Genomic DNA, 225,580 nt, shown 5'->3' on the forward strand with positions numbered 1-225,580 from the left:
GCTGTGGTGGGGGCACGGCTTACGTCCTTTCGTCATGGCGGGGCGCTACCAGGAGAGCGGGATCCGGGTGGAGTGCGGGGCGCGGTTCCTGGATGACCGGAGCCGGGAGCATGGACCCCGCGGGGCGCCGTGGCGCGTTCCCGGTCACCGGGAGCAGGCGCCGTCCGGCCTGCTCCGGTCGGATGTGCGGGGTGCCCGGCGCGGCGGTGTGCGGTGCGTGGCGGGCGGTGATCGTTTCCGCGTCGACGCGCAGACCGAGTCCCGGAGTGTCGCCGAGGACGAACGCGCCGTCCTCCACGTGCAGGTCGAGGGACAGGCCGGCCGGGGGCTGAAGGTCTTGCAGCTCGCTGACCAGGTGATGGGGCATGGCCGTCGCGGCGTGCAGCAGCCCGACGGGGGTGTTGCCGATCGGGCTGACGGGGAGGTCGTGGGCGTGGGCCAGGGCGGCGACCCGCAGAAAATGCGTCACCCCGTGGACCGCGGCGGTCTGGACGATGTCGAGCGCGCCCGCGGTGAGCAGCGGCCGGTACTGTTCCAGACCCGTCAGGTTCTCCCCGCTCGCCACTGAGGCGCGGACACCGCGCTGGACGGCGGCCAGGCCCTCGGCGTCCCAGCGCCTGACGGGCTCCTCGATCCAGATGAGGTCCAGGGTGCGTTCGATCTCGGCGACGTGACGGACGGCCTGTTTACGGGTCCACGACTCGTTCGCGTCGAGCATCAGGCCGGGCCGTACGCCGCGTGCGGCCTCGGTCAGCACCTCCTGGACCAGGGTCAGGCGCCGCCGGTCCCGGTCGGGGTCGAGGCCGCCCTTGATCTTGGCCGCCCGGATGCCGTGCTCGGCGTACTCCTGGTAGACCGCGATCAGTTCGTCCTCGCCCAGCCCGATGTCGAGGCCGGAGGCATAGGCGGGTACGGTCCGGTCGAGTCCGCCGAGGAGCCGCCACAGGGGTTCTCCGGCCGCTTGCGCCTTGATGTCCCACAAGGCGGTGTCGAGGGCGCCGATGGTTCCGAACCGGGCCCCGGCGTGCCCGGCCTTGAAGGTCTGCCGCAGCATGCGGTCATAGAGCACGGTCACGCCGCGCGGGTCCTCACCTTCGATGGCCGTGAAGAGGACGTCCGCTTCCGCGTGTGATCCCAGACCGGCGCCGGTGATGCCCTCGTCCGTGTCCACGAGGATGATCGGGACGGGGACGACACCGTCGGCGAAGACGCCGTTGGCGTCCCCGACGGGACGGCCCCACCTCTGCACCGTCGTCAGGGTGCGATACCCGGTGATCCGCATGTCATCCCTTCGTGGAACCGGCGGTGACGCCGTCGGCGATCTGGCGCTGGAAGAAGACGTAGAGCACGAGCAGCGGAAGCGCGGCGATCAGCACCCCGGAGGCGAAGACGGGGATGTTGTCGGAGTACTGGCCGCGCAGTGAGGTGACGCCGACCATCAGGGTGCGGTGTTCGGGGGACGGCATCATCAGCAGGGCGATGAGCACGTCGTTCCAGCAGAACAGGGCGTTGAGGATGCCGACCGACAGCAGGGCCGGACGCCCCATCGGCAGCATGACGCGCCGGTAGACGCCGTAGGGCGTGTTCCCGTCGATCCTGGCCGCGTCCACGATCTCGCGCGGAATGGTGGTGTAGTAGCTCGTCATCAAGAAGATCGTGAACGGGAGGAACTGGGCGACGTAGGCGAGGATCAGCCCGGTGTAGGTGTCCATGAGCTGGGCGTCCGCCATGATCCGCGCCAGGGGGACCATGATGACCTGGAAGGGTACGAACAGGGCCGCGAGGCAGCCCAGGAAGAGCACCCGTGAGCCCCGGAACCGCAGGTGGCTCAGGGCGAAGCCGGCCATCGAGCCGATGAGCAGGAGCACCACCACGGCGCAGGTCACGACGGCGAGGGAGTTGACGACGTACCGGCCCATGCCGGCGTTCGTCCACGCCGCGGCGACGTTGTCCAGGTTCGGGGACGGTGCCGGGGTGAACCGGTCGAGGACGTAGTCGTGCCGGGTCTTCATGGCGACGTTGCCCGTGAACAGCAGGGGGTAGATCGTCGCCAGGGCCAGGGCGGCCATGGGGAGGGCCACCAGCCATCTGCCGAGACGGGGGCCGCGCATCAGCTCTCCCTCCCCGAGCGGCGCAGCAGCGCGATCTGTGCGAGGCCGACGACGAGCATGATGACGAACAGAACGGTGGAGGCGGCCGAGGCGAGCGCGGGCCGGTTCAGCTGGCCCTGCTGGATCCAGACGTAGTACTCCGGCAGGTACGTGGAGCCCTCGGGGCCGCCGCTCGTCATCACGTACAGCAGGCCGAACATCGAGGTCAGCATGCCGATCATCGTGGTGACGACGACGAACTGGATCGTGCGGGACAGGCCCGGGACGATCACGTGCCGGATGAGCTGCGGCAGCGACGCCCCGTCGACGCGGGCGGCGTCCTGGAGCGAGGGGTCCAGGGTGGAGAAGCCGGCCAGGAAGACCACCAGCGCCATCCCGAAGGTCGCCCAGATGTGGACGCCGACGACGGTGAACATGGCGATGTCCGGGTCACCGAGCCAGTCGATCGGGCCGATGCCCAGCTGCCCGAGCCCGGAGTTCAGGGGGCCGTCGAAGGCGAGCAGGAGGTTGAAGATCGCGCCGACGATCACCGGTGAGAGCACGGCCGGGAAGAAGTAGACGCCGCGGTAGAACCGGTGCCCCGGCACGCGCAGGTGGATGAAGGTGGCCAGCAGGCCGGGGATCGCGACCGCCACCGGCAACAGCACTACCAGCAGCCCGACGTTCTCCAGCGCGGTGCGGAAGAGCGGATCCCGCAACAGCTCCGTGTAGTTGTCCAGGCCGACCGGTTGCCCGTCCCGCTCGCCGTCGCCGGTGAGGGAGAAGTTGACGCCCAGGAGCAGCGGGAACAGCCGGAGCGCGAGGATGATCAGGATGGCCGGGGCGAGCAGGACGTAGGGCGCCAGCCGTTCCGCGCGGCGACCGGACCCGTACCGTGGCCCACTCTGGCCCGGGGCCGCGCGGCGGGTACCGGCGGCGCCCGGACGCCCGGTCGGACCGGCCGTGGCCGGGTGAGCAGGGGGCGGCGAACTGTGGACGGGCACAGGGTCAGCCAGCCCGGTCGGAGTCGGCCAGCTGCCGCAGCGCGTCATCGACGCCGACCGACCCGCTGAGGAGCTGTTGGGACAGTCGCCCCATCAGGTCCAGCGTCCGGGCCGACAGCGCGACATGCAGGGCGGGCCTGCCGGTCTCGATCTCCCGCACGATGGTGGCCAGGGCGGGGCCGCCACCGGAGACGTCCACCGTGGTGTCCGCGACGATCGCCCCGGCGTCGGCGTGGAAGGCGGCCAGCGCCCCGGTGGACGTCAGGGAACGGACCAGGTCGGCGGCGAGGTCCGGGTTCTGGGTCCCCTTCGCGACCGCGTACCCGATGCCGCCGTCGTAGGGCAGGCTGGGAACCGCCTCCTCCGTGAGGACCGGGGCGCGCAGCACGCCGACGTTGTCCTCGCCGAGGAACTCGCCGAACTCCTCCCAATGACCCACGTCCGACATGAGTCCGGCGATGTGGGCGGCGCTGCCGGAGGCGAAGAGGGCGAGGGAATCGTTGAACAGCGCGGTGGAGTTGACGCCGTCGTTGTTCAGGCCCGCGCCGTCGACCTCCTGCCAGAGTTCGAAGATCCGGCGTACCTGGGGCGAGGTCCAGTCCCGGTTCCCGGCGATCCAGTCGGCGTACTGCTGTGGCGGCAGGACGGCCGATCCCAGAGCCGAGAGGAAGAACTGGATGCCGTAGCCCTCCTTGTTCCCCAGGGCGAAGCAGGTGGCCGGGGTCTCCTGCGCGATGGTCCGGCAGTCCCCGAGGAACTCCTCCCACGTGGTGGCCGGGTTCTCGGGGTCGAGCCCGGCCTCCTCGTAGAGGGCCTTGTTGTAGTAGATGGGGTGTCCCTGGAGCGTCACCGGCGCCGCGTAGACGGTGCCGTCCCTGGAGAACGCCTCCCAGCCCGCCAGCCTCCGCAGGTCCTGGGCCACATAGTCGTCGAGGGGCAGCAGGTCATCGGCCCGCTCCCGGAGTTGGCCGCCACCGTTGAAGAGCATCACGTCGGGGCCCTGACCGGTCCGCATGGCCGTGCCGAGCAGGGTGTAGTACTGGTCGAAGGGCTGTGCCACGAATTCCACGGTCACATCCGGGTGTCGCTCGGCGAAGTCGGCCTTCGCCTCCTCGATGTACGCGGCCGCGGCCTCGTCACCGGACTTCCAGTCCCAGACGACCAGCGTGTCCTCCCGGGAGCCGGAGGCGGAACCCGATCCCGCGCTGCCGCAGCCGGTCAGGGCCAGAGCCACCGCCAGCGCCGTCGACCACAGTGCCCGCCGCTTCATCGCCGCTCACTCTCCGGAGGGTGCCGGGGCAGCCCGCCCGTCGGTCCAGATGGTCAGGAAACGTAAGTCGTATGATGTTTGGCGTCAAGGGGTGGTGCGTATACTGGCGGCGGGAATCGTGGCGCCGCCTGATCGCGGGCCACCGGAGGGACTATGACGGCATCACAGCAAGCCACTTCGGGCGCTGCGCCGCCACCGGCCTGGGTGCGACGACCGGCCAGCCTCGCGAGGGCGCTCACCGCGGAGTTGGTGGTGCGCATCGTCCGAGGGGATTACCCGCCCGGCACCTCTCTGCCGGCCGAGCCGGGGCTGTGCGAGGCGTTCGGGGTCAGCCGGACCGTGGTGCGCGAGGCGGTGAAGCTCCTTCAGGAGAAGGGCCTGGTCCACGTCCGTCAGGGGGCCGGCACCGTGGTGACGCCGTCGACCCGGTGGAACATGCTCGATGAGCTGGTGCTCGGGGCCAGCGTCGAGGGGGACGAGAGCCTGACGATCCTCGACGATCTCGTCGTCACACGGCGCCTGTTGGAGTCCGACATGGCCAACCTCGCCGCCCAGCTCGCCACGGACGAGGTTGTCGACCGGTTGCGCACGCTCGTCGACGGGATGGACGAACTCGTGGACGACCACGTCACGTACGAGGAACACGACCGCGCCTTCCACGACACGATCATGCGGGTCTCGCAGAACCGCATCGCCCGTGCCGTGGTGCGCTCACTGGAGAGCCAGGCCATCAACACCGCCCGGTACGTGGGGAAGACCGAGCGAGCCCTGTGTGTCGCGTCCAACCAGGGCCACCGCCGCATCTACGAACGCATCGCCGCCCAAGACCCGCCCGGCGCCGCCCAGGCGATGTTCGCCCACATCACCGAGGCGTGGCTGGTCCGGCGCAGCGGCCCCGGCGAGCCGGTGCGGCTGCGGCGCTGAGGTCTGCCGGACGTCGCGGGCCGGTGCCCGGAGCCGGCCGCCGTCGCTGGAGGAAGAGAGCGGCCGGCCCCGGGAGGCGCCCACACGATGTCGTGACGGCTCGACCGCCGCGGGACCCGGGACGGACCCGTACGGCCGTCCGCCGGCACGGCGATGGCGGGCGCCGGTCACCCGGACTACCCCAGTACCGCCTCCCACCTGGTGCCATCGGCCGTTGCGCCGGCCGGAAGGCGGTCACGGGCACCGGTGTCGCCGTACAAGCTCCAGCGGAACCAGTCGAGGAAGGTGTTCTCGGTCTGCGGGTAGGTCGGGAAGTCCGGGATCAGGTAGGAGCCGTGGTCCGCCCCCACATGGGTGAGGAAGGCCTTGGGAGCGGCCAGCTTGTCGTAGGCGGCGCGGGCCGATTGGTAGTCACAGGTCGGGTCCCGGTCGCCGTGGATGAACAGCACGTTGGCCCCGACCGCGCCGGTCGGGTCGCCCATGTCCACGCAGGCGATCGGCACCGCTGCGGCGATGCGATCGTCCGGCCAGGAGGTGACCAGTCCCTGGGTGGTCATGCCACCCATGGAGTGGCCGGAGACACCGACTCCGGCCCCGGTGTCGATGTGTCCGGCCATCGGGTCGTCCCAGGAGTCGCCGAGCGCCAGTGTCCGGGTGATGACCTCGGACACGTCCCTCGACCATTCGCCGCCGTAGACGCTCCCGAGGTTCGTGTTGTCGGAGAAGGAAGGAGCGGGGCAGATGAAGCCCGCCGCGGCCAGATCGTTGGTCTGCGAGGAGTAGCAGTCGGAGTTGCACCCCATGCCGTGGCTGAACTCGGCGACGGGGAACACCCCGTCGGCGACCGGCGCGTTGGGGACGGGCTGGCCGCCGGGGGTGCCGGCGGCCGGGTAGAAGACCTTGGTGAACAGCGAACGGCCGCCGCGCGCCCAGTGGTATTCCCGGACTCCGACGGCGAAGGCCTGCGTGGGGGCCTGCCTGGTTCCGTGGGCGGGGAGCGCCTGGACCGGTGCGGCGCCGAGCAGCGCGGCGCTCGTCCCGATCGCTCCGGCGGCGCCGAGACCCAGGAGCGTGCGTCGTCGCATCGTCATGGGTGACTCCTTGTGTGGGGGATGGTGGAGGATGGTGGGGGATGGGGGGAGAGTGGGGGAGGTGCGGCTGAGGGCCGGGCGGGCCCGGCCCCGTGCGCGGATCAGCAGCTGTTCGTGGTGCTGGTGGCCAGGCCCAGACGCCAGGGGAGCTGAGAGTATTCGCCGCTCGCGGAGGGGTCGATGCCCTGGTAGAGGAGTCGGAGGTCGCAGGGGTCGATGGTCATGGTCTGGTCGTTGGTGGCGCGGACCAGCTCGCCGTGACTGATGTCCTGCGTCCAGGCACCGGATGCGAAGGTGACGTTGTTGCGGCTGGCGAAGGGGTTCTGCTGGGTGTCGGCCAGCGGTGTCCACTGGCCGGTCAGGCCCTGGGCGGTGAAGGCGCGGTACCAGCGCCGCCCGTCCGGGCCGATGGCCTCCCAGATCAGCAGATAGGTGTCGGTGTCGCCGACGCGGTAGACGGCGCCGCCCTCGAAGAGGTCGTACGCGCCGTCCTCCAGGACGATCTGCGTGTTGTCGAAGCCGTTCGGGAAGTCCGCCATGGTGGTTTCGGACCGGTAGACGTGGCCGTTGTCGTCCGCGGAGAACAGGTAGCACATGGTGTCGTCGCAGATGACGAAGAAGTCGAGCCAGTTGCCGTTGCCGATGTTCTGCCGGACCACCTCGGGCACGCTGTCCATGAAGTTCCGCGGCGCGGACCAACTGGTGGGGTCATTGGGGTCGGTCGTGGTGGAGAACGACGGCAGGCCGGTCTGGTAGACGAGGTACCACTCGTCGTGCGGCGCGAAGTAGAACGCGTGAGGTGCCGCGCGATAGCCGGGCCCGATGGCGGAAGCGGCTTCCAGGTCGGTCTGCGGAGCACTCGCGGCCTGTGACCAGTCGGTGAAGCTCGTGTGGGCCAGTCCCCAGTCGCCGCTGGTGTCGACCCTGGTGAAGAAGACGTGCCAGGTTCCGTCATCGTCCTGGACCACCGACGGGTCCTTGGCCGCGACCGAGTTGAGGTTCGGCGCGGGGGAGATCAGGGGACCGCCGGAGGACCACTGGAAGGTGTCGGGTAACTGCTGCTGGGCGGGGTCGGCCTGGGGGGCGATGTCGGCCGCCTGCTCACCGGAGGCGGGCGCGGCGACCAGCGCCAACGCCACACCGAGCAGGAGGACGACGGCCGCGTGGAGGGGCCGGGAGCGGGAACGGCGTACTGAGGCAGGCATCAAAGACTCCGTGTCGGCTCGGCCGGTGGGCTCAACCACACGAACATCGCCTGGCCATGGTGTCCGGCACAGCGGGGTGTGGGGGGACCTCACCGGAACAAAACGGATGGTGCGCGTACGTCCTGTCATGGTCCGTGTGTGGGGACACGGACCGGCGGCCAGTTCGAATGTCCGACCCGTCGAACGTCGACTGACCCTTCAAACGTCTCGGATGATAGCGAGGGCCAGACATGAGTCAACATACGTCGTACGAATTTCCGCCTCCGCCTCCGCCTCCGCCTCCGGACCGTCCCCGTCCGCCGTGGTCGGCGCCGGCGTGGTTGCGCCCGCCGACGGGGTGCATCTGTGGACGTAGGGGCCACGTTCTCCCTCGGGCACCACGGCGGAGCTGTCCACGGAATGGACCGGGTCAGGTGCGCGGAACCCTGCTTCAAGGGACCCCGGGGCAGGGGTGACGCTCGGTTCCGCACGGCAGGTGGGCCGTGAGAGGGTGGCGAACAGGGCCGGTCCGGGCGTCGGTTGGAGTGGCCGCGCGGGATGGGGGGCTCGGCTGGAGGCATGGTGGGAAACGCTGACAGGTCACGCGGTGTGCGGCTGGCCGCCCATGGTGCCGTCGCCACGTCGCTGGCGCTGCGCAGTGACCGCAGCCTGCAGGAGCTGGTCGAGGCCGCCCCGTCGGTCGGTTCCGGTATCGGTGGCAGGACCGTACTGCTGGAGATCGACGGAGCCCCCGTATTCGTCAAGCAGGTGCCCCTGACCGATCTGGAGCGACGGCCGGAGAACGTGCACTCCACGGCCAATCTGTACGGCCTGCCGTCGTTCTGCCAGTACGGGGTCGGCAGCATCGGCGGCCCGGGCGTCGGGGCCTGGCGGGAGCTGGCCGTCCACACCATGACGACGAACTGGGTGATCGCCGGCGATCACGAGGGCTTCCCCCTGATGCACCACTGGCGGGTGCTCCCGACGGCCGGCCGGCCACTGCCCGAAGAACTCGCCGATGTGGAAGGGGCCGTCGCCTACTGGGGAGGCCGGCCGGAGGTACGCCGGCGGATCGGAGGGATCCAGCAGTCCACGGCCAGTCTCACGCTGTTCCTGGAGTACATCCCGCAGAACCTGCACGAGTGGCTCGGTGAGCGCATCCGGGCGGGCGGCGAGGCCGCCGAGCGAGCCTGTGTCGCGGTGGACGACGAACTGCGGGCCGGCGTCTCGTTCATGAACGCCCGCGGGCTGGTGCACTTCGACGCCCATTTCCAGAACATCCTGACCGACGGCCGCCGCCTGTACTTCGCCGACTACGGCCTCGCGCTCTCCTCCCGCTTCGAGCTGTCCCCGGACGAGGCCGCCCTCCCCGTTCGGCACGCGAGCTACGACCGGGCCTACACCGCCACCTACCTGGTGTACTGGCTGATCACCGCCCTGTACGGGGCCGGCTACGGGTGGGACGAACGCTACGCGCTGGTGCGCGCGTGCGCCGAGGGCGAGCGGCTCACGGGCACCCCGGAGGCAGCCGCCTCGATCATCACCCGCCATGCGCCGCTCGCCCCGGTGATGTGGGACTTCATCCGCACCTTCCAGCAGGAGAGCCGCGAAACCCCCTACCCGGATGAGGCGATCCGCCTGATCCTTGAGCAGGACGCCCCGCCCGGTGCGCCGACCGGGCCGTAAGAGCCCTGCGGAGAAGCACCCAGCACCGTCCGGAGAGCTGCGGTGTGGTGTGAACGTCCTTCCGAGCCCCGCCCGCGCATCACCAGCCGTGAGTTGAGAAGCTCTCCCCGGTGAGGTAGTGAGCGATACCGTGGGCGTTGTACGGGACGGTGTGCGCCGGGAGTTCGCCCGGGCGGTGCCAGCCGATGCCGGCGCATTTCCCGGGTTCCGCGTTGAACGGTTCGCCCTCCCAGTCGGCCGTGGCGAAGAACCAGCCGATCCGTGCCCGGCCTTCGGGGCTGCGGTGGTGCATGACGTGCACGGTGCGCAGAGCCGACGGATTGATGGCGATGCCGACTTCCTCCCGCGCTTCGCGCACCGCCGCCTCGATGACGCTCTCGCCGGGGTCGACCTTTCCGGAGGGCAGATTGAGCATGCCGTCGGCGTAGCCGGTGCCCGAGCGCTCGGCCAGGAGGATCCGGTCGCCTCGTTCGAGGATCACCATGACGTCGATGACGGTGTGGGGTTGCACGTAGGGGTCCCTCCGGCGGAGTGTCGGGCGGTAGGACCTTAGCGGTGGCGTACCGGCCGCACGCGGCGGGAAGCCCGCTACGGAACTCCGGGTGCTCCGGGGCGAGTGCCCCGGTGCCCGGGGGCAGGGCCGCGCCCCCTTCGCTGCGCGGCTACTCTTCGCACGGAGGCGTTCACCACCGATGGGGGCCGGATGGGTGCGGACGGGGCGGGCAGTGCGGGAGAGAACCGGGCGGCGGGGCGGACGGGCCTCGTGTCTCCGCGCGCGGGGGGCGAGCCGGTTCCGGCGACCGCGGACGCCGAACGGCAGGAGTTTCTGGAGCTGTACAAGCTCGCGGTCGAGATGGCCGACCGCGTGTCCTCACGCCGCGGCGCGGCCAACACGTACTACCTCTCCCTGCAGACCGCGCTGGTCACCCTGATCGGCTTCGGGATGCCGCGCCTGTCCGAGTCGCCGTGGTGGGTGTCCCTGGTCGTGGCGTTGGGCGGCGTGACCCTCTCGCTGGCCTGGTGGATGCAGCTGCGCAGCTACCGGACCCTCAAGGCGGCGAAGCTCCAGGTCATCAACAATCTGGAGCAGCACCTGCCGGTGCGCATCTTCACCGATGAGTGGGACGCGCTCAACAGCCCCCCGTCACCCGGCCCGTTCAGGCGCTACGCCGAGTTGGGCACCCCCGAACGCGTGGTCCCCTGGGTGTTCGCCCTGGCGCATCTCACCCTGTTCGCAGGCACACTGTCCCTGTGATCCGGCTCGACCCGCTCGCGGATCTCATCCGCTTCCGGCGTCCCCGGGCCACCAGCCCCCGGCGCGGCGGTGCGCCGCGCCGGGGGAGGGGGCGGCGGGTCAGTTCAGTTCGTCCTCGATCAGGGCGACGAACTGCTCGTAGGAGGCGGGGGGCGAGATGGGGCGGTCGTCGAAGAAGAACGTCGGGGTGCCCTGGACCCCCAGGGCCAGACCGTCGCGGATGTCGGCCTGGACCCGTTCGGCGGTGGCGGGGTCCGCGACGGCGGCGTCATAGGAGGCCATGTCCAGACCGAGGTCCTCCGCGAAGCCGCGGAAGGTCGCCGCGTGCGAGTCGCGGGACTCGCCCCAGGCGGCCTGGGTGGTGAACAGCCGGTTGTACATGTCCTCGAACCGGCCCTGCTGGGCGGCGGCTTCGGCGGCGAGAGCGGCGGTCTCCCCGTTGTGGTGTCCCGGCATCGGGAAGTACCGGGCGACGAAGGTGACGCGGTCGCCGTACTCCTCGCGCAGCCGCTCCACGACCGGATAGTAGGCGCCGCACGCCTCGCATTCGAAGTCGAGGAACTCCACGAGCGTCAACTCGCTGTTCGCGGGGTCGGACAGGCGGTGGCTGTCCTCGCGCACCACGGCGGAGGAGGAGCCGGACCAATCGGCGGTCTTCGGCCGGTCGTCGGGGGAGAGGGCCAGCAGAACGGCGAAGGCGGCGGCGAGGGCCGCCACGGTCCCGAGCACGGCGTACAGCTGTCGTTTCACGGAGAACTCCGGAGGAGGATGGGTCGTTCGGTCGGGGATGACGGCGCGCGGGGGCGAGCCGTCGCCCGCCGGGTCAGGCCCAGCGGGTTCCGGCACCCGGCAGCGGCCGGGGCGCGGGGGAGATCACCGGCGCCCACGGCGGGGCGCGAACCGAACGGCCCGAGACGACGCAGCAGGTACCCCACACGCCGGGCTCCGTGGGGGTCTCGGCACGGCGCGGCCGGGACAGCGGCCCGGGCACGGTGGCCGGGCGTGCGGCCAGCGCGGCGATGGCCGCGACCAGCACCGCGCGCAGCGGCCCCGCCAGCCCGTCCGCGACACCCAGCAGCCGGGCGGTAAGGACGATCGCCACCAGGTACCCGGCCAGCAGTTCACCGGTGCCGTGGCCCTGCGGTGCGATCTGTGCCAGCAGTCCGGCGGGACCGCGCCCGCCGGCCGCCGCGCACGCTCCCGGCAGGACGTAGCAGACCTGGAGTGCGGCCTGGGCGCCGGCGACCGCTGCCAGTGCCTGCCCGTGGGGGAGTGGCCGGCGCGCGGCGGACATGATCCCGCCGCACGCCACCACGACAGAGAGCCACAGCGCGCACCCGGAGGGCACGAAGCCGGCCGTACCCGCCTGGCTCAGCAGGGGAAGCAGCACGCCCAGCGCGCCGAGCGCGCCGGCTCGTGTCCTGCCCCGGCCGGACGGCACGTGCGTCACCTCATTCCCGGTGGTGGTGCGGTGCCGGTCAGCGTAGCCAAGCCGTACGGGGCGGCTTCGGGCGGCCGTACGGATCGGGTACACGGCGTCAGGGCGCGGTGGGGAACGGGCGGTACGGGACCCTCGGATGGAATCGTCCGGAGGCGGCGCGGGTGCCGTACGCGAGGTGCGGGCGTGATGGTGCGGGATGGCCGTCGTGCCGAGGGGGTCGTCGTGCGCGGGCGCCCCCGCCCTGACGCGGCGGTCGGGACCGCCGCCCGGATCACCGCGCGGCGCCCGGCCGGGAGGTCAGGTGGCCGCGCGGGGGAGACCGTCGGCAGGGGGATACGGAGCGGGATTCACCGGGTGGACCGGCCGGCCGCCCCGGTCAGGGCTGCGGGCTGCCCGGTGACAGCTACGGAACCCTCCGGGCTCGGCCCTCCCACCACCCGTGTCAGTGCCGGGTGGCGAGCCGCTCCAGCAGGGTGGCGCTCCGTGCCAGCAACGCCTGCTCCTCGTCGGTGAGTTCGGCCTCGATGGCCTGGGCGAGCCAGCCCGCCCGCCGGCCGCGCTCCGCTTCGAGCGCCGCCCGCCCCGCGTCCGACAGTTCGACCAGCGACTTCCGGCCGTCCGTGGGGTGGGCCCGGCGCGTGATCAGGTTCTGTTCCATGAGCAGCCCCACCACCCGGGCCATCGACTGGGGACGTACGCGCTGATCGGCGGCGAGGTCGCTGGTGGTCATGGCGCCGTCCCGGTCGAGAGCGCCGAGGACGGCCACTTGGCCCAGCGGGATGCGGTCCTCGTGTTTGACGCGTCGGGTGAGCTTGCCCATCGCGGTACGCAGTTCGGCGGCGAGGGCGGCGGCTTCCGAGGTGGGCATAGGGCACTTTACCCCGTTGGTCAGCATTGCTGAGCACCTTGTCTGTGCACCTGACCTGCACAGATTACCTGTGCAGCCAAGCTGTACAGGCAAACTGAACAGCAAAACTGGACAGCATTGCTGTAGTGTTTGCTCTTGCCGGGCCAGCGCCAGGGTCGTCGCAGCCGGGGCCACGGCACCCGACCACGGGAAGGACCTCCCATGTCCGCGAAAACCGCCGCGACCGTCGACGCCACCATCGAGACCGTCACCGCCCGCCGGATCATCGACAGCAGGGGAAACCCCACGGTCGAGGTCGACGTGGTCCTGACGGACGGGTCCCTGGGGCGCGCGGCCGTCCCCTCCGGCGCCTCCACGGGCGCCCGGGAGGCCGTGGAACTGCGCGACGGAGACTCCGCCCGCTGGCACGGCAAGGGCGTCGACCGGGCGGTGGCCCACGTCAACGGGGAGATCGCAGCGGCCGTGCGCGCCCGGGACGCGGCGGACCAGGCGGGCCTGGACGCCGCGCTGGTCGCCCTCGACGGCACCGCCACGAAGTCCCGGCTCGGCGCCAACGCGATCCTCGGCGTCTCCCTCGCCACCGCCAAGGCCGCCGCGGCGGCCCACCACCAGCCCCTCTACCGCTACCTCGGCGGCGCCGACGCGCACCTGCTGCCGCTGCCGATGATGAACATCGTCAACGGCGGCGCCCACGCCGACAATCCGCTGGATTTCCAGGAGTTCATGATCGTGCCGGTGGGCGCGGACAGCTTCGCCGAAGCTGTCCGCATGGGGAGCGAGGTCTTCCACACCCTGCGCCGCGATCTGCTGGCCGCCGGGCACTCCACGGGGGTCGGTGACGAGGGCGGCTTCGCGCCCGCGCTGCGCACCGCCGAAGAGGCGCTCGACTTCGTGATGGCCGCCATCGAGCGCACCGGCTACCGCCCCGGAGCGGACATCGGCCTGGTCATGGACCCGGCCTCGTCCGAGTTCTTCCGTGACGGTGTGTACGAATACGCGGGCGAGGGCGTGCGCCGCACCCCCTCCGAGCACACCGACTACCTGGTCTCGCTCATCGACGCCTATCCGGTCCTGTCCATCGAGGACCCGATGGCGGAGAACGACCTGGACGGCTGGCGCGAGCTGACCGCCCGTGTCGGCGACCGCTGTCAGCTCACCGGCGACGATGTGTTCTGCACCAACGAGACGCTGCTGCGCGAGGGCATCCGTACCGGCGTCGGCAACTCGGTTCTGGTCAAGGTCAATCAGATCGGCTCCCTGACGGAGGCCCTGGCCGCGGTGACCACGGCCCAGCGGGCGGGCTGGACGGCCGTCATGTCGCACCGCTCGGGAGAGACCGAGGACACCACCATCGCCGATCTGGCGGTGGCGACCGGCTGCGGTCAGATCAAGACGGGCTCGCTCTCCCGCTCCGACCGCACGGCGAAGTACAACCAGCTCATCCGGATCGAGGAGGAACTCGGCGGCGAGGCGCGCTTCGCGGGCCACGCCGCACTGCGCCGGGGCTGAAGGGAGGGGAGGGGCCGGCGGCGGCCCCGGCTGCCGGGCGTCGCCCGTACGGCCCGCCCGGGGCCAACCCTCGTCCCGTCCTGAACCCGTGCCCACCAGCGCTTCCGGCGCGGCGTCCGGGAGATCCGGCGGCACAAGGACGGAGACCCGCACGACATCGGTTCGCTTGCGGCCCGTTGGCCTCGAGCCGTCGGGCCGCCGCCGTGACGTCGGGTCCGGAGAGCCAATGGTTCCCCGCCCGGGGTCATCGGCCAACTCGGGACGGATGTCTTCCCCGCGCGGGCGAACGCGATTACTGTCCCTCGCTGGTGGAGCGGGACCGGCACATTGTCACGGCGCAGGAAAGCGGTGTCCTGGAATGACCGAAGTCTCCGAAACGGTGTCGCCCCCCGCCCGCAAGCCGCGGGTCCGCGGGCGCTTCGACTGGCACGGTCTGCGAGCCGACCTGCGGGGTGCGATCCCCGACGCCTCGCTGGCGCTGATCGCCACCGGCCTCATCTACTGGCTGCTGTACGCGCGGGTGGCCAACGGCACCTCGCCCTCCACCGTGATCATGCCGCATCTCAACGACCCCAACGAGCTGTGGATGTACTGGATGTGCCAGGCCTTCGGCTGGTCGGCACTGCTGTGGGCGTACATCACCGTGATCTTCGGGCTGCTGCGGTCCGGGCCGCGACCGCGCTGGACGTGGCTGCCGCCGGCCCGGGCCGAGAAATGGCACCGCACCACCAGCCTGACGACGATCGGGCTGATGTTCCTGCACGCGGCGTTCTTCTTCGGCGACCAGATGCGCGACAACCTGACCCGGTGGGGCACGGGCCGGAGCCTGTGGACGGCGTTCGTGGACGTGTTCGTCCCCGGCGGGTACGCGACCGGCACCGGCCGCGTCGCCATCCTGCTGGGGCTGCTCGCCCTCTACCTCGCCATTCCGCTGAGCCTGGCCTTCTACCTCCGCCACCGGACCGGCAGCAGGATGTGGGTGGCGCTCCACCGGTTCATCATCGTGGTGTACGTGCTCAGCGTGTGGCACACCCTGCTGTACGGCACCAACGTCTGGTTCGACGGCACGTTCCGCACCCTGGTGTGGGCCCTCCAGATGCCGATCGCGGGGCTGGTCCTGGTGAGACTGCTGGCCCCGGCCCGCCCCCGTGAACGCCTCCGGCTGCGCGGCCACCCCCTGCCGGTGACCGTACGGCTGGCCGGCCGCCTCGCGGTCGTCGCCACCGTGCTCGGTCTGCTGGCCGTCATTGTCACGGGAGTCGACGGCGGGCGCGACCCCGAGGACCTCGGCGGCTCCTCACCCGCGGTCTGGCCCGAACGCTGGATCATCTGGGCGGGCCTGCTCGCCCTCACCCTGGCCCTGGTGGCGGTCGTGCTGCGGCTGCGCCCCGGAAACGGAACCGGAACCGGCACCGGAACGCCGGGGTCCCCGTCCCCCTCCCGCCGCCGGGCGCCCACGGACGTCTCCGAACGGCAGTGACGCCGGCGACGGCAGCGGACGGGCGGCGCCGGCGGGCCGTGGGGCAGAGCCGGCGCTGTTGTTAGGGTGGCGTGGGTACCGCAGGCCGACCGGAGAGGAGCCGTCCCGTGCGTGACGCCCTCGCCCTATCTGCCACGTGGCTGCCGGCGGCCCATTCCCGGGTCCTGGAGCCGGTGGAGCGGCGTCCGATCGGTACGAACGGCTATGTCAGCACCTGGGGCGCGCTCATGGGCCTGTGCCCGCCGAAGGGCCGCTGAGCCGACCGCCCCGCGCGGAGGCACGGCGCCGGCCCGCGGCCGGTCGCGTCATCACGCCCCTTCGTCGTGCTGGAGACCCCTCCCCCCATGTCTGTACTTTCGCGGATCACCGCTGCCGTGCGCCAGGACGCGGTCAGCGGTTCGCTTCTCATCGGTGCCGCCCTGATCGCGCTGCTCTGGGCGAACTCGCCGCTGTCCGACTCCTACGAGTCGCTGCGCTCGTTCACCTTCGGCCCCGCCGCGCTGCGCCTGGACCTGTCGGTCGGGGACTGGGCCGCCGACGGCCTGCTGGCGGTGTTCTTCTTCATCGTCGGCAACGAACTCAAGCAGGAGCTGGTGCACGGCGAGCTGCGCGACCCGCGCCGTGCCGCACTGCCGATCGCCGCCGCCCTCGGCGGAGTGGCCGTCCCCGCGCTGATCTTCCTGGCCGTCAACGCCGGCGCGTCCGGGGAGGAAGCGGGAGGATGGGGCATCCCGATGGCCACGGACATCGCCTTCGCCCTCGCCGTCCTGGCCGTCGTCGGGCGGCATCTGCCCGCCGCGCTGCGGACCTTTCTGCTCACCCTGGCCACCGTCGACGACATGGGCGCGGTGCTGGTGATCGCCATCGCGTACACCACCGGCCTCGATCTTGTCGCCCTCGTGCTCGCCGCGGTGGGACTGGCGATTTTCGGCCACCTGCAGAACGGCGCGGGCCGGGCCGTGACCCGGGTCCGGGCGGCGGTGCCGGGGTGGCTGCTGTTCGGGTCCCTGGCGGTGGTGATCTGGACGCTGACCCACGCCTCCGGTGTGCACGCCACGGTCGCGGGCGTCGTGATGGGCCTGCTGATGCGTACCGGTCCCCGTGACGGCGAGGCGGTGTCGCCCTCGCACCGAGCGGAGCGGGTACTGCGGCCGTTCTCCGCGGGGATCGCGCTGCCGGTCTTCGCCCTGCTGGCGGCCGGGGTGTCGCTGTCCGGCGCGGGCGGCTTCCTCACCTCCACCATCACCTGGGGCGTGCTCGCCGGACTCCTGGCGGGCAAGTTCCTGGGCATTCTCGGGGTGGCCTGGCTGACCGTCCGCTTCACCGGTGCCCAGCTCAACCCGCGGTTGGGCTGGGCGGACATCGCCGGCATCGGTGTCCTGGGGGCGATCGGTTTCACCGTCTCGCTGCTGATCGCGGAGCTGTCCTACACCGACGCCGCCCATCTCACCGATGCCAAGGGCGCCGTGCTGCTGGCGTCCGCGATCGCGGCCCTGGTGGCCGCCGTCGTGCTGGGACGCCGCAGCCGCCACCACCGCCTCGCCCGGGAGACGGAGGCCGCGCGCCACGGGTGACCGGCCCGGCGGCAGCCCCCCGTCGCGCCTCCGGGCGACCCCGCGACGGCCCGCACCGTTCCCGTACCGGCCGTGTGGCGGCTGCCGCCGCGCGCCCCCGCCGGCCCGCCCTGCCGCGACCGGACGCCGCCGCCCGTCAGCCGGCCCCGGCGCCCCGCAACGGCCCACCGCCGCCGGTCACCGGGCGCCCTCCCCGGCGCTGTGGCCGACCGGGGCGGGACCGGGGGGTACGGCGTCGAGGCCGAGTCCGCCGATCACGGTGGAGACCGGGGAGTGGAGGACGGCGTCGAACGCGTCGAGGACCGGAGTGTGCAGATGGGCGCCCTGGATCCGGATACGGTCGGGGCCGGGCACGGGGATGTCCCCGCCGGCGTCCGGGCGGCGCGCCCGCCGGAGATCGGCCAGGCTGAGCCCGAGCCCGGCATCCGTGAACGCCGCCTCGATGCTTCCCAGTTCGGGCGCGCCCAGCGGGGTGGGCTCGACGGTGAAGCCGAACCGGCTGTTCTCGTCGCGGCGCATCTCTCCCGTCTGTCCGGTGCTGCTGGTCAGGCCCACGGCGATGTAGTCCTCGCCGAGGGCCGAGTGCAGGTGCTGTCCCATCGGGAATCCGGTGAGGTGGCCGTCGAAGGAGACTGGTGTCTTCTGGATGTGGGCGTTGTGGGCCGCCAGCACGACCCGGGTGCCCGGCGCGCCGCGCTCCAGGTGCCACAGGAGCGATTCGGCCATGTAGAGGTCCCGGGCCGAGGTGTCGGCGGTCAGCCCCGTACCGGAGAAGAGGCCGGCCATGGCGCGGAAGGTGTGGTCGCCGTGGCAGGCGCCTTCGAGACGTCGCCGGGCGATGTCGTAGCCGCGCCGGTCGCCGCACGAGACGTAGAGCGGCTCGACGGAACGGAACCGGATGAGCAGCCGGTTCAGGATCGCGCTGAGCGCGTCCTGTTCGGCGGCCTCCAGGCGGGCCCACGCGGGCGCGGCATCGGCCGCCGAGCCGCCCGCGAACGACGCGGCGATCCGCATCGCCTCCTCGATCTGCGGCACCGTTTCGGGATCGACGGCGCGCAGATAGTCGGCGACCGGGGCCAGGGCGGGCAGCAGGGAGCCACCGGCCGCCGGGATGTCGATGCCGGCGAAACGCACCGGTGGTGCGGCGGTGCGGTTGTGCCGGCGCAGTCGGCGCAGCGGTGCGTCGACCCCCACGGGGATCGCCGGGCCGAGGAGGCCGGACAGCGCGTCCTCCGTTCCCTCGCCCCGGGCCCACGCGTCGAGGGGGAACCCTTCGCTGAAGCCGTACTCGAAGGCCAGGACGGTGAATCCGCAGCGTTCGGTGAGGAAGCGCAGGACGCGCTCGCGCAGGAGCGTGAACTCGTGGATGAAGTGGGAGTTCTCGCCGATGGCGACCACGCGGGCGTCGCCGATCAGGGCGCGCAGCGGCTCCAGGTCCTCCAGCGGCGCGTCCGGGTCGAGGTGGGTGAGCGGGGCGGCGTCGGCGCGGAGCCAGCGGGTGAACGGGTCGTCGTGCCGGTGGGGGGACGGTTCGGGCATACGGGCACTCATTTCTCGGGGCGGGCGGGCGGGCGGGCGGCGGGTGAGGGGAGGCTCGGTGCGATGCGGGCGGGGGCTTCCGGCGGGTTCAGGGACGACGGGGGGCGGGAGCCGCCTCCTCCAGGTCGTCGACCGTCCCGGACATGATGGTGCGCAGGTGCGCGGTGAGATGCGGCAGCGGCCAGTCCCACCAGGCGAGGGCCAGCAGGCGGTCGATGTCGGCGTCCGGGTACCGGCGGCGGATGAGCCGCGCGGGGTTGCCGCCGACGATGCCGTAGTCGGGGACGTCGTCGACGACGACCGAGCCGGAGGCGATGATCGCCCCGTGGCCGATCCGGACACCGGGCATCACCAGTGAGCGGTGGCCGAGCCAGACGTCGTTGCCCACCACGGTGTCGCCGCGTCCCGGCAGTCCGGAGATGAGGTCGACGTGCTCAGCCCAGGAGCCGCCCATGATGGGGAACGGGAACGTGGAGGGCCCGTCCATACGGTGATTGGCGCCGTTCATGAGGAACCGCACCTCCGCTCCCAGCGCGCAGAATCTGCCGATGACCAGCTTCTCCGGGCCGTAGTGGTACAGCACGTTGCGGGTCTCGAAGGCGGTGGGGTCATCGGGATCGTCGTAGTAGGAGAATTCGCCCGCCTCGATCAGCGGAGAGGTGATCAGCGGCTTCAGCAGGACCACCCGGGGCTGTTCTGGCATCGGGTGGGTGACGGTCGGGTCGGGCAGGACGGGCGGAACGGGTGGCATGGCTGTTTCCTTTGCGAAGTCCGGGCGGGAGGAGACGGGTTCCGGCGGGGGAGGAGGGCCGGGGCGGTGACTCACGCCCCCGCCCGCGCGGTCGCCCGCAGGGCCAGGTGGCGGCCCCGGTGGCGGTCGCGCAGCCGCCGGTCGTGGCTGACGATGACGACGGCCCCCTCGAAACCGCGCAGTGCGGTCTCCAACTCCTCGACAAGTCCGGGGGAGAGGTGGTTGGTGGGCTCGTCGAGCAGCAGAACGTCCCACGGCTCGCTGAGCAGCCGGGCCAGGGCGAGGCGCTGCCGCTGTCCGGTGGACAGCCGGCCGACCGGCACCGTCAACCGGTCGCGTTCGAACAGGCCCAGTGCCAGCAGCCGTTCGGTGTGCGCGTCGGCATCTCCCGCCCGGCCGCGGGCGAAGGCGGCCAGGACGGTCTCCCGCGGTGCGCCGGGCCGCGGGTCCTGGGGCAGGTATCCGACCCTGCCGCGGCGGGTGACGCTCCCGCCGTCGGGCGCGATGTCCCCGGCCAGGACCCGTAGCAGGGTGCTTTTGCCCGCCCCGTTCGGCCCGGTGACCAGCAGGTGTTCACCCGCTGTGAGGGTGAGGTGGGTGCGGTCGAGCCGTCCGGTGACGGCGATGTCGGTGGCGTCGAGGACGACACCCTCCCGGCGCCCCGTCCGCAGGACGGGGGCGAAGCGCAGCGGTTCCGGCGGCGGTGGGACGGGGTCGGCGAGCAGCCGGCGCAGCCGTTCCTCGGCGTTGCGCACCCGGCCGGCCAGCGACTGCTGCACCCGGCCGCCCGCCCGGTCGTACGCCATCTTGTTGCCGTCCTTCATCGGACGGCCGTGGGCGACCTGCCGTGCCGTGGTCGCGGCCGTCTCGCGGAGCCGGTCGATGTCGGCCCGCCACCGGTCGTACGCCTGGACCCAGCGGTGCCGGGCGGCCGTCCGCTCGGCGAGGTACCCGGGGTAGCCGTTGCCGTATCGGACGACGCGACGCCGGTCGGCGTCCACCTCCAGCAGGCTGGTGGCCACCCGTTCGAGGAAGACCCGGTCGTGGGAGACGGCGACGGTGCTGCCGCGGCGGGTGCGCAGGTGGTCCTCCAGCCAGCGCAGGGCGGCCTCGTCGAGATGGTTGGTCGGCTCGTCCAGCAACAGGACCTCCGGCGCGGCGGCCAGCAGGGCCGCCAGCCGCAGCCTGACCTGCTCGCCGCCGGACAGGGTGCCCACGGTGCGCTCGCGCCCGACCAGTCCGAGACCGAGGCCGTGCAGGGCACGTTCCACGCGGGCGTCGGCCTCGTAGCCGCCGCGCAGTTCGAAGACCGTCAGCAGGTCGCCGTACTCGGCCAGGCCCGCTGTGTCGCCCTCGGCCATCGAGGCTTCCAGCTGCCGCATGCGCCGCTGCACGGCGCGCAGTTCACTCAGGGCGCGGTCGATGACCTGCTGGACGGTGGAGCGAGGGGCCAGCCGCTCGTCCTGGGCGAGGTACCCGACGCCGCCTGCGGCCCGGACGACGATCTCGCCCTCGTCGGGCTGTTCGCGCCCGGCGAGCAGACGCAGCAGGGTGCTCTTGCCGGATCCGTTCTCACCGATGATCCCGGTGCGCTCGCCCGGGGTGAGCGAGCAGGTCACCGAGTCGAGGACGGTCCTGCCGTCGAAGGACTTGCCGACGGAGCGTGCGGTGATCTGTGTGGGCATACGAGGACTCCGGAGCGTGGGTGGGTGAGGCGGCGGTGAGGGGCCGCGCGGCCGGGTGAACGCTTCGGAAGAACATGGACCGCTCCGTTAGTGCGACAATTGATGCGTTAAGATCGTGTCACGTCGCTGTCTCCCGAGCAAACGGATTGCCCCGTGACGACACCCACAGACCCGGAACCCGAGGCGGGTCCGGCGCCGGGAACGCCGCCGGAGCCGGCGGAGACCCGGCCGTCGCCGCCACGCCGCAGGCCCGGCGGCCGCACCGCCCGGGTCCGCGCCCAGGTGCTCGACGCGGTCCGCGCGGAGCTCGGCGAACACGGCTACGACGGCCTCACCACCGACGGCGTCGCCGCCCGCGCCGGCGTGCACCGCACTACGGTCTACCGACGCTGGGGGGACGTGGGCGCCCTGCTCGCCGACGTGCTCGACGCCGCGGGCGACGACGACTGGCAGCCACCGGACACCGGCTCGCTGGAGGACGACCTGACGGAGCTGAACCAGGAGATCCAGACGGCCATGACGGCACAGCCGCCGGTCATGGAGGCCCTGATCGCCGCCTCGTTCCGCTCCGAGAAGGCGGCCCAGGCCCAGCGGCGGCTCTGGGAGGACCGGTACACGCGATGCGAGATCGTCGTCGGCCGGGCCGTCCGGCGCGGCGAACTCCCCCCGGACACCGACGCCCGGCGCCTGCTCATCGCCGCCACCGCACCGCTGTACCACCAGCTGGTGCTGCTGCGTACGCCGCTGGACCCGCGGCTGCCCCGCCACGCCGCCCGCACCGCCACCCTCGCCGCGGCGGCCGGCGCCTTCGCCGGGCCCCCGTCGGCGCCCGGCAGGTGAGCGGCACGGTCAGGCCGTTCCGGACCCGGTACGGTCAGCCGTTCCGGGCTTCCTCGCGCCGCTCCACGCGGGCCGCGGCCCCGGGTGCGGCGGCCCCGCGGTGCGGGACGACGGCCGGCCGGGTGAGCGCGCCGGGTGTCCGGCCGGTGAGCCGCCTGGTCTCCCGGGTGAAGTGCGCCTGGTCGGCATAGCCGGCCGTCGCCGCCGCGTCGCGCAGCGGCGTACCGGCCCGCGCCAGGTGGAGACCGCGCTGAAAGCGGTGAATCCCCTGGAGTGTCTTCGGCCCGTAACCGAACAGCCGGTTGCTCAGCCGGTGCAGCGAGCGCACCGACAGACCGTGCAGCTCCGCCGTCTCGCGCACGCTCAGCCCCTCGCGAGCGGCGCTGTCCAGCGAGGCCGCCATCCGCAGGCCACGGCGCTCCGGCTCCGCCCGCGCCCACAGGGCGACGAAGACCCGTTCCAGCGCACCGGCCGCGTCGTCACCGAACGACGGGCCCCCGTACGCCGGAAGCCTCACCAGGTCGGACAACGCGACGCGCCGGTCCGTCAGCTCGTTCGCCGGCACCCCGAACAGCGCGTGTCCCACGCCGGGAGCCAGCCGCAGGCCCCAGGTGACCTCACCGGCACGGGTCCGCGCGAGCATGCTCCGGGTATCGGGGCCCGCCACGATCAGGCACTCCCGGAACCACATCAGATCCAGCACGCCATCGGGATCGACGCGATGCTCCGGGCCGTCCGGGACCACACGCCACACGAGCGCGCCGGTCCGCGCCCCGCGTCGTGCGGTGTAGTTCCCCACCGGTGATCCACCTCCGTCGTACCCGGCCATCGTAGGACGGCGGCGGGCGCCCCCTCCGTACCGCCGTCGCCGCCCGCACCACCCGCACGGGCCCGCGGGCCGGCGACCGCGGAGCCCACGGCGCGGGAAGGCAACGCGGCACCCCCGCCCGCGACAACCGCGCCCGAAGGCCCTCGCCGCACCGGCGGTGCCCGATCGGGTGGCACGGCATCGGATCGAGGCGCTGCTCGGCCACGCCGCCGACCCGACGCGCCCCGGAGCCACCGGCCGGCCACGGACCACGCCCGCCTCCCCGCGCCTGCGCACGCGCAGGGCGGCGCCCCCACGCCACCCGACCGGCCCGCTCCCCGCGCTCCCAACAGCCCAACTGCGGGTGCGCGGACGGCCGGACCGTGGCGTGATGAGGTCATGTCTCACCACTCTGAAAAGCAGCGCTCAGCCCCGGTCAAAGGGCCCATCGGTGCGGCCCGGCGGGCCGGGCGACGGTTGTCGGCCCTGACCGGCCACGCGGTGGACGGTGTCTCCGCCGTCAGCCCGCTCGAGGACGGGTGGCGGGTGCGTGTCGACGTGATCGAGGTGCCCCGCATCCCGGACACCACCAGTCTCATGGCGACCTACGAGGTCGATCTCGACCACGACGGCCGGCTCGTGCAGTACGAGCGGGTGCGCCGCTACCGGCGCTGCGCCACCGACGACTGACCCCCCCATGGACGAACGACCGAGGGAGAGCCCATGAGTACGACCACGACCACCTATCGCGAGGATGCCGCGTGCGTGCCCCGCACCGGCACGCTCTACGACGTCATCGACATCATTCTCGACCGCGGCATGGTCATCGATGTCTTTCTGCGGGTCTCGCTGGTCGGGATCGAGATCGTCAAGATCGACATAAGGATCGTCATCGCCAGCGTCGACACCTATCTGCGGTTCGCCGAGGCCTGCAACCGCATAGATCTGGAGACGGACAGCCACAGCCGTACCGTTCCCGAACTGTTCGGCGGCGGTGGCGGCATGGTCCGCAAGGCGGGCGAGCAGGGCGCCAAGAAGGCGGTCAAGGGGGTTGCCGGCCGGGCCAAGAAGGCGGCGGGCGGCGCCAAGGAGAAGGTCAAGAAGGCCATTCCGGGTGCGGACTGAGTGAGTGAGGCTGACTGAGATGGACCAGGTCTACGCGTACGGCATCGTCCGCACCGGACACCGGCTGCCGGCCGGGCTGAACGGAGTGGGCAGTCCGCCCGAGCCGTTGCGGCCCCTGACGGTGGGACCGCTGACCGCCATCGTCAGTGCCGCACCGGCGGGACTGCTGGCCCGGCGCCGCGATCTGCTCGCCCACCAGGAGACCTTGCTGGGTCTCACGGCCGAAGGCCCCGTCATCCCGATGCGGTTCGGCTCCGTCGCCCCGGACGAGGAGACCGTACGCACCCGACTGGCCGAATCCCCGCAGGAACAACTGACCGTCCTGGAACGGCTGGACGGCCGCGTGGAGATGAACCTGAAGGCCCTCGTCGTCGAGGACGGACTGTCCGCACTCCTGGGGGAGGACGCCCAGGTGCGCCGGCTGCACCGGGAGTCCAGATCCCGGCCGGGGTACGAGAGCAGCATCCGGCTCGGACAGGCCATCGCCGAGGGACTGGGCCGGCGCGCGGCCCGGGCAGCGGCCCGCGCTCTGGAACGGGTCGGGGCGCTCGCCGAGGCGACCGCCGCCGGGCCGGAGATCGAGGGCTGCGTCCTCAACATGTCGTTCCTGCTCAGTGCGGGTACGGAGGAGGCGTTCCGGGCGGCGATCGACAGCTGCGCCGCCGAGTATCGCGGGCACGTCGAACTGCGGGTCTCCGGACCGTTGCCCTGCTTCAGTTTCACCGAGACCCCGGCCGTGCGGGAACGGGCACGCTCCCGTGGCGGGCCCGGCAGGGGCATCGGCACCCGTACCGGCCCCGCCCCGGACCCGGCCGCCACCTCTGCCCCGTCCGCCGCCTCCACCGTCCGACGGGCCTGAGCGCCATGGGCCTGCTCACCGAGATCCTGCTGCTGCCGCTCGCCCCCGTCCGGGCGACCGCCTGGTTCGCCGGCCGTATCGCCGACGCCGCCGAGGAGGAGCTGTACGACCCCGGCCCGCTGATGGCGCGGCTGCGTGAGCTCCATCGGGCCCTGGAGGACGGCGATATCGGCCAGGAGGAGTTCGAAGCCGGGGAAGAGCGGCTGCTGCTCGCCATCCAGCAGCGGCAGGACCCCGAACATCCTTCCCCGCCCCGTATCACCGACTGAGCCACATACGAGGAAAGGCGGCAGTACCGATGGACAACACCAAGGCCGCGCTGGCGGCCGGTATCGCCGGGGGCTATCTGCTGGGCCGCACCCGCAAGGCCAAAGTGGCCTTCGCCATTGCCACCTATGTCATCGGCCGCCGCTTCCCGCTCACGCCGCGGCATCTCGCGGAGGAGGGCGGCCGCCGGCTGCGGGAGCATCCGCGGTTCGGAGAGCTGAGCGAACACGTACGGGGCGACATCCTGGAGGCCGGCCGCAACGCGATCACGGCGGCGGCGACCAGCCGCATCGACGCGCTCTCCGATGCCCTTCGGCAAGGCGCCCAGGCCCTGGAAGAGGTCCAGGACGAGCAGGAGCCACAGAAGGGCGAGGAGGAGGACGAGGAGGAGCAGGAGGACGAGGAGGAGGACGAGGAGGAGCAGGAGGAGGAGCCGGAGGAGCCGGAGGAGAAGCCCAAGCCCAAGCCCAAGCCCAAGCCGAAGGCCGGGAGCGCGAAGAAGGCGCCCACCAAGAAGCGGTCACAGAGCAAGAGCAGTCGATCCACGGCATCGGAGGACTCCTGATGGCGAAGTCCCAGCAAGAGACGGACAAGGGCGACGGTGGAATGAGCGGCAGCCTCGAACGGCTGCGCGAGGAATTCACTGGATACCTGGGCGCCAAGGCCCACCACCTGACCCGGGCAGCCGGCGACCGGGTGCAGCACATGGCCGGCCGGGTCGTGGGATCCCCCGCGGCGGGCGCCCGGCATCTGGTGAAGGAAGCGGCGGTGGGTTCGGTGAAGAAGGCGGCGGTGGATCCGGTGAAGAAGGTCATCCCGGGGATGGGCGGCGGCGACGACGAGAAGGGGGACGGCGAGGGCGGCAAGGGCGAGGCCGATGGGATGAAGTCCACCTTCATCATCGAAACCGTCGACGTCGGCGTGCCGCTGAGCGTGTGCTACAACCACTGGACCTCGTTCGAGGGGTTCGGCAAGTTCATGAAGGGCGTGCAGAACGTCGAGCGCTCGGACGACACCGAGAGCGACTGGCGGGCCAAGATCGGCCCGTCCACCCGTACCTGGAAGGCGACCGTTCAGGAACAGGTGCCCGACGAGCGCGTGGAATGGACCTCGGAGGGCTCCAAGGGCACCACCCGGGGTGTGGTGTCCTTCCACGAACTGACGCCCCGGCTCACCAGAATCGTGGTGGTCGTCGAGTACACCCCGGCCGGCTTCTTCGAGAAGACCGCCAACATCTGGCGCGCGCAGGGCCGTCGGCTGCGGCTCGATCTGAAACGGTTCCAGAGCCATGTGACGCTCGCCGCCGCCGAGGACGAACCCGAGGGCTGGCGCGGGGAGATCAGGGAGGGCGAAGTGGTCCGCGGGCCCGAGGACGAGGAGCCGGAGGACCAGGAGGAGAACGAGGACGAGGACGAGGACGCGGAAGGGGAGTGGGAGGACGAGGAGGAAGAAGAAGAGGAAGGCGAAGAGGGCGAGGACGACGAGGAAGAAGAGGACGAGGGCAAGGGCAAGCGCGAGGGCCGGAAGCGAGGCCGCCGATGACCTCGACCCGCCGGACGCTTCAGCCCCTGGAGGCGTACGAGCCGCTGGAGCCGTACCCGCCCCGCACCGCCAACCTCGCCGACATCCTGGAGCGGATCCTCGACAAGGGTGTGGTCATCGCGGGCGACATCAAAATCGATCTGCTGGACATCGAACTGCTCACCATCCGCGTCCGGTTGTTCATCTCCTCGGTCGACACCGCACGCAAGGCCGGCATCGACTGGTGGGAGACCGAGCCCGCGCTCTCCTCCCGGGCCGCCCGTGACGCCCTGTACGACGAGAACAAACGGCTGCGGGAGCGGCTGTGCGAACTGGAGACCACCGGCGATCACCGAGGCGAACGGCGCAAGGAGTCCGAGACCGCATGATCGAGCCCACGGTGCACCACTCCGACGACGAATCCGGCTCCACCGTCTGCGTCTTCGCGGTCTGCCCCGCCTCCGCCGCTCCCGGGCTGAGCGGCGTCGCGGGGCACACCGGCGGCGGGCCCACGCGGCTGCTGACGGCCGGGCCGCTGGCGGTGGTCGCCCAGAACGTACCGGCCGCCGACTTCGCCCCCGAGACACTGCCCGAGCGGTTGGGCGACCCGGCCGAACTGGAGCGCTGCGCACGGGCCCATCACGCCGTCATCACCGCCGTGGCCCGCACCGCGCCCGTCGTGCCCTTCCCCCTCGCGACGCTCTACCTCAGCGATGAGCGGGCCGTGGCGGCCGTCGCCGAGCGGGCGCGGGACTTCGTGCGGGTCCTGGAGCGGCTGCGGCACCGCGCGGAGTGGGGGGTCAAGGTCAGCGCGGCCCCCGGCGCCCCGGCCCCGGCCGCGCCGGAGCCGGCCGCCGCCCCCGCCGACGGCCGTGCCTACCTCGCCCGGGTACGCGGGCGGCAGCAGGAGCGCGAGGAACGGCAGGAAGTGGCCTGGCGCACCGCCGAGCGGGTCTACGCCGCGGTGCGCCGCACCGCGGTGGCCGCCCGCCGGCTGCGCCCACAGGATCCGGTGCTCGCCGGCGGCGGACCGCGCCAACTCCTCAACGCCGCCCTGCTGCTCGACCACCACCGGGCGGCGGAACTGCGCGAACTGGCCGGCACCCTGGCAGCCGACCCGGCGATCGCCCGGCACGCCCGGATCGAGGTGACCGGCCCGTGGGTCCCGTACTCCTTCGCCCAGCTGGACCAACGCGACGAGGAGGACCGCGTCGATGCCGTCCTCTGAGACCGTCCCGTGGCAGGGCGAGCAAGGCCCGTACGGGCCGATCGGGGTGCCGCTGGTGGACCTGCTGGACCGGGTGATGGCCACCGGCGTGGTGATCAGCGGCGATGTGGTGATCGCGATCGCCGAGGTGCCGCTCGTGCGGCTGTCCCTGCACGCGCTGCTGTCCTCGGTCAGCGACCGGATGCCGGCGCCCTGGGCGGACGGTGGGCCGTGGTGACCCCGGAGCGTCGCATGGATCTGGACGAGGGCTCGGTGGGCCGCGACCTGGTGGCGCTGGTGCTGACCGTGGTGGAGCTGCTGCGGCAGCTGATGGAACGGCAGGCGCTGCGCCGGGTGGACTCGGGCGAACTCTCCGAGGAGCAGATCGACCGCATCGGCACCACCTTGATGCTGCTGGAGCAGCGGATGGGCGAGCTCCGTACCACCTTCGGCCTGCGGCCCGAGGACCTGAACCTCGACCTGGGGCCGTTGGGCTCTCTGCTGCCCCGCGACTGAGCGGTCACGGCCCGGCCCGTGGTGCGTCCAGCCCGCCGCCCGTCCTCGTCCTGGTTCCGGTCACCGGCGGGGAGGCGGGACGGGCAGGTGTGATCTCCGCCGTGCGAGGTACCCGGGGGGATGGGGAACGAGCACACCGAGAGGAGGGGCGGCCCCGGCGGCCGTCGGCCGCGCCCCTCCGGCACCGACGACGACAGGAGCTGGCCCATGAAGGCCGCCGTATGGCACGGCAAGCGCGACGTCCGGGTCGACGAGGTCCCCGACCCGGTGCTGCAGCAGCCCACCGACGCCCTGATACGTGTCACCTCCACCGGGCTGTGCGGCTCGGACCTCCACCTGTACGAGGTCCTGGGCCCGTTCATGACCCCGGGCGACATCCTGGGCCACGAGCCGCTGGGGGTGGTGGAGGAAATCGGCTCCGAGGTGACCGGCATCGCGCCCGGTGACCGGGTGGTGGTGCCGTTCCAGATCGCCTGCGGCACCTGCTTCATGTGCCGGCGCGGACTGCAGACCCAGTGCGAGACCACCCAGGTACGCGGGCGGGACAGCGGCGCCGCGCTGTTCGGCTACACCAAGCTGTACGGGTCGGTGCCCGGCGCCCAGGCCGAGTATCTGCGTGTCCCGCAGGCGCAGTACGGCCCGGTCAAGGTTCCCGACGGGGTGCCGGACGACCGCTACCTGTATCTCTCCGATGTGCTGCCGACCGCCTGGCAAGCGGTGGAGCAGGCGGCGGTCCCGGCCGGCGGCAGCGTCGCCGTGCTGGGTCTCGGGCCGATCGGCGACATGGCCTGCCGTGTCGCCCGCTTCCGGGGCGCCGGCCAGGTCATCGGCATCGATCTGGTGCCTGACCGGCTGGAGCGGGCTGCCGCCCGCGGGGTGCAGACCCTCGATCTGGAGGGGCACGAGGACATCGCGGCGGCGGTCCGCGACCTCACCGCGGGGCGCGGCCCTGACGCGGTGATCGACGCGGTCGGGATGGAGGCCCACGGCGGGACCGCGGGCGCCACCCTCCAGGGACTGGCCGGGCTGCTGCCGTCCGCGCTGGCCGAGCGGATGGCGGGCAAGGCGGGCGTGGACCGGATGGCCGCGCTCTATCTGGCCATCGACATGGTGCGGCGGGGCGGCACCATCGCGCTGAGCGGGGTCTACGGCGGGATGGCCGACCCGCTGCCGATGCTCACCGTGTTCGACAAGCAGATCACGCTGCGGATGGGACAGGCCAATGTGAAGCACTGGGTGCCGGAGATCCTGCCGCTGCTCGGCGAGGACGATCCGCTGGGCGTGGACGACTTCGCCACCCACCATCTGCCCCTGGAGCAGGCCCCGGAGGCGTACGACCGTTTCCAGCTCAAGGAGACCGGCAAGGTCGTGCTCCGGCCCTGAACGGCAGCGGCAGCGGCAACGGCAACCGCAGCGGCGGCGTCGCGGGGGGAGCGTCAGGCGGATGCCGGGAAACGTTCCCAGACCCGGTGCACGGCCAGCAGCCGGGTGATCTCGTCCCACACCGCCAGCGGTGACGCGGCGTGCACCACTCCGGGTGCTGTGGCGGGCACGCCGGCCGCGTCGAGGGCCGGGTCCGCCCCGGCCCAGGCGCCGATCGGCTTGCCGTGCCGGTAGGTCTCGGCGATCAGCAGCAGCACCCGTGGGTCCACGTCCTCGCTGTCGGGCCCGGAGCCGGCCGGGGCGCCGGCCAGCAGGACGGCGTCGAACTCCACGGAGCGCGCGGTGGCGAACGTCCGCTGCACCGTCACCGGGTCGTTCTCCGCGTCCAGTACCCCGCCGGTCGCGGCGATGACGAGCGGTACCAGTCCGGCCGCGAGCGCGGCCTGGCGTACCGTCCGCACCCCTTCGAGGACCCGGCCGTCCGTTCCATCCGTGACGATCCCGATCACCCGGCCGTCCAGCGGCCATTCCTTCCCCAGCTGGGAGAGGGCGGGGGAGGCCTGGACCGCCGGCAGCTCGGCCGGGGGCGTGGGAGCGGGCAGTCCGAGTCCGGCGGCGACGCGTTCGCACAGCACCGGGTCGATGCGGGCCAGCACTCCCAGCATCCGCTCCTTGACGGCCTGCTCATAGCACTTTCCCAGCTCGAAGGTGTAGGCGGCGATGATGTGTTCGCGCTCCACCGGGGTCATGCTCAGCCAGAACCGGCGCGGTTGGCTGAAGTGGTCGTCGAAGCTCGCCGCCGCCTGCCGCACGGTGCGGCCGGCCGGCACCTCGCGCGGCACCTCGATGTACGCCCCTTCACGGGCCCCGGCCAGGAACGGGCAGCCGCCGTCCAGTGAGTTGGGCCGGTACGGGGCCACTCCCCGGTGCACGGCCGTCTGGTGCATCCCGTCGCGCAGCATGTCGTTGACCGGCGCGTGGGTGCGATTGATGGGCAGCTGGGCGAAGTTGGGGCCGCCGAGCCGGGAGATCTGGGTGTCCAGGTACGAGAACAGCCGCCCGGCCAGCAGCGGGTCGTCGGTGATGTCGATGCCCGGCACCAAGTGCCCGGGGTGGAAGGCCACCTGTTCGGTCTCGGCGAAGTAGTTGACCGGGTTGGCGTTGAGGGTGAGCAGCCCGATGGGGTGCACCGGGGCGAGTTCCTCGGGAACGATGTTGGTGGGGTCCAGCAGGTCGATGCCTTCGAAGAGCTGTTCCTCGGTGTCGGCGAAGATCTGCACGCCCAGCTCCCACTGGGGGTACGCGCCCGCCTCGATGGCGTCGGCCAGATCGCGCCGGTGGAAGTCGGGGTCGATCCCGCCCGTCAGCTGGGCTTCCTCCCAGACCATGGAGTGCACGCCCAGGCGCGGCTTCCAGTGGAACTTCACCAGGGTCGTCTCGTCCCGGTCGTTGACCAGCCGGAAGGTGTGGATGCCGAAGCCCTCCATCATCCGGTACGAGCGGGGGATGCCGCGGTCGGACATGTTCCACAGGGTGTGGTGGGTGGCCTCGGTGTGCAGGCCCACGAAGTCCCAGAAGGTGTCGTGGGCGCTCTGGGCCTGCGGGATCTCCCGGTCGGGGTGCGGCTTGCCGGCGTGGATGACGTCGGGGAACTTGATGGCGTCCTGGATGAAGAAGACCGGGATGTTGTTGCCGACCAGGTCGAAGGTGCCCTCGGAGGTGTAGAACTTCGTCGCGAAGCCACGGGTGTCGCGCACGGTGTCGGCGGAGCCGCGCGAGCCGAGCACGGTGGAGAAGCGGACGAAGACCGGGGTGCTGACGTCCTTGCCGAGGAACGCGGCCTTGGTGATGTGGCCGGCCGTGCCGTAGCCCTTGAAGACCCCGTGGGCCGCGGCGCCCCGCGCGTGCACCACCCGCTCGGGGATCCGCTCGTGGTCGAAGTGGGTGATCTTCTCCCGCAGATGGTGGTCCTGGAGCAGGATGGGGCCGCGCGGCCCGGCCTTCAGCGAGTGGTCCGAGTCGGGCAACCGGGCGCCCTGCGCCGTCGTCAGGTATCCGCCGCCCTGGGAGACCAGCTTTGGATCGGTGTCCGTGGCCCGGCCGGTGGGGGAGACGGTCTCGGGGCCCTGCTGATCCGGCTTGGGTGACAGGGGCTCCCGTACCTCCGTGGGCTCGGCGGGCGAGGGCGGCTGGGAGGCGGGTCGTCCCGGGATCTCGGACGGGTCGCCCACGTCGGCGGCGGCGCGGGAGGGCTCGGGCATGGGGGCTCCTGGGGTCGCCGGGGACGGACGCGGTCCTATGTCCGGACAAAATGAACAAAAGCGTCTTCACTGGAGCAGCCGGGCGACCCCAGGTCAAGGACACTCCGGCGGGCGTGTTCCGGGCGCGTGCCGTCGCCGCCGGCCACGCGCGGTCGCCGCCGTCACCCGGATGGAGCAGTGCGCGGGCGGTACGGATGCGCCGGTCGGGTGAGCGGCCGACGGTGGGAGGTGGCCCACGAGACCGAGCGCGCAGCGCGCACCTGGAAGGGACTGTCATGCCCATCTGCACCACTCGCGACGGCGTCGACATCTTCTACAAGGACTGGGGAAGCGGCCGGCCCGTCGTCTTCATCCACGGCTGGCCGCTCCACGGCGATGCCTGGCAGGACCAGTTGAAGGCGGTGGCCGACGCCGGCTTCCGGGGCCTCGCGCACGACCGGCGCGGCCACGGACGCTCCACCCCCGTCTTCGACGGCTATGACTTCGACACCTTCGCGGATGACCTGAACGATCTGCTCACCGGCCTGGACCTGCGGGACGTCACGCTGGTGGCGCACTCGATGGGCGGCGGTGAACTCGCCCGCTACATCGGCCGGCACGGCACCGGCCGGATCCGCTCGGCCGTCCTGCTGTCCGCGATCACCCCGCTGATGAGCCGGTCGCGCGGCAACGCCGAGGGGGTGCCGGATGAGGTGTTCGACCAGATCAAGCAGGGCATCCTCGACGAACGCTCGCAGTTCTGGAAGGACACGGCCGAGGGGTTCTTCGGCGCGAACCGGCCCGGCAACAAGGTCACGCAGGGCAACAAGGACGCGTTCTGGCTCATGGCGATGCACGAGACGATCCAGGGCGGGGTGGCCTGCGTGGACGCCTTCGCCTACACGGACTTCACGGATGATCTGAAGAAGTTCGACATCCCCACCCTCGTGGTGCACGGCGACGACGACCAGGTGGTGCCCTTCGCCGCCACCGGCGTGAAATCCGCCGACCTGATCGACGACGCCACCCTCACGGTGTACGAGGGCGGCTCGCACGGCATCGCCATGGTCCGCGGGGACAAGGACCGGTTCAACGCCGACCTGATCGATTTCCTCGCCCGCTGAGCACCCCGGGAGCCGCTGGGGAAACCGCGCGGGTGCCCGGCCCGGTCGATCAGGATCGGAGAAGCACCCGGGCCCGGGCACGTCCTAGCGTGGTGGCCGTTGGACGGAGCCGCACCGGGCCCGCCCCGCCGCACCGGAGACCACGGCCGGGCGGCCGGGGCGGGCCCCCGGCCGCCCGGCCACGTTCCACGGACAAGCTCCCCCCGGTGTGCTCAGGAGGCACGGCATGACGCTCTCGCTCGACATGATGGGTCTCGGTGTTCCCGTGGTGAAGGACGCGCAGACGTTCTACACCGCCGCGTTCGCGGCGACCGCCGAGGACCGCGGTCGGCACGTGAGCCTCGACCTGCACGGAACCGGCCACCTGGCTCTGTACGGATCCGGGACGCTCGCCGCGGAGGCGCACACCGACCCTGCCACCGCCGGCGGATTCCGGGGCTATCTGATGACCTTCATCGTCAGGTGGCCCACGGAGGTCAGGAATGTGCTGCTCGCGGCGGTCGACGCCGGCGCGGAGGTCCTCAAGCCCGCGAAGAAGTCGCTGTTCGGCGCCTTCTCGGCGGTGTACCGGGCCCCGGACGGCGCGATCTGGAAGGTCGCCGCGCCCAGCGGAAAGGACAAGGGTCCGGTGTCCCGTCCGGCGATGCCGACGGAGACCGCGGCGCTGTTGGGGGTCTCGGACATGGCGGCGGCCAGGTCCTTCTACCAGACCCTGGGGATGACCACCGACAAGAACTACAAGCACTACGCCGACTTCCACCCGGCGCCGGGCACCTGCCGGCTGGGCCTCATGCCCCGGTCGGCCCTCGCCAAGGACGTGGGAGCGCGGGACGGCGGCGATGACGGCTTCCGGGCCGCAGTGCTGCACCGCAGGGCCGGATCCCGGGCCGAGGTCCAGTCGACCCTGGAGGCAGCGGCCGGCGCCGGCGGCCGGATCGCCGTGGCGGCGCGCGAGACCGGGGAGGGGTACACCGGACACTTCGCCGACCCCGACGGCTTCCTGTGGAAGATCACCGCTGCTTAGGGCCTGTCCGATGGGTAGTAGCCGGCGTGACTGAGTAACGATGGCGCCCATGGCCACTGAACCCGTGCAGAGCCCTATCGATCAGCTTCGTCGTGCTTTTGGACGTGGCGCTTCGGCACATTGAAGCGTCAACCGGACCCACCGTGACACTCAGGGAAGACCTCTCCTGGTCCGTCTCAGCCGACGAGCTGTACAGCGTTGACGCCGAACCCCTGGCCCTCACGATTGGGCAGCTTTCGGAGTCATGGGAGCACGTTTCGGATCTGCTTGCTCGCCAGGATCGGGCCGTGCCTCACCACTTGGTGTGGCTTGCGGACGTGATGCGGGCGATCGGCCAGGACATTCCTTAACGGCCCTGTCCTCCCGAAGCTGCCGCGAAGTGACAAGTAGCTCTCTGTAGCAAAGCTGGGGTGTTCTTGTCCGGGCTGCCCGGCCCACGCAGCGGCGCGCCGGCCACGGTCTGACGAAGACGACGACGAAGACGAGGCGTGTTCAGTCGGGTGATGACCGGCTGCCCGCTGGAGGGCTGCGTCAGTTCAGTTGCGTTCAGCAGTCAGGGTGCTCCAGTCCTGACGCGCTGCCCACTGTGCGAAGGTCGTCGTGGTCAGGCCGTAGGCGGCGGCGTGGTGGGGGCGTGCGGGGTAGCCGACGCGGTCGTTCCAGCGGTCGCCGAACGCTGCGGATGCACCGTTACGCTGTGTCATCTCTTCCAGGGAGATGAAGTCGGTGGTGATCTCGCGGCTGGTGGTCTGGGAGAGGACGTCGGCCATCTGCGGGTAGGTCAGCGCATCGCCGGCGAGCTCGACCTCGGCTTCGTGGAACCTGTCGGGCTCGGCGACGGCGGCGGCGACAGCGGCACCCAGGTCGTCGGCGCAGATGAGCGCCAGCTCGGTCTGCGGGCTCATGGCGGTGACCAGCTTGCCGTGAGGCAGCTCGGGGGCCATGTACTCCCGGCGGGGCGGGAGGAAGTTCTCCATGTACCAGGCGGGCTTGAAGATGGTCCAGCGTTGCAGCCCTGAGCGCCGGATCGCTTCCTCGGTCGCTTCCTTCTGGTTCCAGTACTCCTTCATCACCGGATCGTTGATCTCGAGGTCCGGGTGCTGGGTACGCCACCCGGTCGCCGATACCGACGTGTGCAGGAGCTGGGTGATGCCGGCGCGCTGGGCCGCGGTAACGATGTTGCTGGCCTGGCGGATCTCGGCGGGATCGGCCGGGTCGATACTGGCCAGCTGCACCGAGAAGACCGCGTCGTGTCCGGCGCCGGCCGCGTGCAGGGAGGCGACGTCCTCCAGATCCCCGGTGACCAGGACGGCACCCAGTGCGGCCAGGGCCTGGGCGGGGGCTGAGGAGGGGCTGCGCACCAACGCGGTGACGGGGTGTCCCGTGCGCAGGAGCGCGCGGGCGACAGCGCCGCCCTGCATTCCGGTCGCCCCGGTGACCAGCACCTTGGCCTTGTCGTTGGATGTCATGGCGAGCCTGCTTTCGGTTGATCCTGTTTTTTGATGTCTGGGCACGGGGCTGTCGGACTTGGCACGGCATCGCCGAGCCGGTCAGGAGTGACGTGGCCGGGTACCGGGTTCTCGATTCAGAACACGAGCACGGGCCGGCCGCGCACTCCGCCTTCTTCGATGAGCCGGTGCGCTTCGGTGACCTGCTCGAGCGGGTAGGTCCCCGCGACGCGGAGCGTGAGGACACCGGATTCAGCCTGGTCGCGCAGCCGCGTCAGAGTGGCTGTGTCCCGGATGCGGTCGTAGACGAAGACGGGGAACCAGCTCACCCTCCGGGCGGTGGCACCGGTGAACCCCTTGAAGGTCGCGATCGCGCCGCCGTCGCGCACTGCCGCGGCCACCGCCTCGCCCACCGAACCGCCGTCGATGACTCCGTCCGCGCCGGCGGGGCGCAGCCGGCGGACCGCGTCGGGGAACCCGTCCCCGCGGGGGAGCACGTGATCGGCACCCAGGCTCGTGACGAGGCCGCGATCCTTGTCCGCCGCGTCGGCGATGACCGTCAGCCCGGCCGCCTTGGCCAGCTGCACGACGTAACCGCCGATCCCGCCGGCGGCGCCGGTCACCGCCACCGTCGCTCCCGGCGCCAGGACCAGCGCGTCCAGGCCCATCTGCGCGGTCAGTGCGGCCATCAGCAAGGTCGAGGCCGCCGTCAGGTCAACGCCCTTCGGCGCGCGAACCACCGATTCCGCCGGTACGACCACGTACTGTGCCTGTCCCCCCAGGTCCAGCTTCGGCTCCGTGACCGCTACCACCTCGGTGCCGAGGGCCAACTCCGGACGTGCTCCCTCCCCGACCTCGTCGATCGTCCCGGCGATCTCCCACCCCACGACGTACACGTCCGAGGGCGGGTTCATCTCCGGGCTGTACTTGGCGGAGAGGCCGGTGCGGATGTTGACGTCGGCCGGGTGGACGGCGGCGGCGGCCACCTTGATCCGTACCTGCCCCGGTCCGGCGTGCGGTTCGGGCAGCTCCAGCACCCGCATGACCTCACTGCCGCCGAACTCGGTGAAACCTACGGCCTTCATTGCGCCACCTCACTGTCGGAATCGAGCACCCCCAACCCGAGACGTAGATGTTCCGGGTATTCAGTGACGTTAACAGCCTGGCTATACTCGAAACAAATCAGTCCCAGTTCGCGAGGAGAGCCCCATGTCACAACCCGGTGCACAGCTGCGGCGGCCTTCCGGCCTCTCCGGACCGCCCCGCGATCCCGCCCGGGATGCCCTGATCCTGCGCGCGGCGACGGAACTGCTCGCCGAAGGCGGCTACCCGGCCATGACCATGGACAAGGCCGCGGCACGAGCCGGGGTGGGCAAGGCGACCGTGTACCGACGCTGGCCCTCGCGCACTGAACTCGCCGCGGAAGCCCTCAGCCACGCCGGACTCACCGACGACGTCACGCCGGTCATCCTCGGCAGCGGGCACCTGCGCGACGAACTCCTCGGCACCCTGGCCAGCGCCATCGGCAACCAGGACACCTCCCGGGTCGACCTGGTCTCGGCCCTGCTGGACACCGCTCGCCAGGAGCCGGAGCTGTGCGGCCTCATCCGAGTGCGCTACGTCGAGTCCCTGCACCAGGCACTCGCCGGCGTGCTGGACCACGCGGTGCAGCGTGGCGACCTGCCCTCCCGACCCAACCACTCCCAGGGCGGACACGCGATCGCGGTCTCCGCCGCCATCGCCCTCCTCGTCCACTGGGGAGCCATCCACGACCGCCCGATCAGTGACGAGGACATCGCACAGATAGTCGACGGCGTTCTCATGCCCCTGCTCCGATAACCCTTGGACCACGCCGCGCACGTGCACGCCAGTGAGCGGTGACGTCGACTGCGACGCGGCATCGGCTCCACACCGTGCTGCGGCGCCGCGCGGGCGGCGAGTCCGTCGAGCAGATTCAGCCCGACCTGTTCATCCCCACCGGCAAGCGCAAGGGCCACAACCCCTCGGTGGCCAGCGTCTACCGGGCCCTCGCCGAGCACGCCAAGCGCGAGGCGTACCCCGAAGCCGTCGCCCAGGCCCACGCCGACTTCGACGCCCTCCGGGCCGACGACATCCCCGGGCCCCGCCCCGTACCGTCTGACCGAGCGTCACTCTGATGGCAGAGAGCTACTTGTCACTTCGCGGCAGCTTCGGGAGGACAGGGCCTTAACAGGGCTGCGGACGCGTCACGAGCGGAGCCACAGGCGGAGCGAGGCAACGGTCACCGTTCCGTGGAAGACGTAGGCACGCTTGTCGAAACGGGTGGCTACGGCCCGGAAGCACTTGAGTGCATTGAACGTCCGCTCTACTTCGTTGCGGCGTTTGTAGATCGACTTGTCAAAGCCGGTAGGCCGAGCGCCCGCGCTGCCACGTCGCTGGCGATTGGCCCGCTGGTCCATGCGCTCGGGAATGGTGTGCTTGATCTGACGCCGCCGCAGATACCGGCGGTTCTGACGGGATGAGTACGCTTTGTCGCCGCCCACGTGATCAGGGCGCGTGCGCGGCGTCCACCACTGGTGCGTGGGACACGGATGCGTTCAAGGGTTGGGATCATCTGCGGAGCATCACCCCACTGGCCTGGCGTTAGCAGAAATGCGAGCGGCCTGCGGCCGCCCTCGCTAGCCAGGTGGATCTTGCAGGTCAGCCCGCCCCGAGAACGGCCCAGAGCTTCATCGGAACGATGCTCAACAGGATGGCCAGGGCGACCTGGGATACGCGGCGCTGCAGCACGGGCACCGGCGGCTTGTTGGTGGGCACGACAGGAGGTCGAGTCCACGCTGACCATGCTCCAGTCGATCCGTCCGTCCACATCAGTGTCTGCCTGAACGGCCCGCAGGATCTTCTCCCATGTGCCGTCCCCTGACCACCGCCGATGCCTGTCATGCACCGTCTTCCATTTCCCGAAGCGCGCTGGAAGATCACGCCAAGGAATCCCGGTCCGTTGCCGGAAGAGATGCCGTTGATCACCCTGCGGTGACTCTTCCAGCGACCGCCCCGCCCTGCGTTCATCGGCAGATGCGGCTCCAACCGCGCCCACTCCTGATCCGACAGATCACCTCGCCCCACGCATGTCGATTCTCGGGTGGACGGGTCACCCGACCCATCGGACAGTACCTAGGTCGATCGGCGAGGGTCAGGCTGTGTCTCCCCAGGGAAGCAGGACGATCTTGCCCTCGATGTGGCCGGTGGCCAGGTGTTCGTAGGCCGCCCTGACCTCCGTCAGGGGGTAGGTCGCGGCGATGGGCACCTCCAGGGCGCCGTCTGCCACCAGCGCGGCCAGTTTGGCGAGGACCGCGGCGCCCGTGGCGGCGGCCGCGCCGTCCATCCGCACCCCGTACCGCGGCCCCTCGGTGAAGTCGGCGACGGTGTTGACGCGTTCGGGTGCCACGCCCAGATCGATGGCGAGCCGCACGTAGCCGGTGCCGTGCGTGTCGATCAGCGCGTCGATCCCGGCGGCGCGCAGCCGCTCCTCCAGCCCCTCGCCGTAGCCCATCGGCTGGATCCCGCGCCCGCTCAGCCAGGAATGGTGCGAGGGGCCGGCGATGCCGATCACCTCCGCCCCGGCGTGCCGCGCCAGTTGCGCGGCGATCGAGCCCACGCCCCCGGCGGCTCCGGCCACCGCGACCCGGTCGCCGGGGCCGGCGGCGACGGCGCGCACGCACGCGTACGCCGTGCTGCCGGCGATGGCCAGTGAACCCGCCACCTCCCAGGGCACGGTCGGCGGCTTGGCGGTCAGCTGCCGGGCCGGCACGCTGACGTACTCGGCGTGGCTGGCCCGCTCGTCGGTGTAGCCCAGGACCTCGTCGCCGGTCGCCACCCCCTCCGCGCCGGGGCCCGTCCGCTCCACCACGCCGGCCAGGTCACTGCCCTGGCCCGAGGGGAAGGTCGCCGGCCACCGGTCGTGCAGGAACCCCTCCCGGATCATCGCCTCGCCCGGGTTGACGGCCGCGGCCCGGACCCGCACCAGCACCCGGTCCCCTTCCGGTTCGGGGACGGGTACGTCCGCCACCCGCAGCACCCCGGGACCGCCGTACGCGTCGAACAGCACCGCCTTGGGCATACCACCACCACTTCTCGCGTTGTCGCCAGCACCCTCGCACCGCCCGGCGCGCCCAACGCCGCGCCACGCCGGGCCGGCGGGGGGCGGGCCGGAGACGCGGCGTACCCGGCCGGCGCACGGCCGACGTGCCCGGCGCCCCTGACCAGGGGCCGGGCCGCTGCCGCCGGGACCCTTCTGCGTATAATTCGCAAGTGCATGATTACCGCATCAGAACGGCCACGGACGCGGACCTCGACGAGGTCAGGGCCGTGATGCTCGACACCGTGTACCGCGACTTCGGTGCCGGATACGTGCCGCGCTGGCACGCCGACATCATCGACCCGGGGTCGTTCTACCTGCGCCCGCCCCGGCACACCCTGCTCGTCGCCGTGGACGCGAACGACGGGACGGTCGCCGCCACCGGCGCGCTCGACGCCCGGGGACCGGCGCATCCCCCCAACCCGCGCTGGCTGGCCGACCGCTACCCCTCGGGCGAGACGGCCCAGCTGCGGCGCGTGTACGTACGCCCCGAGCACCGGCGGCGCGGCCTCGCCGGGCGCTTGGTGACCGAACTGCTCGACTTCGCCGTCCGGGACGGCGGTTACCGTTCCGTGTACCTGCACACGAACGCCCACCTGTCCGGCGCGATGGCCCTGTGGCAGACACTGGGCAAGATCGTGTGCGACGAGCGCGTGGAGCTGCCCGGCGCCGGCAGCGACGTCGTGCACTTCGAGATACCCCTTCTCTGACCCGCCTCAGCACGACAGAACGAGGACCATGAGATCTCCCCGCCCGCGGCTGATAGCCGGGCTGCTGCTCGTCCCCCTGCTCGCCGGCTGCTTCGCTTCCTCCGACGGCGGCAAGGCCGCGGACCCCGACGGCCGGGGCGACGGCGGCCGGCTGCGCGTCGCGCTCGCCTTCCCGCCGGCCGAGAACTACTCCCCGTACGGGATGGACGCCTACGACCTGTCCCGGCTCGGCGTCGTCGAGGGACTGACCCGGCTGGACGCCAACGGCACCGCCGTGCCCGCGCTCGCCGCCTCCTGGAGCGCCGAACCGGACGGCACCGGCTGGCTGTTCACTCTGCGCGAGGCCACCTTCCAGGACGGCACCGAGGTCACCGCCCAGGCCGTCGCCACCGCCCTCACCCGCGCCGCCGCCGCCGACCCCGCCCCCTCGGCGATCTCCGGGGTGGAGCTGAGCGCCGAGGCCGTCGGCGACCGAAAGGTCAGGGTCGGCACCGCCGAGCCCGATCCGGTGCTGCCGCTGCGGCTGACCAACCCGAGCCTGGCCGTGTTCGCCCCGGCCGCCTACGGCGAGGACGGCACGGTGAATCCGGTCGGCACCGCCACCGGACCCTTCGAACTCACCACCATCACCGGCGACACCGCCGCCACCCTGGACCGCTTCGAGGACCACTGGGGAGGCCGCGCCCAGGCGTCCGGCATCGACGCCACCTACATCTCGGACGGCACCGCCCGCGCCAACGCCCTGCGCACCGGCGAGGCCGACATCGCCGAGGCCGTCCCGGTCGCCCAGGTCGCCGCCCTGGCGGAGGGCACCGCGCACGAGGTCGACACCGCCCGCAACACCAGCCTGTTCCTCAACACCGCCGCGGGCGCCTTCGAGGACGCCGGACTGCGCGCCGCCGCCCGCGAGGCGATCGACACCAGCGCCGTCGCCGAGGGCGTCTACGAGGGATACGCCCAGCCCGCCCAGGGCATCTTCGGGCCCGCGCTGAGCTGGGCCGAGGGCAAGCGGACCGCGCCACGAGGCCGTGCGGAGGCCACCGACCCCGCCGGGACGAGCATCACCATCGCCACCTACAGCGACCGCCCCGAACTGCCGGAGGCGGCCCAGGTGGTCCAGCAGCAGCTGGAGCGTGCCGGATTCACCGTGCGGCTGGAGGTACGCACCTACGCCCGGCTGGAGAGCGACCTGCTGGCCGGGACGTTCGACGCCGCCGTCCTCGCCCGCAACGTCATGCTCGACACCGGCGACCCGGTCACCGTCCTCGCCAGCGGCTACGCCTGCGAGGGCAGCTTCAACCTCTCCGCGCTGTGCGACGCCCACGTCGACGGCCTCATCGACGAGGCCCGCGCCCAGCCGGAACCCGGCGCCCGGCAGGACGCCGCGCTGCGCGCCGAGGCCGCCATCCTCGCCACCGACGCCGAGATCCCCCTCGTCCATCTGAAGGTCGTCACCGGCATCGCCGCCGGGGTCACCGGCGTCGCCCTGGACCCCTACGAACGGGAGATCGTCGGCCTCGGAACCCGGCGCTGACACCCGTGAAGACCACCGCGCGCCACCGGCCCGCGCGGCGCGCAGCCGCCACCGCACTGTGGCGGCTCGCGCTGCTCGCCGCCCTGATCGGGGTGATCGGCCTGCTCCCGTGGCTGTCCCGCACCGACCCGGCGCTCACCGTCCTCAAGGCCCGCTCCACCGAACGCGAGCCCACCCCGGAGACGCTGAACGCCATCCGGAACGAACTCGGCCTGGACGACGGGCCCTTCTCCCTGCTCGGCAGCTGGCTCGGCGGGCTGGCGCACGGCGACGCCGGCCGGTCCTGGGTGTCCGGCACCGAGGTCCTGCCCGCCGTCGGACAGGCCCTCGGCGTCTCCCTGCTGCTGATGGCCGGCGCCCTCGCCGTCGCCCTGGCCACCGTCGCGGCCATCTGCGCCCGCCCGCTGTGGCACGGCGCCCGGCGGCGGCTCGCCGCCCGGCGCCCCGGCGGTACGGGTTCGGCCGTGCTCGCCGCACTCCCCGAGTTCCTGCTCGCCTCCGTCCTGGCCTCCGTCATCGGCGTGCGGCTGGGCTGGCTGCCGGCGCTCGGCTGGTACGGGCCGCAGTGGATGATCCTGCCCTCGCTCGCCCTGGGGCTGCCCGCCGGCGCGGTGCTCGGGCGGCTGCTCGCCGATCTGCTGCCCACCGCGTACGCCGAACCCTGGCTGCCGGCCGCCGTGGCACGCGGCATCCCGCCGGCCGCCGTGGCCCGGCACGCGCTGCGCCGCTGCGTGCCCGGACTGCTGCCCAACCTCGGCCTGTTCGTCGTCGGCCTGACCGGCGGGGCCGTCGCCGTCGAGCAGATCTTCGACATCCCGGGGCTCGGACGGCTCACCCTGCGCGCCGCCCTCGCCCAGGACCTCCCCGTGCTCCAGACCGGCATGCTCGCCCTCGTCGCCCTCGCGGCGGTGGCCGCCGCGCTCGCCCGGCTCGGCGCACAGCGACTGATCGGGCCCGCGCTGCGCGACGGCGCCCTGCACTCCGTGTACCGGCCCACTCGCCGCGCACCACGCTTCGCGCCCCTCGGGTACGGGCTGGCCCTCGCCGCCGTGATCGGCCTCGGCCTGCCCCGCGACCCGCTGGCGCTCGACACCGCTGCCCGACTCCAACCACCCTCCTGGGCCCACCCGTTCGGCACCGACGCCCTCGGCCGCGACCTGCTGGCGCGGGTCGCGCACGGCGCGCTGAGCACCCTGGGCACCGCGCTGGCGGTGAGTGCCGCAGCCCTGCTGGCCGGTGTGCTGCTCGGGCTGCTGCCCCGGCTGTCCGGGCCGCTGGTGGACACGGTCAACGCCGTCCCGCCGGTACCGGCCGCCCTGCTGGTCACCGGGCTGCTGGGCGGCGGGCCGTGGGTCCCGGCGCTGGCGGTGGCCGCGGTCGCCTGGACGGCGCTGGCCGCGCACACCTCCGCCCTGCTGCGGCAGGAACGCGCCGCCCTGCACGTGACCGCCTCGCGCGCGCTGGGCGCGGGCCCCGGCCATCTGCTGCGCCGGGTGCTGCTCCCCGCTGTGCTGCCGCCGGTGGTCCGGCACGCCCTGATCCGGCTGCCCGGCATCGCGCTCAGCCTCGCCGCCCTCGGCTTCCTGGGGCTCGGTGCCCAGCCGCCCTCGCCCGAGTGGGGCCTGCTGCTCTCCGAGAACCTGCCCTACGTCGAACGCGCGCCGTGGGCGGTCCTGGCGCCCGCCGCCGCGCTCGCCCTGCTCGGCGCCCTCGCGGTGACGGCGGCCGGCGGGGTACGGCTGCCCCGGGTACGCCGCCGGCGGGCGACCCCGGCCGTGCCGCGTCCCCCGGTTGCCGCTCCCGCCGCGGTGGCCGCCGCCCGGGGCCCGGCCGAACGGGTGGCGCGATGAGCCGGCTCCTCACCCGGCTGCTGCCCCCTCGCTCCGGACCCCGCCCACCGCGCGAGCGCGTGTGGCGGCGGCTGCCGCCCCTGCCGCGGCTGCTGATCGCCACCCAACTCGCCTTCAACCTCGGCTTCTTCGCCGTGCTGCCCTTCCTCGCCGCGCACCTGGGGACGGCGATCGGCATGGCCGGCTGGCTGGTCGGCCTCGTGCTGGGCCTGCGCACCTTCAGCCAGCAGGGCCTGTTCCTGGCCGGCGGCTGGCTGGTGGACCGCTACGGGGTGCGCCCCGCCGTCCTGACCGGGTGCGCGCTGCGGATCGCCGGCTTCGTGTGGCTCGGTTACGCGACGGCCACCTGGGCGGTGATCGGCGCGGTGCTGCTGATCGGCTTCGCCGCCGCGCTGTTCTCCCCGGCCGTCGAATCCGAGGTGGCCCGGCAGGCCGTGGAGTGGGAGGCGGCCGGGCACGGCCCGCGCTCCCGGGTGCTGGCCCTGTTCTCGGCGGCCGGCCAGGCCGGGGCGTTCGTCGGACCGCTGCTGGGCGGGCTGCTGCTCGCCGTCGACTTCCGCACCGCGTGCCTGTGCGGCGCAGCCGTCTTCGTCCTCGTCCTGGCCGGGCACGCACGGCTGATGCCCCAGCACATCCCGGGCCGGGAACGGCCCCCGGCCGGCGGCGGGTTCGCGCCCCTGCTGCGCGACCGCCGTTTCCTCGCCCTGTGCTGCGCGTACGGCGGCTACCTGCTCGCCTACAACCAGCTGTATCTCGCCCTGCCGCAGGAGGTGGAGCGGGCGGCGGGCTCGCAGGCACCGCTGTCCTGGCTGTTCGCGCTCTCCTCGCTGCTGGTGGTCTGCGCCCAGCTGCCGGTCAGCCGCCTGGTGGGTGACCGGCTCGACCTGCGCCGCTCGATGGCGGCCGGACTGCTGCTGGTGGCGGCCGGGTTCGCGCTGGTGGCGGTGGCCCGCCCGGCGGGCTGGACGGGCGCGGCCGGGCTGCTGCCCGCTGCCGGATTCGTGGTCCTGCTGACGGTGGGCCAGATGCTGATCGTGCCGGCCGCCCGGGCGTGGGTGCCCGATTTCGCGGCCCGGGGACGGCTCGGCCTGTACATGGGCGCGCTGTCCTCGGTCTCCGGACTGCTGGTGCTGGTGGGCAGTTCGGCGACAGGCGGGCTGCTCCAGCTGGGGCTGCCGCCCGCCGTACCCTGGCTGGTCCTGGCCGCCGTCACCGCGCTGGCGGTGCTGGTGATCCCGCGCGGACCGCAGCCCGGCACAGACCCGGAAACGCGCCCCGGCCCGGACCCCGACCCCGGTCCGCACGCCGCCCGGCAGCCCGCCCCGCCGGCCGGCGGGTGACGGGCGCCCGGCTCACCCGGTGACCGCTGGCACCGCCCGCTGTTCCGGCCCCGTGTACGAGGCCAGCGGCCGGATCAGCGCGTTGTGCGCCAGCTGTTCGGTGATGTGGGCCGTCCAGCCGGTGATGCGGCTCATCACGAACAGCGGTGTGAACACCGGGGTGTCGAACCCCATCAGGTGGTAGGCGAGCCCGGCCGGGTAGTCCAGGTTCGGGTGGATGCCCTTGTGGTCGAGCATCGCCTCCCGCAGCGCGGCGTGCAGCGCGGCCAGCCGGGCGGTCTCCGGGTCCGCCGCACGGGCGACGAGAGCGTCCAGCGCGTTCTGCATGATCGGCACCCGGGAGTCGCCGTCCTTGTAGACACGGTGCCCGAACCCCATGACCTTGCGCTTCTCCGCCAGCGCGGCGGCCAGCCACTCCGGGGCCCGCGCGGGGTCGCCGATCTCCGTCAGCATGTGCATCACCGCCTCGTTGGCGCCGCCGTGCAGCGGCCCCTTGAGCGCGCCGATGGCGGCCGTGACCGCGCTGTACAGGTCCGAGAGCGTGGAGGTCACCACCCGGGCGGTGAACGTGGAGGCGTTGAAGCCGTGTTCGGCGTACAGCACCAGGGAGATCTCGAAGCAGCGCACCACTTCGGGGTCCGGCACGGCGCCGAAGCACATGTGGAAGAAGTTCTCCGCGTACCCGAGAGCGGGGTCCGGCGGCACCGGGGGCAGCCCGCGGCGGCGGCGCTGGTCGGCCGCCACCACCGTGGGCAGCTTCGCCAGCAGGTTCAGCGACTTGGCGCGGTGGGCGGCCGGGCTGCCGTCCTCCTCCGTCGGGTCCTCGGCGCCGAAGAAGCTCACGGCGGTGCGCAGCACGTCCATGGGGTGACAGGTTTCCGGCAGCCGGGCCAGCACCTCGGCGGTGGTGCGGTCCAGCGGGCGCAGGGCGCGTTCGCGGGAGCGGAAGTCCGCCAGCTGGGCCGGGTCGGGCAGTTCCCCGTGCCACAGCAGGTACGCGACCTCCTCGAAGGAACGGCGCGCGGCCAGGTCCTGGACCGGGTAGCCGCGGTAGGTGAGGGAGTTGGACTCCTGGATGACCGTGGAGATGTCGGTGGCGTCGACGACGACGCCGGCGAGGCCGCGGTGGATGCCGGGCGCGAGGGTGGTCATGGGCGGGTGCCTCCGGAGCGTCAGGTGCCGGGCGGGAGAGTGAAGTCGTGGACGGCGGAGTCGAAGGCCGTGTACTCCCGGTAGCCCAGGAGTTCGTACAGGCGCGAGCGGGTCTGCATGCGCGGCAGCAGGGATTCCACGGTCCCCTCGGCGGCCAGGGTGCGCAGCCCTTCCTCCGCCGCGCCCATGGCCAGGCGCAGCAGGGTGACGGGGTACAGGGCGATGTCGTAGCCGAGATCCTGGAGGGTGGCGGCGTTCAGCGGGCGGCCCTTGCCGAACTCGGTCATGTTGGCGAGCAGCGGCACCGGGACGGCCCTGCGGAACGCCTCGAACTCGCCCTCGTCGGCGAGCGCCTCGGGGAAGACGGCGTCCGCCCCGGCGTCCACGTACGCCTTCGCCCGGTCGATCGCGGCGGCCAGGCCCTCCACGGCGCGGGCGTCGGTGCGCGCCATCAGCAGGAAGTCCGGGTCGCGGCGGGCGTCGACCGCGGCCCGCACCCGGCGGGTCATCTCCTCGCGCGGCACCACCGACTTGCCGTCGAGGTGGCCGCAGCGCTTGGGGTTGACCTGGTCCTCCAGATGGAGCCCGGCCAGGCCGGCGTCCTCCATCAGCTGGACGGTACGGGCGGCGTTCATCGGTTCGCCGAAGCCGGTGTCGGCGTCGATGAGGACCGGCAGATCGGTGACCCGGGTGGTCTGCTGGGCGCGGGCGGCGACCTCGGCCGAGGTGGTCAGGCCGATGTCGGGCAGCCCCAGATCGGCGGCGAGGACGGCGCCGGACAGGTAGGCGGCCTCGAAGCCGGTGTCCTGGATGAGGCGGGCGGAGAGCGGGTTGAGGGCGCCGGGCATCACCAGCAGCTCAGGTGCGGTCAGCCGTTCGCGCAGCGCGCGGCGGCGTCCGGCGGGGGTGGTGCGGGTGTGCAGCATCAGAACAGGCCCTTCGGGAGCGTCGCGTCGTACGCGGCCACGGATTCTTCGTCGACGGCGGGGAACAGCCCGGCCAGCTCCCCGGGGGCCAGCTCGGCCAGCCGCCCGGCCGTGGACAGGAAACCGTCCTGGGCGGACGCGGTCACGATCCCCTCGGCCAGGGTGCGGAACTTGCCGGCGTACGCGGCGCGGTCGAAGGGGCGGGCCCCGGCCGGATGGGCGTCGGCGACGGCGAGTTCGTCCTCGATCACCGAACCGTCGTCCAGGGTGATCACCGCGCGCCCGCCGAAGGCACGGCGCTCCGGGTCCGGGTCGTGGTAACGACGGGTCCACTCCGGGTCCTCCACCGTGGAGATCCTGCGCCACAGGGCGACGGTCCCGGGACGGCGGGCGCGTTCGGGGGTGTAGGAGCGCTCGTGGTGCCAGCCGCCGTCCTCCAGCGCGACGGCGAGGATGTAGGGCACCGAGTGGTCCAGGGTCTCGCGGCTGGCCTCCGGGTCGTATTTCTGCGGATCGTTCGCACCGGAGCCGATCACGTGGTGGGTGTGGTGGCTGGTGTGCAGCACCACCGAGCGCACCCGCTCCAGCGGCCCGGTCCGCTCGCGCAGCCGCCGCGCCAGATCGATGACGGCCTGCGCCTGGTACTCGGCGGAGTGCTCCTTGGTGTACGTCTCCAGGATCGCGCGGCGCGGCTCGCCGGGCGCGGGGAGCCGGACGGTGTAGTCGGCGCCGGGGCCGTCCAGCATCCAGGCGAGGAAACCGTCCTCGCCCTCGTACACGGGGGAGGGGGAATTCTCGCCGCGCATCGCCCGGTCCACCGCCTCGATCGCCGCCTTGCCGGCGAAGGCCGGCGCGTACGCCTTCCAGCTGGAGATCTCGCCCTTGCGGGACTGCCGGGTGGCGGTCGTGGTGTGCACCGCCTGCTGCACCGCCTGGTACACGGTCGCGGTCGGCAGGCGCAGCAGCGCGCCCAGGCCGCAGGCGGTGGCGGCGCTCAGGTGCGCCACGTGGTCGATGCGGTGCTCGTGCAGGCAGATGCCCTTGACCAGGGCGACGTGGATCTCGTACGCGGCGATGACGCCGCGCAGCAGATCGGCGCCGGTGCGCCCGGTGTGCTGGGCGACGGCGAGCAGCGGCGGGATGTTGTCGCCGGGGTGCGAGTAGTCGGCGGCGAGGTAGGTGTCGTGGAAGTCGAGTTCGCGCACGGCGGTGCCGTTCGCCCAGGCGGCCCATTCGGGGGAGACCCGGGCGCCGGTGCCGAACACCGAGGCGCCGGTCGCGGCGGGGCCGTGCGCGGTGGCCTGGGCGCGGGCGACGGCGACCGGGCGGCGCAGCAGCGAGGCGACGGCGACCGACGCGTTGTCGATCACCCGGTTGACGGCCATGGCGGCGCTGTCGGCGTCCGGTTCCTCGGTGGCGGTGGCCACGGCGGCGAGCTTCCAGGCGAGCTGGTCCTCGCGCGCCAGCCGGTCGGCGCTGGGGTGGACACGGACGCGGTGCTCGATCACGGCACTCCTCGAACGGGGGCGGGCGGGCCGGCCGTGACAAGGGGCCGGTACGCAGCAGACTGCCCGCCCCGGCCGGGCGGTGCCACCGCTCCCCGGTGCGGAATCCGTCCCGCGCGAAGGGGTGAATCTGCGAATTCTGCGAATCGTGCGGATGCTATGTTCGCCACCGCTGCCGCGCGCCGAGGAGGCACCGCCATGCCCCGCCGACCCGACCCCCACAAGATCTACGCCCACGCCAAGCTGCGCCGGCTGCGGCGCGAACACGGCATGAACCAGGTCGACATGGCCCGCGCGCTGGGCATCTCCACCAGCTACGCCAACCAGCTCGAACAGAGCCAGCGACCACTCACCGCCCCCGTCCTCCTGCGGATCGCCGAGGTCTTCGGCGTGGACGCCGCGTTCTTCTCGGCGGCGGGGGAGGACCGGCTGGCCACCGAACTGCGGGCCGCGCTCGCGGACGAGGCGTGCGGAGGCCCGCCGCCCGCCCCCGAGGACATCGCCGAGGCCGCCCGCGACCACCCCGAGGTGGCCCGCGCCCTGGTCGCCCTGCACCGCCGCTACCGCGACACGGCCGAACAGGCCGCCGCGCTGGCCGCCGTCGCCGCCCCGGGCACCGGCGGCGGCACACTGCGCCCGGGGGCCGAGCCGCACGACGAGGTCCGCGACTTCTTCTACGCCCACCACAACCACTTCGAGCCGCTGGACGCCGAGGCCGAACGGACCGCCGAGGCCCTGGGACTGCGCCCCGGCGGCGCAGCCGACCCGCTCACCGAACGGCTGGCGCGGCGGCACGGCGTACGGGTGCTGCGGGCCGCGACCGGGCCGGCCGCCGACGCCCGCCGCTTCGACCCGGACTCCGGTCTGCTGTTCCTGTCGCCCTGGCTGAGCGAGGGGCGGCGCGCCTTCCAGCTCGCCACCCAGCTGGCCCTGCTCGAACACGGCCCGCTGCTGAGCCTGCTGGCCGACCGCGCCGCCGACCTCACCTCACCGGAGTCCACGGCGCTGGCGCGCATCGGCCTGGCCAACTACTTCGCCGGCGCCCTGCTGATGCCCTACACCGCCTTCCACGCCGCCGCCGAGGAAGTGCGCTACGACATCGAACTGCTCTGCGCCCGCTTCGGCGTCGGCTTCGAGACCGTCTGCCACCGGCTGAGCACCCTCCAGCGCCCCGGACGGCGCGGCGTGCCCTTCTCGTTCCTGCGCGTGGACCGCGCCGGCAACATCTCCAAACGGCAGTCCGCCACCGACTTCCACTTCTCCCGCCTCGGCGGCACCTGCCCGCTGTGGACGGTGTACGAGGCGTTCTCCGCGCCCGGACGCACCCTCACCCAGGTCGCCGAAATGCCCGACGGCAAGCGGTACTTCTGGGTCGCCAGAACCATCACCCGGGGCGGCTACGGCCACCACGCGCCGCGCGCGGAGTTCGCCGTGGCGCTCGGCTGCGAACTGCGCCACGCCCACCGGCTGGTGTACGCCGGGGGCATCGCCGTGAACGACCCGCAGGCGGCCACCCCCATCGGCCTGGGCTGCCGGATCTGCGAACGCCGCGACTGCGCCCAGCGCGCCCGCCCGCCGGCCGGCGGACGGCTGGCCATCGACCCCGACCGCCGGCCGTACGCGCCGTACCAGGTGGAGAGCGGCGGCCCGTGACGGGCCGGCCGGCACCGCCGCGCTCTCACCGGAGCGCGGCCGGCCGCTCCAGGCACCAGCGGGCGACGGCGGGGCGCAGCGCCGCCACCACCGCGGCGATCGCCAGGCATGACGTCAGCGGGCCGACGACGAAGACCAGCGTCGCGCCCGGCATGTCGGCCGCCGGCTGCCCTCCCGACAGCAGCATCTGCACCGTGGGGCTCAGTCCGTGCAGCGCCGTCGTGCCGGCCGTGGCCACCAGCGTCCAGCGCCCGGCCGCCAGACGCTGCGAGAGCAGCACCGCGCCCACGACGAGTACCACCAGCTCCACCACCGCCAGCGCCAGATTCCCCCACAACAGGCCGATGGGCGCGCCGTCGTCGGCCTGGATGAAGCCGGCGGACTGGAAGATCAGGGTCGCCAGACCCGGCAGACACAGCAGGCTCAGCGCGATGGGCACGCTCGCGGCCCCGCCGCGGGGCGAACGGGGCGTGCCACCGGCGGGGGCCGGGGACGCCGGGGCCGTGGGGGTACGGGGCGGGGCGGTCGGGTACCGCGCCGTGGGAGGTGGCGGCGTGCTCCCGATCGTGTCCAGCGCCGCGGCGAGCGCGGGGGCGTCCGGGTACCGCAGGGCCGGGTCCTTGCGCAGCAGCGTGAGCACCAGATCGTCCCAGGCCGGCGGGATGCCCGGGACCAGCGCGCCGGGCGCCGGCGGCTCCTGGGTGAGGTGGGCCGCGAGATGGCCCACGGAGTCCGGGGCCGGGAACGGCAGCCGCCCCGTGAGCAGTTCGAAGAGCACACAGCCCAGCGCGTACAGGTCGCTGCGCGGTTCGGGGTGACCACGGGCCTGTTCGGGCGCCATGTAGGCGGGCGTGCCCACGATGAAGCCGGTCCGGGTCAGGTGATCCCCGCTCGCGCCGGGGTCCGCCGCCCTGGCGACGCCGAAGTCGAGGACCTTCACGGTGCCGGCGGGGGTGATGAGGATGTTGGAGGGCTTGATGTCCCGGTGCAGGACACCGCCGTCATGCGCCTCCGCGAGCGCGCGGGCGATCTGGGCGCCCCACCGGGCGGCGTCGCGCGCGGCGACGGCGCCCCGCCGCAGCTTCGCGTCCAGGCCCTCGCCCCGGACCAGCTCCATCACCAGGAACGGGACCCGGTCGTTCCCCGTGCCGGTCTCGCCGAGATCGTGCAGGGTCACGATGTTGGGGTGCTGAAGCCGGGCGGTGATCCGGGCCTCGCGCAGGAACCTGGCGCGTGCCTCGTCCCCCCTGCTGCCGCCCCCGGCGAGCAGGGAGATCACCTTGACCGCGACGGCCCGCTCCAGCGTCTCGTCCCGGGCCTCCCACACCTGCCCCATGCCCCCCTCGCCGAGCAGCCGCACCAATCGGTAGCGGCCTGCCAGGAGTTGCTCTGTCACGTGCTCGCCTCCCACCTGTCGGGGCACCGGTGCGGGGCCCTCGCCGAAGCCGCCGTACGCGGGGGATCCGCGGGCGGCACGCTCCACGGGGGGAGGACGGCGGCGGGCGGGTGCGGGGTTCCGGGCCGCTCAGCCGGTACGGGCGGCCCGTACCCGCCGCACCAGATCCGAGGCAGCCTCCGGCCACCGCGGATGGCGGAAGTCGAAGCCGGCCTCGCGCAGCCGGCCCGGCACCACGCGGCGGCTCTTGAGCAGCAGTTCGGTGTCCGTGCGCAGCGCGAACGCGCCCAGCTCCGCCATCCACGCGGTGGCCGGCAGCCCCGGCCGCCGGCCCCACGCCCCGCGCAGCTCCCGCATGAACTCCCGCTGCGGAAGCGGCCCGGGCGCCGCCAGGTTGACCGGCCCCGACAGATCCTCCCGGGCGGCCAGGAACTCCACCGCGCGCACGAAGTCCCGGTCGTGGATCCAGGAGACGTACTGGGCGCCGCCCGCCACCGGACCGCCCACGCCCAGCCGCGCCATCCACAGCATCCAGTCGAACACCCCGCCCCGGTCCGGGCTCATCACCATCGCCGAACGCAGCGCGACCTTGCGGGTGTGCGGGGTGTCGGCCGCCTCCTGGGCGCGTTCCCAGTTCCTGGCGATCAGCACGCTGTACGCCCAGTACCCCGGCACCCCTTCCTCGCGTCCGCCGATCACCCCGCTGGCCTCGTCCTGCGGGGCGTCGTACCGGTGGGCGTAGACCGTGGCGGTGCTCATCTGGAGCCAGACGGCGGGCGGCTGTGCGCACGCCGCGACCGCCTCCCCGATGACCTCGGCCGAGCGCACCCGGGAGTCCATCATCGTGCGCAGATTGGCGTCGGTGTAGCGGCAGCTGACGCTGCGCCCGGCCAGATTGATCACGACATCGCTGCCGTGCAGGACGCGGGTCCACGGGCCCGTCGTGACCGCGTCCCAGTAGACCTCGCGGTCGCGGGCCGGGCTCCTGGTGAGGACGGTGACCTCGTGTCCCGCGGCGGTCAGCGCCCGGTCCAGAATCCTGCCGACCTGCCCGGTTCCCCCGGCTATCACACAGCGCATCGGATCCCCCCTCAGCGGTGGAACTCCAGCCTAGCGGGGGCCGGGTGACGGCGCGGCGGGCGGGCCGCACTGCTACAGATCGTCAACCGATCGGCACTGACGGGGCTGGTGGCCGTGCCGGTGCTGCGTAGGGTTTTCAAGGAGGCGGCTGTGCGGCTTTCCCGCACTCCGTCCGTTGCCGCGCCGCGTGTTCCGGCGCATCCACGAGAGAGGAATCACCCCCATGCGCGCCCTGGTGGTCGATCACGGCGAGGCCGGTCCCGTCCGGTTCTCCGACGTCGATGAGCCCGTGCCCTCCGGCGATGAGGCGTTGGTCGAGATACGGCACATAGGTCTCAACTTCGGAGAGCTGAACTACGTGGACCAGTGGCCGGCCGGCGCGGTGCACGGGCATGACGCGTCCGGCGTCGTGGTGCGGGCCGCGTCCGACGGCTCGGGGCCGGCCGAAGGTACCCGCGTCGCACTGGGGATGACTCCGCACGCCTGGGCGGAGCGGGTGGCCGTCGGTCCCGCCTCGCTCGGCATCGTCCCCGAGGGCGTGGATCTGGCCGACGCCGCCGCGCTGGGGATCGCCGGGGTCACCGCGCTGCGGGTGCTGCGCACGCGCTCCGTGCTGGCGCGCGACGTCCTGATCACCGGTGCCAGCGGGGGCGTGGGGCACTTCGCCGTCCAGTTGGCGGCGCTGGCGGGGGCCCGGGTGACGGCACTCGTGGGTTCGCCGGAGCGGGCCACGGGACTCCGCGACCTCGGGGCCGACCGGGTGGTGACCGACCTGGCCGAGGACGGGCGCCGGTTCGACCTCGTCCTGGACACCGTCGGTGGGCCGCTGCTGGCCCGGGCGTGGAGTTCCCTCGCCGAGGGCGGCACCCTCCACCTGGTCGGCTACTCCTCGGGGCAGGACACCACGTTCCCGTCAGGGGCCTTGTTCGGCTTCGGTGAACCCCGCAGCATCGCCACGTACGGTGACATGACGCCGACCAGCGCGGAGCTCACGGACCTGCTGGGCCTCCTGGCCGCCGGCCGGCTCTCGGCACCGGTCGGGCTGCGGGGCGGCTGGCAGGACGTGGATGACGCCGTCCAGGCACTGTTCGCGAGGAAGGTGCACGGAAAGATCGTTCTCGACGTGCTCTGAAGTCTGCCGGGGAGAAGGGAACGATGGACGTACTCGCCGATGCCTTGCGTGTATCGGGTGCGCGAGGGGCGCTCGGGGTCGTGCTGAAGGCCGGAGGAACCTGGGGCCTGTGGCTGGACCCCTCTCCGGGCGCGGCACTGCACATCGTGTCCCGCGGCACGATGTGGCTCCACGTCGCGGGCGGGAAACCCCTGGAGGTGCGGACGGGCGACGCCGTCCTGTTGCCGCCGGGCACCGCTCACGGCATAGCCGGCGGGTGCGGTACGACGATGAGTCCCTGTGACCGGAAGGCGACGGACCAGGCCCTCATCGACGGCAGCCCCCTGCATCTGGGCTCGACGCCGGCGGGGACGGAGGTGCTCGTCCTGCGCTATGAGCAGGACCCGGAGGTGAGGACGCCGGTGCTCGCCTCCCTCCTCCGGCCGATGCACGTCACGAGCCGGGAGAACGCGCAGCTCAGAAAGACCGTGGAGCTTCTCACGGCGGAACTCGCACAGCCGCAGATCGGTACCACCGCCGCTGTCAACAGCATCGTCGACCTTCTGCTCATCCAGTTCGTCCGCGTCTGGCTGGCGCGCCACCCGGAGAAGGGGCCCGGCTCATGGCTGGGCGCGCTGCGTGATCCGGTCGTGCGCGACGCGCTGGAGTGTGTCCACGCCCGACCGGAACACCCCTGGACGACCGCGTCCCTGGCGGCCGCGACGGCGGTCTCCCGGACGACGCTGTCCCGGCACTTCCGGTCCGCGCTCGGACAGACACCGGGCGCGTACGTGACGCGGTGGCGCATGGACCTGGCGTCCGTCCGGCTCCGCGACACCGACGAACCGGTCGAGTCGATCTCCGGCGCGGTCGGCTACGCCTCTCCGCACGCTTTCAGCCGGGCCTTCCGGCGTGCCCGGGGCATGCCCCCCGGCGAGTACCGCTCGCGACTGCGCGCGTGATCGCGGGCGGCCGGCCGCGCCGCCGCCTTGATCACCACCGAGCGGGAGGGGCCTTCTCCCCGCGGGAGAAGGCCCCTGTCATGCCCGTGGTTCAGCGGGTGGGATAGGCGTCGGTGATGGTCTGGACGGTGCGGTTGCCGGCCGCGTCCACCGCCGTGGCGCGCAGCGAGACGGTCCCGCCCGCCGCCGGGTTGTCCACCTCCACCGCCGTGACGTCGCCCGCCCCGTCATGGACGGTGGTCCAGCTCTGCCCGCCGTCCACCGAGGTCTCCACGGTGAGGGCGACGGCCGTGCCGCCGTGCACCGACAGCGGGACGGAGAAGCCGTGTTCGCCGGCCGGCGCGGTGTTGTCCGCGGCGAGGGCGGGGGAGTAGCGCACGGCCAGCGGCCCCGCGACCGGCTCCAGGACGGTGGTGGTCGCCGAGGTGAAGGTGTGGTCGACCGTCACCTCTGTGGACAGGTCCGTGTACCCGCGCGAGGCGGTGGACACGATCCGGTACTCCGCCTCACCGGCCGCCACCCCGAACATGAGGTTGGCGAGCGGGGCGGGTACATCGCGCAGGAGTTCGCCGTCGCGGTAGACCCGGGTACGGCCCGCGTCGGCCTCGGCCCAGCCGCTCCACGCGGTGCCCGGCGTGAACAGGGAGAGTTCGGTGATGAACAGGTTGCCCTCCCGGAGGAAGGCGTACCCGTTGGGGTACGCCGGCCCGAACACGCCGGTGTTGAGGGACTCTTCGGACGTCTCACCGGCAGGATAGGTCCGCGCCGGGTACGAGGCGTTCTGAACGAATTCGCCCTGCGCGTCGTAGACGGTGCTGGACAGGCTCCACGGGGTGCCGGACTGGAGATGGAGGTCGACCGTGGCCGGCAACGCGATTTCGGTGCCGAGGCCGAGTCCGAACTCGGGCGGTGCCGCGCCGACCCAGCCTTCCGAGCCGTCGGTGCGGGTGCCTGCCGTGGCCGCGACGTGCGCCATGTCGGACGGTTCGGGGTGGTTGGCCAGACCGGTCGGGAACTGCCCGGTCAGGGAGCGGTACCCGTGGTACTGCTCGCCGCCGGGACCGGTGTGCTGGGAGACCAGCGCCATGCTGAAGGCGTCGTTCGCCCCGTCACCGATCGACAGGCTGCTGACACCCTCCGCCGGGGCGCCGAAGTACCACATCCACCAGGAGACCCCGGGGAGTTCGTACGTACCGGCCAGTTCGTTCAGCTCCGCCTCGGGGTCGGGAGCGGTGAAGTCCAGTCGCTCGGCCTCCCGCAGGTCCACGCGCAGCGTGGTGGATTCCGTCACGGTCACCGAAGGGGAAAGGGCCCAGTCGACACTGACGTCTTCCGGTCCCGCGTCCCAGGGGCTCGGCGAGAGGACCTCGATCAGGTACTCACCGGCGGGCACCCGGCCGCCGGCGACGCCGTTCTCGCTCAGCAGGTTGAAGCCGTCCTGCGCACCCTCGACGAACAGCCGTGCGCCGTCCGCCGGTTGTCCGTCCCGGCCGGTGATCTCGACCGTGACATCCAGCATTTCGGGCTCCAGGGTGATGCTGCCCGCGGTCCGCAGGACCTGTTCGCCGCCGGTGCTCGCGGTGACGACCAGGCCGTGGTTGCCGGTCGCGGAGTCCGCGACGGCGGCGGGGTCGGCCGTCACCTCGACGGTGGCGGTGCCACCGGCCGGAACGGTTACCGAGTCCTGGGCGAGTGCGAACAGCTTCTCGGGGGCGGTGCCGGACACGCCCAGCTCCAGGGTGACGTCCTCCGTGCCGCTGTTGCGGTAGGTGATCTCCCGGACGACGCGGTCGGCGCCGCCGTAGGGGAACGCCACCGAGCCGAAGTTGAGCGTGTTGGTGTCGGCGGTCAGCGTCTGCTCCAGCGCACGGCTCACATCCAGCCGGCCCGCGCCGGTCCGGACCGGTGCCGCGTCGATGTCGACGGCCGAGGCGACCAGCGCGGCCTTGAGCTGCTCGCCGGTCCACTGCGGGTTCTTCTGGAGCAGCAGCGCCGCGGCGCCCGCCACGTGCGGGGTCGCCATCGAGGTGCCGGAGATGGCGGTGTAGCCATCCGTGACCGGCGTGCCGACCAGCTCGATCTCGCTGCCGGCGGCCGATGCGGCGGCGATCTCCACACCGGGCGCCGAGAGATCGGGCTTGAGCGCCGCGTCACCGGGGGCCGGTCCCACCGAGGAGAAGTCGGCGATCGCGTCCTGCCGGTCCACCGCGCCCACCGTCAGCGCGGTGGGTGCCACCCCGGGGGAGTCCACCGTCCCCTCATTCGGGCCGCTGTTGCCGGCCGCGACGACGAACAGCGTGCCGTGCTCCTCCGACAGCCGGTCGATCGCCTCCACCAGCGGGTCATCGCCCGGAAAGACGGGGCCGCCCAGGCTCATGTTGACGATGTCGGCGCCTTCTTCGACGGCCCACTCCATGCCCTCCAGGATCCAGGAGTCCAGGCCGCCGTACTCGCCGAGGACCTTGCCGACCAGCAGGTCGGCGCCCGGGGCGATACCGCGGTACGTGCCCCCGGAGCGCTCCCCGCTTCCGGCCGCCGTCGAGGCGACATGGGTGCCGTGTCCCACGGTGTCCCCGGCGTCCTCGTCGGTGAAGTTCGCGGCGTCCAGGATCTTGTCCTCGAAGTCGCCGTGGTCCGCGTCGATCCCGGTGTCCAGGACCGCGATGGTTACCCCGCTGCCGTCGTACCCGGCCTCCCAGGCCCGGTCCGCGCCGATCTGCCCGGCGCTGTGGTCCAGGCTCGCCTGCCGGACCCGGTCCAGCGAGACCGCCTCGATGCCCTCGGCGGCGGCCAGGGACATGCCCTCGCCGTCCTCGGTCAGGGTCTCCCACAGCGACGGGCCGCTCTCGTCCGCCACCGTGAGCGCGTCCGCGTCCAGGGTGGTGAAGCGGGCCCGCACCTCGACGTCGTCCTCCGCGCGCACCTCGCGCGCCACCGGCGGCGAGCCGTCCGTGTAGCTGACGATGACCGGGGTGCCCGCGAAGGAACGGTACGCCTCCCGGGTCAGCTCGGTGAGGTCGAACAGGGCCTCGTCCACCGTTCCCTCGGCGATGAGCGCCTGCGCGTCCCAGGGGATCACCAGCGTCGCGCCGTCCCGCTCGCTCACGCGTATCGGTATGTGCTCGCGTCCCTCGCCGCGCAGCACCGTCAGGATGTCCCCGGCGGCGTCGAGCACCACCCGGTCACCGGTGATCAGGGTCACCGAGCTGCCGCCGGCGGCACCGCCGAGCGGTGCGAGGGGTGCGGCGGCGGCGCCACCGAGCCCCGCGGTCAGCGCCAGGACCGTCCCCGCGGCGGTGACCACCGCGCCCGTTCTTTTCTTCCGCGCTTTCAACGAACCTCCACAGCAGTGCCGTTGGCGTGCTCGACACGCCGGGAGGCGCGCCGTCGCCCAGGAAGGTAGCGGCTGACATACCGGGTATGTTTCGGTTGGCAGCTCCCCGGCCACAATCGGCGGGCGGTTGCGGACGGGGCGGGCGGTGCGGCGGTGGCCCGGGCGCCCCGCAGGGCCCTGATCATGACGTGCGCCGCCCCGCCGGACGGCGGAGCGGCGCGGGAGAGGGAGTTGGCGCGATCACGACGGCCCCGGCTGCTCCAGGGGGCCCTCGTCCGCCGGCACCTCCGGATACGGGGCCAGCTCCTCCGGGGGCTCGGGCTGCGGCCCGACACCGGAGTCAGGGGTGGGCTCGGGGCTGGGGCTCTGCGCGGGGAGCACCGGCTGGGCGGGCCCCGACGCGGAACCGCTCAGCGCGGACACCCCCAGAACCGCCAGGACCAGCGCCGCGGACACCCCCACCGCCTGCGCGGCCCGGCGGCGTCTGCGCAGCCGGCGGCCACCGGCCAGTGCCGCCGACGCCAGGTCACCGAGCGGGGGTTCGGGCTCGCGCGTGATGATCATGTCGAAGACGCCGCTCAGCTCGGCGCCGTCGTCCGCGCCACCGCCCTCGTCCGGCCGGTTCACGTTCCCTGTCATTCCGCGCTCACCTCGCCGGTTCCCGCTCGATGATCCGGCGCAACCGGCCGAGACCCCGCGCGCTCTGGCTCTTGACGGTACCCGTGGACACCCGTAGCGCCTTCGCCGTCTGCTCCACGCTCCAGTCCTCCCAGTACCGCAGCACCAGGACCGCACGGTAGCGCGGCGGCAGGCTCAGCAGCGCCTCCTGCATCAGCAGGCGCAACTCCGGGGCGGGCCCCGGAGTCTGCCCCGCGCCGTACTCCGGCAGCTCGGCCACCGGATACTCCCGGCGGCCCCGGCGCCGGTACTGGTCGATGAAGGTACGGGTCAGGATCGTCCGCGCGTACGCGTCCACGTTCTCGTCGCGCCGCACCCGTCCCCAGGCCACGTACAGCTTCATCAGCGTGGTCTGGGTCAGATCCTGCGCCTCGTGCCAGTCCCCGCACAACAGATAGGCGCTGCGCCGCAGCTGGCGCTGCCGCGCCTCGGCGAACTCCAGGAACTCGCGTTCCCGGGCTGCTTCCCTCACCCGCCGACCTTCCGCCGCTCCGACACTCCTCCCCGGTCATACGGGAGGCGGCGCCGGGAGGTTGCACGGGAGGAAGAAGAAAAAATCCCGCCCGCCGGTTACGGGAGGACCACCGGCACCGGCAGCCGCAGCTGGGCGGGCGGCGGGGGAGGGATGGCGCGGTCGGTCGTCATGTGGGCGCGCAGCACCTCCATGGCGGTGCCGCCCAGTTCGGCGCCGTCGACGTCGATGGAGGGGATGGCGGAGAAGCCCAGGGCCTCGGCCACCGGGCGCTCGATCGTCACCGCCACCTCGTCGGGGATCCGGATGCCACGGGCGCCGAGGGTGAAGACGATGCCCAGACCCAGCGCGGTGGCGTAGGGGATGACGGCGGTGGCGCCGCTGGCCGCGACCGAAGGGGCGACGCGGGTGCCGGCGGCGAAGGTCGGTGGCAGCGGCCCGAACGTGGTCAGCACGGCGGACGTCGGCTCGGTGACGGCGCGCACCGCCGTTATGCGCTGTCCGTTCTGCCAGGACCGGTCGGTGCCGCCGACCAGGGCGATGTGCCGGTGTCCGTGGTCGATGAAGTGCCGGGCCACGGTGGCGAAGGCGGTGGCGGTGTCGGCCACCACCGAGGGGATGCCGTCGAGTTCGCGGTCGATCAGCACGGCGGGCTTGTATCCGCAGGAGGCCGCCACCTGAGTGTCCGAGCCGCGTGGGGCGGTCAGCAGGAATCCGTCCACCTGGGCCGACAGCCGGGCCAGCGCCGCCACGTCCGCGTCGGACTCCAGGCCGTTGACCACCACGGTCAGCTGGAGGCCGCACTCGGCGGCGCGCTGCTGGGCGCCGCCGACGATCGGCGGGAAGAAGGCGTTCTCCAGCGTCGGGACGACGACGGCGACCACTCCGGTACGGCCGCGCGCCAGTGCGGAGGCCGCGCGATTGGGTACGAAGCCGAGTTGCTCGGCGACCTGGCGCACCCGTACCGCCGTCTCGGGAGCGACCAGGGCGGGGCGCCCCAGGGCCCGGGAGGCGGTGGACTTCGAAACCCCCGCCATACGGGCGACATCGTCCAGCGTTGGCACACGACCCCCTACGGCGTTGGCCACCGTCACGGTGGCCTGAATGGATATTACACAGAGTCACACTGGCGTCTGCAACATTTACGTATCGTTAATGGCTGCCCCTGGTGATGTCCCGTTGCTGGACATTACTGTCACCACAACCGGTTGCACAACCGGTTGCGTTGGGTCTTCACTGAGGCGACCGAACCCCGCCCCTGTTCCCGAGCCAGCCGAGAACCAACCCGTACCACCGAGAGAAATCCACCGAGAAACCACATGATCCGTTCGCGCCGCATAGCGCTGGTGCTGCTGCTCCCCGGGCTCGTCCTGCTTCTCGGGGGCGTGGTGATACCCGCCCTGACCATGCTGCTCTCACCACCGAGGGTTCCCACCGGCGAAGTCTTCGACCGGCTCGGCCGGATGCTCAGCGACCCGTACGACCTGGCCATCATCTGGCGCACCCTGCGGATCGGCCTCACCGTCACCGGCCTGTGCCTGGCCCTGGGCTTCCCCACCGCCTACCTGCTCGCCCGCTCCCGCTCCCGCTGGGCCGGGATCCTGCTCGCGCTGGCGATCTTCCCGCTGCTGCTGAGCAACGTCGTGCGCACCTACGGCTGGCTGGTCGTCCTCGGCCGCAACGGAGTCGTCGGACAGACCATCGAAGGACTGGGCCTCGCCGACCCCGCGCCCCAGCTCCTCTACACCGAACTCGCCGTGGTGCTGGGCCTCACCCAGCTCTTCCTGCCGCTGGCGATCATCACCTGCTACTCGGCCGTCGCCCAGGTCGACGCGAACCTGGACGAGGCGGCCCGCGGCCTGGGGGCCGGGCGCATCCGGACCCTGTGGAGCGTGACCATCCCGCTGTCCATGCCCGGCATCGCCATGGCCGCCACCCTCGTCTTCGCCGGTGCCGTCACCGCGTACACCACCCCGTACCTGCTGGGCGGTTCGCGCCAGACGATGCTGGCCACCCAGCTCTTCCGGTACTCCGGGGTCAGCCTGGACTGGGCCGCGGCCTCCGCGACCGCGATCATCATGACGGTGCTGGTCCTCGTGATCTACGGCGTGTCCACCGTTCTCACCCGGGCGAAGGCGGTCACCCGATGAAGCGTTCCAGCCCCATCGCCGCGACCCTGGCCTTCCTGGGCTACGTGGTGATGATCGTGCCCATCCTGTTCGTCGTCGCCACCGCCTTCACCGGCGGGTCGGCGCTGACCTTCCCGCCCGAGGGACTGTCCCTGCGCTGGTTCGAGGCGGCCCTGGCCTACGAGCCGTTCACCCAGGCGCTCCTGTCCAGCCTCCAGCTCGCGCTGATCTCCACCGTGCTGGCGCTGGCCATCGGCATCCCGGCGACCCTGGCCGTCATGCGCGGCAAGGTGCCCGGCAAGTCCCTGGTGGAGGGCCTGTTCCTCTCCCCGCTGATCCTGCCCGAACTCGTCGTCGGCCTCGCGCTCTACCAGCAGTTCATGCTCCACCTGGACATGGACAACTTCAACGCGCTGCTCATCGGGCACACCGCGATCCTGCTGCCCTACACGGTCCGGGTCACCGGCGCCTCCCTCGCGCTCGCCGACCCCGCGCTGGAGGATGCCTCCCGGGGCCTGGGCGCCTCACCGCTGCGCACCTTCTGGAGCGTGACCCTGCCCGTCCTGCGGCCGGGCATCATCTCCGCGGCGCTGCTGAGCTTCGTCACCTCCTTCAACAACGTGCCGATCTCGCTGCTGCTCCAGTCCCGCGACTTCCGCACCCTGCCGGTCACGATGCTCGACTACGTCCAGCAGAACTACACGCCGATCGTCGCCGCCATGTCCACACTCCTGCTGGCGGGCACCGTGGCGCTCGCCTTCGCCGCCGAGCGCACCCTCGGCTTCGCCCGCATCTTCGGAGGGATCAACCGATGACCACCGCTGCCGAGTTCCTCGCGGTCAGCCGCCGCTTCGGGGATTTCACCGCCGTCGACGCACTGGACCTGGCCATCCGGGAGGGGGAACTGACCACCCTGCTCGGCCCCAGTGGCTGCGGCAAGACCACCTCGCTGCGGATGCTGGCCGGCTACCTCTCCCCGAGCGAGGGCTCCATATTCATCGGCGGGAAGGACGTCACCAACACCCCGCCCGAGAAGCGGGATCTGGGCATGGTCTTCCAGTCCTACGCCCTCTTCCCGCACATGAGCGTCGCCGACAACGTCGGCTACGGGCTCAAGCTGCGCAAGGTGCCGCGCGCCGAGCGGGCCAAGCGGGTCGCCGAGGCACTGGAGCTGGTGGGTCTCGGCCATCTCGCCGACCGCCGCCCCAAGGCGCTCTCCGGAGGCCAGCAGCAGCGCGTCGCGCTCGCCCGGGCCATCGTCATCCGTCCCCGGCTGCTGCTGCTCGACGAGCCGCTGTCCAACCTCGACGCCCGGCTGCGGGTGCAGATGCGCGAGGAGATCCGCCGCATCCAGGCCGAGGCGGGACTGACCGTGGTCCTGGTCACCCACGACCAGGAAGAGGCGCTGGAGATGTCGGACCGGATGGTGGTGATGAACGGCGGCCGGGTGATGCAGGAAGGCCCGCCGGACGACCTCTTCCCGGCCCCCGCCAACCGGTTCGTGGCCGAGTTCCTGGGCTACGAGAACTTCCTCGAACTGCCCGGCCGCGGCCTGGTCACCGTCCGCCCCGAACTCCTGCGGGTACACGGCGACTTCCACAAGGGGAACACCGAAAGCGGTGAGGGTACCGCCGTGTCGGCCACCGTCACCTCCATCGCCTACCGTGGCGTGGAACTGCGGGTTTCCCTGGACGCGGTGGACGCCACCGGCGCCACGGTGCCCCTCATCGCCTCGGTCCGCCGCGACACGGTCGCGTCCGAGGATCTGCCGGCGCTGCTGCCCGGCGGGCGGGTCACCGTCTCCGCCGCGCCGGGGCATCTCGTAGCGCTCGGCTCCTAGCAGTCCTTCATCCCGTACCCACCCCCGTACAGCAGACAAGCGAGGCTCACGGACATGGCAACACCCAAGCTGCGCGGCAGCGCGCTCGCCGCCGGGACGATATCGGCGGTCCTCACGCTCAGCGCGTGCGGCTCATCCGACTCCGGCTCGGGCGGCGACGGCTCGGGCGAGCTGGCCGGCACCACCATCGTGGTCAGCACCTTCCCGTTCGGTGTGGAGGACTTCCAGACCAACGTCGTCGAGCCCTTCGAGCGGGCCACCGGCGCCAAGGTCGAGATCGACAGCGGCAGCAACGCCGACCGCCTCACCCAGCTCCAGCTGGCCGGCGGCAACCCCGGCATCGACGTGATGCTGATCTCGGACACCTTCGCCGCGCTCGGCCAGGACCAGGACCTGTTCCAGACCTTCGACGCCGAGGACGTGCCCAACCTCAACGAGCTCCACGAGTTCGCCGTGGACGAGGCCTACGCCGGCCCGGCCTACACGTACCAGCTCAACGGCATCCTCTACCGCTCGGACGAGCTGAGCGCCGAAGAGGCCGCCGAGTGGTCGGTGTTCGAGGACCCCGCCCTCGCCGGCAAGGTGGCGCTCCCCGACATCTCGGCGACCGCCGGCCAGCTGACCGTCTCCGGTATCGGCGCGGCGTACGGCAGCGGCCCCTACGACGTGGACACCGCCTTCACCACCATGGGTGAGTGGGCCCCGGACGTGCTGCAGTTCTACACCTCGACCACCGAGGTCTCGAACCTGATCGCCCAGGGCGAGATCCTCGCCGTCCCCACCATCATCGGCTTCGTCCCGCCGCTGGTGGCCTCGGGCCAGCCGATCGGCTGGATCCCGCCGACCGAGGGCCGCTACATGGCGACCAACCGGCTGATGATCCCCGAGGGCGCCGAGAACACCGAGGGCGCGTACGCGTTCATCGACTACATGCTCTCCCAGGAGGCCCAGGAGGCGTCCCTGGCCACCGACCTCCCGGTGCGTCCCGACGTCACCCCGGCCCCGTCCTTCACCGGCCTGATGGGCGAGAACGCCGGTGACCCGGTGGCCATGGGCTACGAGACGCTCTCCCCGGAGGAGATCACCGCGAACCGCACCGACTGGGTCGAGCGCTTCGCGCGGGAAGTCTCGGGGAAGTAAGGCATGAGCGACATCTCCCCCGACAACGGCGGCCCGGCGGACGGCGGTGACGGTCACCGCGACCGCGTCGCCCAGTACGTGGCCCGGATGCCCAAGGCCGACCTGCACGTCCATCTGATCGGCACGGTCTCCGCGGCGACCTTCGCCGACCTCGCCCGGCAGTCCGGGATCGACCTGCCGGACGCGCCGGAGACCATCTGGCGCGACATCAACTCGCTGCCGCCGGACCCCGCCCTCTACCGCAACACCCGGATCCCGGTGCCGCAGGGGCAGGGCCCGGACGAGCCGGAGCACCCGTACTCCCTCTTCCAGGCGAGCGAGTGGGTCGGCGCGGCGCTGCGCGGGCCCGACGACATCACCCGCATCACCTACGAGGCGTTCGCCGCCGCCCACCTCGGGGGCACCCGTCATCTGGAGCTCCAGATCGACGATGTGCCGCCGCACCTCGCCGCGCTCGGTTTCCACGGACTGGTGGACGCCTGCGTGGACGGGATCAAGCTGGCGGAGCGCGACCTCGGCATGACCGGGCGGCTCATCGCCTCGATCGACCGCAGCCACAGCGGCGAGCAGGCGCTGGAGTTCGTGCGCCGCGTGGTGGACCGGCCGAACGAGTACCTGGCGGGGATCGGGCTGGTCAACCTGGAACTGGCGGGCCCGCCCGAGCGGTTCGCCGACGCCTACCGGCTCGCGGGCGCGGCGGGGCTGCACCGTACGGCGCACTCCTCGGAGCACGCGCCGGTGGCGGTCAACACCATCACCTGCCTGGACCTGCTCGGCTGCGACCGCATCGACCACGGCTACTACGTGCTGGAGGACGAGGCCGTCATCGAGCGGTGCCGCGAGGAGCGGGTGCCGTTCACGGTCATCTCCACGACCTCACGGCGCTCGTGGCGGCCGTGGCGCCGTGCCTCCATCGGCGCGATGGCCGAGGCCGGGCTCAACATCATCCTGGCCTCTGACGACCCGGGGATGTTCCCGACCACGCTGGCCGAGGAGTACCGGATCGCGTCCGAGGACATCGGTCTGCCGGCGGAGCGGCTGCGGGAGATGTCGCTGGCCGGCATCGACGCGTCCTGGCTGCCGACCGCCGAGAAGGCGGCGGCCCGGGCCCGGTTCGAGCGCGAACTGGCCGACCTGGAGGCCGAGCTGCGCCCCTTCTGAGCGCTTGTGCTCCCTGCGGCGGTCCCGGCCCGAGGCCGGGGCCGCCGTCGGCGTTCCCGGGGGTTACGGGACCTGGAGGAGCTTGTTGGGGGAGCCGGCGCCGGGGAGGGTGACCTCGCCGGTGGCGGACGCCGCGTCGAGGGCGGCCCAGACCTGGGCGGGGGTGGCGCCGGGGTGGTCCGCGAGGTGCAGGGCGGCGGCACCGGCGACGTGGGGGGCCGCCATGGAGGTCCCGGAGATGGTGTTGGTGGCGGTGTCACTGGTGTTCCAGGCGGCGGTGATGTTGGTGCCGGGGGCGAAGATGTCCACGGCCGGGCCCCAGTTGGATGAGCCGGCGCGGGCGTCGTTGCTCTGGGTGGCGGCGACGGTGATGGCCTCGGCGACGCGGGCGGGGGAGAAGTTCCCCGCCGAGGTGTTGCTGCCCCCGGCGGAGACCGTGTAGGTGATGCCGGAGGCGATGGAGGTGCGGACGGCCTGGTCGAGGATGGCGTCGGCGCCGCCGCCCAGGGAGATGTTGGCGACCGAGGGGCCGGAGCGGTTGCCGGTGACCCAGTCGATCCCGCCGACGACGGAGGCGGTGGTGCCGCTGCCCGAGTCGTTGAGGACCTTCACGGCGACGACGTCGGCGGCCTTGGCCACACCGTGGACGGAGCCGGCGGCGATGGAGGCGACATGGGTGCCGTGGCCGTTGCCGTCGGCGGCGGTGCCGCCCCAGTAGTCGTAGCCGAACGAGGCACGCCCGCCGAAGTCGGTGTGGGTGGTACGGACACCGGTGTCGATGATGTAGACCGTGGTGCCCGCCCCTGCCGAGTCGGGGTACCGGTAGGTGTGGTCCAGCGGCAGCGAGGGCTGGTCGATCCGGTCCAGGCCCCAGGAGGGCGGGTTGAGCTGGGTCGCGTCGCTGGTGAGGACCCGGTTCTGCACGACCTCCTTGACGGCCGGGTCGGCGGCCAGGGCCAGGGCGTCGGCCTCGCTCGCCGCGATCTCGTACCCGTTGAGGGCGTGTTCGTAGGTCGTGACGATGTCCGCGTCGTACGCGTCCGCCAGCTGCTCGGCGGAGGCCGAGGCCGCCGAGAACGTCGCGTCCTCGAAGAGGACGAGGTAGCTGTTCTCGATGGTGCCGGGGGCGTCGGCGTTGGCGATGACCCCCGGCGGCCGGTCGCCCGCGGTGGCCTGCGCGGGCAGCGCCGCGGCGGTGGCCAGGGCGAGAACGGCGGCGGTGGCAAGAACGGTTCTGCGCGTCACGGCCATCGGAGGGGTCCTCCTCGAAGAGGTGCTGCTGCGGGGGAAGGCGGTACGGGGCGGTGCCGTGCGCCCGGACGTCACGGTCCGGTGAACAGGTCGTCGGGAACCGCCTCGGCGAGCAGCCGGTAGCCCTCCGGGTTGAGGTGCAGCCAGTCCCCGTCGTGCAGTGCGGGGTGCAGCCGGTCGGGCCGCTCGGGGTCGCGCACCACACGGTCGAAGTCGAGAACGGCGTCGAATCCGCTGCCGGTGCGGATCCAGTGGTTGACGGTCTGCCGGGCGGCCTCGCGGTGCCCGGCCGGGTCGTCGTACGTGGCGTTCCCGGCGAACGGCAGCAGTGTCGCGCCGTACACACGGATGTCCTTGGCGTGCGCCCGGACGATGAACTGCTGGTAGGCGGCGATGAGTTCGTCGGCCAGTGCCTGCTGGTCGGCGGCGGTGGCGGGCGCGTTGCCGATGTCGTTGATACCTTCGAAGACGATCAGCCAGGAGACGCCGGTGTGCGCCAGGATGTCCCGGTCGAAACGGGCCATCGCGTTGGGGCCGAGACCGTCCTGGAGGATGCGGTTGCCGCCGGCCGCCTGGTTGAGGACGGCGACCTGCTCGGTGTCCGCGTTCTCCTGAAGGCGGTCGAACAGCTGGTCGGGCCAGCGGTTGTTGCCGTTGATGGTGGAGCCGCGGCCGTCGCTCAGCGAGTCGCCGAGCACGGCGAGTCCCGCCGTACCGTCCGGCGCGTACACCTCGATGCCGCTCAGCAGGTACCAGCGGTTGACCGGCACCGCCCCCGGCAACTCGGTGGCCTGCGTGTGATCCCCGTTCAGCAGATGGGAGGTGGTGCGCGAACCGGGGTGCGAGGTGAGGGCGAGGGAGGGCTGACCGAGTGCGAGATAGGTGGTGACCGTGACATTGGTGCCGGGCGGCAGCGGCATCTCCAGCGGGTCGGAGACGATCTGGGCACCGGTCGGTACGGTCACGGACGCCCGCCCGCCGAAGGTCACTTGGCGCAGGGTGTCCGGCTGGATCTCGGCGACCCCGGCCCTGCCCTCCCGTGGCAGGGCCACGGTCACGGCGGTGAGCGGCAGCGGGGTGTCGCCGAAGGCGTTGGAGAACCGCAGCCGCAGGTCCGTGCCGCCGGTGGTGACGCGGGCGGTCTGCCGCACGGTGGTGTCCACCAGGACGGAGCCGGGGCCCGTGAACGGCGGGGGCGGCATGTTGCCCGGTTCGGTGAGCTGCGGCATCGCCGTCCAGCTGTGCACCCAGCGGCCGTCGGGCCCCGGGAGGCCGTCCGCGCCGGCCGGCCCGGCCCGGCCGGCGGTGGCGACCGCGGCGGAGGCCAGCAGGACGGCGAGCGCCAGCAGTGCCGCGGTGATCAGTGCGCCGAACCGTGCGTTCCCGGGGTTGCTTCCCTGCTGCGGCATGGACACGGCGCCCTCCTCGGCGGCCTCGGCATCCTCGAAGCGGATCCGCGGGCTCGATCGTGACATGAGCACGATGAATTTGGAAGTGCGCTCCGGCGCGTGGCGCGAGGATGACGCACCGAAAGTTCTCTCGCGGATGACAGGCGGGCGGCAGCGGACGCGGAAGAGGCCCAGGTGACGGGGAGGGGCGGTCCCTGACCCACCGTCCGGCGCAGGCCACCGCCACCACCGCGGCGCGTCTGGCATCGTGGACAGCCACGGACACGGCCTCCCCCAGGAGACAGAGGCACGAGGGGACAGACGCAATGGCGAACGGCGGACCGGCACCGGGCGGGCCGGCGATCGCGGTGCTCGGCTCGGCCAACATGGACCTCGTCGCGTACGTACCCGTGGCCCCGCGCCGGGGGGAGACCGTGACGGGGCGTGCCTTCCGCACCGTGCCGGGCGGCAAGGGCACCAACCAGGCGATCGCCGCCGCACTGGCCGGGGGCCGGGTCGCCATGATCGGCGCGGTCGGGGACGACACGTTCGGGCCACGGCTGCGCGACGCGCTCGCCCGGCGCTCCGTGGACACCGCCGGCCTGCGTACCGTGCCGGGGCCCAGCGGCACCGCGCACATCGTCGTCGACGACGAGGGCGGCAACTCCATCGTCGTCGTACCGGGCGCCAACGCGACAGTGACCGCCCTGACACCGGGCGACGAGCGCCGCATCGCCGCCGCAGGAACCCTGCTGCTCCAGCTCGAACTGCCCCTGGCCGGCGTGCTGGCCGGCGCGGAGGCGGCCGGCGCACACGGCGTACCCACCATGCTCACCCCCGCCCCGGCGGCCCCGCTGCCGGACGGACTGCTGGCCCGCACGGACGTGCTGCTGCCCAACGAGCACGAAGCGGCGGCGCTGACCGGCCACCGCGATCCGCACCGGGCCGGCCGTGCCCTGCTGGACGCCGTGCCGGAGGTGGTGATCACCCTCGGCGCCGCCGGCAGCCTCTACTTCGCCCGTGGCGCCGAGCCGGTCACCGTACCGGCCGCCCCGGTGCGGCCGGTGGACACCACGGCGGCCGGTGACACCTTCGCCGGCGCCCTCGCCGTGGCCCGCGGCGAGGGCCGGCCGATGGCGGCGGCGCTGGCCTGGGCGACGGCCGCCGCGGCGCTCTCCGTCCAGCGCACCGGTGCCACCTCCTCCATGCCGACCCGCGCCGAGATCGACACGGCCGCCCGCCGGTCCGGGCCGGCGCTCAGTCGCTGAGCACAACGGTGCGACGGGCCCACGCGCCGTCGTGCGCGGGCCGCCCGCGGAAAACCGGCCACGTCCGGGCGTCCGATCGCCGGGCGGCCGTGGCGCGGACGCGATGACGCTCACGGCGCCTCAGCCCGCCGCGCCGGTGACCGGGCCCGCCCCGATCCGTACCCGGTCGCTGTCGCCGTCGGACAGGAACGACGCCAGCGCCGCCCCCTCCCGTGCCACCTCGTCCCGCTCGGCCGCCGAGAGCCGGCGCAGCGGTCCCACCCGCACCGCGCCGTCCTCGACCGTCCAGGTCGCGGCGACCCGGCCGTCGACCAGCACGACGCGAGCACCGCTGACGGACAGGCCGCGATGGGCGTCGTCCACGATCCGGCCCCGGTCGGCGTAGCCCAGCAGCGCGTTGTCGAACGCCGGCAGAAACCGCACGGGGGCCACGGTGTCCGGGTCGGGGCGCGGCGCGTCGGGCAGGTCCAGCAGTTCGCGGCCCCGCTCGTCCCGGAAGGAGACCAGCTCCGCACGGATCGCCGAGACCTCCGCCGGCAACCCGGCCAGCCCGCTCCAGGCCCGCAGGTCGGCGGTGGCGGCCGGACCGAACGCGGCCAGGTAGCGCCGCACCAGCGCCTGGCCGACCGGATCGGACGGATCGTCGGGCAGCGGGTCGACCTCCCGGCCCAGCCAGGCCGACAGCGGCAGACTGCGCACCCCCGCCCGGGTCCGCCACAGCCCGCGCGGCGGCAGCTGAACCATCGGGATGAGCGCCGCCACCAGCACCTCGCCCAACGCGCGCGGGGCCGGCCCCGGCCAGCGATCCGCCACCGCCCGCGCCATCTCGGCCATCGAACGGGGCTCGCCGTCCGCGAGCACCGCCCGTCCGGCCGCGGCGAGTTCATCGAGGTCGACATCCGCCAGCTCGGCGCGGTAGGCGCCGATCCCCCGCTGACGCAGCATGGCGTCGTGCCGGGAGCGCCAGGCCAGCACATCGTCCGCGGTGACGAGATGGACGGTGCGGCGCATCAGATGGGTGCGTACCACGCGCCGTCCCAGCAACAGGTCCGAGAGCGACTGCGGCCGGAAGTCCCGCAGCCGGGACCACAGTCCGGTGAAGGGTTCCTGCGGCTCCTGAGCCTGTAGCCCGCCCAGCCGCGCGACGGCGTCGAGGACCGGCAGGTCGGCCCGGTCGAGCAACAACTGCCGGGCCAGGGTCGCGCGGTTGAGGGAGCGGGCGTCCAGAACGGTCATAGGGGGGCGCTGTTCCTTTCGATTCCGTGGGAGCCGGGGCCGGGGCCGGGGCCGGGAGGCCGGCCGGGCGGAGGCGTGGCGGTGGGCCGCTGCGGCACGGCACCCACCATCGCAGCAGTAGCGGCCGGAAGATGTCCTCTTCGGGGCGGACAGTGAGGCCACGCCGCCCCATTCGCCCGACTGCTGACCCCGCTCCCGGCCCGCCGTGACCGGCGCCGGCTGTCCCTCGCCCGCCCGGTCCGTCGCCGCGTCACCGCCGCGCGCACCGGTGACGTCCGGGGGCCCAGCCGTTACAGTCACCGACTGGGAGCGCTCCCATGACCTCTCCCGTACGAGCCGCCGCTGTCCTGGACGGGCAGCGAACGAACGGAAGGTGCGAGGGTGAAGAGCCGTTCATCATGGTGGTACGCCGCACTGACGGCGCTGGCGATGCTGATCCTGGGGCTGGCGGGCCCGGTCTCCGCGGCGACGGAGCGAGCGTCGCCGACAGAGCGCGGGCCCGGGGCCGGGGTCGGGGCCGGGGCCCAGGAGTCGGCGGCGGACGCGGTCGCCGCGATGCAGCCGGGCTGGAATCTGGGCAACACCCTGGATGCCACCGGGCCCGACGAGACCTCCTGGGGCAACCCCCGGGTGACCCGCGAGCAGTTACGGGCCATCCGCGCGCAGGGCTTCAACAGCGTCCGGATCCCGGTGACCTGGAGCCAGCACCAGGGCCCGGCCCCCGCGTACGCCATCGACCCCGACCACCTCGCCCGGGTCACCGAGGTCGTCGACTGGGCCCTGGAGGAGGATCTGTACGTCCTGCTCAACGTGCATCACGACTCCTGGCAGTGGGTGATGGACATGCCCGCCCAGCGCGAGGCCGTCCTGGCGCGGTTCACCGCGACCTGGGACCAGATCGCCGCCGCGGTGCGGGACGCACCGGAGCGGCTGCTGCTGGAGAGCATCAACGAACCGTTCTTCGAGGGAAGTTCGGGTGACGCCCAGAACGCGGAGCTGCTGCACGAGCTCAACAGCGTCTTCGTCGACCGGGTGCGCGACACGGGTGGCACCAACGCCACCCGCCCCCTCGTCCTGACGACCCTGCACGCCTCGCCCGAGCAGGAGCGGGTGGACGAACTGGCGGAGACCATCGAGATCATCGGCGATCCGCAGCTGGTGGCCACGGTGCACTTCTACGGTTACTGGCCGTTCAGCGTGAACGTCGCCGGCGGCACCCGCTTCGACGCGGTCGCGCGGCAGGATCTGACCGACACCTTCGACCGGGTGCACGACGCCTTCACCGCACGCGGTGTCCCCGTGATCGTGGGGGAGTACGGGCTGCTCGGCTTCGACCGGAGCACCGACACCATCCAGCAGGGCGAGAAGCTCAAGTTCTTCGAGTTCCTGGGCGGTTACGCCCGGCAGAAGCAGCTGACCACCATGTGGTGGGACAACGGCCAGCACTTCGACCGCACCGCGCTCACCTGGCGCGACCCCGCGCTGTACCGGCAGATCAGCTCCAGCTGGACGGTCGACTCGGCCACCGGGTCCACCGACCAGGTCTTCGTCCCGGCGGCCGGGGCCCCGCAGCCGGCGACCGTCGCGCTCTCCCTGGCCGGCACGACGGTGACGGCGGTGCGGCACGGCGCGGACGAGCTGGTCGCGGGCACCGACTACAGCGTGGGGGGCGACCAACTCACCCTCGCCGCGGACACCCTGGCCCGCCTCACGGCGGACCGCCCGCACGGGGTGACCGCGGTGCTCTCGGTCGCGTTCGCCCGCGGCGTGCCCTGGGACCTGCACATCATCCGGTACGAGCCTCCGGTGCTCTCGGACACCACCGGGACCACCTCGGGCACCGGCATTCCCACCGACTTCCGCGGCGACCGGCTGGCGACCATGGAAGCGGTCTACGCGGACGGCGGCAACGCCGGGCCGCACGACTGGACGTCCTACAAGGAGTTCGGCGCAGCCTTCGCCCCCGACTACGGCGGCGGGCTGATCACGCTGACCCCGGAGTTCTTCGACGAGGTCAGGGACGGCTCCACGGTCCTGCTGACGTTTCACTTCTGGAGCGGCGCCACCGTGACGTACACCCTCGACCGTGACGGTGGAACCGTCACCGGCACGGTGGGCTGAGCACGCGGTGCGGCGCCCGCCCCGCGCGTGATGCGCGGTGCGGGCGCCGCCGTTCGCGGGTCCGGTCAGGCGTTGGCGTTCAGGACCGGCAGATAGCCGTTCTGGTGGCCCGTGCTGGTGGGGTGGTACGACTCCCACACCGGCAGGGTGAGCGAGTGCAGCCAGTTGTCCCCGGAGCACAGTTCGTGGTTGTTGAAGGTCGGGCGGACATCGCCGAAGCGGAATCCGTGGGCGGTGGCGCGGGAGGAGATCACCGAGTTGAGGGTGTCGGCGGTGGTGTTGATGGCCGCGCGCTTGGTGTTGCTCAGGCCCAGGCAGTACCAGGGGTTCGAGGCCAGGTACATGCGCGGGTAACCGAGGACGACCACGCGGGCGTTGGGGGCGCGGGCCTTGATCTGGTCGTAGACCGCGTTGAGCCGGGCGGGCAGGGTGTTGTTGATGTAGGTGGTGGCGGTGGCCAGCCGGTTGAGGCAGGTGCTGTCCGAGCTGGTGACGCAGGTGGTCATCGCGTCCGCGAAGCCCGCGTCGTTGCCGCCGATGGTGATCGTCACCAGGCCGGTGGACGTGTTGAGGGCGCCCAGCTGATTGTTGATCACATCCGTGGTCACCGCTCCCGAGCAGGCCGCGAAGGTGAAGGAGGACGGTGCGTTGGCCGCCGCCCAGCGGGCGGGGTACGCGTTGTTGCTGCGGTGACAGTCACCGCTCGAATCGATGTAGCTTCCGGCGCCGTTGCCCGAGGAATAGGAATCCCCCAGGGCCACATAGGCCGGGCCGGCTGCCTGGGCCGGGCTGATGCCCAGCAGCGCGAGCAGCAGGGCGAAGACGATGACGGATGCGGCCGACAGGGATCGGGTCAGTCTCACTGAGCCTCCAACGAGCAGTTCTGCTGCCGCACTTGTAGCAAGCTACGCGCGTTGAAGGAAGTGTTCATGCCAAAATCCCGGATGAAGTCCCGGCGAACGATGAGGGAGAGCGCCTCGGCGTGGAAAGGTACGGCTCCGCGTATCGGCTTGGTCTAGACCTTGACGGAGGTGGGCCGGTCGCGCTTCAGTGTGGCCGTTACCCCCACGGCACGGCGTGGCCGCGGCCACGCCGTCGCTCCTCCAAGGAGAAACCGCGTGCTGAGACAACGCTTCGTCACGTTACTGATGACCGTCCTGCTCGCCGTCGGACTCGGGGCCACCCTGGTGCCCGCGGTGAACGCGGCTCCCATCCGGGCCGCTGGCACCACCTGCGAGACGGCGACGAACTGGGTCGCCGGCACCTGGTACCCGGCCGGCAGTATCGTCCGGTACAACGGCAGCTACTACCGCGCGGAACACGAGAACCCGGGCTACGACCCGGTCATCAGCTACTGGTACTGGCATCCGCACAGCTGTAACGGCGGCGGGAACCCGGGCAACCCGAGCGGGTTCGTGGTGAGCGAGGCCCAGTTCAACCAGATGTTCCCGAACCGGAACTCCTTCTACACCTACAGCGGCCTGGTCGCGGCGCTCAGCTCCTACCCCGGCTTCGCCAACACCGGCAGCGACGAGGTCAAGCGCCGCGAGGCCGCGGCCTTCCTCGCCAACGTCAGCCATGAGACCGGCGGCCTGGTCCACATCGTGGAGCAGAACACCGCCAACTACCCCCACTACTGCGACTGGAACCAGTCCTACGGCTGCCCGGCCGGCCAGGCCGCCTACTACGGGCGCGGTCCCATCCAGCTGAGCTGGAACTTCAACTACAAGGCCGCGGGTGACGCCCTCGGCATCGACCTGCTCGGCAACCCCTGGCTGGTGCAGAACGACGCGGCCGTCGCCTGGCGCACCGCTCTGTGGTTCTGGAACACCCAGTCGGGTGCCGGGAACATGAGCGGCCACCAGGCCATCGTCAGCGGCGCCGGCTTCGGTGAGTCGATCCGCAGCATCAACGGCAGCATCGAGTGCAACGGCGGCAACCCGGGCCAGGTCCAGAGCCGGGTCAATACCTTCACCCAGTTCAGCCAGCTGCTGGGCACCACCACCGGCGGCAATCTCTACTGCTGACCCGGGGCACGTACGGCGCGCCCCGTGCCACCCGCGCCCCCGCCCGGCGAGCCGCCACGGCCCGCCGGACGGGGGCCGGCCGCTCCTGCCGTACGGTCGCGCCCCAGGAAGCGCAATGAAGTGGCGGCCCGTTGGCGGCGGGCGCTCAGACCAGGGACAGGCCGAAGGAGTTCAGGGCCTGGACGACGGGCAGGTGGTACGAGGTGCCGCCCGTCGCGCAGTTGCCACTGCTCCCGATCAGCACGCCCACGCCGGCGCTGCCGGAGAAGGACGGGGTGCCGGGTGCGGTGCCGGCCTCCACGCAGAGGTTCGCGGCGAAGACCCCGGTGTAGGTACCGCCCCCGACATTGATCGTCAGATTGACGGCCGTGACCGTGCCGCATCTCGTCCCCGTCGTGGGCGCGGCCAGGCACACCCGCCCGCCCACGACCGGCGAGGCGGCCCCGGTGATCGGGTACCCGACACCGCCGATGCTGATCTCACCCGGCGCGTTCACCGTCGCGTTGTACTGGATCAGCCTCCAGCCGCCGGGGAAGGAACTCGCCGCCGTGGTGCCGACCGGCACGGTGAGGGCGGAATCCGCGTACCAGGTGGTGCCGGCGCCGCCGCAGCCGCCCGGGAGCAGGCCGTAGCGCTGGGTCCCGCCGCCGTGGGCGTTGAAGCCGATGACGCAGGAACCGCCGGACGAGCTGTACACGCGATCGCCGCCGCGTACGGTCGGGCCGGCCGCGACGGCGGGCGTCGCGACGAGCAGCGACACCGCGGTCAGCAGGGCGAACAGGGCGGATACGTACCGGAGCAGACGCATGGTGGCCTCCTGGGGAGTGAGGAAGAGGGGCACTCGCATGTATGACATGCCCCCGTCAGTCTGCCCGCAGCGCCCCGGACTCAGGCCGCCGCACGGCGCGCGGAACGGGCGACGCGCGGGGCCGCGGGCGCCTGCCGCCGAGCGCGGTGTCGTGATCCCGCCGGTGCCGGCGGCCGCGGCCGGGCAGCCTGGGCGCATGACGACAGTGAGGTATCAGGCGTCCGCCATCGCTCCGCACGTTCTGGACGCCCTGCGCGCACGCGACGACGCCGGAGCGGTTCCCCGTCCGCACCCGCACGACGCGAACGGATCGCCGTTGCGCTGCTGTCTGCGCCGCGGTCGTGCCGGGGAACGCGTCTCGCTCCTCTCCTACGCCCCGCTGCGCCGGTGGGCGGCGGAGAAGGGCGCCGACCCGGGAGCGTATGACGAGGTGGGGCCGGTCTTCGTCCACACCGACCCGTGCGAGGGCCCGGACCCGGCGATCGCTCATCCGTTCGCCGAGACCGGGGCCCTGCGCGTGCTGCGCCGCTACAGCGGCGAAGGGTGGATCACGGGAGGCGAACTCGTGCGGCTGCCGCAGGACCCGGGGCGCGCGCGAGCCGCCGTGGACGGGGCGCTGGACACGGCTTTCGCCGACCCACAGGTCGCACGCGTGCACATACGGGCGGTGGAGTACGGCTGCTTCCTGTACGAGGTGCGCAGGCCCTGACCCTCCCGCCGGTGGCCGTTCGCCGCGCCGGCCACCGCGTGAGCCTCCGGCGCCCCGGCGGTCCGGCCCTGCGGCCACGCCACCACGGCCCGGGCAGGCCCTAGTTCTCGACTCCCCGCGTGCTGAGCTCCTTCAGCCAGGAGGGCCCGCTCAGCAACTCCAGCAGCAGCAACAGCCGGGTCAGCGGGTTCCACTCGGTCTCCTCACGACCCGTCGCCGGGCCGGCGCTCCCCGCCGCGCCCGCGGTGGCCGGCCGGGCGGGCGGCAGCAGCGCCCAGACCGCCTTGCCGTGGGCGTTCGGCGCGGTCCAGCCCCAGGTCTGCGCCAGTGACTCCAGGACGTGCAGCCCCCGGCCCGACTCCTGGAAGAAGTCCGGCTCCCGCACCACCGGGACCTCGCTGCCCGGGTCGAAGACCGCGCACAGCACCGAACCACCGCAGTGCACCAGGCTCAGCAGAAACGGTTGGTCTCGGCTGGCCGGCGGCAGCGGACGACCGGGGGAACCGGTCGGCGGCGCACCGTACCGCAGGGCGTTGGTGACCAGCTCCGAGACGATCACCGTGGCGTCGTCCGCCAGCTCCGGCAGCCCCCATCCGGCCAACGTCGTGCGCGTCAGCTCCCGCGCGGCGGCCGGGGAGGTGGGCGAGTCGGCCAGTGGAAAGGTCGCGAAACCGGCGGAGTCCGGCTCGGCGCCGTCCGAACCACGCACCGGGCCAAGTCCGTCCGGGGGCGGCAGCGCGGGCAGTCCGCCGAGCGCCGGCAGTGCGGGCAGCCCCGGCTCCGCCGCGGGGCTGAGCGCCGCCGCGCCCCGGGCCCCCCTCACTCGCTGCCCCGGTGCTTCCCCGGGCGTCCACCACGGCGAGTGAGCTGGCATAGGTCCTCCGCTGCACTGTGTTTCCCAAAGCTGACTCTGAGCGACGACTCCGCTGGGTCTATCCTCACTGAACCGAGCGTATCGCTGCAAGTACATCTGAAAGAACGAATGCAAGAACAGATGCAAGAACACGCGCCGACGGGGGAAGTAATCGGTCTGGATCCGAACGACCGCCCACCACCGGCCCGCACGGGCCGGCACGGTGACCGAGGAGGAGCTATGCCGCAGTTCGCCAACGGTGTGTCAGCCGAGCGTCTTGAGGGAGCTGTCTGGCGCAAGAGCGCCCGCAGCAACCCGAGCGGAAACTGTGTCGAGGTGGCCACGTTGGCCGACGGCGCGGTGGCCGTACGCAACTCCCGTGACCCGCAGGGCCCGGCGCTCATCTACACCAGGGCCGAGATGAGCGCCTTCATCAACGGCGCCAAGGACGGCGATTTCGACGATCTGGCCGACGTCACGGGCTGAGCCGCCCGGCCCGGCAGGAGCTGAAATCCCCCTGAGTGGGGCGGGCGTTGCTGTACCAGGCGCTCCCACAGTGCGACACTGGGTGCACATTTCAACCACTCAGGGGAACTCAGATGGCCTCAGCAGAACCCGGCCGCGCCTCCTCCGTGACGGACCTGCTCTCCCACGCGCGGGGCGGACCCACCGCACTGCGCATCGTGCTCGGCACCCAGCTGCGCCGGCTGCGGGAGGACCGCGGCATCCGACCCGAGGAGGCCGGCCGGGCGATCCGCGCCTCGCACGCCAAGATCAGCCGGCTGGAACTGGGCCGGGTGGCCGCCAAGGAGCGGGACGTCGCCGATCTGCTCACCCTGTACGGCGTGGTCGACGCCCCGCGCCGCTCCGAACTGCTGGAACTCACCCGGCAGGCCGGCAGCCCGGGCTGGTGGCAGAAGTACAGCGATGTGCTGCCCAACTGGTTCGAGACCCTCATCGGCCTGGAGGAGGCCGCCTCGGTGATCCGCACCTACGAGGTGCAGTTCATCCCCGGGCTGCTCCAGACCCCCGACTACGCGCGCGCCTGCATCGCGCTCGGCCACCCCCGCGAGACGCCGCGGCAGATCAACCGGCGGGTCGAACTGCGCCTGGAACGCCAGCAGCTGCTGCGCCGCAGGTGTGGCCCCAAGCTGTGGGCGGTCGTCGACGAGGCGGCCCTGCACCGTCCGCTGGGCGGCGCGGCGGCGATGCGCACCCAGATCGAGCATCTGCGCGAGCTGGCCGAACTGCCCAATGTGACCATCCAGATCGCGCCGTTCCACCTCGGCGGTCTGGCCACCGCCGGGGCTCCGGTCACCATCCTGCGCTTCATGGAGCCGGATCTGCCCGACATCGTCTACCTGGAGCAGCTCAACAGCGCGCTGTACCTCGACAAACGGGACGACGTCGAGGACTACATGGCCGTGATGGACAGCCTGTGCGCGAGCGCCGAACCGGACAGCCGCACCCCGGAGTTCCTCTCCCGTCTCTCCTTTCCCGATCCGCCCGCGCCCGGCGCGGGACCGGCCTGAGTCGATCAGGTCGGGCATCTGTTCGGGCCCCGGCCCCGGCCCTACTCTGGGAGCGCTCCCATTCATGAGCCGCATCAATGGAGGGTCGGCATGCATTCCCTTGCACACTCACGGCGTTCCGGGCTGTTACGGGCCCTGGCGGTGGCGACCGCCGCGCTGCTGTGTCTCATCCCGTGGGCGGACACCGCCGCCGCGCACGGCTCCACCATCGATCCCATGTCCCGCAACTACAGCTGCTGGAAGCGCTGGGGCAACGACTTCCAGAACCCGGACATGGCCAACCAGGACCCCATGTGCTGGCAGGCCTGGCAGGACAATCCCAACGCCATGTGGAACTGGAACGGCCTGTACCGCGACGGCGTCAACAACAACCACCAGGCCGCCATCCCGGACGGCCAGCTGTGCAGCGGCGGTCAGGCCGAGGGCGGCCGCTACCGCTCCATGGACACCGTGGGGGCCTGGCAGGCGACCAACATCGCCAACAGCTCGAACTTCACGGTGCGGGTGCACGACGCCGCTCTGCACGGCGCCACGTACTTCCAGGTCTACGTCACCAAACAGGGCTTCAACCCCGCGACCCAGGCCCTGAAGTGGAGCGATCTGGAACTGGTGCGCACCACCGGCTCGTACGCGCCGGGCGAGGGCACCCCGTCCACCGAACCGCAGCTCGGCGGCGTCACGGTCTCGATCGACGCCGGCGCTCCGGGGCGTACCGGCCGGCACATGGTCTACACGATCTGGCGGGCCGCGCACATGGATCAGACGTACTACCTGTGCAGCGATGTGATCTTCGGCTGACACGGGAGTGACGCACGGGCTTGCCACCTCCTCGCCCCCCACGGAGGGGGTGGCAGGTCCGGCGCGCCATCTCGCCGGGAAGGTCTCAGATCCAGCGCTCGACCACGGTCACCAGGTCGCGGACGACCTCTTCCCGGTTGGTCTCGTTGAGGATCTCGTGCCGTGCCCCCGGGTAGGCCCGCCAGCTCAGCTCGCGGGTGCCGGCGTAGCGGAAGTCCTCCAGCAGCCCGTACACCAGCGACATCCGGGCGTGGCAGGGGTCCTGGTCGCCGACCGCGAGATGGACGGGCAGGTCGCGCGGGATCCGGCCCTGCTGTGCGGGATCGTTGATCTTGCGGTTTCCCGCCACCCAGTCCAGCGCGAGCCCGGCGCTGAAGGGGAAGCCGCAGCGTTCGTCGGCGACGTAGGCGTCCACCTCCGCCGTGTCCCTGGACAGCCATTCGAACCCGGTGCGGAACGGATAGGGATCGTTGAACGACCCGAACAGCCGCGGGACGAAGGTTGACGCCGCGGCCCGCCCGTCCCGCTCGATCTCCCGGTGCAGTTTGTCCAGCGCCGTCTGCGGATCGCATCCGGGCAGCGCGCGGAAGGTCCCGGTCAGCAGCAGACCGGCGAGCCCGTCCCCGTACTCCTGCGCGCAGTCCCTGGCGAGCTGGGAGCCCATGGAGTGCCCGAACAGCACCAGCGGCACTCCGGGCACCCGCGAGCGCGCCCGCTCGCCGACCAGCCGCAGGTCATCGACGACCGCCCGCCACCCGGAGGCGCCGACCACCCCCAGGCCGCCGGTGTGCGCGGCGGTCGCGCCGTGCCCGCGGTGGTCGGAGGCGATCACCCCCAGGCCGCGCGCGGTCAGCCGGCGGGCGAAGCGGTCGTAGCGCAGCCCGTGCTCTGCGGCCCCGTGCACCAGCTGTACCCAGCCGCGTACGGCGCCGGTGCCGCCGGGCGGGAGCCAGCTGTGCGCCACCACGGTGACGCCGTCGGGCGCGGTGATCTCCTCGGTGCGGGTCTCGGTCTCCACCACTGGCTCCCCTGTTCTCCCGCACGGCCGCTGCCGCCGTACGGGGCGCGCGCTCCCGGCGTGCGTCGTCCGGCCGGCTCCCGCTGACCACCTAACCCCAAGCCCCCCGGTGGCGCGAGTGCGGCGGCTCAGTCGGTGTGCATCTTGGTGAAGTAGTGCAGGGCCGCCTGGCTGTGGGCGATCCGCTCCTCCAGCAGTGCGGCGTCGAAGCGATAGCCGGTGCGCATATAACTGAACGTCATGGCCCGCCCGCGCCCGGGCAGGGTGCGGTCCCGGCGCCACACCACGTTCTTGGGGCAGCCCCACACCAGCATCTCGCCGACGTGGCCCAGGGTCAGCAGGGTGACCAGCACCGATCCGATGAAGAAGGTCACCCACAGCGGCAGCAGCAGGACGAAGCCGAGCCAGCCCGCCCAGGTGCCCCGGCGGCCGGTCAGTGGCGGACGTCCGTCGGGGAAGTCGATCCGCCAGTAGCCGCGCCGGCCGATGCGGGAGGCGCCGTGGGTGATCCGGCACAGGGGGAGGCCCTCGGCGTCGGTCACGGCGAAGTGCCGGGGCACGGTGACCCCGGGTTCTTCGGGCCGCACCGTGGCCGTCGGCCGGCCGGAGGGGTCGTGCAGAACGAGAACGGGGTGCGGTGTGCCGTACCCGCCGCGGGTCCGCTCCTCCACCTCGGCCACGGTGACCGGTCCCGACACCTGCGGCCGGCCGGCCGCCACCTTGACCAGGGTTGCGCCGCCCCCGCTCCCGCCGCCGGCCACCGCCGGGTCGTCGGGCGCGTACAGGCGTACCCGGTGCCCCCCGTCCTCCTCCCGCCGTTGCTGAAGCCGGCGATCGGGGAGGATGGCGAACTCCTCGCCCGGTGCCCATTCTCCGGTCCGCATGCCCTGGGTGCCCGTGATGTCCACGGTGAAGCCGGCCGTCATGGTCGCGATCCTCCCAGCCGGACGGGGGGCCGAAACGCGGCCGTGTCGGGGATCACAGCCACCGCCCCGACCCGGGCGCGCGGCGGGCGCCCGGCGGCCCCAACCTCACACGGTCCTGATCTTGCTGTTCCGGGGCCGTGCGACAGATGATGGTGCGGTTGTGGGTGTGATGTACCGGCTGTCCGGTGCGGAGGGAGCGAGCGCATGAACGCGGGCCGGGTGACCGTCGTCGGTGAGGTACTGGTCGATCTGCTGTGGCGGGCCGGCGAACGGGAGCTGAAGGCGGTTCCCGGCGGCAGCCCGGCGAACGTGGCGGTCGGCCTGCACCGTCTGGACCGCCCGGTCACCCTGATCACCGCCTGGGGCGACGACGTTCCCGGGGCGCTGGTGCGCGAGCATCTGGACGGCATAGGCGTGGAGGTGCGCCGCGCGCCGGCCGACTCCGAGCGGACGATGGTGGCGCTGGCCTACCTGGACGCGCACGGTGGTGCCCGGTACGACTTCCTCGCCGACTGGGACCCGCGGCGCATCGAGGTGCCGGCGGACACCGCCGTGCTGCACACCGGTTCGCTGGCGGTGGTCCTCGAGCCGGGTGCCTCCCGGGTGCTGGAGCTGTGCCGGGAGCAGTGCGCCGCCGGCGCCACGGTGGTGGCCGACCTCAATGTGCGGCCCGCCGTGCAGCCCGACCGGGACGCCTATCGGGCGGCCTGTGCGCGGCTGGCCGCGGCGGCGGATGTGCTGAAGGCCAGTGACGAGGATCTCGGCTGGCTCTACCCCGGGCTCTCGGCGCGCGACGCCGCCCGTGAACTGCTGGCGCTCGGCCCGGAGCTGGTGGTGGTGACGCTGGGCCCCGAGGGCGCGCTGGCGCTGACCGCCGATGACGAGGTGCGCGCGCAGGCCCCGTCGATCTCCGTGGTGGACACCATCGGGGCGGGGGACACCTTCCAGGCGACGCTGCTCGACGCCATCGCCGGCCATGGCGCGGTGCCGCGTCAACCCGCTCTGCTGACCGAGGTGCTGACGCGCTGTGCGCTGGCAGCGGCTATCAACTGCACCAGGACCGGGGCGAATCCGCCGACCACCGCGGAACTCGCGGCCGCCGTCGGGGACAACGGCCGTTAGTCAGGGCGTGGCAAGGTTGTCCAATTGGCCGAGACCATTGGGCTTCTGAAAGACCGTCAGGTGAACTTGTGGGATGGCCTGGTGAGAAGCACCGGCCGTGTCGCTGATGATACGATCACCGCGCTTGCCAAACGAGCTGTGGGCACGTATGGCGAACGGCAATCAGGCACATCAGCCGAGCGGGCCATCCCCGAGGAGCGTTATGCCGTCAGCAGGGCGTCCCCTGCCGTCAGGGGTGGAGTCCAACCGGCCTCCTGACCAGCTGTTATGCGGTGTGCGCCCGGCCGAGTGCCGGTAATCCCCAAGACTGCCGCGGGCAGGCCGACTCGCACCGCATCGATGATGCTGCCCGCGTTGCGGTCAATTGGGGATTACATGTGAAGCCGGTTCTTTTCTTGTGAAAGAACTGTGCCAGGAAGCGAATAGATGCGGTCTAGCTTAAAGAGAATCTCATGACGTCACTACAGGATCCAGCGGTCTGGGGTTTGGTCGCCGGAACCCCTCTCGCCGCCACCGTGATTTATCGCGGCCGAAAAGCGAGAGCAAAGCTACGCGAAGAGAAGGATGAGCTGGCCACCCGGCACGCGGAGCTGGAGGGCTCCTTCGCCGAAGCCGTGGCCGAGGCCGAGAGTCGCGCGGAGGAGGGCACCAAGACCGCTCTGAAGGCCGCCATGCGGACCCTTCAGGGTCTGGCCAACGAGCAGCAGCTGTCCATCTCCAAGGTGCAGGACAAGTACGGAGACCTGCACATTCTCCAGGACCTCCTGGAGATCGACCACATGAACTCGCAGTTCGGCCGGCGTGCGCAGTCCATCGCCGTGCTGTGCGACGGGTGGCTGGGCCGGTCCCGCGCGGTGGCCTCCGTCTATGACGTGGTGCGCAGTGCGAAGGGCCGCATCCGGCACTACACCCGGGTGGAGGTGCGCTCGCAGAGCAACTTCGCGGTGGTCAGCCGTGCGGTGGAGCCGGTGGCCCTGGCCCTGGCCGAGCTGCTGGACAACGCGACCAGCTACTCGTCCCCCGAGACCACGATCGAGATCAACATCCGTACGGTGCCCAAGGGCGTCATCGTGATGATCGACGACGCGGGCGTCGGCATGAACGAGGAGGAGAAGAACCGGGCGGCGCGGCTGCTGTCCGGGGACACCCCGCCCGGGGTGACCGAGCTGGGCAACCCGCCGCAGTTCGGCTTCGCGGTCATCGGCGTGCTCGCCGCGCGGTACGGGTTCAACGTCTCCGTGGACTCCTCGTCCCCCTACGGCGGTGTGCGTGCGGTAGTCCTTCTGCCCCAGGAGCTGCTTACCACCATGCCCGAGCCCGAGCCGGAGACGACGCCCGCGACCGAAGCGCCCGCACCCGGTCAGGTGCCGGCCCCGGTCACCGGGACCACCGCCGGCGGGCTGCCCAAGCGCAGGCGCCGCGGGATGTCCATCGTGCCGCCCGAGTCGCGCGGCGCCGGTGCGCCGGCGCGCTCCAGCGAAGAGACCGCATCGATCATGGGCGCCTTCCAGCGAGGCACTCAGGCCGGCCGTAACACCGCTCCCAGCACGGAAGGACCCGAGCAGCAGTGAACCACGATCTCTCTTGGATGCTGGAGAGCGCCCTTGAGGTGCCCGAGGCCCGCCACGCCCTGCTGGTATCGGCCGACGGTCTGCTGATGGCCCGCTCCAAGGACGTCCCCAAGGACGACGCGGACACCATCGCGGCGGCGATGAGCGGCATGCAGTCGCTCAGCCGTACGGTGGCGGGCTTCGGCGGTGACGGCGCCATGCGCTGGCGGCAGACCCTGGTGGAGTTCGACAGCGGTTTCGTGTTCCTCATCTCGGCCGGTGAGGGCGCCTACCTCGCGGTCTCCGCGTCTCCCCAGGTGGACATGGCCGACATCACCTTCCGGATGCAGCAGCTGGTCAATCAGCTCGGCAAGGCGCTGTCGACTCCTCCCCGTGAGAATTCCGGTATCCCCACATGAGTGATGTTCCAGACGAGCTGCCCGCCGAGGCCGCTGATTTAGTGCGTCCGTATGTGATCACCAATGGTCGCGGTCTGCCACAAAGCGATCGCTTTGAGTTGATCACTTTGGTTACGGCCTCTGAGGGAAGCCAGCAGCAGGGTCCTCTGGACCCGGAGAAGCGCAGCGTGATGGAGCTGTGCGAAGGCGGTTATCTTTCGGTCGCCGAGATCGCCGGTCATCTGGATCTGCCGGTCGGCATTATCAAGGTTCTGCTGTCCGATCTCGCGGAAGAGGGACGCATCATGATGCGTGCCCCGATCCCGCGCGCCCATCTGACCGACGTCCAGGTTCTGCAGGAGGTGCTGAATGGACTCCAGGCACGCTTCGGGTAACAGCGTCCACCTCCAGGAAAGTGTGCAGATCGCCGCAAAAATCCTGGTGGTCGGCCATTTCGCCGTAGGCAAGACGACATTCATCGGAACGCTGTCCGAAATCCCCCCGCTGCGCACCGAGGAGACGATGACGCAGGCGGGCGCGGAGATCGACGATCTGAAGGGGGTGCACGGCAAGACCACCACCACGGTGGCCATGGACTTCGGCCGGCTCACCCTCAGTGACCGTTTGGTCCTGTACCTGTTCGGTACACCCGGTCAGCAGCGCTTCGTCCAGGTGTGGGAGGACATGAGCCGGGGCGCCCTGGGCGCGCTGGTGCTCGTGGACCCCGAGCGCCTCCAGGAATCGTTCGCGATCATGGACCTGGTCGAGAAGTACGGCATTCCCTTCGCCATCGCGATCAACCGGTTCGACGGTCAGCCGAACCGGGCGGACGAGGAACTGCGGGAAGCGCTCGACCTGTTGCCCGACACCCCGATCGTGACCTGTGACGCACGTGACGAGAAGTCATCGGCGAACGCGCTGGTGGCTTTGGTGCGTTATCTGCAGAATCGTTCCAGCTAGGAGTATCGATGGAACCCCAGCCCAGATACGACAGTCCGCCGCCCGGCTGCCCGGCCCACCAGGGAGGTGCCACCGAGGAGCAGTACGAGTACGAGAGCGTCCCGCTGTACGGGCCGGAGTTCGCGGCGGACCCGCAGTCCTTCTACACGTACCTGCGCCAGTTCGGCCCGGCCGCCCCGGTGGAGCTCAGTCCCGGGGTCGAGGCCACGCTGGTCACGGACTACGCCGCGGCCCTGCACGTGCTGCAGAACCCCGAGCGCTTCTCCAAGGACGCCCGCAGGTGGGCGGACCTGAAGGAGGGGCGGATCGCGGAGGACAACCCGGTGCTGCCGATGCTCGGCTACCGGCCCAACGCGCTGTTCACCGACGGCGCGGAGCACATGCGGCTGCGCCAGGCGATCACCGACTCCCTGTCGCGCATCGACGCGCACCGGCTGAGCCGGCACGTGGAGCGCGTCTCCACCTACCTGGTCAGCCAGTTCAGCCACCGCGGCACGGTCGACCTGCTGACCGAGTACGCCCGGATGCTCCCCCTGCTGGTCTTCAACGAGCTGTTCGGCTGCTCCCCGGAGATCGGTGACCGGCTCATCTACGGCACCTCGGGCATCTTCGACGGCGGGGTGGACGCGGACAGCGCCAACAAGGAGCTGTCGGCGGCACTTCAGGAGCTGATCGCCGCCAAGCGCGCCAACCCCGGCGAGGACGTGGTGTCCTGGCTGATGGAGCACTCCTCGCAGCTGACGGACGAGGAGATGATCCATCAGCTGGTCATGCTCATCAGCGCCGGCATGGAGCCGCAGCGCAACCTGATCGCCAACGGGCTCCAGCTGATCCTCTCCGACGACCGTTACTCGGGCGGGCAGTTCGGCGGTGCCCTGCTGGTCGAGGACGCGCTGGACGCGGTGCTGTGGGACGCCCCGCCGATGGCCAACTACGCCCCGCACTACCCGGTGCAGGACACCGACCTGATGGGTGTCCCGGTGGAGGCCGGGGAGCTGCTGCTGATCAGCTTCGCCGCGGCCAACAGCGACCCCGCGCTGCCCTCCGCCCGGCACACCCTGAGCAAGCGCGCCCACCTGGCGTGGAGCGCCGGACCGCATGCCTGTCCGGCCAAGGACCCGGCGCAGCTCATCGCGGTCTCCGCGATCGAGAAACTGCTCAACCAGCTGCCCGACATCGAGCTGGCGGTGCCCGAGGAGTCCCTGGTGTGGCGGCCGGGCCCGTTCCAGCGGGGTCTCACCTCGCTGCCGGCGCGCTTCGCCCCGGTGCGGCCCACTCGGCCGCAGGCTTCCTCCGGCGGTGCGGGTACCGGGTCGAACGGTGGCTCAAACGTTCCCACGAGCAAGCCGGGCAAGGGCAGTGTGTGGAGTTCGTTCCTTGCCTGGTGGCGCGTGTGACGCAGGTTACATGAGCATATTCCCATGACATGTGTAAACCATCAAAGCATCCGGGTAGTACGGCCTTCGTATTTCGACCGGCTGTTCGCATGCCCAGCGGCCGGTGAAATTCATCCGAGTCAATGATGGTGCACATGCAGGGAGTCATCGTGGGGCCGGTCACATCGGGAACAGTAGTCGATCCACGGTCCGTGGTCTCCTTGGTTTCGCGACTGCGCGCGGCACAAGGACAGGACAACCCCTATCCCATATATGCCAAATTCCGGGAAATGGGAGACGTGGTCCCCACCCCTTGGGGGGCTCAATTTCTCACCACCTATGAAATATGTGACACGGTATTGCGGGACAAGAGGTGGAAGGCACTCGACGGTGAGTGGCGGGCGCGCCAGGGCGATCAAAAGCGCTGGTCGGCGCCCGCCTCACGGGAACTCGGCGAGGCACTCCAGGGAATTAACCCGCCCCACCACACCCGGCAGCGCCGGGCGCTGGGAAATCTTTTCGACCGGCACACCGTCGGGCGGCTCTACGCCCCCCTCGGCGGAATCGTCGATGAACTCCTCGACGGGCTCGCCGAACGGATGCGCGACGGCGAGGCCGATTTCGCGGAACTGGTGAGCGAACGTCTCCCGGTGGCGGCGATCGGCGAATGGCTGGGAATTCCGCGCGCCGACCACGAATTGCTGGTCTCCTTGACGCACGGTCAGGCGTACGCCCAGGAATTGCTTCCCTCGGCCAGTCAGCTCGCCATTGCCAATACCGCCACCCTCGGTCTGCGTGAATACTTCACGGGATTGATCAGGGACCGGCGCGCCACCATGGGCGACGACGTCCTGTCCCGGTGGATCCGCGTCTGGGACGAATTGGAGCCCGACCGCGACCAGGCCGACGAAACCCTCTACTACCTCGCGATGTTCATCGTCATCGCCGCCCTGGAGACGACCTCGACGGTTCTGTCCAGCATGATCTGGACCCTCGATCAGCACCCCGACCAGCTCAGCCTGCTGCGCCGCAACCCCGACGAGGTCCCTCAGGCGGTCGAGGAGGCGCTGCGCTATGACCCGCCGGTGCACGTCACCACCCGGGCCGCGGGCGAGGACATGGATCTGGCCGGTGTCTCCGTCGCCCGCGACCAGCTGATCCACATCGTCATCGCCTCCGCCAACCACGACCCGGCGCGCAACGACAACCCCGACACCTTCGACCTGCGGCGCAAGGGCGGTCATCTCACCCATCTGTCCTTCGGCGGCGGCATCCACTACTGCATCGGCGCCGGCCTCGCCCGGCTGGAGGCCACCCTCCTGCTGGAGCGCGTCATCAGGCGCTTCCCCACCCTGCGTGTCAGCGCGCCCCCGGAGTGGGAGCCGCGGGTCGCCTTCCGCCGGGTGCGGGCGCTGTACGTCGTCGACGGCTGAGCGAACTGGAGTCCGGATGTCCGACAACTTCACCACCCTGCTCGTCAAGCGCGAGGGCCCGGTGGTCCACGCGTGCCTGAACACGCCCGAGAACGGCAACCTGGTGACCGAGGCGGTTCTCGACGAACTGCTGGCGGTCCTGGAGTTCATCCACGACCACCCGGAGATCCGGGTGTTCACGCTCTCCGCCACCGGCGCCGACTTCTGTCTGGGCGCCGACCGCAACGAGTTCGAACGCCTGATGGCCGAGGACCCGAGCGGCACCGCGATGCGCGCCCTGAGCGGCAAGGCCCGGCGGGTGTGCGACTCCCTCGCCACCACCGGCGCCGTCACCATCGCCCGGCTCCAGGGCCGCGTGATCGGCGCCGGAATCGCCCTCGCCGTCTTCTGCGACCTGCGGGCCGCCGCCGAGGACACCCGCTACCGGCTGCCGGAACTCGCCGTCGGGCTGCCGGTGGCCTGGGGCGGTGCCCTGCCCCGGCTGCTCCACGAGTGCGGCGCCGCCCGCGTCCGGGAGCTCGTCCTCACCGGTGAGAGCTTCGACGCCGCCACCGCGCGCGAGCTGTCCCTGCTGCACAAGGTGGTGCCCGAAGCGGAACTGGACGGCGTCGTGGACGGCTGGATCCGGCCGCTGCTGCGCAGGCCGGGAACCGCCCTGCGCACCACCAAGGCCGTGCTGAACGCGCACTCCTCCGTGGCCCGGCTCACCGACGCGAGCCTGCTGGAGGGTGACCTGCTGGCCGGGACCCTGGCGCTGAACCAGGGCCGGGCGGCCGGCGGGGAGCGGAGCACGCTGTGAGCGGGGCGCCGGGCGGCGCTCAGCCCGCGCCGTTCTCCTCGTCGTCGTCCCCGTCCAGCCGGAAGCCGACCTTCAGACCGACCTGATAGTGCTCGATCGCGCCGTCGACGAGGTGACCGCGTACCTCGGTCACCTCGAACCAGTCGAGATGGCGCAAGGTCCTGGACGCGCGACTGATCCCGTTGCGGATCGCCGCGTCCAGGCCCTCGGGTGACGAACCGACGATCTCCGTCACCCGGTAGATGTGACCGGACATAACCGCCTCCCTGGAGCACGGACGGGCACTCTCACCCCTACCACCGTGCACCGGCGGACGCCGATCCGCGAGTGCTAGGCTCGCCGCGGGCCGTGACTGGCGCGTCGGGATGGGAGCAACCATCGGGGAGCGGCCTTCGCCGTCGCGCGATGCTGGAGAGCCGTGCGCCTGGGCCATCGCGACATCCGTCCAGGAGGCCCCGTATGACCACTCAGCCCACCCCGAACGACCCCACCGGCGCGCTCGGCACCGAGTCCACCGCCTTCCGCGCCGCCATCGACGCGGTACGCGGCGTCGAGCCCCGCATCGCGGACGCCATCGGCGCCGAGCTGGCCGACCAGCGCTCCTCGCTCAAGCTCATCGCCTCGGAGAACTACGCCTCCCCGGCCACCCTGCTGGCCATGGGCAACTGGTTCAGCGACAAGTACGCCGAGGGCACCATCGGCCGCCGCTTCTACGCCGGCTGCAAAAACGTCGACACCGTCGAGTCGATCGCCGCCGAGCACGCCCGCGAACTCTTCGGCGCCCGCCACGCCTACGTCCAGCCGCACTCCGGCATCGACGCCAACCTCGTCGCCTTCTGGTCCGTCCTCGCCGCCCGCGTCGAGGCCCCCGCCCTGGAGCGCGCCCAGGCCCGCCAGGTCAACGACCTCACCGAGGCCGACTGGGCCGAACTCCGCCGCGACCTGGGCAACCAGCGCATGCTCGGCATGTCCCTGGACGCCGGCGGCCACCTCACCCACGGCTTCCGCCCCAATATCTCCGGCAAGATGTTCGAGCAGCGCAGCTACGGCACCGACCCGGCCACCGGCCTGCTGGACTACGCCGCCGTCCGCGAGGCCGCCCGCGAGTTCCGCCCGCTGATCCTCATCGCCGGCTACTCCGCCTACCCGCGGCTGGTCAACTTCGCCACCATGCGCGAGATCGCCGACGAGGTCGGCGCCACCCTCATGGTCGACATGGCGCACTTCGCGGGCCTGGTCGCCGGCAAGGTCCTCACCGGCGACTTCGACCCGGTCCCGCACGCCCAGATCGTCACCACCACCACCCACAAGTCCCTGCGCGGCCCGCGCGGCGGCATGGTGCTGTGCGACGACTCGCTGGCCGACCAGGTCGACCGCGGCTGCCCCATGGTCCTGGGCGGCCCGCTGCCGCACGTCATGGCCGCCAAGGCCGTCGCCCTCGCCGAGGCCCGGCAGCCCTCCTTCCGCGACTACGCCCAGCGCGTCGTCGACAACGCCGACGCGCTGGCCCAGGGCCTGCTGCGGCGCGGCGGCGCCCTGGTCACCGGGGGCACCGACAACCACCTGGCGCTCATCGACGTCTCCGGCTACGGGCTGACCGGCCGTCAGGCCGAGGCCGCGCTGCTGGACGCCGGCATCGTCACCAACCGCAACGCCATCCCGCGCGACCCCAACGGCGCCTGGTACACCTCCGGCATCCGCGTCGGCACCCCCGCCCTCACCACCCGCGGCGTGGACACCGACGGCATGGACGAGGTCGCCGAGCTGATCCACACCGTGCTCTCCGCCACCACCCCCGGCACCACCAAGAACGGCAAGCCCTCCAAGGCCGCCTACACCCTGGCCGACGGCGTCGCCGAGCAGGTGCGCGAGCGCTCCGCCGACCTGCTGGCCAAGCACCCGCTGTACCCGAACGTCGACCTCGGCTGAGCCGCGGCACCAGCGACGATGCATCTCCACCACACCACCCCGGCCACCGAGGACGAGGCGATCGCCCGTCAGCTGACGCTGCGCGCGCACGTCAGCCACGAGGACAGCGGGCCCGCGCCCGGTGCCCCCGCCACGGTCGCCGGGGTGGATGTGGCATACGACGACGAGCGCGGCATCGTCGCCGCGGCCGCCGTCACCCTGGACGCGCGGACGCTGGAGGTACGGGAGCGGGCGACCGCCACCGGGCCGGTCGCCTTCCCCTACCGGCCCGGCCTGCTCGCCTACCGCGAACTGCCCGCCGTGCTGGACGCCCTGGGACGCCTGGAAACCCCGCCCGACCTGGTCGTGTGCGACGGCTACGGCACCGCCCACCCCCGCCGCTTCGGCCTCGCCGCCCACCTCGGGGTACTGACCGGACTGCCCGCCATCGGCGTCGCCAAGAACCCCTTCACCTTCCGCCACCGGCCGCCGGGCCCCGAACGCGGCGCCTGGTCACCGCTGGTGGACGACACGGACGGCCCGCAGGACGCGGACGGGACGGCCACCGCCCACGGCACGGAACGGGCGTTCCACGGGGAGGAGGTCGGCCGCGCGCTGCGCACGCAGCCCGGCGTCAAACCGGTCTTCGTCTCCACCGGCCACCGCGTCTCCCTCCCCACCGCCTGCGCGCACGTGCTGAACCTGGCCCGCCGCTACCGCCTCCCCGAAACCACCCGCGCCGCCGACCAGCTGTGCCGGGCGGCGCTCAAGGCCGCCACCGCGCACCCTGGGGACACCTCCCAGCGTTAGCCGGGGGAGCTCACCCGGCCCGCCCCGGGGCCGGCAGCGCCTCCAGCAGCCGGTCCACGTCCGCGCCCGTGTTGTACAGATGGAACGACGCACGCAGCCGGCCGCCCCGGGCGGAGACCCGGATGCCCCGCTCCAGCAGGTCCCCGGCCGCCGCCCCGATCCCGGGCACCGACACGATCGGCGCGTCACCCGGCACCGGCTCGTACCCCAATGTGGCCAGACCCGCCCGGAACCGCCGCGCCAGCGCCACGTCGTGCGCCGCGATCGCCGCCGTCCCCACCTCCTCCACCAGCGACAGCGAGGCGGCCGTCCCGATCCCCGGCAGCAGGGCGTAACTGTCGTCGAACCGCCGGGCGCCGGGCGCCGGGTCCCGCACCACCCCGTAGCACGTGGCCCACGGGTCCCGCGCCGACACCCAGCCGGCCCCGGCCGGCGCGAGGGCGCCCCCGTCCGCCGGCATCGTCAGGAAGGACACCCCGCGCGGACCGAGCAGCCACTTGTACGTGTCGCACACCGTGTAGTCGAAATCCGCCGCCGACAGCGGCAGCCAGCCCATCGCCTGCGTGGCGTCCACCATGACCCGCGCCCCGTACCCGCGCGCCGCCTCACGCACCGCGCGCAGGTCCGCCAGCCGCCCGTCGATCGACTGCGCCGCGCTGACCGCCACCAGCGCCGTCCCCGCCGTCACCGCCTCCGCGAGTTTCTCCAGCGGCACCTCACGCACCACCAGATCCCCCCGGGCGGCGAACGGGTTGACCACCGAGGAGAACTCGTCCTCGGCGCACAGCACCTCGGCCCCGGCCGGCAACGACCTGGCCACCGTGCCGACATGCCCCGCCACGCTCGCCCCGATCGCCACTCGTCCCGGCTCGACGCCCGCGATCCGGGCGTACGCCTCCCGGGCTCCCTCCACCGTCGCGAACCCGGCCATCTGATCGACCCGGCCGTCCGCCATCTCCGCGACCGCCGCCTCCAACGCCCGTACCGTACGGGCCGGCAGTACCCCGTGGCTCGCCGTATCCAGATAGACCTTCCGCAACGCGTACTCGGCACGCAGTGTCGTCTCCATGGCGACAGTTTCCTGCCGCCGGACCTCCCGGGCCACTCCATTGATCCGGCCACTCCCGGTCGCCGCCCGGAAACGCTAAGGTGATGCCGCTCCGATCGGCCGAGCTGGGGAGGGCGAGGGATTGCGGCACCGCAGGACGGCACCGTGCGCCGTGACACTGGCGGCGGTCATCGTCCCCCTGCTGGGGGGCTGCGGCTCCGGCCACGGCACCCCGGACACCGGCGACGGCACGGCCCCGGCCACCGCATCGCACACCGACGCCACCCCGGTCACCGAGGAACCCGCCGACTGGGAACCCGACCCCGCCCGGCTGCCCACCGGCCGCGACGACGCCCTCGCCCTGGCCCGCGCGGTCTCCGCACAGCCGCACGACTACGGGCCCGGCTACCTGCCCCAGAACCCCTACGAGGCGGACCCGGACACCATGGCGGTGCTCGGCCAGGACTGCGTCTGGACCCGCGAGCCGCTGCCCGGCGAGGTGCTGGCCAACCTCACCCGCAACAGCGAACTGCCCGCCACAGCCACGGGAGCGGGCCCGCTGCGGGTGATGTCCTCGGTGACCGTCCACGACTCGGTGGCCGCCGCCGACCTGCGGATGGCCGGAATCCTCGAAGAGGTGCTGCGCTGCCCCGGACAGCAACTGCGCGCGGACGAACGCGTCACCGGGCTGCTGTCCATGGGCGACCCGGACAGCACGGACGGCCCGCTGCGCGCCGACGATCTCATCCACGAGGGCGGCGAGTTCACCAGCGACCTGTACGGCGGCCCGTACCCCTACCTGTGGGTCGTCACCCGGCGCGGCCCGGTCACCGTGGCCCTCGCCGTCAAGGGCACCGAGGGGTACGACGAGGCCGCCGTCGAACGGATCGTGACCGACGCCCAGGAACTGATGCTGGCCAGGGTGGAGAGCGCGCTGCGCTGAGCCGCGCACACAGGAAAGGGGCCGCGGCCGATGGAGCCGCTACGACCGTCCGACCCGCCGCGTATCGGCGGCTGCCGTCTGCTGGGACGGCTGGGCGAGGGCAGCACGGGCCTGGTCTACCTGGCCCGCTCGGTCGGCGGTACCCCGCTGGCCCTGAAGGTGCTGCACCGCCCGCGCCGCCCCTACCGGGGACCGGTCGTGCACCACCCGTGCCTGGTACGGGTGGTGGGCGGCGGCACGGACGAGAACGGCACCTGGGTGGCGTACCCCTACGAGCCGGGGCCCGCACTGCCATCGGCGGTGGCGGCCCACGGGCCGCTGCCCCGCCGGTCGGTGCGGGCGCTCGGCGGCATGCTGGCGGACGCGCTCGGCGCCCTGCACGCGGCCGGGCTGACGCACGGCGGGCTGCACCCGGGCAAGATCCTGCTGGCGGCGGACGGCCCCCGGCTCACCGACACGGCCGGTCCCGTGGTGCGCGGTGACGAGGCGTCCGACATCTTCGCGCTGGGCCAGGTCCTGGTGTACGCGGCGACCGGCCGGACCCCGTACGACGACCCGGCCGATCTGGCCGACGTCCCCCGCAGCCTGCTGGAGGTCCTCCAGGCCTGCCTCGACCCGGACCCGGTGCTGCGACCGGTGGCACGGGAGCTGAGCGAGGAACTGGGCGGGCACCAGGGCGAGGGCTGGCTGCCGCCCGCCCTGACCGCCGAGATCGCCGCCCGCGCGCAGCACCCGCCGGCGGGGGAGGAGCACACCCCCGGCCCGCCCGGGGAGCCGAGGGCGCAGCACCCGGAGCGGGGGCGGTACTCCCGGGGGTACGACGCCGTGGGTTCCGGCCTCGTCGGCCCGGCGGCACCGCGCCCGGGCCCCGCCGGCCCGGCCGCATCCGGGACGGCCGCGGCCGGGAGCGGGCACACGGCGGAGCCGGCCACCGGAACGCCCACCCGGCGGGGGCTGATCGCGATCGCCGCGGCCGGACTGGTGGTCGCCGGGGGCACCGCCTTCGGGGCCTGGATGGTGCGCCGGGCCAAGGGCACGGCCGGTGCCCCGGGCGCCGCCGGATCGCGATGGACCATCGGCCTGCACGTCGACCTCTCCGGCCCGCAGGCCCGCTACGGCCGGGGCCAGTACCACGGCATCACCATGGCCCTCGAAGAGCTGAACGAACACGGCAACCTCCCCTTCCAGCTGGAACTCGCCGTCCACGACGACGTCGGCGACCCGCCGAGCGCCGCCCGCGCCGCCGCCGAACTGGCCGCCGATCCCGCCGTGCTGATGGTCATCGGGCCCACCGGCGACGCCGTGGCCGACAGCGCCGCCACCGTCTACCAGGACGCCGGTCTGCCGGTCCTGAGCCTCTCCGTCGGCCACCTCGCCCACCGCGCCGACTACCCCGTCCTCCTGCACGGCCGCCCCGGCACCGGCACCACGGGGCTCGCCATCCCCGGCTGTCTCGCCGCCGGGGAGCACCCGCCCGCCCGGATCGGCCTCGTCGACGACCGCACCGCCGACACCCACAGCTGGCTCATCACCCGGGCCGTCAGCGGTGCCGTGGACCGCACCCGCGTCGCGCTGGTGCCCCGCGTCCTGCCCGCCGGCACCGAGGACTTCGCCCCCGTCACGGCCGAACTGCTCGCCGAGGGCGTGGACGCCGTCGTCTACGGCGGACTGCCGGACGGCGCCGCCCGGCTCGCCCGCGCGCTGCGCGCCGCCGGCTGGAGCGGCACCGCGATCGCCGGCGAGGCCGCCATGGACCCGCTCTTCCTCTCCGACGCGGGGCAGGCGGCCGAGGGCTGGCGGTTCGTGGCCGGCCACACCGACCCCGCCTCCGACACCAGGGCCGGCGGCTTCGCCCCCGTCCACCGCCGCCGGTTCGGCGAGGACCCGGAACCGTACGCCGCCGAGGGCTACGACGCGGCCCGCATGGTGGTCATCGCCATGCAGCGCACCCTGGAGGAGGGCGAGAGCCTGAACCGGGCCAACGTGCTGCGCCGGCTGCGCACCCTCACCTACAACGGGGTCGCCCGCCCGCTGGCCTTCGACCGGGCGGGCGACTACGCGGGCACCGGCCCGGCCGCCTACCAGTACGAGGTGGAGGCCGGACGATTCCGTTTCCTGGGTCCCGCGCCCGCCCCAACCACCGGTTCCGATGAGTAAGCTTCCGCCATGATGAGCGAGTTGCCCGAGGTCCGCGCCTCCGACGCCGAGCGGGAGCAGTACGCCGAGATCCTGCGCCGGGGGCTGGCCGAGGGCCGGCTCGTCATGGAGGAGTTCGACGAGCGGCTCACCGCCGTGTACGAGGCCAGGACCCGCGCGGAACTGGAGCCGCTGATCCGCGATCTGCCCGAGCGGGTGGACCCCCCGGCCGCCGCGGCGCCGGCCGGCGCCTCCGTCCCCGTACCGGCCACCGGCTGGGCCGCCCGGATCGGCCACCGCGCCACCACCCGCGGGGCCATCGCCGTCCTCGGCGGGTTCACCCGGCGCGGAGCCTGGACGATCCCGCGCCGCTTCCGCACGTTCGCCTTCATGGGCGGCGGCAACATCGACCTGCGCGAGGCGAACTTCGAGGAGCGCGAGGTGACCATCCGGGCCATCGCCGTCATGGGCGGCGTCTCGGTCACCGTCCCGCCCGGGATCGAGGTGGAGGTGCGCGGCTTCGGCCTGATGGGCGGCTTCGACCAGAACGCCAGCCGGGCCGGCGCCCCCGGCGCACCGCGCGTGGTGATCACCGGCTTCGCCTTCTGGGGCGGCGTCGGCGTCGTGCGCAAGAAGATCAAGGCCGGGGACGACGAGCGGCCGGAGCAGGGCAGCTGAACCGCTGCTGCGCCCCGGGTCGTGAAACCGTCAACACGGCGGCGGCGAGGCCACGGTGGCCCGCGGCGGTCAGCGGCCGCTGATCCTGACCCACACCCGTTTGCCCTCGGGGGTGGGTTCGAACCCGATGCTGTCCGCCATCTCGCGCAGCAGCCACAGTCCGCGGCCCTCTTCGGCGGTCCAGTCGGGGAGGGTGATCCGCGGCAGGACGGGGGAGCTGTCCAGGACGGTGACGCGTACCGCGCCGTCCTCCAGGAACAGCTCCAACCGACAGCGGGGATCGGGTACATGGCGGGCCACATTGGACAGCAGTTCGGTGACTCCGTGCAGCACCACTTCGGTGACGGCGTCCTCCTGCTGCCATTCGCGCATCGCGAGCTTCGCGAGGCGCCGGAAGTGGGCGAGGTCCGATCGTCTGGCCGTCAGCAGCCAGCTGTAGGAAAGTGGCTGGGCGGCGTCGGTGCTCCGGCTGGCGAGCGTCATGATCCCTCCATGTGCTCAGGGGCGTGTCGGTGAGCGCGTGCGGTGCGTACCGTCTCGCACTCTGCCCCGGTCCCACAGACCCTGACTCCCGGCAGTCCGCAAGGAATTCAGCCGCACATGTGGAGTTCATATCACTCGGATGAGTGGCGAAGGCAGTGGCGAATGCCGGGGGACGGCTTTACGCCACTGCCTGCCGGTCAGTTGACCGGAATCGCCCGCCGCGCGGATCTCAGCCGCGGAGCGCTTCGGCGATCGCGTCGGCGATCGGCGTGGTGGGCCGGCCGATCAGTCGTGCCAGGTCACCGGGGGTGGCGGCGAGCAGTCCGCGCGCGATGGCCAGGTCCACGTCGACCAGGATCGCGGCGTACGGCTCGGGGAGCCCGGCGGCCACCAGGTTCGCTGTCTGCCGCTCGGCGGTGACGGCGTTGTAGGTGATGTCCTTGCCGGAGAGCCGGGCGACCTCGGCGGCGTACTCGGCGAAGCTCCAGGCGGTGTCGCCGCTCAGCTCGTACACCGTGTTCGCGTGGCCCTCGCCGGTCAGGACCGCGGCCGCCGCGGCGGCGTAGTCGGCGCGGGAGGCGGAGGCGACCCGGCCCTCGCCCGCGGCGGACACCACCTGGCCGTGCTCCAGCACCGGGCCCAGCTGGGCCGTGTAGTTCTCGTGGTACCAGCCGTTGCGCAGGAAGGTGTACGGCAGCCCGGAGGCGAGGATCGCCTCCTCGGTGCCCTTGTGGTCATCGGCCAGGGTGAAGTCGGCCGCCGGGCCGCCGAGCACGCCGGTGTAGGCCAGCAGCGCCACCCCCGCCTCCCGGGCGGCGTCGATGACCGCGGTGTGCTGCGGGATCCGCCGGCCGACCTCGTTGCCGGAGATCAGCAGCACCCGGTCGCCGGCCGCGAAGGCGCCGCGCAGGGTGGCCGGGTCGTCGTAGTCGGCGATCCGGAGCCGGACCCCGCGCTCCGCCAGGTCGGCCGCCTTCGCCGCGTCCCGCACCACCGCCGCCACCTGATCGGCCGGTACCGACGCCAGCAGGGCGTCGATGACCAGTCGTCCCAGCTGACCGGTGGCTCCCGTGACTACCAGCATGCTCGCTACTCCCTCGGGGATGGTTTCTTCTCGTACGTCGCGTGCGTCTCCCACGGTAGGCGGGTCACTAACTCAGGGAAAGTACCCACTTTGAAGTAAGCTACTGGCATGGATGTGAGCAGGAAGCACAATGTGAACGCCGCCGACTGTCCCTCCCGCGCCGTGCTGGAGCACGTCACCAGCCGCTGGGGTGTCCTGGTGCTGGCGCTGCTGCGCGACGAGGGGTCGCTGCGCTTCAGCGAGCTGCGGCGGGCCATCTCCGGCATCAGCGAGAAGATGCTCGCCCAGACCCTCCAGACCCTGGAGCGCGACGGGTTCGTGCACCGGGCGGCGCAGCCGGTGATCCCGCCCCGGGTGGACTACTCGCTCACCGAGCTGGGCCGGGAGGCAGCCGCCCACGTGTGGGGCCTGGCCCGCTGGGTGGAGGAGCGGCTGCCGCAGGTGCAGGAGGGGCAGCAGCGGTACGACCTGGCCCGCGCCGCCGCCACCCGCTGATCCGCCCGGGCCGGCCGGCCCCGGTCAGCCGCTCCAGCGCTCGGCCAGCGCGGCGGGCATCTGCCGCAGATGGTCGTTGGTGGCGCGCTGGAGCGCCACGAGCGAGCCGTCGCCGCGCCGCGTCCAGTCCTGGGCCGCCAGTGCCGAGGCCACCACGTAGGCCCCGACGAGCAGGGAGGGGCGCAGATCCCCGGGGGCGGTGCGCTCGCGGCGGGCGAGCACGGCGGCCATCCGCTGGTGCGCCGCGGCGGAGTGGACCATCTGGGCGGCGCGCAGTTCCGGCTCCACGCACACCAGCCGCAGCGCCGGCAGGACGGTCTCCAGCGACTGGGCGGCCGTGATCTCCATGACCCGGGCGCCCGCCTCCCGCAGCACCATGAGCGGTGGTTCGTGCTCCGGCCGCCGTTCCGCCTCGGTGAGGAAGTGGTCGGTGATCTCCTGGACCGGATGGAGAACCAGCTCCTCCTTGCTGGCGAAGTAGCGGAAGAACGTCCGCTCCGAGACCCCCGCCTCGCGGGCGACGTCCCCGATCGTCGTACGGCCGTACCCCCGGTCGAGGAACAGGTCGAGTCCGCGGCGCAGCAACTCCTGCCGGGTTCGCAGCTTGTGGCTCGCGCGCGCTCCCGGTGCGGTGGTGTGGGGTCCCATGCAGGCATGTTACGTCGCTGAAATGTACATGGAAACGGTCGCGTATCGATCCGCTTGCGTTTCGATGGGGCGCGTCCTACGCTCTGACGTGTACGACACCGTTTCGATCCACTGGGGGCCGCATGACGGGCCGGGCCGGCGAGGCGTCCACCCGCAGGACCGCGCGCAGCAAGATCACCCCCGAGCGCGAGGCCGAGCTGTACGAGGCCGTGCTCGAACTGCTGCGGGAGCGCGGCTACGACGCGCTCACCATGGACGCCATCGCCGCCCGCACCAGATCCAGCAAAGCCACCCTCTACCGCCAGTGGGGGACCAAGGGCCAGCTGGTCATCGCGGCACTGCGGCACGGCAAGCCGTTCGACATCGAGGACATCGACACCGGCACCCTTGCCGGCGATCTGCGGGAGATGACCCGCCGCACCGGCAAGGCCGCCGGCGAGGACACCGAACTGCTCCAGGCCATCACCCACGCCGCCCGCCAGGACGGGGATCTGCGACTGGCCATGCGGGAGATGCTGATCCGCCCGGAGAGCGAGGTCCTGGAACGGGCGCTGGCCCGCGGCGCGGAACGCGGCGAGGTGGACCCCGGCAACCCGGCCCTCGGCTACGTCGTCCACGCCCTGCTCGGCGCGCTCCTCGCCCGCCCGCTGATCGAGGACGACTACGCGGACGGCCCCTACCTGGAGCACTTCCTGGACTCGGTCGTGCTGCCCGCCCTGCTGCTGCGGCCGGAGAACCCCCGCCCCTGACCCGACCCCGACGTCCCGTCTCCCCGCCCACCCGGACCGGCCGCCCCGACGGCCGCCGGGACGGCACCGCTCGCCACCGAACCCCTATCACGCCACATGCTTGATCAGGAGACCCCCGCATCATGGCGACTTTCCTCTACAGAATGGGCCGCTTCTCCTTCGTACGGCGGCGCTGGATCGTGCTGCTGTGGGTGGTGCTGCTCGGCCTCGCGGGCGCCGGCGCCGCCACCAACTCCGAACCCGGCTCGACCGAGTTCACCATCCCCGGCACCGAGGCACAGCAGGCGTTCGACCTGCTGAACGAGCGTTACCCCGGCTCCGGCGCCGACGGGGCCACCGCCCGCGTCGTGATCCGCGCCCCCGAAGGCGAACTGATCACCGACCCCACCCACCAGAGCGCCGTCCAGGACCTGGTCGCCGACCTGCGCTCGGGGTCCGGCCTGGTGGCCAACGTCGCCGACCCGTACGAGTCCCAGGCCATCAGCGAGGACGGGTCCACCGCGTACGCCCAGGTCTCCTACCTGGTCAAGGGCCTGGAACTGGAGGACGCGGACCGCGACGCGCTGGAGGGCGCCGCCGAGGCGGGACGTGCCACCGGGCTGACCGTGGAGATCGGCGGCGACGCCCTCCTCCAGATCCCCGCCACCGGCATCACCGAGGTCATCGGGGTCGCCGTGGCCGCCGTCGTCCTCGTCATCACCCTCGGCTCCCTCATCTCCGCCGGACTGCCGCTGCTCACCGCGCTGATCGGGGTCGGCGTCGCGGTGGCCACCATCACCGCGCTCACCGGTCCGCTCGGCCTCGACGGCACCACCCCCATCCTGGCGATGATGCTCGGCCTCGCCGTGGGCATCGACTACGCCTTGTTCATCGTCTCCCGCTACCGGGCCGAACTCGCCGAGGGCCACTCCCACCCGGAGGCCACCGGACGGGCGCTGGGCACCGCGGGCTCCGCCGTGGTGTTCGCCGGGCTCACCGTCATCATCGCGCTGGCCGGGCTCGCCGTCGTCAACATCCCCATCCTCACCAAGATGGGCCTGGCCGCCGCCGGTTCGGTACTGATCGCCGTCCTCATCGCCATCACCATGATCCCCGCGCTGCTGGGCTTCGCCGGGGACCGCATCCTGCCCCGGCGCACCCGCAACCGGCCCGCGGCACAGGACACCAGCGCCACCACCGGCAGCACCGGCGACCCGGGCGCAACGGACCCCGGCCCGGCGGCCACCCGCCCCAACATGGGCACCCGCTGGGCCCGCTTCGTGCTGCGCCGCCCGCTCGCCGTCCTGCTGGTCGCCGTCCTCGGCCTGGGCACCCTCGCCCTGCCCGCCACCCAGATGGAACTGGGCCTGCCCGACGACGGGACCCAGCCCACCGACACCACCCAGCGCCGCGCCTACGACCTGCTCGCCGAATCCTTCGGCGCCGGCTTCAACGGCCCCCTGATGGTGGCCGTCGACGGCCAGGACACCGATGGCGGCGTCAGCTCCGCCGCCGAGCGCGCCAGGGCCACCATCGAGGGCCTGGACGATGTCGCCGTCGTCACCGAGCCGGTGCTCAGCGAGGACGGCTCCACCGCCATCCTCACCGTGATCCCGTCCTCCAAGCCGCTGAGCACCGAGACCGAGAACCTGGTGACCGCCATCCGGGACGGCGCGGGCCAGCTGCGCGCCGACACCGGCGCCACCTTGCTGGTCACCGGCCAGACCGCCATGGGCATCGACGTCTCCGACAAGCTCAACGATGCCCTGCTGCCCTACCTGGCCCTCGTCGTCGGCCTCGCCTTCCTGCTGCTGATCCTCGTCTTCCGCTCCCTGCTGGTGCCGCTCAAGGCCGCCCTCGGCTTCCTGCTGTCCGTGCTGGCCGCCCTCGGCGCCGTCGTCGCGGTCTTCCAGTGGGGCTGGCTGGGCGGCCTGTTCGGCGTCGAGGAGACCGGACCGGTGATGAGCCTGATGCCGATCTTCCTGGTCGGCGTGGTCTTCGGACTCGCCATGGACTACGAGGTGTTCCTGGTCACCCGCATGCGCGAGGCGTACGTCCACGGCCAGAGCCCCGCCGAGGCCGTCGTCACCGGATTCCGGCACGGCGCCCGGGTCGTCACCGCCGCCGCCATCATCATGATCAGCGTCTTCGCCGGGTTCGTCGGCTCCACCGAACCCATGGTCAAGATGATCGGCCTCGGCCTGGCCATCGCCGTCTTCTTCGACGCCTTCGTCGTGCGGATGACCCTGGTGCCCGCCGTCCTGGGCCTGCTCGGCCGGTCCGCCTGGTGGCTGCCGTCCTGGCTGGAACGGGTGCTGCCCGACGTCGACGTGGAGGGCGAGAAGCTGCAACAGCGCCTCGGCGCACCACGGGACGGGACGAAGACCCACGAGGCGGCCGTGCCGTAAAACGGTTCAGCGCTCCGCGCGTGGCAGGCGGCCCGAGTGTCGGCGCCGCCTGCCACAATGCACAGCGCGGCGCAGAGCGCGCCGGGAAAGCGGAGCGTGAGACGTGACACAGTCCGTGGCGGGCAGGTCCATCGAGAGCAGGATCGCCGAGGAACTGGGCGTACGGGAGGGGCAGGTGACGTCCGCGGTGGGGCTGCTGGACGGCGGCTCCACGGTGCCGTTCATCGCCCGCTACCGCAAAGAGGCCACCGGCATGCTGGACGACGCCCAGCTGCGCGCCCTGGAGGAACGGCTGCGTTATCTGCGCGAGCTGGAGGAGCGCCGCGCGGCGATCCTGGAGTCGATCCGCGGCCAGGGCAAGCTGGACGACGCCCTGGAGCAGCGGATCAACGCCGCCGAGACCAAGGCCAGGCTCGAGGACATCTACCTGCCCTACAAGCCCAAGCGCCGCACCAAGGCGCAGATCGCCCGCGAGGCCGGCCTCGAACCGCTGGCAGACGGCCTGCTGGCCGACCCCGGCGTCGATCCGCAGACGGCAGCCGCCGCGTTCACCGACGAGGCCAAGGGCGTCCCCGACGCCGCCGCCGCCCTCACCGGCGCCCGCGCCATCCTCACCGAACGCTTCGGCGAGGACGCCGACCTGCTCGGTGAGCTGCGCGAGAAGATGTGGACCACCGGCCGGGTGGCGGCCAAGGTCCGCGAGGGCAAGGAGGAGGCCGGCGCCAAATTCGCCGACTACTTCGACTTCGCCGAGCCCTTCACCAAGCTGCCCTCGCACCGGATCCTGGCCATGCTGCGCGGCGAGAAGGAGGAGATCCTCGATCTCACCCTCGACCCCGAGCCCGCCGACGCCGCACCGGCACAGGACGGCCCCAGCGCCTACGAACGGGCCATCGCCCACCGGTTCGGCATCAGTGACCGGGGCCGCCCCGGCGACGCCTGGCTGGCCGAGACCGTCCGCTGGTCCTGGCGCACCCGCATCCTGGTGCACCTCGGCATCGACCTGCGCACCCGGCTGCGCACCGCCGCCGAGGACGAGGCCGTCGACGTCTTCGCCGCCAACCTGCGCGACCTGCTGCTCGCCGCCCCCGCGGGCACCCGCGCCACCATGGGCCTGGACCCCGGGCTGCGCACCGGCGTGAAGGTCGCCGTCGTCGACGCCACCGGCAAGGTCGCGGCCACCGACACAATCTACCCGCACGCCCCGCGCCGCAACTGGACCGAGGCGCTGGCCCGGCTGGGCACCCTGGTCACCGAACACGGGGTGGAACTCATCGCCATCGGCAACGGCACCGCCTCGCGCGAGACCGACAAGCTGGCCGGCGAACTGATCTCCGCCCTCGCCCCGGCCAAGCTGACCAAGATGGTGGTCTCCGAGGCGGGCGCCTCCGTCTACTCCGCCTCCGCCTACGCGGGGGAGGAACTGCCCGACCTCGATGTGTCGCTGCGCGGCGCCGTCTCCATCGCCCGCCGGCTCCAGGACCCGCTCGCCGAGCTGGTGAAGATCGACCCGCGCTCCATCGGCGTCGGCCAGTACCAGCACGACCTGTCCGAGGTGAAGCTCTCCCGCTCCCTGGACGCGGTGGTCGAGGACTGCGTGAACGGCGTCGGCGTCGACGTCAACACCGCCTCCGTGCCGCTGCTGTCCCGGGTCTCGGGCATCTCCGGAACGCTGGCCAAGCTGATCGTGGCCCACCGCGACACCAACGGCCCCTTCCACAGCCGCCGGGCCCTCAAGGACGTCTCCCGGCTCGGCCCCAAGGCGTTCGAGCAGTGCGCGGGCTTCCTGCGGATCCGCGACGGCGAGGACCCGCTGGACGCCTCGGCGGTGCACCCCGAGGCGTACCCGGTGGTGCGCCGCATCGTGCGCGAGACCGGCAGGGAGGTCGGCGCGCTGATCGGTGACAGCGCCGCGCTGCGCGGGCTGCGGCCCGCGGACTACGTGGACGACACCTTCGGCCTGCCCACCGTCACCGACATCCTGGGCGAGCTGGAGAAGCCGGGCCGTGACCCGCGCCCCGAATTCCGCGCGGCCCGCTTCAAGGAGGGCGTGGAGAAGATCGGCGACCTGGAGCCCGGCATGGTGCTGGAGGGCGTGGTCTCCAACGTCGCCGCCTTCGGCGCCTTCGTCGACGTCGGCGTCCACCAGGACGGTCTGGTCCATGTCTCGGCGATGTCCGCCAAGTTCGTCTCCGACCCCCGCGAGGTGGTCAAGCCGGGCGACATCGTCCGGGTCAAGGTCCTGGACGTGGACGTGAAGCGGCAGCGGATCTCGCTGACCCTGCGCCTGGACGAGGAGCGCCCGGCCGGCGGCGGGCGCGCCGAGCGGGACGGTGCCGGCGCCCCGCGTCAGCGCGACCGGCGCGGCGGCGGCCAGGGGGAGCAGCGCGGCGGCCGGGGCGGCCGGCAGGGCGGTGCCGGGGCGCGCCAGGGCCGCGGCGGTGCCGCGCCGGCGGCGCAGCCCGCCAACGGTGCCATGGCCGACGCCCTGCGCCGCGCCGGACTGCTCGGTGGCGGCAACGGCAACGGCGGCGGAAACGGTGGCCGGGGCGGCCGGGGCCGCTGATCAGCACCGTACGGCGCCCGTAGTAGCACCGCCGACACAGCGCACAGGGCCAGGGCCCGGGAGAGCGAATCCCGGGCCCTCGCCCCTTTTTGCGGCAAAAAGTCACGGGATATGCACTGATGGTAGCCGAGCTTGTCACAGCGAAGGAAAATAACTTACGGTGCCGTAACCTACGGTCTCGTAGGTACGTCCGTGATCCCGCCGCTCTTGGAGCCCCCGTGACACTGAGTTCCGACCACATCTCCGTCAAGGACACGTGGACCGACGCCCGGCTGCTCTTCGCCCTGGAGGAAGTCGTCGAGAAGGAGCTCAACCGCCATCTCGCGGTGGCCAAGGACTGGATGCCGCACGAGTACGTACCCTGGAGCGAGGGACGGAACTTCGACGGGCCGCTGGGCGGCGAGCCGTGGGCGCCCGAGCAGTCGAAGGTCACGGACGTGGGGCGCACCGCCCTGGTGGTCAACCTGCTCACCGAGGACAACCTCCCCAGCTACCACCACGAGATAGCCACACTCTTCGGCCGGGACGGCGCCTGGGGCACCTGGGTGCACCGCTGGACCGCCGAGGAGGGCCGGCACGGCATCGTGATGCGGGACTACCTGCTCACCACCCGCGCCGTGGACCCGGTGCAGCTGGAGAACTTCCGGATGCAGCACATGTCCGAGGGCTTCGAATTCGACCACCCCGAGTCGATGCTGCACTCGGTCTCCTACGTGGCCTTCCAGGAGCTGGCCACCCGGATCTCGCACCGCAACACCGGACACCACTCCGGCGACCCGGTCTGCGACCGCATGCTGTCGCGGATCGCCACCGACGAGAACCTGCACATGGTCTTCTACCGGAACCTGCTGCGGGCTGCCTTCGAGCTGGCGCCCGACCGCACCATGTGCGCCGTGCGCGACGTGGTCGTCAACTTCCGGATGCCCGGCCACGGCATCCCCGGCTTCGAGCGCGCCGCGGCCCGGATGGCGCTCGGCGGCATCTACAACATGCGCATCCACCACGACGACGTGCTCCAGCCGGTGCTGCGGTTCCTGAAGGTCATGGAGGTGCAGGGCCTGGGCCCCGAGGGACAGCGCGCCCAGGAAGAGGTCGGCATGTTCATGAACGGTCTGGACACCGAGGCCCGCAAGTTCGACGAGCGTCTCGCCGCCCGTCTCGCCCGCCAGGCGGCCCGAAAGAACGGCTGACGCGCGCACGGCGGGAATACGGTTGCCCGGACCCCGCCGACCGCCGTACGCTCGATGACGGCCTTGTCGTCGGCGAGGGGAGAGGCCGTTGCGCATCTGAGGTCTGGGACACCGTGAGCCCGTGGGCCCGTACGGCAGCACTGCCCGTACGGCGCGCCGCGTCACGTGTGCGACCTCGGAAGTGAGCGGCCCGTATGTCACGCCCCCACGCATCCGATCACCCATCGACGGTCCTGGCCGGCCCCGGTGTCCCGATGAGCTGCGAACCCCTCTCATCGACGAACACCGGGAGACCGGCATGGCCCCCACCACCGCACACATCACCTGCCACGGGCTGACCTTCGGCTGGCCCGACGGCACCCCCCTCTTCGACGGCCTCGACCTGGCGCTGGGCCCCGGCCGCACCGGGCTGATCGGCGTGAACGGCTCCGGCAAGTCCACCCTGCTCCGGCTGATCGCGGGCGAACTCACCCCGGCGGCCGGCACCGTACGCGCCGCGGGCGACATCGGATACCTGCCGCAGAACCTCACCCTGGACACCTCGCGCCCGGTCGACGAGGTGCTGGGCATCGAGGGGACGCGTGCCGCCCTGCACGCCATCGAGTCCGGCGACGCCGCCCCCGAGCACTTCGCGGCGGTCGGCGACGACTGGGACATCGAGGAACGCACCCGGGCCGTCCTGGACGAACTCGGCCTGCACGACGTGGGCCTGGACCGTACGGTCGGCGAGATCTCCGGCGGCCAGAGCGTGCTGCTGCGGCTGGCCGCCCTGCTGCTGCGCCGCCCCGCCGTCCTGCTGCTGGACGAACCCACCAACAACCTCGATCTGCGGGCCAGGGAACGGCTGTACGCGGCCGTCGACGCCTGGCGCGGGGTCCTGGTCGTGGTCAGCCACGACCGGGAACTCCTGGAACACGTCGATGAGATCGCGGATCTGCGGGACGGCGAGGTGGTCCGCTTCGGCGGCACCCTCTCGGCGTACGAGGCGGCGGTCGCCGTCGAACAGGAGGCCGCCGAGCGGACGGTGCGTGCCGCCGGGGCCGATGTGCGCCGGCAGAAACGCGAACTCGTCGAGGCGCACGAGAAGCTGGCCCGCCGGGCGGCGGCCGGGCGCCGGACGGCGCAGAGCGGCAGCCTGCCCAAGATCCTGGTGGGTGGCCGCAAACGCCAGGCCCAGCAGACCGCGGGACGCACCCGCGCCCTGCACGAGGACCGGCTGGCCGGCGCCCGGGAACGCCTGGAGGAGGCCGAGTCCGCCGTCCGCGACGACGCCGAGATCCGCGTGGAGCTGCCGGCCACCGAGGTACCGGCGCGGCGGCGGGTGCTGACCCTGACCGACCTGGTGCCGCGGCACGGCGCCGGCGTCGATCTCCAGGTGCTCGGCCCCGAACGGATCGCCCTGACCGGCGGCAACGGATCGGGCAAGACCACCTTGCTGCGCACCATCACCGGGGAGCTGGACCCGCTCTCGGGCGAGGCACGGGTGCATGTGCCGCTGCGTTACCTGCCGCAGCGGCTGGACGTGCTGGACGACGCGCTCAGCGTGTACGAGAACGTGCGGCGTCTCGCGCCGCAGGCGCCGGGGCAGCGCATCCGTGCCCAGCTGGCGCGGTTCCTGTTCCGGGCCGGGCGGGCCGATCAGGTCGCGGGCACCCTGTCCGGGGGCGAGCGGTTCCGTGCCTCGCTGGCCGCGCTGCTGCTGGCCGAGCCCGCCCCGCAACTGCTGTTGCTGGACGAGCCGACCAACAACCTGGACCTGGCCAGTGTCCGCCGGCTGACGGCGGCGCTCGACGCGTACCGGGGCGCGCTGCTGGTCGCCAGCCACGATCTGCCGTTCCTGCGGGAGATCGGCATCACCCGCCGGCTGCGGGCCGAGGGGGAGGAACTGGTGGAGGGCGACCCGCTGTAGGAGGCGCCCGGACGTACGGCGGCCGGGGCGGTGGTCATCCACCGCCCCGGCCACGGCCGCCTGGAGCCTGCTGGGATGTGTCAGACAGGACCTAGCCGAGCTGGTTCTTCTGGAGCCGCGCGTACGCCCCGCCCCCGCGCATGAGTTCCTCATGGCTGCCGATCTCCAGCACCTTGCCCTGGTCCATCACCACGATGCGGTCGGCGCCGCGGATGGTGGACAGCCGGTGGGCGACCACGAACACGGTGCGCCCGCGCATCAGACGGCTCATCGCCTCCTGCACCAGCGCCTCCGAGCGGGTGTCCAGGGCGGAGGTGGCCTCGTCCAGCACCAGAATGCGCGGGTCGCGGATGAGGGCCCGGGCGATGGCCAGACGCTGTCGCTGGCCGCCGGAGAGCCGTGCGCCGCGCTCGCCGACCACGGTCTCCATACCGCTGGGCAGCCGGTCGACGAACTCCAGGGCGTTGGCGTCCCGCAGGGCCCGGCGCACCTGTTCGTCGTCCACCTTCTCCAGGCCGTAGCCGACGTTCTCCCGGATGGTGCCCTCGAAGAGCACCGACTCCTGCGGCACCACCGACAGGAACCGCCGGTAGCTGCGCAGGTCCAGGGTGGCCATGTCCCGGCCGTCCAGCGTGATCCGCCCGGAGACGGGCCGGATGAAGCCGATCAGCAGGTTGAGGATGGTGGATTTGCCGGCTCCCGAGGCTCCCACCAGGGCGATCGTTTCGCCTGGTGGCACCGACAGGTTGAAGCCGGTGACGGCCGCCTGTCCCTCGGTGTCGTAACGGAAGCCCACCCGCTCGAAGTCGATCCGGCCGCCGACCTTCTCGATGCGCTGCTTCCCGTCGTTGACCTCCAGGTCGGGGGCCTGCAGCACCTCGCCGAGCGAGCGCACCGATTCGAGCCCCTTGGTGATGATCGGGGTCAGGCCCATCAGCACGGTCATGGAGGCGGTGAGGGTGGTGAAGAAGGTGGAGAGCATCACCACGTCCCCGGGGGTCATCGGCAGCCAGGCGTAGTAGGCGACCAGCGCCGCCAGCGCCAGACAGCCGATGCCCAGGGCCTGCAGCAGGATCCAGGCCAGCGCGCCGAAGTGGCCGTTGAGCATGTCCAGGCGCAGGCCGGCGGTGAGCACGTTGCGCAGTGAGCCGTCCACCCGGGCGACCGCGGTGCGTTCCAGGCCGTGGGCCCGGGTGACGGGGATGAGCGAGGTCATCTCGCCGACACGGGAGGAGAGTTGCTCGACCTCGCGGCGGAACTGCGCGTTGTGGGAGCGCAGTCTGGCCCGCAGCCGTTGGACCAGCAGGGCGGCGGCCGGCACCACGATCAGGAACGCGGGCAGCGCGGCGGGGACCCGCAGGCCGATCACCGCGAGTCCGCCGGCCAGCGTCATGACGGCGTTCAGGCCGTTGTCCGAACTCTGCTGGACGGAGGTCTCGATGTTCTCCACGTCGCGGATGACCTTGGTCTGCAGCGCGCTGGCGCTGACCCGGGAGTGGTAGCCGATGGACAGCTCCTGCATCCGCCGGCACAGGGCGGAGCGCAGCCCGGTGCCGGTGCGGCGGACGCTGCCGTACAGACAGCGGATGTACAGCAGGTGCATCGGATAGTTGAGGGCCAGGACCACCGTCAGGACAGCGATGTTGGTGGCCAGGTCCGAGATCGGGCGCTGCTCCACCACGATGTCGATGATGTTCGCGGTGACCAGCGGCAGCAGCCAGACCGGGGAGTGCTTGACGCCGAACGCGAGCACGGCGACCAGCAGCCGGGCCCGGTCCTCTCGGAAGAGGTAGGCGAGGGTCCGTACGGGGTGTTCACCCCGATAGCGGTGCTCCAGGGGGCCTTGCGGCAGAGCCATGAATGCAGCCCTCCAAAAGCCAGGGGGAATGGGTCGCGGGGACCTTGCCCCCCTTGGCCGTCGAACAGTCGCCGAAATTGTGATGGCAAGCGCTCTTGGTCACTTTGATGATGCTTTGGGGTATTTCATTGGGGTCTTTGCGCAACGATGCGCCCGGCCGGTCGGGTGACGGCCGGGTTTTGTCGTAAAGCAAGCTGAGATGAAGAGAAGCGGTCAGAATCCGCTGAGGATCCTATGAATTGCGCTCATTCGGTCATGCCGCGCTGGCACATGCCAAGACTCGGAAAGATGGACAGCCGATCAGGTGCCGCGCCGCACCCCACCGCCCCCGCCGCGTCCGGTGATCCGGGCGTCTGGCGCCTCACCGCCGCCCCCGTCGACGCCTCCGTACCGCTGATCCGGCACGCGGTGCGCGACCTCCTGCACCGCCGGCACATCCCGGTGAGCGCCGACCGGATGGGCTCACTGCTGCTGATCGTCTCGGAGCTGGTCACCAACGCCGTACGGCATGCCGCCCTGCTCACCCCGCAGATCGGCATCGAGGTCGCGCTCACCCCCGGCCGGGTCCGGATCGCCGTCGAGGACGGTCACCCGTACCGGCCCAAGGCCCTGGAAGCCAGGGTCGAACACACCAGCGGACGCGGACTGCTGCTGGTGAAGATCGTCACACACGAGGCCGGCGGCACCTGTGGCGTGGACGCCACCGCCGCCGGCGGAAAGATCATCTGGGCCGAACTGCCCTGGGACCGCTACTGACCAGGGGGTTTCACCAGCCGGCGGCCGGCCCCGTCACCGCCCGGATCCCCGGACGCGCCGCGTCCAGCACCGTCATGAACCAGGCCGAGAACGGCGCCCGTTCGTGCCGGCGCGCCAGCTCCTGCGGCGTGACGAAAGCGGTGTCGCCGACCTCCGAGGGATCGGGCCGCACCTCCTGCTCCAGGACCCCGGCGAACAGATGGTTGAACTCCTGTTCCACCAGGCCCGACTGCGGGTCCGGGTGGTTGTAGCGCACGGTGCCCGCCTCCCGCAGCAGCACAGGTGAGACCCCCAGCTCCTCCGCCGTGCGCCGCGCCGCCGCGACGAACGGCGGCTCCCCGGGCAGCGGATGCCCGCAGCACGTGTTGGACCACACTCCGGGGGAGTGGTACTTCCCCAGCGCCCGGCGCTGGAGCAGCAGCCGCCCCGCCGGATCGAACAGGAACACCGAGAACGCCCGGTGCAACTGCCCCGGCGCCTGATGGGCGGCGAGCTTCTCCGCCGTGCCGATGGTCCGGCCCGCCTCGTCGACCAGCTCCAGCATGATCGGATCCACACTTACGTCCTTGCTGTCGGGCATGGTCACCTTCTCGGGCTGTGTCGCGTGCTCCCTGCGAGGTTATCCCGGGCGGCCGGAGCCCCTTGACTCAGTGGCACAGGCGGGGCTCATGAGCCGCATGCCCGTGCGGTTCCAGCTGGAACGTGCAGTGCTCCACGTCGAAGTGCTCACCCAGGCACCCCTGGAGCTCGTGCAGCAACCGCTCGTGCCCCACCGCGTCCAGCGTCTCCCGGGTGACCACCACGTGCGCCGACAGCACCGGCATGCCCGATGTGATCGTCCACACATGAAGATCGTGCAGATCCGTCACCCCCGGCAGATCCATGATGTGCCGCCGCACCGCCGCGATGTCCACGTCCTTGGGCGCGGCCTCCAGCAGCACCTCCAGCGCCTCCCGGGCCAGCTTCACCGTCCTGGGCACGATGAGCAGCGCGATGAACAGCGAGGCGATGGTGTCCGCCCGCTGCCAGCCGGTGGTCCAGATCACCAGCGCCGCGATCACCACCGCCACCGACCCCAGGGTGTCCGCCAGCACCTCAAGGAACGCGCCGCGCACATTCAGCGACTCCCGCTGCCCGCGCATCAGCAGCGAGAGCGACAGCAGATTCAGCAGCAGACCCGTCACACCGAAGACGATCGTCAGCCCGCCGGGCACCTCGGCCGGCTCCCGCAGCCGGTGCACCGCCTCGTACAGGATGTAGCCGCCCACTCCCAGCAGCAGCACACAGTTCACCAGCGCCGCGAGGATCTCCACCCGGGCCAGGCCGAACGTACGGCGCTCACTGGTGGGCCGGTTCGCCACATGGATCGCCAGCAGCGCCAGCGCGATGCCCACCCCGTCCGTCGCCACATGCCCGGCGTCCGCCAGCAGCGCCAGCGAACCGGTCAGCCCGGCACCGATCAGCTGGGCGATCAGCAGTACCACCGCGATGAGCAGCGCGATCAGCAGCCGTCCCCGGTACGCGGTGCCGGCCGTGCCATGGCCGTGCCCGTGACCGGACGACCCCCCGTGACTGTGTCCCGCTCCCATGGAACCGACCCTCCGTGACGTGACCGGGGCAGCCCGGTGGGCCGCCGCTCCGCCGGCGTTTCACGCGCCAAGTGAACTACGGGAGGGGGGTATGCGCAACGCGACGGTGAACACCGTTGTCATGTGCTCTGACCTGCGGCTTTCTCCTAAGCCTTGGGGTGGTGGAAACGCCAGCCCTGCCACGCGGAGGACACCATCTCGGCCAGCGAGTACGAGGCGGAGAAGCCCAGCAGTTCCTCGGCCCGTGCCACCGACGCCACCACCTTCGCCGGATCCCCGGGGCGCCGCTCGACCACCTTCGGCGCCGGCTTCCTCAGCCCCGTGACGTCCGCGACGAGATCGGCGATCTCCCGCACCGAGGCGCCCACGCCGGTGCCGATGTTCACCGTCAGATCCCGGCCCGGCTCGGTCAGCGACCGGGCCGCCGCCAGGTGCGCGTCCGCCAGATCCGCGACATGGACGTAGTCCCGCACCCCCGTGCCGTCCGGCGTCGGATAGTCGTCGCCGAAGATCAGCGGCGCCTCGCCGCGGGTCAGCCGTCCGAAGAACATCGGGATGATGTTGAACTCCCCGGTGTCCGCCAGCGCCGGCTCGCGCGCCCCGGCCACATTGAAATACCGCAGATTGGCCGTGGCGATGCCGTGCGCCCGCCCCGTCGCCCGCACCAGCCACTCGCCGGCCAGCTTCGTCTCCCCGTACGGGTTCACCGGCGCGCACGGAGTGTCCTCCGTCACCAGCTCCACATCCGGGGTGCCGTACACCGCCGCGGAGGAGGAGAAGACGAACCGTCCCACCCCGGCCGCCACCACCGCCTCCAGCAGCACCGTCAGCCCGTGCACGTTGTCGCGGTAGTAGTCCAGCGGCTGCTCCACCGATTCCCCCGGCTGCTTGCGCGCCGCCAGGTGCACCACCCCGGTGACCTCGTAATCGGCCAGCACCCGGTCCAGCAGCGGCCGGTCGAGCACCGAACCCCGGCCCACCGGAACTCCCTTGGGCAGCCGGTCGTCCACTCCCGTGGAGAAGTTGTCCAGCACGACCACCCGCTCACCCGCCGCGGTCATGGCGTGCACCACATGTGCCCCGATGTAACCGGCTCCGCCGGTGATCAGCCAGGTCATGATCGCCAGCCTAACCGGCCCACCACACGGCGTGCGTACCGTAGCCGCACTGTCGCGTAGTGTCATCACCGGCGCCGGTTTTGCCTCTTGGATGAACTCGGGGTTTCCTGACCACGACGCCATGCTTGCCGCACGATGGCGATCGGATAATCTCTGCCCTCGTGCAGCCCGTACGCAAGCGGGTTCTGCCCCCTCAAGGAGTGAGTTCAGCTGTCGACCGCGATTCTCACCGGTCCGCCCGTTCCCGGGTCTGTGCTCGGAGCCGACCTGACCGCGCTGGGATTCACCGTCACGGTGGCCGGCAGCACCACCGCGCTCGGCGCCGTCCTCGCGGACGTCGCACCCGGTGAACGCGTCGCCCTGATCGACCCGCGCTTCGCCGGACACCGGCACAGCCTGCGCCTGGCACTCACCGACCCGCGCTTCGCCGCCGCCGCCGTACCCGGCGCGCTCACCGTCACCGCGGCGGCCCGCGGCGCCCTCGCCGCCGCCGTCGAGCGTACAAGCGCCCAGGTGCCCGCCGGTACCGGCGCCGGCAGCACCGGCGAGGACCCGGACGTCCTCGTCGACACCCTCACCGAGCGGCTGACCGAGGCCGGCTGCGCCGTGCACCGCCCCGAACTGGGCCCGCTCACCGCCGCCGTGCCCCGCACCGACGAGGAACGCGCCACGGCCGCCGCCGCCATCGCCGCCACCGACGAGGAAGCGGTCCGGCTGCGCTCCGCCGTCAAGTCCCGCGACGGCTTCTTCACCACCCACCTGGTCAGCCCCTACTCGCGCTACCTGGCCCGCTGGTGCGCCCGGCGCGGCCTCACCCCCAACCAGGTCACCACCGCCTCCCTGTTCACCGCGCTCATCGCGGCCGGCTGCGCCGCCACCGGCACCCGCGCCGGCTTCGTCGCGGCCGGTGCGCTGCTGCTGTTCTCCTTCGTGCTCGACTGCACCGACGGCCAGCTCGCCCGCTACGCGCTCAAGTACTCCACCCTCGGCGCCTGGCTGGACGCCACCTTCGACCGCGCCAAGGAGTACGCCTACTACGCCGGCCTCGCCCTCGGCGCGGCCCGTGGCGGCGAGGACGTGTGGGCGCTGGCGCTGGGCGCCATGATCCTCCAGACCTGCCGCCACATCGTCGACTTCTCCTTCAACGAGGCCAACGCCGCCGCCCCCGGCACCGGTTCCGGCAACGCCTCCAGCCCCGCCGCCGCGCTCTCCGGCCGGCTGGACTCCATCGGCTGGACCGTGTGGGCCCGCCGCATGATCGTGCTGCCCATCGGCGAACGCTGGGCCCTGATCGCCGTGCTCACCGCGCTCACCACCCCCCGCGTCACCCTGATCGTCCTGCTGGCCGCCGGTGGCTTCGCCGCCTGCTACACCACCGCGGGACGCCTGCTGCGCTCCCGTCGCAAGGCCACCGGCGGCACCGGCGCCGCCCGCGCCCTGGCCGGGCTCACCGACAACGGCCCGCTCGCCGAGGCCGCCGCCCGCCTGCCCCTGCCCGGGGCCGGCGGCGCGCTGAGCGCCCCGCTGTGGGCCGGGCTCGGCACCGTCGCACTCATCGGCATACTCCTGCTGCCCGGCGTCGCCGGCGGCTGGGGCGCGCTCGGCGCCGCCGCCCTCTACGCCCTGTGCGCGGGCCGCGCCACCGCCGCCCCGCTGACCCGCCCGCTGGACTGGCTGCTGCCCCCGCTGTTCCGCGCGGGGGAGTACGGCGCGGTGCTGATCCTCGCCGCCCGCAGCGACAGCGCCGGCGCTCTGCCCGCCGCCTTCGGCCTGCTGGCCGCCGTCGCCTACCACCACTACGACACCGTCTACCGGCTGCGCGGCGGTGCCGGGGCACCCCCGCGCGCCCTGGTGCGCGCGGCCGGCGGCCACGAGGGCCGCACCCTGCTGGTGGTCGCGGCAGCCGCCGCGTTCACCGGCACCGACACCTTCACCCTCGCGCTGACGGTCCTCGCCGGGGCCCTCGCGCTGCTGGTGCTGGCGGAGAGCATCCGCTTCTGGATCTCCTCCGCCGCACCCGCCGTACACGATGAGACAGGAGAACCCGCATGATCGGCCTCGTGCTGGCCGCCGGCGCCGGAAGGCGTCTGCGCCCCTACACCGACACCCTGCCCAAGGCCCTGGTGCCGGTGGTCGCGCCCGACGCGGCGGACTCCAGAACCGTCCTCGACCTCACCCTCGCCAACTTCGCGGAGGTCGGCCTCACCGACGCCGCCATCGTCGTCGGCTACCGCAAGGAAGCCGTGTACGAGCGCAGGGCCGACCTGGAGCGGCGCTACGGCGTCAAGCTCACCCTGGTCGAGAACGACAAGGCCGAGGAGTGGAACAACGCCTACTCCTTGTGGTGCGCCCGCGACATCATCAGCGAGGGCGTGATCCTCGCCAACGGTGACACCGTGCACCCCGCCTCCGTCGAGAAGACCCTGCTCGCCTCCCGCGCCCCCGGCCGCCACATCATCCTGGCGCTGGACACGGTCAAGAAGCTCGCCGACGAGGAGATGAAGGTCATCACCGACGCCTCGGGCGCGGTGCGGCGCATCACCAAGCTCATGCCGCCGCAGGACGCCACCGGCGAGTACATCGGCGTCACCCTCATCGAGCCGGAGGCCGCCGCCGACCTCGCCGACGCCCTGCGCGTCACCTACGAGCGCGACCCGCAGCTGTACTACGAGGACGGCTACCAGGAGCTGGCCGACCGCGGCATCACCCTGTCCACCGCGCCGATCGGCGAGGTCAGCTGGGTCGAGATCGACAACCACGACGATCTCGCCCGCGGACGGGAGATCGCATGCCACTACTGACCCGCCTCATCCCCTCACCCGTCTCCGTCGACATCCGGGCCGGCGCCCTGGACAACCTCGCCGGTCTCCTCGCCGACCAGCGGATCTCCCCGTCCGGCCGGCTCGCCGTCGCCATCAGCTCCGGATCCGGCGCCGCCCTGCGCGCGCGCCTGGAGGCGGATCTGCCGGGCGCCGACTGGTACGAGGTGGCCGGGGGCACCCTGGACGCCGCCGTGGCGCTGGGCGACGCCATGAAGGCCGGACACTACGACGCCGTGGTCGGCCTCGGCGGCGGCAAGATCATCGACGCCGCCAAGTACGCCTCCGCGCGCGTCGGGCTGCCCATGGTCGCCGTGGCCACCAACCTCGCCCACGACGGCCTGTGCTCCCCGATCTCCACCCTCGACAACGACGCCGGGCGCGGCTCCTACGGGGTGCCCACCCCCATCGCCATCGTGGTGGACCTCGACGTCATCCGGGACGCCCCGGTGCGCTTCGTGCGCTCGGGCATCGGCGACGCCCTGTCCAACATCTCCGCCATCGCCGACTGGGAACTGGCCCACCGCGAGACCGGCGAGCAGATCGACGGACTGGCCGCCGCCATGGCACGGCAGGCCGGGCAGGCCGTCCTGCGCCACCCGGCCGGCTGCGGCGACGACGGCTTCCTCACCGTGCTCTCCGAGGGCCTGGTGCTCTCCGGCATCGCCATGTCCATCGCCGGGCACAGCCGCCCCTCCTCCGGCGCCTGCCACGAGATCTCGCACGCCCTGGACCTGCTCCACCCGCACCGCTCCGCGCCGCACGGCGAGCAGGTGGGCCTCGGGGCCGCCTTCGCCATGCACCTGCGCGGCGCCGTCGAGGAGGGAGCCCTGATCGCCGAGGTGCTGCGGCGGCACGGGCTGCCGGTCCTCCCCGACGAGATCGGCTTCAGCACCGAAGAATTCGTCCGGGCCGTGGAGTTCGCTCCGCAGACCCGGCCGGGCCGCTACACCATCCTCGAACACCTCGACCTGACCACCGACGAGATCCGGGACCGTTACGCCGACTATGTCAAAACCATCAGTAGCTGAACTCCGCCCGGTCGTGCACCCCGAAGGGGTCAAGGACCGGCGCAGCGGAGAGCACTGGGCCGGGCGCCTGTACATGCGGGAGATCTCGCTGCGCTGGACCCGGCACCTGGTCAACACCCGGATAACCCCCAACCAGCTGACGTACCTCATGGTCGTCGCCGGCGTCGCCGCCGGCGCCGTCCTGCTGGTGCCGGGCATCGCGGGGGCGCTGCTGGCCGCCCTGCTCATCCAGCTGTACCTGCTGCTGGACTGCGTGGACGGCGAGGTCGCCCGCTGGCGCGCCAAGACCTCCATCACCGGCGTCTACCTGGACCGGGTCGGCCACTACCTGGCCGAGGCCGCGCTGCTGGTCGGCTTCGGGGTACGGGCCGCCGACGTCTTCGGCGTCGAGGGCGACTCCGCCAACTGGCTGTGGGCCTTCATCGGCACCGTCGCCGCGCTGGGCGCCATCCTCATCAAGGCCGAGACGGACCTGGTGGACGTGGCCCGCGCCCGCAGCGGACTGCCCGCCGTCAAGGACGAGGCCGCCACCCCCCGCTCCTCCGGCCTGGCACTGGCCCGCAAGGCCGCCGCCGCGCTGAAGTTCCACCGGCTGGTGGGCGGCGTCGAGGCGTCGCTGCTGATCCTCGCCGTCGCCGTCGCCGACCTGATCCGCGGCGACCTGTTCTTCACCCGCCTCGGCGTGGCCGTGCTGGCCGCGATCGCGGTCGTCCAGACCCTGCTGCACCTGGTGTCCATCCTGGCCTCCAGCAGGCTGCGGTGAGCGCCGTGGGCACCGCGCAGCTCACCGTCGGGGCCGTGATCATCACCATGGGCACCCGGCCCGAGGAACTGCGCGCGCTGCTGGATTCGGTCGCCGCCCAGGACGGCGCCCCCGTCCAGACCGTGGTGGTCGGCAACGGCGCCCCCGTCACCGGGCTGCCCGAGGGCGTGCGCTGCGTGGAGCTCCCGGAGAACCTGGGCATCCCCGGCGGGCGCAACGTCGGCATCGAGGCCTTCGGCCCCGGCGGCGGCGACGTGGACATCCTGCTGTTCCTGGACGACGACGGGCGCCTGCCGGACGCCGGCACCGCCGAGACGGTACGCGAGGCGTTCGCCGCAGACCCGCGGCTGGGCATCGTGAGCTTCCGCATCGCCGACCCGGACACCGGCGTCACCCAGCGCCGCCACGTACCGCGGCTGCGCGCCTCCGACCCGCTGCGCTCCTCGCGGGTCACCACCTTCCTCGGCGGCGCCAACGCCGTGCGCACCCAGGTGTTCGCCGAGGTCGGCGGCCTGCCGGACGAATTCTTCTACGCGCACGAGGAGACCGACCTGGCCTGGCGCGCCCTGGACGCGGGCTGGCAGATCGACTACCGCGCGGACCTGGTGCTGCACCACCCCACCACCGCCCCGTCCCGGCACGCCCACTACCACCGCATGGTGGCCAGGAACCGGGTCTGGCTGGCCCGGCGGAATCTGCCGCTGCTCCTGATCCCGGTCTACCTGGGCGTCTGGATGCTGCTCACCCTGCTGCGCCGGCCCTCGTGGACGGCGCTCAAGGCGTGGTTCGGCGGATTCGCCGAGGGCTGGCGTACCCCCGCCGGGTCCCGGCGGCCGATGCGGTGGCGTACGGTATGGCGCCTGACCCGGCTGGGCCGACCTCCCGTCATCTGACAAGCTCGGGTCTGAGACCATCCAGGGGCCGGCTCACCCCCGGATCCCATACGGCTGTGCCCTGCGAGGACGAAAGTTTCAACGTTGAGTGAGACCACGCGCGCCAGCGCGCCCCCACGCGCCGTTCCGCTGGCAGAAGTGGCGGCCAGACACGGTCTGGCCGTCAGCGGCGCCAGGCCCTCCCTGCCCGCCTATGTGCGGCAACTGTGGGCCCGGCGGCATTTCATCACCGCCTTCTCCCGGGCCAAGCTCGCGGCCCAGTACAGCCAGGCGAAACTCGGGCAGCTGTGGCAGGTGGCGACGCCGCTGCTGAACGCCTTGGTGTACTTCCTGATCTTCGGCTTGATCCTGGGTGCCAAGGGGGGTATGGACAACAGCGACTATGTCCCGTTTCTGGTGGCGGGCGTCTTCGTCTTCGCTTTCACCCAGAATTCCGTCATGTCGGGAGTCAAGTCCATCTCGGGCAATCTTGGCATGGTGCGTGCGCTGCACTTCCCCCGGGCCTCTCTTCCGATCGCCTTCTCCCTCCAGCAGCTCCAGCAGCTCCTCTACTCGATGATCGTGCTCGCCGCCATCGCCATCGGTTTCGGGCACTACCCGACCTGGTACTGGCTGCTGGTGTTCCCGGCCCTGTTCGTCCAGTTCTTCTTCAACGCCGGCCTGGCCATGATCTTCGCCCGGCTCGGCAGCCACACCCCGGACATGGCCCAGCTGATGCCGTTCGTGCTGCGTACCTGGATGTACGCCTCGGGTGTCATGTTCCCGCTGCGCGCCATGATCGAGCGGAACGGGGACGTTCCCGTGTGGGTCGCGGACATCCTGGAGGCCAACCCCGCAGCGGTCTACATGGACCTCATCCGCTACGCCCTGATCGACAGCCCCCAGTACAGTGGCATTCCCGGCCTGACCTGGGCGTACGCCCTCGGCTGGGCCCTGCTGATCGGCATCGGCGGATTCGTGTACTTCTGGAAGGCGGAGGAGCGGTACGGCCGTGGCTGAGAACCCAACCCCCCTCCCGGCGGACGAGCTGGAGCGCGTTCCCACCGTCATCGCCGACGACGTGCACATCGTCTACCGCGTCTACGGCGGCGGGAACAAGGGCAACGCCACCGCCGCGCTGCGCCGCATCATCCGCCGTGAGCCCTCCTCTCGGGTCCGCGAGGTGCACGCCGTACGCGGGGTGACCTTCACCGCCTACCGCGGTGAGGCCATCGGGCTCATCGGCTCCAACGGCTCCGGCAAGTCCACCCTGCTGCGCGCCATCGCCGGGCTGCTGCCCACCGAGCGCGGCAAGGTCTACACCGACGGTCAGCCCTCCCTGCTCGGCGTCAACGCCGCCCTGATGAACGACCTGACCGGCGAGCGCAACGTGGTGCTCGGCGGGCTCGCCATGGGCATGACGCGCGAGCAGATCAAGGAGCGCTACCAGGGCATCGTCGACTTCTCGGGGATCAACGACAAGGGCGACTTCATCAGCCTGCCCATGCGGACCTACTCCTCGGGCATGGCGGCGCGGCTGCGCTTCTCCATCGCCGCCGCCAAGGACCACGACGTCCTGATGATCGACGAGGCGCTCGCCACCGGCGACAAGAAGTTCCAGCGCCGTTCCGAGGCCCGCATTCGCGAACTGCGCCAGGAGGCCGGCACCGTCTTCCTGGTCAGCCACAACAACAAGTCCATCCGGTCCACCTGCGACCGGGTGCTGTGGCTGGAGAAGGGCGAACTCGTCATGGACGGTCCCACCGAGCAGGTCATGAAGGCCTACGAGGAAGAGACCGGAAAGTAGCGTCCCGGCACGGCCCCGGACCGCGTGTCCGGGGCCGTGCCCGTGCGCGCCCCACGGTAGAAAGACGGATATGACGACGGCCAAGGCCACCGACGCGGCCACCCACGCGGTCCTCTCCAAGGCCGCGCACGAGAACTTCCCCGTGGCCCCCGCCTTCGTCCCCCGGGCCTGGCGCGAGGACCTGATGGCGGTCTACGGCTACGCCCGCCTCGTCGACGACATCGGCGACCGCGACCTCGCCCCCGGCGGCGCCGACGCCCGCGCCCTGGGCGTGGACCCCGGACAGGCCGACGAGCCGCTGCCCATGCTGGACGCCCTCGAAGCCGATCTGCACCGCGTCTTCGCCACCGCCCACGGCGGGCCACCGCCCCGCCACCCCCTGCTGCGCGCCCTCATCCCCACCGTGCGCCGCACCGGCCTCACCGAGAGGCCCTTCCTCGACCTCATCGAGGCCAACCGGATCGACCAGCGCGTCAGCCGCTACGCCGACCACGCGCAGCTGCTCGACTACTGCACCTACTCCGCGAACCCTGTGGGACGGCTGGTCCTGGGCATCACCGGCACCGCCACCCCCGAACGCGTCCGCCGCTCCGACGCCATCTGCACCGCACTCCAGCTCATCGAACACCTCCAGGACGTCGCCGAGGACCTCGCCCGCGACCGCATCTACCTCCCGCAGGAGGACATGCGGCGCTTCCACGTCACCGAGGCCGACCTCGCCGCCCCCACCGCCAGTGCCTCGGTACGCACCCTGGTCGCCTGTGCGACCGAACGGGCACGTAGGCTGCTCGATGAGGGCGCCCCCCTGGTGGGCAGCGTCCACGGGCGGCTGCGGCTGCTGCTCGCCGGATTCGTCGGCGGCGGCAGGGCGGCGGCCCAGGCCATCGCCGACGCCGGCTACGACGTCCTGGCATCCGCGCCGAAACCCACCAAGAGCGGCCTGCTGTACGCGGCGGGAACGACACTGCGACGAGGGACGTGAGGGTAGTAACCCGTGAAGACCGCGTGAGACACCGCCCGCCCCTGCCCTCAGCCGTACTGGCCTCCTACCACTACTGCGAGACCATCACCGGGCAGCAGGCGAGAAACTTCGCCTACGGCATCCGGCTGCTGCCCACCGCGCAGCGCCGTGCCCTGTCCGCCCTGTACGCGTTCGCCCGCCGCGTCGACGACATCGGCGACGGCACCCTGGACCCGGAGACCAAGCAGACCCGGCTGCTGGAGTGCCGCGACCTGCTGGAACGGGTCCGTTCCGGTACCGTCCCCGACGACGCCACCGACCCGGTCGCCCTCGCCCTCGCGCACGCCGCCCGGACCTTCCCCATCCCGCTCGGCGGCCTCGACGAACTCATCGACGGCGTCCTGATGGACGTCCGCGGCCACACCTACGAGAACTGGGACGACCTGCGGTTCTACTGCCGCTGCGTGGCCGGCGCCATCGGCCGGCTCTCGCTCGGCGTCTTCGGCACCGTCCCCGGCGTACGCGGCGCGGCCCGGGCCCCCGAGTACGCCGACACCCTGGGCCTGGCGCTCCAGCTCACCAACATCCTGCGCGACGTGCGCGAGGACGCCGGCAACGGCCGCGTCTACCTGCCCGCCGAGGACCTGCGCAAGTTCTCCTGCCCCGAGACGGCCCAGGACCTGCGCCGGTACCCGCCGCAGCACGGCGCCGACTTCACCAATCTGGTCCGCTTCCAGATCGAGCGCGCCAGGGAACTGTTCGCCGAGGGATTCAAGCTGCTGCCCATGCTCGACCGCCGCTCCGGCGCCTGTGTCGCCGCCATGGCCGGCATCTACCACCGCCTGCTGGACCGCATCGCCGAGGACCCCGCCGCCGTCCTGCGCGGCCGGGTCGCCCTGCCCGCACCGGAGAAGGCCCTGGTCGCGGTGCGCGGACTGACCGGCATGGACGCCCGCCGCATCGCCCGGCAGGCCCACCCGTGACCAGCGCCCTGGTCATCGGCGGCGGCCTGGCCGGCACCACCGCCGCGCTCGCGCTCGCCGACCGCGGAATGACCGTCACCCTCACCGAGGCCCGCCCCCGGCTCGGCGGACTCGCCTTCTCCTTCACCCGTGACAGCCCCGCCGGAGCGCTGACCGTCGACAACGGACAGCACGTCTACCTGCGCTGCTGCACCGCCTACCAGGGATTCCTGCGCCGCGTCGGCGGCGCCGCGCTCGCTCCGGTGCAACGCCGCATGGACGTCCCGGTCCTGCACGCCGGCACCCGCCGGCTCGGCCGGCTGCGCCGCACCGCCGCCCCCGTACCCCTGCACCTGGCCGGCGGCCTCGCCCGCTACCCGCACCTCGGCCTCGCCGAACGCGCCTCGGTGGGCCGCGCCGCCCTCGCCCTGCGCCGCCTGGACCCCGCCGACCCCGCCCTGGACGGCGAGAACTTCGGCGACTGGCTGCACCGGCACGGCCAGAACGCGGCCACCGTCGCGGCGCTGTGGGACCTCGTCGGCGTCGCCACCCTCAACGCCCGCGCGCACGACGTCTCCCTCGCGCTGGCCGCCAAGGTCTTCCGCACCGGGCTGCTCACCACGCCCGGCGCCGCCGACATCGGCCTCCCGGAGGTACCGCTGGGCCGGCTGCACGACACCCTGGCCGCCGCCGCCCTGGACCGTGCCGGGGTACGCACCCTGCTCGCCGCCAAGGCCCGCACCCTGCACCGCGACGAGGAGAGCGGCGGCTGGCGCGCCGGGCTGACCGGCCGCGACGACGCCCCGCACACCCTGACCGCCGACGTCGTCGTCCTCGCCGTGCCACAGCGCGAGGCCCATGGCCTGCTGCCGCCCGGCGCCCTGCACGACCCCGACCGGCTGCTCGCCCTCACCGACGCCCCCATCCTCAACGTCCACGTGGTCTACGACCGGCAGGTCATGGGCGTCCCCTTCCTCGCCGCGCTCGACAGCCCCGTGCAGTGGGTCTTCGACCGCACCGCCCCCTCCGGGCTCACCTCGGGGCAGTACCTCGCGCTCTCCCAGTCCGCGGCCGGCGAGGAGATCGACCTGCCCGCCAAGGTGCTGCGCAAGCGGTACCTCCCCGAACTGGAGCGGCTGCTGCCGCGTGCCGCCCACGCCGGAGTACGCGACTTCTTCGTCACCCGCGAACGCACCGCCACCTTCGCCCCGGCCCCCGGCACCGCCCGGCTGCGCCCGCCCGCCGTCACCGGCGCCCGCGGGCTGTTCCTGGCCGGCGCCTGGACCGCCACCGGCTGGCCCGCCACCATGGAGGGTGCGGTGCGCAGCGGACTGGCCGCCGCCCGCGCCGCGGTGGCGTGACCCGCTCATGGCAAGGGGGACCGGCCCCCGGCCGGCCCCAGGTACGCTCGAAGCCGGATGCCCGGCGAGCGAGGCTGCACCGGGGGGTATCCGCCGGCCGCCGGCCGGAGCCACTGCGGAACGCTCCGCGAGGGTCCATCACGAGGAGGGCCTGGCACCCGCTCACCGCCACATCCGCGATATCCGCAGTACTGGAGAACAGAACCCCATGAGTCAGACCGCGGTCAACGCCCTGCTGGAACGCGGGCGCACCCTCACCACCCCCGCGCTGCGCGCCGCCGTCGACCGGCTGGCCCCGCCCATGAACACGGTGGCCGCGTACCACTTCGGCTGGATCGACGCGCACGGCCAGGAGTCCGCGAGCGACGGCGGCAAGGCGGTCCGCCCCGCACTGGCCCTGCTGTCCGCGGAGGCCGCCGGGGCCGCCCCGGAGACCGGCGTGCCGGGCGCCGTCGCCGTCGAGCTGGTGCACAACTTCTCCCTGCTGCACGACGATCTGATGGACGGCGACGAGCAGCGCCGGCACCGCGACACCGTCTGGAAGGTGCACGGACCCGCCCAGGCCATCCTGGTCGGCGACGCGCTGTTCGCCATCTCCCACGAGGTGCTGCTGGAAGCCGGGGGAGAGGGCTCCGCGCGCGCCGCCCGCCGGCTGGCCGTCGCCTCCCGCAAGCTCATCGACGGGCAGGCCCAGGACATCTCCTTCGAGCACCGGGAGTTCGTCTCGGTCGCCGAATGCCTGGAGATGGAGGGCAACAAGACCGGCGCCCTGCTCGCCTGCGCCGCCTCCATCGGCGCGGTGCTCGGTGGCGCGGACGACACCACCGCCGACGCGCTGGAGCGGTACGGCCACCATCTGGGCCTCGCCTTCCAGGCCGTGGACGACCTGCTGGGCATCTGGGGCGACCCGGCCGCCACCGGCAAGCAGACCTGGAGCGACCTGCGGCAGCGCAAGAAGTCGCTGCCGGTCGCCGCGGCCGTCGCCGCCGACGGTGCCGCGGCCCGGCAGCTGACCGCGCTGCTGACCGCAGACGCCAAGAAGAGCGAGGAGGAGTTCGCGGACTTCGACGAGGCGGAGTTCGCCGCCCGCGCCGCGCTCATCGAAGAGGCCGGCGGCCGGCAGTGGACGGCGGACGAGGCCCGCCGCCAGCACGACACCGCGCTGCGCGCCCTGGACGGACTCGGGATGCCGGACACCGTGCGCGAACAGCTCGTGGACCTGGCCGACTTCATCGTCATCCGCGAGAAGTAGCGGCCCGGCGGCGGATGGAAGGCGAGCTGTTCGGCCGCCCGCCGGCCGAGGTCGCGCCGGGAGCCGTGCATCTGCCCGGCTGGCTGACCCCCGGCGAGCAGCGCGCCCTGCTGGCCGACTGCCGCCGCTGGGCGCGGCCCCCGGCCGGACTGCGGACCGTACGGATGCCGCGCGGCGGGGAGATGTCGGTACGCCAGCTGAGCCTGGGGTGGCACTGGTATCCCTACGGCTACGCCCGCACCGTGGTCGACGGTGACGGTGCACCGGTGAAGCCGTTCCCGGCCGCGCTCGGCCGGCTGGCGGAGCGGGCGGTGGCCGAGGCCGCACTGCCGGCGGCCGGGGCCCCGTACGACATCGCCCTCATCAACTTCTACGACGCGCAGGCCCGGATGGGCATGCACCGCGACAGCGACGAACGCTCGGCCGCGCCCGTGGTCTCGCTGAGCCTGGGCGACAGCTGCGTCTTCCGCTTCGGAACCCCGCAGAGCAGGGGCCGGCCCTGGGCCGACACGGAGCTGCGCAGCGGTGACGCGTTCGTCTTCGGCGCCGCGTCCCGCCTGGCGTACCACGGTGTCCCGCGCACCCACCCGGGCACGGCCCCGCCAGCGCTCGGCCTGACCGGGCGTCTCAACATCACCTTGCGCGTCTCGGGACTGACGGACTGACGCGCCGGAGGGCCGGCGGTGGGCGGCCTTCGGCCGGCGCACGCCGGTCCGCGCGCCCCCTTCCACCCCGCCCGTTTCCCCCGCCCAGGCCCGGCCACCCGATCGTGGTGCGCGCGGGGGAAGCGCCCCTTCACCCCCAGGGGGTCAATCCCGCGCCCCGCGTATTCACTCATTGGGAGCTGGCGAGGGGTGGCGATTGCTCAAACCAGGGGCGGCCAGCGGTCAGTTGACGCATAGCGTGGGCACCGGCACACAGAGCCACTCGTTCGCGGTGGCCATCCTCCGCCCACGAGAATCCGAAGGACCCCGATGCCCGAACCCAGCAGCCAACGGGCGCTCACCGGAAGCGGCCTCGCCGCTCCCGCCGCCCCGCCACGGCCCCACCCCGCACGGGGCCGACTGCTGCGCCTGGCCGTGCTGCCCGCCGCGCTGGTGGCCGCCTTCGGCGCCGCCGCCGTGCTCGCCGTCCAGCGCCTCGCCCACCCCGCTCCGTTACTGGTGGCCGCCGTCCTGTGCGCCGGCGCCGTCATCGCCGGGGCCGCCGCGACCGCGGTGGGCGAGGCGAAGATCCAGGCCACCCGGCACGCCGCCCTGGGGCGCCGGCTGGCCCGGCACCGCGCCGAACTCACCGCCCTGCCCACCCGCCCCGCCCGGCGCCGGGACACCGCCGCCACCGGCGCCGGTCCGGGCGCCGAGCCGCGCACCGACAGCCTGGCCGCCCTCGGCCACGAGATCGACGCCCACCGGCACGCCGCCGAGGCCGCCATCGCCCACGCGCTCACCCTCACCCCCGGCGCCACCCCCGGCACCGACGAGAAGATCGCGGTCTTCGTCAATCTCGCCCGCCGGATGCAGAACTTCGTCCACCGCCAGCTGGAACACCTCGACGAGCTGGAACACGAGGTCGAGGACCCGGACCTGCTCAAGGGCCTCTTCCACATCGACCACCTCGCCACCCGCATCCGCCGGCACGCCGAGAACCTCGCCGTTCTGGGCGGCGCCGTCTCCCGCCGCCAGTGGACCCGCCCGGTGGCCCTCACCGAGGTGCTGCGCTCGTGCATCGCCGAGGTCGAGCAGTACACCCGGGTCAAGCTGGTGCCCCCGATCGAGGGCACCGTCCGCGGCCACGCCGTCGCCGACGTCATCCACCTGCTCGCCGAACTCGTGGAGAACGCCACCCTCTACTCCGCCCCGCAGACCCGCGTCCTGCTGCGCGTCCAGCGGGTCACCGCCGGCCTGGCCATCGAGGTCGAGGACCGCGGCCTGGGCATGACCGACGCCGAACAGAGCCGGATGAACGCCGTGCTGGCCGGCGCCGAGCCCTTCGACGTCGCCGAACTCCTGGAGGACGGCCGGGTCGGTCTGTTCGTCGTGTCCACCCTCGCCCGCCGCCACGACATCGTCGTCCAGCTCCAGAGCAACATCTACGGCGGCGTCCAGGCCGTCCTGGTCCTCCCCGACGACCTGCTGGGCGACGAGTCCGAGGGCCAGTTCGTACCGGGACCGCCGCGCCACCGCGGCACCCCCGCCGAGCCCGTGATCACCACCACCGTGACCACCCGCGCCGCACCGAACGTCTGCACCGCGCCCCCCGCCCGCCCCCAACTGCCGCGCCGCAGACGCCAGCAGCACCTGGTACCCCAGCTGCGCGACATCACCCCGCCCGCGCCGGGGCTCGCCGCCTCGCTCGCCGCCGAACGCGACCACGACCACGACCCCGGCCGCGCCCGCCGGCACGACCCCGAGCAGGACCCCGACCCGGACCCCGGCCTGATGGCCGCCTTCCGGCGCGGCACCAGCCTCGCCGAGAACCCCGACGAGCACGAGTGACCCGCGAGGAGAACGACACGACCATGGTGAGCGAAGCGCCCCTGGGCCCGGCGGAGACCGATCTGTCCTGGCTGCTGAGCGGCCTCGTCGAGCGGGTGCCGCACGCGCGCAGCGCCGTACTGCTGTCCATCGACGGGCTGGTGACCGCCGCCCACGGCCTGGAATCGTCCGGCGCCGACCATCTGGCCGCCCTCGCCGCCGGTCTGTACGGGCTCGCCCGCAGCGCCGGAACCCGCTTCGGCGATCCCGGCGAGGTACGCCAGGTCGTCGTGGAGATCGAACACACGCTGCTGTTCGTCTCCAGCGCGGGCTCCGGCGCCTGCCTGGCCGTCATCGCCGCCCGGGAGGCCGATCCGGCCGTGCTCGGCTACGAGATGGCCATGCTGGTCAAGAGCGTACGTCCGGCCCTGGGCACCGCGCCCCGGCAGCCGGCGGGACAGTGACCCGATGCCAGAACCCCGACCGGAGCCCTGGCTCGACGACGACGCGGGCGCCCTGGTGCGCCCCTTCACCGCCACCGGTGGCCGCACCAGGCCCGCCGCGGAGCTGGATCTGATGACGCTGGTACGGGCCACCGGCGCCGATGTGCGCGGCCCGGCGGTGCCCGAGCACGACCAGATGCTGGCGCTGTGCCGCCGCCCCGTCTCGGTCGCCGAACTCGCCGCACACGTCCGGCTGCCCGTCACCCTCACCAAGGTGCTGCTGTCCGACCTGCTGGAACGCGGCGCGGTCACCACCCGGGCCCCCGAACTGGCGCCCCACCAACCCCTGGACAAAGACCTGTTGGAGGCGGTCCTGCATGGACTCCGCAAACGGCTGTGACCCCTTCCCCACGGCGGTGAAGATCCTCATCGCGGGCGGATTCGGAGTCGGCAAGACCACCTTCGTGGGTGCCGTCAGCGAGATCGAGCCGCTCAGCACCGAGGAGATCCTCACCGAGGTGAGCGCCGCCACCGACAATCTGGAGGGCGTCGAGCGCAAGACCTCCACCACCGTCGCCATGGACTTCGGCCGGATCACCCTGGACAACCACCATGTGCTGTACCTGTTCGGCACCCCGGGGCAGGAGCGGTTCTGGTTCATGTGGAACGAGCTGTGCCACGGCGCGCTGGGCGCCGTGGTGCTGGCCGACACCCGGCGCCTGGAGGAGAGCTTCCCCGCGGTGGACTTCTTCGAGCGGCGCGGCGTCGGCTTCGTCGTCGCCGTCAACGAGTTCGACGGCGCGCACCGGTACGCCGTCCCCGAGATCCGCGCCGCCATGGACCTCAATCCGCAGGTGCCCATCGTGCTGTGCGACGCCCGGCAGTCCGCCTCCGGCACCCAGGTCCTGGTCACCCTCATCCAGCATCTGATCGACGCGCGCGGCCCCCGGCCGGCCGACGACGCACGGCCGCAGCCCTCCGGCGTACGCCCCTGACCCGGCGCACCGCCCGCCGGCTCCCGACCCGGGGCCGGCGGGCGGTGCGAGCCCCGGCCCGGGAGGGGGCGGTGTCAGGTCGTGGCTGCCGAACGCCGGGCTTCCCGTCTTTCTACGGCATGCCGGCGAAGCGCCGTTGTTAGCGTTCGCTCCCCGGCGCCCGGACAGTGGCGCCGGCCACCGGAAGGGGGACAGGTGACATGAGCGGAACACGGGAACCGGGGGCGGATCACCCGGAATCCGGGACCGGGCCGGCGCCGGGAAACGGGGGCACCTACCGGATCGGCATCACCGGCGACGCGGCCGGACCCGTCATCGCCGGCCACCACAACCTGATCGTCGACGCTCAGCACGGTTCGACCGTCACCGTGCAGATGCCGCGTCAGCGGCCCGCCCCGGTACGGCGCGAGAACGTCCGGCTGCTGCCCCGTCAGCAGCGCGAACCGGTCGGCCGCACCGCCGAACTGGCCGCACTCGTCCGCGCGGTGGGGGAGGGAGGCCCCGTACAGCTCTGGGGCGCGCCGGGCAGCGGCAAGAGCACCCTGCTGCGGCACGCCGCCCGCCTCGTCGACCCCGGCCCCGACGGCGTGCTCTTCCTAGGCCGCACCCACCACGATCCGCGCGATCTGGCCCAGGAGATCTTCGAGGCGTTCTACGACGCGCCGGGTCACGCGCCGACCCCCACGGAACTGCGGCTGCTGATGACGGGCGTACGCGGCACCGTCTACCTCGACAACGTCACGCTCCGCGCGGACGGGCTCGCCCAGCTGATGGACGCCGCCCCCGACCTGACGTTCGTGCTCGCGGGCCGGGAGCGGATCCTGTGGGACGAGGGAACCGCCGTGGAGGTGAAGGGCCTGAGCCGGGACGGCGCCGCCGACCTCCTCGCCCGGGCCACCGGACATCCCCTGCCGGCCGGGGAACGGGGCGGGGCCGACCGCCTGTGGCTGGCCACCGAAGGGCTGCCGCTGCCGCTGTTGTGGGCGGCGGGGCTCGCCGGGACCGACCCGGACGGTGGCCTACGTCTGCCGTTGCCCGCCGAGATCACCGCACTGCTGCCCGCGCTGCTCGACCGGCTCGACGGGACCGGCCTGAGCATCCTGCGGGTGCTGGCCACCCTCGACGACTGCGAGATTCCCACCGTGCACCTCGGCGGGCTGATCGCGGCGGCCGATCCGGGCGCGGCGGCCGAACGGCTCGTCGATCTCGGCCTGGTGCAGGAGAGCGCGGACGGCTACCGCCTGGCGTCCGGCGTCCTGGGCGCGGTGCGGGGCCGTTTCCCCGGACCGTTCCCCGCCGACCGGCTCAGCGACCACTTCGCCTCCTGGGTCGCCCACCCCTCCACCACCGCACAGCAGATCGCCGAGCACGGGGCGCTGCTCGAACACCTCGTCGCGCTCGCGGAGCGCGCCGGACGGCCCGACCTCGCCATCGGGCTCGCCCGCGCCACCGCTGCGGCCCTCGCCACCTCGCTGCGCTTCGGTGCCTGGGGCAGGCTGCTGGGCCGTGGCTGGGCGGCGGCCCGGCACTCGGGAGACCGGCGGGCCGAGGCCCATTTCCTTCGCGAGGAGGCGGTACGCACCCTGCTGCTGGGCAAGCGGGTCCTCTCGGCGGCGCTGGTGGCCGAGGCGGCCTGGCTGGTGCGGGAGGTGCCGGGATCGGACGCGGCGCAGCCGCTGATGCCGGACCCGCCGCCCGCTCCCGCCCCCGGGGCGGAGGCACCCGAGGGCCTGATCCCGCAGCAGCCGGCGCCGTCGGATCCGCCGGCGGGCGGCCCGGGCGGACCGACCGGCCCGGAGGTACCGGGCGAGCCGCTGCCGGACTTCGACGTGGCGGCGCACATGGCGGAGGCGGTCGGCGGCCTCCCGGCCGACGGGGCCGGGACCGGCTTTCCGGACGCCGGCCCCTCCTGGGGCCAGGCTCCCGGCGATCCCTGGCCCACCCCCGTCCCGGACGGGTCCGGGGCGCAGGCGCCCGCCTCCACCGAAGCGGGCTGGGGCGGCACACCCTCCGGCGGGGCGGCGGGGCCCGCCTCCGCCCAGAGCGCGACGGCGGCCGGGGGTGGCCCCGTCGGCGCGGCCACGGTGGGGGCCGGGGTCTCCGGGGCGGCACTGCTGGGGGTGTTCGCGGGCGTTGTGCTGGTGGTGGCGGGCGCCGTCGCCATCGGTACCGGCGTCCTCGGCGGCGACGAGCCGGCGGCCGAATCATCCGGGGGCGGCGGGGCGGCAGCCGAGTCGTCCGGGGGTGGGGAAGCGGCGGCCGGATCGTCCGGGGGTGGCGGGGCGGCGGCCGAACCGTCCGGCGGCGGCCTGGTCGGCACCTGGCTCGACCCGATCGGGCAGGAGGTGGAGATCATCTCGAACGGCTCCGGTTCCTACACCTTGGTGAACCCGAACCACCTGTGCGGTCTCACGGAGGTCGCCCTCACCGGCCACGACCACGAGATCTCCGGCCCCATGGCCCTGTTCGACCCCAGGGACTGCGCCCCTCTCGGGGACGGCACGCTCACCGTGACCACCGACGGCACCGGCAACACCGCCATGTACACGTACGAACCCGGGCCCGGCATGGATCCGTGCGAGATCGGGTGCGTGATCCCCTACACCCGGCCGGAATCCTGACACAGGCCGTGGGTCACCTCACCCCCGCCCGGCCGCGCCGTCGGCCGCGACCCGTGCGGTACGGACGACCCCGCCCTACAGCACGGCGCCGCCCGCCGGACCTTCCCCCGGTCCGGCGGGCGGCGCCCGTACGTGGAGCCTGCCGCTCCTACTCCTCGGCGCCGCCGAAGCGCTCCCGGTAGCCCGCCAGATCATCCTCGGTGATCTTGGCGAACAGCACCGGGGGCACCGTGAACGCGGTACCCGCCGTGATCGTGTCCAGCGCGGTGGCCTGCTCCGGCGTCACCCAGCTCCCGGCGTCCGCGACGCCGAACACCGAGCGCAGCACGGCGGCCGAGGCCGGGATGACCGGCTCGGAGACCACCGCGTACAGCTGGATCAGGTTCATCGCGGTGCGCAGCGTCAGCGCCGCCGCCTCCGGGTCGCTCTTGATCTCCAGCCAGGGGGCCTTCTCCTCCAGGTAGGAGTTGCCCGCGCTCCACAGGGCGCGCAGCGCGAAGGTCGCCTTGCGGAACTGGAGCGCCTCCAGGTGCTCCTCGTACTCGGCCAGCAGCCGGGCCACCTCCGCGCCCAGGCGGGCCTCGGCCTCCCCGGCCGCGTGCCCGGCCGGCACCTCGTCACCGAACCGCTTGCGCGAGAACGTCAGCACGCGGTTGACGAAGTTGCCCAGGGTGTCCGCCAGGTCCTTGTTGACGATCGCGGAGAAGTGCTCCCAGGAGAACGAGGCGTCGTCCGACTCGGGGGCGCTCGCCATCAGGAAGTACCGCCAGTAGTCGGCGGGCAGCAGCTCCAGCGCGTCGTCGATGAAGATGCCGCGGTTCTGCGAGGTGGAGAACTTCCCGCCGTAGTACGTCAGCCAGTTGAACGCCTTGACGTAGTCGACCTTCTTCCACGGCTCCCGGGTGCCCAGCTCGGTGGCCGGGAACATCACCGTGTGGAAGGGCACGTTGTCCTTGGCCATGAACTCGGTGTACCGCACCGAGCCGGCCTCGTCCGCGCCGGTACCCGTACCGAACCACCACGAGCGCCAGTCGCGGCTCTCGCCGTCCCCGGCCGCGTCCGCCCACTCCTTGGTGGCACCGATGTACCCGATCGGCGCGTCGAACCAGACGTAGAAGACCTTGCCCTCGGCGGCCAGCTCCGGCCACACGTCGGCCGGCACCGGGACCCCCCACTCCAGGTCGCGGGTGATCGCCCGGTCGTGCAGCCCCTCGGTCAGCCACTTGCGGGCGATGGAGGAGGCCAGCACCGGCCACTCCTTGCCCGCCTCGTCGACGAACGCCTCGACCTCGCCCTCCAGCTTCGACTGGAGCAGGAACAGATGCGTGGTCTCACGGATCTCCAGCTCGGTGCTGCCGGAGACCGCCGAGCGCGGGTTGAGCAGATCGGTGGGGTCCAGCACCCGGGTGCAGTTCTCGCACTGGTCGCCGCGCGCCGCCTCGTAACCGCAGAACGGGCAGGTGCCCACGATGTAGCGGTCGGGCAGGAACCGCTCGTCCGCCAGCGAGTACACCTGGCGGGTGGAACGCTCCTCGATGAAGCCGTTGGCCTTCAGCTGCCGCGCGAAGTGCTGGGTGATCTCGATGTTCTGCGCCGAGGAGGTGCGGCCGAAGTAGTCGAAGGACAGACCGAAACCGTCGTACACCGCCTTCTGCGCGTCGTGCTGGCGGGCGCAGAACTCGGCCACCGGCAGCCCCGCCGTCTTGGCGGCCAGCTCGGCCGGGGTGCCGTGCTCGTCGGTGGCGCAGATGTACAGCACCTCGTGGCCGCGCTGCCGCAGATAACGGGAGTACACATCCGCCGGGAGCATCGAGCCGACCATGTTCCCCAGGTGCTTGATCCCGTTGATGTACGGCAGCGCACTGGTGATGAGGTGTCGGGTCATCCTCGGATGCTCCAATGGTGAGAGGTGGATCGGTCACGGGACGTGACGAGATTCAGCGGGTCGACTGCCGTCAATCCTACCGACGGCCGGACTGCCCTCCGCACCGGATTTCCGGCACCATGACCGCCATGGAACCCGCCCGTCCGCAGACCGTACTCGGCATGCTCAGCGGCACCTCGCACGACGCCGTGGACGTGGCCGCCGCCCGGCTGCGCTTCCTGGACCCGCACACCATCGCCCTGCGCCCGCTGGGACTGCACAGCGAGCCGTTCCCCGGCCCGCTGCGCGCCCAGATCGCCGCCGTGCTGCCGCCCGCCCGCACCGACCTGGCCCAGGTGTGCCGCCTCGACACCGCACTGGGCCAGTTCTTCGGCGCGGTGGCCGCCCGCGCCGACACGGAGCTGACCGGCGGCACCGCGGACCTGGTGGCCTCGCACGGCCAGACCGTCTACCACTGGGTGGAGGACGGCCGGGCCCTGGGCACCCTGCAACTGGGCGCCGCCGCCTGGATCGCCCGCGCCACCTCCCTGCCCGTACTCTCCGACCTGCGCACCGCCGACCTCACCCTGGGGGGCCAGGGTGCCCCGCTGGTGTCCCTGCTGGACGACCTGTGGCTGCTCGGCGACGGCACCCGGCGCGGCGCGCTCAACCTCGGCGGGATCGCCAACATCACCGTGCCGGGCCCGGCCGGCGCGCCGCGGCAGGTGATCGCGTACGACCTGGGGCCGGCCAACGCCCTCATCGACGCGGTGGTCACCGCCGACAGCGGGGGAGCGGAGCGGATGGACACCGGCGGCGCACGGGCCGCCCGCGGCCGGGTCCACCCCGGGCTGCTGGAACGGCTGCTGGCTGAGCCCTACTACCGGCTGCCGCCCCCCAAATCCACCGGCAAGGAACTCTTCCACCCCGGCTACCCGGCCTCCGTACTGCGACCCGGCGACCCGGCGGGCGACGATCTGGTGGCCACCCTCACCGAGCTGACCGCCCGCCTGGTGGGCACGGCCTGCCGCACCCACCGGCTCACCGAACTGGTGGTGTCCGGCGGGGGCGCCCGCAACCCCGTGCTGATGGACCGCATCCGCGCGTCCGCCGCCCCCGCGGTGCTCAGCACCAGCGACGACCACGGGCTGCCCGCCCAGGCCAAGGAGGCGTACCTGTTCGCCCTGCTCGGCTTCCTCGGCGCCCACGGCCTGCCCGGCACCCGGCCCTCCGCCACCGGAGCGAGCGCCCCGGCCGTCCTGGGCTCCTGGACCCCGGGCAAGCGGCCCCTGCGGCTGCCCGCACCGCACCGCGGCACACCGCACCGCCTGGTCATCGAACGCGGGGACTGAGGCCCCGCCACGACCCCCGGCGGGCCGGCGGGCCCCTCAGACCGCCTCGGGCAGCCGCTCCGGCGGGCCGGGGCGCGCGTAGTACCAGCCCTGCGCCGAATCACAGCCCAGGTCCCGCAACTGCCGCGCCTGCGCCTGCGTCTCCACACCCTCCACCGTCACCGACAGCTGAAGGGTGTGCGCCAGCGAGACGATCGACTCCACGATCTTCAGATCCACCGGATCGGCCGGCTGATGCTGGAGCCCCTGCGTGAAGGACCGGTCCAGCTTCAGCGTGCTGGCCGGCAGGTAGCGCAGATTGGCGAGGTTGGAGTACCCGGTGCCGAAGTCGTCCAGCGCGATGCCGACCCCCAGCTCCGCCAGCTGCCGCAGCGGCTTCAGCTCCTGGTCGTCCGCCGAGACCATCGCGGACTCGGTCACCTCAAGACACAGCGAGCTGGGCGGCAGCCCCGCCTCCTCCAGCACCGCCACCGTGTCCTCGACCAGCTCCGGATGGTGCAGTTGGCGCGGCGACAGATTCACGTTCACCCGCAGCGGGCGCGCCCCGCCGATGCCGCGCACCTGCCACTCGCAGGCCTGCCGCACCGCCTCCTGGAGCACCCACCGGCCCAGCGGCACGATCAGCCCGGTGTGCTCGGCCAGCGGGATGAACCGGTCGGGCCCGAGCACCCCGTGCCGGGGATGGCTCCAGCGCACCAGCGCCTCCGCCCCCTCCAACGAGCCGTCGCTCATGGTGATCAGCGGCTGGTACTCGATGAAGAACTCGCTGCCCTTGAGCGCGGCCGGCAGATGGTGGGTCAGATGGTGCCTGCTGATCGCCCGCGCGTCCCGATCGGGGTCGGCCAGCGCGTACCGGTTGCCGCCCTGCGCCTTCGCCCGGTACATCGTGATGTCCGCGCTGCGCAGCATCTCCGACGAGCTCAGCTCGCCGGTGGCGCCCTCCACCACGCCGATGCTCGCCCGTACCAGCAGCTCCCGGCCGGCCACCTCCACCGGCGCCGACAGCGCGGCCAGCGCCCGCTCGGCCACCTCGGTGACGGCGGCCGGCGACGGCGGATCGATGACCAGCGCCACGAACTCGTCGCCGCCGATACGCGCCAGCAGCCGGCCCGGACCGCTGATCCGGCTCTGCAGCCGCTCGGCCACCGCGATCAGGAGCTGATCGCCCACCGCGTGCCCCAGGCTGTCGTTGACCGCCTTGAAACCGTCCAGGTCCAGGTAGCACAGGCCGATCCGGGCGGCGGACGAGCCCGGCGACAGCGCCTGCTCCAGCCGCTCGAAGAACAGTGCCCGGTTGGGCAGGTCGGTCAGCGCGTCGTGCGTGGCCTGGTACCGCAGCCGCAGCTGGAACAGCCGGCGCTCGGTGACGTCCTCCAGCATCGCCAGCATGTACTGCGGCCGGCCCTCGGAGTCGCGCAGCAGGGAGACCGTCAGATTGGTCCACAGCACGGTGCCGTCCGAGCGGTGGTACGGCTTCTCCGCCTGGAAGTGCTCGCGCTCCCCGCGCATCAGCTCACCCTGCATCCGCCACACCTCGGGGGCGTCCTCGGGATGGCCCAGCTCCAGGACGTTACGGCTGCGCACGTGGTACTCGGAGCCGCCGAACATCCGGGTCAGGGCGCTGTTGACGTTGAGGATGTTCCCGTCCATGTCGGCGATGCCGATGCCCAGACCCGCCTCGGAGAACACCGTGCGGAAGCGCGTCTCGCTCTCGTGCAGCGCCGCCCCGATCTCCCGCTGGGCGGTGATCGCGGCCTGCGACAGCGCTTCCTGCTCGCGCCGGGTACGGGCCTGCAGCGCCCGGGAGAAGCCGGCCGCCATGGCGTGCTGGAGCCGGGTGCAGCGGATACGGGCCTCATCCGCAGGCAGGTCCGCGACATCCGCGCAGTACAGCAGCAGATAGGCGTCCAGCACCCCCAGGATCCGGGGCAGCGAGTCCGGGTCCGTGCAGTGCGCGGCGACCAGTGCCTCGCCGACCTCGCGCCCGCGGGCCGGGTCGAAGGGCCGGGCGCGCAGCGCCTCGGCCAGGGTGCCGGCCAGCCCCAGCAGCAGCTCCTCGAACTCGGGGCGGGTGAGGGAGGTGGCCGTGGCCGGATAGACGGCGCGGCACCAGATGCGCGCGAAGCGGCGCAGGCCGTCGGCGGGCGGTTCCGGCTCGTGCGGGGTGCCGGGCGGACCGGCCTGCGGAGTTCTCACGCGGCGCGCCCCACCCCGGCCAGGCCGGTGTAGACCACCGGATCGTCCTCGTCGACCGGCTCTTCCGGGTGCCAGTCGGGCAGCGCGACCAGGCCCGGCGCCAGCAGGTCGAAGCCGTCGAAGAACGGCAGTATGGCCTCGCGCGAGCGCAGCGTCAGGGAGGCGCCGCCGCGCCGGTAGACCTCGGCGATCCGGGCGCCCTGCTCGGCGGTACGCGGCCCGGTGTCGGTGGAGGCGTGGCTGAGCACCAGCAGGCTCCCGGGGGCCAGGGCCCGGCGCAGCCGGGCCACGGCCGCCACTGGCTCGTCGCCGTCGTCGACGAAGTGCAGCAGCGCCACCAGCAGCACGGCCACCGGGCGGTCGAAGTCGATCAGTTCGCGTACCGGCTCGCTGCGCAGGATGGCGGCCGGGTCGCGGAAGTCGCCGGCGACCACGCCCGTGCCGTCCTGGCCCTCCAGCACGGCGCGGCTGTGGGCGACGGCGACCGGGTCGTTGTCGACATAGACCACCGTGGCCCGTTCATCCGCCGCGCGGGCGACCTCGTGGACGGCGCCGAAGGTGGGGATCCCCGAGCCGATGTCGAGGAACTGGGTCACGCCCGCGGACAGGGCGTACCGCACGGCGCGCCGCATAAAGGCGCGATTGGTCTGCATGATTTTGGGGAGTCCGGGAAACGCCTCGATCGCCGCGCGGGCGGCGATCCGGTCCGCCTCGAAGTTGTGCGAACCACCGAGATAGAAGTCATACATGCGGGAAACACTCGGCACGGACAGATCGATGCCCTGCGGCGCCCAGGCGGGTCGTTCCATCGACGTCTCCAATGTCTCCCGCATATGCCGGAATTGGCCTCGGGGTGACGAGGGTACTGACCCGATGGCGGCGGAGGGAAGAAAACGGAACGGTGACTTCCTCATTCTGGGTGGTTAGCAGAGCATCTGTCCGGTTTCCACAGGGTGCTGGTGTGCCATCGCACACCAGCACCCTGTGGAATGCCTCAGAGAGTGACGCCGTTGCCGCGCAGATAGCCGATGGGGTCGATATCCGTGCCGAAGCCCTGTCCGGTGCGGATCTCGAAGTGCAGATGCGGTCCGGTGGAATTTCCGGTGGAGCCGGCCCGGCCCAGCTGCTGTCCGCCGCTGACCGGCTGTCCCGCGGACACCGAGATCTGTGACAGATGCGCGTACTGGCTGTATTTGCCGTCCGTGTGTTTGACGATGACCTCGTAGCCGAAGGAGCCCCCCCAGCCGGCGGAGACCACCGTGCCCTGCGTGACGGACTTGACCGAGGTGCCGGTGGACACCGGGAAGTCGACCCCGGTGTGGTAGCCACGGGACCACAGGCTGCCGGTGGTGCGGTACGCCGTGCCGGTGGAGGCGTCCACCGGGGAGGAGAACGCGGCCGTCTCGGGAGCGGGCGCGGGTTCCGGCTCGGGCTCGGGCTCCGGCGTGGGGGCGGGGGCCGGTTCCGGCTCGGCCGCCTGCTCGGGCGGGGTCTCGCGGGCCCGCTCGGGGGCCTCGGTGGCGCCGCCACCGGCCAGGGAGAGCCGCTGGCCCGGGTAGATCAGGTCGGGGTTGCCGCCGATGACCTCCCGGTTGAGGTCGTACAGCGACTGCCAGCCGCCCGTCACCTCGTGGCTGCGGGCGATCGCGGAGAGCGTGTCGCCGCGGACCACCTCGTACGGGTCGGCGGTCTCGGTGCGGACCTGGCCGGCGGCCTGGGTCCGCACCTGGGGTGCGGGCTCGGCGCGCTCCTCGGCGCGCTCCGCGACCTGCTCGCCGGCGCCGCCGTCCGGGGAGATCCGCGGGGCGTCCCCGCCCCGGGTGAGGCCGGCCCGCTCGGAGCAGGTGGGCCAGGCGCCGGGGCCCTGGCCCTCCAGGACCTTCTCGGCGACGGCTATCTGCTGGTCCTTGGTGGCCTGGTCGGCGCGGGCGGCGTACGCGGTGCCGCCGAACGCCTCCCAGGTGCTCTGCTTGAACTGGAGGCCGCCGAAGTACCCGTTGCCCGTGTCGATGTCCCACTGGCCGCTGCTCTCGCACTCGGCCACCTGGTCCCAGGTCTCCACCGAGGCGGCCTCGGCGGTCGCGGCACTGATCAGCGGCAGTGCGAGGCCGGCGCCGCCCGCCGTGACGGTCAGCGATGCGCGGGAGACCGTGCTCGGCTTGTAGCGGCGATGGCGTCCATGACTGGCCATGGGCGGATCCCTCCTTGGCCTGCTGATCGAGTGACGCGTCCTCAGATCACGTTCTGATCAAGGCGGTTGTGGCGGCTCAACCATAGAGGTCCGCTCTCCGACATCACAAGGGGAGTCAGTTGCCCCGCCCCGGCGCCGGTAAAACCGGTTGCCCCTGTGCCGGGTGAGACCGCGACAATGAAATCCGATGATCACCAGGGGGAATGGGGAAATCATGAGCTACACCGAAGTGCCGGGCGCCCGTGTTCCGATCCGGATGTGGGCCGATCCGGCGACCGTCGAGGACCAGGCGATGCGTCAGCTCCAGAATGTGGCGACGCTTCCGTGGATCGAGGGTCTGGCCGTGATGCCCGATGTGCACTTCGGAAAGGGCGCCACGGTCGGTTCGGTCATCGCGATGCGCGGGGCGGTCTGCCCGGCCGCGGTGGGCGTCGACATCGGCTGCGGGATGACGGCGGTGAAGACCTCGCTGACCGCGAACGATCTGCCGGGCGATCTCTCCCGGCTCCGTTCGCGCATCGAACAGTCGATCCCGGTCGGATTCGGTCTGCACAAGGAACCGGTGGATCCGGCGAAGATCTACGGACTGCCTGGCGCGGGCTGGGACGATTTCTGGGACCGCTTCGACGGCATCGCCCAGCAGGTCCGATTCCGGCGGGAACGGGCCGGGCAGCAGATGGGATCGCTGGGAGGCGGCAATCATTTTATCGAAGTATGCGTAGATACGAATGGCGCGGTATGGCTGATGCTGCACTCCGGATCCCGCAATATCGGCAAGGAACTGGCCGACTTCCACATCGGACAGGCCCAGAAGCTGCCGCACAACCAGGGACTCGTGGATCGCGATCTGGCGGTGTTCGTCGCGGACACCCCGCAGATGGCCGCCTACCGGCACGACTTGTTCTGGGCGCAGGAGTACGCCCGGCGCAACCGTGAGGTGATGATGGGGCTGCTGCGCACCGTGATCATCAAGGAGTTCAAGAAGGCGAAGCCCACGTTCGGCGACACCATCTCGTGCCATCACAACTATGTGGCCGAGGAACGCTACGACGGCATGGACCTGCTGGTCACCCGCAAGGGGGCGATCCGGGCGGGCAGCGGCGAGTTCGGGATCATCCCCGGCTCGATGGGCACCGGCTCGTACATCGTGAAGGGGCTCGGGAATCCGGCCTCCTTCCAGTCCGCCTCGCACGGCGCGGGGCGGCGGATGAGCCGCAACCAGGCGAAGAAGCGGTTCACCACGCGGGATCTGGCCGAGCAGACCCAGGGCGTGGAGTGCCGCAAGGACAGCGGGGTCGTGGATGAGATCCCCGGCGCCTACAAGCCGATCGAGCAGGTCATCGACGCCCAGCGGGACCTGGTCGAGGTGGTGGCCGAGCTGAAGCAGGTGGTGTGCGTCAAGGGCTGACCCCGCGCACACCACCCGCGCTGGACCGGTGCGTACCGGCTCAGCCGTCCCGGTGGGCCAGATCCGCCGGCCGCGCGGCGGAGGGCTCCGCGCCGGCGGCTCCCTCGCGTTCGGGCACGGGCCGCACCGGGGCCGCCGCCCCCGGCGGCCGGTCCGGCTCGGTCGCGGGCCGCCACAGGGTCAGCGGCGTCCGGACCGCCGCGGCGAGCGAGGCGCGCGGCGGACGCAGCACCAGCAGGATGACGCCGAGGAAGAAGGCGGCCACCATGCCGTCCAGCCAGTAGTGGTGGCCGGTGGCCACCACCGCCGTGCCGGTGATCAGCGGGTGCAGCAGCCACAGCCAGCGCCAGCGGGTGCGGGTGGCCACGATCAGCCCGACGGCGATGAGGATCGACCAGCCGACGTGCAGCGAGGGCATGGCGGCGAACTGGTTGGCCAGCGAGTTGGGGTCCGGCTTGCTGGCGTACACCGAGGGCCCGAACACGGCGCTGGTGTCCACCAGTCCGCTGACTTTGTACAGCCGGGGCGGGGCCAGCGGCACCAGCAGATGCAGCACCAGGCCGGCGCCGGTGAGCCACACCAGCACCCAGCGGATCCACACGTAGAAGCCGGGGCGGCGCCAGTACATCCAGATGATGAACGCGACGGTGGCCGGGAAGTGGACGGTGGCGTAGTAGATGTTGATGGACCGGATCACCGGCTCGAAGTGCATCATCACCGACTGCACCCACGCCTCGTCGGGCATGCGCAGGGCGCGTTCGAGGTCCCAGACCCGTTCGGCGTTCTGGTACGCCTCGCTGAACTGGCCGTTGGCCGCCCGTCTGCCGAACTTGTACCCGAGATAGAGCACGGTCAGGAGCAGCAGCTCCCTGATCAGCGGCGGACGTGGCGTGGGCGCGGTCGGTTCTCGCTTCCACGCGGTCGCCGCCCGCTTGAGCACCTGGGTACTGCTTCGCATGGGGCGGTCCCGAGGGGAGAAGTGACGGAGGTGGTGCGCGACGGCACGACGGGTCCCTGGGCCGTGTGTCGCTCGGGTGTTCCTGGATCGGGCAGTCTAGGCGTTCCGCACGGCCCGTAACGGGGGCCGTGCGGTTTGTCGCGCCAGACTTTGTCCAGGAACAGGAAAAAGGTGGACCGAACTTTGCCGAACTTCTTCCCGTCGCCCCTCCGCGCTGTTACGTTCCCCACCGAAGCCCGGCGGCCGGCCGCCGCCCGGGGCACCGGTGGCCGACCACGGCGGGAGGGTTCGTGAAGCGTATGACGGCCCGGCCCGCCAACGCCCACCAGGCGCGGCTGCTGCGGCTGCTGCGCGACAGCGGTCCCGCCTCCCGGGCCCAGCTGGGCGAGCGGGTCGAACTCTCCCGTTCCCGGCTGGCGGTGGAACTGGACCGGCTGCTGGCCACCGGTCTGGTGGCCGCCGACGGCCTGGCCGCGTCCCGTGGTGGCCGTCCCTCACACAATGTGCGGCTGACCCCACACTTGCGGTTCCTCGGTGTGGACCTCGGCGCCACCTCGGTGGATGTCGCGGTGACCGGACCCGAGTTGGAGATTCTCGCCCACCGCACCCGCCCCGTCGACGTCCGGGACGGGCCGGTGGCCGTCCTCGAACAGGTGCTGGCGCTGGCCGCCGAACTGCGCACCGCCACCGGCGGCGCGGCCTTCGACGGCGCCGGGATCGGCCTGCCGGGACCGGTGCGCCATCCCGAGGGGACGCCGGTGGCCCCGCCGATCATGCCCGGCTGGGACGGATTCCCGGTCCGCGAGGCCCTGGGGCAGGAACTGGGCTGCCCGGTCATGGCCGACAACGACGTGAACCTGATGGCGCTGGGCGAACGGCACGCCGGAGTCGCCCGCTCCGTACGGGACTTCATCTGCGTCAAGATCGGCACCGGCATCGGCTGCGGCATCGTGGTGGACGGCCGGGTGCACCGCGGCGCCACCGGCAGCGCCGGGGACATCGGCCACATCCAGGTCGAACAGGACGGCCGGCCCTGCCCGTGCGGCAACCGGGGCTGCCTGGAGGCGTACTTCGGCGGCGCCGCCCTGGCCGGCGACGCCGAGGCCGCCGCCAGGGCGGGCCACTCCCCGGCGCTGGCCGCCATCCTGGCGGAGCGCGGCACGCTGGACGCGGCGGACGTGGCCGCGGCGGCGAGCGCGGGGGACACCGCGGCCATCGAACTCATCCGGCTCGGCGGCCTGCGCACCGGCGATGTGATCGCCGCCCTGGTCAGCTTCTTCAACCCCGCGCTGGTGGTGATCGGCGGCGGGGTGACCGGTCTCGGCCACACCCTGCTGGCCGCCATCCGCACCCAGGTCTACCGGCAGTCCCTGCCGCTGGCCACCGGCAACCTCCCCATCGTGCTGGGCGAACTCGGCCCCGTCGCCGGGGTCATCGGAGCCGCCCGGCTCATCAGCGACCACCTCTTCAGCTACCCGCCCGCGCCCCATTGACCGGCCGCCGAAGGACCACGAAGGACCACCGGCGGACCGACCCGAACGACCCGACCCATCCGACCGACCGAACGAAAGAGCCGCCCGCACACCGGCGTGACGGAGCCGCCGTACGCCCCCGCACCTGTCGACAGGAGTTAACCACCATGCCCCGTGACTTCACCCTGTTCACCGGCCAGTGGGCCGACCTCCCCCTGGAGGAGGTCTGCTCGCTGGCCCGCGACTTCGGCTACGACGGCCTGGAACTCGCCTGCTGGGGCGACCACTTCGAGGTCGACCGCGCCCTGAAGGAGCCCGGCTACCTGGAGGGTCGCCACGCCCTGCTGGCCAAGTACGGCCTCAAGTGCTGGGCCATCTCCAACCACCTGGTCGGCCAGGCGGTGAGCGACGCCATCATCGACGAACGCCACCAGAACATCCTGCCCGCCCGGATCTGGGGCGACGGCGAGGCCGAGGGCGTACGGCAGCGCGCCGCCGCCGAGATCGCCGACACCGCCCGGGCCGCCGCCGCCTTCGGCGTACAGACCGTCATCGGCTTCACCGGCTCGCCCATCTGGCACCTGGTGGCGATGTTCCCGCCGGTGCCGCCGTCCATGATCGAGCGCGGCTACGCCGACTTCGCCGAGCGCTGGAACCCCATCCTGGACGTCTTCGACGCCGAGGGCGTGCGCTTCGCCCACGAGGTGCACCCCGGCGAGATCGCGTACGACTACTGGACCACCCGGCAGACCCTGGACGCCATCGGCAACCGCCCGGCGTTCGGCCTCAACTTCGACCCCAGCCACTTCGTGTGGCAGGACCTGGACCCGGCGGGCTTCCTGTACGACTTCCGGGACCGCATCTACCACGTCGACTGCAAGGAGGCCCGCAAGCGCCTCGACGGCCGCACCGGGCGGCTCGGCTCGCACCTGCCGTGGGGCGACCCGCGCCGCGGCTGGGACTTCGTCTCCGCGGGCCACGGTGACGTCGCCTGGGAGGACGTCTTCCGGATGCTGGGCGCCATCGGCTACGACGGCCCCATCTCCGTGGAGTGGGAGGACGCCGGGATGGACCGGCTCGCGGGCGCCCCCGAGGCGCTGGCCCGGCTGCGCGCGTACGACTATCCGCCGCCGGCCGCTTCCTTCGACGCGGCGTTCGGCAGCGGCGACTGAGGGCTGCACCGGTTTCGCCCGGGTCCCGGACACTCCTTGCCCGGGACCCGGAGCCGCGCCTAGCGTTTGAACCGATTCATGCTCCGACGCCCGCGCACCCCAGCCCCAGGTGAGGCCCTCCGGATGAACCACCACGACGACGACCGGCTCGACTTCCTTCCCTGGCTCTTCGAGGCCGAGGCCACCGAGGAGCAACGCGCCGCCCAGCGCGAGCGCCAGCGGCTGCTGACCGCCGCCGGCACCGCCGAGATCGGCGAGCGCTGCTACGTCTCGGCGCGCGCCGCTGTCCACCCCGACCGGCTGCGCCTGGGGGAGGGGTCCTACGTCGCCGCCCACGCCTACCTCACCGGCACCCTCACCACCGGCGCCGACTGCACCTTCAACCCCTTCACCACCGTGCGCGGCACCGTCACCCTCGGCGAGGCGGTCCGGATCGGCGCCCACACCTCCCTGCTGGGCTTCAACCACTCCACCGCGCCCGAGCAGCGCATCCACCAACAGGCCACCACCAGCCGGGGGATCACCGTCGGCGACGACGTGTGGATCGGCTCGCAGGTGGTGATCCTGGACGGCGTCACCATCGGCGACCACTGCGTCATCGGGGCCGGCGCCGTGGTCACCCGGGACATCCCCGACTGGGCCATGGTCGGCGGCAACCCCGCCCGCTTCATCCGCGACCGCCGCGACCGGGACGGCAAGCGGCGGGGCGCGGCCGGGGGCACAGGTCGCGAGGAGCGGCTCACCCGCTTCGCCGACACCGCCCGCGCGCAGGCCCCCGGCATCCTCGAACGCGCCTGGGACGGCGCCGCCTACCGCGACCGGCCCGGCGCGGAGCCCACCGTGCGCGCGCACTGCGACGCGATCGAGATCGCCGACCTGCTGCTGGACACGGCCCCCGCGCAGCTGCCGGCCGAGCGGCACGTCGCCCTGCTGCGCGCGCTCCAGGACCCGGTCACCGGACTGGTGCCGGAGAAGGGCAGCCCGCTGCCCGCGCCGGGCCCCGACGGCTTCGTCGACGACGGCGCGGCGCTCTACCACATCCTGTCCGTGGGCTACGCCCTCGACCTGCTCGGCAGTTCCTTCGAGCACCCGGTCCGCGCCGTCGGCGGGCTCTCCGCCGCGCGGATGCTGGAACGCCTGGCGGACCAGCCGTGGGACGAACGGGCCTGGCACGCGGGGAGCTGGGTGGACGCGGTGGCCACCGCCGCGCACTGGAACCTGAGGCTGGGCACGGAACCGGCCGGTCCCGGCGCGCTGGAGGCGCTGTTCGGCTGGCTGCTCACCCGCGCCGACTCCCGTACCGGCATGTGGGGCGGCACCCGCCCCGACCAGGGGCAGCTTCAGCTCGTCAACGGCTACTACCGGCTCACACGGGGCTCGTTCGCCCAGTTCGGGGTCCCCGTACCCCACCCCGAACGGGTCATCGACACGGTGCTCGACCACGCCCGCGACCCGCGCTGGTTCGGCCCCGGACGCGACAACGCCTGCTACGTCCTGGACGTCGCCCACCCGTTGTGGCTGGCGGGGCGGCAGAGCACGCACCGCGCCGAGGAGATCCGGCGCTGGGCCGGGGCCCAGCTGGACCGCACCCTGGAACTGTGGCACCCCGGCCAGGGGTTCGGGTTCGGCCCCGCCCCGGAGGGCGGCGGTCCCGGCCGCGCCCCGGGGCTCCAGGGCACCGAGATGTGGCTGGCCATCGTCTGGCTGCTCGCCGACCTCACCGGCCAGGCCGACCTGCTCGGCTACCGCCCGCGCGGCGTGCACCGCCCGGACCCCGCCAGGACCGGCCCGGCCACCTGGGCGCCGCGCCGCTGAGCACGGCACCACCGGGGGGCGCGGGGCGGCAACCGGCGGGCGCGGGACGGCGGGAGGTGTGAGCCGCGCGTACCGGAGAAGGAGTACTACGAGTCCGCATCATGACCCCGGAGGCTGACATGGACCACGCACCCGCCCCAGCGATCACCGCCTTCCACGTCCGGACCCTGCTCGCCTCCCCGGCCGATGACCCGGTGCTGTACGTCGACACCGGGGAGGCGCCCAGGATCGAGGTCTGGGCGGCGGAAGACGTGAACCGCTCGACGGTGGTCATCACCCGGCAGCAACTCATCGACTGGATCGGCGACCATCCGGGCGACGGCGCCGTCCACGAGATCCTGCCGGATCTCCAGGACATGGCGGACAAGGCCGTCGGCCCGTCCTGACCGGCCCGGCACGGACGGCCCGCGCCGCCCGCCGTGCCGGGCGGCGCGGGCCCTCACACCGCCGGACCCGCCGCTCCGCCCGGACCGTCGAGGGCCGCCTGCGGCGCCGGCGCCGGCCGCACCGCCTGCCCGGCGGTCGCCCCCGGCGCCCCGAAACGCGCCAGGCAGTGCCACACCTTCTTGAGCGCCTGCGGGTCGTGGTCACCGGCCCGCGCCGCGTCCCCGAGGACGCGCGGATCGAGTGCCCCGCCGACGGCGATCCGGGCACCCAGATCGATGTACTCCTGACCGCGGTAGCCGGGATGCCGCAGGAGTTCGGCCACCTCCAGCCGGAATCCGGGGTGCCACTCCACCGGGCAGCCCAGGCGCAGGGCCGCGTCCTCGACGGCCGTACCCCGGTAGCACGGGTCCAGGACGAGTGCCTCCGCGTGGCACGCCGGTCGCACCGCCCCGTGGACCTGCGCCTCGATGTAGTCGTCGAGGTCGTCCCGGCGGTCGGCGAGGGCCAGCTCGATGAGCCCCATACGGGCCGCCGCGCCGAAGTGCGAGGGATCGAGGAAACTGTCCGGATAGCAGAACGTGGTCCGCGCCGACGTCCCGGCCGCCAGCCGGAAGTGCGCGGAGCCGAACCGCGGCGCCGCCCCGACGGGCTTGCGGCGGAAGTTCAACGCCCCGTAGACGGGCCGTTCATGGGCGGGTGCGTCGTCGTACGCCCCGCCGAACATCCGGCTCTCCCAGCGCCACCGGTCGCCGCCGGGGTGTGCGGTCAGCCCGCCGTTGCTGGTGCCCGTGACGAACTGCGAGCGGTAGACACCGTCCTCGGCCATGGCGTCCAGGATCGGCCGGCCGTGCAGCAGCCGGTCCGGGTGGAAGTTGAGGGTCACCCGCAGCCCCGGATCCAGCGGCGGGCCCCAGGCCCGTTCGGTGACATGGGCCAGGGCCCGTTCCTGCGCGCTGCGGGGGGTCGCCGGACTCATCCGCACAGTGTTCCCCACACCGCTCGGCCGCCGCACGCGGATTGCTCCCGCCGCCCCGCACCCCATGCTCCCGTTGCGCTCCCCGAGGGCCTCCCCGGCGGGTGTCAGTCCCCCTGCCGCAGCAGCACCCGCGCCTGGCGCAGCTCGTGCTCCGAGGCGCGGCCCGCCTCCGATATCGCCTCCAGCGCCTGCCCGGCCTGGCCCGGCGACGTCGCCAGCACCCGCCCGGCGGCGTCCGCCTGCACCACCATGCCCGCCAGCCGGTGCCCGGTGATGTCGTACATCTCGCGGCAGATCTCCACCCGCGTGGTCACCAGCGCCGCCCGCCGGCAGGTGGCGTCCAGGCTGGCCTGGGAGGCGGCGCGTTCGGCGAGCTGCCGCCGGTAGCGGCGCCGGAACCGGGCCCGGTGGCCCAGCGCCCAGCTCAGTGTGAACGGCACCGACAGCCACAGCACCACTCCGAACGCCATCCGCAGCGGATCGGGCTGGCTCGCCGCGGTCACCACCCCCGCCAGCAGCGCGGTCGCCAGCCCACCCAGCAGCGCCAGCCGCGCCGCCCAGGCCGCGCCGTGGTTGGCGGCCGTCGCTATCGCCACGAACACCGCGAACATCGTGCTCAGCGGGCCGAAGCCCAGCACGATCTGCACCACGCACACCACCAGCGCCAGCAGCAGCACCTTCTCCGGACTGCGCCGGCGCACCGCCACCGCGGCCGACATGATCGCCCCGACCACCAGTGCCACCACCGCCGCCGAGTCCCGCAGCTGAGGGTCCACCGCGATGTGCCACCCGCACAGGAGCAGCAGCAGGAGGGCCCACCCGCCGTCGGCGTTGATCGGGAGACGGCGCGGGGTGGCCCGGGTGTGATGCATGGACGTCACCCTACGGTCGCCCCCGCGCGGGGGAGTCAGCCGGGAGATCGATTTTTCGGCGTCCGCCCGACCACACACGGCAACGGACTCGACACCCCGTTCGGTTACAGTGACCGGAGGTATGGCGAGGAGGTCATCGTGTCCGCAACATCCTCAGGCCGGCGGTCCACCCCCGGGGCGCTGTCCGCCGGTGTGGTCAGCAGGGTGCGGCCCGAGTCCTTCGGCGCCGACCCGACCGGCGAACGGCTGGCCAGGATCCGGCGCTCACCGCAGTTCCGCGACGGGGCCTTCCGCAACGAGAAGGGCGCCGCCGGCGCCACCCCGAACTCCCCGCTGCGGATGGCCAGGGACTTCACCCGTCGCGCCGACCGGGTACGCCGCCGCCCCACCGCCGCGCCCCCGCTGGCCCGCCCCGCCTTCGCCCCCGCACCCGGCGAGGCGGGACCCGCCCCCGCGTCGGGGCTGCGCCTGACCTGGCTCGGCCACGCCACCGTGCTCGCCGAGATCGACGGACACCGGGTGCTGTTCGACCCGGTGTGGGGCGAGCGCTGCTCGCCCGTCGGCTTCGCCGGGCCCCGGCGGCTGCACCCGGTGCCGCTGCCGCTGGCCGAACTCGGGCCGCTGGACGCCGTGGTCATCTCCCACGACCACTACGACCACCTGGACATGCCCACCGTCAAGGCGCTGATCGCCACCGGCGCCCCCTTCGCCGTACCACTGGGGGTCGGCGCCCACCTGGAGCACTGGGGCGTGCCCGCCGAGCGGATCACCGAACTTGACTGGTGGGAGTCCACCACGGCCGGTGAGCTGACCCTGACCGCCACCCCGGGACAGCACTTCTGCGGGCGCGGGATGCGCAACACCGGGCTCACCCTGTGGGCCTCCTGGGCGGTCACCGGGCCGCGGCACCGGATCTTCCACAGCGGTGACACCGGCTACTTCCCCGGCTTCGCGCGGATCGGCGCCGAACTCGGTCCGTTCGACGCCACGATGATGCAGATCGGCGCCTACAGCGCGGAGTACTGGCCGGACATCCACATGACCCCGGAGGAAGGGGTACGGGCACACCTGGATCTGAGCGGCGCGGCGGGCGAGCCCGGCGTGCTGCTGCCCATCCACTGGGGGACGTTCAATCTGGCGCTGCATCCCTGGGACGAGCCCGCCGAACGGACCGTCGCCGAGTGCGAACGGCAGGGCGTGCGCGCGGTGGTGCCCCGGCCCGGCGCCTCCTTCGAACCGGCCGCCCCGCCCGCCCCCGACCTGTGGTGGCGCGCCATCGCCCGGCAGCCCGCGCCCGCACGCCGGCCGGGCGCCGTCCCCGCGCCCAAGCCGACCGGAGCGGTGGGCGACTGACGCGGGGTCGGCGCGGCCGGGATCTTGTGCCGCCCCGGGGCGGCTTTTAAGGTTTCAACGCGGTACGGCCCCGCCGTCCGCACCGCTGAATCCGCCGAATCCGCCGATCCGGAAGGCAGCCGATGCCCCTCGTCACGGTCCCGCGCACCCCGCCCCGTACCGGCAGCGACCGGCGGGCGGACCGATGAGCGCCCCCGGTGAACTCGCCGGACTGCGCGCCCTGGTCACCGGCGGCGGCTCCGGCATCGGCCTGGCCACCGCCCGGCTGCTGGCCGCCCGGGGCGCCGACGTCGCCGTCCTGGACCTCGACCCCGCCCCGGCCACCGCACCGCTGCGCGGCTACCGCGCGGACGTCGCCGACGACGTCTCCGTGCGCGCGGCCGTCACCGCCGCCGGCACCGCGCTCGGTGGCCTCGACATCCTCGTGAACAACGCCGGCGTCGGCGCGGCCGGCACCGTCGAGGACAACAGCGACGAGGAGTGGCACCGGGTCTGGGACATCAACGTGCTGGGCATCGTCCGCACCACCCGCGCCGCGCTGCCGCTGCTGCGCGCCTCCGACCGGGCCGCCGTCGTCAACACCTGCTCCATCGCCGCCACCGCCGGGCTGCCGCAGCGTGCCCTGTACTCGGCCACCAAGGGCGCCGTCCTCTCGCTCACCCAGGCGATGGCGGCCGACCACATCGCCGAAGGCATCCGCGTCAACTGCGTGAACCCCGGCACGGCCGACACCCCCTGGGTCGGCCGGCTGCTCGCGGCGGCCGAGGACCCCGAGGCCGAACGCGCCGCGCTGACCGCACGTCAGCCCATGGGTCGGCTGGTGAGTGCCGAGGAGGTGGCCGCCGCCATCGCCTACCTGGCCTCGCCCGCCGCCGGATCCGTCACCGGCACCGCGCTCGCCGTCGACGGCGGCATGGCCGGACTGCGACTGCGCCCGCGCGGCGGCGACGCGCCGGACCGGTCCTCATGACGCTCCGCCGCCGGCGGCTGCGCGGCGGCCTCACCCTCAGCGAACTCTCCCTCGGCGGCGCGCCGCTGGCCGGCCTGGGCGCCCCGGTGTCCGGGGAACAGGCCCGGCAGACCGTGGACACCGCCTGGGAACTGGGCATCCGGGGCTTCGACACGGCTCCGCACTACGGGATCGGCCTGTCCGAGCGCCGGCTCGGCGCGGCGCTGGCCCACCGGCCCCGCGCCGAACTGACGCTCTCCACCAAGGTCGGCCGGCTGCTGGTCCCCCAGGAGGGGGCGGCAGCGGCGGGGGACGACGGCGCGTACGGGTTCCCCGGCGTCCCGGCCACCCACCGCAGGCAGTGGGACTTCACCGCCGACGGCGTACGGCGCTCCCTGGAGTCCAGCCTGGAGCGTCTCGGCCTGGACCGCGCCGACCTGGTCCTGCTGCACGATCCGGACGACCACGAGCACCAGGCGCTCACCGAGGCCTACCCGGCGCTGGAACGGCTGCGCGCCGAGGGCACGGTCGGCGCCATCGGCGTCGGCATGAACCAGTCGGCGATGCCGGCCCGCTTCGTACGCGACACCGACATCGACGTGGTGCTGCTGGCGGGCCGCTACACCCTCCTGGACCAGGACGGGCTGAGCGAACTGCTGCCGGCCGCCGCGGCCCGGGGCGTGGGGGTCGTCATCGGCGGGGTCTTCAACAGCGGGCTGCTCGCCGACCCCCGCCCCGGGGCCTCCTACGACTACCGTCCGGCCCCCGAACCGCTGCTGCGCCGCGCCCTGCGGATCAAGGACATCGCCGCCCGGCACGGCGTACCGCTGCGCGCCGCCGCCCTGCGCTTCCCGCTGGGGCACCCGGCCGTGGTGAGTGTGCTGGTCGGCGCGCGGTCGGCGGCGGAGGTACGGGATGCGGTGGCGATGTCCGGGCATCCGGTCCCGGACGGACTGTGGGAGGAACTGCGCGCCGAGGGGCTGCTGCCCCCGCACGCCCCGGTCCCGGCCGGGGGAGAGGAGCGGCGGTGAACGTCATCGACGCGCATCACCATGTGTGGGACCTCGCCGTCCGCGATCAGGAATGGCTCGCCGGCCCGGAACTCGCCCCGATCCGCCGCGACTTCTCCCTGGCCGACCTGGCGCCGCAGGCCCGCGCGGCCGGGGTGGTGGGCACCGTGCTGGTGCAGACCGTCACGGTGCCCGAGGAGACCCCCGAACTGCTGGCCCTGGCCGCTGGTTGGGCGGACGGCGCCCTGGTGGCCGGGGTGGTCGGCTGGAGCGACCTGTGTGACCCGGCCATCGCCGAGAACCTCGCGGCGTTACGGGAACTGCCGGGCGGCGCACGGCTGTCGGGCATCCGCCACCAGGTGCAGGGCGAGCCGGATCCGCACTGGCTGCTGCGCCCGGACGTCCTGCGCGGTCTGGCGGCCGTGGCGGCGGCCGGGCTCGCGTACGACCTGGTGATCCTGCCGCACCAGCTGCCCGCCGCCACCCGCGCCGCCGCCCTGCTGCCCCAGCTGACCTTCGTGCTGGACCACCTGGCCAAACCGCCCATCGCGGCGGGGGAGACGGAGCCCTGGGCGGCGCGGCTGCGGGAGTTCGCCGCGCTGCCCAACACCACCGCCAAGCTCTCCGGTCTGGTCACCGAGGCCGACCGGCGGCGCTGGAGTCCGGCGGACCTGCGCCCGTACACGGACATCGCGCTGGAGTCCTTCGGTCCCGGCCGGCTGATGTTCGGCTCCGACTGGCCGGTGTGCACGCTGGCGGCGGGGTACGGACAGGTCCTCGGGACGGCCGCCGAACTGACCGGCGGACTGAGCGAGCCCGAACGCGCGGCGGTCTTCGCCGGTACCGCCCGCCGGGTCTACGGCCTGTGACGGTGCGCTGCGCGTGCGGGTGCGCCTTGTCCCGCCGCCGCGGTCAGCGCAGCGGGTCGTGCCCCAGCGACATGAGTCGGTAGCGGCGCTCGCCCACGCCGGCGCCCGCGCCCCCGGCCGCGGTGGCCGACCGCACGGTGGCCAGCACCTCGCGCATCAGCCGCACGTCCTCCGCCGTCAGATCGATCCGGCGCTTGCGCAAAATGGCCAGGACCCCGCGCCCGTGGGTCCGCCCCGGATCACCGCCGGCCGTGCGCAGCCAGGCCGAGAGCTCGTGCGAGGTCATGTTCACCACGCCACGGAACTCCGCCCACAACGTGTCCAGCTCGCCCGCATCGATCCCGCTCATCCGTCCTCCCACGCGCCGTGGCATGCATGCCCCGCTGTGGGTCCCCGGATGGATGAGCGTGAAAACCCACCGAACGGCGCGCACCGTCAGTTGCGCGCCAGGGAACGTACATCCTCGGCCAGGCCCTTGTTGAGCGCGACCCGCACCAGCCCCGCCGTCAGCCGTGGCAGCTCCCGCTGCCCCACCAGCCGGTTCAGCGCGCGCGGCGAACGCGGCAGGCCCACCCGCCGCGCCCCGTCCAGCGCCTTGCCGTCGATGTAGGGCGCGTACCGGGGCCACACGCCCTGTACCTCCCGCAGGAAGATGGTCGCCCCCAGCGGGCCGATGCCGGGAAACTCCTGGAGCCGTTCGCCGACGTCCCCGGGCTCCTCGCGCAGCCGCCGCAGGTCCCCGCCGTACCGGTCGAGCAGCAACCGGGCTCCGTCCCCCAGCTGGGTGGCGGTCCGCTCGTCGTAGCGCCGGTAGTGCCCCTCACCCAGCGCGTCGACCCGCTGCTGCCAGGTGGCGTCCGCCATTGTGCGCGGGGTGCGCATCCCGGCGTCGAACAGCGCCCGGGCGGCGGCCACCGCCACATCGGCCTTGATCCGCGCGGACAGCAGATGCGACAGCACCAGCACCTGGTACAGCGGCGCCGGTGTGTCCTTCAGCCGGATCCCGGCCTGCTCCGCGTACGTCTGGCCGCACTCCTCCACCACGGCCCGCGCCAGCGCCTCGGTCCTCGCACTCACCGGATCCCTCCTCGGGTCAGCCCCCCGCGACGGACGATCCGCCCCCGGGTGCCCGCTCGCGGCCCGCCCACACACCACGGAGCCCCGCGACCTGCGGGGGCAGGTCGCGGGGCTCCGTGGGCCGCGTCAGCCGGCGGTGCGCACCGTCAGCGAGGCGGTGCCCGCGGCGGCGGCGACCGGGGCGGCGTAGCCGTCGGGGCCCGCCAGCTGCACCTGCCAGGGGCCGAGCGCCGCGCCCGGGGCCGGCTCGGCCGTGACCGTCACCGCGTCGCCGTCCCGCCGGGTGCGGAAAGTGACCGCCGTGGAGCCGTCGGCCGCCGGCAGCGCCGTCACCGTCTCCACCCCGTCCGCCGGGGCGTGCACCCGCAGCGTCACCCCGTCCGCCCAGTCGTACTCCACCCCTTCGGCGGCGCGCTCCGCGTCACCGAGCGGGATCACCGAGCCGGGCCGGGCCAGCAGCGGCAGGGAGTCGAAGCCGAAGCGGTCCCGCCGCCAGCCCGGACCCTCGATCCGCTCCCCGCTCAGCAGATGTGTCCAGGTCCCGGCCGGTACGTAGTACTCGACCTCGCCGCCGGCCGACAGCACCGGCGCCACCAGCAGATCCCCGCCGAGCATGTACTGCCGGTCCAGGGTGTGGGTGGCCGGATCGTGCGGGAACTCCAGCACCATCGCCCGCATCACCGGCGTACCGTGCCGCCGGGCCCGCACCCCCGCCTCGAACAGGTACGGCATCAGCCGGTGCTTGAGCCGGGTGAAGTCCCGGGTGACCGTCACCGCCTCCTCGTCGTAGTCCCACGGAACGCGGTAGGAGTTGGAGCCGTGCAGCCGGCTGTGCGAGGACAGCAGGCCGAACTGCACCCACCGCTTGAAGACCTCGGGCGTCGGGGTGCCCTCGAAACCGCCGATGTCGTGGCTCCAGAACCCGAAGCCGGACAGCCCCAGCGACAGACCGCCGCGCAGCGACTCCGCCATCGCGGTGAACGTCGACTCGCAGTCGCCGCCCCAGTGCACCGGGAACTGCTGCCCGCCCGCCGTCGCCGAGCGCGCGAACAGCACCGCCTCGCCCTCCCCGCGCGCCTCGGTCAGCACCTCGAAGACGGCCTCGTTGTACAGCTGCGTGTAGTAGTTGTGCATCCGCTGCGGGTCGGAACCGTCGTGCCACACCACATCGGTGGGGACGCGCTCACCGAAGTCCGTCTTGAAGCAGTCCACGCCCTGCCCCAGCAGCGTGCGCAGCTTGTCCTGGTACCAGGTGCGCGCCGCGGGGCTGGTGAAGTCCACCAGGCCCATGCCGGCCTGCCACAGGTCCCACTGCCACACGTCGCCGTTGGCCTTGCGCACCAGATGGCCCAGCGCCTTGGCCTCGGCGAACAGCGGCGACTTCTGCCCGATGTACGGGTTGATCCACACGCTGATCCGCAGCCCGCGGTCGTCCTTGAGCCGGCGCAGCATGCCCTCCGGGTCCGGGAAGACGTCCGGGTCCCAGGTGAAGTCGCACCACTGGTACTCCTTCATCCAGAAGCAGTCGAAGTGGAAGACGCTCAGCGGGATCTCGCGCTCGGCCATGCCGGACACGAAGCGGTTGACGGTCGCCTCGTCGTAGTCGGTGGTGAACGACGTCGACAGCCACAGGCCGAACGACCAGGCCGGCGGCAGCGCCGGACGGCCCGTCAGCGCCGTGAAGCGGTCCAGGATCTCCTTGGGCGTGGGCCCGTGGATCACCAGGTACTCGATGGACTGGTCCGCCACGCTGAACTGGACCTGGCCCACCGACTCCGAGGCGATCTCGTAGGACACCTTGCCGGGGTGCCGCACGAAGACGCCGTAGCCGCGGTTGGTGAGATAGAACGGGATGTTCTTGTACGCCTGCTCGCTGGCGGTGCCGCCGTCGGCCTGCCAGATGTCCACGGTCTGGCCGTTCTTGGTGAACGGCGTGAACCGCTCGCCCAGCCCGTACACCAGCTCACCGATACCCAGCGACAGCTGCCCCAGCGCGTGGTGTTCGCCGTCGTCGGTGACCGCGAAGCCGGTCCCGCGCTTCTCGGCGGAGGTCAGCACCTTGCCGTCCGCCACGAAGTCCAGGCGCCAGGGCCCCTCGGTGTCCACCCTCAACGCGAGGGAACCGCTGGACAGTTCGAGGACCGAGCCGTCCCGGGTGACCTTCCCCGGCGCGTCCGCCGGGTCCGGGAGCAGCGCGAACTCGGGGCCGCGCTCGACCGCCCCGGCGTGGTGGGTGGAGCGCACCGAGATCACCCCCTCGGCGGGCGAGGAACACTCCACAGTCACCAGCGCGCTGTTGAGCGTGTGGCCGCGGCGCTCCACGTGCCGCACCGGGGCGTACAGGGTGAACCTGCCGTCCGCGACCACGGCATCCCCGACCTCCGTGGCGTAGGACAGCTTCACGCCCTCTCGCGTCAGCCAGTAGCCATCGGTGAACTTCACTGCTTCTCCTGCTCCTCGGGATGCGAATGCTGCTCGTACGGTGCCGCCGTGCGGCGGTTACGGCGTGGTGGTGGCACGGTGTGCGGCGATCAGCCCCTGGTACCAGCGGTAGCTGTCCTTGGGCAGGCGCTCCAGGGTGGCGTAGTCCACCCGGACGATGCCGAATCGCTGGTCGTAGCCGTAGGCCCACTCGAAGTTGTCGAGCAGGGACCAGACGTAGTAGCCGCGTACGTCCACACCCGCGGACACGGCGTCCGCCACGGCCGCCAGATGCCCCGCCAGGTAGGACACCCGGTCGGCGTCGTGGACCTGGCCGTCGGGGGAGACCGTGTCGGCCTCCGCCGAGCCGTTCTCGGTGATGATCAGCGGCGGCAGCCCAGGATAGCGCCGCTGCAGGTCCACCAGCAGATCGGTGAAGGTGTGCGGGACCACCGGCCAGCCCATGGTGGTGTGCCGCACGTCGTCGCGCCAGGTCTCGGCGACCCGGATGTCGGCGGCGGTACGGGTGGCCGGGTCCGGGTCCTGGTGGGGCGCGTCGGTCACCGTGATCGGCCGGTAGTAGTTGATGCCGGTGAAGTCCAGCGGCGCGCCGATGGTGATCAGGTCGTCCTCGCGCCGGTACTCCTCGGCGCCGTCGGCCAGTTCGCCCCAGGTCTCCGCCTCGTGCAGCGGGTAGCGGCCGGCGAACAGCGGGTCGAACCACACCTCGTTGTGCAGCGTCTCGGCACGGCGCACCGCCCCGGCGTCCGCCTCCGACTCCGAGGCCGGCAGCAGCCGGTCCGGGTTGAGCGTGATGCCGACCTCGGTGGCGCCCGCCGCGCGCAGCGCCCGGACGGCCAGGCCGTGCCCCACCAGCAGATGGTGGGCCGCCGCCAGCGCGCCGCGCCCCTCACGGGCACCGGGCGCGTGCCGGCCGATCGCGTACCCCACGAACGCGCTGCAGAACGGCTCGTTGAGGGTGATCCAGCGCGGTACCCGGTCCCCGAGCCGCTCCGCCACCAGCGCCGTGTAGTCGGCGAACCGCTCCGCCGTCTCGCGCACCCGCCAGCCGCCCCGGTCCTCCAAGGCCTGCGGCAGATCCCAGTGGTAGAGCGTGGCGGCGGGGGAGATGCCGGCGGCCAGCAGCTCGTCCACCAGCCGGTCGTAGAAGTCCAGGCCCTCGCTGTTGGCCTTGCCGCTGCCGGTGGGCTGGATCCGGGGCCAGGCGACGGAGAAGCGGTAGCTGTCCACCCCCAGCTCCTTCAGCAGCGCCACGTCCTCCTTGTAGCGGTGGTAGTGGTCGCAGGCCACGTCCCCGGTGTCACCGCCTGCCACCCTGCCCGGCGTGCGGGCGTAGGTGTCCCAGATGGACGGGCCGCGGCCGCCCACGTCGTGGGCGCCCTCGATCTGGTAGCTGGCGGTGGCCGCACCGAAGAAGAACCCGGGCGGGAACGCGGGGAATTCAGGGGTGGCAGTCATGATTCAGGCATCCCTTGGACGAAGCGGGCGGACGGGGAGGGAACGGGTGGAGGAGGGGGGCTCACTTGATCGACCCGCCGGAGATCCCGGCGGCGATGTACTTCTGCGCCACCACCAGCAGGATCGCGGCCGGAATCGCCGAGAGCACGGAGGTGGCCATCACCGCGCCCCAGTCGCTGACATGGGCGCCGATGAACTGATAGATGCCCAGCGTCACCGGCTTCACGTCGTCGGTGGTGTTCAGCGTCAGCGCGAAGATGAAATCGGCCCAGGCGAAGAGGAAGGCGAACAGCCCGGCGGTGATCAGCGCGTTGCGGCTCATCGGCAGCACGATGCGCACGAACGCCGTGAACCGGTTCGCGCCGTCCACCATCGCCGCCTCGATCACCTCGGACGGGATCGACACCATGAACGCCCGCAGCAGCACGATCGCGAACGGCAGCCCCAGCGAGGCGTCCGCCAGGATCAGGCCCGCGTACGAGTTGACCAGGCCCAGCTCGGCGTACGCGCTGTACAGGGCGTTCGCCACCACGATGCCCGGCACCATCTGGGTGATCAGCGTGCCGAACACGATGCCACGGCTGCCGCGCAGCCCGAACTGCGCCAGGCCGTACGCCGCCGGAGCGGCCAGCGCCAGACACACCACCACCGCGCCCAGCGACACCACCAGGGAGGTCAGCAGCGAACCGCCCTGCGTCTCGAAGGCCGCCCGGAAGTTCTCCAGGCTCGGCGAGGTCGGCAGCAGATCGGTGGAGGCGATGCTGGAGTGCGGCTGAAGCGCCGTGGAGATCATCCAGTACACCGGGAAGAGCATCACGGCCAGGATCAGCAGCGCCAGGACCGTGGAGAGGCGGCTTCTCCGGGTGGACTTCGTCATCGTCGTCATCGTCGATCACTTCCCCCGGCCGGCGTTGGCCCGGTTGACCCGCAGATACAGCACCGCGAACACGGCGCTGATCAGAATGAGGACGTTGCCCACCACGGCGCCCTGACCGAAGTCGAGCTGAAGGAAGGACAACTGGTACGTCATCGTGCCCAGCGTCTGGGTGGAATCGGCCGGGCCGCCGCCGGTCAGCGCCAGGATCAGATCCAGCACCTTGACCGTCGACATGAACCCCAGCACCAGCACCACCGTCACCACCGGGCGCAGCATCGGCAGGGTGACACTGCGGAAGGTCCGCCACGGACCGGCGCCGTCCAGCGCCGCCGCCTCGTGCACCTCGCGCGGGATCTCCTGCAGACCCCCGTACAGGATCACCATGTTGAACGGGATGCCGATCCAGATGTTGACCAGCACCGCCGACAGCAGGGCCACGCTCGGGCTGGACAGCCACGGCACACCGCCACTGGACAGCCCCAGCGTCTCCAGGAAGCTGTTGAGGACCCCGTGGTCCTCGTCCATGATCCGCCGCCACACCACGGCGGAGACCACCATCGGCACCAGCCACGGCAGCAGCAGCACCGCGCGCACCGCTCCCGACAGCGGGAAGCGCCGGGTGAAGAACACCGCCAGGGCGAGGCCGATCGTGAACTGCCCGGCCAGCGAACCGACGGTGAACAGCACGGTCTGCCACAGCGCGTCGCCGAACAGCTCGTTGGAGAAGACCGCGCGCCAGTTGTCGAGGCCGTTGAAGGGGGCCTCACCGGTGAAGTAGGTGGTGGGCGTGTACTCCTGAAAGCTCATCAGGATGTTGCGCACCAGCGGGAAGCCGAAGAAAGCCAGTAGATAGAGCACCGCCGGGGCCACGAACAGCCACTGGTACACCCGGCGGCGCCGGGCCGTGGAACGGCGCCCGGCGGGGGCCGGGGCCGGCGCGGGCTCCGGCGTACGGTCGGGGGTCACGGTCGTCGTCATCGCGTCCTCACTCCCCGGCCTGCTGCGCGGCGCGCTCAAGGGCCCGCGCGGGCGAGGAACGCCCGGTCAGCACCGCCTGGAACGCGCCGGCGAGCGCGTCGCCCACCATCGGCCAGCGGGTGCCGACCTCGGCGGTGCGCGAACGGGCGGTGGCCACCAGATCGGCGAACGGCGCCAGCTCCGGATTCTGCTCCCGGTACGCCTGGGCGGCGTCCGCCCGGGTGGGCACGTTGTTCACGCGCTCGCCCCAGCCCAGCTGGTTCTGCTCGGAGTTGAGGCAGTTGAGGATCGCCCCGGCGTTGCGCTCGCGGTCGGCGTCACTGTTCTTGGGCACCGTCATCACCGTGCCGCCGATCGGCGGCACCGGGTCCTGCCCGGCCCGCGGCACCGGGATGGAGGCCACCGCCCACTCCACTGAGTCCTGCGCGCTGAGCACCGGCACCTGCCAGGGCCCGTTCACCATCATCGCGGTGCGGCCGGAGACGAACTGGTCGTTCACGTCCTGCTGGTTCCAGTTGACGACCGAACGGGAGGCCGACCCGTCGTCCACCAGGTCCTTCCACAACTGCAGCGCCTCCTGACCCCCGGTGCCCTCGGCCAGGTGCGCCTCGTCACCGCCGGCCGACCAGAAGAACGGCAGGAACTGATAGACGCCGTCCGCGTTGGGGCTGGCGCTGAACGCCATGCCGTAGGTGTTGCCCTGGGTGAGCGCGGCGGCCGTCGTCCGCAGCTCCTCCCAGGTGGTGGGCGGTTCGAGCCCGGCGTCCGCGAGCATCGTGGTGTTGTAGATCAGCGCCAGGGAGTTCACCGACCTGGCCACCCCGTACTGCGTCCCGTCGTAGGAGCCCAGGGAGACGGCGCTGTCCGAGAAGCCCTCGGCGTCGAAACCGGTCTCCGCCAGCGGGCGCAGACCATCCGTCTCGGCGAACTGGGCCAGCTCCGAGCCGTCGAGTTCGAGGATGTCGGGCAGGGAGTCGGAGGAGGCCATCCGCAGCGCCTTGGTGGCGACCTGGTCGGCCGGCACGCTGATCTGCTTGACCTTCAGTCCCAGCGGCTCGGCGCAGGTGTCGAAGAAGGCCTGGTTGGCCGTGTGCTCCTTGGCGTCGGTGGCGGAGTTGAGCACCGTGACCGTACCGGGGTCGGGCTGCGCGGCACAGGCCGTGAGCCCGCCGGCCACGGTCGCGCCCGCCAGCGTGAGGGCGAGCGCGGAGACGGGTATCCGCCGTCTGCGGCATGTGGTCATGTGGTCATTTCCATTCGCGGCGTTGAGAAGGAAAGAGGGCGGGCCGGCCGGTGGGCCGGCAGGGCGGTCAAGGGGGCGGGATCGTCGCCCCCTCGGCCATGACCGGGGTGATGAGCTGGTGCGAGCCGTCCGGGGCCGGCACGGCGCCCGCGCCACGGGCGGCGATCGCCGCGACGGCCAACTCGGCGACGGCGGCCGACATCCGGCCGACCGGCAGTTCGATCCGGGGAAAACCGGCCAGCGCCGGTTCGTCCGGCAGCGTGCCGACCAGCACGACGCTCAGCGCGCCCGGCCCGTCCAGGCCGAGTGCGGCCAGCTCCCGCAGCAGTTCGGGCAGCAGGATCAGATGCTGCACCACCAGGGCGGTGGGCCGCTGCGCCGGATCGGTCAGCAGCACCTCGCGCAGCCGCTTGGCCAGCACGTCGGGGTCACCGCTGGAGGGCACGATCCGTACCTGGGCCCCGGTCTGCGCGGCGGCGGCGCGGGCACCGTCCAGACCGTGCATGGCGTAACCGCGGCGGGCCTCGATCTCGTGGTCGGCGGAGGACAGGAACACGATCCGCCGGTGTCCGGCGGCGGCCGTCTCCCGTACCGCCAGCGCCACCGCCGCCTCCCAGTCGAGGTCCACCCACGGGACGTCGGTCTCGTCCTGCTCACTGCCGTGACCGAGCAGGGCGGTGGGGAAGTTCAGCGCACGCAGCGCGGCGACGCGCGGGTCCTGCACCTGGACGGCCATCAGCACGGCGGCGTCGGCCAGCCCGCTGCGGGCGATCCGGCTGAGCCCGCCGACCCCGTCCTGGTCGGTCATCATCAGGACGTCGTAGCCGTGGCCACGGGCGGCGTCGCTGAACTCGATGGCGAAACGGCCGTCCATCGCCCGGTACTTGCCCGCTTCGCGGGGGACGGCCAGGACGAGTACGTCGCTCCGCGCGCTGCGCAGTGCGCGGGCGCTGGCCCGCGGGTGGTACCCGAGGTCACGGATGGCGGCGCGTACCGCGTTCTGGGTCTCCTCGGAGATCTTGCGCGACCCGCTCAGCACGTAGGAGACGGTGCTGGGGGCCACCCCCGCCCGCTCGGCGACATCCTTGATCGTTGCCATCCCGCTCCTCACGGAGTCCGCCCTCGTCTTGAGTTCGAATCGATTCGTCGAATCGATTCGACCAGTGGCGAGATGCTAAGCGGCGTCCCCCCGCGCAGACAAGAGTTTCCGGAAAGATCTTCGGATGTTCTGTGTTCTATCACAGTGCGTATCCGCCCGGAGCCGGGCAGCGAGCGGGGTCGATCCGGCATCATGGCAACGGCATTACACGAGGAGGAAGCCGTTGATCCAGAACTGGCCCGAGGGCCGCTACGCGGATCCCGAGGCGGCTCGTCAACGGTACGAGGCCGGCATGGCGGGCGAGCGAGCAGTACTGCGGGCGCTGTTCCGGGCGGAACCGGCGGAGGCGCACATCGGCCTGGCCGTCGTGGTGTTCGTCGCCGCGCTGGTCGGTGCACTCGCCGATCCGTGGGCGGGGTCCGCGGTGCTCGCGGTATTCGCCGCGCTGTTCCTGACCGCCCTGGTCGCGCAGCGCCTGCGCGGCCGGCGGGGTCTCGACGCCCCGCGCCGTGCTTACCTGCTCACCTTCGGCTGGGCGAAGTGGCTCTGACCCGGGTGGATTCTTGTCGGCTCACGCGTCGCCGAGCCATCGTGGTGCCGCCCGGCGGAACTCCTCCGGGGGGAGGGACGACGCGTCCGAGGGGATGCGGGCCAGCAGCGGGGCGCCGCCGCAGACCGCCGGGAGGTCGGTGAGGTTGCAGCGGGAGGCCAGGTCGGGGGCGGCGGGCCAGGCGCCGATGATCAGGCCGTGGCAGGCCAGGCCACGGGTACGGAGCGCCTCCGTGGTCAGCGCGGCGTCGTTGAGCGTGCCCAGACCCGCCGTGGTGACCACCACCACCGGGGCCGCCAGCAGCGCCGCCGCGTCGGCCAGGGTGGTGCCCATGTCGTCGAAGCGCACCAGCAGTCCGCCTGCCCCCTCCACCAGGACCAGATCGTGGCCGGCCGCCAGGTCCAGCGCGGCCTTGGCGACCTCCGCCGGCCGTACCGGCGGCAGCCCCGCCAGCCGGGCCGCCGTGGCGGGCGCCAGCGGGGCCGGATAGCGGGCCAGTTCACAGGTCGTCACCGGGCCCGCGAGCCGCGCCACTTCGGCCGCGTCCCCCGGCTCGCCGTCCGCCACGCCGGTCTGGGCCGGCTTGAGCACGGCCACCCGCTCGCCGCGCGTCAGCGCACGGGCGGCCAGCGCCGCCGTCACCACGGTCTTGCCCACCCCGGTCCCCGTCCCGGTGACGACCAGTACCTTCCCCGACATTCCGCACGCTCCGTTCCGCATTCGCCGTGGGCCTCCTATCCGGCCCGGGCCGCGGCCACCGCCGCCGCGCAGATCCGCTCCAGGTCCGCGTCGCCGGTGATGTAGGGCGGCATGGTGTAGATGAGGTCCCGGAACGGCCGCAGCCACACCCCGGCCCGCACCGCGGCGGCCGTCGCCGCCGCGAGGTCGACCTCGTGATCCAGCTGGAGCACCCCGATCGCCCCCAGCACCCGTACCTCCCGCACCCCGGGCACCTCGGCCGCCGCCGCGAGGCCCGCGTGCAGACCGGCCTCGATCCGGCCGACCTCGCCCCGCCAGTCCCGGTCGAGCAGCAGCCCGATCGACGCGTCCGCGACCGCGCAGGCCAGCGGGTTCCCCATGAACGTCGGACCGTGCGCGAGTTCCGGCACCGTCCCGCGCGAGATGCCCTCGGCCACCCGCCCCGTGCACAAGGTCGCCGCCAGCGTCAGGTAGCCGCCGGTCAACGCCTTGCCCACACACATCACATCGGGTGCCACTCCGGCGTGATCGGCCGCGAACAGCTCCCCCGTGCGGCCGAATCCGGTGGCGATCTCGTCGAAGACCAGCAGCACGCCGTACGTGTCGCAGGCCTCCCGCAGCACCCGCAGATACTCGGGGGAGTGGAACCGCATCCCGCCCGCCCCCTGCACCACGGGCTCGACCACCACCGCCGCCAGTTCACCGGCGTGCCGGGCGATCAGCGACCGCAGCTCGCGCACGTACTCCTCGCACGGCCCGGCCGCGAACCCGGCCGGCGGCGGGGGCGCGAACACCTGTTCCGGCAGCGCCCCTGACCACAGCTCGTGCATGCCGCCCTCGGGGTCGCACACGGACATGGCGTGCCAGGTGTCGCCGTGGTAGCCGCCCCGCCAGGTCAGCAGCCGCCGCTTCTCCGGCCGGCCCAGTGAACGCCAGTACTGCAGGCACATCTTCAGCGCGACCTCGACCGACACGGACCCCGAGTCGGCGAGGAACACATGCTCCAGCGGGGCGGGGGAGATCTCCACCAGCCGGGCCGCGAGCCGGACGGCGGGCCCGTGCGTCAGCCCGCCGAACATCACATGGCTCATCCGCCCCAACTGCTCCTGGGCGGCGGCGTCCAGGACCGGGTGGCGGTACCCGTGCACGGCCGACCACCACGAGGACATCCCGTCGATCAGCTCCCGGTGTCCGCCCGCCGGCACCGGGCCGGCCAGCCGCAGCCGTACCCCCTGTGCCGACTCCACCAGCAGCGGCTCGGCGCGGCCGGGCATCGGGCCGTAGGGATGCCACACATGGCGGCGGTCCAGCGCGAGCAGCCGTGCCGCCTCCTCCGCCCCCTCGGGCCGCGCGGTCCCGTCCGTCTCAGGCATTGGGCGGCAGCTCGGTACCCGCGCCCCTGCGGCGCACCGCGACCGGCACCTCCGCATTCTCGCGGGCGGTGTCCGCCCCGGCCGTGCCGTCCCCGGCGGCGCGCTCCGCCACGGCGCCCTCCACCTCGAAGCCCGCGTCGGCGATCATCTCCAGATCGGCCCGGCCCGACTGCCCCTCGCTGGTGAGGTAATCGCCCAGGAAGATCGAGTTCGCGACGTGCAGCGCCAGCGGCTGGAGCGTCCGCAGATGCACCTCCCGCCCACCGGCGATCCGCACCTCGGTGTCCTGGCAGACGAACCGAACCATCGCCAGGATGCGCAGCGCCCGCTGCGGCGTCAGGTCCCACCGGCCGGCGAGCGGGGTGCCCTCGAAGGGGATCAGGAAGTTCACCGGCACCGAGTCCACGTCCAGCTCGCGCAGCGCGAACGCCACGTCCACCAGGTCCTTGTCGCTCTCGCCCATGCCCGCGATCAGACCGGAGCACGGCGAGAGGCCGCCCTCCCGCGCCTGCCGCACCGTGTCGGCCCGGTCGGCGTAGTCGTGCGTCGTGCAGATGTCCTCGTACGTGGCCTCGGAGGTGTTGAGATTGTGGTTGTACGCGTCGGCCCCCGCCGTGCGCAGCCGCGCCGCCTGCCCCGGTGAGAGCAGCCCGAGACAGGCGCACACCTCCACCCCGGCGCCGTGCTCGTCCCGGATCGCCGCGATCGTCTCGGAGACCCGCTCCACGTCCCGGTCGGTGGGGCCGCGCCCGCTGGCGACCAGGCACACCCGGCGCGCGCCGCCCGCGACCCCGGCGTTCGCCGCGGCGAGAGCCTCATCCGGTTTCAGCCAGGTGTACTTGAGGATCCCGGCCGTCGAGCCCAGCCGCTGGGAGCAGTAGGAGCAGTCCTCGGGGCACAGGCCGGACTTCAGGTTCACCAGGTAGTTGAGCTTCACCCGCCGCCCGAACCACGCGCGGCGCACCTTCCCCGCGGCGGCCACCACGTCGAGCAGTTCGTCGTCGGAGGTCGCCAGTACGGCCAACGCCTCGGCGCGGGTGGGTGGTTCGAGGCGCAGGCCCTTGTCCACCAGGGTGCTCAGCAGGTCCATGAACCGATCCTCGGGCACGGGTGGGGGCGTGGCAAAGGCGGAAAGGTACACAGCAGCCGAGCCGACTGTGTCCGGTCACCACACCCCTGCGGAGCGTCATCGCCGGATAGCGTCGATGGGTTGGCGGACGCGTGGGGGTATGAGATGCGAGTGCGGGGGTGGTGGCGGTGACCGGAGGGACCGGGGGCCCGTTCGACTGGATCGACGCGGAGCGGGAACGGCTCCGGCGGGCCGGGCTGTTGCGGGAACTGCGGCCGCGAGCGGCGGCGGAGGCCGGCGGCGCGGACGGGCCGCTGGACCTCGCGGGCAACGACTATCTCGGCCTGGCCCGGCACCCCGAGGTCATCGCGTCGGCCACCGCCGCGGCGACCCGCTGGGGCGGGGGCGCCACCGGCTCCCGGCTGGTCAGCGGCAGCACCGCGCTGCACGCCGAACTGGAGGAGGAACTCGCCGCGTTCACCGGCTTCGAACGCGCCCTGGTGTTCTCCAGCGGGTACGCGGCCAATCTGGCGGCGCTCACCGCGCTGGGCGGCCGGGAGGCGCTGATCGTCTCCGACGCGGCCAACCACGCCTCGCTGATCGACGGCTGCCGGCTCTCCCGGTCACGGATCGCGGTGGCCGCGCACGCCGACCCCCCGGCAGTGGCCAAGGCCCTGGCGGAACGGGACCCGGCGCTGCGCCGGGCGCTGGCCGTCAGCGACACGGTCTTCTCGGTCGACGGCAACGCCGCCCCGCTGTCCGGGCTGGCGGACGCCGTCCGCGCGCACGGCGCCGCCCTGGTGCTGGACGACGCGCACGGCTTCGGTGTGCTGGGGGAGGGCGGCCGGGGAGCGGCTGCCCCGGCGGGCCTCGCGGGAGCGCCGGACGTGGTGGTGACGGTCACCCTCTCCAAGGCGCTGGGGTCGCAGGGCGGCGCCGTGCTGGGGCCGGCCGCGGTGATCGACCACCTGCTCAACACGGCCCGTACCTTCATCTTCGACACGGGCCTGGCCCCGGCCGCCGCCGGTGCCGCGCTGGGCGCGCTGCGCCTGCTGCGCCGCGAGCCGTGGCGCCCGGCCGCCGCCCGGGACGCGGCCCGCACCCTGCACCGGCGGCTGACGGCGGCCGGCCTGAGCGCCGCCCGCCCCGACGCGGCGGTGGTGTCGGTACGGGCCCCCTCGCCCGAAGCGGCGGTGCGCTGGGCGGCGGACTGCCGCCGTGCCGCTCTGGCGGTGGCGTGCTTCCGGCCGCCCTCGGTCCCCGACGGCGTCTCGCGGCTGCGGCTCTCCGCCCGCGCTGACCTGTCGGCCGCCCAGCTGGCCGAGGCCGTGCGGACGATCGTCGCCGCCGCACCCGCCCCGTACAACGGCCCGCCAGGCCCGCCCGGCCCCGCCGCCTGACGGGACCGCCTGACCGGACCGCCCGCGCCCCGGCATCCCCCGGCGCACCGCTCCGACCGGATCGCGGCACGCCCGGGGCGGCGGCTCCCCGCCCCGCACCTCAGGTCACGACGACCCCTCCTTGCGTGCCCGGCTCGGCTGCACCCGCTTGGGCTCGCCCTTCACCTTGGGATGCTCCGGCGGATACGGCAGATCGCCCAGACCGTGGTCCCGCTCGTCACGCGCCGCCATCTCCAGCACCGTCTCCAGCCGGCACGCCCGCCGCTCCATGTCCGCGTGCACATCACCCACCTCGGCGAAGCGCGCGGGCATCGTCGCCAGGTCGAAGTCCCGGGGCCGGGCGTCCGGCACCTCCTCCCAGCGCAGCGGCGCCGAGACCGGGGCGTGCGGGCGCGGGCGTACCGAGTAGGCGCTGGCGATCGTCCGGTCCCGCGCCATCTGGTTGTAGTCCACGAAGATCCGCTCCCCCCGCTCCTCCTTCCACCAGGCCGTGGTGACCCGCTGCGGATCGCGCCGCTCCAGCTCCCGGCCGATGGCGATCGCCGCCCGCCGTACCTGCGGAAACGTCCACTCCGGCGCGATCGGTACGAACACGTGCATCCCCCGCCCGCCCGAGGTCTTCGGCCACCCCACCAGACCCCATTCCTCCAGCAGCGCCCGCAGCTGGAGCGCGGTGCGCACCGCGTCCGTGTAGTCGGTGCCCGGCTGCGGATCGAGGTCGATCCGCAGCTCGTCCGGATGCTCGGTGTCCCCGCGCCGCACCGGCCAGGGATGGAAGGTCAGCGCCCCCAGATTCGCCGCCCACACCACCGCCCCCGGCTCGGTCGGGGCGATCTCGTCCGCGTGCCGCCCGCTGGGGAAGGAGATCCGCCCGGTCGGGATCCACTCGGGCAGGTTCTTCGGCGCCCGTTTCTGGTAGAAGGACTCGCCCTCCACCCCGTCCGGGTAGCGCTCCAGCGTCGTCGGCCGGTCCCGCAGGGCCCGCAGCACCCCTTCCCCCACGGCGAGGTAGTACCGGGCGACGTCCAGCTTGGTGAATCCGCGCTCGGGGAAGTACACCTTGTCCGGGTTGGACAACCGCACCGTCCGGTCACCGACCGTGATCTCCATGGCCTTGCCCATGCGGCCACGCTAAGCCCGCCCGCCGCCCCGCGCCCGCCGACGGGCGCCGCGCCGCCGCCGGACGCACAATCCGACCATGGACCTTCCGGTGATGCCCCCCGTCAGCCCCATGCTCGCCAAGCCCGCCGCGAAGATCCCCGCCGGCATGCACTACGAGGCCAAGTGGGACGGCTTCCGCGCCATCGTCTTCCGGGACGGCGCCGAGCTGGAGATCGGCTCCCGCACCAGCAAGCCGCTCACCCGCTACTTCCCCGAACTCGCGGAAGGACTGCGCTCCGCCCTGCCCGAGCGCTGCGTGGTCGACGGCGAGATCGTCATCGCCCGGGGCGGCCGCCTCGACTTCGACGCCCTGCTGGAGCGCATCCACCCGGCCGACTCCCGGGTCCGGATGCTGGCCGAACGCACCCCCGCCTCCTTCGTCGCCTTCGACCTCCTCGCCCTCGGCTCCGACTCCCTCCTGGACACCCCGCTCGCCGAACGCCGCACCGCGCTCACCGACGCGCTGCGCCACACCCACCGGCCCGCCTTCGTCGCCCCCGCCACCCGCGACATCGACCTGGCCCGGCAGTGGTACGAACGCTACGAGGGCGCCGGCCTGGACGGCGTCGTCGCCAAGCCCCTGGACCTCCCCTACCGGCCGGGCGAACGCGTCATGGTGAAGGTCAAGCACGAGCGCACCGCCGACTGCGTCGTCGCCGGGGTGCGCCGCCACAAGAGCGGCGAGGGCGTCGGCTCCCTGCTGCTCGGCCTGTACGACACCACCGGCCGCCTCCAGCACGTCGGGGTGTGCGCCTCCTTCACCGCCCGGCGCCGCGCCGAGCTGATGGCCGAGCTGACCCCGCTGCTCATGGACTCCGCAGAAGGCCATCCCTGGGCCGACTGGGCGGACGGGGTGGCCCACGAGCACGCCCGGATGCCCGGCGCCCCCAGCCGCTGGACCGGCACCAAGGACCTCAGCTGGCTGCCGCTGCGCCCCGAGCGGGTGTGCGAGGTGCGGTACGACCACATGCAGGGGGACCGGTTCCGGCACACCGCGCACTTCCGCCGCTGGCGACCCGACCGGGACCCGGCCGACTGCGGGTACGCCCAGCTGGAGGAGCCGGTGGGCTACGCGCTCGACGACATCCTCACTCCGCACCATCCGCACTGACCGCCGCCCGCACCATCCCCGCCACCTCCGCGGCGCGCGCCGCGTCCGGGTACCGCCCGCGCGGCCAGAAGAACCCCCGCAGCCCGTCCTTGCGGCGCCGGGGCACCACATGGGTGTGGAAGTGCGGCACCGACTGGCTCACCCGGTTGTTCGCCGCCACGAAGGAGCCCTCGGCGCCCATCGCCGTTTGCACCGCGCCCGTCAGCCGCCGCACCACCGCGTAGTACGGACCCAGCAGCTCCGGCGGCAGATCCGTCAGCGTCGGCAGATGCTCGCGCGGCACCACCAGCAGATGGCCCTCGAACAGCGGCCTGGCGTCCAGGAACGCCACCACCGCCCGGTCCTCGTACACGAGATGGGCGGCGGCCTCGCCCCGCACGATCCGGCAGAACACGCACTCCATCCCCCCAGTGAAACCCCTGCGGGAAGCCCCGGCACCCTCCCGGTGTTGGATGAAGCATGAACGAGTTGGCGGTTGTGGTCGTCGGGGCGGGCCAGGCGGGACTGGCGGCCGCCTACCATCTGCGGCGCCGGGGCTTCGCCCCCGGCTCCGAGTACGTGGTCCTCGATCACTCCCCGCGCCCCGGCGGCGCCTGGCAGTTCCGCTGGCCCACCCTCACCTACGGCCGGGTGCACGGCATGCATGCCCTGCCCGGCATGGAACTGACCGGGGCCGACCCGGACCGGCCGTCCGCCGAGGTGATCGGGGAGTACTTCACCGCGTACGAGCGCGCCTTCGAGCTGCCGGTCCTGCGCCCGGTGGACGTCACCGCCGTCCACGACGACGGCGCGGGGGCGCTGCGGGTGGACAGTCCCACCGGCACCTGGCGCACCCGCGCCCTGATCAACGCCACCGGAACCTGGGACCGCCCGTTCTGGCCCCGGATCCCCGGCATGGCCGACTTCACCGGCCGCCAGCTGCACACCGCCCAGTACCCCGGCCCCGCCCCCTTCGCCGGGCAGCGGGTGGTGGTGGTCGGCGGCGGCACCTCCGCCGTCCAGCACCTGCTGGAGATCGCCGGGGTCGCCGCCGACACCCGGTGGGTGACCCGCCGCCCACCGCTCTTCCGCGAGGACACCTTCGGCGAGGTGCAGGGCCGCGAGGCCGTCGCCATGGTCGAGGAGCGGGTACGGGAGGGCCTGCCGCCGCGCAGCGTGGTCTCGGTGACCGGGCTGCCGATGAACGAGGCCATGCGGGCCGCCCGCGCCTCCGGAGTGCTGCGCCGACACCCGATGTTCGAACGGCTCACGCCCGAGGGCGTGCGCTGGGCGGACGGCACTCACTGGCCCGCCGATGTCATCGTGTGGGCCACCGGGTTCCGGGCCGCGCTGGACCATCTCGCCCCGCTGCGGCTGCGCGAGAGCGGCGGCGGTATCCGGCTGGAGGGGACGAGGGTGGTGCGCGACCCCCGGCTCCATCTGGTCGGGTACGGGCCCTCCGCCTCCACCATCGGGGCCAACCGGGCCGGCCGGGCAGCGGTCAACGACCTCATGGCGCTGCTGAGTTCCCCGGCGGGCAGCACTCCGTGATTGGTCTGGACATGTTCAAGGCGTGGGTCTAATGTCCTGCGCGTGAGTGAGAGCGCTCTCACACTGCATCGCTTCGTTGCCCTGTACCGCCCCACTTCGGTAGAGCACGTCCAAGGAGCCCTGCAATGAGACGCACCCGTTCCTTCACCCTGGGCGCGGCAGCCCTGATGGTCCTGACCGCCGGAGTCGGCGGCGCCGCCGTGGCGGCCGACTCCTCCACCCCGGCCCCCGGCAGCGAACCCGTCGCCGAACCCGCCCTGATCGAGGCGCTCCAGCGCGACCTCGGGCTCACCCCGGAGCAGGCCGTCGACCGGCTGGCGACCGAGGCCGAGGCCATGGCCACCGACGAGGCGGCCCAGGAAGCGGCCGGCGACGCCTACGCCGGCAGCTGGATCGACGCGGCGACCGGCACCCTGGTCGTCGCCGTCACCAGCGCCGCGGCCGAGAGCGCGGTGGAGTCCACCGGCGCCGCCACCGAACGCGTCACCCACAGCCAGGACGCGCTCGACGCCGCCCTCGCCGCCCTCGACGAGCTGGAGGCCCCGGCCGGCGTCTCCAGCTGGTACGCCGATGTCCAGGACAACGGCATCGGTGTCGATGTGGTGGCCGGTTCCGAGAACACCGACCAGGTCGCCGACTTCCTCGCCGAGGCCGAAGCCGTCCAGTCCATACCGCTGACCGTGCGCACCGTCGAGGAGGCGTACACCACCTCCGCCGCCGGCGTGGTCGGCGGCGACCCGTATTACACCGGCAACGTCCGCTGTTCCATCGGCTTCTCGGTGCACGGCGGTTTCATCACCGCCGGCCACTGCGGATCGGGCTCGGCCGCCGTCTACGGCTGGGACAACAGCCTGATGGGCAACTTCGCCGGCCGCTCGTGGCCGGGCGGCGACCACGCCTGGGTCCGTACCGGCCACGGCTGGTGGACCGTCCCGGTCGTCCTCGGCTGGGGCACCGTCTCCGACGCCCTGGTGCGCGGCTCCAACGAGGCCCCCACCGGCGCTTCCGTCTGCCGCTCCGGCTCCACCACCGGCTGGCGCTGCGGCACCATCGGTGCCAAGAACGTGACCGTGAACTACGGCAACGGCAACGTGGTGTACGGGATGACCAACTCCACCGCCTGCGCCCAGGGCGGTGACTCCGGCGGCTCGTTCATCAGCGGTGACCAGGCCCAGGGCGTGACCTCCGGCGCCGCGGGCAACTGCTCCAACGGCGGCACCTCGGTCTTCTACCCCATCAGGCCGATCCTGTCCGCCTACGGGCTGACCCTGCACACCGCCTGACCCGCGAACCTTTCCCCCGGCCCCCGCCCGTACGGGCGGGGGCCGTCGGCCGCGCCGGGCCGCTGACCCGCCCCGGAACCGGTGGGTGCGCGGATGATCACGGAAGGCCGTGGCGTTGCTAGGGTCAGTGGGTGCGACCCGGTGCGGCAACGGGCGCACCGGCCGTGGACGAAGGGGCGGGAGCAGCGCGATGACCTACACCTTGCACCGGAAGGTGACGCACTGCCCCTACTGCGGGACGCGCTTCGCCCCCGACGCCGGCTGGCCCAGGGACTGCCCCGGCTGTGGTGAGACCAGCTGGGCGAACCCGCTCCCGGTCGCCATCACCCTGCAGCCGGTCGCCGGCCCGGACGGACGGCGCGGACTGATCGTGGTGCGCCGCGACATCGAGCCGGCCCGTGGTGAACTGGCGCTGCCCGGCGGCTATGTGGAGACCGGAGAGACGTGGCAGCAGGCGGCCGTGCGGGAGTTGTACGAGGAGACCGGACTGCGGGCGCGAGCTGAGGACATCACGCTGTACGGGGCGCTCAGCGCCCGGGGCACGGTCAACCTCTTCGGGATGCTGCCCGACCGCCCGCTGGCGACGCTGCCGCCGTCCGCGCCCACCGCCGAGGCCACCGAGTGGCTGGTGCTGTGGGAGCCCGCCGTGCTGGCCTTCCCGACCCACACGGACATCGTGGTGGAGCGCTTCTTCGCGGCCACCGGGCACCCGGCCTGAGCGGAGCCCGCACGGCCGTCACCGGCCGGACCCCGGGGACGGGGGCCGGCCGGTGCGCCGCGCGGTCCTTCCTCAGACCGCCGCCGCCTGCTCCTGGGCCTGGGCGGTCCGGCCCTGCGGCACCGCCGCGTGCAGCCGGTGCGCCGGGACCTGCGCCGGGTCGCGCCAGGCGCCCAGTGCCATCTCGGCGGTGATCCCGGGGCCGAACCCGGCGATCAGCCCCCGGGCGCCCTCGGCCACCTTGCCCTCCTCGAACAGCCGGTTGAGGGCGTCGAAGACGACACAGGAGGCGATGTTGCCGCGCTCGGTCAGGGTGGTCCTGCTGTGCGCGAACGTCTCCTGATCCAGGCCCAGATACTGACTCAGGTCGTTCAGGATCCGGGGACCGCCCGCGTGCACGATGTAGAAGTCGAGCCCGGTGACGTCCCAGTCGTGCTGCTCGGAGAGCGTGCGCAGGGCCGGGGCCAGCATGCTCATCGTGCCCGGGACCCGCTTGTCGAGCTGGAAGTGGAATCCGGTGCCCCGGACCGCGTACGAGATCCAGTCCTCGGTCTGCGGCACCAGGTGCGAGCCGTTGCGTTCCAGGCCCATCCCGGTGCCGCCGTCGCCGCGCACCACGGCCGCCGCCACCGCGTCCCCGAACAGGCCGTTGGACAGCAGTGAACCGACCCCGATGTCCACCGGCTGGTAGCACAGCGAGCAGAACTCGCAGGCCACGATCAGCACGTTGGAGCCGGGGTAGGCCAGGCAGAAGTCGTGGGCCCGGTTGATGGCAGCGCCGCCGGCCGCGCAGCCCAGCTGGGCGATGGGCAGCTGCCGGGTGTCGTCGCGGAAGCCCATCGTGTTGATGAGATAGGCCGTCATGGACGGCATCATGAAGCCGGTGCAGGAGACATAGACGATCATGTCGATGTCCTGGGCCTCGAGTTCGGCGTTCGCCAGGGCGCCGCGCACGACTTCGGGGACCCGGGCCTTCGCCTCGGCCTCGTAGACCTTGTTGCGGGACTCGAACCCGGGGTGCTTGAGCGTCTCCTCGATCGGCTGGACGAGGTGCCGGGTCTGTACTCCGGTGTTGGCGATCAGGCGCAGCACCAGGGGGAGTTGCTCGTGCCCGGCGTGCAGCGTGCGCGCCAGTTCGAGGGTGTCCTCCATGGTGATGACGTGATCGGGTACCGCGATGGACGGCTTGCAGAGCGTTGCCATGTTCCCCTCCCATGCCGTGGCGCGCTCTCGACGGATCGCCGCGGCATCGATGGCTGGTTCGTGGTGATGGTGGTGGGCCCTGTCACCAGGCGACAGGGAGTTCGTGGGGGTAGCGCCAGATGGACTCGGTGTTCCAGCGCACGTCCTCGGTGGGCACGGCCAGCCGCAGCTCCGGGAACCGGCGCAGCAGGGTACCGATGGCGACCTGGAGTTCCATGATCGCCAGCGGGGAGCCGATGCAGTGGTGGGCGCCCCACCCGAAGGTCATGTGGGGGGTGGGCGGACGCTCCACGTCCAGGACGTCGGGCCGGTCGAACCGCTTGGTGTCCCGGTTGGCGGCCAGGTACGAGACATGGACGGTCTCGTTCGCCTTGATCAGCACGCCGCCGACCTCGACGTCCTCGGTGGCGATGCGCGGGATCCCGACGCCCTTGCGGAACGGGATGTAGCGCAGCAGTTCCTCCATGGCCGTGGACAACAGCTCGGGCCTGGCCTGGAGTTTGGCGCGCTGCTCGTGGTGGGTGAGCAGGGTGTAGGTGATGTTGGACAGCTGGTAGGTGCTGGTGTCGTGGCCGGTCATCATCAGGACCATGGCCATGACGCCGAGTTCCTTCTCGTCGAGGACCTCGCCCCCGTCCTGCGCCGTGGCCAGGTTGCTGATGAGGTCATCACCCGGGTCGGCGCGCCGGGCGACCGTCAGCTCCTGGAAGTAGGAGCGCAGGTGCGCCTTGGCCGCGATCGCGGCCTCCTTGGTGGTGGACCCGATCGCCATCATGGCGATGGCGCAGCGCCGTAGCTCCGCGCGGTCCTCCTGGGGGATGTCGAGGACCTCGCAGATGGTGGTCATCGGCAGTTCGTTGGACAGATGCTTCACCAGGTCGGCGGGCGGGCCGTGCTCGGCCATGGTGTCCAGCAGCGAGTCGACGATGCGCTGGGTGGCCGGCCGCATGGCCTCGATCTTGGGATTGGTGAACGCCTGGGCGACCAGCCGGCGCAGCCGGCTGCTCTGCGGCGGGTCGAGCAGATTGATGGATTCCGACTGCACGATCGGGTTGGGGGTCATCCGCGGGAAGTCCCGGCCGATGACGGCGGCCCGGCTGAACCTGCGGTCGGTGGTAACGGTGCGCACATCCTCGTACCGGGTCACCAGCCAGGCCTCGCCCTGCCCGTACGCCATCTTGATCCGCGAGATGGGCGCCTCGGTCATCAGCCGGCGCAGCAACGGGTCGAACTCCAGGCCCTCGGCGAAGTCGAACGGACACGTTTTGACCGTGTCGGAGTTCTCCACCCCGGCCTCCACTTCATGGGGACCGTCTTTGCGACGGTGATTGTCTGGACGAGGAAGGGTGTCCCCGCGAGATGTAGGACCCATGTAAAAACGCCCGGGAATTAACCCGTTCGTGGAGGGGAAGCAGGCAGGTGGGCACGGGCTGTGGGGCGATGCCCCCAGCTTTGCGTGCGGAAATAATGTTGATATTGCAACTGATCACTGATCGCTTGCCGGATGATCAGTACGGTGAGGCGGTCCGGCGGCCCGTTCCTACGGTGTCGCGGTCGCCCCGGCCGGCGTGTCCGGCTCGGCCGCCGCGGCCAGGTTCTCCGGCAGCCGCATCCCCTCGCGCAGCGGCACCAGTTCGGACTGGAGCATCATCGCTGCCGCCCCTATGGCGGGCGCGGTGGCCGCCACCCGGGAGAGCCGGACCGTCACCGGATGGCTGGCCCTGGAGAAGAACGACCTCTCCAACTCCTCCCGCACGACGGGAAGATAGATCGAACCCGCGATCGCCAGGCCGGGGCCGGTGAGCACCAGCTCCTCCAGGTCCACGATGTTCGCCAGGGTCCGCGCCGCCAGCGCCAGATAGCGGGCCGAACGCTCCAGCAGCGCCCGCGCCCCCGGGTCGCCGCGGTGCGCCGCCCGGGTGACCGCCGCGAAATCCGCGGTGCGCCGCCCGCGCCCGCCGCCGGTCAGCCCGGCCGAGCGGGCCAGCACGGGGTCGGCGCGCGCCGCCTCGACCACCGCCCCCGGGCCGGCCAGCGCCTCCGTGCACCCCCGCGCCCCGCACCAGCACTCCGGCCCGTCGGCGGCCAGCGGAATGTGCCCGATCTCCCCGGCGTTGCCGCTGGGCCCCCGGTAGGCGACCCCGCCCAGCATCAGCCCGGCGCCGATCCCGGCGCCCATGTACAGCGCGGCGAACGCCCCGCCGCCCGCCTGCCCCGACCAGTGCTCGCCCAGCGCGGCGGCGGTGGCGTCGTTGTCCAGCACCACCGGCAGCCCGGTGGCCCGCTCCAGCTCCTGGCCCATCGCGAAGTCGCCCCAGTGCCGGATCGCCGGCTGCATCAGCCGCAGTCCGCGCGCCTGGTTCAGCGGGCCGGGCGCCACCAGCCCGAGCCCCAGCACCCGCGAGCGCTCCACGCCCGCGCCCTCGATCAGCGCCGCGCTCTCGGTGGTCATCCGCTCCACCACCGCCCGCGGATCCTCCACGCCGACGCCCGCCCGGGACATCCGCGCCACCACCGAGCCGCCCAGGTCGGTGAGCACATAGGTGATCCCGTCGTGGTCCAGGTGCACCCCCACCGCGTACCGCGAGGAGAGGTTCAGCTGGAGCAGCACCCGCCGTTTGCCGCCGGTGGACTCGGCGTGCCCGGTCTCCACCACCAGACCGTCGTCGATGAGCCGGCGCACCACGGTGGAGATCGTGGCCCCGGTGAAACCCGTGGCCTTCACCAGGCCGACCCTGCTGATCGTTCCGGCGGCCCGGATCACATCGAGTACGGCCGCCCTGCTGCTGGCGTGCGGGGTGGCCCCGGCCGGTCCGCTCACTGAAGTCCTCCCTGCGCTGCGCGGTGCCGAGTGTATGTGCCCTTCCGCAGCGGATGTTCGTCGTGCCGGAGGGTTGACTTCCTTAATTCGGCGACTGAACAATCCTACCCACCCGGGCGACGTGTCCAGGCCCCCAACGCCCCAACGGCGGGGCAAGGCCGAGAGGATCGAAGATGACCCAGCACGCGAGGTGGCGCCGTTCCCGTACAGCGGTTGTCGGAGCGGCCGCGGTGGCCATGCTCGCCGCCGGCTGCGGATCGGGCGGCAACGGCGGGGGCGGGGGCGGCAATTCGGGCCCGGCGGACACCCTGGTCGCCTACACCGGCCAGGCGGGCGACTACCAGCGCAACTTCAACCCCTACGCCCCCACCATGATCGAGGGCCCGGGCAACATCTTCGAGCCGCTGTTCTTCTACAACGTGGCCCGCGACGGCGACCCCACACCGCGCCTGGCCACCGAGTTCTCCTGGAACGACAGCGGCACCGAACTCTCCATCACCACCCGCGAGAACGTCACCTGGTCCGACGGCGAGCCCTTCACCGCCCACGACGTCGCCTTCACCTTCGACATGGTCCGCGCGAACCAGACCATGAACGCCATCGGCTTCGAGGGCGAGACCGAGGTCATCGACGACACCCACCTCGTGGTGCGCTACCCGCAGCCCGCCTACCTGGAGGCGCCGAGCGTGCTCGGCAAGCTGTGGATCGTCCCCGAACACATCTGGGGCGCCTTCGAGGACCCGGCGCAGAACACCGTCCAGGAACCCGTGGGCACCGGCCCGTTCGTCCTGGGCGACTTCAAGCCCCAGGCCTTCACCCTGTCGGCCAACCCCACCTACTGGGGCGGCGAACCGGAGGTGAAGAACATCCGCTTCGTCTCCCTGTCCGGCAACCAGGCCGGCGCCGACGCCCTGGCCGCCGGGCAGATCGACTTCCAGACCGGCCCGGTCCCCGACATCCACAACATCGAGAAGAACTACCCCGGCTACGAGGGCATCACCGCCCACATCTTCCAGATCGCGCTGTTCACCTGCTCCGACACCGCGCTGGGCTGCAGCGGGCCGCAGACCGACCCCGCCGTGCGCCACGCCATCTACCACGCGATCGACCGCACCCAGATCAACACCCTCGCCTACCAGGACACCGCGAGCGAGATCTCGCCCGGCTTCGCCCTCCCCGGCCGCGACGACGCCGTCATCAGCGACGGGCTGACCGACCGCATCGCCCCCATGGAGCCGGACACCGCCCGCGCCGAACAGGTGTTGACGGACGCCGGCTGGGCCAAGGGCGGCGACGGCATCTACGCCAAGGACGGCGAGAAGCTCTCGCTGTCGGTACGGGTCGTCTCCGGCTGGACCGACGTCATCACCGCCGCCGACACCATGACCCAGCAGCTGAAGGCGGCCGGCATCGAGCTGACCGTCCAGCAGTCCTCCTGGAACGAGTGGTCGGACGCCCGCGGCCGCGGTGACTACGAGCTGGTCTTCGACTCGCTCTACCCGGGCCCCGCCCCCGACCCGTACTACACCTACAACTACTTCTTCCACGGCGACAACACCGCCCCGGCCGGCGAGGTCGCCAACCCCAACTTCGCCCGCTACGACAACCCCGAGGTGAACGCCGCCCTCGACGCGCTCCAGCAGATCGACCCCGAGGACACCGCCGCCCGGCAGCCGCACTTCGACACCATCCAGACCCGTCTGGAGGCCGACATGCCCTACATCCCGGTGCTGATCGGCGGCACCACCAGCGAGTACAACGCCCGCAAGTTCACCGGCTGGCCCTCCGAGGACGATCTGTACGCCTTCCCCGCCGTGTGGCAGCGCCCCGACAACTCGCAGATCTACCTCAACCTCAAGCCGGCCGGCGGCGAGTGAGCCCACCACTCCAGGGGATTGGCGGCACACGGTGAGGTACTACGCCCGCAAACTCGGTTTCTACCTCGTCGCCCTGTGGGCGGCGCTGACCCTGAACTTCTTCATCCCGCGGCTCATGCCCGGCAACCCCGTCGACACGCTGCTGGCCAAACTCGCCCAGCGCGGCGGCACGGTGGACCCGTCGGCCCGCCGGTCGTACGAACTGCTGCTGGGCACCGACACCGGCGAACCCCTGTGGCGGCAGTACGCCGCCTACCTCGGCAACGTCCTGCGCGGCGATCTGGGGGTCTCCGTCAGCGCCTTCCCGGCCCAGGTCACCGAGGTCATCGGCCAGTCCCTGCCCTGGACCATCGTGCTGGTCGGCATCGCCACCCTGATCTCCTTCGCGCTGGGCGTCACCCTGGGCACCCTCGCCGGGTGGCGGCGCGGCAGCTGGCTGGACTCGCTCGTCCCGGCCACCACTGTGCTGGCCGCCGTCCCCTACTTCTGGCTCGCGCTCATCCTCGTCCTGATCTTCTCCTCCTCCCTCCAGTGGTTCCCGCTGTTCGGCGGCTACGACACCTACCTCGCCACCGGCTGGAACGCGGACTTCATCGGCTCGGCCATCTACCACGGCACCCTGCCGGCCCTCACCATCGTCATCTCCTCGGTCGGCGGCTGGCTGCTGGGGATGCGCAACATGATGGTCGCCACCGGCTCCGAGGACTACATCCTCACCGCACACGCCAAGGGCCTGCGCGACCGCCGCATCATGACCCGGTACGCCGCCCGCAACGCCGTGCTGCCCTCCTTCGCCGGATTCGCCATCTCCCTGGGCTTCGTGGTCTCCGGCTCGATCATCACCGAACAGGTCTTCTCCTATCCGGGCATCGGCTCCAAGCTGCTGCAGGCCGTCGAGAACAGCGACTACGCCCTGATGCAGGGCATCTTCCTGGTCATCACGGTCGCGGTGCTCGCCGCCAATCTGGTCGTGGACCTGCTGTACGGCTTCATCGACCCGCGCACCCGCGTGACCGCCTGAGAAGGAAGGAGCGGACATGGCGACCACCACCACCCCGGTACCGGCGGCCACCCCCGCCCGCAGCGGCTGGCGTGCCCTGCTGCCCAGCTGGTCCGCGCGGCTGGGCATCGGCCTCGGCCTGGTCGGGGCCATCGGGCTGTTCGGCATCATCGGCCCGCTGCTGCTCGGTGACCCCGACGCCATCGACAACATGGGCCGCACCCCACCCGGTGCCGACCACTGGCTGGGCACCACACAGACCGGCCAGGACGTCCTGTCCCAGCTGGCCCACGCGACCCGCGGCTCGCTCCAGATCGGCCTGGCGGTGGGCATCGGCGCCACCGTGCTCTCCGCGCTGTTCGGCATCATCGGCGCCTACCTCGGCGGCGTGGTGGACGAGAGCTTCTCGCTGTTCTCCAACGTCATGCTGGTCATCCCGGGGCTGCCGCTGGTCATCGTCATCGCCGGGTTCGTCCCGCGCGAACAGCGCGGCTGGTGGACCCTGGCCGTGGTGCTGGTGATCACCGGCTGGGCCGCCGCCGCCCGGGTGCTGCGCGCCCAGACCCTCTCGCTGCGCGGCCGCGACTACGTGCTGGCCGCCCGGGTGGCGGGCGAGCGGCGCTGGCGGATCGTCACCGTCGAGATCCTGCCCAACCTGCTGCCGCTGATCGCCTCCCAGTTCGTCTTCGCGGTCATCGCCGCGATCCTCGCCGAGGCGGGCCTGGCCTTCCTGGGCCTGGGCGCCCCCAACACCCACACCCTGGGCTCGATGCTCTACTTCGCCCAGAACGGGTTCGCGCTCCAGTACGAGGCATGGTGGTGGTTCGTGCCGCCCGGCCTGGTCATCGCGCTCTTCGGCTGCGGCCTGTCCCTCATCAACTTCAGCATCGACGAGATCATCAACCCCAAGCTGCGCCTGCCCAAGGCCGCGGGCCGGGAGACCGGCCGCGTCGGCGACCGCGCGGTCGCGGGCCCCGCCGCCCCCGCGGCCGACCCGGACGCGGTGCTCACCGTCGAGGGCCTGGACGTCGTCTACCGCACCGCCGAACCCGTGCACGCCGTACGGAACGTCTCGCTCACCCTGCGGCGCGGCGAAATCCTCGGCCTGGCAGGGGAGTCGGGCTGCGGCAAGACCACCCTCGCCTACGCCGTGGGGCGCCTGCACCGGCCGCCCGCCGAGGTCTCGGCCGGCTCGGTGGTCTTCCACGACCGGTCCGGCACCGACATCGACCTGCTCGCCCTGGAGAAGGAGGAGCTGCGGGCCTTCCGCTGGGACAAGCTCTCCATGGTCTTCCAGGGCGCCATGAACTCCCTCAACCCGGTCATCTCCGTCCACGAGCAGCTGGAGGACGTCCTCACCACCCACCGCCCCGGCATGACGGCCGCCGCCCGCCGCGAGCGCTGTGCCGAAGTCCTCACCCTGGTCGGGGTCGACCCGGCCCGCCTGGACTCCTTCCCGCACGAACTCTCCGGCGGAATGCGCCAGCGGGTCATGATCGCCATGGCCATGCTGCTGGACCCGCAGGTGATGATCATGGACGAGCCGACCACCGCGCTGGACGTGGTCGTCCAGCGCGGCATCCTGCGCGAGATCATCCGGCTGCGCGACGAACTCGGCTTCGCCGTCGTCTTCATCACCCACGACCTGCCGCTGCTGCTGGAGCTGAGCGACCACATCGCCGTGATGCGCGACGGGGAGATCATCGAGTACGCCCCGGCCGAGCGGATGTACCACGCCCCCGCCCATCCCTACACCCGGCAGCTGCTGGATTCCTTCCCCTCCCTCACCTCCGAGCGCGGCGCCTTCGTGCGCGGCGGCGGCACCGACCCCGAAGGAGCGCCGCAATGACCACCCTTGAGGTCGCGGACCTGGTCAAGGACTATCCGGTGAGGGCCGGGCTGCGGCACTCCACGCTGCGCGCCGTCGACCATGTCTCCTTCACGCTGCGCCCCGGCCGTACGGTGGCCCTGGTCGGCGCCTCCGGGTCCGGCAAGTCCACCGTGGCCAAGCTGATCGCCCGTCTGGAGCGGCCCACCGGCGGCCGGATCACCGCCACCGGGCCCGACGGCGTCCGCGTGCCCGAGCGGGCCTACCGCGACCATGTGCAGATGGTCTTCCAGGACCCCTTCGCCTCCCTGAACCCCTTCCACACCATCGAGCACCATCTCGCCCGGCCGCTGAAGCTGCACGGCCGCGCGCGGGGCCGGGCGCAGACCCGACAGGCGGCGTACGCCCTGCTGGAGCGGGTCAATCTGCGCCCCGCCCCGGCGTACGCGCCGCGCCGGCCGCACGAGTTGTCCGGCGGTCAGCGGCAGCGGGTGGCGATCGCCCGCGCGCTGGCCCCCGGCGCCCAGGTGGTCATCGCCGACGAACCGGTCTCCATGCTGGACGTCTCCATCCGGCTCGGGGTGCTGAATCTGCTGGCCCGGCTCCAGCGCGAGGACCGGCTCGCGGTGCTCTACATCACCCACGACCTGGCCACCGCACGGCACTTCAGCGACGAGATCCTGGTCATGCACCGGGGCCGGATCGTCGAACGCGGCCCGGCCGACGAGGTGATCCTCTCCCCGCGCCACTCCTACACCCGGCTGCTGGCCGAGGCCGCCCCGGATCCGGAGGCGCGCGGCCGGTCGCTGAGCGGCGACCCGGGGCGGGTCGAGCCGGAGGATCTGCACCGGGCGTACGACCATCACACCGGCGAGTGGCAGCACTTCGGCTGAGCCGGCGTACGACGGCCCGCGGCGGTGTCCCCCTCGCCGCGGGCCGCTTCTTATCCTGTTGACTTACTTAATTCGACTGAGAAACAATCAAGAGCCCGGTCAGGCCACCTCACTCACTGGGGAGTGTTCGCATGGTGCACCCGATGTCCCGCCACCCACTGCACGACGGCTGGCAGCTCACGGCGGCCGGCGGCCCCGTACCCGAGACCATCGCCGGACGCACCGTCCCCGCCCAGGTGCCCGGCAGCGCCCATCTCGACCTGCTCGCCGCCGGACTCATCCCCGACCCCTACCTCGACCGCGCCGAGGAAGAACTGGCCTGGGCTCACCGCGCCCACTGGCGCTACACCACCACCGTGCACGCCGAGCCCGCCGCCCCCACCGAGCGCGTCGACCTCGTCTTCGAGGGCCTGGACACCGTCGCCACCGTCGAACTCGGCACCCACCGCCTCGGCGAGACCGCCAACATGCACCGCACCCACCGCTTCGGCGTCCGCGACCTGCTCACCACCGGCGAACCACAGCCCCTCACCGTCACCTTCCGCTCCGCCCTGGAGTACGCCGAGGAGATCGCCGGCCGGCTCGAACCGCGCCCGCACACCAACGTCCACCCCTACAACATGGTGCGGAAGATGGCCTGCAGCTTCGGCTGGGACTGGGGCCCCGACCTCCAGACCGCCGGCATCTGGAAGCCGGTCCGCCTGGAGCGCTGGCACACCGCCCGGCTCGCCCAGGTCCGCCCGCTGATCACCGTCACCGAGGACGGCACCGGCCGCGCCGAGGTGCACGCCGACATCGAACGCTCCGGCCTGGAGGCCGCCGGCGACCTGGTCCTCACCGCCACCGTCGCCGGCCACCACGCCCGTACCGTCGTCCCCGCCGGCACCGACACCGCCACCGTCACCGTCAAGGTCCCGGACCCCGCCCTGTGGTGGCCGGCCGGCTACGGGGACCAGCCGCTGTACGACCTGCACGTCACCCTCGCCCCGGCCGGCGCCGACAGCGGCGCACTCGACGAATACGCCAAGCGGATCGGCTTCCGCACCCTGGCCCTCGACACCACCCCCGACGCCACCGGCACCCCCTTCACCTTCGTGGTCAACGGCACCCGCGTCTTCGCCAAGGGCGCCAACTGGATCCCCGACGACCACTTCCTCACCCGGATCGACCGCCCCCGCCTCCGGCGCCGCGTCCAACAGGCCCTGGACGCCCACATGAACATGCTGCGGGTGTGGGGCGGCGGCATCTACGAGACCGACGACTTCTACGAGATCTGCGACGAGACCGGCGTCCTGGTGTGGCAGGACTTCCTGCTCGCCTGCGCCGCCTACCCCGAGGAAGAACCGCTGTGGAGCGAGTTCGAGGCCGAGGCCAGGGAGAACATCACCCGCCTCGCCCCGCACCCCTCCCTCGTCCTGTGGAACGGCGGCAACGAGAACCTGTGGGGCTGGCGCGACTGGGGCTGGCAGGAACGGCTGGCCGGCCGCACCTGGGGACTGCGGTACTACACCGAGCTGTTCCCCGCCCTGCTCGCCGAACTCGACCCCACCCGCCCCTACTCCGACGGCAGCCCGTACAACCCCGACGCCCACGTGGACCTCGTGCACCCCAACGAGGCCGACCACGGCACCCGCCACGAATGGGAGGTGTGGAACCGCAAGGACTACACCACCTACCTCGACCACATCCCGCGGTTCTGCTCCGAGTTCGGCTTCCAGGGCCCGCCCAACTGGCCCACCCTCACCACCTGGATCCACGACGAGGAGCCGCTCACCCCGACCTCGCCCGCGCTCCTGCTGCACCAGAAGGCCGAGGACGGCAACGGCAAGCTGGAACGCGGCCTGGCCCCCCATCTGCCGCACCCCGAACGCTTCCCCGACTGGCACTGGGCCACCCAGCTCAACCAGGCCCGCGCCGTCGCCTTCGGCATCGAGCACTTCCGCTCCTGGTGGCCGCGCACCGCCGGAACCCTGGTGTGGCAGCTCAACGACTGCTGGCCGGTGGTCTCCTGGGCCGCCGTCGACTCCGAGGAACGCCGCAAGCCCCTGTGGTACGCGCTGCGCCACGCCTTCGCACCCCGGCTGCTGACCGTGCAGCCCCGCGACGGGGACACCGCGCTGGTCGCGGTCAACGACACCGGCGAACCGTGGCGGGCGCGGCTGCGCCTGGAGCGGCGCTCGTTCGGCGGTGAGGTCCTGGCCACGGATACGATCTCCCTGTCGGTGGCGGCACGTTCGGCCTCCACCGTGGAACTGGACGCCGCCCTGACGGCGCCCGTCGATGCGGAGCGGGAGGTGCTGGTGGCGACGGCGGACGAGGTGCGCACGGTGCACACCTTCGGGCCCGATCCCGGCCTGGGCTACGACCCGGCGGCGCTGAGCGCCGACGCGAGCACGGTGCCCGGCGGCTACCGGGTGACCGTGACGGCCGCCTCCTTCGCCCGGGACGTCAGCGTGCTGGCCGACCGGGTGGCGCCGGACGCCGAGGTGGACGATCAGCTGGTGACGCTGCTGGCGGGGGAGAGCCACACCTTCACCGTGCGCACCGGGGCGGATGTGGACCCGGACCTGTTCACCGGCCCCGAGGTGCTCTCCTCGGTCAACTCCCTGCACGGGGTGGCGGTGCGGGGCTGAGTGCGCACGAATGAAGCCATCGGCCTGGTGCTCGCCCGGCCGGCCCGACTGCTCGGCACCGAACCCTTCTTCATGGAGTTCATCGCCGGGATCGAGGAATCGCTGTCCGAGCGCGGCCACTCCCTCCTGCTGCACATCGTGCAGCACCAGGATGAGGAGATCGCCACCCACCGGCGCTGGGCCGAGCGCTCCTTGGTGGCGGCGGTCGTGCTGGTCAACGTCACCACCGCCGACCGCCGCCCCGCCGTGCTGCGCGAGCTGGGCATGCCGGCCGTGATCGCCGGCGGGCTGCGGGACGAGCCGGGCATCCCCGCCGTGTCCACGGACGCGGCGGGGGCGATGCGGGAGGCGCTGGAGCGGCTGCTGGCGCTCGGGCACCGGCGGATCGCCCGGGTGACCGGGCCGGCCGGCCTGCTGCACACCCGGGTGCGCAGCGACACCATGCGCGCGGAGTGCGCGGCGGCCGGCATCGAGCCGCAGCTGGTCGAGGGGGACTACTCGCCCCAGGCGGGGGAACGGCTGACCGCCGCCCTGCTGAGCGGCCCGCGCCGGCCGACCGCGATCCTCTACGACAACGACGTGATGGCGATCGCCGGGCTCGGCGCGGCCCGCGCGGCGGGCGTCGCGGTGCCCGCCGAACTGTCGCTGGTGGCCTGGGACGACTCGGCGATGTGCCGGCTCACCTCGCCGCCGTTCACCACCATGACGGTGGACGTGCACCGGTTCGGGACGCTGGTGGCGGACTCGGTGCTGGAGCTGATCGAGGGCCGTCCGGTGGGCGAACGGTGGTCCCCCGCCGCGCGCTTCACGCCGCGGGGGACCACCGCACCGGTGCCCGGGGATCAGTCCGTGAACAGCTGACGTCCCGGCAGCTGCCCGGCGCCGGCCAGACTGCCGGCGAAGTAGTTCTCGACGGCGGCCTTCTCCGCCGCGTTCGGGTAGGGGTTGGTGCACGAGGTGCCCGCGGTGGAGCCGGACATCAGGCTGGAGCAGGGGCCGGGCTTGATGTCGGGCAGGCCCAGGATGTGGCCGAGTTCGTGGGCGGCGATCCGGGTGGTGTTGTAGCCGACGGCCTCGCGGCCCATGTAGACGATGCCGTTGCCCAGGCTGGTGCGCAGCGCGCGCGGCCAGCCGTTGTCGGCGATGATGCGGATGTTGGCGCTCTGGCCGGCGGCGGCCGGGGTGAGGCGTACGTTGGCGACGCTCTCGTTCCACACCGCGACGCCGGCGGTCACGGCGCTGGCGAACTCGGCCGAGCCGCTGGCGTCATAGGTGAGGACGCGGGCGGCGGCGGTGGGTTCCTCCGCCGGCATGGCGGGGGCGGCGGTGGCCACTCCCGCGGTCAGGACGAGGGCGGAGACCAGCCCGGTGACGAGTGCGCGTGCCGTGGTGCGGAAGGACCGGAAGGACATCGGTGTGCCTCCATGTGGGGGAGAGTCATGTGCATGACATCTCTTGCTCTACCCGTTTCCGGCCCGTCATTCCCCTGAGAAGGCCGCCAAGCCCGCTGCCGAGCTTGGCGGTCGGTCGCCGCGATCAGTGCCGGGCGGGTACGGCCGCGGGGGTCTCGACCACGGCCGCGGTCTCGGTGACCGCGATCCGGCCGCCGAGCCGGGGGGCCGGAAGGTCGCCCGGGTGGCCGTGCAGCAGCAGCTGGACGGCGGCCCAGGGCAGATTCACCCCGGTGAAGGCCGTCTGGTAGATGCCGGCCGAGGGGCGCGGATTCGCCTCCAGCAGCACCGGCCTGCCCCGCAGCCGGCGCAGTTGCACATTGGCGAGATAGGAGAGCCGGAAATGCTCCACCAGCGCTCCGGCGATTCGGGCGGGTTCCGGATCGTCCAGCAGCATCCGGTAACGCCCCTCCTTGGCCCGGGGAATGGCGGTCACCATCCGGCCACCGGGTGCCGACAGAGTGTCGACGCTCACCTCGGGTCCGTCCAGATAGGGCATGACGATGAAGGAGGGTATTTTCTCCTCTTCGTCCGCCGCCCTTTTGAGCGCGTCGGCCACCGCGGTCACCGAAACCAGTGGCCGTGGCGCCTCCAGAAGATCCCGCAGCCGCAGGGGCGCGTCGTCGAAGATCCGGAATCCGAAGGCCGAGAACTCACCCGCCGGTTTGATGCACAGGGTCTCGCCCTCCCGGCCCAGCTCCTCCACCGCCGTCCGCAGCTGGTCGGCGTCGCGCACCACCCGCCACTCGGGCACCGGGATGCCGGCCGCGCGGGCGGCCTCGTACGTACGGCTCTTGCTGGTGAGGATGTCCACCGCGGAGGGCGGTGAGCACATCAGCCGGGTACCGATCCGCGCGAAGTCCTCGGCCCGTCCCGCCAGCGCGTCGAGCCGCCGCGGGGGTATCAGGACATCGATGCCGTGCCGTTGGCAGAAGTCCAGGGCGAATTCGGCGTAAACGTGATTGTTGACCCGATAGGGTTCGACCTCGCTCACCTCGCAGGCGGCCAGTGCGGGCGCGGTCGGGCTGATATTGGTGCCGTGGATCCGTACGGCGGCGGCGTCGGGGTTTTCGCGCAACATGCGCATCACCTGAGTGCTGGCGGTCCCCGCGCTGCTGAGCCAAATGCGAAGTGCTATCTCCGTGCTCCCTTCATTGCCGAATGCGTGGCCATGATGGAAATGGATAATAGCTTGAAATGATGACCCCAATGTTTCGGGCCGGCGGGGGAGTTGCCGAAAAGGGGCGCCTCAGTGGTTGCCGGGCCGCTGCCCCGAGGCCGCCAGCCGTTCGGCCGCCCGCTCGGCGGAACCCCGCGCCCACCGCCCGCTGGTGAGCAACCCGATGACCAGCACCAACACCGCACAGACGGTGATGATCCACCACCCGGCCCGCATCGAACCGCCGGCCAGCGCCGTCCCCACCATCGCCACCCCCAGCGCCGAACCCACCTGCCTGCTGGTCGAGGCGATGCCCGCCGCGACCCCCGCCTGGGCCCGCGGCATCCCGGTGACGGCCGTGTTGGTGATCGGCGCGTTCACCAGACCGAAACCGATGCCGAAGAGCACATAGGCCGTGAACAGCCGCGCGTTGTCGCTCTCCGCCTGCCATCCCGCGAACATCAGCCCGGAGGCGGTAAGGGCGCTCCCCGCCAGCAGCAGCGGCAGCCGGGCCCCGAACCGGTTGATCAGCCACCCCGAGACCGGGGCCAGCACCAGCGTCACCCCCGCCATGGGCAGCAGATACGTCCCCGCCTCCAGCGCCGACAACTGGCGCTGGTCCTGGAGATACAGCGTGTTCAGGAACAGAAAACCGCTTAGCGCGGCGAACGCGCTCACCGCGATCGCGCTGGCCCCGCTGAACGGGGCGCTGCGGAAGAACCGCGGATCCAGCAGCGGTTCGAACCGCCGCGACTCGTACCACACCAGCGCCGGCAGCGAGAGCGCGGCCACCAGGAAACAGCCGACGATGGGCGCGCTGGTCCACTCCCCGCGCCCGCCCTCGATGATGCCGAAGGTCAGCGAGCCCAGCAGCAGGATCACCAGCAACTGGCCCACCGGATCGATCCGGCGTGCCCGGGGCGCCCGCGACTCCGGGACGAAGCGCAGGGTGAGGACGAGCGCGGTGATCCCCACCGGGATGTTGATCCAGAACACCGCCCGCCAGTCGAACGCCTGCACCAGCGCGCCGCCGACGATCGGCCCCGCCGCCATGGAGATCCCCACCACCCCGCCCCACATCCCGATGGCCCGCGCCAACTCCTTCGGGTCGTGGAAGGTGTTCCTGATGATCGACATGGCCACCGGGTTGAGCATCGAACCGCCCAGCGCCTGGAGCATCCGGAAGCCGACCAGCCAGCCGAGCCCCGGCGCCAGCGCGCACAGCAGCGAGCCCGTCGTGAAGATCACCAGCCCGGTGGTGAACACCCGCCGCCGCCCCAGCCGGTCCGCCATCGACCCCGACAGCATCAGGAACGAGGCCAGCACGAGGGTGTACGCGTCCACCGTCCACTGCAGCCCCGACACACCGGCGTTCAGCTCCCGCCCCAGCGAGGGCAGCGCCACATTCAGCGCCGTGATGTCCAGACTGACGATCAGCAACGACATGCAGCAGATCGCCAGCACCAGCATCCGCCTGCGGCGCGGCAGCTCATCCACGCTCTGATCGGTTCCGGTACCCGGCATCTCGCTCCTGCCCTCGGTCGGCCGTGCTCGCCTCCGCAGCCTCCCCCAGCCGCGGCGGATATCCCACCACCCGCGCCGACCGTACGCCGGTGCGTGCGGACACCGCCCGGTGCGCGGGCCCCGCCGCACCGGGCCGCGGCGGGCCGGCGATATCCGGTGGCGGCCGGCCGCGACCCGGTGACAGCCTGGTGGGATGGCGAGCACCGCGCGGGACTTCGAGGACCTCCTGGCGGAGGCGGAGGCCGCCCCCGTCGACGGCTGGGACTTCTCCTGGCTGGCGGGCCGGGCCGAGGAGGAACGGCCCCCCTGGGGGTACGCCCGGCTGCTGGCCGCCCGGCTCGGCACCGTGGACACCGCCCTCGACCTGGACACCGGCGGCGGCGAGGTCGTCGACGAGGCGCCCGTCCTGCCCCGGCGGATGACCGTCACCGAGTCCTGGCCGCCCAACGTCGCCCTCGCCACCGCCCGGCTCGGCCCGCGCGGGGTGCGGGTGGTGACCCCGCGGGCCGACGGCCCGCTGCCGTTCGCCGACGGCTCCTTCGACCTGGTGACCGCCCGGCACCCGGTGCGCACCGGCTGGCCGCTGATCGCCCGGCTGCTGCGCCCCGGCGGCGCGTTCCTGGCCCAGGAGGTCGGCCCGCGCAGCGCCGCCGAGCTGACCGAGCACTTTCTGGGGCCGCAGCCGGGGCCGGACGGCCGGGAGCCGGCGACCGCCCGCGCGGCGGCCGAGGCCGCCGGGCTGCGCGTGGTGGACCTGCGCACCGCCTCGCTGCGCATGGTCTTCCACGACATCGGCGCCGTCGTCTGGTTCCTGCGCAAGGTCATCTGGATCGTGCCGGGGTTCACTGTCGCGGCGCACCGCCCCGCGCTGCGCCGCCTGCACGAGCGGATCCTCGCCGAGGGCCCGTTCCTCGCCCACAGCAGCAGATTCCTGATCGAGGCCCGCAAGCCGGGGCACGCTCCCACCGCCGGCCGCTGACGTCACCCCGTCCGCCGGGGCCCGTCCCGCCGGGAGCCCGTCCCATTGACGTCGTCGCATCGAACATGCTTGCATCCTGGTATGCCTGGTGTTCAGATCCTGACCCGCCGCCGCTGCGTGGACTTCGCCCGCGTCGCCGGCGCGATCTGTCGGATCCACCACTGATCCACTGACGCACGGCCGCGCGGTGTCCGCGCACCCCCGTCACCGCATCCACCCCCGCGCCCCTCCCTCGTCTCCGTCGCCCGGCCACGCCTGCCCGCGTGCCCCGGTGGCGTCCCGCCGCGTTCCCCGAGGAGCCCCGCATGCCCGGGCCCACCCCTGCCCACGCCCATGTCATCAAGGACGATGACGAGGCGCTGGCCGCCGCCGCACAACTCGCCTCCCGGTTCCGCCCGGAGGCGGCCCGCCGGGACGCCGAGCGCATCCTGCCCCGCGCGGAACTCGACCACCTGTCCGCCGCCGGACTGCTGGCCGTCACCGTGCCGGCCGGGCACGGCGGCGCCGACGTACGGGCGGCCACCCTCGCCGAGATCTTCCGGCTGCTGGCCGCCGCCGACCCGAGCCTGGCCCAGATTCCGCAGAGCCACTTCGTGTACGTGAATGTGCTGCGCCAACAGGGCACCGCCGCCCAGCGGGACTTCTTCTACGCCGAGGTACTGGCCGGCCGCCGGTTCGGCAACGCCCAGTCCGAGGCCGGCACCCGGCATCTCCAGGACATCCGCACCACCTTGGAGCCCGACCCCGACGACGACCGGGGCGGACATCTCCTGACCGGTGTCAAGCACTACTCCACCGGCGCCCTGTTCGCCCACTGGATACCCGTGCTGGCCAGGGCCGGAGGCCCGGACGGAGCCCTCCACGTCGCCTATGTGCCGCACGACGCCCCCGGGCTGACCGTCGTCGACGACTGGGACGGCATGGGCCAGCGCACGACCGCGAGCGGCACCGTACGGCTGGAGCGGGTGCGGGTCCCCGCCGACCGGGTCGTGCCGCACCACCTCACCTTCACCGGCCCCCAGTTGCACGGCGCGTTCGCGCAACTCCTGCACGCCGCCATCGACACCGGCATCGCGGCCGGCGCTCTGGAGGAGGCCGTCACCTTCGTCCGCACCAGGAGCCGGCCCTGGTTCGAGAGCCCGGCCGAAACAGCCGCCGAGGACCCGCTGCTCATCCAGCGGTTCGGCGAACTCGATCTCCAACTGCGCGCCGCCGAGGCCCTGCTCGCCACGGCGGCACAGGCCGTCGACACCGCCCGTGCCGGCCTCACCGCACGGAGCGCCGCCCACGCCTCGCTGGCCGTGGCCGCCGCCAAGGCCCACGCCGGCACCACCGCCGTCGCCCTCGCCGACGCGCTGTTCGAGGTCTCCGGCACCCGCTCCGCGCTCAACTCCCTCAATCTGCACCGCTACTGGCGCGACGCCCGCACCCACACCCTGCACGACCCGGCGCGCTGGAAGATCCAGCACCTGGGGCGCCACCGGCTCAACGGCACCCCACCGCCCCGCCACGGCCTGCTGTGACCACCGCACCCGCGCCACGATCGGAGACCCCCGTGCCCCTGACCTTCCACTGGTTCCTGCCCACCAGCGGCGACAGCCGCCATGTCGTCGGCGGCGGTCACGGCACCGCCGTGACCACGGCGGGCGGCGTACGGGCGCCCTCCGTCCCGTACCTCGGCCAGATCGCCCGGGCGGCCGAACACCTCGGCTTCACCGGCGCGCTCACCCCCACCGGCGCCTGGTGCGAGGACGCCTGGCTCACCACCGCCATGGTCAGCCAGCACACCGAACGGCTGAAGTTCCTGGTCGCCTTCCGGCCCGGCTTCGTCTCACCCACCCTGGCCGCCCAGATGGCCGCCACCTACCAGCGGCAGACCGGTGGCCGGCTGCTGCTCAACGTCGTCACCGGCGGGGAGAGCGCCGAACAGCGCGCCTACGGGGACTTCCTCGACAAGGACGCCCGCTACGCGCGCACCGGCGAGTTCCTCACCATCGTCCGCCGCCTGTGGCAGGGCGACACCGTCGACCACGCCGGCGACCACCTGCGGGTCGAACGGGCCCGGCTGACCCGCGGCCCCGACCCGGTGCCCGAGGTGTACTTCGGCGGCTCCTCACCGCTCGCCCTGGAGATCGCCGCCCGCCAGGTGGACGTCTATCTCACCTGGGGCGAACCCCCCACCCAGGTCGCCCAGAAGATCGCCGCCGTCCGCGCCCGGGCCGCCGCCCACGGCCGCACCCCGCGCTTCGGCATCCGGCTGCACGTCATCACCCGCGACACCGCCGAGGCCGCCTGGTCCGAGGCCGCCCGACTGCTGGACGGCTTCGACCCGGACACCGTGCGCGCCGTCCAGGAGGGCCTGGGCCGCAGCGAGTCCGAGGGCCAGCGGCGGATGCTGGACCTGCACGGCGGGCGCCGCGACAACCTGGAGATCCACCCCAATCTGTGGGCCGGTATCGGCCTGGTGCGCGGGGGCGCCGGCACCGCGCTGGTCGGCAGTCACACCGAGGTCGCCGAGCGCATCGAGGAGTACCACCGCCTGGGCATCGACGAGTTCGTCCTCTCCGGTTACCCCCACCTGGAGGAGGCGTACTGGTTCGGCGAGGGCGTTCTGCCCCTGCTGGCCCGACGCGGCCTGTGGCACCACCCCGACGCCGCCGCCGGCGCGGACCCGGCCCGCACCGAGATCCCCTTCGCCCCCGCCTCCTGAGAGGGAAACCCCGCCATGGCCACCGTCCTGTCCATCTCCGGCAGCCCCTCACCCACCTCCCGCACCGTCCGCCTGCTGCGCCACCTGGACACCAAGCTCGCCCTCCAGGGACACGACGTCATCGCGCTGGACGCCCGCGCCCTGCCGCCCCAGGCCCTCACCGGGGCCGACCCCACCCACCCCGCGATCCAGCGGGTCAACGACCTGCTGCGGGACGCCGACGGCGTCGTCATCGGCACCCCCGTCTACAAGGCCGCCTACTCGGGGCTCCTCAAATCCCTGCTGGACCTGCTCCCGCAGTACGCGCTCACCGGCAAGACCGTGCTGCCGCTGGCCACCGGCGGCACCACCGCCCACGTCCTGGCCATCGACTACGCGCTGCGCCCGGTGCTCTCCTCGATGGGGGCCGCGCACATCACGCAGGGCTGGTTCGTGCTCGACCGGCACATCACCCCCGAGGCGGACGGCACGGTCACCATCGAGCCGGCCACCGCGGAGCCGCTGCACCAGGTGCTGGACCAGTTCTCCCTGGCGCTCACCCGGGCCGCACCGCTGACCCGCGCCTGAGCCCGGGTCCGCCCGCCCGTCCCCGGCCCCCCGGGGACGGGCGCAGTTCCACCGAGGCCGGGGCCGCTCCTGTCATGCCGCGCCGTCCTGCCGCCAGGCGTCCGCCAGCAGTTCGTACGAGCGCACCCGGTCGGCGTGGTCATGGGTGATCGTGGTGATCAGCAGTTCGTCGGCGTCGGTCACCGCGCGCAGCCGCCGCAGCCCCTCCACCACCGTCCGTGCCGAGCCCACCAGTTGGGTGTCCACCCGGTCCGCCACCAGCGCCCGGTCCGCTTCCGTCCACCGGTGCTCCGCCGCCTCGCGCGGTGACGGGAAGGGGATCGCGCCGCGCCCCGTACGGATGCTGCGCACCCACAGCCCGTAACCCGACGCCAGGCGCCGCGCCGTACCGTCGTCGGGGCCCACCACCACATCGGCGGAGACCACGACATGGGGCCGCGTCAGCTCCGCCGAGGGCCGGAAGGCGTCCCGGTACGCCTGGACCGTCTCCAGGATCGTGCCCGGGGACACGTGGTAGTTGGCCGCGAACGGCAGCCCCCGCCCGCCGGCCACCCGCGCGCTCTCCCCGCCGCTCGACCCCAGCACCCACAGCTGGAGATCGGCGCCCTCGCCCGGCACCGCGTGCGCCTCGACGCCCCCGGCGGACCGGTAGTCGCCCGCCAGCAGCGCCCGGATCTCGTCCACCTGCTCCGGGTACGCGGGCGAGACGGCCCCCGGCAGCTGCAACAGCGCCTGCTGGACCGCGAAGTACGGTGACTCCAGCAGCCCGCGCGGGGAGAACGGCGCCGGGATCAGTACCCCGCCCACCCGGCGTGCCTCCCGGGCCGCCGAAGGCGCTTCCCCGGCCCGTTCCGGGACTGGTGCCCCGGCCGTGCCGCCGCTCGGGCCCCCTCGGTGCCCCGAGCGGCCGAGCCCCAGATCGATCCGGCCCGGGTACAGCGCGTCCAGGGTGCCGAACTGTTCCACCACCGACAGCGCCGTGTGATGGCCCAGCTGCACCGCCGCCGAACCCACCCGGATGCGGCCGGTGGCGCCCGCCACCAGGCCGATCACCAGCGCGGGTGCCGAACTCGCCACCCCGCGCGCCAGATGGTGCTCGGCGAGCCAGTACCGGTGGTACCCGGCCGCCTCCGCCCGCCGTGCCAGCTCGACGGTCCGCTCCAGCGCCTGCCGGGGAGTGGAGCCCGAGGAGACCGGCACCAGATCGAGTACGGACAGCGGTACGGGGGAGGAGGGCGGGGCGGGGGACATCGGCACACCTTTCGACGGCGGGGCGACGGCGGGAGGGGGACGGGACGTCCGGGGCGCGTCGGCCCCCCGGGCCTGTGCAGGGGTGCCGAGGTCCGCGGTCCGCCCGGGGTGCCGCCGGGCACGTGTGACGTCCTGGGGCGCGGTGCGCGGACGGATCGGGCGCGCGCCGCCCGTGGGGCGGGGGACGGCCGTACGGGGGAGGGGCCGGGGCGTCAGCGACAGATCGCGGTGGCGACACGCATCAGGTCCACGGCACGCCGCCGGGTGAACCGCACAGGGATCCGCATGGGGGTGAACGTAGCCAGCGGCCGATAAGGGGTCAAGACATCCCGGTGCCGCCCCGGGGCGCGCTTCACACGCCCGTCATCCGGCGCAATGTTCGCCGCGGGGCGGCCCGGCTCGGCGCGGTGTCCCGGCGGCTCGGGAGAGCCCATCCGGCGTGGGGAGGGAGCGCACACGCACCGCGCCCCGCGGACCGTCGGGCGGCACGCGGGGCGCGGGGTTACGAAGACTTCATGAACTCACGGGCGGCTGGTGCAGGGGCTCCGGAGTCTGCTGCGGATGCTGGAGCTGTTGGACCGGCTGGAACGGCTGGGTTTGCTGCGACTGCTGCTGCGGCTGGTGGGGCTGCGGGTCGTCCGTCTTCAGCGCGGCGGTCTCGCTCTTGAGGATCCGCAGCGACTTGCCGAGCGCCCGTGCCGTGTCCGGCAGCCGCTTCGAGCCGAAGACGACCAGTACCACCAGAACGACGACCAGCAGATGCGTGGGTCCGATCTGGCCCATGGGGTCACCTCGTCTTTCTCACCCTGTGGGGTGTAGCGATACCCCCGGTGATCGCACCCTAGTGGAGTCCGGTAAAGACAGGGCAATGTGGGGGCAATGGACACACCGGGGCCGAAAAAGTGGATCACCCCCGTCACAAACCGATCGCACTTCTGTACGGGCCATGGGCAAAGGGTGGATACTGCGTGGCCATGACCACCAGTGCAGAATCCGTCACCCCCGACCGGCTGACGGCCCTCCTCGACGATGAGTCCATTGACATCGTGCACCGCGCGCTGTGGCAGCTGCTGTGGGAGAGCGAGGTGCGGGTGATGGATCTGCTGTCGCTCGAAGTGCCCGACATCGACCTCGGCGCGCGCAGCATCAGACCCGAGGCCGCTTCCCGCGCGGCCGCCCTGCCGGACGGCGGTGTCCCGCTGTCCGACCGCGCGCTCGACCTCCTCACCGCCCTGATCGGGGAGCGCGCCGCCGGCCCGCTGTTCGCCGCCGGGCCGCGCGCGCTCACCTGGGAGGAGGCCACCCGGACCGCCGTCGAACAGGGCTACGCGATCCACGCCTTCCGGATCGGCGGCAAGCGCCACCGGCAGGCCGTCTGACTCCGGCCCGATCAGGGTGGCCGGGGCGCCCGGCCACCCGCGGCGCCGGATCCCGGGCGGCGGCGAGGCTCCGTGGCAAGGTGTCGCGTTCGTCGGCATCCCCACCGTCTCGCCGCCCGGACCGGCCGCCTCGATGCCCGGGGCGTTCCCCGGATCGCAGGGTGGCGACGGGGGCGACCGTCCGGGTCGGCGGAGAACTCCCGCCGTGCCCGCGTCGTGGCGTCCCACCCGGCGCACTCCGCCGGGTACGCGGCCGCCCTGTGTGGGGGCCCGGTGCGGATCGGCGTACCCGCGCGGGGGCCGGGACCCCGCGCCGTTGATCCGTCGTGCCGTCGCACGGTCGGCGGCACGGGAGTCACCGTGCTCCGAGCCCGGCTGTTCCGCGCCGACTCACCGCAGACCATCAGCGGGGCCAGGGGCCGGGGCCACCGGCGGACGTGGCGCACCGCACCGGGACTCCGGGCGGCTCGTGCAGCGGCCCGCCCCCGGCACATGATGCATGATGCGTCAGAAGTATCCATCAGACGTCACGAGCGAGCGGCAACCGTGGACTCGCACTCGGCGGTCGCCCCGGCAGCCTGTCAGCGCGCGAGGGTCGCCGCCCCGCAGGACTCCCGGACGGTCAGCTGGGGCTGGAGGACCATCTGCCGGGGCGCCAGTTCGCGCTCCCCCGGCAGCCGGTCGAGCAGCAGCTGCGCGGCCTGCTCGCCCAACTGCCGCTTGGGCGGGGCCACCGCGGTGAGCGGCACCTCGGCCAGCGCGGCGATCTCGTCGTCGTAGGCGATCAGCGCCAGGTCGTCCGGGGTGCGCAGCCCCTTCGCCCGCAGCCGCTGGAGCAGTTCGACGGCGTCCTGGTCGGAGTGGACCAGCGCGGCCCCGGCGCCGCGTGCCCGGCACTCCTCGATGAAGGCGTCGTAACGGGCGACCGCCGCCGCGGTGCCCGAGGCCGGCTCGTCGCGGACCGCCACCGGTGCGCCCGGATCGAGGCCCAGCTGCCGCACGGCCCGTTCGTACCCCTCGCGCACCAGCGGCGCGGTGGGGCTGCCCGCGGTGAACAGCGCGACCCGCTCATGACCCAGGTCCCGCAGATGCCGCACCGCGCGCGCCGCCCCCGTGACGTGGTCCGAGACGACGAACTCGCAGGGGTCGTCCGGCTCCTGCGGCCGCCGCTCCAGCAGGACGAACGGCCGCCCGGTCGCCCGCAGCCGCTCCAGGACGGACGCCGGCAGGGTGTGCCCGCCGGCGGAGGCCACCAGCAGCCCGTCGGCGCCGGAGGCGCACAACTCCTCGATCTGGCGCTCGTCACGCGGCTGGGCGTAGTCGCTCAGCCCGATGACCACGCGGGCGCCGTGCCGCGCCGCGACCTCCCGCACCCCGGCCACCACCCGGGGGTAGTAGTAGGTGGCCGAGGGCACCAGCAGCCCGAGGGTGGGCCGGCGCGGACCGTCCGGCTTCCGCTGCCCGGGAGCGTCGGCAGGAGCCGGCCCGGCGGCGCGCTGGGCGGGCACCGCTCCGCCGCGCACCTTGGTCAGCCGCCCCAGGTCGGCGAGTTCGGCGATGTCGCGGCGGATGGTCCCGGCCGAGACCCCGAACCGCGCGGCGAGTTCGGTCACCCGTACGGCGCCGGTGTCCCGCAGTTCCCGGAGCAGCAGCTCCTGACGTTGTTCCACCAGCATGTGCGCGTCCCTTCGTGGTCCCATCTGGAGCTTACTTGATGCTGATGGTTGATTATGAATGAATCTGCTCTTTTCTATTGACGCGTTGTTGCTTCTGGTCCAGGGTGCAGTGGCATACGTCACCCGAGGAGCCGCCGCCGTGTCCCAACGCCGAAGTCGTCGTGTCCCACGCCTCGTTCTGTTCCTGATGGCAGGGCTGCTGCTCGCCTCCTGCGCGTGGCCCGGCTCCACCGGGGACCGTCCCGTCACCCTCACCTACTGGTCCTGGACCTCCGGATCCCAGGAGCTCGCCGACCGGTTCAACGCCACCCACGACGACATCAAGGTCACCTTCGAGAAGGTGCCGGCCGGGACCGCCGGCGGCTACTCGAAGATGTTCAACGCGGTCAAGGCCGGCAAGGCACCCGATGTGGTGGCCGTCGAGTACCCGCAACTGCCCGGTTTCGTCACCCAGCAGGTCCTCCAGCCACTCGACCCCTTCGGGATCACCGAGCTGGAGAGCGAGTACCCCGCCTGGGCCTGGCAACAGGTGGCGCTGGGCGGGCAGGTGTACGGGCTGCCCATGAACATCGGCCCCACCGTGATGTTCTACCGCACCGACCTGTTCGCCGCGTACGGACTCACCCCGCCCGCCACCTGGGAGGAGTTCCGCGCCACCGCCGAGACCGTGGCCGCCGAGCAGCCCGGCGTCACCCTCACCAACTTCGGCACCAACGACGCCGCCCTGCTGGCCGGCCTCGCCTGGCAGGCCGGTGCCCGCTGGTTCGACTCCGGCACCGGACACTGGCAGGTGGACGCCACCGATGAGGCCAGCCGCCGCTTCGCCGGCTACTGGGAATCCCTGATCGCCGACGACCTCGTCACGGCGCAGCCCACCTTCGCCGAACAGCACGTCACCCAGCTGCAGCAGGGCACCTCGCTGACCGTGCTCGCGGCGCCCTGGACCGCCGCCAACATCCAGCGCTTCGTGCCCGACCTGGCCGGCAAGTGGGGTGCCGCCCCGCTGCCGGCCTGGCCCGAGGGCCCGGCCAGCGGCAACTACGGCGGCTCCTCCCTCGCCCTGCCGCGCGGCGCGGCCCACCCCGAGGAGGCCATGGAGTTCATCCGCTGGGTCTCCACCTCACCCGAGGCCGTCGAGGCCGTCGCCCAGGTCAACACCTCCTTCCCCGCCAACACCACGCTCACCGAGCACTGGGGCGCCGCCATCGAGGAAGCCAACCCCTATGTCGCGGGCATGGACCTGCCGGCCGCCGCCGAGGAGGCCGCCCGCACCGTGGACCCGGCCTGGGAGTGGGGCCCCGACATGACGGACGGCTTCGCCCGCCTGGTGGACGAGGCCACCGTCTGGGTCGCCCGCCCCGAGGGCATCCGCACCGCCCTGGCCCGCTGGCAGGACGCCACCGTCGGCCAGCTGCGGCAGCGCGGCTTCACCGTCCCCGACTAGCGCCCCCGCGCACTCCGCGCACTCCGCGCACTCCGCGCACTCCGCGCACTCCGCGCACTCCGCGCACCCCCTGCGCCGACCGTCCCGTCCACCAGCCCCGCCCCCACCCGCACCCTCCCAGGGACCGCCATGGCCACAGCCACCTCTTCCGCCCGGAACCGGGCCGCCACCCGCAGCCGCCGCCCCCACGCGGTCCTGTGGCTGCTCGGCCCGTTCTTCACCCTCTTCGCGTTCACCTACGTGGCGCCGATGCTGTACGCCGTGGGCCTGAGCCTGTACCGGGAGAGGTTCACCGGCACCGGCTGGGACGGCCCGCAGCGCGTCTTCGCCGGCCTGGAGAACTACACCCGCGCCCTCACCGACACCACCTTCCTCACCGGCACGGGCCGCGTCCTGCTCTACGGCCTGCTCTACGTCCCGCTGTGCATCGCCCTGGCCGCCGCCCTCGCCCTGCTGCTGGACAGCACGCTCACCGCCGCCCGCCGCTTCTTCCACACCGTGCTGTTCCTGCCGCACATCGTGCCCGGGCTGATCGCCGCCATCGTGTGGGTCTACCTCTACACCCCCGGCCTGAGCCCCATCATCGACGCCCTGGAGGGCGTCGGCGCCGAGGTCGACCTCCTCGGCGGCTCCACCGTGATGCTCTCCCTGGTCAACATCGCCGTGTGGCAGTCGCTGGGCTTCAACGTGGTGCTCATCTACGTCGCCCTGCGCGCCGTGCCCCGCTCCACCGTCGAGGCCGCCCGCATCGACGGCGCGGGCGAGATACGCACCGCACTGTCCGTCAAACTCCCGCAGGTCAGGGCCGCCCTGTTCGTCGTCACCCTGTTCACCATCATCGGCTCGCTCCAACTGTTCACCGAGCCGCAGATCATCCAGAGCGCGGGCACCAGCTCCGTCACCAGCACCTGGACGCCCAACATGCTCGCCTACACCGCCGCGTTCAACTCCAACGACTACCACTACGCGGCCACCGTCTCGGTCCTGATCGCCGCCCTCGCCGGAGTGCTCTCCTTCGCCGTCACCAAACTCGCCCACCGCAGGAGCGCGTCATGACCACGCCCCGCACCACCGGTGACCGCTGGACGGGCCGGGCCACCGCCACCACCCTGGTCGCCATCGCCGCGCTCTACACCCTGCTGCCGCTGATCTGGCTGCTTTTCGGTGTCACCAAGACGCTCCCCGAGCTGTACGGGTCCAACGGCTTCTCGCCCTCCGCCGGCTTCCACGTCCTGGACAACATCGCCGACCTCTTCCGCCAGGACGACGGCATCTTCGCCCGCTGGATCCTCAACACCGCGATCTACGCGCTCGGCGGCGCCGCCGCCGCGACCCTGCTGTCGGTGGCCGCCGGCTACGCCTTCGACAAGTTCGAGTTCCGCGCCAAGGAGAAGTGGTACGCCCTGGTCATCGCCGGGGTCCTCGTCCCCAACACCGCCATCGTCGTCCCGCTCTACCTGATGATGTCGAACGTCGGCCTCACCGACACCATGTGGTCGGTGCTCATCCCGGTGGTCGTCAACCCCTTCGGCGTCTACCTCGCCCGTGCCTACTCCTCCGGCGCCATTCCCGGCGAACTCCTGGAAGCCGCGCGCCTGGACGGCGCCGGCGAGCTGCGCACCTTCTTCCAGGTCGGGCTGCGCCTGATGGCCCCCGGCGCGCTCACCATCTTCCTCATCCAGTTCATCGGCATCTGGAACAACTTCTTCCTGCCGCTGGTGATGATCACCGACAACGACCTGTTCACCCTCGGCCAGGGCCTGTTCACCTGGAACTCCGCAGTGGGCCAGAACCCCGACTACACCCGCATGGTGGTGGTCGGCTCCGCCGTCGCCACCCTCCCGCTGCTCGCCCTGTTCATCCCGCTGCAACGCCGCTGGCGCGCCGGCATGGCCGAAGGGAGCCTCAAATGACCACCCCCGCAGCCGACGTCACCCTCTCCCCGCACACCGGCTGGACCCGGGAGCACTGGGAGCACGCCGCCGACACCCTGCTGGCCGCCGTCCGCCCGTACGCCGGCCCCGGCCACTCCCTGATCAACCTGCCGGGCCCCGCCAGTGGTTCGGGCACCCACAGCGACGGCCTGGAGGGCTTCGCCCGCACCTTCCTGCTCGCCGCCTTCCGCGCCGCCGGCACCACGGATCCGCAACTGGCCGAACGCGTCCTGGCCCCGTACGCCGAGGGCCTGGCCACCGGCACCGACCCGGCCTCCGCGCACCGGTGGCCGCGCCCCGCCGAACTGCCGCAGGCCCGCGTCGAGGCCGCTTCCCTCGCCATCGCCCTGCACGAGACCCGCCCGCTGCTGTGGGACCGGCTGCCGGCACCGGTGCGCGAGCGCACGGCCGACTGGCTGTACGAGGTGTGCGGCGCGGCCGTGCCACCCAACAACTGGGTCTGGTTCCGGGCCGTCGTCAGCGCCTTCCTGCGCTCGGTCGGCGCCCCCCACGCCCCGGCCGACATCGCGCACGCCATCGACGTCACCGAGCAGTGGTACGCGGGCGGCGGCTGGTACAGCGACGGCACCCGTTCCCCCGGACATCTGCGCAACTACGACCACTACAACGGCTGGGCCATGCACCTGTACCCGCTGTGGTACACGCGCGTCGCCGCCGGGCACGCCGACCCCGCCGACGCCGAGCGCTACCGGAACCGGCTCTCCGCCTTCCTCGACGACGCGGCCCATCTGGTCGCCGCCAACGGCTCCCCGCTCCTCCAGGGCCGCTCCCTCACCTACCGGTTCGCCGCCGCCGCCCCCTTCGCGGCCGGCGCCCTGTTCGACGCGTCCGCCCCGTCGCCCGGACTTCTCCGGCGCGCCGCCTCCGGCATGGTGCGGCACTTCCTGGAGCACGGCGCCACCGCGCCGGACGGTCTGCTCTCCCTCGGCTGGCACCACCCCTTCCCGCGCATCCGGCAGCGCTACTCGGGGCCCGCCTCCCCCTACTGGGCGTCCAAGGCCTTCGCCACCCTGCTGCTGCCCGCCGGCCACCCGCTGTGGACCGCCCCCGAGGAGCCGCTGCCCGTGGAGCGCGGCGACTTCGTCCGCACCCTGGCCGCCCCCGGCTGGATCGCCGCCGGCACCCGCGCGGACGGCATCGTCCGCGTCGCCAACCACGGCACCGACCACACCCCGCCCGACCGGCCCGCCCGCGACGACCCGTTCTACGCCCGGTACGGCTACACCACCCACACCGCGCCCGAACTGGCCCCGCTCCGCGAGGCTCCCACCACCGCGCACCCCGACCCGGAGGCACACGCCCGCGACGGCGACGCCCGGTACACGGACCCCGCCGACCTGGACCAGCTGTACGACAGCCACGTCGCGCTGCTCACCGCGGACGGCGTCCCCTCCCAGCGCACCCCCTTCGAGCGCGTCGCCCTGGCCCACGGCACCGGCGTCTCCCGGCACCGCGCCCACTGGCCGCCGCCCGCCGACGGTACGGCCGGGGCCGCCGACCGCGACCGGTGGCCGGCCGGACCCCGGATCACCACCGCCTCCCTGCTGCACGGCCCCTGGGAGATCCGGCTGGTGCGCGTCACCGCCGACGACGCGGCCCCCGCCGCGCCCCCGCCCCGGCTGCGCGTCGGCGGGCACGCCCTCGCCGCCGCCACACCCCCCGACGGCGACACCACGCCCGAGGCGGCCCTGGTCCGCCGCCCGGACGGACTGATCAGCGCTCTGTTCGTCCTGCACTCGGGCGAGGGCACCCCCGCCCTGCACCGTGACCGTGACACCAACGCCTTCGGCCCGCACAGCGCCACCCCGTACTACCTCACCCCGCAGCCGCTGCCGTACGGACATCTGCACGCGGTCGCCCTCCACCTCGGCAACCCGGGCCCCGGCGCCCCGCCGCTCACCCCGCCCGCCCTCACCGTGACCGGCTTTGCCCCCCGCACCGTCACCGCGCACTGGCCGGACGGCTCCACCGCCACCCTCACCCTGTGACCGCGCCCGCCACCTTCCCCAACCCGCCGCCCTGGGGCACCATGTGAGAGTTCGTCCGGTGGGGGCTGCACCGGGCCACGCGGCGCCGCCGCCTGCCCGGCCGACCCGACACACCGGGAGCCGCACCCATGAACCCCCTGACCGCCCGTACCGCACCCCGGTACGCCCTGATCCTCGCCGTCGCCCTCGCCCTGCTGGGCCTCACCCTGGCCCAGACCGGCACTGCCCGGGCCGCCACGGGCCAGGGCGCCACCCCCACGGCCGCCGCCACCCGGATCATGCCGCTGGGCGACTCCATCACCGGTTCCCCCGGCTGCTGGCGCGCCCTGCTGTGGCGTGACCTGGTGGACGGCGGCCACAGCGACATCGACTTCGTCGGCACGCAGGCCCCGCAGGGCTGCGGCTTCCCGCACGACGGCGAACACGAGGGGCACGGCGGCTATCTCGCCACCGGCATCGCCGACCAGAATCTGCTGCCCGGCTGGCTCGCCGCCACCACCCCCGACGTCGTCCTGATGCACCTGGGGACCAACGACGTGTGGAGCGCCCGCCCGACCCCGGTCATCCTCGACGCCTACACCACCCTGGTCCGTCAGATGCGTGAGTCCAACCCCGGCATGCGCGTCCTCGTCGCCCAGATCCTGCCGATGGCCCCGGCCAACTGCGCGGACTGCGGCTCCCGGGTCACCGAGCTGAACGACGCCATACCCGGCTGGGCCGCCGGGCTGTCCACCGCCGCGTCCCCCATCACCGTGGTCGACCAGTGGACCGGCTTCTCCACCGCCACCGACACCACCGACGGCGTCCACCCCAACGACTCCGGCACCCGCAAGATCGCCGACCGCTGGTACCCGGCCGTGGTGGCCGCCCTCACCGGGGCCGTCTGACGCGTCATTCCCACGGACGAGTGGACACACGGTGCAAAACCACCCATAAATGGCACTCGATGGATAGGTTCGCTGGCGCACCCCCGGAACCCCCTCCGACGCGTCGCACCCGTCCACCACCGGAGAGCCGATGGTTCACTCGTCCACCCGCCCCGCCGGCCGCCCCGGCACGGCGGACATCCCCGAACAGAGCACCTCCGAGCAGCCCCAGCTGCTGCTGCGGCAGTCCACCGAGATCCAGGGCGATGTGATCGCCGGCTTCAAGAAGGACCATGTCCAGCTGATCTTCGCCAAGTTCAAGGACCGGCGGCGCGCCAGGATCTGGTTGCGCAGACTCAGCGGGCGCATCGCCACCACCCGGGACGTCGCCGCGTTCAACACCTCCTTCAGCCGGGCCCGGCGGTACGCGGCCGGTGAGGACCCGGTGGACCTCGCCGCCGTGTGGCGCGGCGTGGCCTTCACCTACCAGGGGCTCTCCGAACTGCTCGACGGCGCCCCGCTGACCGACATCCCGAAGGGCAGCACCCAGGAGGCGTTCGCCCAGGGGCCGGCCCGGCGCAAGGAGATCGTCGGCGACATCGAGGACAGCGACCCCGCGCACTGGCTGTTCGGTGGCGAGGAGCAGCACGCCATCCACCTCGTGCTCACCCTCGCCGCCGACCGGCACGCCGACCTCCAGGCCGCCCTGGAGGAGGAGCGGGCCTGGATGGCTGCCCAGCACGTGGCCGTCGTCTTCGAGCAGGAGGGCAACACCCTCAAGGAGGGGCTGCGCGGCCACGAGCACTTCGGGTTCAAGGACGGCATCAGCCAGCCCGGCGTACGGGACTTCGACGAGGAGGACCCCGGACGCCCCGACTACCACCGCACCAAGCCCGGCACCCGCCTGATCACCCCCGGCGAGTTCGTCGTCGGGATGGCCCCGGACCACCGCTACCCGGCGGGGCTGCCCCGCTGGATGCGCAACGGATCCTTCCAGGTGGTGCGCCGCCTCGCCCAGGACGTGCCCGGCTGGTGGGGGCAGATCGAGCAGAACCTGAAAGCCCTCCAGGACGCGGGTGCGGCCCCGGAGGGGGCCACCAAGGAGTGGGTCGCCGCCCGCCTGGTGGGCCGCTGGCCCTCCGGGGCGCCCGTCGCCAAGTGCCCCGACGCGGACGTCGCCGCCCCGCCGTGCGCGGACAGCGACAACGACATCAGCTTCGCGGACGACCTGGACGGGCGGACCACCCCGCTCTTCTCCCACATGCGCAAGACCAACCCGCGGGACGGACTCCTGCCGCGCCGCGACTCGCCGACGGTCGTGGAGGAGGACGGCATGCTGGACGGGCGCCGGCTGATGCGCCGCAGCATCCCCTACGGCCGTCCCTACGACCCGCAGGGCACCCCAGGGCAGCGCGCGGACGCCCCCCGCGGCCTGGTCTTCATCTGCTACCAGTCGGACATCGCCGCCCAGTTCGAGTTCGTCCAGTCGACCTGGGTGAACGCCGACAACTTCCCCGAGCGCCGCGACGCGGTGGGCCGCGATCCGCTCATCGGCCGGGACACCGACGTGTCCTTCCCGGTGAGCTCGGACACCACGGCGACCTGCCCGCTGCGCTTCGAGCGGTTCGTGCGCACCGAGGGCGCCGTCTACGCCTTCACCCCCTCGCTGACCGCGCTGCGCGAACTGGCGGAGGGCCGGGTCCCGGTCGGCGGCGACCCGCCCAGCGACCAGGTGGTGCCCGGCGACACCGCACTGCGCCGCCTGGAGGTGATCAGCGCCTATAAGGCCCGCTTCCGGCTGGAGGGCAACAACTACGTCATCCGCGACGAGAACGAGAGCCGGCTGTGGGCCTCGGACAACACCAACCCGGCGGTGGCCGGCGGCACCTTCACCGAGGACGGTGACCTGGTGCTCAACGGTCCCAGGGGCGACGTCGTGTGGAGCCTGGGCACCGGCGGCCATCCGGGCGCCACCCTGGTCGTCGGCGTGGACGGCGACGTCTCCATCCGGACGGCGGAGGGCGAGACCGTCTGGCACAGCGACACCGCGCACTGAGCCGGATCCCGCACCCGCGACGGCCCCGAACCCGCGACGGACCCCGGGCCCGTGCCGTGAGCGCACCCACGGCACGGGCCCGGCCCGTACCCGGTCGCGACTCAGCCGCGCCGTACCCGGATCCCGCCCGGCGCCCGCACCTCGGTCGTGCCGTCGGCGGCCACCGAGACCTCCAGCGGTTCGCCCGCGATCCGCAGCCCGGCCGCCCGCAGCGGCCGGAACCGCTCACCGACCCGCGGCGCCACCGTCAGCGTGCCGCCCGGCACGTCCGCCGTCAGGCCGAGCACCGAGGACAGCACCTGGACGGAGGAGGCCGCCGCCCACGCCTGCGGCCGGCAGGACGCGGGGTAGGGGAGCGGACGCGCGCTCACCTCGCTGCCCCAGCCCGCGAACAGCTCCGGCAGCCGGGCGTCGAAGGCCTCCGCCGCCCGCACCAGACCGGCCGCCAGCGCCCCGGCCTGCTCGGGGAAGCCGGCCCGGGTCAGCCCGTGCACGGCGATCGCCGTGTCGTGCGGCCACACCGAACCCACGTGGTAGCCCAGCGGGTTGAAGCCGCCCATCCGCGAGCTGTAGGTCCGCAGCCCGAAACCGGAGTCCAGATCGGCCCCGCCCAGCCGGGCCGCCAGCAGCGCGCTCTCCTCCCGGTCCAGCAGGCCGGTGCCCAGCAGATGCCCGAACTGCGAGGTCACCGAGTCCACCGGGCGCTTCTCCCCGTCCAGGGCGATCGCCGGGTAGTCCCCCTGAGCGTCCCGCACCCAGAACCGTTCCCGGAAGCGCGTCTTCAGCCGCTCCGCCCACTCCTCCCAGCGGTCCGCTCCGGGCCGGCCGAAGGCGCGCAGCAGCGCCGCGCCGCCGATGGCCGCCTCGTAGGCGTACGCCTGCACCTCGCTGAGCGCGATCGGCGCTTTCGCCTGCCGCCCGTCGCGGAAGCGGATGGAGTCCCCCGAGTCCTTCCAGCCCTGGTTGGCCAGGCCCTGCCCGGTCTCGTCGATGTACTCCAGGAAGCCGTCGCCGTCCGCGTCGCCGTGGTCGCTCATCCAGGCCAGCGCCGACTCGGCGTGCGGCAGCAGCGCCGCCACCTCCTCCTCGGCCAGGCCCCAGCGCCACGCGTCGTGCAGCACCGTCACCCACAGCGGGGTGGCGTCCACCGTGCCGTAGTAGAGCGGCGGCAGCACCACGCCCTCGTGCGGGATGGTGAGCGCCTCGCGCCGCACCTCGTGCAGGATCTTGCCCGGCTGCTCCTGCGTGGAGGCGACGGTGGCGGTGCCCTGCCGGCGGGCCAGCGTCCGCAGCGTCCCGGCGGCCAGCCCGGTGCCCAGCGGCAGCAGCATCCGCGCCGACAGCAGCGAGTCCCGCCCGAAGAGGGTGGCGAACCAGGGCGCGCCGGCGGCCAGGAACACATCCTGCGGCGCCTGCGGATCGCTCAGCAGCAGCCGCTGGAGATCCGCGTGCGACTGCGTCACCCACGCGTCCAGGGCCCGGTCCGCGCTGCGCAGCTCGGGGGTCGCCCATGGCGCGGTGCCCGGGGCCGGTGCCGTGAACGGCTGCGGGGTGGTGTCCGAGGCCCGGCACACCAGCTCGGCGTCCCAGCGTTCGCCGGGGGCCAGCGCCACCTCGTAGCGCAGCACGCCCTCCGCGGAGATCGCGTCCGGGGCGGGCGCGGCGGTGAGGGTCACGGTCAGCGTGTCCTCCTCCCACACCAGGGACCGGCCCTCGACCCGGGGCGGTACGGGGGTGGTCACGTCGCCGGACTTGACCCGGTCCATCGGGGCCAGGTCGGTGCCCGTGGTGATCAGCACCCGCACCAGGGCGGGGCGGGAGCCGTGGTTGGCGATCTCGAAGGCCTCGGTCAGCTCACCGGGGGCCAGGGTGCGCAGCCGTTCCAGGGTGACCGCCGGATCGGCCGTGGACTGGGCCACGCCGCGCAGCACCGACCGGAACCGCGCGGCGTCCGCGCCCTCCGGGCCACCGCCGACCGGGGCCAGCGGCACCCCCTCGACGGCGACCTCCAGGCGGGCCAGCGCGCGGCGGTCGCTGTGGTAGAAGCCGTCCACCCCGCGCCGCAGTTGTCCGTCGGGGCGGGAGACGGCGAAGCTCGGCGCGTACAGCGTGACGCAGGCGTCGTGCAGGAAGGGCTGCATGCCCGCCGCCGCCGCTGGATCGGCCTGCGGCTCGTTCGTTATCGCCGAGGACTTGACACTCATCAGCGCGGATACCAATCTTCTGAGTCATTGGAGCGTTCCAAGAAATGTAGATGCAGTTCACCGCTGCGGCAATCCGTCTGGATCGCTCCAATTCCACAAGCTCGGTGATCAGGAGGCAGCGATGGCGCGTACCCCCAGCCGGACGGCAGGCAAGGCGGGAGGTGTGACGCTCGCCATGGTCGCCCGCCGGGCCGGGGTTTCCCCGCAGACCGTTTCCAACGCGATCAACGCCCCCGAACTGCTGCGGCCCGAGACACTGGAGCGGGTACGGCAGGCCATCGACGTCATGGGCTATCGCCCGCACCGCGCGGCCCAGACGCTGCGCACCCGCTCCAGCCGGCTGATCGGCTACGGCGTGCAGTCGGTGGAGGTGGACCGTTCCACCCCGGTCATGGACCGCTTCCTGCACGCGCTGACCCAGACCGCCGAGGCGGCGGGCCACCGGATCCTGCTGTTCGCGGTGCCGGCCGGTTCCCGGCTGCTGACCCCGTACCAGGAGCTGGTGGACGACTACAGCGTCGACGGCTTCGTGCTCAGTGACACCACCCGGGGCGACCGCCGGCAGGCCTGGCTGGCGAAGCACGACATCCCGTTCGCCGCGTTCGGCCGGATGTGGTCGGACCGGCAGATCGGCGACTGGGTGGACGTGGACGGCACCACCGGGGTGGAACGGGCCGTGGACCACCTGGCGGAGCTGGGCCACCGCAGGATCGCCTTCCTGGGCTGGCCGCGCGGCTCGGGCGCCGGCGATGACCGCGCCGCGGGCTGGAAGGCCGCGATGGGCCGGCACCGGCTGCCGGTGCGCGGGCTGCGCGCCGAGAGCATCGACGAGGTGGACGCCGCCAGGACCGTCGCCCTGCGACTACTGGACACGGGTGTGAGCGCCATCGTCGCCGTCTCCGACACCCTGGCCCTGGGCTGCTACCGGGCGCTGCGCGACCGCGGCCTGACCCCCGGCGACGAGGTCTCGGTGACCGGCTTCGACGACTCCCCGGCCGCCGCCCACGTGGCACCCGGGCTGACCTCCCTGACCCAGCCGATGGACGTGGTCGGCGCCGAGTGCGTCCGTCTGCTGCTGGCCCGGATCGCCGACCCCGACCGGGAGCCCGAGCACATCCTGCTCGAACCCGAGCTGGTGATCCGGGAGTCCACCGCCCCACCACGGTCACCCATGTGACATATCCGATACTTTCCGCCGCATTCTGACCAAATCCGACTCATCTGACGTTTCATACGATCGAGCCGCACCCTCAATGGAGAGACCCATGGCCACACGACGCACCACCTGGCTCGCCCTCACCTCGGGCATAGCCCTGCTCGCCACCGCGGGCTGCTCCTCCGGCTTCGGCGGGGACGGTGAGACCGAGCAGAAGACCGGTGGCAAGCAGGAGCTGACCGTCCTCATCGGCACCTCGGGCGACGCCGAGACGGCCGCCGTCAAGGCCGCCGCCACCGCCTACGAGCAGGCCTCGGGGAACACGGTCGACGTCCAGGTGGCCCAGGACCTCAACCAGCAGCTCGGCCAGGCCTTCGCCGGGAACAACCCGCCGGACGTCTTCTACGTCGAGACGCACCAGTTCGCCAACTACGCCTCCGGCGGTTCCCTGCACGCCTACGGCGACCGGATCAGTGACGTCGAGGACTTCTCCGCCTCCCTGCGCCAGTCCTTCACCTACGAGGACCAGCTGGTGTGCGTCCCCAAGGACACCTCCTCGCTCGGCCTGATCGTCAACGACGAGCTGTGGGCCGCCGCCGGTCTCACCGCGGACGACTACCCGCAGAACTGGGAAGACCTGGAGCGCGTCGCCGGCGAGCTGACCACCGGATCCGTCACCGGCCTGGTCACCAGCAACGAGTACCAGCGGCTCGGCGCCTTCATGAAGCAGGCCGGCGGCTGGATCACCGACCCCGCCCAGGGCGAGATGACCGCCGACAGCCCCGAGAACCTCCAGGCCCTCACCTTCGTCCAGGGCATGCTCAAGGACGGCACCTGGAAGTTCCACCAGGACGTCGACGCGGGCTGGGCCGGCGAGGCGTTCGGCAAGGGCGACGCCGCCATGACCATCGAGGGCAGCTGGCTGGCCGGCGCGATGGAGAACGACTTCCCCGACATCGACTACACCGTCCTGCCGCTGCCCGAGGGCCCGGCCGGCGCCGGCACCCTCGCCTTCACCAACTGCTGGGGCGTCGCCGAGAAGAGCGCCCACCGGGACGCCGCCGTCGAGCTGGTCGAGTTCCTCACCCAGCCCGAACAGCAGATCGCCATGGGTGACGCCTTCGGCGCCGTGCCCTCCCGCGAGTCCGCCGCCGCCGACTACCTCGACGCCCACCCCGGCATCGACGCCTGGGGCGCCACCGGCGACCACGTCCAGGGCCCCGTGACCGTGGGCGGCTTCGACCGCGTCCTGTCCCAGTTCAACACCGACCTGGAATCCCTGCGGACCGCCGACCCGGCCAAGATCCTCGCGGACCTGCAGAGCTACGGTGAGGCGGCCCTGGGAGCGGGCAACTGATGCACAAGCCCGCACTGCGCGGTCGGCAGGGGCCGTGGGGCTGGCTGTTCGTCAGCCCCGCGGTCCTCGTCCTCGGCCTGTTCCTGGCGCTGCCCATCGTGATGGCGCTGTGGGTCAGCCTGCTGGACTGGAACGGCCAGTCCAACCCCTTCACCGGGGGGCAGGCCACCTTCGTCGGCCTGGACAACTACCGCGATCTGCTCACCCAGGACGGCCTGGACCGCACGCTGTTCGCCACATCGCTGCGCAACAACGCCTACTACGTCCTGCTGTTCGTCCCGCTGTCGACGGGCCTGGGCCTCACCCTGGCCATGATCGTCAACCAGCGGATGCTGCGCGGCCGCTCCCTGCTGCGCACCACCTTCTACTTCCCCTCGGTGACCAGCACCATCGCGGTCTCCACGATCTTCCTCTTCCTCTTCCAGGGCAGCGGCGCCGTCAACAGCCTGCTCTCCTGGATCGGGATCAAGGGCCCCAACTGGTTCGCCGACCCGCGCGGCGTCGTGTGGGTGACCCTGGGCAACCTCGGCCTGGTCGACCCCGAGCACCCCTCCGGGCTGCTCGCCGACCACAGCTTCATGGGCCTGTCCTGGTTCGAGTGGCTTTCAGGACCCTCGGTGGCGATGTCCACGATGATCCTGCTCGCCACCTGGACCACCTCGGGCACCTTCATGCTGATCTTCCTGGCCGCCCTCCAGGACATCCCGCGCGAACTGGAGGAAGCGGCCGCCCTGGACGGCGTCAACCGCCGCCAGCTGCTGCGCCACGTCACCCTGCCCGCGCTGCGCCCGGTGCTGTTCCTGGTGCTCACCCTCGCCCTGATCGGCAGCTGGCAGGTCTTCGACATGGTGTACGTCATGGGGCAGGGCGCCCCGGGCAACACCACCCTCACCCCGGCGTTCATGTCCTACCAGTCGGCGTTCAAGAACGCCGACTACGGCCAGGGCGCGGCCATCGCCTTCATCCTCTTCGCGATCATCCTCGTGCTCACCGGCGCCCAGCGCTGGCTGCTGCGCGAACGCGGCCCACGCCAAGGGAGGCAGCGATGACCACGACCACCACGGCGGGACCGCCCGCCCCGGCCCCGCGCGGGACACCGCGGCGTCCGCGCCGCGCCCGCCGGGTCCGCACCACCGAGCAGCCGGTGCTCGGCCGCTCGCCCGTCATCTGGCGGGTGCTGGGCTACGCCCTCGTCATCGGCCTGGCCTCGCTGTACGTCATGCCATTCGTCATCCAGCTGGCCACGAGCTTCAAGACCAACCCGGACGCCGCGGCCAACCCGCTGTCGCTGTGGCCCGCCACCCCGACCACCGCCGCCTACCAGCGGCTGTTCGGGCTGAGCGAGTCCCACGAGACCGTGCCCTTCCTGCGCTGGCTGGGCAACTCCGCCTTCGTCACCGTCCTGGTGACCGCGGGCCGGGTGCTGTTCGACTCGATGGCCGGCTATGCCCTGGCCCGGCTGAAGTTCCCCGGCCGCCGGCTGCTGTTCCTCTTCCTGCTCGCCGTGATGGCGGTGCCCGGCATCGTGCTGCTGATCCCCAAGTTCCTGGTCCTGTCGACCTTCGGGATGTTCGACACCTACGCGGGCATGGTGATCCCGCTGCTGGTGGACGCGGCCGGGATCTTCATCATGAAGCAGTTCTTCGAGTCGGTGCCCAGGGAGGTCGAGGAGGCCGCGAGGATCGACGGCGCCGGGGTGTTCCGCATCTACTGGTCGGTGGTGCTGCCGATGGCCAGGCCCGCGCTGATCACCCTCACCATCCTGTCCTTCCAGGGATCGTGGAACGAGTTCACCCACTTCCTGGTCTCCACCCAGTCGGCCGAGTATGAGACGCTCACCACGGGCCTGGCCCGGCTGGTCTCCGGCGGCCTGGGCAGCGGCGGCCAGTTCCCCCTGAAGCTGGCGGCGGCGGCGCTGTCCACCATCCCGGTGGCCATCCTGTTCTTCTGCTTCCAGCGTTACTTCATCCGGGGCGCCAACGCCGGTTCGGTCAAGGAGTGAGCGCTCCCGGGGGCCGCTGGGCGGGATCCGTCAGGCGGCCCCCCGGGGCCGGACCACCTCCCCGGGGGACTTGTCCGGACGCAGCCCGCGCCAGGACGGCTGCCGCAGCCGGCCGTCGCGGGTCCAGGCCCGGTAGGCGACCTCACCCACCAGCGCCGGGTCCACCCAGTGGGCCCGGCGCCCGTGCTCGCGCGGCACCGGGTCGGCGAACGGCGGATCCGCCCGGGCCAGCGGCTCCAGCAGCGCCAGCAGTTCGGCCAGCATCCCCCGGGTGAACCCCGAACCCACCCGGCCCAGATAGCGCAGCCCGCCCCCCTCGTCGTACGCGCCCACCAGCAGCGAACCGATCGACCCGCCGCGCTGCCCCGCCCCCGGCTGCCAGCCGCCGATCACCACCTCCTGGGTCCGCACCAGCGGCTTCTTCACCCACAGCGGCGACCGCCGCCCGGGCCGGTAGCGGGAGTCGAGCCGCTTGGCGACCAGCCCCTCCAGGCCGTTCGCCCGCGCCACCTCCAGCAGCTCATCGGGCCGTGCCCCGGGCCCGGCGTAGAACGGCGGCACCGCAAGACGTGACTCCGGCGGCGGGGCCAGCGAGGCGAGGACGGCCCGCCGCCGCTCGTACGGCTCCTCCAGCAGCCCGCGCCCCTCGTGCCACAGCACGTCGAAGGCGAAGAACATCACCGGCGTGTACGGCGGCTGCGCGCGCCGCTGCAGCAGCCCGAAGTCGGGCCGGCCCGCCGCGTCCAGCGCCACGATCTCCCCGTCCAGCACGACCGGCCCGGCCTCGATCTCCGCCAGCTCCGGGTAGCGGCCGGTGAAGTCGTTGCCCGCCCGGCTGGTGGCGCGCACCGACCCGTCGGCGCCGATCCGCAGACAGCACCGGTAGCCGTCCCACTTGTACTCGTACCCCCAGGCCCCGGTGGGCGGCTCGCCCTCCACCGCCAGCATCGGCGGCACCCAGCGCGGTACGTCCTCCTCGGGCATGCCCCCAGTACACCGGTGGCGCGGGCGGGCACCCAACAGGTTGCCCACGCGGCGGGGCGCTGTCACCCTTCCGGCCATGACCGAGGACCCACCGACGCGCGGGGCGGGCGGGCAGCACGGCCCGCCCGCCCCGCGCCCGGCTCAGGCCCCGACCTCGGAGCGGTCCCCGCCCCACAGCGTGTGGAAGGCACCCTCCCGGTCGGTCCGCCGGTAGGTGTGGGCCCCGAAGTAGTCCCGCTGGCCCTGCACCAGCGCCGCCGGGAGCCGCTGGGCGCGCAGCGCGTCGTAGTACGCCAGCGCCGCCGAGAAGCCCGGCGCCGGCACACCCAGCTGGGCCGCCGTGGCGACCACGTGCCGCCAGGCGTTCTGGGCCCGCTCCAGCGCGTCCCGGAAGGTGTCGTCCGCCAGCAGCGTCACCGGCGGCTCGCCGCTCGCGTACGCCGCGCGGATCTCGTCCAGGAACCGGGCCCGGATGATGCAGCCGCCGCGCCAGATCGCCGCCACCGCGCCGGGGTCGATGTCCCAGCCGTACTCCTGGCTGCCCGCCTGGATCTGGTGCCAGCCCTGCGCGTAGGCCACGATCTTCGACGCGTACAGCGCCGCCTCCACATGGTCGGCGAACTGCGCAGCGTCGTCGGGGTGCAGCTCGGGCCGCTTGGGGCCGGGCAGCAGTTGCGCGGCCTCGCGCAGCGCGCCGTGCCCGGACAGTGAGCGGGCGAACACCGCCTCCGCGATGCCGGAGACCGGCACCCCCAGATCCAGGGCGATCTGCACGGTCCAGCGCCCCGTGCCCTTCTGCTCCGCCTGGTCGGCCACCACGTCCACGAACGGCCGGCCGGTGGCCGCGTCGGTGTGCGCCAGCACCTCGGCGGTGATCTCGATCAGGTACGAGTCCAGCCGGCCCTCGTTCCAGGTGCGGAACACCTCGGCGATCTGCCCGGGCTCGTACCCCGCGACCCGGCGCAGCAGGTCGTACGCCTCGGCGATCAGCTGCATGTCGGCGTACTCGATGCCGTTGTGCACCATCTTGACGAAGTGTCCGGCGCCGTCCGGGCCGATGTGCGTGCAGCACGGCTCGCCGTCCACCTGCGCGGCGATCGACTCCAGCAGCGGGCCGAGCGAGGCGTAGGAGGCGGCGGAGCCGCCCGGCATGATGGACGGGCCGTGCAGCGCGCCCTCCTCACCGCCGGAGATCCCGCAGCCCACGAAGTGCAGCCCGCGTTCGCGCAGCGCCGCCTCGCGCCGCCGGGTGTCCGCGAAGTGCGCGTTGCCGCCGTCCACGATCACATCGCCCGGCTCCAGCAGCGGTGCGAACTCGTCGATCACCGCGTCCGTGGCCTCACCCGCCTTCACCATGATCACCAGCTTGCGCGGCCGCTGCAGCGCCGCGACGAAGTCGGCCGCGGACTCGGCCGGCACGAACTCACCCTCGTGGCCGAACTCCTCCACCAGCTGCCGGGTCCTGGCAGCGGTCCGGTTGTGGACGGCCACCACATGGCCGTGCCGGGCGAGGTTGCGCGCCAGATTGCGCCCCATCACCGCAAGTCCCGTCACACCGATCTGAGCCTGCCCCGTCATCGCGTCATCTCCCGCCGGTAGGGGGTCGTGGTCCTGACCCATGCAACCAGGCTGCCGCACCTTCGCACGCGTGTGTCCACGATCCGACGCCCCCGTGCCGCGGGAGCGGTCCGCTGCCGCACACTGGGGCCATGGACCTGCAGATCACCGCCACCGACCCCTCGCACCCGGCCACGCTGCTCGACCTGCCGTGGGACGTCCCGCTGGAGCGGTGGCCCGACAAGCACCTGGTGGCGCTGCCGCGCGGTATCTCCCGGCACGTGGTGCGCTTCGCCCGGGCGGGCGACGAGGTGGTCGCGGTCAAGGAGGTGGGGGAGTGGGCGGCGGTGCGCGAGTACGCGCTGCTGCGCGACCTGGACCGGCTCGCCGTCCCGGCCGTCGACCCGCTCGCCGTGGTCACCGGCCGTACCGGTGCCCAGGGGGAACCGCTGGAGCCGGTGCTCATCACCCGGCAGCTGAAGGGGTCCCTGCCCTACCGCTCCATGTTCGAGACGACCATGCGCCCCGACACCATCAAGCGGCTGCTGGACGCGCTGGCCGTCCTGCTGGTGCGGCTGCATCTGAGCGGCTTCGCCTGGGGCGACTGCTCGCTGTCCAACACCCTCTTCCGCCGCGACGCCGGCGCCTACGCCGCCTATCTGGTGGACGCCGAGACCGGGCAGATCCAGCCCCGGCTGACCGATGGCCAGCGCGGTTACGACATCGAGGTCGCGCAGGTGAACATCGCCGGGGAGCTGATGGACCTGGAGGCGGGCGGCAGCCTGCACCCGGCGGTCGACCCGGTCGCGTTCGGCCTGGCCATCGTGGAACGGTACGGCGAGCTGTGGCACGAGCTGACCCGTACCTCGGTCTACCCGCGCGACAAGCGGCACTACATCGACCGGCGCATCCGCCGGCTCAACGACCTGGGGTTCGACGTCGCCGAGATGCAGATCCAGCGCTCGCCGGACGGGGACAAGGTGGCGTTCCTGCCCAAGGTCGTGGACGCCGGGCACCACCAGCGGCAGTTGCTGCGGCTGACCGGTCTGGACGCCGAGGAGAACCAGGCGCGCAGTCTGCTGAACGACCTGGAGACCTGGATGGCGGGCCAGGAGGACTACGCGCCGGGCGATCCGCTCGGTGCCCGGCCCGAGGTGCTGGCGCACCGCTGGGTGCGCGACGTCTTCCGCCCCGCCGTGCGCGCCGTCCCCCTGGAACTGCGCGGCGGCATCGACACCGCGCAGCTCTACCACGAACTGCTGGAGCACCGGCTGCTGCTGTCCGAGCGGGCGCGGAGCGACGTGGGGATGGACGCCACGGCCGCCGATTACGTCACGCAGGTGCTGCCCACCCGCCCCGACCCGGCGGCGGTGGTCACCGCCGGACCGGAGGAGGCGGCGCCGGCGCACTGACGCCGTCTTCCCGGCGGCCGGGCGGCGGGGCGTGGGTCAGCTCCACGCCGAAGTACGTACGGTAGGCGGCCAGGACGGCCGCCTCGTCGGGCAGTTCCTCCGTTCGCCGGCCGAACTGGTCGGTGAGGGTCAGCCGGTTCCCGCTGAGGGTGACGCGGCCGTCCGCCGTGCGCAGCGAACACATCGGCGCCCGGGTGAAGTCGGAGTCGGGGGAGGTGCGCTGCCACCAGCAGGCCATCTCGAAATCGGCCAGCGTCCGTGGCCTCGGCTCCAGCCGGTAGTGGGGTTCGCCGTCCCGGTAGAGGTCCAGATCGCCGTCCGGGGCCTCCCGGAGCTGGAAGACGCCGCCCGGATCGTGCTGTTCCGAGCGGTCCTCCAGACTCAGCGGGAAGTCGGCGAACCGCGCGGCGCCGACGTCCACCAGGAGCGGGCGGTCGGTGTCCACGCGCAGGGCGAGATGGTCCAGCGGCGGCCCGAACCCCTTCTCCCCGTGTATCCGCGCGGCCAGCAGGGTCACCCGGTACCCGAGGGCGGTGAGCAGCGCGGCGAAGGCGCCGTTCAACTCGTAGCAGAAGCCGCCCCGGCGCCGGTCCACCACCTTGGCCACCAGCGCCTCGGGGTCCAGCCGGATGTCCTCGCCGAGGTGGATGCTCAGGTTCTCGAAGGGCACGGTCCGCTGGTGCTCGCGGTGCAGGAGGTTCAGCCGTTCCCCGTCGGGCGGGCCGCCACCGGGCAGGCCGATGCGTTCGAGGTAGGCGGCGACGCGGGCCGCGTCCAGGAAGTCGGTGTTCATGATCACCGTTATGTCATCCGGTCCACCGGCCCGTCATCGGTCCGGGGCCCCATATCCCGGGGAGGAGGCCCTACATCCGCCGGCCGGGTCACCGGGCCGGCGGGACCGGGACCCGCCCCGCCGCCCGCCCCGCCACCCGCGCCGTGGCGCGCGGCTCGGGGGCAGGCGGGCCGGGCGGGCGCTAACGGTCCTCCCCGGCCGTGGCCGCCTCCCGTGTCTTGAGGGCGGCCGTGCCCAGCCGGACGCCGTTGAACAGCAGCCCCATCGACACCGCCATGGCGGCCAGCACGAGCGGGGTGAGGGTGCCCTCGTCCCGGACGGCCACCGCCACCACCGCACCCAGCGCCATCGTCACCACCCCGCCGGCGTTCACCCAGGGACCGGCCACCCGGTGCATCACCGCCCAGTTCTCATCGCTGTCCATCGAGCGCCGGGTCCGTATCCCCATGAAGGCGTTGCGCCCCAACCGGCCGCGCTGCGGCAGAATTCCGGTCGCCAGGATCAGCGCCCCCGCCACCACGAGAATCAGTCCGAACAGTAACGCCGCCCCCGTGGACAGGGATTCCTCCGCCAGATTCCACATTCTGGTTCCGCACCGCCTGTTTCGATTGGGTAAAGGTAAGGAAACTCCTCCGTACCGTAGGCGGATCGCCGGGCCGCGCCAAGTACAGCAACAGCAATGCCGTCATGATCAGGGAAAATGCCGGAAGTCCGAAGAGCACCGCTATCGAAGCGTGCAGAACGGCCGCGCAGAACATCGTCACCCGGCGCGGCAGCAGCCGGCCGAACAGACACCAGGCGAGCGCGAACTCCACCGCGAGGGTGCCCCAGGTCGCCGCCGTCACCGCCCAACTGTGCGCCAGCGTCCACTCCATCAGCCCGTGCAGCGATCCCGGGGCACCGAACGCGCCACTGGTCGTCCAGTACCAGACCGAGGTTCCGTCCCGCCATTCCTCGCCGCCCAGCTTCGCGACGCTCGCCTGGAGGTAGAGGACGCACGCCTGGAGCCAGATCAGCCGCAGCGCCAGGTGCGCGACGATCTGCCCGGTCGCCGGTGCCGTACCGGGGGCGGGCGGCGCGTCCCAGTGGAGGCGCCGCGGATCGGTCAGGCAGACCGGGATGAGCAGCAGGGTCACGACAGCCGCCACCTGGTCGCCGCCCTCCATGACATTGCTGGTGGAGAAGAAGCTCAGCGAGATCCACCAGTGCGGTATCGCGGTCCAGCGAGGGCGCCAGCCCGAGGCGATGACCAGCAGCGCCGCGATCGCCGCCCAGCGCGCCCACTCCAACTGGCCCGCGGGGGTCAGGCAGAACAGCCCGATGTCCCCGTTGACCCCCTCGCACAGCCGCCCCGAGGGGCGCGAACCCGCCACGTAGAAGAGGTGCTCGACGGGGGTGAACAGCAGCGAGGCGGCGGTCGCCAGCGCCATCAGGGTGCGGGCGGTGCCGGTGACCCGGTTGTGCACCGAGTGCGTCAGCATGGCCCGGATCCGGCCGTCCCGCCAGTGTGCGACGTCCCACCGCGCCCGCATCAGCCGGGTGCCGGCCGCCCCGCTCATCCGCCCACCTCCGCGCGGTCGATCTCCTCGCAGGAGACGTCCAGCAGGTGGTAGTCCAGTGGCATCTCGCCGACCTTTCCGGCCCAGGCCCAGGGCACCGGCTCCTGGCGGGTGAGGGCGATCGTTCCGCAGAACCGCGGGTGCTGCGCCGTCACCCGGGCCCGGGTGACGGGCGCCGGATCACCGGCCGCCGCCAGGCACTGCGGAACCGGAACCCCGGCGTCGCACCGTACCCAGCCCGCCTCCTCGGTGGCCCTGGTCAGGGCGCCTCTCTCGTAGTCCTCGGTACGGGTGGCGCGATTGAGCCCCATCCAGGTACGGCCGTCGGCGGCCGGATCGTGGGACAGCCGCTGCCAGCCGTCCTCCCGCAGCCCGTACACCTGTACGACGGGCTCCCGGGGGCTGCGGGTGAAGAACGCCCACCCCTGAGCGGTGACCTGCCGCACGGGTTCGAGCGAGGCCCGCGCCCGTGAGGTGACCACCGCCGACGAGGGAAGGGACGTCAGCAGCACCGTCACCGCCAGGAGCGGCAGGAGCAGCAGGCCGGCGGTGAAGGTGCGGCGCGCGGCGGCGGACACCTCGATCACCGGCTCAGGGGTGGCGTTCACGGTCACCTCAGCGCGCCAGCGCGTCCGTCAGGGCCAGCAGGTGGCGTTCCTCGTCCAGCGAACCGAAGTCGGCGGCGGAGGAGACCCACAGGCCGGTCTTGACCGCGATGGCCACGGCCGCCACCGCCACGGTGGTGACCGCGGCGCTGTGCTGCACGGCGGCGACCGACAGCACCACGCAGACCATGGCGAAACCGCACTGCGGGGAGATCTCGCCGTCCTCGGCGACCAGGCCGGCGTCCCGGGCGGCCTGCCGCACCAGCTCCACCCCGGTGTCCACACCCTGCTGCACCCGCACCACGTCACCGCTGGTCAGATCGGCGGTGACGGTGTCGAAGGCGGCCGGGTCGGTGGACTTCACCAGCGCCACCACCTCCTGCGCGTTGGCGGTGTACTCCTCGACCGTCGTCTCCAGGGTGTCGGGGAGCACCACGCCGAGCTCGTCGGCGACCGGCCCGACCCCGAAGAACAGGCCCAGGAACAGATCCGTGCCGTCCTCGGCGGTCGCGGAGGTGGCGGCGACCGTGCGCTCCCCGGTGACGACGGCCTGCGCCGGCACCGCCAGGGAGAACAGCGCGGTCGCGGTCACGGCCGCGAGCGCTGCGGAGAGAACCCTGCGATTCTTCATTGTTGTCCTGCCTTTTCCGATCGTGCGCGACTGGGGTCCCCACGGCCGCGGTCCGTGAGGATTACGCACCGAAGCCTTCGCCCGGCGGCGGAGCGCGTCACACGGTGCGCGTGCGGACGGATGCCGATTGACACACCGTCAGAGATCGGTTAAGGGGGGCGCGTTTGCTGCGGTGGAAGGGGATTGTCCGACGTGTAATGCACTTGTAAAGTCGCGTCCTGGTATCCACGGGGGACAGGAAAGAGGCGGGGAATGCTGGAGATACCGGTAGTGACTTTGCAATGGGAGCACGAGGGAAGACTGTTGCATCGTGATTTGTCCGAAGACGACCGGGTCCACATCGGGTTCGTCCGGCAGGGTGCTCTGGGAATCCTGCCGGAGGACGCACGGTGGGCGCTGGGCCGGATCACCGCGGGACGCGCGCACTGGCGGATCGACAATCTCAGCGACCGGGTGAGCATCGTGGCCAGTGATCTGGAGGACCCCGAGCAGTACGTACGGGTGCCACCGCACCGCATCCACGTGGTCATGCCCTTCGAGCTGACCGGCCTGGAGATCTGGCACGCGGACGGTGTGCACCGGCTCACCGTCTTCGGCCCCGAACCCGGCCGCACGGCGCCCGCCCCGCCGACCGCGTCGTCACCGGGCGCGCCCGGTGGACCCGACCTGCCCGACACCCGCTACGTCCAGGTGCTGGACGGGCTCCTCGACCTCGCCGACCGGATCGGGCGGCTGCCCAGTGCCCGCGACATCGCCGGCCTGCTGAGCAGCAAGGGCACCGACATCACCCCGCGGGCCGTCCAGCACCATCTCGACTATCTGGTGTACCGGTTCGGGCTCACCGAACAGCGCGGCATCTGGTACGGCAAGTGCCATGCCATCGTGAGCTTCGCCCGCCGTCACGGGCTGCGCACGGCGGCCGGCGCCGCCCGCCGCGCCCCCGCGCACCACTGAACGTGACCCGGGCCGCCGCCCGCGGAGGGGGGCGGCCCGGGCGGGCGGTGGTCAGCCGGCGGGCACCGGCCGTACGGGGTTGCCCTGCCAGCGCCCGCCGCCGGGCAGCCGCTCGGCCGCCATCAGCAGTGACCCGGCGCCCACCGAGGTGCCCGCGCCGACCTCGCTGCCGGGCAGTGTGATGCTGTGCGGTCCCACCGTCGCGGACCCGCCCACCGTCACCGGTTCCAGGCGCATGACCCGGTCGTGGAACAGGTGCGTCTGCAGCACACAGCCCCGGTTCACGGCCGCCCCGGCGCCCAGCCGCACCAGGTCCGGCTCCGGCAGCCAGTGCGACTCGCACCACACCCCGCGTCCCACCCGCACCCCCAGGCTGCGCAGCCACCAGTTCAGCAGCGGCGTCCCGGTCGCGGGCTGCACCAGCCACGGCACGGCGAGGACCTCCACGAAGCAGTCGTACAGCTCGTTGCGCCACACGAACGGGCTCCACAGCGGGTGGCGGCCCGGCCGGAACCGCCCCATCAGCACCCACTTGGCGGCGGTCGTCAGCGCTCCGGCCGCCAGCCCGGCGGCCCACAGCAGCGGCCCGCACACCACCAGCAGCAGCCACGTGGGGCCCGCGCTCCACACCAGCAGCAGCACCGCCAGCGTCGTCAGCCGCAACAGCCCGGCCAGCAGGAGCGGTACGGCCCGGCACAGCTCGACGGCGGCCCGCGCCGCGTACAGCGCGGGCGGCGGCGCGTAGGTGCGCGCCACATCGTGCGTCTCGGCCACCCGGCGCAGCCGCATCGCCGGATTGCCCAGCCACGAGGAGCCGGGGGGCACCCGCTCCGGCGTGTCCGTCAGCACCCCGACCAGCGCCCCGTCGCCGACCCGCCGGCCGGGGCCCACCAGACCGGAGTTGCCGACGAAGGCCCGCTCACCCACCCGGCTGACTCCCAGCCGCAGCCAGCCGCCGCGCAGTTCGTACGGTGCCGCCAGCACCTGGTCGGCCAGGAACGCCCCGTCCCGCACGCGCAGCAGCCGGGGCAGCGCCAGCACGGTGGACGCCTCGACGCACCGCCCGATCCGCGCTCCCTGCATCCGCAGCCACAGCGGGGTGAACAGCGAGGCGTACAGCGGGAACAGGGTGCGCCGCGAAGTGTCCATCAGATCGTGCACCAGCCAGGCGGCCCACGCCGGGAGGCTGTCCACCCGGTGCACCCCCGGACGCAGCGACCGGCCCGCCAGCCGCACGGCCAGGGTGAGGAACAGCGCGTGGCACACCATGCCCAGCACCACCAGCACCGGCAGCCGCAGCGTCAGTTCGGCGGTGCCACCGGTGGACGGCAGCGCGTGGGCCAGTACCAGCGAGGGCACCCAGGCCACCCACAGCAGCAGCGCCCGCAGCGCCGGGGTGAGCGCGTACCCCAGCGCCCAGCGGCGTGAGCGGGTGCCGCGGGCGGCGGGCCAGGCGTATTCGGCCGGCTGTCGTGCGGCGGGGGAGCCGCCCCAGCACTCACCGGCCGGGATCCGTCCGGCCACGCTGCCGCCGGGCAGCACCTCGGCGCCCGCCCCCACCTCGGCGCCGGGCAGCAGGGTGACGCGGGCGCCCACCCGCGCGCCGGCCCCGACGGTGACGGGCCCGATCCGTACCACCGTGCCGTCCAGCCACCAGCCGGCCAGATCGGCCTCGGGCTCCACGGCGCAGCCGTCGCCGAAGGTACCGAGCCCGGTGACCGGCGGCAGCGCCCGCAGATCCACCCGCTGTCCGACCCGGCAGCCCAGCAGCCGCGCGTACCACACGACGAGCGGGGTGCCGGTGATGGTGGCCAGGCCCAGCGCGGTGACCAGCCGTTCCGCCGCCCACAGCCGCAGGTGGGCGCCGCCGCCTCGCGGCAGTTCACCGGGGGTCAGCCGGGTGCCGCGCAGCAGCCGTACCCCGCCGGCCGCCAGCAGCACCTTGCCGGGCAGGGTGAACAGCAGGGCGTAACCGGGGATCAGCAGCCACCAGGACAGGGTGGGCAGCCAGCCCTGGTAGCCGGCGGCCGTCAGGGCGGTGCCGGCCAGCGCGATCGCCAGCAGCCAGCGCAGTCCGGCCACGGAGTGCAGCAGTGGCTGGGCGGCGAGTTGCAGGCAGCCGGTCCACCACGGGGTGCGGGGCGGGGCGGTCGCGGGTGCCGGGCCGGTCCCGGGGGGCGCCTGGGGCGCCCGTGGCGCCGGGGGCGCGGGGGGTTTCTCGGTGAGCAGCGTGCGCAGTGCGCCGGGGGTGGGGTGCCGGTAGAGGTCGGCGACGGAGATGTGGGGGTGGTGCTCACGCAGCGCGGAGATCAGCCGGGCGGCGGCGAGGGAGGTGCCGCCCTGGTCGAAGAAGTCGTCCTCGGGGCCGGCCTGAACGCCCAGCAGGTCGCTCCACAGGCCGAGCAGCCGGCGGGTGACCGGGTCGGCGGGGCCGGGCTCGGGCTCGGGCTCGTGCCCGGGCCCCGGCACGCCGGCGGGCAGCGGCCAGGGCAGGGCGGCGCGGTCCACCTTGCCCGAGGACTTGAGCGGGAAGCACGGCAGTACGGCGAGCCGGGGGACCAGGGCGGCGGGCAGCGTCGCGCGCAGCCGGCGCAGCGCGTCCGCGCGGTCGAAGCGCCCCGGGTCGCCGTGGGAGGGCACCAGATAGCCGACCAGGACATCGAGGCCGCCGGGGGTGCGGCGCACCATCGCGGCGGCGGCGGAGACCTGCGGCAGGGCGAGCAGCGCGGCGTCGATCTCGCCGAGTTCGACCCGGCGGCCCCCGATCTTGATCTGGTCGTCCGCCCGGCCGGTGAACTCCAGGCCCTCGGGGGTGGCGCGGACCAGGTCGCCGCTGCGGTAGGCGCGCTGCCAGCCCAGTGCGGGCAGCGGCGCGAACCGTTCGGCGTCCTTGTCCGCGTCGAGGTAGCGGCCGAGGCCCACGCCGCCGATGACCAGTTCGCCGCTCTCCCCGCAGGGCACGGGAACGCCGTCCCGGTCGGTGACCGCCAGTTCCCAGCCGTTCAGGGGCAGTCCGATGCGCACCGGCTCGCCGTCGTGCAGCTGGGCGGCGCAGGCCACCACGGTGGTCTCGGTGGGGCCGTAGGTGTTCCACACCTCGCGCCCGTCGCGGGCGAAGCGGCGCACCACCTCGGGCGGGCACGCCTCTCCGCCGACGATCAGCAGCCGCACCCCGGCGAGCATGTCGGCCGACCACAGGGCCGCCAGGGAGGGCACCGTGGAGACGACGGTGATCCGCCGCTCGCCCAGCCAGGGGCCGAGTTCGGCGCCGGTGCGCACCAGGGCGCGCGGGGCGGGCACCAGGGCGGCGCCGTGCCGCCAGGCCAGCCACATCTCCTCGCAGGAGGCGTCGAAGCCGACCGAGAGCCCGGCCAGCACCCGGTCGCCGGGGCCGATGGGGGCGTCGGGCACGAACAGCGCGGCCTCGGCGTCGGCGAAGGCGGCGGCCGAACGGTGGGTGATGGCCACCCCCTTGGGCTTTCCGGTGGAGCCCGAGGTGAAGATGATCCAGGCGTCGTCCGCCGGTTCGGGTGCGCGCGGCAGTCCGCCCGGCGGGGTGCCGGGCACGGCGGTGGCCCGCCCGCCCGGGCCGAGCACGGCGCACACCCCGGCCTCGCGCCACACCAGTTCGGCACGTTCCGCCGGGTCCTCGGCGTCCACCGGCACATAGGCGGCGCCGGCGGCCAGGACGCCGAGCACCCCGATGTACAGGTCGGCGCCGCCGGAGGGGATGCGTACCCCCACCCGGTCCCCGGCCCCCACCCCGGCCCGGTGCAGCCGCTGGGCCACCTCGGTCACGCGGCGGTCGAGATCCCGGTAGCTGAGCGGTTCCCCGCCGTCGTCGAGGGCGATGGCCTCGGGCCACCGGGTCACGGACTCCCGCAGCACGTCGAGCAGGGTGCGTTCCCGTGCGGGGGGAGCCGACCGGTACACGGCCGGTTCCCCGGGAGCCAGGTGGACCCCCCGTTCCTTACTGAAAAGTCCGATGTTCTTACCGGAAATTTTCGCCGACACCATCTGCCCTTTCCGTATCGCGGCCCCTGCCGGATTTCGACGGGATCAATCGAGAGCGGAGTGAGGAAAACATTAGGCATCGGACTCT

Annotated in this window: 201 protein-coding genes, 2 pseudogenes and 1 riboswitch (1 of these 204 only partly in view); of the genes and pseudogenes, 118 read left to right on the forward strand and 85 right to left on the reverse strand. The window is 72.6% G+C overall.

The window, feature by feature from the left end; translation table 11 throughout:
* The 5 genes from ACTFAP_RS25790 to ACTFAP_RS25810 all read right to left on the reverse strand — a co-directional run.
* Window positions 1-16: the 5' portion of a right-handed parallel beta-helix repeat-containing protein gene (locus ACTFAP_RS25790; protein ID WP_500467557.1), read on the reverse strand. 2,021 nt of this gene lie to the left of the window's left edge; only the first 16 of its 2,037 coding nucleotides appear in the window; it begins with the start codon at window positions 14-16; its stop codon lies off the left edge, out of view.
* Window positions 17-19: 3 nt separating this feature from the next.
* Window positions 20-1,282: a mandelate racemase/muconate lactonizing enzyme family protein gene (locus ACTFAP_RS25795; protein WP_500467558.1), complete on the reverse strand. Its 1,263-nt coding sequence runs from the start codon at window positions 1,280-1,282 to the stop codon at window positions 20-22.
* 1 nt (window position 1,283) lies between these two features.
* Window positions 1,284-2,111, reverse strand: a complete 828-nt coding sequence (locus ACTFAP_RS25800) for a carbohydrate ABC transporter permease (protein WP_500467559.1) — start codon at window positions 2,109-2,111, stop codon at window positions 1,284-1,286.
* Window positions 2,111-2,956, reverse strand: coding sequence for a carbohydrate ABC transporter permease (locus ACTFAP_RS25805; protein ID WP_500469570.1), 846 nt, complete (start codon window positions 2,954-2,956; stop codon window positions 2,111-2,113). Before ACTFAP_RS25805 ends, ACTFAP_RS25800 begins: the two co-directional genes overlap by 1 nt.
* Window positions 2,957-3,098: 142 nt before the next feature.
* Window positions 3,099-4,364, reverse strand: coding sequence for an ABC transporter substrate-binding protein (locus ACTFAP_RS25810; RefSeq protein ID WP_500467560.1), 1,266 nt, complete (start codon window positions 4,362-4,364; stop codon window positions 3,099-3,101).
* A 153-nt stretch (window positions 4,365-4,517) separates the two neighbouring features.
* Between ACTFAP_RS25810 and ACTFAP_RS25815 the strand changes: the two genes are divergently transcribed.
* On the forward strand, window positions 4,518-5,288 hold the full coding sequence (locus ACTFAP_RS25815) for an FCD domain-containing protein (RefSeq protein ID WP_495682544.1): 771 nt from the start codon (window positions 4,518-4,520) through the stop codon (window positions 5,286-5,288).
* A gap of 176 nt (window positions 5,289-5,464) precedes the next feature.
* Here the strand turns inward: ACTFAP_RS25815 and ACTFAP_RS25820 are convergent, their stop codons facing one another.
* Window positions 5,465-6,379, reverse strand: coding sequence for an alpha/beta hydrolase family protein (locus tag ACTFAP_RS25820; protein WP_500467561.1), 915 nt, complete (start codon window positions 6,377-6,379; stop codon window positions 5,465-5,467).
* Window positions 6,380-6,480: 101 nt separating this feature from the next.
* Window positions 6,481-7,584 carry a glycoside hydrolase family 62 protein gene (locus ACTFAP_RS25825; protein WP_500467562.1) on the reverse strand — a complete coding sequence of 368 codons (1,104 nt, stop codon included), beginning with the start codon at window positions 7,582-7,584 and terminating at the stop codon, window positions 6,481-6,483.
* 558 nt (window positions 7,585-8,142) lie between these two features.
* Between ACTFAP_RS25825 and ACTFAP_RS25830 the strand changes: the two genes are divergently transcribed.
* Window positions 8,143-9,249: a protein kinase family protein gene (locus ACTFAP_RS25830; protein ID WP_500467563.1), complete on the forward strand. Its 1,107-nt coding sequence runs from the start codon at window positions 8,143-8,145 to the stop codon at window positions 9,247-9,249.
* A gap of 79 nt (window positions 9,250-9,328) precedes the next feature.
* Here ACTFAP_RS25830 and ACTFAP_RS25835 read toward each other — a convergent pair whose 3' ends face one another.
* On the reverse strand, window positions 9,329-9,760 hold the full coding sequence (locus ACTFAP_RS25835) for an NUDIX hydrolase (protein WP_390122263.1): 432 nt from the start codon (window positions 9,758-9,760) through the stop codon (window positions 9,329-9,331).
* A gap of 252 nt (window positions 9,761-10,012) precedes the next feature.
* On the opposite strand from ACTFAP_RS25835, the gene ACTFAP_RS25840 reads away from it, so the two are divergent.
* The gene (locus ACTFAP_RS25840) at window positions 10,013-10,504 is read left to right on the forward strand and encodes a RipA family octameric membrane protein (RefSeq protein ID WP_495682548.1); all 492 of its coding nucleotides are present in this window, start codon (window positions 10,013-10,015) and stop codon (window positions 10,502-10,504) included.
* Window positions 10,505-10,603: 99 nt separating this feature from the next.
* Here the strand turns inward: ACTFAP_RS25840 and ACTFAP_RS25845 are convergent, their stop codons facing one another.
* The 3 genes from ACTFAP_RS25845 to ACTFAP_RS25855 all read right to left on the reverse strand — a co-directional run bounded on the left by ACTFAP_RS25845 (window position 10,604) and on the right by ACTFAP_RS25855 (window position 12,813).
* Entirely contained in the window at window positions 10,604-11,254 is a 651-nt protein-coding gene (locus ACTFAP_RS25845; protein ID WP_495682549.1) for a thioredoxin domain-containing protein, read from the reverse strand.
* Window positions 11,255-11,327: 73 nt separating this feature from the next.
* Window positions 11,328-11,954, reverse strand: coding sequence for a hypothetical protein (locus ACTFAP_RS25850; protein WP_500467564.1), 627 nt, complete (start codon window positions 11,952-11,954; stop codon window positions 11,328-11,330).
* Between the two features lie 433 nt (window positions 11,955-12,387).
* Entirely contained in the window at window positions 12,388-12,813 is a 426-nt protein-coding gene (locus tag ACTFAP_RS25855) for a MarR family winged helix-turn-helix transcriptional regulator (protein WP_030731305.1), read from the reverse strand.
* A gap of 201 nt (window positions 12,814-13,014) precedes the next feature.
* On the opposite strand from ACTFAP_RS25855, the gene eno reads away from it, so the two are divergent.
* The 4 genes from eno to nhaA all read left to right on the forward strand — a co-directional run bounded on the left by eno (window position 13,015) and on the right by nhaA (window position 17,376).
* Window positions 13,015-14,322 (forward strand): phosphopyruvate hydratase, encoded by a 1,308-nt coding sequence (gene eno, locus ACTFAP_RS25860; RefSeq protein ID WP_500467565.1) that lies wholly within the window; start codon window positions 13,015-13,017, stop codon window positions 14,320-14,322.
* Between the two features lie 358 nt (window positions 14,323-14,680).
* Window positions 14,681-15,802, forward strand: a complete 1,122-nt coding sequence (locus tag ACTFAP_RS25865) for a ferric reductase-like transmembrane domain-containing protein (protein ID WP_500467566.1) — start codon at window positions 14,681-14,683, stop codon at window positions 15,800-15,802.
* A gap of 107 nt (window positions 15,803-15,909) precedes the next feature.
* On the forward strand, window positions 15,910-16,059 hold the full coding sequence (locus ACTFAP_RS25870; RefSeq protein WP_500467567.1) for a hypothetical protein: 150 nt from the start codon (window positions 15,910-15,912) through the stop codon (window positions 16,057-16,059).
* Between the two features lie 87 nt (window positions 16,060-16,146).
* Complete coding sequence (nhaA, locus tag ACTFAP_RS25875; protein WP_500467568.1) at window positions 16,147-17,376, forward strand: Na+/H+ antiporter NhaA; 1,230 nt, start codon at window positions 16,147-16,149, stop codon at window positions 17,374-17,376.
* 177 nt (window positions 17,377-17,553) lie between these two features.
* Here nhaA and ACTFAP_RS25880 read toward each other — a convergent pair whose 3' ends face one another.
* From ACTFAP_RS25880 to abc-f, 3 genes are all read right to left on the reverse strand, one after another.
* A complete protein-coding gene (locus ACTFAP_RS25880; protein WP_500467569.1) occupies window positions 17,554-18,915 on the reverse strand; it encodes an erythromycin esterase family protein in 1,362 nt (453 codons plus the stop codon).
* Between the two features lie 88 nt (window positions 18,916-19,003).
* Window positions 19,004-19,666: a CatB-related O-acetyltransferase gene (locus ACTFAP_RS25885; RefSeq protein WP_495682556.1), complete on the reverse strand. Its 663-nt coding sequence runs from the start codon at window positions 19,664-19,666 to the stop codon at window positions 19,004-19,006.
* 71 nt (window positions 19,667-19,737) lie between these two features.
* Complete coding sequence (gene abc-f, locus ACTFAP_RS25890) at window positions 19,738-21,351, reverse strand: ribosomal protection-like ABC-F family protein (protein WP_500467570.1); 1,614 nt, start codon at window positions 21,349-21,351, stop codon at window positions 19,738-19,740.
* Window positions 21,352-21,504: 153 nt separating this feature from the next.
* Between abc-f and ACTFAP_RS25895 the strand changes: the two genes are divergently transcribed.
* Window positions 21,505-22,191 carry a TetR/AcrR family transcriptional regulator gene (locus ACTFAP_RS25895; RefSeq protein WP_500467571.1) on the forward strand — a complete coding sequence of 229 codons (687 nt, stop codon included), beginning with the start codon at window positions 21,505-21,507 and terminating at the stop codon, window positions 22,189-22,191.
* Window positions 22,192-22,225: 34 nt separating this feature from the next.
* Here ACTFAP_RS25895 and ACTFAP_RS25900 read toward each other — a convergent pair whose 3' ends face one another.
* Complete coding sequence (locus ACTFAP_RS25900; protein ID WP_500467572.1) at window positions 22,226-22,990, reverse strand: helix-turn-helix domain-containing protein; 765 nt, start codon at window positions 22,988-22,990, stop codon at window positions 22,226-22,228.
* 408 nt (window positions 22,991-23,398) lie between these two features.
* Here ACTFAP_RS25900 and ACTFAP_RS25905 point away from each other — a divergent pair, with 408 nt between their 5' ends.
* From ACTFAP_RS25905 to ACTFAP_RS25955, 11 genes are all read left to right on the forward strand, one after another.
* The gene (locus ACTFAP_RS25905) at window positions 23,399-23,689 is read left to right on the forward strand and encodes a gas vesicle protein GvpO (protein ID WP_495682559.1); all 291 of its coding nucleotides are present in this window, start codon (window positions 23,399-23,401) and stop codon (window positions 23,687-23,689) included.
* A 33-nt stretch (window positions 23,690-23,722) separates the two neighbouring features.
* Window positions 23,723-24,124, forward strand: a complete 402-nt coding sequence (gvpJ, locus tag ACTFAP_RS25910; RefSeq protein ID WP_495682560.1) for a gas vesicle protein GvpJ — start codon at window positions 23,723-23,725, stop codon at window positions 24,122-24,124.
* Window positions 24,125-24,143: 19 nt separating this feature from the next.
* Window positions 24,144-24,983: a GvpL/GvpF family gas vesicle protein gene (locus tag ACTFAP_RS25915; RefSeq protein WP_495682561.1), complete on the forward strand. Its 840-nt coding sequence runs from the start codon at window positions 24,144-24,146 to the stop codon at window positions 24,981-24,983.
* A gap of 5 nt (window positions 24,984-24,988) precedes the next feature.
* The gene (locus tag ACTFAP_RS25920) at window positions 24,989-25,252 is read left to right on the forward strand and encodes a gas vesicle protein GvpG (protein WP_495682562.1); all 264 of its coding nucleotides are present in this window, start codon (window positions 24,989-24,991) and stop codon (window positions 25,250-25,252) included.
* A 29-nt stretch (window positions 25,253-25,281) separates the two neighbouring features.
* Window positions 25,282-25,815, forward strand: a complete 534-nt coding sequence (locus ACTFAP_RS25925) for a hypothetical protein (RefSeq protein WP_500467573.1) — start codon at window positions 25,282-25,284, stop codon at window positions 25,813-25,815.
* Complete coding sequence (locus ACTFAP_RS25930) at window positions 25,815-26,792, forward strand: SRPBCC family protein (RefSeq protein ID WP_500467574.1); 978 nt, start codon at window positions 25,815-25,817, stop codon at window positions 26,790-26,792. The genes ACTFAP_RS25925 and ACTFAP_RS25930 overlap by 1 nt, the downstream gene beginning before the upstream one ends.
* Window positions 26,789-27,160 carry a gas vesicle protein GvpJ gene (locus ACTFAP_RS25935; RefSeq protein ID WP_495682565.1) on the forward strand — a complete coding sequence of 124 codons (372 nt, stop codon included), beginning with the start codon at window positions 26,789-26,791 and terminating at the stop codon, window positions 27,158-27,160. Before ACTFAP_RS25930 ends, ACTFAP_RS25935 begins: the two co-directional genes overlap by 4 nt.
* Window positions 27,157-27,999, forward strand: a complete 843-nt coding sequence (locus ACTFAP_RS25940; RefSeq protein WP_495682566.1) for a GvpL/GvpF family gas vesicle protein — start codon at window positions 27,157-27,159, stop codon at window positions 27,997-27,999. Before ACTFAP_RS25935 ends, ACTFAP_RS25940 begins: the two co-directional genes overlap by 4 nt.
* Window positions 27,986-28,216: a gas vesicle protein gene (locus tag ACTFAP_RS25945; RefSeq protein ID WP_390122309.1), complete on the forward strand. Its 231-nt coding sequence runs from the start codon at window positions 27,986-27,988 to the stop codon at window positions 28,214-28,216. The genes ACTFAP_RS25940 and ACTFAP_RS25945 overlap by 14 nt, the downstream gene beginning before the upstream one ends.
* A gap of 14 nt (window positions 28,217-28,230) precedes the next feature.
* Entirely contained in the window at window positions 28,231-28,494 is a 264-nt protein-coding gene (locus ACTFAP_RS25950; protein ID WP_046725905.1) for a gas vesicle protein K, read from the forward strand.
* A gap of 207 nt (window positions 28,495-28,701) precedes the next feature.
* Window positions 28,702-29,877, forward strand: a complete 1,176-nt coding sequence (locus ACTFAP_RS25955) for a zinc-dependent alcohol dehydrogenase (RefSeq protein WP_500467575.1) — start codon at window positions 28,702-28,704, stop codon at window positions 29,875-29,877.
* Between the two features lie 53 nt (window positions 29,878-29,930).
* Here ACTFAP_RS25955 and ACTFAP_RS25960 read toward each other — a convergent pair whose 3' ends face one another.
* Window positions 29,931-32,138, reverse strand: a complete 2,208-nt coding sequence (locus ACTFAP_RS25960; RefSeq protein ID WP_495682567.1) for a catalase — start codon at window positions 32,136-32,138, stop codon at window positions 29,931-29,933.
* Between the two features lie 275 nt (window positions 32,139-32,413).
* On the opposite strand from ACTFAP_RS25960, the gene ACTFAP_RS25965 reads away from it, so the two are divergent.
* Window positions 32,414-33,241 (forward strand): alpha/beta fold hydrolase, encoded by an 828-nt coding sequence (locus ACTFAP_RS25965; protein WP_495682568.1) that lies wholly within the window; start codon window positions 32,414-32,416, stop codon window positions 33,239-33,241.
* 226 nt (window positions 33,242-33,467) lie between these two features.
* Window positions 33,468-34,265, forward strand: coding sequence for a VOC family protein (locus tag ACTFAP_RS25970; RefSeq protein WP_500467576.1), 798 nt, complete (start codon window positions 33,468-33,470; stop codon window positions 34,263-34,265).
* A gap of 536 nt (window positions 34,266-34,801) precedes the next feature.
* Here the strand turns inward: ACTFAP_RS25970 and ACTFAP_RS25975 are convergent.
* Together ACTFAP_RS25975 and ACTFAP_RS25980 are read right to left on the reverse strand one after the other, a co-directional pair.
* Window positions 34,802-35,734 (reverse strand): NmrA family NAD(P)-binding protein, encoded by a 933-nt coding sequence (locus ACTFAP_RS25975; protein ID WP_495682570.1) that lies wholly within the window; start codon window positions 35,732-35,734, stop codon window positions 34,802-34,804.
* 116 nt (window positions 35,735-35,850) lie between these two features.
* Window positions 35,851-36,798 (reverse strand): alcohol dehydrogenase catalytic domain-containing protein, encoded by a 948-nt coding sequence (locus ACTFAP_RS25980; protein ID WP_495682571.1) that lies wholly within the window; start codon window positions 36,796-36,798, stop codon window positions 35,851-35,853.
* Window positions 36,799-36,922: 124 nt separating this feature from the next.
* Here ACTFAP_RS25980 and ACTFAP_RS25985 point away from each other — a divergent pair, with 124 nt between their 5' ends.
* Both ACTFAP_RS25985 and ACTFAP_RS25990 read left to right on the forward strand, forming a co-directional pair.
* Window positions 36,923-37,552, forward strand: a complete 630-nt coding sequence (locus ACTFAP_RS25985) for a TetR family transcriptional regulator (protein WP_495682572.1) — start codon at window positions 36,923-36,925, stop codon at window positions 37,550-37,552.
* A 38-nt stretch (window positions 37,553-37,590) separates the two neighbouring features.
* Window positions 37,591-37,869: a hypothetical protein gene (locus ACTFAP_RS25990; RefSeq protein WP_495682573.1), complete on the forward strand. Its 279-nt coding sequence runs from the start codon at window positions 37,591-37,593 to the stop codon at window positions 37,867-37,869.
* Between the two features lie 69 nt (window positions 37,870-37,938).
* Here the strand turns inward: ACTFAP_RS25990 and ACTFAP_RS25995 are convergent.
* Both ACTFAP_RS25995 and ACTFAP_RS26000 read right to left on the reverse strand, forming a co-directional pair.
* Window positions 37,939-38,818: pseudogene (locus ACTFAP_RS25995) on the reverse strand (IS5 family transposase).
* A gap of 67 nt (window positions 38,819-38,885) precedes the next feature.
* Window positions 38,886-39,812, reverse strand: a complete 927-nt coding sequence (locus tag ACTFAP_RS26000) for an NADP-dependent oxidoreductase (RefSeq protein WP_500467577.1) — start codon at window positions 39,810-39,812, stop codon at window positions 38,886-38,888.
* A gap of 191 nt (window positions 39,813-40,003) precedes the next feature.
* Between ACTFAP_RS26000 and ACTFAP_RS26005 the strand changes: the two genes are divergently transcribed.
* The 4 genes from ACTFAP_RS26005 to ACTFAP_RS26020 are packed head-to-tail and all read left to right on the forward strand — an operon-like array spanning window position 40,004 to window position 45,264.
* Window positions 40,004-40,540 (forward strand): GNAT family N-acetyltransferase, encoded by a 537-nt coding sequence (locus ACTFAP_RS26005; protein WP_495682575.1) that lies wholly within the window; start codon window positions 40,004-40,006, stop codon window positions 40,538-40,540.
* A 28-nt stretch (window positions 40,541-40,568) separates the two neighbouring features.
* Complete coding sequence (locus tag ACTFAP_RS26010) at window positions 40,569-42,074, forward strand: ABC transporter substrate-binding protein (protein ID WP_500467578.1); 1,506 nt, start codon at window positions 40,569-40,571, stop codon at window positions 42,072-42,074.
* Between the two features lie 5 nt (window positions 42,075-42,079).
* Window positions 42,080-43,924, forward strand: coding sequence for an ABC transporter permease subunit (locus ACTFAP_RS26015; protein ID WP_500467579.1), 1,845 nt, complete (start codon window positions 42,080-42,082; stop codon window positions 43,922-43,924).
* A complete protein-coding gene (locus ACTFAP_RS26020) occupies window positions 43,921-45,264 on the forward strand; it encodes an MDR family MFS transporter (RefSeq protein WP_500467580.1) in 1,344 nt (447 codons plus the stop codon). Before ACTFAP_RS26015 ends, ACTFAP_RS26020 begins: the two co-directional genes overlap by 4 nt.
* 12 nt (window positions 45,265-45,276) lie before the next feature.
* Here the strand turns inward: ACTFAP_RS26020 and ACTFAP_RS26025 are convergent, their stop codons facing one another.
* Genes ACTFAP_RS26025 through ACTFAP_RS26035 form a run of 3 tightly spaced genes read right to left on the reverse strand, consistent with a single transcriptional unit; the run spans window position 45,277 to window position 48,850 of the window.
* Entirely contained in the window at window positions 45,277-46,416 is a 1,140-nt protein-coding gene (locus ACTFAP_RS26025; protein ID WP_495682579.1) for a bifunctional 2-methylcitrate synthase/citrate synthase, read from the reverse strand.
* A gap of 20 nt (window positions 46,417-46,436) precedes the next feature.
* Window positions 46,437-47,342 (reverse strand): methylisocitrate lyase, encoded by a 906-nt coding sequence (gene prpB / locus ACTFAP_RS26030; RefSeq protein WP_495682580.1) that lies wholly within the window; start codon window positions 47,340-47,342, stop codon window positions 46,437-46,439.
* Window positions 47,342-48,850, reverse strand: coding sequence for an MmgE/PrpD family protein (locus ACTFAP_RS26035; RefSeq protein WP_500467581.1), 1,509 nt, complete (start codon window positions 48,848-48,850; stop codon window positions 47,342-47,344). The genes prpB and ACTFAP_RS26035 overlap by 1 nt, the downstream gene beginning before the upstream one ends.
* A gap of 195 nt (window positions 48,851-49,045) precedes the next feature.
* On the opposite strand from ACTFAP_RS26035, the gene ACTFAP_RS26040 reads away from it, so the two are divergent.
* Entirely contained in the window at window positions 49,046-50,500 is a 1,455-nt protein-coding gene (locus tag ACTFAP_RS26040) for a short-chain fatty acyl-CoA regulator family protein (protein ID WP_500467582.1), read from the forward strand.
* 25 nt (window positions 50,501-50,525) lie between these two features.
* On the opposite strand, the gene ACTFAP_RS26045 is transcribed toward ACTFAP_RS26040, so the two are convergent.
* Window positions 50,526-51,983: a serine/threonine-protein kinase gene (locus tag ACTFAP_RS26045; protein WP_500467583.1), complete on the reverse strand. Its 1,458-nt coding sequence runs from the start codon at window positions 51,981-51,983 to the stop codon at window positions 50,526-50,528.
* A gap of 42 nt (window positions 51,984-52,025) precedes the next feature.
* The gene (locus ACTFAP_RS26050) at window positions 52,026-52,976 is read right to left on the reverse strand and encodes a TIGR01777 family oxidoreductase (protein WP_500467584.1); all 951 of its coding nucleotides are present in this window, start codon (window positions 52,974-52,976) and stop codon (window positions 52,026-52,028) included.
* A gap of 223 nt (window positions 52,977-53,199) precedes the next feature.
* Here ACTFAP_RS26050 and ACTFAP_RS26055 point away from each other — a divergent pair, with 223 nt between their 5' ends.
* Entirely contained in the window at window positions 53,200-54,108 is a 909-nt protein-coding gene (locus tag ACTFAP_RS26055; protein WP_500467585.1) for a zinc-binding dehydrogenase, read from the forward strand.
* A gap of 23 nt (window positions 54,109-54,131) precedes the next feature.
* A complete protein-coding gene (locus tag ACTFAP_RS26060; protein WP_500467586.1) occupies window positions 54,132-55,049 on the forward strand; it encodes an AraC family transcriptional regulator in 918 nt (305 codons plus the stop codon).
* A 91-nt stretch (window positions 55,050-55,140) separates the two neighbouring features.
* On the opposite strand, the gene ACTFAP_RS26065 is transcribed toward ACTFAP_RS26060, so the two are convergent.
* The 4 genes from ACTFAP_RS26065 to ACTFAP_RS26080 all read right to left on the reverse strand — a co-directional run bounded on the left by ACTFAP_RS26065 (window position 55,141) and on the right by ACTFAP_RS26080 (window position 60,627).
* The gene (locus ACTFAP_RS26065; RefSeq protein ID WP_500467587.1) at window positions 55,141-58,353 is read right to left on the reverse strand and encodes a S8 family peptidase; all 3,213 of its coding nucleotides are present in this window, start codon (window positions 58,351-58,353) and stop codon (window positions 55,141-55,143) included.
* Window positions 58,354-58,623: 270 nt separating this feature from the next.
* Window positions 58,624-59,022, reverse strand: coding sequence for a hypothetical protein (locus tag ACTFAP_RS26070; protein WP_495682595.1), 399 nt, complete (start codon window positions 59,020-59,022; stop codon window positions 58,624-58,626).
* A 7-nt stretch (window positions 59,023-59,029) separates the two neighbouring features.
* Entirely contained in the window at window positions 59,030-59,533 is a 504-nt protein-coding gene (locus ACTFAP_RS26075; RefSeq protein WP_495682596.1) for a SigE family RNA polymerase sigma factor, read from the reverse strand.
* A gap of 98 nt (window positions 59,534-59,631) precedes the next feature.
* On the reverse strand, window positions 59,632-60,627 hold the full coding sequence (locus tag ACTFAP_RS26080; RefSeq protein WP_495682597.1) for a LacI family DNA-binding transcriptional regulator: 996 nt from the start codon (window positions 60,625-60,627) through the stop codon (window positions 59,632-59,634).
* Window positions 60,628-60,852: 225 nt separating this feature from the next.
* On the opposite strand from ACTFAP_RS26080, the gene ACTFAP_RS26085 reads away from it, so the two are divergent.
* The 5 genes from ACTFAP_RS26085 to ACTFAP_RS26105 are packed head-to-tail and all read left to right on the forward strand — an operon-like array spanning window position 60,853 to window position 65,803.
* Window positions 60,853-61,683, forward strand: a complete 831-nt coding sequence (locus ACTFAP_RS26085; protein ID WP_495682598.1) for an ABC transporter permease subunit — start codon at window positions 60,853-60,855, stop codon at window positions 61,681-61,683.
* The gene (locus tag ACTFAP_RS26090) at window positions 61,680-62,477 is read left to right on the forward strand and encodes an ABC transporter permease (RefSeq protein WP_400008649.1); all 798 of its coding nucleotides are present in this window, start codon (window positions 61,680-61,682) and stop codon (window positions 62,475-62,477) included. The genes ACTFAP_RS26085 and ACTFAP_RS26090 overlap by 4 nt, the downstream gene beginning before the upstream one ends.
* A complete protein-coding gene (locus ACTFAP_RS26095; RefSeq protein ID WP_400008651.1) occupies window positions 62,474-63,502 on the forward strand; it encodes an ABC transporter ATP-binding protein in 1,029 nt (342 codons plus the stop codon). The genes ACTFAP_RS26090 and ACTFAP_RS26095 overlap by 4 nt, the downstream gene beginning before the upstream one ends.
* 54 nt (window positions 63,503-63,556) lie before the next feature.
* Window positions 63,557-64,642, forward strand: coding sequence for an ABC transporter substrate-binding protein (locus tag ACTFAP_RS26100; RefSeq protein ID WP_500467588.1), 1,086 nt, complete (start codon window positions 63,557-63,559; stop codon window positions 64,640-64,642).
* 3 nt (window positions 64,643-64,645) lie between these two features.
* Window positions 64,646-65,803 (forward strand): adenosine deaminase family protein, encoded by a 1,158-nt coding sequence (locus ACTFAP_RS26105; protein WP_500467589.1) that lies wholly within the window; start codon window positions 64,646-64,648, stop codon window positions 65,801-65,803.
* Between the two features lie 69 nt (window positions 65,804-65,872).
* Here the strand turns inward: ACTFAP_RS26105 and ACTFAP_RS26110 are convergent.
* Window positions 65,873-67,054, reverse strand: a pseudogene (locus ACTFAP_RS26110) (S8 family peptidase); the annotation flags it as partial.
* 71 nt (window positions 67,055-67,125) lie between these two features.
* Window positions 67,126-68,463, reverse strand: a complete 1,338-nt coding sequence (locus ACTFAP_RS26115) for an SGNH/GDSL hydrolase family protein (protein ID WP_400009192.1) — start codon at window positions 68,461-68,463, stop codon at window positions 67,126-67,128.
* A 305-nt stretch (window positions 68,464-68,768) separates the two neighbouring features.
* On the opposite strand from ACTFAP_RS26115, the gene ACTFAP_RS26120 reads away from it, so the two are divergent.
* Complete coding sequence (locus ACTFAP_RS26120; protein ID WP_500467590.1) at window positions 68,769-69,710, forward strand: ribokinase; 942 nt, start codon at window positions 68,769-68,771, stop codon at window positions 69,708-69,710.
* A gap of 120 nt (window positions 69,711-69,830) precedes the next feature.
* On the opposite strand, the gene ACTFAP_RS26125 is transcribed toward ACTFAP_RS26120, so the two are convergent.
* Entirely contained in the window at window positions 69,831-70,946 is a 1,116-nt protein-coding gene (locus ACTFAP_RS26125) for a winged helix DNA-binding domain-containing protein (RefSeq protein ID WP_500467591.1), read from the reverse strand.
* A gap of 381 nt (window positions 70,947-71,327) precedes the next feature.
* Between ACTFAP_RS26125 and ACTFAP_RS26130 the strand changes: the two genes are divergently transcribed.
* A complete protein-coding gene (locus ACTFAP_RS26130; RefSeq protein ID WP_500467592.1) occupies window positions 71,328-73,067 on the forward strand; it encodes a cellulase family glycosylhydrolase in 1,740 nt (579 codons plus the stop codon).
* Between the two features lie 65 nt (window positions 73,068-73,132).
* Here ACTFAP_RS26130 and ACTFAP_RS26135 read toward each other — a convergent pair whose 3' ends face one another.
* Window positions 73,133-73,930 (reverse strand): SGNH/GDSL hydrolase family protein, encoded by a 798-nt coding sequence (locus tag ACTFAP_RS26135; RefSeq protein WP_400008658.1) that lies wholly within the window; start codon window positions 73,928-73,930, stop codon window positions 73,133-73,135.
* 285 nt (window positions 73,931-74,215) lie between these two features.
* On the opposite strand from ACTFAP_RS26135, the gene ACTFAP_RS26140 reads away from it, so the two are divergent.
* On the forward strand, window positions 74,216-75,094 hold the full coding sequence (locus tag ACTFAP_RS26140; RefSeq protein ID WP_500469572.1) for a glycoside hydrolase family 19 protein: 879 nt from the start codon (window positions 74,216-74,218) through the stop codon (window positions 75,092-75,094).
* A gap of 145 nt (window positions 75,095-75,239) precedes the next feature.
* On the opposite strand, the gene ACTFAP_RS26145 is transcribed toward ACTFAP_RS26140, so the two are convergent.
* Window positions 75,240-75,902 carry a S1 family peptidase gene (locus tag ACTFAP_RS26145; protein ID WP_500467593.1) on the reverse strand — a complete coding sequence of 221 codons (663 nt, stop codon included), beginning with the start codon at window positions 75,900-75,902 and terminating at the stop codon, window positions 75,240-75,242.
* A gap of 196 nt (window positions 75,903-76,098) precedes the next feature.
* Between ACTFAP_RS26145 and ACTFAP_RS26150 the strand changes: the two genes are divergently transcribed.
* Entirely contained in the window at window positions 76,099-76,611 is a 513-nt protein-coding gene (locus ACTFAP_RS26150) for a DUF1203 domain-containing protein (RefSeq protein WP_500467594.1), read from the forward strand.
* Between the two features lie 100 nt (window positions 76,612-76,711).
* Here the strand turns inward: ACTFAP_RS26150 and ACTFAP_RS26155 are convergent, their stop codons facing one another.
* The gene (locus ACTFAP_RS26155; RefSeq protein ID WP_500467595.1) at window positions 76,712-77,434 is read right to left on the reverse strand and encodes an ATP-binding protein; all 723 of its coding nucleotides are present in this window, start codon (window positions 77,432-77,434) and stop codon (window positions 76,712-76,714) included.
* Window positions 77,435-77,704: 270 nt separating this feature from the next.
* Between ACTFAP_RS26155 and ACTFAP_RS26160 the strand changes: the two genes are divergently transcribed.
* The 3 genes from ACTFAP_RS26160 (at window position 77,705) to ACTFAP_RS26170 (ending at window position 79,794) form a co-directional block, all read left to right on the forward strand.
* Window positions 77,705-77,950: a DUF397 domain-containing protein gene (locus ACTFAP_RS26160; protein ID WP_500467596.1), complete on the forward strand. Its 246-nt coding sequence runs from the start codon at window positions 77,705-77,707 to the stop codon at window positions 77,948-77,950.
* A 113-nt stretch (window positions 77,951-78,063) separates the two neighbouring features.
* Window positions 78,064-78,996 (forward strand): Sco1979 family transcriptional regulator, encoded by a 933-nt coding sequence (locus ACTFAP_RS26165; protein WP_400008661.1) that lies wholly within the window; start codon window positions 78,064-78,066, stop codon window positions 78,994-78,996.
* A gap of 90 nt (window positions 78,997-79,086) precedes the next feature.
* Window positions 79,087-79,794 (forward strand): lytic polysaccharide monooxygenase auxiliary activity family 9 protein, encoded by a 708-nt coding sequence (locus ACTFAP_RS26170; RefSeq protein WP_400008662.1) that lies wholly within the window; start codon window positions 79,087-79,089, stop codon window positions 79,792-79,794.
* Between the two features lie 85 nt (window positions 79,795-79,879).
* On the opposite strand, the gene ACTFAP_RS26175 is transcribed toward ACTFAP_RS26170, so the two are convergent.
* Window positions 79,880-80,812 (reverse strand): alpha/beta fold hydrolase, encoded by a 933-nt coding sequence (locus tag ACTFAP_RS26175; protein WP_500467597.1) that lies wholly within the window; start codon window positions 80,810-80,812, stop codon window positions 79,880-79,882.
* 128 nt (window positions 80,813-80,940) lie between these two features.
* Window positions 80,941-81,738 (reverse strand): hypothetical protein, encoded by a 798-nt coding sequence (locus tag ACTFAP_RS26180; protein ID WP_400008664.1) that lies wholly within the window; start codon window positions 81,736-81,738, stop codon window positions 80,941-80,943.
* A 204-nt stretch (window positions 81,739-81,942) separates the two neighbouring features.
* Between ACTFAP_RS26180 and ACTFAP_RS26185 the strand changes: the two genes are divergently transcribed.
* From ACTFAP_RS26185 to ACTFAP_RS26220, 8 genes are all read left to right on the forward strand, one after another.
* The gene (locus ACTFAP_RS26185) at window positions 81,943-82,860 is read left to right on the forward strand and encodes a carbohydrate kinase family protein (RefSeq protein WP_500467598.1); all 918 of its coding nucleotides are present in this window, start codon (window positions 81,943-81,945) and stop codon (window positions 82,858-82,860) included.
* A 452-nt stretch (window positions 82,861-83,312) separates the two neighbouring features.
* Window positions 83,313-84,431, forward strand: coding sequence for an ATP-binding protein (locus tag ACTFAP_RS26190; protein WP_390126076.1), 1,119 nt, complete (start codon window positions 83,313-83,315; stop codon window positions 84,429-84,431).
* Window positions 84,428-84,829: a roadblock/LC7 domain-containing protein gene (locus ACTFAP_RS26195; RefSeq protein ID WP_030731459.1), complete on the forward strand. Its 402-nt coding sequence runs from the start codon at window positions 84,428-84,430 to the stop codon at window positions 84,827-84,829. The genes ACTFAP_RS26190 and ACTFAP_RS26195 overlap by 4 nt, the downstream gene beginning before the upstream one ends.
* Window positions 84,826-85,203: a DUF742 domain-containing protein gene (locus ACTFAP_RS26200; RefSeq protein ID WP_030731461.1), complete on the forward strand. Its 378-nt coding sequence runs from the start codon at window positions 84,826-84,828 to the stop codon at window positions 85,201-85,203. Before ACTFAP_RS26195 ends, ACTFAP_RS26200 begins: the two co-directional genes overlap by 4 nt.
* Entirely contained in the window at window positions 85,178-85,768 is a 591-nt protein-coding gene (locus ACTFAP_RS26205; protein WP_030731464.1) for a GTP-binding protein, read from the forward strand. Before ACTFAP_RS26200 ends, ACTFAP_RS26205 begins: the two co-directional genes overlap by 26 nt.
* 8 nt (window positions 85,769-85,776) lie before the next feature.
* Window positions 85,777-87,165, forward strand: a complete 1,389-nt coding sequence (locus ACTFAP_RS26210; RefSeq protein WP_495682613.1) for a cytochrome P450 — start codon at window positions 85,777-85,779, stop codon at window positions 87,163-87,165.
* Window positions 87,166-87,503: 338 nt separating this feature from the next.
* Window positions 87,504-88,577: a cytochrome P450 gene (locus ACTFAP_RS26215; protein WP_495682614.1), complete on the forward strand. Its 1,074-nt coding sequence runs from the start codon at window positions 87,504-87,506 to the stop codon at window positions 88,575-88,577.
* A 16-nt stretch (window positions 88,578-88,593) separates the two neighbouring features.
* Window positions 88,594-89,376, forward strand: coding sequence for an enoyl-CoA hydratase-related protein (locus ACTFAP_RS26220; protein WP_495682615.1), 783 nt, complete (start codon window positions 88,594-88,596; stop codon window positions 89,374-89,376).
* Between the two features lie 19 nt (window positions 89,377-89,395).
* Here ACTFAP_RS26220 and ACTFAP_RS26225 read toward each other — a convergent pair whose 3' ends face one another.
* A complete protein-coding gene (locus tag ACTFAP_RS26225) occupies window positions 89,396-89,632 on the reverse strand; it encodes a dodecin (RefSeq protein ID WP_495682616.1) in 237 nt (78 codons plus the stop codon).
* Between the two features lie 82 nt (window positions 89,633-89,714).
* Window positions 89,715-89,813, forward strand: a riboswitch (ZMP/ZTP riboswitch).
* A gap of 22 nt (window positions 89,814-89,835) precedes the next feature.
* Here ACTFAP_RS26225 and ACTFAP_RS26230 point away from each other — a divergent pair.
* Window positions 89,836-91,305, forward strand: coding sequence for a glycine hydroxymethyltransferase (locus tag ACTFAP_RS26230; protein ID WP_500467599.1), 1,470 nt, complete (start codon window positions 89,836-89,838; stop codon window positions 91,303-91,305).
* A gap of 18 nt (window positions 91,306-91,323) precedes the next feature.
* The gene (locus tag ACTFAP_RS26235) at window positions 91,324-92,094 is read left to right on the forward strand and encodes an endonuclease V (RefSeq protein ID WP_500467600.1); all 771 of its coding nucleotides are present in this window, start codon (window positions 91,324-91,326) and stop codon (window positions 92,092-92,094) included.
* 10 nt (window positions 92,095-92,104) lie between these two features.
* On the opposite strand, the gene ACTFAP_RS26240 is transcribed toward ACTFAP_RS26235, so the two are convergent.
* Window positions 92,105-93,163: an aminotransferase class V-fold PLP-dependent enzyme gene (locus ACTFAP_RS26240; RefSeq protein WP_495682619.1), complete on the reverse strand. Its 1,059-nt coding sequence runs from the start codon at window positions 93,161-93,163 to the stop codon at window positions 92,105-92,107.
* A 151-nt stretch (window positions 93,164-93,314) separates the two neighbouring features.
* On the opposite strand from ACTFAP_RS26240, the gene ACTFAP_RS26245 reads away from it, so the two are divergent.
* The 3 genes from ACTFAP_RS26245 to ACTFAP_RS26255 are packed head-to-tail and all read left to right on the forward strand — an operon-like array spanning window position 93,315 to window position 96,899.
* Window positions 93,315-94,085 (forward strand): hypothetical protein, encoded by a 771-nt coding sequence (locus ACTFAP_RS26245; RefSeq protein WP_495682620.1) that lies wholly within the window; start codon window positions 93,315-93,317, stop codon window positions 94,083-94,085.
* A gap of 30 nt (window positions 94,086-94,115) precedes the next feature.
* Window positions 94,116-96,242 carry an ABC transporter substrate-binding protein gene (locus tag ACTFAP_RS26250; protein WP_500467601.1) on the forward strand — a complete coding sequence of 709 codons (2,127 nt, stop codon included), beginning with the start codon at window positions 94,116-94,118 and terminating at the stop codon, window positions 96,240-96,242.
* 9 nt (window positions 96,243-96,251) lie between these two features.
* The gene (locus ACTFAP_RS26255) at window positions 96,252-96,899 is read left to right on the forward strand and encodes a DUF1707 domain-containing protein (protein ID WP_495682622.1); all 648 of its coding nucleotides are present in this window, start codon (window positions 96,252-96,254) and stop codon (window positions 96,897-96,899) included.
* Between the two features lie 69 nt (window positions 96,900-96,968).
* Here the strand turns inward: ACTFAP_RS26255 and ACTFAP_RS26260 are convergent, their stop codons facing one another.
* Both ACTFAP_RS26260 and ACTFAP_RS26265 read right to left on the reverse strand, forming a co-directional pair.
* Window positions 96,969-97,382, reverse strand: a complete 414-nt coding sequence (locus ACTFAP_RS26260; protein WP_495682623.1) for an ATP-binding protein — start codon at window positions 97,380-97,382, stop codon at window positions 96,969-96,971.
* Between the two features lie 229 nt (window positions 97,383-97,611).
* Window positions 97,612-98,466, reverse strand: coding sequence for an NAD(P)H-binding protein (locus ACTFAP_RS26265; RefSeq protein WP_495682624.1), 855 nt, complete (start codon window positions 98,464-98,466; stop codon window positions 97,612-97,614).
* A 108-nt stretch (window positions 98,467-98,574) separates the two neighbouring features.
* On the opposite strand from ACTFAP_RS26265, the gene ACTFAP_RS26270 reads away from it, so the two are divergent.
* Window positions 98,575-98,961 carry a winged helix-turn-helix transcriptional regulator gene (locus ACTFAP_RS26270; RefSeq protein ID WP_390126105.1) on the forward strand — a complete coding sequence of 129 codons (387 nt, stop codon included), beginning with the start codon at window positions 98,575-98,577 and terminating at the stop codon, window positions 98,959-98,961.
* Between the two features lie 24 nt (window positions 98,962-98,985).
* On the opposite strand, the gene ACTFAP_RS26275 is transcribed toward ACTFAP_RS26270, so the two are convergent.
* Window positions 98,986-99,609, reverse strand: coding sequence for a TetR family transcriptional regulator (locus tag ACTFAP_RS26275; protein WP_500467602.1), 624 nt, complete (start codon window positions 99,607-99,609; stop codon window positions 98,986-98,988).
* A 122-nt stretch (window positions 99,610-99,731) separates the two neighbouring features.
* Between ACTFAP_RS26275 and ACTFAP_RS26280 the strand changes: the two genes are divergently transcribed.
* The 5 genes from ACTFAP_RS26280 to ACTFAP_RS26300 all read left to right on the forward strand — a co-directional run bounded on the left by ACTFAP_RS26280 (window position 99,732) and on the right by ACTFAP_RS26300 (window position 108,410).
* Window positions 99,732-100,358 (forward strand): TetR/AcrR family transcriptional regulator, encoded by a 627-nt coding sequence (locus ACTFAP_RS26280; protein WP_500467603.1) that lies wholly within the window; start codon window positions 99,732-99,734, stop codon window positions 100,356-100,358.
* Window positions 100,359-100,480: 122 nt separating this feature from the next.
* Window positions 100,481-102,745 carry an MMPL family transporter gene (locus ACTFAP_RS26285; protein WP_500467604.1) on the forward strand — a complete coding sequence of 755 codons (2,265 nt, stop codon included), beginning with the start codon at window positions 100,481-100,483 and terminating at the stop codon, window positions 102,743-102,745.
* A gap of 103 nt (window positions 102,746-102,848) precedes the next feature.
* The gene (locus tag ACTFAP_RS26290) at window positions 102,849-105,311 is read left to right on the forward strand and encodes a Tex-like N-terminal domain-containing protein (RefSeq protein ID WP_495682627.1); all 2,463 of its coding nucleotides are present in this window, start codon (window positions 102,849-102,851) and stop codon (window positions 105,309-105,311) included.
* Window positions 105,312-105,529: 218 nt separating this feature from the next.
* Window positions 105,530-106,501, forward strand: a complete 972-nt coding sequence (locus ACTFAP_RS26295) for an acyl-ACP desaturase (protein WP_495682628.1) — start codon at window positions 105,530-105,532, stop codon at window positions 106,499-106,501.
* A gap of 298 nt (window positions 106,502-106,799) precedes the next feature.
* Window positions 106,800-108,410, forward strand: a complete 1,611-nt coding sequence (locus ACTFAP_RS26300; protein WP_500467605.1) for an ABC-F family ATP-binding cassette domain-containing protein — start codon at window positions 106,800-106,802, stop codon at window positions 108,408-108,410.
* Window positions 108,411-108,501: 91 nt separating this feature from the next.
* Here ACTFAP_RS26300 and ACTFAP_RS26305 read toward each other — a convergent pair whose 3' ends face one another.
* On the reverse strand, window positions 108,502-110,268 hold the full coding sequence (locus tag ACTFAP_RS26305) for an ATP-binding cassette domain-containing protein (protein ID WP_495682630.1): 1,767 nt from the start codon (window positions 110,266-110,268) through the stop codon (window positions 108,502-108,504).
* A gap of 288 nt (window positions 110,269-110,556) precedes the next feature.
* On the opposite strand from ACTFAP_RS26305, the gene ACTFAP_RS26310 reads away from it, so the two are divergent.
* Window positions 110,557-111,024, forward strand: a complete 468-nt coding sequence (locus tag ACTFAP_RS26310; RefSeq protein WP_495682631.1) for an ATP-binding protein — start codon at window positions 110,557-110,559, stop codon at window positions 111,022-111,024.
* A gap of 10 nt (window positions 111,025-111,034) precedes the next feature.
* Here the strand turns inward: ACTFAP_RS26310 and idi are convergent, their stop codons facing one another.
* The 3 genes from idi to galE all read right to left on the reverse strand — a co-directional run bounded on the left by idi (window position 111,035) and on the right by galE (window position 113,731).
* Window positions 111,035-111,604, reverse strand: coding sequence for an isopentenyl-diphosphate Delta-isomerase (idi, locus tag ACTFAP_RS26315; RefSeq protein WP_030731519.1), 570 nt, complete (start codon window positions 111,602-111,604; stop codon window positions 111,035-111,037).
* A 67-nt stretch (window positions 111,605-111,671) separates the two neighbouring features.
* On the reverse strand, window positions 111,672-112,613 hold the full coding sequence (locus ACTFAP_RS26320; RefSeq protein WP_500467606.1) for a cation diffusion facilitator family transporter: 942 nt from the start codon (window positions 112,611-112,613) through the stop codon (window positions 111,672-111,674).
* Between the two features lie 146 nt (window positions 112,614-112,759).
* Window positions 112,760-113,731: a UDP-glucose 4-epimerase GalE gene (galE, locus tag ACTFAP_RS26325; protein ID WP_495682633.1), complete on the reverse strand. Its 972-nt coding sequence runs from the start codon at window positions 113,729-113,731 to the stop codon at window positions 112,760-112,762.
* A 210-nt stretch (window positions 113,732-113,941) separates the two neighbouring features.
* On the opposite strand from galE, the gene ACTFAP_RS26330 reads away from it, so the two are divergent.
* The 17 genes from ACTFAP_RS26330 to ACTFAP_RS26410 all read left to right on the forward strand — a co-directional run bounded on the left by ACTFAP_RS26330 (window position 113,942) and on the right by ACTFAP_RS26410 (window position 132,092).
* Window positions 113,942-115,783, forward strand: a complete 1,842-nt coding sequence (locus ACTFAP_RS26330) for a DUF5941 domain-containing protein (RefSeq protein WP_500469573.1) — start codon at window positions 113,942-113,944, stop codon at window positions 115,781-115,783.
* Window positions 115,780-116,532 (forward strand): phosphocholine cytidylyltransferase family protein, encoded by a 753-nt coding sequence (locus ACTFAP_RS26335; protein ID WP_400008691.1) that lies wholly within the window; start codon window positions 115,780-115,782, stop codon window positions 116,530-116,532. Before ACTFAP_RS26330 ends, ACTFAP_RS26335 begins: the two co-directional genes overlap by 4 nt.
* Window positions 116,520-117,581, forward strand: coding sequence for an iron-containing alcohol dehydrogenase family protein (locus ACTFAP_RS26340; protein ID WP_390120580.1), 1,062 nt, complete (start codon window positions 116,520-116,522; stop codon window positions 117,579-117,581). Before ACTFAP_RS26335 ends, ACTFAP_RS26340 begins: the two co-directional genes overlap by 13 nt.
* The gene (locus ACTFAP_RS26345) at window positions 117,559-118,344 is read left to right on the forward strand and encodes a CDP-alcohol phosphatidyltransferase family protein (protein WP_390120583.1); all 786 of its coding nucleotides are present in this window, start codon (window positions 117,559-117,561) and stop codon (window positions 118,342-118,344) included. The genes ACTFAP_RS26340 and ACTFAP_RS26345 overlap by 23 nt, the downstream gene beginning before the upstream one ends.
* Before the next feature lie 47 nt (window positions 118,345-118,391).
* A complete protein-coding gene (locus ACTFAP_RS26350; RefSeq protein WP_500469575.1) occupies window positions 118,392-119,237 on the forward strand; it encodes a glycosyltransferase family 2 protein in 846 nt (281 codons plus the stop codon).
* A gap of 84 nt (window positions 119,238-119,321) precedes the next feature.
* The gene (locus ACTFAP_RS26355) at window positions 119,322-120,236 is read left to right on the forward strand and encodes an ABC transporter permease (RefSeq protein ID WP_495682634.1); all 915 of its coding nucleotides are present in this window, start codon (window positions 119,322-119,324) and stop codon (window positions 120,234-120,236) included.
* Complete coding sequence (locus ACTFAP_RS26360; protein WP_400008693.1) at window positions 120,229-121,023, forward strand: ABC transporter ATP-binding protein; 795 nt, start codon at window positions 120,229-120,231, stop codon at window positions 121,021-121,023. Before ACTFAP_RS26355 ends, ACTFAP_RS26360 begins: the two co-directional genes overlap by 8 nt.
* Window positions 121,024-121,093: 70 nt before the next feature.
* The gene (gene hpnC, locus ACTFAP_RS26365; protein ID WP_400008695.1) at window positions 121,094-122,005 is read left to right on the forward strand and encodes a squalene synthase HpnC; all 912 of its coding nucleotides are present in this window, start codon (window positions 121,094-121,096) and stop codon (window positions 122,003-122,005) included.
* Window positions 122,006-122,028: 23 nt separating this feature from the next.
* Window positions 122,029-122,967: a presqualene diphosphate synthase HpnD gene (hpnD, locus tag ACTFAP_RS26370; RefSeq protein WP_400008696.1), complete on the forward strand. Its 939-nt coding sequence runs from the start codon at window positions 122,029-122,031 to the stop codon at window positions 122,965-122,967.
* Window positions 122,964-124,307 (forward strand): hydroxysqualene dehydroxylase HpnE, encoded by a 1,344-nt coding sequence (gene hpnE, locus ACTFAP_RS26375; protein ID WP_500467607.1) that lies wholly within the window; start codon window positions 122,964-122,966, stop codon window positions 124,305-124,307. Before hpnD ends, hpnE begins: the two co-directional genes overlap by 4 nt.
* 208 nt (window positions 124,308-124,515) lie before the next feature.
* Complete coding sequence (locus ACTFAP_RS26380; RefSeq protein WP_500467608.1) at window positions 124,516-125,559, forward strand: polyprenyl synthetase family protein; 1,044 nt, start codon at window positions 124,516-124,518, stop codon at window positions 125,557-125,559.
* Window positions 125,560-125,573: 14 nt separating this feature from the next.
* The gene (locus ACTFAP_RS26385) at window positions 125,574-126,224 is read left to right on the forward strand and encodes an alpha-ketoglutarate-dependent dioxygenase AlkB family protein (protein WP_500467609.1); all 651 of its coding nucleotides are present in this window, start codon (window positions 125,574-125,576) and stop codon (window positions 126,222-126,224) included.
* A 309-nt stretch (window positions 126,225-126,533) separates the two neighbouring features.
* Window positions 126,534-128,054, forward strand: a complete 1,521-nt coding sequence (locus ACTFAP_RS26390) for a sensor histidine kinase (protein ID WP_500467610.1) — start codon at window positions 126,534-126,536, stop codon at window positions 128,052-128,054.
* A 23-nt stretch (window positions 128,055-128,077) separates the two neighbouring features.
* A complete protein-coding gene (locus tag ACTFAP_RS26395; protein ID WP_390121324.1) occupies window positions 128,078-128,497 on the forward strand; it encodes a roadblock/LC7 domain-containing protein in 420 nt (139 codons plus the stop codon).
* Between the two features lie 4 nt (window positions 128,498-128,501).
* Window positions 128,502-128,876 (forward strand): DUF742 domain-containing protein, encoded by a 375-nt coding sequence (locus tag ACTFAP_RS26400; RefSeq protein WP_390120608.1) that lies wholly within the window; start codon window positions 128,502-128,504, stop codon window positions 128,874-128,876.
* Window positions 128,854-129,471 carry a GTP-binding protein gene (locus tag ACTFAP_RS26405; protein WP_030731569.1) on the forward strand — a complete coding sequence of 206 codons (618 nt, stop codon included), beginning with the start codon at window positions 128,854-128,856 and terminating at the stop codon, window positions 129,469-129,471. The genes ACTFAP_RS26400 and ACTFAP_RS26405 overlap by 23 nt, the downstream gene beginning before the upstream one ends.
* Window positions 129,472-129,671: 200 nt before the next feature.
* Entirely contained in the window at window positions 129,672-132,092 is a 2,421-nt protein-coding gene (locus ACTFAP_RS26410) for an ATP-binding protein (RefSeq protein WP_500467611.1), read from the forward strand.
* Window positions 132,093-132,240: 148 nt separating this feature from the next.
* On the opposite strand, the gene metG is transcribed toward ACTFAP_RS26410, so the two are convergent.
* Window positions 132,241-133,977, reverse strand: a complete 1,737-nt coding sequence (gene metG / locus ACTFAP_RS26415; RefSeq protein WP_390120614.1) for a methionine--tRNA ligase — start codon at window positions 133,975-133,977, stop codon at window positions 132,241-132,243.
* Window positions 133,978-134,096: 119 nt separating this feature from the next.
* Here metG and ACTFAP_RS26420 point away from each other — a divergent pair, with 119 nt between their 5' ends.
* Entirely contained in the window at window positions 134,097-135,308 is a 1,212-nt protein-coding gene (locus ACTFAP_RS26420; protein ID WP_500467612.1) for an anhydro-N-acetylmuramic acid kinase, read from the forward strand.
* Window positions 135,309-135,344: 36 nt separating this feature from the next.
* On the opposite strand, the gene ACTFAP_RS26425 is transcribed toward ACTFAP_RS26420, so the two are convergent.
* The 3 genes from ACTFAP_RS26425 to ACTFAP_RS26435 all read right to left on the reverse strand — a co-directional run bounded on the left by ACTFAP_RS26425 (window position 135,345) and on the right by ACTFAP_RS26435 (window position 139,695).
* Window positions 135,345-137,504: an EAL domain-containing protein gene (locus ACTFAP_RS26425; RefSeq protein ID WP_495682641.1), complete on the reverse strand. Its 2,160-nt coding sequence runs from the start codon at window positions 137,502-137,504 to the stop codon at window positions 135,345-135,347.
* Window positions 137,501-138,313 carry an SAM-dependent methyltransferase gene (locus ACTFAP_RS26430; RefSeq protein ID WP_390120623.1) on the reverse strand — a complete coding sequence of 271 codons (813 nt, stop codon included), beginning with the start codon at window positions 138,311-138,313 and terminating at the stop codon, window positions 137,501-137,503. Before ACTFAP_RS26430 ends, ACTFAP_RS26425 begins: the two co-directional genes overlap by 4 nt.
* Before the next feature lie 185 nt (window positions 138,314-138,498).
* Entirely contained in the window at window positions 138,499-139,695 is a 1,197-nt protein-coding gene (locus ACTFAP_RS26435; protein ID WP_495682642.1) for a transglycosylase family protein, read from the reverse strand.
* A 214-nt stretch (window positions 139,696-139,909) separates the two neighbouring features.
* On the opposite strand from ACTFAP_RS26435, the gene ACTFAP_RS26440 reads away from it, so the two are divergent.
* Complete coding sequence (locus ACTFAP_RS26440; RefSeq protein ID WP_495682643.1) at window positions 139,910-141,103, forward strand: RtcB family protein; 1,194 nt, start codon at window positions 139,910-139,912, stop codon at window positions 141,101-141,103.
* Between the two features lie 40 nt (window positions 141,104-141,143).
* On the opposite strand, the gene ACTFAP_RS26445 is transcribed toward ACTFAP_RS26440, so the two are convergent.
* Window positions 141,144-142,061, reverse strand: coding sequence for a phosphatase PAP2 family protein (locus ACTFAP_RS26445; protein WP_495682644.1), 918 nt, complete (start codon window positions 142,059-142,061; stop codon window positions 141,144-141,146).
* A 299-nt stretch (window positions 142,062-142,360) separates the two neighbouring features.
* Here ACTFAP_RS26445 and ACTFAP_RS26450 point away from each other — a divergent pair, with 299 nt between their 5' ends.
* The 4 genes from ACTFAP_RS26450 to ACTFAP_RS26465 all read left to right on the forward strand — a co-directional run bounded on the left by ACTFAP_RS26450 (window position 142,361) and on the right by ACTFAP_RS26465 (window position 146,906).
* Window positions 142,361-143,554: an ROK family transcriptional regulator gene (locus ACTFAP_RS26450; RefSeq protein WP_400009196.1), complete on the forward strand. Its 1,194-nt coding sequence runs from the start codon at window positions 142,361-142,363 to the stop codon at window positions 143,552-143,554.
* Between the two features lie 146 nt (window positions 143,555-143,700).
* A complete protein-coding gene (locus ACTFAP_RS26455) occupies window positions 143,701-144,705 on the forward strand; it encodes a TIM barrel protein (RefSeq protein WP_495682645.1) in 1,005 nt (334 codons plus the stop codon).
* 123 nt (window positions 144,706-144,828) lie between these two features.
* The gene (locus ACTFAP_RS26460) at window positions 144,829-146,520 is read left to right on the forward strand and encodes a DapH/DapD/GlmU-related protein (RefSeq protein WP_495682646.1); all 1,692 of its coding nucleotides are present in this window, start codon (window positions 144,829-144,831) and stop codon (window positions 146,518-146,520) included.
* Between the two features lie 119 nt (window positions 146,521-146,639).
* Window positions 146,640-146,906: a hypothetical protein gene (locus tag ACTFAP_RS26465; protein ID WP_495682647.1), complete on the forward strand. Its 267-nt coding sequence runs from the start codon at window positions 146,640-146,642 to the stop codon at window positions 146,904-146,906.
* A gap of 53 nt (window positions 146,907-146,959) precedes the next feature.
* On the opposite strand, the gene ACTFAP_RS26470 is transcribed toward ACTFAP_RS26465, so the two are convergent.
* Window positions 146,960-147,883, reverse strand: a complete 924-nt coding sequence (locus ACTFAP_RS26470) for a DUF3626 domain-containing protein (protein ID WP_500467613.1) — start codon at window positions 147,881-147,883, stop codon at window positions 146,960-146,962.
* A gap of 104 nt (window positions 147,884-147,987) precedes the next feature.
* Window positions 147,988-148,755 carry a DUF7134 domain-containing protein gene (locus tag ACTFAP_RS26475; protein ID WP_436977813.1) on the reverse strand — a complete coding sequence of 256 codons (768 nt, stop codon included), beginning with the start codon at window positions 148,753-148,755 and terminating at the stop codon, window positions 147,988-147,990.
* Window positions 148,756-148,893: 138 nt separating this feature from the next.
* Here ACTFAP_RS26475 and ACTFAP_RS26480 point away from each other — a divergent pair, with 138 nt between their 5' ends.
* The 4 genes from ACTFAP_RS26480 to ACTFAP_RS26495 all read left to right on the forward strand — a co-directional run bounded on the left by ACTFAP_RS26480 (window position 148,894) and on the right by ACTFAP_RS26495 (window position 152,936).
* Window positions 148,894-150,108 carry an MBL fold metallo-hydrolase gene (locus ACTFAP_RS26480; RefSeq protein ID WP_500467614.1) on the forward strand — a complete coding sequence of 405 codons (1,215 nt, stop codon included), beginning with the start codon at window positions 148,894-148,896 and terminating at the stop codon, window positions 150,106-150,108.
* Between the two features lie 184 nt (window positions 150,109-150,292).
* A complete protein-coding gene (locus ACTFAP_RS26485; protein WP_500467615.1) occupies window positions 150,293-151,078 on the forward strand; it encodes an SDR family NAD(P)-dependent oxidoreductase in 786 nt (261 codons plus the stop codon).
* Entirely contained in the window at window positions 151,075-152,088 is a 1,014-nt protein-coding gene (locus ACTFAP_RS26490) for an aldo/keto reductase (RefSeq protein WP_495682651.1), read from the forward strand. Before ACTFAP_RS26485 ends, ACTFAP_RS26490 begins: the two co-directional genes overlap by 4 nt.
* Window positions 152,085-152,936, forward strand: coding sequence for an amidohydrolase family protein (locus ACTFAP_RS26495; RefSeq protein ID WP_500467616.1), 852 nt, complete (start codon window positions 152,085-152,087; stop codon window positions 152,934-152,936). Before ACTFAP_RS26490 ends, ACTFAP_RS26495 begins: the two co-directional genes overlap by 4 nt.
* Window positions 152,937-152,979: 43 nt before the next feature.
* On the opposite strand, the gene ACTFAP_RS26500 is transcribed toward ACTFAP_RS26495, so the two are convergent.
* The 8 genes from ACTFAP_RS26500 to ACTFAP_RS26535 all read right to left on the reverse strand — a co-directional run bounded on the left by ACTFAP_RS26500 (window position 152,980) and on the right by ACTFAP_RS26535 (window position 162,110).
* Window positions 152,980-153,285, reverse strand: coding sequence for a DUF3140 domain-containing protein (locus tag ACTFAP_RS26500; RefSeq protein ID WP_495682653.1), 306 nt, complete (start codon window positions 153,283-153,285; stop codon window positions 152,980-152,982).
* Between the two features lie 86 nt (window positions 153,286-153,371).
* Window positions 153,372-154,013: an HhH-GDP family DNA glycosylase gene (locus ACTFAP_RS26505; protein WP_495682654.1), complete on the reverse strand. Its 642-nt coding sequence runs from the start codon at window positions 154,011-154,013 to the stop codon at window positions 153,372-153,374.
* A 126-nt stretch (window positions 154,014-154,139) separates the two neighbouring features.
* Window positions 154,140-156,455: an alpha-xylosidase gene (gene yicI, locus ACTFAP_RS26510; protein ID WP_495682655.1), complete on the reverse strand. Its 2,316-nt coding sequence runs from the start codon at window positions 156,453-156,455 to the stop codon at window positions 154,140-154,142.
* Between the two features lie 57 nt (window positions 156,456-156,512).
* Window positions 156,513-157,913, reverse strand: a complete 1,401-nt coding sequence (locus ACTFAP_RS26515; RefSeq protein WP_495682656.1) for a GH1 family beta-glucosidase — start codon at window positions 157,911-157,913, stop codon at window positions 156,513-156,515.
* 61 nt (window positions 157,914-157,974) lie between these two features.
* Complete coding sequence (locus tag ACTFAP_RS26520; RefSeq protein WP_495682657.1) at window positions 157,975-158,799, reverse strand: ABC transporter permease subunit; 825 nt, start codon at window positions 158,797-158,799, stop codon at window positions 157,975-157,977.
* 6 nt (window positions 158,800-158,805) lie between these two features.
* Window positions 158,806-159,768, reverse strand: a complete 963-nt coding sequence (locus ACTFAP_RS26525) for a carbohydrate ABC transporter permease (RefSeq protein ID WP_500467617.1) — start codon at window positions 159,766-159,768, stop codon at window positions 158,806-158,808.
* A gap of 7 nt (window positions 159,769-159,775) precedes the next feature.
* Window positions 159,776-161,011 (reverse strand): sugar ABC transporter substrate-binding protein, encoded by a 1,236-nt coding sequence (locus ACTFAP_RS26530; protein WP_500467618.1) that lies wholly within the window; start codon window positions 161,009-161,011, stop codon window positions 159,776-159,778.
* 67 nt (window positions 161,012-161,078) lie between these two features.
* Window positions 161,079-162,110 carry a LacI family DNA-binding transcriptional regulator gene (locus ACTFAP_RS26535; RefSeq protein WP_495682660.1) on the reverse strand — a complete coding sequence of 344 codons (1,032 nt, stop codon included), beginning with the start codon at window positions 162,108-162,110 and terminating at the stop codon, window positions 161,079-161,081.
* A 223-nt stretch (window positions 162,111-162,333) separates the two neighbouring features.
* Between ACTFAP_RS26535 and ACTFAP_RS26540 the strand changes: the two genes are divergently transcribed.
* Window positions 162,334-162,660 carry a hypothetical protein gene (locus tag ACTFAP_RS26540; RefSeq protein ID WP_495682661.1) on the forward strand — a complete coding sequence of 109 codons (327 nt, stop codon included), beginning with the start codon at window positions 162,334-162,336 and terminating at the stop codon, window positions 162,658-162,660.
* A gap of 21 nt (window positions 162,661-162,681) precedes the next feature.
* Here the strand turns inward: ACTFAP_RS26540 and bioD are convergent, their stop codons facing one another.
* From bioD to bioB, 3 genes are read right to left on the reverse strand one after another with little or no spacing between them, the layout of a single operon-like run.
* Complete coding sequence (gene bioD, locus ACTFAP_RS26545) at window positions 162,682-163,359, reverse strand: dethiobiotin synthase (protein WP_500467619.1); 678 nt, start codon at window positions 163,357-163,359, stop codon at window positions 162,682-162,684.
* 35 nt (window positions 163,360-163,394) lie between these two features.
* Window positions 163,395-164,732, reverse strand: a complete 1,338-nt coding sequence (locus ACTFAP_RS26550) for an adenosylmethionine--8-amino-7-oxononanoate transaminase (protein WP_500467620.1) — start codon at window positions 164,730-164,732, stop codon at window positions 163,395-163,397.
* Window positions 164,725-165,822 (reverse strand): biotin synthase BioB, encoded by a 1,098-nt coding sequence (gene bioB / locus ACTFAP_RS26555; RefSeq protein WP_500467621.1) that lies wholly within the window; start codon window positions 165,820-165,822, stop codon window positions 164,725-164,727. The genes ACTFAP_RS26550 and bioB overlap by 8 nt, the downstream gene beginning before the upstream one ends.
* Before the next feature lie 161 nt (window positions 165,823-165,983).
* Here bioB and ACTFAP_RS26560 point away from each other — a divergent pair, with 161 nt between their 5' ends.
* A complete protein-coding gene (locus ACTFAP_RS26560) occupies window positions 165,984-167,201 on the forward strand; it encodes an 8-amino-7-oxononanoate synthase (protein WP_500467622.1) in 1,218 nt (405 codons plus the stop codon).
* A 105-nt stretch (window positions 167,202-167,306) separates the two neighbouring features.
* On the opposite strand, the gene ligD (ACTFAP_RS26565) is transcribed toward ACTFAP_RS26560, so the two are convergent.
* A complete protein-coding gene (gene ligD / locus ACTFAP_RS26565) occupies window positions 167,307-168,323 on the reverse strand; it encodes a non-homologous end-joining DNA ligase (protein WP_495682666.1) in 1,017 nt (338 codons plus the stop codon).
* A 76-nt stretch (window positions 168,324-168,399) separates the two neighbouring features.
* On the opposite strand from ligD (ACTFAP_RS26565), the gene ACTFAP_RS26570 reads away from it, so the two are divergent.
* Complete coding sequence (locus ACTFAP_RS26570) at window positions 168,400-169,473, forward strand: ATP-dependent DNA ligase (RefSeq protein ID WP_500467623.1); 1,074 nt, start codon at window positions 168,400-168,402, stop codon at window positions 169,471-169,473.
* On the opposite strand, the gene ACTFAP_RS26575 is transcribed toward ACTFAP_RS26570, so the two are convergent.
* A complete protein-coding gene (locus ACTFAP_RS26575; RefSeq protein ID WP_500467624.1) occupies window positions 169,451-169,876 on the reverse strand; it encodes an HIT family protein in 426 nt (141 codons plus the stop codon). The genes ACTFAP_RS26570 and ACTFAP_RS26575 overlap by 23 nt on opposite strands.
* A gap of 56 nt (window positions 169,877-169,932) precedes the next feature.
* On the opposite strand from ACTFAP_RS26575, the gene ACTFAP_RS26580 reads away from it, so the two are divergent.
* From ACTFAP_RS26580 to ACTFAP_RS26590, 3 genes are all read left to right on the forward strand, one after another.
* Window positions 169,933-171,003, forward strand: a complete 1,071-nt coding sequence (locus ACTFAP_RS26580; RefSeq protein ID WP_500467625.1) for an NAD(P)-binding domain-containing protein — start codon at window positions 169,933-169,935, stop codon at window positions 171,001-171,003.
* 125 nt (window positions 171,004-171,128) lie between these two features.
* Window positions 171,129-172,286 (forward strand): alpha-lytic protease prodomain-containing protein, encoded by a 1,158-nt coding sequence (locus ACTFAP_RS26585; RefSeq protein ID WP_495682670.1) that lies wholly within the window; start codon window positions 171,129-171,131, stop codon window positions 172,284-172,286.
* Window positions 172,287-172,476: 190 nt separating this feature from the next.
* Entirely contained in the window at window positions 172,477-173,004 is a 528-nt protein-coding gene (locus tag ACTFAP_RS26590; RefSeq protein ID WP_495682671.1) for an NUDIX domain-containing protein, read from the forward strand.
* Between the two features lie 72 nt (window positions 173,005-173,076).
* Here ACTFAP_RS26590 and ACTFAP_RS26595 read toward each other — a convergent pair whose 3' ends face one another.
* The 3 genes from ACTFAP_RS26595 to ACTFAP_RS26605 form a co-directional block, all read right to left on the reverse strand.
* Entirely contained in the window at window positions 173,077-174,207 is a 1,131-nt protein-coding gene (locus ACTFAP_RS26595) for a type III polyketide synthase (RefSeq protein WP_390120698.1), read from the reverse strand.
* Between the two features lie 82 nt (window positions 174,208-174,289).
* Complete coding sequence (locus tag ACTFAP_RS26600; RefSeq protein ID WP_500467626.1) at window positions 174,290-175,495, reverse strand: cytochrome P450; 1,206 nt, start codon at window positions 175,493-175,495, stop codon at window positions 174,290-174,292.
* A gap of 252 nt (window positions 175,496-175,747) precedes the next feature.
* Window positions 175,748-177,028, reverse strand: a complete 1,281-nt coding sequence (locus tag ACTFAP_RS26605) for an ROK family transcriptional regulator (protein ID WP_500467627.1) — start codon at window positions 177,026-177,028, stop codon at window positions 175,748-175,750.
* 173 nt (window positions 177,029-177,201) lie between these two features.
* On the opposite strand from ACTFAP_RS26605, the gene ACTFAP_RS26610 reads away from it, so the two are divergent.
* The 6 genes from ACTFAP_RS26610 (at window position 177,202) to ACTFAP_RS26635 (ending at window position 186,120) form a co-directional block, all read left to right on the forward strand.
* A complete protein-coding gene (locus ACTFAP_RS26610; protein ID WP_451750930.1) occupies window positions 177,202-178,905 on the forward strand; it encodes an ABC transporter substrate-binding protein in 1,704 nt (567 codons plus the stop codon).
* A 31-nt stretch (window positions 178,906-178,936) separates the two neighbouring features.
* Window positions 178,937-179,926 carry an ABC transporter permease gene (locus ACTFAP_RS26615; RefSeq protein ID WP_386538661.1) on the forward strand — a complete coding sequence of 330 codons (990 nt, stop codon included), beginning with the start codon at window positions 178,937-178,939 and terminating at the stop codon, window positions 179,924-179,926.
* 16 nt (window positions 179,927-179,942) lie between these two features.
* The gene (locus ACTFAP_RS26620; protein ID WP_500467628.1) at window positions 179,943-181,754 is read left to right on the forward strand and encodes a dipeptide/oligopeptide/nickel ABC transporter permease/ATP-binding protein; all 1,812 of its coding nucleotides are present in this window, start codon (window positions 179,943-179,945) and stop codon (window positions 181,752-181,754) included.
* Window positions 181,751-182,626, forward strand: a complete 876-nt coding sequence (locus ACTFAP_RS26625; RefSeq protein ID WP_500467629.1) for an ABC transporter ATP-binding protein — start codon at window positions 181,751-181,753, stop codon at window positions 182,624-182,626. Before ACTFAP_RS26620 ends, ACTFAP_RS26625 begins: the two co-directional genes overlap by 4 nt.
* A 143-nt stretch (window positions 182,627-182,769) precedes the next feature.
* Entirely contained in the window at window positions 182,770-185,259 is a 2,490-nt protein-coding gene (locus ACTFAP_RS26630; RefSeq protein WP_500467630.1) for a glycoside hydrolase family 2 protein, read from the forward strand.
* Window positions 185,260-186,120 carry a substrate-binding domain-containing protein gene (locus tag ACTFAP_RS26635; protein ID WP_495682677.1) on the forward strand — a complete coding sequence of 287 codons (861 nt, stop codon included), beginning with the start codon at window positions 185,260-185,262 and terminating at the stop codon, window positions 186,118-186,120.
* Here ACTFAP_RS26635 and ACTFAP_RS26640 read toward each other — a convergent pair.
* The 3 genes from ACTFAP_RS26640 to ACTFAP_RS26650 all read right to left on the reverse strand — a co-directional run bounded on the left by ACTFAP_RS26640 (window position 186,102) and on the right by ACTFAP_RS26650 (window position 189,393).
* The gene (locus ACTFAP_RS26640; protein ID WP_500467631.1) at window positions 186,102-186,671 is read right to left on the reverse strand and encodes a snapalysin family zinc-dependent metalloprotease; all 570 of its coding nucleotides are present in this window, start codon (window positions 186,669-186,671) and stop codon (window positions 186,102-186,104) included. The genes ACTFAP_RS26635 and ACTFAP_RS26640 overlap by 19 nt on opposite strands.
* A gap of 124 nt (window positions 186,672-186,795) precedes the next feature.
* Window positions 186,796-187,920 carry an ATP-grasp domain-containing protein gene (locus ACTFAP_RS26645; RefSeq protein WP_500467632.1) on the reverse strand — a complete coding sequence of 375 codons (1,125 nt, stop codon included), beginning with the start codon at window positions 187,918-187,920 and terminating at the stop codon, window positions 186,796-186,798.
* A gap of 39 nt (window positions 187,921-187,959) precedes the next feature.
* The gene (locus ACTFAP_RS26650) at window positions 187,960-189,393 is read right to left on the reverse strand and encodes a DHA2 family efflux MFS transporter permease subunit (protein ID WP_495682679.1); all 1,434 of its coding nucleotides are present in this window, start codon (window positions 189,391-189,393) and stop codon (window positions 187,960-187,962) included.
* Window positions 189,394-189,586: 193 nt separating this feature from the next.
* Between ACTFAP_RS26650 and ACTFAP_RS26655 the strand changes: the two genes are divergently transcribed.
* The 4 genes from ACTFAP_RS26655 to ssuE all read left to right on the forward strand — a co-directional run bounded on the left by ACTFAP_RS26655 (window position 189,587) and on the right by ssuE (window position 193,649).
* Window positions 189,587-190,372 (forward strand): class I SAM-dependent methyltransferase, encoded by a 786-nt coding sequence (locus ACTFAP_RS26655; protein WP_500467633.1) that lies wholly within the window; start codon window positions 189,587-189,589, stop codon window positions 190,370-190,372.
* Between the two features lie 305 nt (window positions 190,373-190,677).
* Entirely contained in the window at window positions 190,678-191,895 is a 1,218-nt protein-coding gene (locus ACTFAP_RS26660; RefSeq protein ID WP_495682681.1) for an SfnB family sulfur acquisition oxidoreductase, read from the forward strand.
* A 32-nt stretch (window positions 191,896-191,927) separates the two neighbouring features.
* Window positions 191,928-193,082 carry an LLM class flavin-dependent oxidoreductase gene (locus tag ACTFAP_RS26665; RefSeq protein WP_500467634.1) on the forward strand — a complete coding sequence of 385 codons (1,155 nt, stop codon included), beginning with the start codon at window positions 191,928-191,930 and terminating at the stop codon, window positions 193,080-193,082.
* 15 nt (window positions 193,083-193,097) lie between these two features.
* Entirely contained in the window at window positions 193,098-193,649 is a 552-nt protein-coding gene (gene ssuE / locus ACTFAP_RS26670; protein WP_386538680.1) for an NADPH-dependent FMN reductase, read from the forward strand.
* A 72-nt stretch (window positions 193,650-193,721) separates the two neighbouring features.
* Here the strand turns inward: ssuE and ACTFAP_RS26675 are convergent, their stop codons facing one another.
* The 3 genes from ACTFAP_RS26675 to tatA all read right to left on the reverse strand — a co-directional run bounded on the left by ACTFAP_RS26675 (window position 193,722) and on the right by tatA (window position 195,683).
* Window positions 193,722-194,900, reverse strand: coding sequence for an LLM class flavin-dependent oxidoreductase (locus tag ACTFAP_RS26675; protein WP_495682684.1), 1,179 nt, complete (start codon window positions 194,898-194,900; stop codon window positions 193,722-193,724).
* A 212-nt stretch (window positions 194,901-195,112) separates the two neighbouring features.
* Complete coding sequence (locus ACTFAP_RS26680; protein WP_495682685.1) at window positions 195,113-195,334, reverse strand: putative leader peptide; 222 nt, start codon at window positions 195,332-195,334, stop codon at window positions 195,113-195,115.
* A gap of 79 nt (window positions 195,335-195,413) precedes the next feature.
* Window positions 195,414-195,683, reverse strand: a complete 270-nt coding sequence (gene tatA / locus ACTFAP_RS26685; RefSeq protein ID WP_495682686.1) for a Sec-independent protein translocase subunit TatA — start codon at window positions 195,681-195,683, stop codon at window positions 195,414-195,416.
* Between the two features lie 191 nt (window positions 195,684-195,874).
* On the opposite strand from tatA, the gene ACTFAP_RS26690 reads away from it, so the two are divergent.
* Window positions 195,875-196,279 carry a site-specific integrase gene (locus ACTFAP_RS26690; RefSeq protein WP_390120745.1) on the forward strand — a complete coding sequence of 135 codons (405 nt, stop codon included), beginning with the start codon at window positions 195,875-195,877 and terminating at the stop codon, window positions 196,277-196,279.
* A 581-nt stretch (window positions 196,280-196,860) separates the two neighbouring features.
* Here the strand turns inward: ACTFAP_RS26690 and ACTFAP_RS26695 are convergent.
* Window positions 196,861-197,955, reverse strand: a complete 1,095-nt coding sequence (locus ACTFAP_RS26695; protein ID WP_500467635.1) for a LacI family DNA-binding transcriptional regulator — start codon at window positions 197,953-197,955, stop codon at window positions 196,861-196,863.
* A 139-nt stretch (window positions 197,956-198,094) separates the two neighbouring features.
* On the opposite strand from ACTFAP_RS26695, the gene ACTFAP_RS26700 reads away from it, so the two are divergent.
* From ACTFAP_RS26700 to ACTFAP_RS26725, 6 genes are all read left to right on the forward strand, one after another.
* Window positions 198,095-199,399, forward strand: coding sequence for an extracellular solute-binding protein (locus ACTFAP_RS26700; protein WP_495682688.1), 1,305 nt, complete (start codon window positions 198,095-198,097; stop codon window positions 199,397-199,399).
* Between the two features lie 129 nt (window positions 199,400-199,528).
* Entirely contained in the window at window positions 199,529-200,455 is a 927-nt protein-coding gene (locus ACTFAP_RS26705) for a carbohydrate ABC transporter permease (RefSeq protein ID WP_500467636.1), read from the forward strand.
* Entirely contained in the window at window positions 200,452-201,312 is an 861-nt protein-coding gene (locus ACTFAP_RS26710) for a carbohydrate ABC transporter permease (RefSeq protein WP_390120756.1), read from the forward strand. The genes ACTFAP_RS26705 and ACTFAP_RS26710 overlap by 4 nt, the downstream gene beginning before the upstream one ends.
* A complete protein-coding gene (locus tag ACTFAP_RS26715; protein ID WP_500467637.1) occupies window positions 201,309-203,342 on the forward strand; it encodes a DUF2264 domain-containing protein in 2,034 nt (677 codons plus the stop codon). Before ACTFAP_RS26710 ends, ACTFAP_RS26715 begins: the two co-directional genes overlap by 4 nt.
* Before the next feature lie 128 nt (window positions 203,343-203,470).
* On the forward strand, window positions 203,471-204,229 hold the full coding sequence (locus tag ACTFAP_RS26720; RefSeq protein WP_500467638.1) for an SGNH/GDSL hydrolase family protein: 759 nt from the start codon (window positions 203,471-203,473) through the stop codon (window positions 204,227-204,229).
* Between the two features lie 130 nt (window positions 204,230-204,359).
* Window positions 204,360-206,264, forward strand: a complete 1,905-nt coding sequence (locus tag ACTFAP_RS26725) for a Dyp-type peroxidase (RefSeq protein WP_495682692.1) — start codon at window positions 204,360-204,362, stop codon at window positions 206,262-206,264.
* A 101-nt stretch (window positions 206,265-206,365) separates the two neighbouring features.
* Here ACTFAP_RS26725 and ACTFAP_RS26730 read toward each other — a convergent pair whose 3' ends face one another.
* Window positions 206,366-208,468 carry a glycogen debranching N-terminal domain-containing protein gene (locus ACTFAP_RS26730; protein WP_495682693.1) on the reverse strand — a complete coding sequence of 701 codons (2,103 nt, stop codon included), beginning with the start codon at window positions 208,466-208,468 and terminating at the stop codon, window positions 206,366-206,368.
* 121 nt (window positions 208,469-208,589) lie between these two features.
* Here ACTFAP_RS26730 and ACTFAP_RS26735 point away from each other — a divergent pair, with 121 nt between their 5' ends.
* From ACTFAP_RS26735 to ACTFAP_RS26750, 4 genes are all read left to right on the forward strand, one after another.
* Window positions 208,590-209,645, forward strand: a complete 1,056-nt coding sequence (locus tag ACTFAP_RS26735) for a LacI family DNA-binding transcriptional regulator (RefSeq protein ID WP_390120770.1) — start codon at window positions 208,590-208,592, stop codon at window positions 209,643-209,645.
* Window positions 209,646-209,733: 88 nt separating this feature from the next.
* Complete coding sequence (locus tag ACTFAP_RS26740; protein ID WP_500467639.1) at window positions 209,734-210,981, forward strand: sugar ABC transporter substrate-binding protein; 1,248 nt, start codon at window positions 209,734-209,736, stop codon at window positions 210,979-210,981.
* Window positions 210,981-212,030, forward strand: a complete 1,050-nt coding sequence (locus tag ACTFAP_RS26745) for a carbohydrate ABC transporter permease (protein ID WP_386538698.1) — start codon at window positions 210,981-210,983, stop codon at window positions 212,028-212,030. The genes ACTFAP_RS26740 and ACTFAP_RS26745 overlap by 1 nt, the downstream gene beginning before the upstream one ends.
* A complete protein-coding gene (locus tag ACTFAP_RS26750; protein ID WP_451750967.1) occupies window positions 212,027-212,983 on the forward strand; it encodes a carbohydrate ABC transporter permease in 957 nt (318 codons plus the stop codon). The genes ACTFAP_RS26745 and ACTFAP_RS26750 overlap by 4 nt, the downstream gene beginning before the upstream one ends.
* Before the next feature lie 30 nt (window positions 212,984-213,013).
* Here ACTFAP_RS26750 and ligD (ACTFAP_RS26755) read toward each other — a convergent pair whose 3' ends face one another.
* Window positions 213,014-213,967 (reverse strand): non-homologous end-joining DNA ligase, encoded by a 954-nt coding sequence (gene ligD / locus ACTFAP_RS26755; protein WP_500467640.1) that lies wholly within the window; start codon window positions 213,965-213,967, stop codon window positions 213,014-213,016.
* 141 nt (window positions 213,968-214,108) lie between these two features.
* Entirely contained in the window at window positions 214,109-215,545 is a 1,437-nt protein-coding gene (gene gnd, locus ACTFAP_RS26760; protein ID WP_500467641.1) for an NADP-dependent phosphogluconate dehydrogenase, read from the reverse strand.
* A gap of 131 nt (window positions 215,546-215,676) precedes the next feature.
* Here gnd and ACTFAP_RS26765 point away from each other — a divergent pair, with 131 nt between their 5' ends.
* Window positions 215,677-216,936 (forward strand): DUF4032 domain-containing protein, encoded by a 1,260-nt coding sequence (locus ACTFAP_RS26765; protein ID WP_495682697.1) that lies wholly within the window; start codon window positions 215,677-215,679, stop codon window positions 216,934-216,936.
* On the opposite strand, the gene ACTFAP_RS26770 is transcribed toward ACTFAP_RS26765, so the two are convergent.
* The 5 genes from ACTFAP_RS26770 to ACTFAP_RS26790 form a co-directional block, all read right to left on the reverse strand.
* Window positions 216,899-217,729 carry an arylamine N-acetyltransferase family protein gene (locus ACTFAP_RS26770; protein WP_500467642.1) on the reverse strand — a complete coding sequence of 277 codons (831 nt, stop codon included), beginning with the start codon at window positions 217,727-217,729 and terminating at the stop codon, window positions 216,899-216,901. The genes ACTFAP_RS26765 and ACTFAP_RS26770 overlap by 38 nt on opposite strands.
* Before the next feature lie 181 nt (window positions 217,730-217,910).
* Window positions 217,911-218,153 carry an SdpI family protein gene (locus ACTFAP_RS26775; protein ID WP_495682699.1) on the reverse strand — a complete coding sequence of 81 codons (243 nt, stop codon included), beginning with the start codon at window positions 218,151-218,153 and terminating at the stop codon, window positions 217,911-217,913.
* Window positions 218,140-219,288 carry a sporulation-delaying protein SdpB family protein gene (locus ACTFAP_RS26780; RefSeq protein ID WP_495682700.1) on the reverse strand — a complete coding sequence of 383 codons (1,149 nt, stop codon included), beginning with the start codon at window positions 219,286-219,288 and terminating at the stop codon, window positions 218,140-218,142. The genes ACTFAP_RS26775 and ACTFAP_RS26780 overlap by 14 nt, the downstream gene beginning before the upstream one ends.
* Window positions 219,285-219,896, reverse strand: a complete 612-nt coding sequence (locus tag ACTFAP_RS26785) for an SdpA family antimicrobial peptide system protein (RefSeq protein ID WP_495682701.1) — start codon at window positions 219,894-219,896, stop codon at window positions 219,285-219,287. Before ACTFAP_RS26785 ends, ACTFAP_RS26780 begins: the two co-directional genes overlap by 4 nt.
* 7 nt (window positions 219,897-219,903) lie before the next feature.
* Window positions 219,904-220,524 carry a sporulation delaying protein family toxin gene (locus tag ACTFAP_RS26790; RefSeq protein WP_495682702.1) on the reverse strand — a complete coding sequence of 207 codons (621 nt, stop codon included), beginning with the start codon at window positions 220,522-220,524 and terminating at the stop codon, window positions 219,904-219,906.
* A 315-nt stretch (window positions 220,525-220,839) separates the two neighbouring features.
* On the opposite strand from ACTFAP_RS26790, the gene ACTFAP_RS26795 reads away from it, so the two are divergent.
* Window positions 220,840-221,478, forward strand: coding sequence for a hypothetical protein (locus tag ACTFAP_RS26795; protein ID WP_495682703.1), 639 nt, complete (start codon window positions 220,840-220,842; stop codon window positions 221,476-221,478).
* Between the two features lie 51 nt (window positions 221,479-221,529).
* Here ACTFAP_RS26795 and ACTFAP_RS26800 read toward each other — a convergent pair whose 3' ends face one another.
* A complete protein-coding gene (locus ACTFAP_RS26800) occupies window positions 221,530-225,366 on the reverse strand; it encodes a Pls/PosA family non-ribosomal peptide synthetase (protein ID WP_500467643.1) in 3,837 nt (1,278 codons plus the stop codon).
* Between the last annotated feature and the right edge of the window lie 214 nt (window positions 225,367-225,580).

Source organism: Streptomyces sp. PH9007, assembly GCF_059813725.1.

Bases quoted from the DNA above. Each gene is read 5' to 3' on its own strand.
- ACTFAP_RS26765 (WP_495682697.1), top strand. From the start codon at position 215,677: ATGGACCTGCAGATCACCGCCACCGACCCCTCGCACCCGGCCACGCTG.
- ACTFAP_RS26630 (WP_500467630.1), top strand. From the start codon at position 182,770: ATGTCCCGCCACCCACTGCACGACGGCTGGCAGCTCACGGCGGCCGGC.
- ACTFAP_RS25985 (WP_495682572.1), top strand. From the start codon at position 36,923: ATGTCACAACCCGGTGCACAGCTGCGGCGGCCTTCCGGCCTCTCCGGA.
- ACTFAP_RS25920 (WP_495682562.1), top strand. From the start codon at position 24,989: ATGGGCCTGCTCACCGAGATCCTGCTGCTGCCGCTCGCCCCCGTCCGG.
- ACTFAP_RS26790 (WP_495682702.1), bottom strand. From the start codon at position 220,524: ATGAAGAATCGCAGGGTTCTCTCCGCAGCGCTCGCGGCCGTGACCGCG.
- ACTFAP_RS26405 (WP_030731569.1), top strand. From the start codon at position 128,854: ATGGACTCCGCAAACGGCTGTGACCCCTTCCCCACGGCGGTGAAGATC.
- ACTFAP_RS26200 (WP_030731461.1), top strand. From the start codon at position 84,826: ATGAGTGATGTTCCAGACGAGCTGCCCGCCGAGGCCGCTGATTTAGTG.
- ACTFAP_RS26745 (WP_386538698.1), top strand. From the start codon at position 210,981: ATGCACAAGCCCGCACTGCGCGGTCGGCAGGGGCCGTGGGGCTGGCTG.
- ACTFAP_RS26450 (WP_400009196.1), top strand. From the start codon at position 142,361: ATGACGGCCCGGCCCGCCAACGCCCACCAGGCGCGGCTGCTGCGGCTG.
- ACTFAP_RS26650 (WP_495682679.1), bottom strand. From the start codon at position 189,393: ATGCCGGGTACCGGAACCGATCAGAGCGTGGATGAGCTGCCGCGCCGC.
- ACTFAP_RS26775 (WP_495682699.1), bottom strand. From the start codon at position 218,153: ATGGACAGCGATGAGAACTGGGCGGTGATGCACCGGGTGGCCGGTCCC.
- gnd (WP_500467641.1), bottom strand. From the start codon at position 215,545: ATGACGGGGCAGGCTCAGATCGGTGTGACGGGACTTGCGGTGATGGGG.
- ACTFAP_RS26380 (WP_500467608.1), top strand. From the start codon at position 124,516: ATGAGTCAGACCGCGGTCAACGCCCTGCTGGAACGCGGGCGCACCCTC.
- ACTFAP_RS26270 (WP_390126105.1), top strand. From the start codon at position 98,575: ATGGATGTGAGCAGGAAGCACAATGTGAACGCCGCCGACTGTCCCTCC.
- bioB (WP_500467621.1), bottom strand. From the start codon at position 165,822: ATGGACCTGCTGAGCACCCTGGTGGACAAGGGCCTGCGCCTCGAACCA.
- eno (WP_500467565.1), top strand. From the start codon at position 13,015: ATGTCCGCGAAAACCGCCGCGACCGTCGACGCCACCATCGAGACCGTC.
- ligD (WP_495682666.1), bottom strand. From the start codon at position 168,323: ATGGGCAAGGCCATGGAGATCACGGTCGGTGACCGGACGGTGCGGTTG.
- ACTFAP_RS26230 (WP_500467599.1), top strand. From the start codon at position 89,836: ATGACCACTCAGCCCACCCCGAACGACCCCACCGGCGCGCTCGGCACC.
- ACTFAP_RS25950 (WP_046725905.1), top strand. From the start codon at position 28,231: ATGGATCTGGACGAGGGCTCGGTGGGCCGCGACCTGGTGGCGCTGGTG.
- ACTFAP_RS26220 (WP_495682615.1), top strand. From the start codon at position 88,594: ATGTCCGACAACTTCACCACCCTGCTCGTCAAGCGCGAGGGCCCGGTG.
- ACTFAP_RS26470 (WP_500467613.1), bottom strand. From the start codon at position 147,883: ATGAGTCCGGCGACCCCCCGCAGCGCGCAGGAACGGGCCCTGGCCCAT.
- ACTFAP_RS25865 (WP_500467566.1), top strand. From the start codon at position 14,681: ATGACCGAAGTCTCCGAAACGGTGTCGCCCCCCGCCCGCAAGCCGCGG.
- ACTFAP_RS26280 (WP_500467603.1), top strand. From the start codon at position 99,732: ATGACGGGCCGGGCCGGCGAGGCGTCCACCCGCAGGACCGCGCGCAGC.
- ACTFAP_RS26390 (WP_500467610.1), top strand. From the start codon at position 126,534: ATGCCCGAACCCAGCAGCCAACGGGCGCTCACCGGAAGCGGCCTCGCC.
- ACTFAP_RS26500 (WP_495682653.1), bottom strand. From the start codon at position 153,285: ATGAGCGGGATCGATGCGGGCGAGCTGGACACGTTGTGGGCGGAGTTC.
- ACTFAP_RS26320 (WP_500467606.1), bottom strand. From the start codon at position 112,613: ATGGGAGCGGGACACAGTCACGGGGGGTCGTCCGGTCACGGGCACGGC.
- ACTFAP_RS25815 (WP_495682544.1), top strand. From the start codon at position 4,518: ATGACGGCATCACAGCAAGCCACTTCGGGCGCTGCGCCGCCACCGGCC.
- ACTFAP_RS26385 (WP_500467609.1), top strand. From the start codon at position 125,574: ATGGAAGGCGAGCTGTTCGGCCGCCCGCCGGCCGAGGTCGCGCCGGGA.
- ACTFAP_RS26515 (WP_495682656.1), bottom strand. From the start codon at position 157,913: ATGACTGCCACCCCTGAATTCCCCGCGTTCCCGCCCGGGTTCTTCTTC.
- ACTFAP_RS26345 (WP_390120583.1), top strand. From the start codon at position 117,559: ATGTCAAAACCATCAGTAGCTGAACTCCGCCCGGTCGTGCACCCCGAA.
- ACTFAP_RS26585 (WP_495682670.1), top strand. From the start codon at position 171,129: ATGAGACGCACCCGTTCCTTCACCCTGGGCGCGGCAGCCCTGATGGTC.
- ACTFAP_RS26310 (WP_495682631.1), top strand. From the start codon at position 110,557: ATGGACAGCCGATCAGGTGCCGCGCCGCACCCCACCGCCCCCGCCGCG.
- ACTFAP_RS26165 (WP_400008661.1), top strand. From the start codon at position 78,064: ATGGCCTCAGCAGAACCCGGCCGCGCCTCCTCCGTGACGGACCTGCTC.
- ACTFAP_RS26750 (WP_451750967.1), top strand. From the start codon at position 212,027: ATGACCACGACCACCACGGCGGGACCGCCCGCCCCGGCCCCGCGCGGG.
- ACTFAP_RS26715 (WP_500467637.1), top strand. From the start codon at position 201,309: ATGACCACCCCCGCAGCCGACGTCACCCTCTCCCCGCACACCGGCTGG.
- ACTFAP_RS26475 (WP_436977813.1), bottom strand. From the start codon at position 148,755: ATGCATCACACCCGGGCCACCCCGCGCCGTCTCCCGATCAACGCCGAC.
- ACTFAP_RS26040 (WP_500467582.1), top strand. From the start codon at position 49,046: ATGCCCCGCCGACCCGACCCCCACAAGATCTACGCCCACGCCAAGCTG.
- ACTFAP_RS26275 (WP_500467602.1), bottom strand. From the start codon at position 99,609: ATGGGACCCCACACCACCGCACCGGGAGCGCGCGCGAGCCACAAGCTG.
- ACTFAP_RS26235 (WP_500467600.1), top strand. From the start codon at position 91,324: ATGCATCTCCACCACACCACCCCGGCCACCGAGGACGAGGCGATCGCC.
- ligD (WP_500467640.1), bottom strand. From the start codon at position 213,967: ATGCCCGAGGAGGACGTACCGCGCTGGGTGCCGCCGATGCTGGCGGTG.
- ACTFAP_RS26535 (WP_495682660.1), bottom strand. From the start codon at position 162,110: ATGGCAACGATCAAGGATGTCGCCGAGCGGGCGGGGGTGGCCCCCAGC.
- nhaA (WP_500467568.1), top strand. From the start codon at position 16,147: ATGTCTGTACTTTCGCGGATCACCGCTGCCGTGCGCCAGGACGCGGTC.
- ACTFAP_RS25885 (WP_495682556.1), bottom strand. From the start codon at position 19,666: ATGCCACCCGTTCCGCCCGTCCTGCCCGACCCGACCGTCACCCACCCG.
- ACTFAP_RS25965 (WP_495682568.1), top strand. From the start codon at position 32,414: ATGCCCATCTGCACCACTCGCGACGGCGTCGACATCTTCTACAAGGAC.
- ACTFAP_RS26575 (WP_500467624.1), bottom strand. From the start codon at position 169,876: ATGGAGTGCGTGTTCTGCCGGATCGTGCGGGGCGAGGCCGCCGCCCAT.
- ACTFAP_RS26000 (WP_500467577.1), bottom strand. From the start codon at position 39,812: ATGCCCAAGGCGGTGCTGTTCGACGCGTACGGCGGTCCCGGGGTGCTG.
- ACTFAP_RS26610 (WP_451750930.1), top strand. From the start codon at position 177,202: ATGACCCAGCACGCGAGGTGGCGCCGTTCCCGTACAGCGGTTGTCGGA.
- ACTFAP_RS25935 (WP_495682565.1), top strand. From the start codon at position 26,789: ATGACCTCGACCCGCCGGACGCTTCAGCCCCTGGAGGCGTACGAGCCG.
- prpB (WP_495682580.1), bottom strand. From the start codon at position 47,342: ATGCTGCACACCCGCACCACCCCCGCCGGACGCCGCCGCGCGCTGCGC.
- ssuE (WP_386538680.1), top strand. From the start codon at position 193,098: ATGGCCACCGTCCTGTCCATCTCCGGCAGCCCCTCACCCACCTCCCGC.
- ACTFAP_RS26590 (WP_495682671.1), top strand. From the start codon at position 172,477: ATGACCTACACCTTGCACCGGAAGGTGACGCACTGCCCCTACTGCGGG.
- ACTFAP_RS26145 (WP_500467593.1), bottom strand. From the start codon at position 75,902: ATGCGTCTGCTCCGGTACGTATCCGCCCTGTTCGCCCTGCTGACCGCG.
- ACTFAP_RS26020 (WP_500467580.1), top strand. From the start codon at position 43,921: ATGAGCCGGCTCCTCACCCGGCTGCTGCCCCCTCGCTCCGGACCCCGC.
- galE (WP_495682633.1), bottom strand. From the start codon at position 113,731: ATGACCTGGCTGATCACCGGCGGAGCCGGTTACATCGGGGCACATGTG.
- ACTFAP_RS26410 (WP_500467611.1), top strand. From the start codon at position 129,672: ATGAGCGGAACACGGGAACCGGGGGCGGATCACCCGGAATCCGGGACC.
- ACTFAP_RS25970 (WP_500467576.1), top strand. From the start codon at position 33,468: ATGACGCTCTCGCTCGACATGATGGGTCTCGGTGTTCCCGTGGTGAAG.
- ACTFAP_RS26580 (WP_500467625.1), top strand. From the start codon at position 169,933: ATGAACGAGTTGGCGGTTGTGGTCGTCGGGGCGGGCCAGGCGGGACTG.
- abc-f (WP_500467570.1), bottom strand. From the start codon at position 21,351: ATGCCCACACAGATCACCGCACGCTCCGTCGGCAAGTCCTTCGACGGC.
- ACTFAP_RS26205 (WP_030731464.1), top strand. From the start codon at position 85,178: ATGGACTCCAGGCACGCTTCGGGTAACAGCGTCCACCTCCAGGAAAGT.
- ACTFAP_RS26465 (WP_495682647.1), top strand. From the start codon at position 146,640: ATGGACCACGCACCCGCCCCAGCGATCACCGCCTTCCACGTCCGGACC.
- ACTFAP_RS26435 (WP_495682642.1), bottom strand. From the start codon at position 139,695: ATGGCCAGTCATGGACGCCATCGCCGCTACAAGCCGAGCACGGTCTCC.
- ACTFAP_RS26210 (WP_495682613.1), top strand. From the start codon at position 85,777: ATGGAACCCCAGCCCAGATACGACAGTCCGCCGCCCGGCTGCCCGGCC.
- ACTFAP_RS26720 (WP_500467638.1), top strand. From the start codon at position 203,471: ATGAACCCCCTGACCGCCCGTACCGCACCCCGGTACGCCCTGATCCTC.
- ACTFAP_RS26460 (WP_495682646.1), top strand. From the start codon at position 144,829: ATGAACCACCACGACGACGACCGGCTCGACTTCCTTCCCTGGCTCTTC.
- ACTFAP_RS26420 (WP_500467612.1), top strand. From the start codon at position 134,097: ATGACCGCCATGGAACCCGCCCGTCCGCAGACCGTACTCGGCATGCTC.
- ACTFAP_RS25930 (WP_500467574.1), top strand. From the start codon at position 25,815: ATGGCGAAGTCCCAGCAAGAGACGGACAAGGGCGACGGTGGAATGAGC.
- ACTFAP_RS26055 (WP_500467585.1), top strand. From the start codon at position 53,200: ATGCGCGCCCTGGTGGTCGATCACGGCGAGGCCGGTCCCGTCCGGTTC.
- ACTFAP_RS26625 (WP_500467629.1), top strand. From the start codon at position 181,751: ATGACCACCCTTGAGGTCGCGGACCTGGTCAAGGACTATCCGGTGAGG.
- ACTFAP_RS26090 (WP_400008649.1), top strand. From the start codon at position 61,680: ATGAAGCGTTCCAGCCCCATCGCCGCGACCCTGGCCTTCCTGGGCTAC.
- ACTFAP_RS26660 (WP_495682681.1), top strand. From the start codon at position 190,678: ATGCCCGGGCCCACCCCTGCCCACGCCCATGTCATCAAGGACGATGAC.
- ACTFAP_RS25915 (WP_495682561.1), top strand. From the start codon at position 24,144: ATGGACCAGGTCTACGCGTACGGCATCGTCCGCACCGGACACCGGCTG.
- ACTFAP_RS26170 (WP_400008662.1), top strand. From the start codon at position 79,087: ATGCATTCCCTTGCACACTCACGGCGTTCCGGGCTGTTACGGGCCCTG.
- ACTFAP_RS26490 (WP_495682651.1), top strand. From the start codon at position 151,075: ATGACGCTCCGCCGCCGGCGGCTGCGCGGCGGCCTCACCCTCAGCGAA.
- ACTFAP_RS25925 (WP_500467573.1), top strand. From the start codon at position 25,282: ATGGACAACACCAAGGCCGCGCTGGCGGCCGGTATCGCCGGGGGCTAT.
- metG (WP_390120614.1), bottom strand. From the start codon at position 133,977: ATGACCCGACACCTCATCACCAGTGCGCTGCCGTACATCAACGGGATC.
- ACTFAP_RS26695 (WP_500467635.1), bottom strand. From the start codon at position 197,955: ATGCTGGTGGAACAACGTCAGGAGCTGCTGCTCCGGGAACTGCGGGAC.
- ACTFAP_RS25855 (WP_030731305.1), bottom strand. From the start codon at position 12,813: ATGCCCACCTCGGAAGCCGCCGCCCTCGCCGCCGAACTGCGTACCGCG.
- ACTFAP_RS26050 (WP_500467584.1), bottom strand. From the start codon at position 52,976: ATGCGCTGTGTGATAGCCGGGGGAACCGGGCAGGTCGGCAGGATTCTG.
- ACTFAP_RS26655 (WP_500467633.1), top strand. From the start codon at position 189,587: ATGGCGAGCACCGCGCGGGACTTCGAGGACCTCCTGGCGGAGGCGGAG.
- ACTFAP_RS25830 (WP_500467563.1), top strand. From the start codon at position 8,143: ATGGTGGGAAACGCTGACAGGTCACGCGGTGTGCGGCTGGCCGCCCAT.
- ACTFAP_RS26100 (WP_500467588.1), top strand. From the start codon at position 63,557: ATGGCAACACCCAAGCTGCGCGGCAGCGCGCTCGCCGCCGGGACGATA.
- ACTFAP_RS26680 (WP_495682685.1), bottom strand. From the start codon at position 195,334: ATGGGCTCTCCCGAGCCGCCGGGACACCGCGCCGAGCCGGGCCGCCCC.
- ACTFAP_RS26570 (WP_500467623.1), top strand. From the start codon at position 168,400: ATGGACCTTCCGGTGATGCCCCCCGTCAGCCCCATGCTCGCCAAGCCC.
- ACTFAP_RS26010 (WP_500467578.1), top strand. From the start codon at position 40,569: ATGAGATCTCCCCGCCCGCGGCTGATAGCCGGGCTGCTGCTCGTCCCC.
- ACTFAP_RS25975 (WP_495682570.1), bottom strand. From the start codon at position 35,734: ATGACATCCAACGACAAGGCCAAGGTGCTGGTCACCGGGGCGACCGGA.
- ACTFAP_RS26285 (WP_500467604.1), top strand. From the start codon at position 100,481: ATGGCGACTTTCCTCTACAGAATGGGCCGCTTCTCCTTCGTACGGCGG.
- ACTFAP_RS26725 (WP_495682692.1), top strand. From the start codon at position 204,360: ATGGTTCACTCGTCCACCCGCCCCGCCGGCCGCCCCGGCACGGCGGAC.
- hpnC (WP_400008695.1), top strand. From the start codon at position 121,094: ATGACGACGGCCAAGGCCACCGACGCGGCCACCCACGCGGTCCTCTCC.
- ACTFAP_RS26265 (WP_495682624.1), bottom strand. From the start codon at position 98,466: ATGCTGGTAGTCACGGGAGCCACCGGTCAGCTGGGACGACTGGTCATC.
- ACTFAP_RS26430 (WP_390120623.1), bottom strand. From the start codon at position 138,313: ATGGAACGACCCGCCTGGGCGCCGCAGGGCATCGATCTGTCCGTGCCG.
- ACTFAP_RS26340 (WP_390120580.1), top strand. From the start codon at position 116,520: ATGCCACTACTGACCCGCCTCATCCCCTCACCCGTCTCCGTCGACATC.
- ACTFAP_RS25795 (WP_500467558.1), bottom strand. From the start codon at position 1,282: ATGCGGATCACCGGGTATCGCACCCTGACGACGGTGCAGAGGTGGGGC.
- ACTFAP_RS26105 (WP_500467589.1), top strand. From the start codon at position 64,646: ATGAGCGACATCTCCCCCGACAACGGCGGCCCGGCGGACGGCGGTGAC.
- ACTFAP_RS26335 (WP_400008691.1), top strand. From the start codon at position 115,780: ATGATCGGCCTCGTGCTGGCCGCCGGCGCCGGAAGGCGTCTGCGCCCC.
- ACTFAP_RS26025 (WP_495682579.1), bottom strand. From the start codon at position 46,416: ATGACCACCCTCGCGCCCGGCATCCACCGCGGCCTCGCCGGCGTCGTC.
- ACTFAP_RS26770 (WP_500467642.1), bottom strand. From the start codon at position 217,729: ATGAACACCGACTTCCTGGACGCGGCCCGCGTCGCCGCCTACCTCGAA.
- ACTFAP_RS25820 (WP_500467561.1), bottom strand. From the start codon at position 6,379: ATGACGATGCGACGACGCACGCTCCTGGGTCTCGGCGCCGCCGGAGCG.
- ACTFAP_RS26255 (WP_495682622.1), top strand. From the start codon at position 96,252: ATGATGAGCGAGTTGCCCGAGGTCCGCGCCTCCGACGCCGAGCGGGAG.
- ACTFAP_RS26240 (WP_495682619.1), bottom strand. From the start codon at position 93,163: ATGGAGACGACACTGCGTGCCGAGTACGCGTTGCGGAAGGTCTATCTG.
- ACTFAP_RS26640 (WP_500467631.1), bottom strand. From the start codon at position 186,671: ATGTCCTTCCGGTCCTTCCGCACCACGGCACGCGCACTCGTCACCGGG.
- ACTFAP_RS26225 (WP_495682616.1), bottom strand. From the start codon at position 89,632: ATGTCCGGTCACATCTACCGGGTGACGGAGATCGTCGGTTCGTCACCC.
- idi (WP_030731519.1), bottom strand. From the start codon at position 111,604: ATGCCCGACAGCAAGGACGTAAGTGTGGATCCGATCATGCTGGAGCTG.
- ACTFAP_RS26595 (WP_390120698.1), bottom strand. From the start codon at position 174,207: ATGGCAACGCTCTGCAAGCCGTCCATCGCGGTACCCGATCACGTCATC.
- ACTFAP_RS25980 (WP_495682571.1), bottom strand. From the start codon at position 36,798: ATGAAGGCCGTAGGTTTCACCGAGTTCGGCGGCAGTGAGGTCATGCGG.
- ACTFAP_RS25880 (WP_500467569.1), bottom strand. From the start codon at position 18,915: ATGCCCGAACCGTCCCCCCACCGGCACGACGACCCGTTCACCCGCTGG.
- ACTFAP_RS25905 (WP_495682559.1), top strand. From the start codon at position 23,399: ATGTCTCACCACTCTGAAAAGCAGCGCTCAGCCCCGGTCAAAGGGCCC.
- ACTFAP_RS25960 (WP_495682567.1), bottom strand. From the start codon at position 32,138: ATGCCCGAGCCCTCCCGCGCCGCCGCCGACGTGGGCGACCCGTCCGAG.
- ACTFAP_RS26780 (WP_495682700.1), bottom strand. From the start codon at position 219,288: ATGAGCGGGGCGGCCGGCACCCGGCTGATGCGGGCGCGGTGGGACGTC.
- ACTFAP_RS26705 (WP_500467636.1), top strand. From the start codon at position 199,529: ATGGCCACAGCCACCTCTTCCGCCCGGAACCGGGCCGCCACCCGCAGC.
- ACTFAP_RS26260 (WP_495682623.1), bottom strand. From the start codon at position 97,382: ATGACGCTCGCCAGCCGGAGCACCGACGCCGCCCAGCCACTTTCCTAC.
- ACTFAP_RS26525 (WP_500467617.1), bottom strand. From the start codon at position 159,768: ATGACGACGACCGTGACCCCCGACCGTACGCCGGAGCCCGCGCCGGCC.
- ACTFAP_RS26185 (WP_500467598.1), top strand. From the start codon at position 81,943: ATGAACGCGGGCCGGGTGACCGTCGTCGGTGAGGTACTGGTCGATCTG.
- gvpJ (WP_495682560.1), top strand. From the start codon at position 23,723: ATGAGTACGACCACGACCACCTATCGCGAGGATGCCGCGTGCGTGCCC.
- ACTFAP_RS26550 (WP_500467620.1), bottom strand. From the start codon at position 164,732: ATGCCTGAGACGGACGGGACCGCGCGGCCCGAGGGGGCGGAGGAGGCG.
- ACTFAP_RS26120 (WP_500467590.1), top strand. From the start codon at position 68,769: ATGGCGAACGGCGGACCGGCACCGGGCGGGCCGGCGATCGCGGTGCTC.
- ACTFAP_RS26710 (WP_390120756.1), top strand. From the start codon at position 200,452: ATGACCACGCCCCGCACCACCGGTGACCGCTGGACGGGCCGGGCCACC.
- ACTFAP_RS25955 (WP_500467575.1), top strand. From the start codon at position 28,702: ATGAAGGCCGCCGTATGGCACGGCAAGCGCGACGTCCGGGTCGACGAG.
- ACTFAP_RS26125 (WP_500467591.1), bottom strand. From the start codon at position 70,946: ATGACCGTTCTGGACGCCCGCTCCCTCAACCGCGCGACCCTGGCCCGG.
- ACTFAP_RS26445 (WP_495682644.1), bottom strand. From the start codon at position 142,061: ATGCGAAGCAGTACCCAGGTGCTCAAGCGGGCGGCGACCGCGTGGAAG.
- ACTFAP_RS26735 (WP_390120770.1), top strand. From the start codon at position 208,590: ATGGCGCGTACCCCCAGCCGGACGGCAGGCAAGGCGGGAGGTGTGACG.
- ACTFAP_RS26115 (WP_400009192.1), bottom strand. From the start codon at position 68,463: ATGCCGCAGCAGGGAAGCAACCCCGGGAACGCACGGTTCGGCGCACTG.
- ACTFAP_RS26455 (WP_495682645.1), top strand. From the start codon at position 143,701: ATGCCCCGTGACTTCACCCTGTTCACCGGCCAGTGGGCCGACCTCCCC.
- ACTFAP_RS26740 (WP_500467639.1), top strand. From the start codon at position 209,734: ATGGCCACACGACGCACCACCTGGCTCGCCCTCACCTCGGGCATAGCC.
- ACTFAP_RS26730 (WP_495682693.1), bottom strand. From the start codon at position 208,468: ATGAGTGTCAAGTCCTCGGCGATAACGAACGAGCCGCAGGCCGATCCA.
- ACTFAP_RS26150 (WP_500467594.1), top strand. From the start codon at position 76,099: ATGACGACAGTGAGGTATCAGGCGTCCGCCATCGCTCCGCACGTTCTG.
- ACTFAP_RS26530 (WP_500467618.1), bottom strand. From the start codon at position 161,011: ATGACCACATGCCGCAGACGGCGGATACCCGTCTCCGCGCTCGCCCTC.
- ACTFAP_RS26140 (WP_500469572.1), top strand. From the start codon at position 74,216: ATGACCGTCCTGCTCGCCGTCGGACTCGGGGCCACCCTGGTGCCCGCG.
- ACTFAP_RS26520 (WP_495682657.1), bottom strand. From the start codon at position 158,799: ATGACGACGATGACGAAGTCCACCCGGAGAAGCCGCCTCTCCACGGTC.
- ACTFAP_RS26305 (WP_495682630.1), bottom strand. From the start codon at position 110,268: ATGGCTCTGCCGCAAGGCCCCCTGGAGCACCGCTATCGGGGTGAACAC.
- ACTFAP_RS26095 (WP_400008651.1), top strand. From the start codon at position 62,474: ATGACCACCGCTGCCGAGTTCCTCGCGGTCAGCCGCCGCTTCGGGGAT.
- ACTFAP_RS25945 (WP_390122309.1), top strand. From the start codon at position 27,986: ATGCCGTCCTCTGAGACCGTCCCGTGGCAGGGCGAGCAAGGCCCGTAC.
- ACTFAP_RS26395 (WP_390121324.1), top strand. From the start codon at position 128,078: ATGGTGAGCGAAGCGCCCCTGGGCCCGGCGGAGACCGATCTGTCCTGG.
- tatA (WP_495682686.1), bottom strand. From the start codon at position 195,683: ATGGGCCAGATCGGACCCACGCATCTGCTGGTCGTCGTTCTGGTGGTA.
- ACTFAP_RS25810 (WP_500467560.1), bottom strand. From the start codon at position 4,364: ATGAAGCGGCGGGCACTGTGGTCGACGGCGCTGGCGGTGGCTCTGGCC.
- ACTFAP_RS26250 (WP_500467601.1), top strand. From the start codon at position 94,116: ATGGAGCCGCTACGACCGTCCGACCCGCCGCGTATCGGCGGCTGCCGT.
- ACTFAP_RS26070 (WP_495682595.1), bottom strand. From the start codon at position 59,022: ATGACAGGGAACGTGAACCGGCCGGACGAGGGCGGTGGCGCGGACGAC.
- ACTFAP_RS25940 (WP_495682566.1), top strand. From the start codon at position 27,157: ATGATCGAGCCCACGGTGCACCACTCCGACGACGAATCCGGCTCCACC.
- ACTFAP_RS26350 (WP_500469575.1), top strand. From the start codon at position 118,392: ATGGGCACCCGGCCCGAGGAACTGCGCGCGCTGCTGGATTCGGTCGCC.
- ACTFAP_RS26440 (WP_495682643.1), top strand. From the start codon at position 139,910: ATGAGCTACACCGAAGTGCCGGGCGCCCGTGTTCCGATCCGGATGTGG.
- bioD (WP_500467619.1), bottom strand. From the start codon at position 163,359: ATGTCGGGGAAGGTACTGGTCGTCACCGGGACGGGGACCGGGGTGGGC.
- ACTFAP_RS25800 (WP_500467559.1), bottom strand. From the start codon at position 2,111: ATGCGCGGCCCCCGTCTCGGCAGATGGCTGGTGGCCCTCCCCATGGCC.
- ACTFAP_RS26675 (WP_495682684.1), bottom strand. From the start codon at position 194,900: ATGTCCCCCGCCCCGCCCTCCTCCCCCGTACCGCTGTCCGTACTCGAT.
- ACTFAP_RS26300 (WP_500467605.1), top strand. From the start codon at position 106,800: ATGGCCCCCACCACCGCACACATCACCTGCCACGGGCTGACCTTCGGC.
- ACTFAP_RS26690 (WP_390120745.1), top strand. From the start codon at position 195,875: ATGACCACCAGTGCAGAATCCGTCACCCCCGACCGGCTGACGGCCCTC.
- ACTFAP_RS26160 (WP_500467596.1), top strand. From the start codon at position 77,705: ATGCCGCAGTTCGCCAACGGTGTGTCAGCCGAGCGTCTTGAGGGAGCT.
- ACTFAP_RS26620 (WP_500467628.1), top strand. From the start codon at position 179,943: ATGGCGACCACCACCACCCCGGTACCGGCGGCCACCCCCGCCCGCAGC.
- ACTFAP_RS26400 (WP_390120608.1), top strand. From the start codon at position 128,502: ATGCCAGAACCCCGACCGGAGCCCTGGCTCGACGACGACGCGGGCGCC.
- ACTFAP_RS26180 (WP_400008664.1), bottom strand. From the start codon at position 81,738: ATGACGGCCGGCTTCACCGTGGACATCACGGGCACCCAGGGCATGCGG.
- ACTFAP_RS26190 (WP_390126076.1), top strand. From the start codon at position 83,313: ATGACGTCACTACAGGATCCAGCGGTCTGGGGTTTGGTCGCCGGAACC.
- ACTFAP_RS26085 (WP_495682598.1), top strand. From the start codon at position 60,853: ATGATCCGTTCGCGCCGCATAGCGCTGGTGCTGCTGCTCCCCGGGCTC.
- ACTFAP_RS26485 (WP_500467615.1), top strand. From the start codon at position 150,293: ATGAGCGCCCCCGGTGAACTCGCCGGACTGCGCGCCCTGGTCACCGGC.
- ACTFAP_RS25825 (WP_500467562.1), bottom strand. From the start codon at position 7,584: ATGCCTGCCTCAGTACGCCGTTCCCGCTCCCGGCCCCTCCACGCGGCC.
- ACTFAP_RS26060 (WP_500467586.1), top strand. From the start codon at position 54,132: ATGGACGTACTCGCCGATGCCTTGCGTGTATCGGGTGCGCGAGGGGCG.